Consider the following 230686-nt stretch of genomic DNA (forward strand, 5'->3'; position numbering starts at 1 on the left):
GCTTGAAGGCCTTCTTGATGGAACGATCGATTTCATCGCAACAGACCATGCGCCGCATACAGAAGCGGAAAAACAGCAGACGATGAGCCTCGCCCCATTTGGAATCGTCGGATTGGAAACGGCTTTTCCGCTGCTTTACACACACTTTGTCAAAAACGGTGCATGGACATTAAAACAACTGCTTGATTATATGACGGTCAAACCTTGTGAAGCGTTCGGACTGCCATACGGAAGACTTGAAGTTGGACGGCCGGCGGACATCACATTGATCGATCTTGAGAAAGAAGAAGCGATTGATAAAACGAGCTTCCTTTCCAAAGGAAGAAACACGCCGTTTAACGGCATCAGCTGCTTCGGCTGGCCGGTCTTGACAATGGCCGGTGGAAAACTCGTTTACGAAAAGGGGAGGCTTGTAAAATGAAAAGACGTCTTATATTAGAAAACGGAGCGATATTTGAAGGGAAAGCGTTCGGCAGTCTGGACAACAGCATGGGAGAAGTCGTTTTTAACACAGGGATGACAGGCTATCAGGAAATCCTTTCAGATCCGTCATACTGCGGACAAATCGTCACCCTGACCTACCCGCTGATCGGAAACTACGGCATCAACAGAGACGATTTCGAATCGATTACACCGTATGTGAAAGGGTTTATCGTAAAAGAGTTATGTCAACTCCCATCAAACTGGCGCTCAGCCTATACGCTAGATGAATACTTGAAAATGAAAAACATCCCTGGTTTGTCCGGAATTGATACGAGGAAGCTGACAAGAATGATCCGCACGGCAGGAACGCTGAAAGGAATGTTTGCCGGCTCTGATGAGGATGCGGACGCTTTGATCAGAAAAATGAAAGATACAAGCCTTCCGACAGACCAGGTCAGCCAAGTCTCAACAAAAACCGCCTATCCGAGCCCTGGAAGAGGAAAGCGGATCGTGCTCGTTGATTTCGGCATGAAACACGGTATTTTGCGAGAACTGAACAAACGCAAATGCGATGTCATTGTCGTTCCCCACAATGTCACGGCTGAAGAAGTCATGCAGCTGAAGCCGGACGGTGTCATGCTGTCAAACGGACCAGGAGATCCGAAGGATGTGCCTGAAGCGATTGAAATGATTCAAAACATTCTCGGCAAAGTGCCGTTATTCGGCATCTGCCTCGGCCATCAGCTGTTTGCACTCGCCTGCGGGGCGGAAACCGTCAAAATGAAGTTCGGCCACCGCGGTTCCAACCATCCGGTCAAAGAGCTGAAAACAGGCAGGGTGTCGATCACGGCGCAAAACCACGGCTATACGGTATCATCTGTGGACAATACGCCTCTTGAAGTCACACATGTGGCCATCAACGACAACACGATTGAAGGGCTGAAGCATCAATACGAACCGGCTTTCACGGTTCAGTATCATCCGGAAGCTTCACCGGGTCCTGAGGATGCCAACCATTTGTTTGATCAATTTCTAGCCATGATTGAAACCACAGAGAAAGAAGGGGAAGCGGTATGCCTAAACGCGTAGATATTCAAAAGATATTGGTGATCGGATCAGGGCCGATTATCATCGGCCAGGCGGCGGAATTTGATTATGCGGGCACACAAGCGTGTCTCGCTTTAAAAGAAGAAGGCTATGAAGTCATTCTTGTCAATTCCAATCCGGCAACGATCATGACGGATACTGAGATGGCAGACCGGGTTTATATCGAGCCGCTGACGCTTGAGTTTTTGACACGGATTATCCGCAAGGAGCGTCCAGATGCGATTTTGCCTACCCTTGGCGGCCAGACCGGACTGAACTTGGCGGTTGAATTGTCAGAGCAAGGAATTTTGGCCGAATGCGGTGTTGAAGTCCTCGGCACGAAATTGTCTGCCATTCAAAAGGCGGAAGACCGCGATCTGTTCAGAAGCTTGATGAATGAGCTGAACGAGCCTGTGCCGGAAAGCGAGATCATCCATTCTTTGGATGAAGCCCGCGCGTTTGTCGAGCGAATCGGGTTTCCGGTCATCGTCAGACCCGCTTACACGCTTGGCGGAACAGGCGGAGGGATCTGTTCAAATGAAGCGGAGCTTTCAGAAATCGTTGAAAACGGCTTGAAAATGAGCCCGGTTCACCAGTGTCTCTTGGAAAAGAGCATTGCCGGCTTCAAAGAAATTGAATACGAAGTGATGCGGGATTCGAGCGACCACGCCATTGTCGTCTGCAATATGGAAAACATCGATCCGGTCGGCATTCATACCGGAGACAGCATTGTTGTCGCACCGAGCCAGACGTTAAGCGACCGCGAATATCAAATGCTTCGCAATGTATCCTTAAAAATCATCCGCGCGCTTGAAATCGAAGGCGGATGCAATGTCCAGCTGGCGCTTGACCCGGACAGTTTCCAATACTACATCATTGAGGTCAATCCGCGGGTCAGCCGTTCATCAGCGCTCGCTTCAAAGGCGACCGGGTATCCGATCGCAAAGCTGGCTGCCAAAATCGCTGTCGGCCTGTCCTTAGATGAAATGATGAACCCTGTGACAGGAAAAACATACGCTTCCTTTGAACCGGCCCTTGACTATGTCGTCTCGAAAATCCCGCGCTGGCCGTTTGACAAGTTTGAATCGGCAAACCGCAAGCTCGGCACACAGATGAAAGCGACGGGCGAGGTGATGGCGATCGGCCGAACATGGGAGGAATCGCTTCTGAAAGCGGTTCGTTCGCTTGAAGCAGATGTTTACCATCTGGAACTGAAAGATGCGCAAACCATTTCAAACGAAACTTTGGAAAAACGGATTAAAAAAGCAGGCGACGAACGGCTCTTTTATTTGGCTGAAGCATTCAGACGAGGCTACACTGTGGAAGATCTCCACGCGTTTTCCGCGATTGACCTTTTCTTCCTTCATAAGCTCGAGGGGATCATTCGCTTTGAAGAGGTGCTGAAAGCGGGTCGCGGTGATCTCGCACTGCTGCAGGAAGCGAAAGAGCTCGGCTTTTCCGACCGCTTCATCAGCCGCCTGTGGGATATGCCTGAACGAAAAGTGTATGAGCTCAGGAAAGAAGCGAACATCACACCTGTCTATAAAATGGTCGATACGTGTGCGGCCGAGTTTGAATCAGAAACGCCTTACTTCTACAGCACATATGAAGAAGAAAACGAATCGGAAAGAACAGAGAGAGACAGTGTCATTGTTCTCGGATCAGGACCGATCCGGATCGGCCAGGGAGTTGAATTTGACTATGCAACCGTTCACTCGGTCTGGGCCATTAAAGAAGCGGGCTATGAAGCGATTATTATCAACAACAATCCGGAAACGGTTTCGACAGACTTCAGCATCTCCGACAAGCTGTATTTTGAACCGCTGACAGTTGAAGATGTGATGCATATTATCGATTTGGAGCAGCCGAAAGGCGTTGTCGTCCAGTTTGGCGGACAAACGGCGATCAATCTTGCCGATGAACTTGCAGACCGCGGCGTTGCGATTCTCGGTACATCGCTTGAAGATTTGGACAGAGCCGAAGACCGCGACAAGTTTGAACAGGCGCTTGAGGCGCTGAATGTTCCGCAGCCGCTGGGGAAAACGGCAACATCTGTAGAAGGCGCCGTCAAAATCGCGGCCAATATCGGCTATCCGGTTCTTGTCCGTCCATCATATGTACTCGGGGGACGGGCCATGGAGATCGTCTACAATGAAACAGAGCTTCTCCATTACATGGAACATGCGGTGAAAGTGAATCCGCAGCATCCTGTCTTAATCGATAAATATTTGATCGGAAAAGAAATTGAAGTCGATGCGATCTCTGACGGCGACACGGTCGTGATTCCGGGGATTATGGAACATATCGAACGGGCCGGCGTCCACTCCGGAGACTCGATTGCCGTCTATCCGCCGCAATCGCTCTCTGAAGGGATCAAGAAAAAGATTGAACAATATACGATCGAGCTTGCGAAAGGCTTGAACATCATCGGACTGCTCAACATTCAGTTTGTCCTTTCTAAAGATGAGGTCTACGTCCTTGAGGTGAATCCGCGCTCAAGCCGCACGGTGCCGTTCCTCAGCAAAATCACCGGAATTCCGATGGCAAACATTGCGACAAAAGTGATTCTCGGGCAGAAGCTGGCCGGCATGGGCTATGCGGAAGGCCTGCAAAAAGAACAGGAAGGCGTCTATGTCAAAGTTCCTGTCTTCTCCTTCGCGAAGCTCAGAAGAGTGGATATCACTCTCGGACCGGAAATGAAATCGACCGGAGAAGTGATGGGCAAGGACAGCACATTGGAAAAGGCGCTCTACAAAGGGCTGATCGCATCAGGTATTCAAATTCCAAATTACGGGTCCGTGCTCCTGACTGTTGCTGACAAAGATAAAGAGGAAGGGCTTGCGATCGCCAAGCGGTTCCATTCAATCGGCTACAACATCCTGGCTACAGAAGGAACCGCCGAGTACTTGCGCGAAGCATCCGTACCGGCTAAAACCGTCGGGAAAATCGGTGAAGAAGGGAAAAATCTGCTTGATGTCATCCGCAACGGAGAAGCGCAGTTTGTGGTCAACACGCTGACAAAAGGAAAACAGCCGGCGAGAGACGGCTTTAGAATCAGACGTGAATCTGTTGAAAACGGCGTAGCCTGCCTGACATCGTTAGATACGGCTGAAGCAATCCTCCGGGTGCTTGAAAGCATGAGCTTCCGCGCCGACCATATGCCTGCTGTGAAAATCAAGCAAGAGAGAGCTGTTGTCCAATGAAAAAAGGGAATATGACGGTTCGCGCAAACGAGTGTATAGCAGACAGTATTTATCAGATGGTGCTGGAAGGAGAGCTTGCCGAGGCGTGCAGCACTCCCGGCCAGTTCCTTCATATAAAAGTATCGGAATCTGTGGCTCCTTTATTGAGAAGACCGATCAGCATCGCCGAGGTCGACAAGGACAAGCGGGAGATTACGATCATTTACCGTAAAGAGGGAGAAGGCACAAGCCTTCTTTCTTTAAAGCAAAAAGGGGATCAAGTCGATGTCCTTGGTCCGCTTGGAAACGGGTTTCCGGCCGAATCGCTCGCAAGCGGAAAAACGGCTCTGTTGGTCGGAGGCGGAATCGGGGTCCCGCCCCTGTACGAGCTCGCCAAACAGCTGACAAAAAAAGGGGTCAACGTCATAAGTGTATTAGGATTCGGATCTGCAAAGGATGTCTTTTATGAGCGGGAATTTAGCGCCTTCGGACCGGTGTTTATCGCGACAGCGGACGGCACTCACGGATCAAAAGGATTTGTAACAGATGTCATCGAAGCCCGCGGGCTTCAGTTCGATTATCTTCTGGCCTGCGGTCCGACACCGATGCTGAAAGCTTTGAAACAGCGCTATCCTGACAAAGAGGTTTACCTTTCAATGGAAGAACGGATGGGCTGCGGAATCGGCGCCTGTTTTGCCTGTGTATGCCATACGGAAGAAAGCGAAACATCGTATGTGAAGGTATGTCTTGACGGCCCCGTTTTTAAAGCGCAGGAGGTGCTTTTGTAATGCTTGATGTGAATTTGCCAGGCCTTAAATTAAAAAACCCGATCATGCCGGCTTCCGGATGTTTTGGCTTTGGAAAAGAGTTTGCTAACTTTTACGATCTTTCCTGTCTTGGCGCCATCATGATTAAAGCGACAACGAGCGAGCCCCGCTTCGGAAATCCGACACCGCGGGTCGCCGAGACGCAGGCCGGCATGCTCAATGCGATCGGACTGCAGAATCCGGGTCTTGCATCTGTCATGGAAAACGAGCTGCCATGGCTTGAACAGTTTGACACACCGATCATCGCCAATGTCGCCGGATCACAGCTTGAAGACTATGTCGAAGTGGCCGAAGCCGTCAGCAAGGCGCCGAACGTGCACGCGCTTGAGCTCAATATTTCCTGCCCGAATGTCAAAACCGGAGGCATCGCCTTCGGGACAGACCCGGGGATGGCGGGTGAACTGACGAAAGCGGTGAAAGAAGTGTCGAGCGTTCCCATCTATGTCAAGCTGTCGCCGAATGTCGCGAATGTGACAGAAATCGCTCTTGCCATTGAAGAGGCGGGAGCAGACGGTTTAACGATGATTAACACGCTGATCGGGATGAGACTCGACTTAAAAACGGGAAAACCGATCCTCGCCAACAAAACAGGAGGATTATCCGGCCCTGCCGTGAAGCCTGTAGCGATCCGGATGGTGTATGAAGTCAGCCAGAAGGTTAACATTCCGATCATCGGCATGGGCGGTGTCCAGTCTGCCGAAGACGCCCTCGAATTTTTCCTGGCCGGAGCTAGCGCTGTCGCCGTCGGCACAGCTAACTTCGTCAACCCGTTTGCCTGCCCGGACATCATTAACGAGCTGCCGCGCGTTTTAGAAAAATACGGATATCACTCCTTAGAAGAGTGTATCGGAAGGAGCTGGAAGGATGAAGCATACGCAGCCCATCATCGCGCTTGATTTTGCATCAGCGCGCGAAACATTTGCGTTTTTGGACCGTTTTCAAGGGGAGAAGCTTTTTGTCAAAGTTGGAATGGAGCTTTTTTATCAAGAAGGCCCTTCCATTCTTGAAGAACTGAAGCAGCGGGACTGCCGCATTTTCCTTGATTTGAAATGCCATGACATCCCGACAACGGTATATAAAGCGATGAAAAGGCTGGCGGGATTCGGCGTTAACCTTGTCAATGTGCACGCCGCCGGCGGAAAGCAGATGATGGAAGCTGCGGTGGAAGGCCTTGAAGCCGGAACCCCTGCCGGAGAAAAACGGCCGTCATTAATCGCGGTGACCCAGCTGACCAGCACGTCCCAAGACATACTGACAAGCGAACTCTTGATCGAAGCGCCGCTTGATGAGGCTGTGCTTCACTACAGCAGATTGGCTGCACAAAGCGGGCTCGACGGGGTCGTCTGCTCCGTACATGAAGCTGAGCGCATTTATCAGGCTGCAGCTCCTGATTTTCTGACCGTCACACCGGGAATCCGCCTGGCAGATGACAATACCAATGACCAAGTCAGAGTAGCGACGCCGGAATACGCAAGGGAAAAAGGCGTTTCGGCGATCGTTGTCGGCCGGTCGATCACAAAGGCGCCGGATCCGGTCGCAGCCTATCAGAAAATAGCGTTTCAATGGGAGGGAATCAAGGCATGAAAACAGAGATAGCCAACCATCTATTAAAAATCAAAGCGGTTTTCCTGAGGCCGAATGAGCCGTTCACATGGGCAAGCGGCATCCTGTCGCCGATCTATTGCGACAACCGATTGACACTTTCATACCCCGAAGTGCGCGACACCATCGCTTCCGGCCTTGCCGAATTGATACAAGACAAATTTCCCGAAGCGGAAATGATCGCCGGAACGGCGACAGCGGGTATTCCGCATGCTGCGCTGGCCGCTGACAGGCTGCAGCTGCCGATGTGCTATGTCAGAAGCAAGCCGAAGGCGCACGGAAAAGGAAATCAAATCGAAGGGGTCGTAAGTAATGGCCAAAAAGTCGTTGTGATCGAAGATTTGATTTCAACAGGAGGAAGTGTGCTTGAAGCCGCCGCCGCGCTGAAAGAAGCCGGATGTGAGGTGCTCGGCGTCGCCGCGATCTTCACATACGGCCTCGACAAAGCCGCCGCCGCTTTTGGTGAGGCAGGTATCGCCTATTATACACTCACCGATTATGACACCTTGACGGAAGCTGCGCTTGCCGAAGGTATGATCAAAGAAGCGGATGCCGTCAAGCTGAAAGAATGGAAAGTCAATCCTGAATCAACATCCTGGATGGAAATGTGACCGATGCCGTGTCCCCTGAAATGGGGAACGGTTTTTTGTTTCTTTTTTCAGATTCAGAAATAGGAAAAACGTATCATTTTTTATTTTTATTAATCCTATCAAAAAAGTCGGGTTGACTTTTATTCGAATTGTGCTAAAATTTTAAAATAACAAAAGCAAACTTATCAAGAGCGGTGGAGGGACTGGTCCGATGAAACCCGGCAACCTGCGTGCAGACGTAAGGTGCTACTTCCAGCAAAATGCCCTCATTTTGAGAGATAAGGAATATGAGAAGTTCCTCATCTTTCTTTCAAATTTGGAAGAAAGATTTTAATTTTTACGGGGCAGAGGAGGAGCTAGGAGTGAAAACAGATGAGCAGCTCGAAAAAGCGATCATCAAAATGAAAGACATGCTGAAGGACATGAATTACGGATCGATCACATTCGTTGTTCAAGACGGCAAGGTCATTCAAATTGAAAAAAATGAAAAAATAAGATTGAAATAGCTGACTAGACAAACTAGAGGCGGTTTTCACAGTTTTTTTCTGCTGGAAGCCGTTTTTTTGTTGGCGAAAAAAGGGGGAACCGACAATTTTTACTTACAGTACATGGGAAGAACCGACCATCTCTTTTCAAGAAGATGATTCATATAAAGGAGCACTGTCCGTCCTGAAATGGGCGTACGGCCATTACGGAGATCAGCTCGTATATGCATGCAGCTTCGGAATTGAGGGAATTGTCCTGATCGATTTGATTTACAAGGTGAAAAAAGACGCTGTCATCGTCTTCCTTGATACAGGCCTTCATTTTAAAGAAACGTATGAAACGATAGACGCTGTCAAAGAACGATATCCCGGCCTCCAGATTGTGATGAAAAAACCGGAGCTTACCGTCGCACAGCAAGCTGAACAATACGGGGATGAACTTTGGAAGACCGCCCCGAATTCCTGCTGTGAAATGCGGAAGATCATTCCTCTCCGCGAGGTGCTTTCCGGCTATCCGGCATGGCTGTCTGGCCTTCGCCGCGAACAATCCGAAGGACGCAGAAAGACGAACTTCTTAAACAAAGACGAGAAATTCAAGTCCATCAAAGTATGTCCGCTCATCCATTGGACGTGGAAGGATATTTGGAGATATGTCACAAAACACGATCTGCCGTATAATCCGCTTCACGACCAAGGCTATCCGAGCATAGGCTGTGCGCCGTGCACCTCTCCTGCCTTTACGATGGACGATCTCCGCTCCGGACGATGGAACGGCTTAAACAAAACCGAATGCGGACTGCACGAGTAAGGAGATGAGTTATGGAACTTGCCGCCATTTTATTTAGCATGTTTTTTGCGATGAACATTGGAGCAAGCGGGGCCGCCGCTTCAATGGGCATCGCCTACGGATCGGAAGCGGTCAAAAAGAAGCTTCACGCGCTTTTGATCTGTGCGGCCGGCGTTCTCTCAGGTGCCGTCATCGGCGGCGGAAACGTCGTGAAGACGATCAGCTCGGGTATTATTCCCGAACAGGTGATCACGCTGGAAATCGTCTGCATTATCATCGGATCAGCCGCTTTGTCGCTCTTTATCGCAAACGTTCTCGGCATTCCGCTTTCGACAAGTGAGGTGACAGTCGGATCTGTCGTCGGCGTCGGTGTCGCCTATCAAATTTTATATGTCAAATCTTTGCTTGTCATCGTCATGTTTTGGGTTATCGTTCCAATCGCCGCTTTTACTTTTACATTTGCCATGGCAAAGATCATGAAAAAAGCGATAAAGCGTCCCGCTTCAGGGAACAAAGCGAAAATTTTGGCGGTCCTTCTGCTCATCAGCGGATTTTTTGAGGCCTTCTCAGCGGGAATGAACAATGTCGCAAACGCTGTCGGCCCTCTGGTGGCGGCGCATGTTTTGACAGTTGGCGAAGGAACGCTGTACGGCGGGCTGTTCGTCGCACTGGGCGCCCTATTATTGGGCCGGCGCGTGCTTGAAACAAACGGCAAAAAGATCACCAGATTCTCAAAAGGAGAGGGGATCCTTCTGTCAAGCACCGGAGCCGGGCTTGTGATGATCAGCTCAATTTTCGGTCTTCCGGTTCCGCTCGCGCAGGTGACATCATCTTCTATAATAGGAATGGGAATGGCAAAAAACGGCGGCAATGTTTTTCATAAACAGGTGGTCAAAACGATGCTGAAAGTATGGATCGTATCGCCGTTTCTTTCATTAAGTCTTTCCTATACGCTAGTCAGCCTTTTATTAAAGGGAGACTATTACGCTCTCATTGTCATCACGAGCGTTCTTCTGGCGTCAGTCGGAACGATCAGCCTGATGAGGGCGGTCAAAAAAGAACACAGCTCCGTCCATGAACAGGGCGGAGGAATTTAAAGTAGGGGGAAACAGAGTCATGAGTTTAGCACCACACGGCGGTGTTTTGGTAAACCGCGTAAATGAAGAATTTGATTTCGAGCAAATCGCACAGGAAATTGCACTGGATGTGATCGCTTTTGCCGATCTTGAGCTGATCGGAATCGGAGCATACAGCCCGTTAGAAGGGTTTTTAACAGAGAAAGACTATCTTTCGGTTGTGGAAAACATGAGGCTTGCCGCAGGCCATGTATGGACGCTTCCGATTACACTTCCTGTTGATGAACAAAAAGCGGTTCAATTGAAAGTCGGAGATACCGTCCGTCTCACATACAACGGAGAAACATACGGCGTCATTGACATCGAAGATATCTATACGCCGGATAAAAAGACGGAAGCCGTCCGCATCTATAAAACCGACGAGATTGAGCATCCGGGCGTCAAAAAACTGTTTGAACGCGGGAATGTTTATGTCGGCGGGCCGATCACTCTCATCAAGCGAAGTGAAAAGCAATTCCCGGCACATACGTTTGAACCTGCGGAAACGAGACAAAAATTCGCAGAGAATGGCTGGAAAACGATCGTCGGCTTCCAAACGAGAAACCCGGTGCACAGAGCACACGAATACATCCAAAAAACAGCGCTCGAAACGGTAGACGGACTGTTCCTCAATCCATTGGTCGGGGAAACGAAATCAGACGACATTCCGGCGGATGTCCGCATGGAAAGCTATCAGGTGCTGCTTGACGGGTATTATCCGAAAGACCGCGTCTTCCTCGGGGTCTTCCCGGCAGCGATGCGCTATGCGGGACCGAAAGAGGCGATCTTCCACGCGCTTGTCAGAAAAAACTACGGCTGCACACACTTTATCGTCGGAAGAGACCATGCCGGAGTCGGCGATTACTATGGAACATATGAGGCGCAGGAGCTGTTTGATCAGTTTAAACCGGAAGAGATCGGGATCACGCCGCTGAAATTTGAACACAGCTTTTACTGCAATGTCTGCGGTTCAATGGCAACGGCGAAAACGTGTCCTCACGGCAAAGAACATCATGTCATTTTGTCCGGCACAAAGGTGAGGGCCATGCTGAGAAACGGCGAATTCCCGCCTAGCACATTCAGCCGCCCTGAAGTCATTCAAACATTGATAAAAGGCTTGGCGGCCGGGGTTTCTTAAAAGGGGGGCTAACAATTGGTAAATCAAGATATCGTCTGGCATCAGGCATCCATTACAAAGCAGGAATACCATGAAAAAAACAAACACAAAAGCTCGATCATTTGGCTGACGGGTTTGAGCGGCTCAGGAAAATCTACGATTGCCAACGCAGCCGCACGCAAATTGTTTGAAGAAGGCTACCAGGTGACGGTCCTTGACGGGGACAATGTCAGACACGGGCTGAACAAAGATCTCGGGTTTTCCGATGAGGACCGAAAAGAGAATATCCGCCGGATCGGCGAAGTTGCAAAACTGTTTGTCGAACAGGGGACGATCGTGATTACGGCATTTATTTCTCCATTTAAAGAAGACCGCGACCTCATCAGACAGCTTGTTGAGGAAAATGAATTTCACGAAGTATATGTCAAATGCGATTTAGAAACGTGTGAAGAGCGGGACCCGAAAGGCCTGTACAAAAAAGCGAGAAACGGGGAGATTCCGTTTTTCACCGGAATCGATTCGCCTTATGAAGAACCCGAAGCGCCGGAGCTTGTCCTTGATACGGGTCAAAACGACCGAAACGCATGCAGGGAGCAGCTTGTCGAATATGTCAAAACCATTGCGAAACCATCCGGAAACTAAAAACGGGAACAATAGGAAAGTGCAGCTGATGCACTTTCCTATTTCATAAAGAAAACGTTTGGTTTTTGTGATATTTTCGGGCGCCGAACGCTTTCTTTATGATTTATAATGAGTTTGGAGAAGATCGAGATCAGATCGGGGGGAGAAAAGAAGATGGGGAAAGTATATATCGTTGGGGCAGGTCCTGGAGACCCCGATTTACTGACGATCAAAGCTTTAAAAGCCATCCAACAAGCCGATGTCATTTTATATGACAGGCTTGTCAATAAACAGATTTTACAGCATGCCAAAGCGGGAGCGGATTTGATCTTCTGCGGAAAGCTGCCTGACTATCACATGATGAAGCAGGAAACGATCAACCATTTTCTCGTCAAGTATGCGAAAAAAGGCAAAACCGTTGTCAGGCTGAAGGGAGGAGATCCGTTCGTCTTCGGCAGAGGTGGAGAAGAAGCGGAAAGCCTTGCTGAAAACGGGATTTCTTTTGAAATTATTCCCGGCATCACATCGGGGATAGCCGCGGCCGCTTATGCCGGCATTCCTGTAACACACCGGGAGGCAAGCTCAAACGTCGCTTTCGTGACGGGCCATTACAAAAAAGAAGAAGTCTTTGAAGAAAAATGGAAAGCGCTGGCGACGGGGATTGATACTCTTGTGATCTATATGGGAATCAAAAACATCACACAAATTGAAAGGCTGCTGATCGAAAACGGCAGAGATCCGTCTACACCAGCCGCTTTCATTCACTGGGGCACGACGGACAAACAAAAAACGGTGCTGTGCACGGTGGACACGCTGGCCGAAACCGTTAAAACTGAAAATATCACGAATCCGAGCCTGATTGTGATCGGCGATGTGGTCCATTTCCGCTCGAAAATCGACTGGTTTGAAAACGAGCTGAAAAATACGGCATTAAGCGAGGCGCTTTAATATGAAACAAGCGATTTTATATATCGGACACGGCAGCCGGCTGAAAAAAGCGGAGAAAGAAGCGGCCGCTTTTCTGGAAGACTGCCAAAAACATATGGCGGCACCGATTCAGGAAATCTCTTTTTTGGAACTGGCGGCGCCCGATATCGAAACGGGCTTTAAAGCCTGTGTACAAAACGGGGCGACACATATTGCCGCTGTTCCGCTTCTGCTTTTGACCGCCGCGCACGCCAAAAGGGATATCCCTCAGGAACTCGCCCGCGTTTCTTCGCAATATCCTTCCGTCCGCGTCACTTACGGCAAGCCGATTGGTGTCGACGAGGAAGTCGTCAAAGCTGTTTTAACGCGGATTGAGGAAACGGGGACACCTTATGAAAACGCAAGAGTCGTATTGATCGGCAGAGGCAGCTCAGATCCGGATGTCAAACGCGATGTGAGTGAAATTGCGGCGCGCCTAGAGGAACTCGCCCCCGTCGAGACGGTCATTCCCTGCTTTATGACGGCTTGCCGTCCGCATTATCAAGATGTTTTGGCAGATCTGACCGAATCCGGCGGAAAAACGACATTCATCGTTCCGTATCTGCTGTTTACCGGCATGCTGATGAATGAGATCGAAAGGGAGACCGCCAAACTGAAGGAATCCAATCGTGACGTTGTGCTGACCGAATATCTCGGCTTCCACCCCCATATTAAACAAGCCTTTTTACATCGTGTTGAAGAGACCGTTTTAAACGAGTCCGGCCGGTTTGATTTTAAAGGAGCAGCCGATGCTGCCTCTGCACATTAAGATCAGCGGCAAGGCGGTCGTCATTGCAGGGGGAGGGCGGATTGCCGCAAGAAGGCTGAAAACGGTCATTGATGAAGGGGCAGCCGCGACCGTCGTCAGTCCTGAAGTATCAGCTGAAATGCTTGAGCTGATTGAACATTACGGTGTCAGCTGGAAAAGAAAAAAAGCGGAGCCTGCCGATTTCAAGGAAGCCTTTTTAATGATTCTCGCCACTGATGACCCTGAGACGAACAGGCGGATTGCCGAATCGGCTTCAGCGTCTCAGCTGGTCAATGTCGCGAGTGAAGCCGAACGCGGAAACGTCTACGTTCCAAAAATCATTCATAAAGGAAACGTGACAATCTCTGTCTCAACCAACGGCGCCAGTCCGCGCCACACGATCGAACTGGCCGGGCGGATCGAAGAATTGATCGATGATCGGCTTGTCCGTGAAATCGAAACGCTTTTTCATAAAAGAAGGGGCCCGAACCAATAGGTTCGGGCCTTTTTTAGTCAGCGCGTTTTTTTCAGCTTGATGACAAGGTCTTCATCAGGGGTGACAAAAACGGTTTGCTGACGGTCATACGTGACAAATCCCGGTTTTGCGCCGTTCGGTTTTTTCACATAGCGTATTTTCGTATAGTCGACAGGGACCGAAGCCGAATTTTTCGCTTTGCTGTAGTAGGCCGCGATCTGAGCCGCTTCAAGAATCGTTTTCTCATCCGGATCACTCGTTCTAATGACGACATGCGAGCCCGGGATGTCCTTTGTGTGAAGCCAAATATCGTCGCGGGCGGCAAGCCTCATCGTCAAATACTCATTCTGTTTATTGTTTTTGCCGACAAGAATGGTTTCTCCTGCTGTCGATTCGTATGTTTCAAGGGTTGGCGCCTGTTTTTTCTGCTTTTTCTGACCCTTAGGCTGTTTGATGCGCAAATACTTTCCTTCTGCAAGCTCTTCGCGGATTTCATTTAAATCCTTCGGCGAGGCTGATGTGAGCTGCTGAATGAGCTGGTCGAAATACGCGATTTCCTCTTCGGCCAGCCTGATCTGCTCCTTGACGACATCCACGGAATTTTTCGCCTTTTGGTATTTTGTAAAATAGCTTTGCGCATTTTCCGACGGTGTTTTATTCGGGTCGAGCGGAATGGTAACCTCTCCGCCGTCTTCATCATAATAGTTGATCACCGTCGCCGATTGATCGCCTTTTTTCAGCTGGTAGAGGTTCGCTGTCAAAAGCTCTCCGTAAAGCTGAAAATCCTTCGCGTGCTTCGATTGCTCGAGCGTTTTTTCGAGCTTTTTGATTTTATTTTCGTTTTTTTTCTTTTCATTGACGACGAACCGTTCTAAATCATGAGCCTGCTGTTTGACGCGGTCGCGTTCCGCTTTTCCGAAATAGTAGCGATCCAGAAGTCCGCTCAAGCTGTCAAACACACGCTTTTCGCCTTTTAGATGCGTCAAATCAAGCAGGTAAAAATATTCTTTTCCCTCTTGTGACACAAGCTGCGGAGCGAAGCGCCGGTCTTTGACGGCGGCGAACATCTCCACAAGCTCATTCGGGAGTGTCGCCCTGTTGGCGAGCCCTGCGCGAAACACGGCTTCTTTAGCAAGCAGCGGAGAGACGCCGGAGAAGGTGTTGACAATCTGCTTATCCAATTTTCCTTCCTGAAAGTTCAGGTGGCGGAGAATGTCCTCTTTCCCGGTTTCCAGCGGAGACAGCTTGTTCTGCGCTGGAGGCAGAACATAGTCGTAGCCGGGGAGAACGGTCCGGTAGCTGTTCACGGCAGGGGGAAGGTGTTTTAAGCTGTCGATGATCACGTCTTTTTCTCCATCTGTCAAGACGATGTTGCTGTGCCTTCCCATGATTTCAACGAAAAGTTTTCTGACGAGCATATCGCCGATTTCGTTGCGGCTTCGGATGTGGAAGACCATCATTCTGTCCATTCCGATTTGTTCAATCTGCTCGATAAATCCGCCTTCCAGATGCTTGCGGAGCAGCATGCAAAACATCGGCGGAGCGCTCGGGTTATCATATGTTTCATTTGTGAGATGCACCCGTGCGTAGCTTGGATGGGCGGAAAGCAGCAATTTAACGTTCTTCCCGTTCGCTCTGATATGAAAAATAAGTTCGTGCTTAAACGGCTGATGGATTTTTGCAATCCGTCCGCCTTGGATGACTTTGTTCAGTTCCTCTGTCATTCCGTATGTAAAAATGCCGTCAAAAGACATGTTGATAACACCCTTTTCTCGTTATTCCTCTAACTAAATTGCCATTCAATAATTATAGCATGATTTTGGACGAGTCTGAATAAATTGACTTGTAGAGACGGAGTCTTAAAGCACTTAGGGCAGGAGGAGTGGACGAATCAATGAAATGGCACGAGATGGGACAAACCGAATTGTTGAATATAACAAAAACGTCCATAAACAATGGTTTAACAGAAAAAGAGGTTCAAAAACGCCTGGAAAGACACGGAGCAAACGAGCTTCAGGAAGGGGAAAGGACATCGGCGCTCGCCTTGTTTTTTTCCCAGTTTAAAGACTTTATGGTTCTTGTGCTAGTAGCGGCGACGCTGATTTCCGGTTTTTTGGGGGAGTACATCGATGCGATCGCCATCATTGCGATTATCTTTGTAAATGGCATTCTCGGATTTTTTCAGGAGAGGCGGGCGGAACGGTCGCTTGAGGCATTGAAGGAACTGTCGGCTCCCCAGGTGACAGTGCTAAGGGAAGGGAGCTGGATCAAAGTTCCTTCAAAAGAGCTTGTGCCGGGTGATGTGGTGCGCTTTTCAAGCGGCGACAGGATCGGCGCCGATCTTCGAGTCGTCGAGGCAAAGAGCCTGGAAATAGAAGAGTCGGCTCTCACCGGGGAATCGCTTCCTGTGTCTAAGCACGCTGATGTGTTTCAAGCCTCTGATGTTTCTTTAGGCGACTTAACAAATATGGCCTTTATGGGAACGCTTGTCACAAGGGGAAGCGGCATGGGCGTTGTCATTGGCACAGGAATGAACTCTGCGATGGGAAAAATCGCCGATATGCTTGAATCGGCCGGGAATGCTTCGACTCCGCTGCAAAGAAGGCTGGAAGAGCTCGGCAAAATTCTGATCGTGGCCGCCCTCTTCCTGACGCTGCTTGTTGTTATCGCCGGCGTCATTCAAGGGCATGACATCTACAGCATGTTTTTGGCGGGCGTTTCACTGGCCGTTGCCGCTATACCTGAAGGACTGCCGGCGATTGTGACAGTCGCTTTGTCCCTCGGTGTACAGCGGATGATCAAGCAAAAATCGATTGTCAGGAAGCTGCCTGCGGTGGAAACGCTGGGATGCGCCTCGATTATTTGCTCTGATAAAACGGGAACGATGACACAGAACAAAATGACGGTCACCCATGTCTGGTCAGGGGGGAAAACGTGGAACGTGTCAGGCATCGGCTATGACCCGAAAGGCTCTTTCAGCATGGATGGTCGCGACATTCAGATCAAAAACCACAAATCATTGCAGCAGGTTCTGCTGTTTGGCGCACTCTGCAATTCATCCTCCATCATCGAAGAAGACGGCGATTTTCGTCTTGACGGGGATCCGACAGAAGGGGCATTGCTAACGGCGGCCAAAAAAGCGGGGTTTACTGACCGGTATGTTGGCGAGCATTTTAAAGTCGTCGAGGAGTTTCCCTTTGATTCGACGCGTAAGATGATGTCCGTCATCGTCGAAGACAAAAGCGGAAAGCGGTTTGTGATTACAAAGGGCGCCCCCGATGTCTTGATGAAGCGGTCGTCACACACGCTGAAAGGAAGCCGGGAAGCGTTTACGAAAGAACGGCTCACAGAGACAAGCGCCGCCCTGGAACGGCTTGCCTCACAGGCGCTGCGGACGATCGCCGTCGCATATAAACCGCTGAAGGAAACGGAGAATCCGCCGCTCGAAAAAGCGGAATCCGGTTTAACGTTTATCGGTCTTTTCGGAATGATTGATCCGCCGCGTCCGGAAGTGAAAAAAGCGATCAAAGAGTGCCGGAAAGCGGGGATCAAAACAGTGATGATCACCGGGGACCATGTGACGACGGCAACGGCGATCGCAAAACAGCTGGGTCTTTTGCCGCCGGGCGGAAAAGTCATGGACGGGCAGATGCTGAACGAGCTTTCACAGGAAGAGCTGGCAGAAACCGCGGAAAATGTTTACGTGTTTGCCAGAGTATCGCCGGAACACAAGCTGAAAATCGTCACCGCATACCAGGAAAACGGACATATCGTCGCCATGACCGGAGACGGCGTCAATGACGCGCCCGCCATCAAACAAGCTGATATCGGGATCGCCATGGGGATCACCGGGACGGATGTCGCCAAAGAAGCTTCATCATTGATTCTCGTCGATGATAATTTTGCCACGATTAAATCGGCGATCAAGGAAGGGCGGAACATCTACGAAAATATTAGAAAGTTCATCAGATATCTTTTAGCATCCAATGTAGGCGAGATTCTTGTCATGCTGTTTGCGATGCTGCTAGCCCTCCCTTTGCCGCTCGTGCCGATTCAAATTCTTTGGGTCAACCTTGTGACAGACGGGCTCCCGGCCATGGCACTCGGAATGGATCAGCCTGAGGGCGATGTCATGAAGAGAAAACCGCGCAATCCGAAAGAGGGCGTGTTTGCGAGGGGACTTGGCTGGAAAGTGGTCTCGCGCGGGTTTTTAATCGGCGCTGCTACGCTCGGGGCCTTTATGTTCATTTACCACCGAAATCCTGAAGAGCTTGCATATGCCCAGACCGTCGCCTTTGCGACATTGGTGCTGGCCCAGCTGATTCATGTGTTTGACTGCCGCAGCGAACGTTCTATTTTTGACCGCAATCCGTTTGAGAACCTTTACTTGCTCGGGGCCGTCTTGTCTTCGATTTTGCTGATGCTGGTTGTCATTTATTATCCGCCGCTGCAGCCGATCTTCCATACCGTCCCGATTTTAATGGTAGACTGGCTCTTGATTATCGGCATGTCGGCCATCCCAACTTTTTTGCTAGCCGGGTCACTTTTGACAAGAAAAAAATAGGCTTGTATGATATAATCTTAAAGGTAATAGAGGTTTCTATTGCCTTTTTACTTATACAGAATTGGGTGTGTTTTATGATACGGAGTATGACCGGTTTCGGCAGCGCGAGCAAAACGAAGGATGGGCTGACAGCAGCTGTTGAGCTGAAATCTGTCAACTATCGGTTTAAAGAAGTGAACGCCCGCATGCCAAGGCCTTTGCTCTATTTAGAAGACAAAATAAAGCAAACGATTTTTAAGCATATACAAAGAGGAAGACTGGAGCTGTTCGTTTCGGTTGATGGCGAGGCTCTGGTCAGCCGGAAAATCCAGGTTGACTGGCCGCTGCTTGAAGAGTATCTCAAAGCCGCAGGCGAGATGAAAGACCGCTGTCAGCTTTCGGGAGATGTCACGGTTCATGACGCCTTTCAGTTTGAACATGTCGTTCAGGTTGAGGAGGAGCCTGTCCGCAACGAGCAGCTTGAAGGTGTTCTTCTCGAAGCGGTTGAGGAAGCCATCCTTGAACTGTGCAGCATGCGCGAAGCAGAAGGGCTGAGGCTTAAGGAAGACTGCCTTCTGCAAATCGAAAGGCTTGAGAAGCTGACAGACGATGTCGCAAAGCTTGCTCCCCGCGTCGTTGACCACTATAGGGATCGCCTTGAGGCAAGGCTTGAAGAATGGTCGGCAGACCGCCTCGACGAAAGCCGGCTCTTGACCGAAGTCGCTTTGTTTGCTGACCGCTCCGATATCACGGAGGAAGTGACAAGGCTGAAAAGCCATTTCCGCCAGTTCCGCGATATTTGCGATTCAGGCGGGCCGGCGGGGAGAAAGCTTGATTTTCTCGTGCAGGAGCTCAACCGGGAAGCGAATACGATCGGCTCAAAGGCAAATGATCATCAGATCACAAAACATGTAGTCGAAATGAAAAGCTCTATTGAAAAAATAAAAGAACAAGTGCAAAATATAGAATAGCGATTGTGCGTATTGTTTAGGGATGTTCTCTCCAGGTTAAACTAGAGACGTCCAATACAGGGGGAACGTAGAAGATGACGATTAAACTGATTAATATCGGCTTTGGAAATATCATATCCGCGAATCGGCTCATCTCGATTGTGAGTCCGGAGTCCGCGCCTATCAAACGGATGATCCAGGATGCGAGAGACCGCGGTATGCTTATAGATGCTACATACGGAAGAAGAACGCGAGCGGTTGTCATTATGGACAGTGACCATATCATCTTATCTGCCGTCCAGCCTGAGACAGTAGCACAAAGGCTTTCCGCTAAAGAAGAAATCATGGATGAAGGGCAGGGATAATTGGCCTTATGAAAGAAAGAGGATTATTAATCGTTCTCTCCGGCCCTTCCGGCGTCGGTAAAGGAACGGTCAGGCAGGCGCTGTTTGCTCAGGAGGACACAAAGTTTGAATATTCGATTTCGGTAACGACGAGGCAGCCGCGACAAGGTGAGAGAGACGGCGTCGATTACTTTTTCAAAACGCGTGAACAATTTGAAGAAATGATTGAAAACGACAAGCTGCTCGAATGGGCCGAGTATGTCGGCAACTATTACGGGACACCCGTCGATTACGTGGAGAAGACCCTTGAAGAAGGAAAGGATGTTTTCCTTGAAATTGAGGTGCAGGGGGCGCTCCAAGTCAGAAAGGCGTTTCCCGAAGGCCTGTTTATCTTTTTGGCGCCGCCGAGCCTTGCCGAGCTGAAAAACCGGATTACAACAAGAGGGACTGAATCTGAAACCCTGATTGAAAACCGGATGAAAGCGGCGAAGGAAGAAATCGAACTGATGGACGCCTATGACTATGTTGTCGAAAATGACAGTATTGAGCTTGCCTGCGAAAGAATCAAAGCAATCGTTCTCGCCGAGCATTTGCGGCGTGACCGCGTTGCCCCAAGATATAAGAAAATGCTGGAGGTTGAATAACTTATGCTAGATCCGTCAATTGACTCTTTAATGAATAAACTCGATTCAAAATACACGCTTGTGACTGTGTCGGCAAGACGCGCCCGTGAAATGCAGATCAACAAAGACGCACAGATCGAAAACCCGAAGTCGCATAAATATGTCGGCAAAGCGCTGGAGGAAATCGATGCCGGCCTTTTGACATTTGAAAAGGAAAATCGCTAATAGCCTTAAAAATAGCAACCTATCCATTAGGTTGTTATTTTTTTCAGGGAACCATCCAACAGAACATAAGGGGGAGAAAACGATGCTGAAAGATCGCAACATTCTGCTGTGTGTAAGCGGAGGAATTGCGGTGTACAAAGCAGCCGCACTGACGAGCAAGCTTGTACAGGCAGGGGCCAATGTCAAAGTCATCATGACAAAATCCGCCTGCGAATTTGTCTCACCGCTCACTTTCCAGGCGCTTTCGCGTCACCACGTTTATACCGATACATTTGAAGAGCCGAATCCGCGCGTGATCGCCCACATCGACGCTGCGGATTGGGCTGATCTTGTGATTGTTGCACCTGCAACAGCCAACATTATCGGAAAACTCGCCTCAGGGCTGGCCGACGACATGCTGACGACGACGCTTTTGGCGACGACGGCGCCGGTGTGGATCGCTCCGGCCATGAATGTCCACATGTATGACCACCCGGCCGTCAAACGGAATATCGATGTTCTCTACAAGGACGGCTACCGGTTTATTGAGCCGAGCGAAGGCTATCTTGCCTGCGGGTATGTCGGCAAAGGCCGGCTTGAGGAACCGGAACGGATCGTCCAATTGGCAGAAGAGCATTTCACAGGTGGAAAGACCGGTCTATTAGCGGGAAAACACGTTGTGGTCACAGCGGGCCCGACAAGGGAAAAAGTCGACCCCGTCCGCTTTTTCTCAAACCGTTCGACAGGGAAAATGGGCTATGCCTTTAGTGAGGAAGCGGCAAAGCTGGGAGCGCGTGTGACGCTGATCAGCGGCCCCACGTCGCTTGATGAACCGCCGGGGGTTGACGTCGTTCGCGTCCAATCTGCCGAAGAGATGTATCAAGCGGTTCTGTCTGTATTCGATGAGAGCGACATCGTCATTAAAACCGCAGCTGTCGCCGATTATCGGCCGAAGCATATTCATGACCAAAAAATGAAGAAAAAAGACGGCAGCCTGGTGATTGAGCTTGAACGGACAAAAGATATTTTAAAAGAGCTGGGCCAGAGGAAAACAAAGCAAATCCTGATCGGTTTTGCAGCGGAAACCGAAAGTATTGAAGAATACGCCCGAAAAAAGCTGGACTCTAAAAACGCCGACATGATTGTCGCCAACAATGTCACCGCTGAAGGCGCCGGTTTTGGAACGGAGACCAACATTGTCACGGTTTATCATAAAGACGGGAAAAAGACAGCACACCCTCTGATGACAAAGCGGGAGGTTGCCGCTCAAGTCTTAAAGGAAGCCGCCCTGCTTTTTGATCGGAGCGGGACCTCTTCATGAACTTTGCAGAAGTGATCGTCGATGTCACCACGAAAAATATCGACAGACCGTTTGACTACCGCATCCCGGAAAAATGGAAAGGGATGATTCAAAAAGGGATGCGGGTGATCGTTCCCTTTGGCGCCCGCAAAATACAAGGGTTTGTTATCGGTGTGAAGGACACATCAGAACTCGCCGGGCGCGCGGTCAAGGAGATCGAGGAAATCCTTGACCTGACGCCTGTTTTAACCGAAGAGCTGCTCGATTTGTCCGACTGGCTGACAGAAAAAACGCTTTCTTATAAAATTACGGCTTTGCAGGCGATGCTGCCGGCTGCGATGAAAGCGAAGTACGGCAAAGAAATCAACGTGATCAGAGAAGAGCGGCTTCCAGATAGGCTGAAACGATTGTTTTCCGAAAAGACGTCACTCTCCTATTCAGATATAGAAGACCACGGGATATTGAAGCTCATCCAGCGCCAGGTTCAAGAAGGAAACCTTGAAGTGGCCTACAAGGTCAAGCAGAAAACAAACAAAAAGACGCAGAGAATGATCGCGCCCCTCTGTTCGAGGACGAAATTGAATGAGGCGCTGGACGAGCTTTCTGCCCAGGCTGTCAAACAAACAGCAATTCTTCAGTTTTTCATTGCATCCGATGAGGGGCTCTCGGTGCCGGCAAAGGATCTTCTCGAAAAGACCGGCGGGTCCTCCGCATCCTTAAAAGCGCTGATTCAAAAAGGCCTGCTGAAGGAGAGCGAGCAGGAGGTTTACAGAGACCCTTATCAGGACAGAATGTTCAAAAAAACCGAGCCGCTTGCTTTGACTGAAGAACAGGCCCGAGCATTTGAAGCGGTGGCAGAAGCGATTGAAGAAAAGCGGCATGACGTATTCCTTCTTCACGGCGTCACCGGCAGCGGTAAAACAGAAATTTATTTGCAATCGATTGAAAAGGTGCTGAAAGCCGGCAAGGAAGCGATCGTCCTCGTTCCGGAAATCTCGCTCACACCGCAAATGGTCAACCGTTTCAAAGGCCGTTTCGGCTCACAGGTTGCCGTCTTGCACAGCGGGCTTTCAACAGGAGAAAAATATGATGAATGGCGGAAAATCCACCGCAAAGAAGTCCGGCTTGTCGTGGGGGCGCGCTCCGCGATTTTCGCCCCGTTTGAAAATCTCGGTATGATCATTATTGATGAAGAGCATGAAACATCTTACAAACAGGAGGAAATGCCGAGATACCACGCGAAAGAAGCGGCGATTAAACGGGCCGAATACCATCGGTGTCCGGTCGTCCTCGGCAGCGCGACTCCGACGCTTGAATCGTTTGCCCGCGCAAAAAAAGGCGTCTACAAGCTGCTTACCCTCAAGCACCGTGTCAACCATCAGGTTATGCCTGACGTTTCCCTCGTCGATATGAGGGAAGAACTGAGAAACGGAAACCGTTCGATGTTTTCCAGAGATTTAATGGCAGCTCTTGAAGAGACGCTTGAAAAAGGCGAGCAGGCCGTCCTGTTTTTAAATAAAAGGGGCTATTCCTCGTTTGTGATGTGCAGGGACTGCGGATATGTCATCCAATGTCCGCACTGCGAAATTTCCCTCACATACCATAGATTCGGCCAGCGCCTCAAATGCCACTATTGCGGCTATGAAACCGGGATGCCGTCAAGCTGTCCCGAATGCGGAAGCGAACATATCCGCTATTTTGGAACAGGAACACAGCGGGTCGAAGAGGAGTTGGCGAAAATTTTGCCTGCTGCCAGGGTCATCCGCATGGACGTGGATACAACTTCAAGAAAAGGAGCCCATGAAAAACTGCTCACATCCTTTGGGAGAGGGGAAGCCGATATCCTGCTCGGCACGCAGATGATCGCCAAAGGGCTCGATTTTGAAAACGTCACACTTGTCGGGGTGCTGAGCGCCGATACGATGCTTCACATCCCCGATTTCAGAGCAGCGGAAAAAACGTTTCAGCTGATGACGCAGGTCAGCGGAAGAGCCGGACGTCACGAAAAGCCGGGCAGGGTCATCATTCAAACTTATACCCCGTCCCACTACAGCATTGAGCTCACGAAAACGCATGACTATGAAACATTTTTCCGGCAGGAAATGCTTCACAGAAGAGAGCAGGCATACCCGCCGTATTATTATTTGGCGCTCGTCACCGTCTCACACGAAGAGGTGACAAAAGCGGCCATCGTCACGGAAAAAATCGCCGGCTTTTTAAAAGCGAACATTTCCGGCGACGCTAAAATTCTCGGGCCGGTCGCATCGCCGATTGCCAGGATCAAAGATAGATATCGCTATCAATGCGTGATAAAATACAAACAGGAAAAAATGCTTACATCTTTACTCAAAAAAGTGATGGATCATTATAAGCGGGATATTGAACAAAAACAATTGTCGATTTCGGTAGATATGAATCCTTATATGATGATGTAAGACATAGCAGATGGAGGGCTTATCGTTGGCAGTAAAACCGATCGTAACGTACCCGGCAGAAGTGCTTGAAACCCCTGCCGAGCCCGTTGCGGCTTTTGATAAATCATTAAAAAAACTACTTGATAACATGTATGACACGATGCTCGAACTGGATGGAGTCGGCCTCGCCGCTCCGCAGATCGGCGTCTCCAAAAGGGCGGCCGTCGTCGATATCGGTGATGAGACAGGGAGGATCGAGCTGATCAATCCGGAGATCATCGAGGAACGCGGCGAACAGACAGGACCTGAAGGGTGCTTGAGCTTTCCGGGTTTATACGGCGAAGTGACGCGGTCTGACTATGTCAAGGTGAAGGCATGCGACCGCCGCGGAAAACCGTTCACAATTGAAGCGGAGGGTTTTTTGGCGAGAGCGCTGCTGCACGAAATCGACCACCTGGACGGCGTTTTATTTACGTCAAAAGTAACGCGCTACATTGAAGCGGAAGAACTTGAGGAAATGGAAGGATGATTGGATGACAAGGATCGTTTTTATGGGGACGCCGGATTTTTCGGTTCCGGTGCTGAATACACTGATCAAAGACGGCTATGATGTGGTGGGTGTCGTCACTCAGCCCGATCGTCCAAAGGGGCGAAAAAAGGTCATGACACCGCCTCCGGTCAAAGAAGAAGCGCTGCGGCACGGCATTCCCGTGCTTCAGCCTGAAAGGGTGCGGGTAGAGGAGGAGACCGACAGGATTCTTCAGCTTGAGCCCGACCTAATCGTAACGGCGGCATTTGGCCAAATCCTGCCGAAAAAGCTTTTGGATTATCCGAAATACGGCTGCATCAATGTCCACGCTTCCCTCTTGCCCGAGCTTCGCGGAGGAGCGCCGATCCACTACGCAATCCTTGAAGGCAAACAGAAAACGGGTGTGACGATTATGTACATGGTCGAAAAGCTCGATGCGGGGGACATGCTGTCAAAAGTGGAAGTGGACATCGAAGAAGATGATAATGTCGGCACCCTTCATGATAAACTGAGCCAGGCGGGAGCCGCGCTTCTTTCCGAAACGGTTCTGAAAGTCATCAACGGTTCGGTGTCACCGGAAAAACAGGATGAAGAAAAAGCGACATATGCGCCAAACATTAAACGTGAGCAGGAACGGATCGACTGGTCAAAACCTGGTGAAGTTCTGTACAACCAGGTGCGCGGTCTAAATCCTTGGCCTGTCGCCTACACGATGCTCGGCGGAAAGACCTTGAAAGTCTGGGCGGCGAAAAAGACTTCGGCAGGAAAACAGGGAGAGCCGGGAGAGATCATCGCCGTTGAAAAGGACGGGATTGTCGTTGCGACTGGAAACAGCACCGCGCTGAAACTGACGGAAGTGCAGCCGGCGGGCAAAAAAAGAATGAGGGGCGAAGACTTCGTAAGGGGAGCGGGTCTTCAAACCGGAATGAAATTAGGTTATGTCGATGAAGAAAAGTAATGTCAGGGAAGTGGCGCTTGATGCGCTGATTAAGCTCGATCAAAATCAGGCATACAGCAATCTCCTGCTCCAGTCTGTCATGAAAGCAAGCGATTTAAACGACAAGGACAGAGGGTTGCTGACAGAACTCGTTTACGGAACCCTTCAAAACAGGCTCGCTCTCGATTATATGCTGAAGCCGTTTATTAAAAAGCCGGAAAAGGTGAAACTATGGGTGATTCACCTTTTAAGAATGTCGCTGTACCAAATGGAATACTTGGAGAAAATACCTGACCGCGCCGCACTGTTTGAAGCGGTTGAGATCGCGAAAAAACGCGGGCACAAAGGCATTTCTTCATTCGTTAACGGGGTTTTGCGTTCGATTCAGAGGGAAGGCGTTCCTTCATTTGCTGATATCAGCGATCCGATTGAGCGCCTGGCGGTTGAAACGAGCCATCCGGAGTGGCTTGTCAGAGAATGGACGGAGGCTTACGGATTTGAGGCTGCTGAACAAGTGTGCAGAATCCATATGATTCCGCCGAAGCAAACGCTCCGGGTCAATACGCTGAAAAACGACAGAGACACACTGCTTAAACGCCTCAGTGAAGCAGGATTTGAGGCGGAGGAAGGCGATTTGTCCGAAGATGCTGTAAAGCTGTTAAAAGGAACGATCGCAGCGAGTCCGTTTTTCAAAGAAGGCGATGTGACCATTCAGGATGAAAGCTCAATGCTCGTGGGAAGAGCGGTCGGCCCGGTACCAGGAGAAACGATTCTTGACGCCTGCGCCGCCCCGGGAGGAAAATCGACCCATATCGGCGAGCTTCTTGAAAATACGGGGAAGATTGTCTCCCTTGACCTTCATCAGCATAAAGTCAAGCTGATCAAGGAAGCGGCCGGCCGGCTCGGCCTGTCAAACATCGAAGCCCGGGCGCTGGACGCCAGAAAGGCCGGTGCAGCTTTCGAGCCGGAAACTTTTGACCGGATTCTCGTCGATGCTCCGTGCTCCGGCTTTGGTGTCATCCGGAGAAAGCCGGATCTTAAATACAGCAAATCGCCTGAAGATTCCTCTCGTCTTGCCGGGATTCAGCTCGCCATTTTAAGGGAAATCGCACCGCTTTTGAAAAACGGCGGAACACTGGTCTACAGTACGTGTACGATGGACCGGACAGAAAATGAACAAGTCATGCATGCTTTTTTGGAAGAACACGACGAATTTGAAGCGGACCCCACCCTCGTCGAGCGGCTGCCCGAAAAAGCGGCGCCGTATGTCAAGGATGGGAGCATTCAAATCCTCCCTCACTACTTTGGTACAGACGGCTTCTTTATTTGCAGCATGAGAAAGAAGGGATCACAATGATTGAAACGAAACAAAAGATCAGAAAAGAATTGCGGACAGAGAAACCGTCCATTTATTCTTTTGAAATAGAGGATATCAAAAGCTGGCTTAAAGAAAACGGAGAAAAGCCTTTCCGCGCCACACAGATTTTCGAGTGGCTCTATGAAAAACGAGTCGCATCGTTTGATGAGATGACAAACCTTTCAAAGGAGCTCCGCGCCAAGCTGAAAGACCAATTTGTCTTAACAACGCTGAAAACGGCCGTCAAGCAGACATCTCAGGACGGAACGATGAAGTTTTTATTTGAGCTTCATGACGGATATACGATCGAAACCGTATTAATGCGGCATGAATATGGCAATTCTGTTTGTGTCACGACACAGGTGGGATGCCGGATCGGCTGTACGTTCTGCGCTTCAACACTCGGAGGGCTGAAGCGGAACCTTGAAGCAGGCGAGATCGTCGCACAGGTGGTCAAAGTGCAGCAGGCGCTCGATGAAACAGACGAGCGCGTCAGCTCGATCGTGATTATGGGAATCGGCGAACCGTTCGACAACTTTCAGGAAATGCTTGCTTTCTTGAAAATCGTTAACCATGATCAAGGGCTGAATATCGGTGCGCGCCACATCACGGTATCAACGAGCGGCATCATCCCGAAAATCTATGAGTTTGCCGATGAAAAGCTGCAAATCAATTTTGCGATTTCTCTGCACGCGCCAAACACGGAAATCAGAAGCCGGCTGATGCCGATCAACAGAGCGTACAAGCTTCCAGAGCTGATGAAAGCAGTCGAATACTACATTAAAAAAACCGGCAGAAGGGTCACGTTTGAGTACGGCCTTTTCGGCGGTGTCAACGATCAGGTAGAGCACGCGGAAGAATTGGCTGCATTATTAAAAGGAATCAAATGCCACGTCAATTTGATTCCCGTCAATTATGTACCTGAACGAGACTATGTCAGAACACCTAAAGAACAGATTTTCGCCTTTGAAAAAACATTAAAGTCTCACGGAGTAAATGTCACGATCAGAAGAGAGCAAGGCCATGATATTGACGCTGCCTGCGGACAGCTGCGTGCGAAGGAGCGAAAAGAAGAGACGAGGTGAATCAAGGTTGAAGACAGCCTTAAAGACGGACAGGGGAAAAATACGGCCGCACAATGAAGATGCTGCGGACATTTTTACTGAAAAAGAAGGATATGTTTTTGCCGTTGTCTGCGACGGTATGGGAGGTCATCTTGCCGGCGATGTTGCTAGCAAGATGGCCGTCTCATCCCTTCGGGACATCTGGGAGCAAACCGAAGACATTCCGGCTTCTCCCGCTGAGAGCGAAGCATGGCTGAAAGAGCAGATTTCGGCCGTCAATCAAAAACTATACGACCATGCAAGAGCGCACGAAGAATGCCAGGGAATGGGGACGACGGTCGTCTGCGCTTTATATGAGGGGAAAACGTTGACGGTCGCCCATATCGGCGACAGCCGCTGCTATCTTCTGCATCAAGACAGCTTGACTCAGCTGACCGAAGACCATTCGCTTGTCAATGAACTGGTCAAAACCGGAGGGATTTCAAAGGAAGACGCTGAACACCATCCGCGGAAAAACGTGCTGACAAAAGCGCTCGGTACAGATCCTGATGTACAGGTCGAGGCCCACACCTTTGAAATCGAACCCGGCGATCAAGTTCTGTTATGCTCTGACGGTCTGACGAACAAAGTGGATGATCAAACATTGCAGGAAATGCTTGAGGCTTCATCTTCTCCGGAGGAAAAAGCTGAGCGGCTTGTTCAGGCGGCCAATGACAACGGCGGCGAAGACAACATTACCGTCGCGATATTGGAGCTTCCTTTTCAAACTGAAGAAGGTGAAGACAAGTGCTAATCGGCAAAAGGATCAGCGGACGCTACCAAATCCTGCGCGCTATCGGCGGAGGGGGAATGGCTAACGTCTATTTGGCTGAAGACATCATACTCGATCGGGAAGTCGCGATTAAAGTGCTGCGATTTGACTTCGTTCACGACGCCGATTTCATCAGGCGGTTCAGACGGGAAGCCCAGTCCGCAGCAAGCCTCGATCATCCGAATATCGTCAGCATTTATGATGTCGGAGAAGAAGATGACATCTACTATATCGTCATGGAGTATGTAGAGGGGATGACCCTGAAAGAATACATAAACCGAACCGGTCCCCTCCATCCAAAAGAAGCGGTCCAAATCATGGAGCAGATCATCTCCGCCATCGCTCACGCCCATGAAAATCAAATCGTACACCGGGATATTAAACCGCACAATATTTTAATCGACCATATGGGACACATTAAAGTCACCGATTTCGGCATTGCCATGGCTTTAAGCTCAACAACCATTACGCACACCAACTCGGTATTGGGCTCTGTCCATTATTTGTCGCCTGAACAGGCAAGAGGCGGCCTGTCTACGAAGAAATCCGACATTTATTCACTCGGTATTGTGCTGTTCGAGCTGCTGACATCACGCACGCCATTTGAAGGCGAATCAGCGGTCTCAATCGCACTCAAACATCTGCAAACGGAAACCCCTACAGTGAAAAGGTGGAATCCCGCCGTGCCGCAAAGTTTAGAAAACGTCGTGCTCAAGGCCACGGCCAAAGATCCGTTTCACCGGTACGATTCCGCTGAAGAGATGGAAAGCGATTTGCAGACGGCTTTTGATCCGGACAGAATCGATGAAGCGAAATTCGCCATTCCGTCTGACGATGAGATGACGAAAGCGGTCCCGGTCATCAAAGACCTTCCGTCTGACGCGGATGGACAAGGGGATGCCGCTGATGTTGCGGAGGAGGCACCTGTTTTATCAAAAAAAGAAAAAAAGAAGCAGGCTAAAGCGGGCAAAAAGAAAAAAAGAAAAAAATGGCCGCTCATCGTGCTGACCCTGCTTTTCATTTTGATCACATCTGCCGTACTCGCTTTAACGGTGTTTCCGTCACTCTTCTTCCCTAAGGATGTAGAGGTTCCGAACGTTAGCGGCCTCGAATATGAAGAAGCCGTCACAGCGTTGGAAGGAGAAGGGTTTGAAGTCGATCCAAATGCGGAAGACATCGCCGACGAAAAAATTGCGGAAGGGCTGATTGTCAAAACAGACCCGGCAGCAGGCGATGTCGTCAAGGAAGGTGCGACAGTCAAGCTGTACAAAAGCTCCGGCAAGGCGAAAAAGGAAGTGGAAGATGTCGTCGGCCAAAAAGCCGATGCCGCACAAAAGCTGCTTGAACAAAAAGGCTTTAAACATATCAAGACGGAAGAGGTTCATGATGAAGAAGAAGCCGGCACTGTCATCGAACAGAAGCCGACGGCAGGAACGGAAATCGTGCCCGGCGACGACGAGGTCAAGTTGACGGTCAGCCTCGGACCGGAAGACATCACATTGAGAGATTTAAAAACATACAGCAAACAGGCAGCTTCAGGCTATCTGGATGATCACCAGCTCGTACTGGTGGAAAAAGAAGCGCACTCTGATGACGTTCCGGAAGGCCAGGTCATCAAACAAAAGCCTGCAGCCGGGTCGACCGTCAAACCGGGAGATAAGGTTGAGGTTACATTTTCACTCGGACCCGAACAAAAACCGGTCAAAACGGTGACCGAAAAAATCGAGATCCCTTATGAGCCGGAAACGGAGGGGGAAGAGCAGACCGTCCAGATTTCGATTGATGACGAAGACCACAGCATTTCCGACGTCTATGAAAATTTTAAAATCACGGCGCCGACCGAAAGAACGATCAAGTTCAGGATTGCCCCCGGCCAAAAAGGGTATTATCAAGTAACCGTCAACAATAAAGTGGTCAGGACCAAAACGATTGAATATCCTGAGGATGAATAAAGGAGGTGCAGTATGCCTGAGGGCAAAATCATTAAAGCTTTAAGCGGCTTTTACTATGTATTGGATGGCGGGAAAGTGATTCAATGCAGGGGAAGAGGGGTTTTCCGAAAGAACAAAGTAACCCCTCTTGTCGGCGATGATGTCGTCTATCAGGCCGACAATGATAAGGAAGGCTACCTTCTTGAAATCAAGGAAAGGCTCAATGAATTAATCAGGCCCCCGATCAGCAATGTCGATCAGGCCGTTCTGGTGTTTTCAGCGAAAGAGCCGGCTTTTAGCACTTCGCTTTTGGACCGTTTTTTAGCGCTTGTTGAAGCAAACGACATCAAACCGATCATTTGCATCACGAAGATGGATCTGGCGGAGGATGTAAAAGAAGACATTCATCAATATGCCGAAGACTACCGGAAAATCGGGTACCCCGTCTATTTGACCTCAATCAAAGAGGGCGGCGCAAAAGAAGTAACGGCCCATTTTAGAGACCGAATCACCGTGTTCGCCGGTCAATCCGGTGTGGGGAAGTCTTCCCTGTTAAATGCGATAAGCCCTGACCTGGAACTGAAAACCGATGGCATTTCCGCCCATTTAGGGAGAGGCAAGCATACAACGCGCCATGTCGAACTGATTGATGTGGGCGGTGGGCTCGTGGCCGATACACCGGGTTTTAGCTCGCTGGAATTCACCGGCATCGAAGCCGAAGATTTAGGATATACCTTTTTGGAGATCGGTGAAAAAAGCAGAGAATGCAAATTCCGCGGATGCCTGCATCTAAAAGAGCCGAGCTGCGCCGTCAAAAAAGCGGTGGAAAGCGGGGACATCGCTTCATATCGATACGACCATTATGTTGAATTTTTAAAAGAGATTAAAGATAGAAAGCCGAGGTATTAAATATGGTATATGTTGCTCCTTCGATTCTTTCAGCCGACTTTGCCCGTTTGGGAGAAGAGATCAAAGATGTAGAACAGGGCGGAGCCGATTTCATCCACATTGATGTGATGGACGGGCATTTCGTTCCCAACATCACCATCGGACCGCTTGTTGTCGAAGCCGTCCGCCCGATCACCAAACTGCCGCTTGACGTCCATTTGATGATCGAGGACCCGGATCGCTATATACCTGCATTTGCAAAAGCGGGAGCGGACATTCTTTCCGTCCATGTCGAAGCTTGTCCGCATCTCCATCGGACGATCCAGCTGATCAAGGAACAGGGGATCAAGGCGGGTGTTGTTCTAAATCCGCATACACCGGTTGAGCAGATCGAACATGTGCTGGAAGACCTTGATCTTGTCCTTTTGATGACGGTGAATCCGGGTTTCGGCGGACAATCGTTTATTTCTTCCGTCGTTCCGAAAATCAGCCGGGTCAAAGAGCTTGCTGAGCAAAAAGGACTTTCAGATTTGCTGATCGAAGTGGACGGAGGCGTGAACAGAGAGACCGCAGCACAGTGCATTGAAGCGGGAGCGAATCTGCTTGTCGCCGGATCTGCCGTCTATAATGAAAAAGACCGCAAAAAAGCCATTTCCAATATTAAAGGAGCCCTCTGAATCAAACGGTTTGGGCGTGCTCCTCTTAAAAAAGAGCCAGCCTGTGCTGTGCTCTTTTTTAAAGGGGGTGCAGAAAGGATAAGTGATGAAAACGATCAATATTGTCGCCGGAGGACCCGGCCATCTCATTCCTGATCTATCGCAGTACCGTGACGATCAAGCCCTCTGGGTCGGCGTCGACAGAGGAGCGGCGGCGCTTCTGGAAGCGGGAATCATACCCGATGAAGCGTTCGGAGACTTTGACAGCATCACGGCAGAACAAAAGGAAGCGCTTGAAAAAGCCGCCCCCCGTCTGCATATCTACCAGGCGGAAAAAGATCAAACAGATTTGGATCTCGCGCTCAGCTGGGCTGTCAAAGAGCAGCCTTCCTTGATCAGGATGTTCGGCATCTCAGGCGGGAGAGCGGATCATTTTCTCGGGAATCTGCAGCTTCTTTATCAAGCTCTCCAACAAAAGGTGAGCGCTGTCATGATCGACAAGCAAAATGCGATCACCATGCATTCCCCTGGTACATATACTGTCATGCGTGATCAAACGAAGCCGTATGTTTCATTCCTCCCGTTTACAGAAACGGTGAAAAACCTATCTCTCGAAGGATTTAAGTATTCTTTAAATAAGTGTCATATTGCTCTTGGTTCTACACTATGTATTAGTAACGAACTCATCCATTCACAAGGTGCTTTTTCGTTTACAGAAGGCATATTAATAATGATAAGAAGCACTGATTAAAATATCCTGGCTCTTTACGCCTGTCTAAAAAAGACTGGCGATACATGCGGCTGCGGGACTCTTGAGGAGGGAACGGAATGAAATTTTACACCATTAAATTACCGAAGTTTTTGGGGGGGATCGTCCGGGCAATGCTTGGTTCGTTTCGCAAAGATTAAAAGCGCCGGTCCGCTTTTGAAACGGACTGCTCCTTCCCGGACGAAGAAAAAGAATGTAAAAAACGCCTGCCTTTAGGACACGGTCGCTATAGGCAGGCGTTTATTTTTTCTTATACACGCTCAACTTTTCCAGATTTCAAAGCTCGAGCAGATACATATACTTTTTTAGGCTTGCCGTTCACAAGGATACGCACTTTTTGAACGTTTGCGCCCCATGTGCGTTTAGAAGCGTTCATTGCGTGAGAACGAGAATTGCCAGAACGTGATTTTCTGCCTGTAATAACGCATTTACGTGCCATTTGTTTCCCTCCTAACTCTCAAAAAAACATCATCATTCTTTATCGATTTGATCACCTGTGATGCTTCAGATACTTTAATAATTTACCACAGCTGAAAACCGTTTGCAACTATTGTTTGCTATCCTTTCAAGAATAATCACTTGACATCTTGAAAAAATGAACGCGCTGTAGTATAAGTAGGGTTAGGTTTAGACAGAAGCATGCCTGTTCTTTTAAAAAGAAGGTCCTTATAGTAGAATGATGATAACTCGGTCAAAGTGACTCAAAAAGGAGGAACCGACGTGTCCATTGAATTCCGAACAAAATACGGACAGATAGATATATCAAATGAAGTCGTCGCCACGGTTGCCGGAGGTGCGGCGATTGACTGCTACGGGATCGTAGGTATGGCATCTAAGAACCAGATCAAAGACGGGCTGACTGAGATCCTCAGAAAAGAAAATTTCAGCCGCGGCGTGATCGTCCGTCAGGAAGAAGATCGCATTCATATTGACATGTACATCATTGTCAGCTACGGAACGAAAATTTCTGAAGTGGCACACAATGTTCAAACAAAAGTCAAATATACGCTGGACCATACGGTAGGTCTTGCGGTTGATTCCGTCAATATTTACGTTCAAGGAGTACGAGTGACGAACCCGTAGTTAGGAGGAAAACAAGAGTGTCTATACGAACTTTAGATGGGAAAGCTTTTGCAGACATGGTTCTGTACGGTGCGCACCATCTGTCTCAAAACGCAAGCGTAGTTGATGCGTTAAACGTGTTTCCGGTTCCGGATGGAGACACAGGAACAAACATGAATTTATCGATGACTTCAGGTGCGAAAGAAGTCGAGCAAATCGATACCGCCCATATCGGAAAAGTGGCAGCGGGCCTTTCAAAAGGACTTTTGATGGGAGCGCGCGGCAACTCGGGCGTTATTTTGTCCCAGCTGTTCCGGGGATTTGGGAAGTCGATTGAACAAAAGAGCGAAATCGATGCCAAGGAATTTGCTGCTGCGTTTCAGGCAGGTGTCGACACTGCCTATAAAGCCGTCATGAAACCGGTGGAAGGCACGATTTTGACGGTTGCCAAAGATGCGGCTAAAAAAGCCGTCCTCACCGCTCAAACTGAAAACGATGTCACAAGCGTCATGGAAGCGGTTGTCAGTGAAGCGGCAGCCTCATTGGACAGGACGCCTGAACTTCTCCCTGTTTTAAAGGAAGTCGGGGTTGTTGACAGCGGCGGAAAAGGGCTTCTTTGCGTATATGAAGGGTTTCTCGCTTCTTTGAAAGGAGAAAAGCTTTCCGATCAAAAAGCCGCTCTGCCGTCATTGGATGATCTTGTCAGCGCTGAGCACCATAAAAACGCGCAAAGCCATATGAATACCGAAGACATCGAATTCGGCTATTGCACGGAATTTATGGTCAAACTTAACCAAGGGAAAAGAAGCTTCAACGAAGATGTGTTCCGCCAGGATTTAAGCCGGTTCGGCGATTCTCTGCTCGTCGTATCAGACGAAAATCTCGCCAAGGTGCACATCCATGCCGAATATCCCGGAGAAGTCATGACCTATGCGCAAAAGTATGGCAGCTTGATCAATATGAAAATTGAAAACATGAGAGAACAGCACAGCGCGATCCTCAGCCAAAACAAAAGCGAGGCCCAGGCGCCCGAGGTCCCGGCTGAAAAACAGCCGTACGGTGTGGTTACCGTAGCGATGGGGGAAGGAATTTCCGAGCTTTTCCGCAGCATCGGTGCGACATCTGTCATTGAAGGCGGGCAAACGATGAACCCGAGCACGGAAGACATCGTTCAAGCGATACGCGAGGCCAATGCGGACACCGTCGTGATCCTGCCGAACAATTCAAACATTGTCATGGCGGCAAACCAGGCTGCAGATGTTGCGGAGCAAAACGTCATCGTCATCCCGACAAAAACCGTCCCGCAGGGGATGGCTGCATTGGTGGCGTTTAATCCGGCGTTGGATGCGGAAGAAAACAGGGCGAATATGCTTGAAGCGATCGATGATGTCAAAAGCGGGCAGGTCACATACGCTGTCAGAGACACGAACATCGACGGCATCGACATCAAAAAAGGCGATTTTATGGGCATTTTAAATGGAAAAATCGTGGAAACCGCGTCAGTCCAAATCGAAGCGGCGAAAAAGCTGATTGCAAAAATGATCGATGAAGACAGTGAAATCGTCACGGTGATTAAAGGTCAAGATGCGTCAGAAGAAGAAGTCGAAGAACTCGCCGGCTATATCGGCGACACATACGAAGAAGTCGAAGTTGAAGTTCACGACGGAAAACAGCCGCTGTATTCATACATTCTGGCTGTGGAATAATGATCGAAGCAGAAGGGTGTTTAACAAAGCCCTTCTCTTCTTTTGGCTTTTTTTATGTCCGCTTGCCAATTCGTGTTTGATCAATTAGTCTAAAAAAAACGGCTGTTTTTTCCCGCGAAAAACAAGAGGGAAGGGGATCAGGATGAAGTACAGAAGCGTATTTGATATTATAGGGCCCGTCATGATCGGACCGTCAAGCTCCCATACGGCCGGCGCAGCCAGAATCGGCAGGGTCGCCAGAAGCGTGTTTGGGAGAGAGCCGAAGAAAATCATTGTTTCCTTCTACGGTTCTTTTGCCGAGACCTATAAAGGACACGGAACAGATGTGGCGATCATCGGCGGCCTTTTAGACTTTGATACATTTGATGAAAGAATTAAAGATTCGATCCGCATTGCCGAAGCAAAGGGGATTGACATCGAATTCCGTGAAGAAGATGCGGTGCCGAAGCACCCGAATACCGCCCGCGTCCTCATTTCTGATGATGAAGGAACGCTTGAGCTTGCAGGCATATCAATCGGCGGAGGAAAAATCGAAATCATCGAGTTAAACGGCTTTAGACTTAGATTGTCGGGTAATCACCCCGCCATTTTAGTCGTCCACAACGATCGCTACGGAACGATTGCGGGTGTTGCCAATGTGCTGGCGAAATTTGCGATCAACATCGGCCACATGGAAGTGGCGCGCAAAGATGTCGGACAGGAAGCGCTGATGACGATAGAGGTCGATCAAACGATTGATCCGTCCGTGTTTGAGGAATTGAGAGCGCTGCCGAATATCATTGAAGTGACACAGATCGCTGACTAAAGGATATGGAAGAGGGAGATTAAATGTTTCGAAATGTGAAAGAATTGATTGAGCTGACAAAAGAGAAAAACGTGTCCATATCTGAAATCATGATCACCCAGGAAATCGAGGTGTCAGGCCGGACGCGGGAGGAAATCTTCAAGCAGATGGAAGCCAACTTAACCGTCATGGAAGACGCTGTTCAAAAGGGAATTAACGGTGTTGTGTCACACTCCGGACTGACGGGCGGTGACGCCGTCAAGCTGCAGGCCTATCTTAAAGCGGGAAAAGGGCTTTCCGGAGATGTCATCTTAGACGCCGTCAGCAAGGCGGTTGCCACCAATGAAGTCAACGCTGCGATGGGAACGATTTGCGCAACTCCGACAGCCGGTTCGGCCGGCGTTGTTCCCGGCACTTTATTTGCCGTTAAAGACAAACTTCATCCGACCAAAGAGCAGATGGTCCGCTTTTTATTCACATCAGGGGCGTTCGGCTTTGTCGTCGCCAACAATGCCAGCATCTCAGGTGCTGCGGGCGGATGCCAGGCTGAAGTCGGTTCAGCTTCCGGGATGGCGGCAGCGGCGATCGTGGAAATGGCTGGAGGGACGCCTGAGCAGTGCGCCGAAGCGATGGCGATCGCCTTGAAAAACGTCCTCGGTCTTGTTTGCGACCCTGTCGCAGGGCTTGTCGAAGTCCCGTGTGTCAAACGAAATGCGATGGGTGCCGCCAATGCGATGGTGGCGGCCGATATGGCGCTTGCCGGCATCACAAGCCGCATTCCGTGCGATGAGGTGATTGATGCGATGTATAAAATCGGCCAGACGATGCCGACCGCCTTGAGAGAAACAGGGCGGGGCGGTCTCGCCGCAACCCCAACCGGGAAAGAACTGGAGAAAAAAATATTCGGAGGGGCGTCGAACGCACGTGAAGAACAATCTGCAAAATAGTGTATCTGTTGTCAAAGGAGTCGGGACGGAAACGGAAAAAACATTAAACGAGCTTGGAATCTATGATGTTTCCGACCTTTTGAACTACTTCCCGTACCGCTATGACGATTATGAACTGCGCGATTTGGAAGAAGTGGCACACGAGGAAAGAGTGACGGTTGAAGGGAAGGTTCACAGCGAACCTTCTCTTACCTATTACGGAAAAAAGCGGAGCCGCCTGACGTTTCGCCTTCTCGTCGGAAACTACTTGATCACGGCGGTCTGCTTTAACCGTCCGTATTTGAAAAAGAAACTGGCCATCGGTTCGGTTGTCACCATTTCGGGAAAATGGGACAAGCACAGGCAGTCGGTGATGGTGCAGGAGCTGAAAAACGGCCCGCATCAAAGCGACCAGTCGATAGAACCCGTCTATTCCGTAAAAGAACATATGACGGTGAAAACGATGCGGAAATTGATCCAGGAAGCCGTCCAGAGCTATTTGCCGTTTGCGGAAGATCCCCTGCCTGAAAAGCTCCGGAGTACCTATAAGCTGCTTTTCTACCAGGATGCGGTAAGAGCGATCCACAAGCCTGAGTCAAGGGAGACGTTAAAACAGGCGCGGCGCCGGTTTGTTTATGAAGAATTTCTGCTGTTTCAGCTGAAAATGCAGGCGCTGCGGAAGTTTGAACGGGAGCATTCCGACGGAATCAGACACAGCTTTAAACGCGGGGAGGTCGATGCGTTTGTCAACAGTCTGCCGTTTTCTTTGACGAACGCGCAGGCGAAAGCGCTCGACGAGATTTTAAAGGACATGACGTCAGAATATAAAATGAACCGTCTGCTGCAAGGCGACGTCGGCTCAGGCAAAACCGCCGTCGCCGCGATCGCTTTATACGCTTCGATCCTGTCCGGCTTTCAGGGGGCGATGATGGTGCCCACTGAAATATTGGCCGAACAGCATGCGGATTCACTCGTTTCTCTGTTTGCAAACCACGATGTCAATGTCGCGCTGTTAACAAGCTCTGTCAAAGGAAAAAGGAGAAGAGAACTGCTCGAAAGACTGCAAGACGGGGACATTGATATCCTGGTCGGCACCCATGCCCTGATCCAGGATGATGTGCATTTTCAACAGCTCGGCCTCGTCATTACGGATGAACAGCACCGCTTTGGCGTTGAGCAGAGGCAAAAATTAAGAAGCAAAGGAAAGGATCCGGACGTCCTGTTTATGACGGCAACGCCGATACCGCGGACACTCGCGATTACGGTATTCGGCGAAATGGATGTATCGATCATCGACGAAATGCCGGCCGGGCGGAAAAGGATCGAAACATATTGGGTCAAGCACGACATGCTGGAACGGATTCTCGCTTTCATTGAAAAAGAGTTGAGAAAAGGCAGACAGGCGTATGTGATATGCCCGCTGATCGAAGAGTCGGACAAGCTCGATGTGCAGAATGCGATCGATGTGCACAGCATGCTGACCCATGCTTTTCATGGAAGATGGCAAGTCGGCCTCATGCACGGGAAGCTCTCCAATGATGAAAAAGAGCAGGTGATGAGGCAGTTCAGCAAAAACGAGTGTCAGGTTCTCGTCTCGACAACCGTTGTTGAAGTCGGTGTCAACGTTCCAAACGCGACCGTGATGCTGATCTATGATGCCGACCGGTTCGGCCTTTCCCAGCTTCACCAGCTCCGCGGGCGCGTCGGACGGGGGGATCATCAATCGTATTGCATTCTCATGGCAGATCCCAAATCCGAAACGGGCAAGGAACGGATGGGCATCATGTCGGAAACGACGGACGGCTTTGAGCTTTCGGAAAAAGATCTGGAATTAAGGGGGCCCGGCGACTTTTTCGGCAAGAAACAAAGCGGAATGCCCGAATTTAAAGTTGCCGATATGGTTCATGATTACCGCGCTCTTGAGACGGCGAGAAAAGACGCCGCAGAACTCGTCTCCTCACACGCATTCTGGACCGATGCCGAATATGCAGGGTTAAGGGAACATTTGCAAAAAAGCGGAGTCATGGACGGAGAAAAACTGAGCTGACCTGTTCCTTCAAAAAATTAGGATCGGTGCAGCAAAGAATGATTGCATTCCAATCTATGAAATTATATACTACTATTAGTACCTAGTCATAAATGCGCGGATGGTGTTTAAAAACATGAGAAAAAGTAAAAGAGAACGCCAAGAATTGCTGCAGCAGACGATTAAAGCGACCCCGTTTATTACAGACGAGGAGCTTGCGGAGAAATTTAACGTCAGCATTCAGACGATTCGTTTAGACCGTTTGGAACTATCCATACCCGAACTGAGAGAAAGAATCAAAAGCGTTGCTGAGAAATCTCTTGAAGATGAAGTCAAATCCCTTCCGCTTGATGAGGTGATCGGCGAGATCATTGACCTTGAGCTTGATGAACAGGCGATTTCCATTCTTGAAATCAGAAGGGAGCATGTTTTCAGCCGCAATCAAATCGCCAGGGGGCATCATCTGTTTGCCCAGGCGAACTCGCTCGCCGTCGCCGTCATCGATGATGAGCTTGCATTAACAGCCAAAGCGGATATCCGTTTTACAAGGCAGGTCAAACAAGGCGAACGGGTCGTTGCAAAAGCAAAAGTCGTCAAGCTTGATAAAGAAAAAGGCAGAACGGTTGTTGAGGTCAACAGCTATGTTGCCGAAGAGCCCGTTTTTTCGGGCGAATTTGTCATGTATCGTTCAAAACAATCATAGAAGGTGGCGCGTAAGTCATGAGAATTGCTGTAGATGCTATGGGAGGGGACAATGCTCCCCAAGCGGTCATCGACGGAGTGATGAAAGCCGTCGAGAACTTCGAAGATCTTGAAGTCACTCTCATCGGAGATCAAGAAAAAATAGCCGCCCATTTGACAGAGCACGGGCGGATCACCGTCAAGCACGCTGAAGAAATCATTGAAGCGACCGACGAACCTGTCCGGGCCGTGAGAAGAAAGAAAAATTCGTCGATGGTTTTAATGGCCGGAGAAGTTGCCGAAGGCAGAGCGGATGCCTGCATTTCCGCCGGCAACACCGGCGCTTTAATGACGGCCGGGTTATTCATCGTCGGCAGAATTGAAGGGATTGAAAGACCGGCTTTGGCGCCGACCTTGCCGACGGTTTCAGGAGACGGCTTTCTCCTTCTCGATGTCGGAGCGAATGTGGATGCCAAACCCGAACATCTCGTCCAATACGCGATTATGGGCTCTGTCTACGGAGAGCAGGTTCTCGGCATCGAAAATCCGAGAATCGGGCTTTTAAACGTCGGCACAGAAGATAAAAAAGGCAATGAACTTGCCAAACAGACCTTTCAAAAATTGAAGGAAACCGATTTGAATTTCATCGGCAATGTGGAAGCGCGCGACATGCTCGACGGAGTCGCGGACGTCATCGTGACGGACGGATTTACGGGGAACGTCGCCTTAAAAACGGTCGAGGGTGCGGCCCTGTCCATTTTTAAAATGCTGAAAAGCACGCTGACCTCAAGCTTTACGGCGAAGCTCGCTGCTTCCGCACTGAAACCGAAGCTGAAAGAGATGAAAACAAAAATGGACTACTCGGAGTACGGCGGTGCCGGACTCTTCGGCTTGAAGGCGCCGGTCATCAAAGCGCACGGCTCCTCTGACGGAAGGGCCGTTTACCATGCCATCCGCCAGGCGAGGGAGATGGTCAGCCAAAATGTCGCCGCATTTATCGAAGAAAAAATCCAACATAAAGCAGATGAATAGTCTGGAGGTTTTAACAAATGGGTAAGATTGCTTTTCTTTTCCCGGGCCAAGGATCGCAGCATATCGGCATGGGATACGACTTATACGAAAAAGAACCGAAAGCAAGAAAGATCTTTGAAGAAGCGGATCAAACGCTGGAAACAAATTTGAGCTCGCTCATGTTTGAAGGTGACGCGAAAGAATTAACCCTTACATACAACGCGCAGCCAAGCCTTTTGACAGCGAGCATCGCCGCGCTTGAAAAATTAAAGGAATACGGTATCAAAGCCGATTTTGCAGCGGGGCACAGCCTTGGCGAATACACCGCTTTAGTGGCCGGCGGCGCGATGTCATTTAAAGACGCCGTCTACGCCGTCAGAAAGCGCGGGGAATTTATGAATGAAGCCGTGCCGGCCGGAGAAGGCGCAATGGCCGCGATTCTCGGCATGAACGGTGAAGCATTGAAACAAGTAACGGACAAGGTGACTGAAGAAGGAAACCTCGTTCAGCTGGCCAATCTGAACTGTCCTGGACAAATCGTCATCTCAGGAACCGCCAAAGGGGTTGAGCTCGCCTCAGAGCTTGCCAAGGAAAACGGCGCAAAACGCGCGATTCCGCTCGAAGTCAGCGGGCCGTTTCACTCAGACCTGATGAAGCCGGCAGCTGAAAAACTGCGCGAAGTCCTGGATGCATGCACGATCAGCAATGCCTCAACCCCCGTGATTTCAAATGTGACGGCCGATGTTGTGACAGACAAGGATGACATTAAGAATAAGCTGATCGAACAGCTCTATTCACCGGTCCGCTTTGAAGAAACGATCAACAGGCTGCTTGACGAAGGGGTCACGACTTTCATCGAAATCGGGCCTGGCAAGGTGTTGTCAGGGCTTGTGAAAAAAGTGAACCGCAGGGTCAAAACGATTGCTGTATCAGATACGAATACGATTGAACTCGCCGTTCAAACGCTGAAGGAGGAAAACGAAAATGCTGGAGAATAAAACAGCTGTTGTCACCGGTGCCTCAAGAGGAATCGGACGTGCGATCGCACTGGATCTCGCTAAAAACGGTGCAAACGTCGCCGTCAATTATGCGGGGAATGAAGCGAAAGCGAATGAAGTCGTCGACGAAATCAAAGCGCTCGGCCGCGATGCGTTTGCCGTCAAAGCGGACGTCTCCAATGCCGAGGAAGTCCAAGCGATGATGAAAGAGACGATTGAACGCTTCGGCTCGCTCGATATTCTTGTGAATAACGCCGGCATTACAAAGGACAACTTATTCATGAGAATGAAGGAAAATGAATGGGATGACGTCATTAACATAAACTTAAAAGGCGTATTCAACTGCTCAAAAGCCGTGACAAGACAAATGATGAAGCAAAGAAGCGGCCGGATCATCAATGTTGCCTCTGTTGTCGGCGTCATCGGAAACGCCGGACAGGCGAACTATGTCGCGGCGAAATCGGGCGTCATCGGCCTGACGAAAACGCTGGCCAAAGAGCTTGCTTCACGAAACATTACCGTCAATGCGATCGCTCCTGGATTTATTGCAACGGAAATGACGGACAAGCTGACCAAAGACATTCAGGATGAAATGCTGAAACAGATTCCGCTTGCCCGCTTCGGTGAGCCGGCAGACATCAGCAGTGTCGTCGTGTTCCTTGCTTCTGATCAGTCGCGTTACATGACCGGTCAGACACTGAATATCGACGGCGGAATGGTCATGTTGTAAACATAGCAAAAAGTTGAATTATCTCTGGTTTTTTAAAAACGAATCAACTATAATACTTGAGGGGAGGTGAATAGCTATGGCAGACGCATTAGAGCGTGTAACAAAAATCATCGTAGACCGCCTTGGCGTAGATGAAGCTGACGTCACTCTTGAAGCTTCTTTTAAAGAGGATTTAGGCGCTGATTCCCTGGATGTAGTTGAGCTTGTCATGGAACTTGAAGACGAGTTTGATATGGAGATTTCTGACGAAGATGCTGAAAAGATTGCAACAGTCGGTGACGCTGTGAACTACATAAATAGTAAGCAGTAAGCTCATTTAAAGTCCCGTTTAAAGACGGGGCTTTATCCCTTTATAAATGCGGCTTTAGATTTTCATGTTTTGCCGAATGATACACGGAACCTGCCTTTTGATACAGGAGGTGAGGTGAACTTGATGTGCCCATATGGAGGTTGCTATGTCAAAACATTCACATTACAGAGACAGAAAAATGTTTCTAAAAAAAGCGGAGCAGTTTAAAAAGTTTCAAGAACGGATTTCGGTACAATTTCAAAATGAAAAGCTTTTGTATCAAGCATTTACACATTCATCCTATGTGAATGAGCATCGGAAGAAGCCGTATGAAGATAATGAAAGGCTTGAATTTTTAGGAGACGCTGTTTTGGAACTGACGATTTCTCAATTTTTATACGCCAAATACCCGGCGATGAGCGAGGGCGATTTGACGAAGTTGAGAGCGGCGATTGTTTGCGAGCCTTCCCTTGTTTCCCTGGCCCATGAACTTTCTTTCGGAGAGCTTGTTCTTCTTGGAAAAGGAGAGGAAATGACGGGCGGCAGAAAGCGGCCGGCGCTTTTAGCCGACGTGTTTGAAGCCTTTATCGGCGCGCTTTATCTTGATCAGGGGCTTGATTCCGTCGTGGACTTTCTGAAAGCGTACGTTTTCCCTAAAATCGATGATGGTGCTTTTTCTCATGTGATGGATTTTAAAAGCCAGCTGCAGGAATTTGTACAGCGCGACGGACGCGGCATTTTGGAGTACAGGATTCTTCAAGAAAAAGGTCCGGCGCACAACCGCGAGTTTGAAGCAAACGTATCGCTGAAAGGAGAAGTGCTTGGGGTGGGAAGCGGCCGTTCCAAAAAAGAAGCTGAACAGCACGCCGCTCAAGAAGCGCTTGAAAAGCTGCAAAAACACCATATGAAACAATAAATCCCCCTTTGCTTAACTTTTAGGGGGATTTCATATATTTGCACCTTTTACCTTCGGGTGTGATAGAATTGTAATACTTTAATACATAAGGAGGATCAGAATGTTCCTCAAACGTTTAGACGTGATAGGTTTTAAATCGTTTGCAGAACGAATTTCTGTAGATTTTGTTAAAGGCGTGACAGCTGTCGTCGGCCCAAACGGAAGCGGCAAAAGCAACATCACCGATGCGATCCGCTGGGTGCTCGGGGAACAGTCCGCGAAATCGCTCAGGGGCGGCAAAATGGAAGATATCATTTTTGCCGGAAGCGACTCGCGCAAAAAGCTGAACCTTGCCGAAGTGACGCTGACGCTTGATAATGACGACCGCTTTTTGCCGATCGATTTTCATGAAATCAGCGTAACGAGACGGGTGTACAGATCAGGAGAAAGCGAGTTTCTCATCAACAATCAATCGTGCCGCCTGAAAGATATCATCGATCTTTTTATGGACTCGGGTCTCGGCAAAGAAGCGTTTTCGATCATCAGCCAAGGAAAGGTCGAAGAGATTTTAAGCAGCAAGGCTGAAGAGCGGAGAAGCATATTTGAAGAAGCGGCCGGTGTTTTAAAATATAAAACAAGAAAGAAAAAAGCGGAAAACAAGCTGTTTGAAACCCAGGACAATCTGAACCGGGTCGAAGACATCCTTCACGAGCTTGAAGGGCAGGTCGAGCCGTTAAAGCTGCAGGCATCGATCGCCAAGGATTACCTGGAAAAAAAGGACGAGCTCGAAAAAATTGAAATCGCTTTGACGGTGTTTGACATCGAGGAGCTTCATCAAAAATGGGAGGCGCTTCAGGGAAAAGTCGAAAAGGCGAAGGATGAAGAAATGTCCGCTTCGGCAGCTATTCAGACAAAAGAAGCTAAGATTGAAGAGGCGCGAGACAAAATCCAGGCGCTCGACGAATCGGTTGACGAACTTCAGCAGGTGCTGCTGTTGACAAGTGAGGAGCTTGAAAAGCTCGAAGGCAGAAAAGAAGTCCTGAAAGAGCGAAAAAAGAACGCCACCCAAAACAGAGCCCAGCTTGAAGAGGCCATCGTTCAGCACGGGGAGAAAGACCGAAGCCTGAAAGAAAAAATGGCCGGGCAGAAGCTGGCATTTGAGAAGCTCCAAGCCGAAGTGAAAGAGCTGGCAAAGCAGGTGAAGGAAAAGAAACAGGCCCTTTCCGTTTACAGCGAAAATGTCGAAGAAGAAATCGAACAGCTCAAAAGCGACTATTTCGAATTGTTGAATGAACAGGCATCGGTTCGAAACGAGATTCAGTTTTTAGAAGAGCAAATGTCCCAATCGGCCAGCCAGCAAAAACGGCTTGCGGAAAACAATGAGAAATATTTAAGCGAGCGCCGCGAGCTCGCCGAACAAAAAGCGAAAACAGAACACGAATTCACTCTCCTTGATGAGCGCCTCCACAGCCAGATCAAGGCTTATCGGGATGCGCAAAAACAGCATGAACAGAAAAAAAGCGAGTATGAAAAAAAGGAGTCCGCGCTCTACCAGGCGTATCAGTACCTCCAGCAAGCCCGCTCCAAAAAAGAAATGCTGGAGGCGATGCAGGAGGATTTTTCCGGATTTTATCAAGGTGTCAAAGAAGTCCTGAAGGCCCGCGGCGAACTGCCGGGCATCCACGGGGCAATCGCCGAACTGATCAAGACGGACGAGCGATATGAAACGGCTGTCGAAATCGCTTTAGGGGCATCAGCCCAGCACATCGTCACAGAAGATGAAGGGGCCGCAAGACGGGCGATCCAATATTTGAAAAAACATTCATTCGGCCGGGCGACTTTTCTTCCGCTCTCCGTGATCAAAGAGCGCAGCATTCAGCCGCGCGACATTGAAGCGGCAAAGGCCATCCCGTCCTTTATCGGAATCGCCGGCGATCTTGTGTCATATGACCCCGCTTACCGCTCAGCCGTGCAAAACCTGCTCGGCACAGTGCTCGTCACAGAGCATTTAAAAGGAGCGAATGAGCTTGCTAAAAGGCTCGGCCACAGATACCGCATCGTCACCCTTGAGGGGGATGTCGTCAACTCGGGAGGTTCGATGACCGGCGGTGCCGTCAAGAAAAAGAACAGCTCTCTTTTAGGCCGCACGAGAGAACTAGAAGCGATCACAAAGCGCCTGGGCGAAATGGAAGAAAAAACGGAAACGCTTGAACACGATGTGAAAGGCTTGAAGCAGACAATTCAGAAGCTGGACGCTAAACTTCAAGCCCTTCGCGAGGATGGAGAGCGCCTCAGAGCTGAACAGCAGGAGATAAAAGGGCGTCTGTACGAGCTCGAAATCGCCGAGAAAAACGTCAACAGCCATTTGGAGCTTTATGATCAGGAAAAATCAGCGCTTATTGCAGAAGACGGAGAAAAGCAAGCGCGGAAAAAAGAGCTTGAGAAAAAGCTTGATGCCATTTCCGAAAACCTCAAGCGCCTCGACGCGGAAATCGAAAGCCTGTCTGAAAGAAAACAAACACAGACGTCGACAAAGGAAACGCTGCAAAGCGAGCTGACCGATCTGAAAGTGGTGCTTGCCAAAACTGAGCAGGCGTGTGCAAACGAGCGTGAAAAGCTCGAAAGGCTCGAAGAGGAATATGCTGAGAATGAGGAAGCATTAAAAGTGGCAAAGGAAGACCTGTCGCTTTTGACGACGGAAATGACATCCAATTCGTCCGGTGAAGAGAAGCTTGAAGAAGCGGCGAAAAAGAAGCTGAATGACAAAAATAAAACCGCCGAGCTTATCGCCTCAAGAAGAGAGCAGCGGATGAAGCTGCAAAAAGGCCTTGAAACAGAAGAGCTTGAGCTGAAAGAAATGAAGCGTCAGTACAAACAAATGGCCGAACTCTTGAAAGATGAAGAAGTCAAGCTCGGCCGCATGGAAGTGGAGCTGGACAACCTCTTGTCATTCCTGCGCGAGGAATACAGCCTGTCATTTGAAGGAGCCAAAGAAAAATATCCGTTGGAGCTTTCAGCCGATGAAGCGAGAAAGCGCGTCAAGCTGATCAAGCTGGCGATCGAAGAGCTCGGAACCGTCAATCTTGGAAGCATTGAAGAATATGAACGGGTCAATGAGCGCTACGTGTTTCTCTCAGAACAGAAAGACGATTTGATTGAAGCGAAAAATACGCTCTTTCAGGTGATTGAAGAAATGGATGAGGAAATGACGAAACGGTTTAAAGAGACATTTTCGCAAATCCGCGCCCATTTTGAAGACGTCTTTCGGGCGCTGTTCGGCGGAGGAAGAGCCGAACTGAAGCTCACAGACCCGGATGACCTGCTCCAATCCGGCGTCGATATCATCGCGCAGCCGCCGGGGAAGAAGCTGCAAAACTTAAGCCTCCTTTCAGGAGGGGAGCGGGCTCTGACGGCGATCGCCCTATTGTTTTCGATCCTCAAAGTGAGGCCCGTCCCGTTCTGTGTCCTTGATGAGGTCGAGGCGGCGCTTGATGAGGCAAATGTGTTCCGCTTTGCACAATACTTGAAAAAATACAGCCATGAAACCCAGTTTATCGTCATTACACACAGAAAAGGGACAATGGAAGAAGCCGATGTTCTCTACGGTGTGACGATGCAGGAATCAGGCGTTTCCAAGCTTGTTTCCGTCAAGCTTGAAGAAACAAAAGAATTAGTTCAATAAAGCGAGGTTACCAGTCATGAGCTTTTTTAAAAAACTGAAAGAAAAAATCACAAAGCAGACCGATTCTGTCTCAGGCAAGTTTAAAGAAGGCCTGGCCAAAACGAGACATTCTTTTCAGGAGCGGGTCAATGATCTGATCTCCCGCTACAGGAAAGTCGACGAAGATTTTTTTGAAGAGCTTGAAGAGGTGCTGATCGGAGCGGATGTCGGCGTTTCTACCGTGATGGAGCTGATCGATGAACTGAAGAGCGAAGTCAAACGGAAGAATATTCAAGATCCAAAAGAAGTTCAATCCGTCATTTCTGAAAAGCTCGTCGAGATATATCAAGGCGGAGAGGATGAAGCGTCAGAACTCCGCGTTGAGGACGGCCGCTTAAACATCATTTTATTCGTCGGAGTCAACGGTGTCGGAAAAACAACGACGATTGGCAAGCTCGCCCATAAGTTTATCACGGAAGGCAAAAACGTCGTCCTCGCGGCGGGGGACACGTTCCGCGCCGGAGCGATCGATCAGCTGGAAGTGTGGGGGGAGCGCGTCGGCGCCCATGTGGTCAAACAGGCGGAAGGTTCAGATCCCGCCGCTGTCATCTATGATGCCGTTCAAGCCGCAAAAGCGCGCGGCGCCGATGTTCTGCTTTGCGATACGGCAGGCCGTCTGCAAAACAAGGTGAACCTGATGAAGGAGCTTGAAAAAGTCAAGCGCGTCATCCAGCGCGAAGTCCCTGATGCCCCCCATGAAGTGCTCCTTGTATTAGACGCCACAACAGGCCAAAATGCGATGACACAGGCGCGGGAATTTTCCAAAGCGACCGATGTTTCCGGAATCGCTCTGACGAAGCTTGACGGAACGGCAAAAGGCGGCATCGTCCTGGCCATCCGCCACGAATTGAAGATTCCCGTCAAGCTTGTCGGCCTCGGCGAAAAAATGGACGACCTGCAGCCGTTTGAAGCCGAATCTTATGTGTACGGCTTGTTCTCCGACTTGATTGAGAAAGAGGAATAACGAAGGCCTTAGAGCCCCCTTTTTTCCGGGGGTTCTTTATCATTTGATCATGACAAGATAAAAACTTGACAGATGGAATGTTTTTAGCGTAAACTAATGTATCGTAAAGGGATTTGACTTAACAAAGGGGAGAGTCTCATGACGCTTGAAAAAACAACGAGAATGAATTACTTATTTGATTTCTATCAGTCGTTGTTGACATCAAAACAAAAAAGCTACATGTCGCTTTACTACCTAGACGATTTCTCCCTTGGCGAAATAGCTGAAGAATATCATGTCTCAAGACAGGCGGTCTATGATAACATTAAACGGACCGAAGCGATGCTTGAGCAGTATGAAGAAAAGCTACTTTTGTTTAAAAAATTTCAAGAGCGCAAAAAGATTTTTGAAGAGCTGAGAGAGCTGACGGACGGTCAGCCTGAAGCGGCTTCCTTGATCGATGCGCTTGAGAAATTAGATTAGGAGGCGGCACTTAATATGGCATTCGAAGGATTAGCCGACCGACTGCAGCAAACGATTTCCAAGATCCGCGGAAAAGGGAAGGTAACGGAGCAAGACGTCAAAGAGATGATGCGCGAAGTCCGTTTAGCGCTCCTTGAAGCGGATGTCAACTTTAAAGTCGTCAAAGATTTTGTGAAAAAGGTGAGCGAACGCGCCGTCGGTCAGGACGTTATGAAAAGCCTGACACCGGGGCAGCAGGTCATTAAAGTCGTCAAAGAAGAACTGACGGAGCTGATGGGCGGTGAAGAAAGCAAAATCGCCGCGGCCAAACGTCCGCCAACCGTCATCATGATGGTCGGTCTGCAAGGGGCCGGTAAAACGACGACGACGGGCAAGCTTGCCAACCTGCTTCGCAAAAAACATAACCGCAATCCGCTGCTTGTTGCGGCAGATATTTACCGTCCGGCTGCGATCAAACAGCTGGAAACGCTCGGGAAGCAGCTTGACATGCCGGTGTTTTCACTGGGAGATCAGGTGAGCCCTGTCGATATTGCCAAACAGGCGATCGAAAAGGCGAAAGAAGACCATCACGACTATGTGATCATCGATACGGCGGGTCGTCTGCATATTGATGAGCAGTTGATGGATGAGCTGGAAAAGGTAAAAGAAACAGCTCAGCCGGAAGAAATCTTTCTTGTCGTCGATTCGATGACAGGGCAAGACGCCGTAAATGTCGCCAAAAGCTTTAATGAACAGCTCGGCGTGACAGGCGTCATCCTGACAAAGCTTGACGGTGACACAAGAGGCGGTGCGGCTCTGTCCATCCGCGCGGTGACAAACACGCCGATCAAATTCGCCGGAATGGGCGAAAAGCTTGATGCGCTTGAACCGTTTCATCCTGAACGGATGGCTTCGCGGATTCTCGGCATGGGTGACGTGCTGACCCTGATCGAAAAAGCCCAGGCCAACGTAGATGAAGAAAAGGCGAAAGAGCTCGAGCAAAAAATGAAAAATATGAGCTTTACGCTTGATGACTTTTTAGAACAGCTCGGACAGGTCCGCAATATGGGACCGCTTGAAGATCTGATTCAAATGATGCCCGGCGCAGGCAAAATGAAAGGCTTGAAAAACGTCAAAGTGGACGAAAAACAGCTCATCCACGTTGAAGCGATCATCAAGTCGATGACCGGGAAAGAAAAAGCGCAGCCTGAGATCATCAACGCAAGCAGGCGCAAACGAATTGCCAAAGGAAGCGGCACATCCGTTCAGGAAGTCAACCGTCTTTTAAAGCAATTTGAAGAAATGAAAAAAATGATGAAACAAATGACAAACATGTCAAAAGGGAAGAAAAAAGGGTTTAAACTGCCCTTTATGTAAACCTGTTTTCAGATGATAAAAAAGGTTGTTAAGAAAAAACACTTTACAAACACTTTTATCATTGTTAATATACTATCTTGTTGAAATATTTTCGGAGGTGCTAGTAAAATGGCAGTAAAAATTCGTTTAAAACGTATGGGAGCTAAAAAATCTCCTTTCTATCGTATTGTTGTAGCAGATTCTCGTTCACCGCGTGACGGCCGTTTCATCGAAACAGTCGGAACGTACAACCCGGTAGCGAAACCGGCGGAAGTTAAAATCGATGAAGAGCTTGCACTGAAATGGCTTCAAACAGGAGCTAAACCGTCTGACACGGTTCGCAACCTTTTCTCTAAAGAAGGCATTATGGAAAAATTCCACAACGCTAAACAAAGCAAGTAATGAGTGATCTGCACTTGGAAGAGCTGATTGTATCATTGGTCAAGCCGCTTGTGGATCACCCGGATGAGATTCAGGTATTCAGAGACGAAAGTTCCGATCGGATCATGTTCCGCCTTTCCGTCAACAAAGAGGATACCGGCAAGATCATCGGAAAAAAAGGGCGGACTGCAAGAGCGATACGCTCCGTCGTATTTGCGGCCGGCGCACAGTCTTCTAAGAAAGTTCAACTTGAGATCGCAGACTAAGGGGAGAGGGTGAAAACCTCCCCCTTTTTTATCATGAGAGAAAATGAGAAACAAATGAACGATTCCAATTCTTCAAGCGGGAAGGAAAAATCACGGGACAGTAGGTGATGATGCCATGCAAATTATCCAACGTGTTACCGTCATGCAGGTTTTAACCGAAAACAGCAAGAAAAAACTGCTGACTGCTTTTGAAGAAAGAAAGGAAATGCTTGAGCGCGAATGCAACCAGCTTTATTTCCAGCTGAGAAAACACGAAAAGGAACATCACAACCCGGCAGCAGCTGAATCATTTAAAAAAGAAATTGAAAAACGCCAGGACAAAATCAAAATGATCGTTTTTCAAATCAATCAAATTCACACGCTCCCGTTGGGCAGTGAAGTAAAAGAGAAAGAAATCGATGCTCTGCTCGACATTGAAGTCGGTGACAATTGGCATGATATGACAGCAGGAAAAACAATCGTGATTAAAGACGGGATCGTCATTGAAATTCGTCCGAGGTGAAGACATGGAAAAACGATGGTTTAATGTAGGGAAAATTGTCAATACTCATGGAGTAAAAGGGGAAGTCCGCGTCATTTCCAGAACCGATTTTCCGGAGGAACGGTACAAGTCCGGAAACACGCTTTACCTGTTCATGGAGGGAAAAGAGGAACCCGTTCAGGCAACGGTGAGCGCACACAGGCTTCATAAACAATTTCATCTCTTGCAATTTAAAGAAGTCGAGACACTAACGGAAGCGGAAAAGCTCAAAAATGCCCTGATTAAAGTTCCCGAAGACCAATTAGGCCAATTGGCGAAAGACGAGTTCTACTTTCATGAAATCATCGGCTGTGACGTTTTTTCAGAAGACGGGGACGAAATCGGCAAGGTCAAAGAAATTTTAACGCCGGGCGCCAATGATGTCTGGGTGGTGGGCAGACCGGGGAAAAAAGACGTGCTCATCCCTTATATCGATGCCGTCGTCAAAGACATTAACGTGGAAGATAAAACGATCAAGATTCATATCATGGAAGGACTACTTGACGAATGAGAATTGATTTTTTAACGCTTTTTCCGGAAATGTTTGAAGGTGTCCTCGGCTCATCCATTCTGCAGAAGGCCCAGGACAAGAACGCCGTCCGTTTTCGCGTGGTCAACTTCCGGGCGTATTCCGACAATAAGCATCAGACAGTGGATGATTATCCGTACGGCGGGGGTGCGGGCATGGTATTGAAGCCGCAGCCTGTCTTTGATGCGGTTGAAAAACTGACCGCTGAAGCCGGGGGATCTCCAAGGATCATTCTTGTCTGCCCTCAAGGGGAGCGCTATACGCAAAGGAAAGCGGAAGAGCTCGCAAAAGAAGACCATATAATGTTTATTTGCGGCCATTATGAAGGATATGACGAACGGATCAGAGAACACCTTTCAACAGATGAGATTTCCATCGGAGACTTTGTGCTGACAGGCGGAGAGCTCCCGGCGATGATGATTGCCGACAGCGTTGTGAGACTGTTACCGGGTGTTCTCGGCAAGGAAGAATCACACCTAGAAGATTCCTTCAGCACCGGACTGCTCGAACATCCTCACTACACGCGGCCTGCGGATTATAAAGGCTTGAAGGTGCCGGAAGTGCTGACATCCGGAAACCATGCGAAGATCAACGAATGGAGACGGAAAGAGTCGCTCAAACGGACCTTCTTCAGGCGGCCCGACCTTCTGGAAAACTATCCTTTAACAGATGAAGAAAGAAAATGGATTTCTGAATGGGAAAACCGATAGATTCTATTGCACATGGCCTAAAGGTATGATATGATACTACTTGTGACTTGAACAGGTCTGCCTGTTCAAGTTTGAAAACGATGTTCCGCTGTGGCGGCTGTTCGCCCATGAGCATCTGTTGGAAGGAGTTGAAGACGATGCAAAAATTGATTGAAGATATCACAAAAGAACAATTGCGCACTGATTTGCCTGCGTTCCGTCCTGGTGATACTTTACGTGTACACGTTAAAGTTGTCGAGGGTAACCGCGAGCGTATTCAGGTTTTTGAAGGCGTTGTGATTAAGCGTCGTGGTGGCGGAATCAGCGAGACTTTCACAGTTCGTAAGATTTCTTACGGTGTCGGAGTTGAGCGTACATTCCCATTGCACACACCAAAAATCGCAAAGATCGAAGTTGTCCGTCATGGTAAAGTACGCCGTGCGAAACTTTATTACTTGCGTGAGCTTCGCGGAAAAGCGGCTCGTATTAAAGAAATCAGACGATAATGATAGCGAACGAAAAGAGCTTGTTAGCCATAACAAGCTCTTTTTTTGTAAAAGAAGAATAATTGCAGCAAACCATTAAAAGAATAGCAATAACAGAAAGAAGGTGTCCATCACATGGTAATCCAATGGTTTCCCGGGCATATGGCCAAAGCAAGGCGGGAAGTGACGGAAAAACTCAAGCTGATCGACATTGTGTACGAACTGGTCGATGCCAGAATTCCGATGTCTTCCAGAAATCCGATGATCGAAGACATATTGAAAAACAAGCCGAGAATCATGCTCCTCAACAAAGCGGATAAAGCGGACTCCTCCGTGACAAAGGCTTGGAAGCAGCACTTTGAAAAAGACGGAATTCCTTCCCTCGCCATCAACTCGGTCAACGGACAGGGACTCAATCAAATTCTTCCTGCATCAAAAGAGCTGCTGAAAGAAAAGTTTGATAAAATGAAGGCAAAAGGTGTAAAACCGCGCGCGATCAGAGCATTGATCGTCGGTATTCCAAACGTCGGCAAATCAACCTTAATCAATCGGCTCGCGAAAAAAAACATCGCCAAAACCGGCGACAGACCCGGGATCACAACGGCGCAGCAATGGGTGAAAGTCGGAAAAGAGCTTGAGCTTCTCGACACGCCGGGGATTTTATGGCCGAAGTTTGAGGACGAGCTTGTCGGGCTGAGGCTTGCGGCAACAGGCGCGATAAAAGATTCGATTATCAACTTGCAGGATGTCGCCGTCTACGGTTTGCGCTTTTTGGAAGAGAACTATCCCGAGCGCTTAAAAAAGCGTTATGACTTGGAGGAAATTCCCGAGGAGATCGCAGCGCTTTTTGATGAGATCGGAAAAAAACGCGGCTGTCTGATGGCGGGAGGCGCCATTGATTATGACAAAACGACAGAAGTGATCATTCGCGATATCCGCACGGAGAAGTTCGGCCCGCTTTCTTTTGAAAAGCCGGAAGACATGTAAAGGCGCGCTTTCCTCGGAAGCGGGTCTTTATTTTTGAAGCGGAAGCGCCGATAAGAAAACTAGGGGAGAAGAGATAGTGAAACCATTAACCGTAAAAGAAATAAAAGAACATCTTCAAACGGTGAAAGATGAAAAAGACCCTTTTATCGAGCAGTGTAAAAAGGATGAGCGGAAGAGCGTACAAACGCTTATTACCGCATGGCTGAAGAAAAATGAGAGGCTTTTGGCCATGCGGGAAGAGTGGCGGATGATGACGTCTTTTGAAAGATCGCTCAGAGAACGCGGCTTTCAATGGATCGCCGGAATCGACGAAGCCGGAAGAGGCCCGCTGGCGGGGCCGGTCGTCGCCGCCGCCGTCATCTTAAAAGAAGACTGTGAAATGTTGGGACTGACGGATTCGAAAAAGCTGTCAAAGCAAAAAAGAGAAGACTACTATTCATATATTATGGAAGAAGCGCTCGCTGTCGGCATCGGAATTGCGGATGCTGGAGAGATCGATGAGCTGAATATTTATGAGGCGTCTAAAGCGGCGATGGTCAAAGCGGTCGAGGCGCTTGCCGCCACCGCCACACCTGATTATCTTCTGATTGACGCCATGTCGCTTCCTATACATACAAAACAGTCATCGATCATCAAAGGAGATGCAAAGAGCGCATCGATCGCAGCGGGTGCATGCATCGCCAAAGTGACGAGAGACAGGCTGATGGATGAATATGCTGAAAAGTATCCGCTCTACGGGTTTGACAAGCATAAAGGCTACGGGACAAAGGAGCATCTCGCAGCCCTTGCCAAATACGGACCGTCACCGATTCACCGAAGATCGTTCGCCCCTGTTAAAGACTATCAATAAGTTCCCGGGGGGAGAAGGACTTTGATGATGCTGAATGATATACAAAACAGCCTGGCCAAACAATTGGAACAATCGGAATCTCTCCAGCGGATCAGCGGAACAGAGACGAACCAGAAAAGGCTGGTACTCGGCAAAGTGCTCCGCTTCATCAGCGAGCAGTTCGCCGAAATCCAAATCGGCGATGCGAAATGGCAGGGAAAACTTGAAGCGCCGCTTAAAGCGGGTGCACACTACTGGTTTTCATACGAAAAAAAATCGGGCGATCCGACCGGCCGTCTTCAGGTTGTAGAAGCGTTTGACAAAAATCCGAAGACGGTGCAGGATGCCGCCCTCAAGCTGTTAAACGGGCTCTCTTTGAAAAAAACAAAAGAAGCAGTATTTTTGATCTCGGCTCTGTTAAAAGAGCAGCAGCCGATTAAAGAAAACGATGTGAAGGCTGCCATCAAATGGCTTGAACATCTGCCGAAGTCAGACGCCCAAAAAGGAACCGATGCCGTCATGTTTGCGCTCAAGCGCGAGCTTCCCGTCCATCCGGGCGTCCTTGATTCGATTTTGGCCGTCAAAAGCCCCGTTCCGTTCAATCAGCAGATTGCCAAGACGCTGCAAATGATCAATAACGACCCTGCGTCATCGGCAAGTATGGAAAAGCTGAAACAGGCGCTTTTGCCGATTTTAAATGCCGAGACTGAAGTGCATGCCGAAAAGCTGATTCAGATGCTCAGCGGACAGGTCGAACAAGCCGGAAAAGAGCAGCAGACGCTTCAGCCACTCAGGAAGCAAGAATCGGCAGAGCTGGGGTTTTCCCAGCCGAAACCGGCAGCCGAAATCAAGATCCATCCGGGCGCCTCCGGATACGAAACGAAAGGAGCCCTGCCGAAAGCGCAGGTGATCGAACCGGAGGCTGCAAAAGAGCTGCTTGCAAAATTGGCCTCTTTAGCAGAACGAAACGGCACACTTCCGGTCAAAGAGGCGGCCAGCTGGATCAAATCGCTGGAAACGCGGGAGCCTGTGCCGGCTCAAGCCGGTTTGGAAGTTTTAACGAAAAAAGAAACAGAAGCGCTCAAGCAGATCGTCAGAGAATCAGCACCCCTCATGACAACGAAAGCAGATGCACTCGCCGTTCTGCTCAAGATGAAAACCCTTTTGGGTGTCAAAGACGAGCTGTCTTTTGTAAAAGCGATCGAAAACGGAGGCGCGCCAAAAGATCAAGGGCTGCATTCCCTTAAGCTTGTACTCAATGAAATCAGGCACTCGACAGACCTTCCGGCACCCGTCAAACAGGAGGCTGAGCAAATGTTTCACCGCTTAAACGGGCAGCTGATTTTACAGAACGAGCAGCCCGCTCAAAGCCAGCTTTTTCTTTCATATCCGCTGTTTTCAAAAAACGGTGTACAAGATTTAACGGTATTCTTGAAAGGGAAGAAGAAAGAAGATGGGAAAATCGACCCGTCCCAATGCCGTCTCATGTTTTACCTTCAATTGGAGGCGCTGGAGGAGACGATAGTCGATTGCTTTATTCAAAAAAACGTCATGACGCTTACGGTTGAGACCGGCTTTGATATCGGCCCTCTTGTCGAGCCGCTCGTTCCCTCATTAAAAGAAAACCTGAAAAACCTTGGCTACAGCCTGACAGGCGTCACCGCGAAAAAGCGGGAGGCGATCGAGATCGCTCCGTTTTTGGAAAGCCAGTTTGAACAAGCGGCAGAAAGCGCGGTGGATGTAAAAATATGAAGGAATCCGCTCCATTAAGAAAAGCCGTTGCCCTGCACTATGACGAAATGAAAGACAAAGCGCCGAAAGTGGTGGCCAAAGGCTCCGGCTATACAGCTGAAAAGATCATTGAAGAGGCGCAGAAAGCGGGAGTCCCGATACAGGAAGACCCGACTCTTGTCGAATTGATGCGCCATCTGGAGCTTGACGATCATATTCCAGAAGAGCTGTATGAGATCGTCGCCGAGATTTTTTCATTTATCTATACACTTGATGATAGGATGAAAAACAGAGAATGACCTTTTAAAAAAGGCATTCTCTTTATTAATTTTATATTTTTAATAAAATAAAAGTTTGAATGTTTAGAAGGATTTTACGATTTCTCATCGAAACCTAGACAATCGATCTATGATTATATAAAATGAAAGCGCAGTCTATTTTTATTTTTGCTACATAAGTTAGGAGGATGGGAAATGAATATCCATGAGTACCAAGGGAAAGAGGTCCTCAGAAAGTACGGAGTGGCTGTTCCGGAAGGTAAAGTGGCTTTTACAGCAGATGAAGCGGTCAAGGCGGCGGAAGCGCTGTCAAGCTCGGTTTTTGTCGTGAAAGCTCAAATTCACGCGGGCGGCCGAGGCAAAGCAGGCGGGGTAAAAATTGCAAAATCAAAAGACGAAGTGAAAGCCTATGCGGAAGAACTGCTGGGGAAAACGCTCGTCACACATCAGACGGGTCCTGAAGGCCGAGAAATTAAACGCTTACTTATTGAAGAAGGCTGCGATATTAAAAAGGAATACTATGTCGGTCTTGTCCTCGACAGAGCGACTTCCCGGATCGTGCTGATGGCTTCTGAAGAAGGCGGAACAGAGATTGAAGAAGTCGCCGCCAAGACGCCGGAAAAAATCGTCAAAGAAGTAATCGACCCGGCTGTCGGGCTGCAAAGCTATCAAGCGAGAAAAATCGCTTTCGCCATCAATATTCCAAAAGAACTGATCGGCCAAGCCGTTAAATTTATGATGGGCTTATACAATGCCTTTGTTGAAAAAGACTGTTCCATTGCTGAAATCAACCCGCTCGTCGTCACAGGGGACGGGAAAGTGATGGCGCTCGACGCCAAGCTGAACTTTGACAGCAATGCGTTATACAGACAGAAAGACATCCTGGAATTCAGAGATCTTGATGAAGAAGATCCTAAGGAAATTGAAGCATCCAAGTATGATTTAAGCTATATTTCACTCGATGGAAACATCGGCTGCATGGTAAACGGAGCGGGACTTGCGATGTCGACCATGGACATTATTAAACATTACGGAGGGGAACCGGCCAACTTCCTTGACGTTGGAGGCGGCGCAACAGCTGAAAAGGTAACGGAAGCGTTCAAGATCATTTTATCCGATCAAAACGTCAAAGGGATCTTTGTCAATATTTTCGGAGGCATCATGAAGTGTGACGTCATTGCCGAAGGTGTTGTTGAAGCGACGAAACAAGTCGGTCTGACACTGCCGCTTGTCGTTCGTTTGGAAGGAACAAATGTCGATCTCGGCAAAAAGATCCTCGATGATTCAGGGCTCAATATTACGTCTGCGGAATCAATGGCTGACGGCGCGCAGAAAATCGTATCCTTAGTGAAGTAAGAAAGGCAGGGGACCAAAATGAGCGTATTTATTAATAAAGACACAAAAGTCATTGTTCAGGGGATAACAGGTTCAACAGCTTTGTTTCATACAAAGCAGATGCTTGAATACGGCACGAAAATCGTCGGCGGCGTGACACCTGGAAAAGGAGGAACAGAGGTTGAAGGTGTTCCTGTGTTCAATACGGTGGAAGACGCGGTGAAAGCGACGGGAGCGAATGCATCTGTTATTTATGTGCCGGCAGCTTTTGCGGCAGATGCGATCATGGAGGCGACAGATGCAGAGCTTGATCTCGTCATCTGCATTACCGAGCATATTCCGGTGCTTGACATGGTAAAAGTAAAAAGATATATGGAAGGCAAGAAAACGCGTCTTGTCGGTCCGAACTGTCCTGGGGTCATCACGCCTGAGGAATGCAAAATCGGCATCATGCCGGGCTACATCCATAAAAAAGGTCATGTCGGTGTTGTGTCGCGGTCAGGAACCCTTACATATGAAGCGGTTCATCAGCTTTCTGAGGCTGGAGTCGGGCAATCGACGGCAGTCGGCATCGGCGGAGACCCTGTGAACGGAACGAACTTCATCGATGTGTTAAAAGCGTTTAATGAAGATCCTGAGACGCATGCCGTCATCATGATCGGCGAAATCGGCGGAACGGCTGAAGAGGAAGCGGCGGAATGGATCAAAGCGAATATGACCAAGCCTGTCGTCGGCTTCATCGGCGGAAAAACGGCGCCTCCAGGGAAACGTATGGGCCACGCCGGCGCCATCATTTCCGGAGGAAAAGGCACGGCTGAGGAAAAAATTAAAACGATGAACGCCTGCGGAATCGAAGTCGCAGAAACACCTTCAGTGATGGGGGAAACCCTTATCAAAGTTTTAAAAGAAAAAGGTCTTTATGAAGCATGTAAAACACATTGATCTTCATGACTTGAGGGAATAGGCCAAACGGTCTATCCCTCCTTTTTATCCTGATGATTTATGTTTTCGGAAAATCAATATATGGAGGACTCTTGAATGACTGTCAGCAGCGAACTTTTGATTTTGCTCCGCCTGCGCGGCGCGCTCTCTCCTTCACTGCTTTCCAAATGGTGGAGAACAGACCCCTCTTTATCTCTTTCAGACAAAAAAAACCATCCTTTAACACGGCTTTCAGGAAAAGCATTAGATTTATCTCCGATTCGAAAGCTTGTTGAACAAGAACTCCCGAATGTCAAACACCTCATCAAGTCCTATCAAGCAGCAGGAGTGGATATGCTTGCCATATCATCCCCTGAGTATCCGCCTTCTCTAAAGACGATCCATGATCCGCCCCCCGTCCTTTTTCTGAAAGGAAATCAACAGCTTCTTCGTGTCCATCGGCGAATCGGCATTGTCGGAACCCGCAGACCAACTTTATATGGGAAAAGAGCCGCAATTTATTATGTGAAGGAACTAAGTAAAAAAGGCTGGACGATCGTCAGCGGGCTTGCAAAAGGAATTGACGGACTATCTCACCATGAGAGCATCCGTTCAAACGGGGCGACCATCGGCGTCATTGCAGGCGGATTCAGCCATATCTACCCCCGTGAAAACCGTTTTCTTGCCGACCAGATGGCGGCAGACCATCTCCTGGTGTCTGAGCACCCTCCCGAGACAAGACCCCAAAAATGGCACTTTCCGATGCGAAATCGGCTGATCAGCGGATTGACTGAAGGCGTTATCATCGTTCAAGGAAAGGAAAGAAGCGGCTCGCTCATCACCGCCTATCAAGCGCTTGAAGAAGGGCGGGAAGTGTTTGCAGTGCCCGGTTCCATCTTTGATGCGAATTCGCTCGGACCCGCAAGGCTGATCCAGGAAGGGGCAAAACTGGCATTCGATATCGACGATATTTTGAGCGAACTTCCGCCTTCCAATGTTCAATAAGCGGTATCCGTTTGGAATTATCGTTTGACAAACTGTATTCGAATATTTAATAATAGTGAGGATTTCAAGTTTAAACGCTTTAATCGGCGTTCATTATATAAAAGATGAAATTCAGACACTTTTAATTAACTAATGACTATCTAAACGACGATTATGCTGAATACAATAAAAAGGCAAAATTGAAAAGAGAGAGAACACCTCTTGAGGGGGATTATGTGTATGTCCGAATACTTAGTCATCGTGGAATCGCCTGCCAAGGCGAAAACGATTGAGCGATACTTAGGAAAAAAGTATAAAGTCAAAGCATCGATGGGGCATGTCATAGACTTGCCGAAAAGCCAGATGGGCGTCGACATCGAGCAGAACTTTGAACCGAAATACATTACGATCCGCGGGAAAGGGCCGATATTGAAGGAATTAAAAACGGCCGCGAAAAAGGCGAAGAAAGTCTACCTTGCAGCCGACCCCGACAGGGAAGGAGAGGCGATTGCATGGCATTTGGCGCACAGCCTTGACCTGGACCTGAACTCGGACTGCCGCGTCGTGTTTAATGAAATCACAAAAGATGCAATCAAAGATTCATTTAAGCACCCGCGCATGATCAATATGGATCTGGTCGATGCCCAGCAGGCGAGAAGGGTGCTTGACCGTCTTGTCGGCTATAAAATCAGCCCGATTTTATGGAAGAAAGTCAAAAAAGGATTAAGCGCCGGCCGCGTACAATCTGTTGCGCTCCGTCTGATCATTGACCGCGAAAAAGAAATCAACGAATTCAAGCCGGAAGAATACTGGACGATTGAAGGCTCTTTCTTAAAGGGAAAAGAAACGTTTGAAGCCGCCTTTTTCGGTATAAATGGTGAAAAGCATCCGCTGAAAAGCGAAGAAGACGTCAAACAAATTCTTTCTCAGATCAAAGGCAATAAGTTCAACGTCAAAAAGGTTACGAAAAAAGAACGGAAACGGAACCCGGCTCTGCCGTTTACAACATCAACGCTTCAGCAGGAAGCGGCGCGAAAATTAAATTTCCGGGCAAAGAAAACGATGATGATCGCCCAGCAGCTCTATGAAGGGATCGATCTCGGAAAAGAAGGAACAGTCGGGTTAATCACCTATATGAGAACGGATTCAACGAGAATCTCAAACACGGCGCAAGAAGAAGCATCATCCTTTATCGGCGAACAGTACGGTAAAGAATTTTTAGGAAGCAAAAGAAAGCCTGCCAAAAAGAACGAAAACGCCCAGGATGCCCACGAAGCGATCAGACCGACATCTGTGATGAGAAGGCCCGCTGATCTGAAGGCTGTATTGGGAAGAGATCAGCTCCGCCTTTACAAGCTGATCTGGGAACGCTTTGTCGCGAGCCAAATGGCTCCGGCCACACTTGATACGATGAGCGTTGACCTCGAAAACAACGGGTTGACATTTCGCGCAAACGGAAGTAAAGTCAAGTTTTCAGGCTTTATGAAAGTTTATGTTGAAGGCAAAGACGACCAGCTGGAAGAGAAGAACAAAATGCTCCCTGATTTGCAGGAAGGAGATACTGTTCTTTCAAAGGATATTGAACCAGAGCAGCACTTCACACAGCCGCCTCCGCGGTATACGGAAGCAAGGCTTGTCAAAACGCTCGAAGAGCTGGGGATCGGGCGTCCGTCCACATATGCCCCGACGGTTGACACCATTCAAAAACGGGGATATGTCGCCCTTGACAACAAACGCTTTATCCCGACGGAACTCGGTGAAATCGTGATGAAATCAATGATGGAATTTTTCCCTGAAATCATTAACATCGAGTTTACGGCCAAAATGGAAAAAGAACTTGACGATGTCGAAGACGGGAACGTCGAATGGGTGCAAATTATTCATTCCTTTTACAAGGATTTTGAGAAACGGTTGAAAAAAGCGGAAGCCGAGATGGAGAAGATCGAAATCGAACCCGAATACGCCGGAGTCGATTGTGAAGAATGCGGCCATCCGATGGTGTATAAAATGGGCCGTTACGGAAAATTCATGGCTTGCTCCAATTTTCCGGACTGCAGAAACACTAAGCCGATCGTCAAAGAGATCGGTGTCAAATGTCCATCCTGCAAAACCGGCAACATTGTCGAACGCAAATCGAAAAAACGCCGCATTTTTTACGGATGTGATCGCTATCCTGAATGCGAATTCGTATCCTGGGATAAACCGCTGGAACGAAAATGTCCGAAGTGTGAGGACATGCTTGTTGAGAAAAAGCTGAAAAAAGGCGTTCAGGTGCAATGCGTGGGTTGCGATTATAAGGAAGAACAACAAAAGTAGCGGTGAGCAGGGCTTTGCTCACCTTCTTTGTTGTGTTAAAAGAACAATTCAATTCATAATATTAGGAGATGTAAATATGAACCAAACAGTGAATGTCATCGGTGCAGGACTTGCCGGAAGCGAAGCGGCATGGCAGCTTGCCAAACGCGGAATCAATGTCCGATTATACGAAATGAGGCCTGTTAAACAAACGCCGGCACACCACACGGATAAATTCGCAGAGCTTGTCTGCAGCAACTCGCTTCGCGCCAATTCTTTAACGAATGCTGTAGGTGTATTAAAGGAAGAAATGCGAATTCTTGATTCTGCGATTATCGCAGCCGCGGATGAATGCTCAGTACCGGCCGGCGGAGCGCTTGCTGTTGACAGGCATGAATTTGCCGCAAATGTAACCGAAAAAGTAAAAAACCATCCGAATGTCACAGTTGTCAATGAGGAAGTCAAGGAAATTCCGGAAGGACCGACAATCATCGCCACAGGTCCGCTCACTTCTGAATCGCTTTCTGAGCAGCTGCGGGAGCTGACAGGCGAAGACTATCTGTATTTTTATGACGCCGCTGCCCCGATTGTTGAAAAGGACAGCCTTGACATGGATAAAGTCTATTTGAAATCCCGCTATGACAAAGGGGAGGCAGCGTATTTGAACTGTCCGATGACAGAAGAAGAGTTTGACAGGTTTTATGACGCCCTTGTGTCTGCGGAAACCGTTCCATTGAAAGAATTTGAAAAAGAAATCTTTTTTGAAGGCTGCATGCCGATCGAAGTCATGGCCAAGCGCGGCAAAAAAACGATGCTGTTCGGCCCGATGAAACCGGTAGGACTGGAAGATCCGAAAACAGGAAAGCGCCCATATGCGGTCGTCCAGCTGAGACAGGATGATGCCGCAGGCACTCTTTACAATATCGTCGGTTTTCAAACCCATCTGAAATGGGGGGATCAAAAGGAAGTCCTTCGTCTCATACCTGGATTGGAGCAGGCTGAAATCGTCCGCTACGGCGTTATGCACAGAAATACATTCATCAACTCGCCGAGCCTTTTACATGCAACCTACCAGTTTAAAAAGCGGAACGATCTGTTTTTCGCCGGACAGATGACAGGGGTTGAAGGCTATGTTGAATCAGCGGCTTCAGGTCTTGCTGCAGGAATCAATGCGGCCCGCCTTGTTTTAGGAAAAGAACCGGTTACGTTCCCAAATGAGACGGCAATCGGCAGCATGGCCCACTACATCACGGAAACGAACAAGAAAAACTTTCAGCCGATGAATGCGAATTTCGGTCTTTTCAAGGAATTAGGGGTTAAAATTAAAAACAAGCAGGAGCGGAATGAACAGTACGCTTCGCGCGCATTGGAAACAATTCGAAATATTGCGAAAACGATATAGTTATTCATTGCCAGATCAACTTGTTATGTGATAACATTTAGAAGCCCTTTTTGAAGAGGTGTAGTGATGGCAAATGTTAAGAATTTTTTAACTTTATTCATTGAATATTTACAAATAGAAAAGAATTATTCAAAATATACAATTGTGGGTTACATTTCTTCTATTGAAGAGTTTGAGCGCTTTTTACAAGCTCAGGGAATAAAGGGCTTTGAGGACACGACTTATACCGACGTGAGGATTTTCTTGACGGAAGCCCATGAAAAGGGGCTCACTCGCAGAACGATCAGCAAAAAGATCTCGGCTCTGCGAAGCTTCTATAAATTTTTGTTAAGGGAAAAACTGGTAAAAGAAAACCCGTTTCAGCTTGTCAGTCTTCCGAAGCAGGATAAACGGATTCCGCAGTTTTTATATGAAAGAGAACTTGAAGAACTGTTCGGGATTTCTGATTTGAGCACTCCGCTGGGACAAAGAAATCAGGCGCTGCTGGAGCTTCTGTATGCGACAGGCATGCGGGTGAGCGAACTTTGCAGTCTGAAGGAATCCGAAGTCGATCTGTTTTTGGATACGGTGCTTGTTCACGGGAAGGGCAAAAAGCAGAGGTATGTTCCATTCGGGTCTTTTGCCCGGGAGTCTTTGGATCTGTATTTTCAAAATGGAAGACGAATCCTTCAATCAAAAGCAAAAGAGCCCGTTCCTTTTGTCTTTTTGAATCAAAGGGGCGGGCCTTTAACCCCGAGGGGGGTCCGTTATATTTTGGGAGAGCTGGTCAAGAAGACATCGGGTACATTACATATTCATCCGCACATGCTCCGCCATACGTTTGCGACCCATTTATTAAATGAGGGGGCGGATCTCAGAAGCGTACAGGAACTGCTCGGACATTCGAATCTTTCTTCAACCCAGGTGTATACGCATGTATCTAAAGATATGCTCAGAAAGACGTATATGTCCCATCACCCTCGGGCACATAAAGGGAAATAAAGGAGGTTCTTTTATGTCATCATTTCACGCAACAACGATATTTGCCGTCCGCCACAACGGAAAAAGCGCGATGGCGGGAGACGGCCAGGTCACATTCGGGCAGGCCGTTGTCATGAAGCATACGGCAAGGAAAGTCAGAAAGCTGTTTAACGGAAAAGTGATTGCCGGCTTTGCGGGCTCTGTTGCGGACGCTTTCACACTATTTGAAATGTTTGAAGCCAAGCTTGAGGAGTACAACGGCAATCTGCAGCGGGCGGCTGTCGAGCTGGCGAAAGAGTGGCGCAGCGATAAAATTCTCAGAAAGCTTGAAGCGATGCTGATCGTCATGAATGCCGACAGCCTTCTGCTCGTTTCCGGAACAGGGGAAGTGATAGAACCCGATGACGGGATCCTCGCGATCGGCTCTGGAGGGAATTACGCTCTTGCTGCGGGCAGAGCGCTGAAACGTCATGCCGGCGGGCGGCTTGAAGCGAAAGAAATCGCCAGAGCCGCCCTTGAAACTGCGGGCGAAATTTGCGTATACACGAATGATCAGATCATTGTAGAAGAACTCGAATAGAAAGGATTTGAGGCAAATGGAAAAAAAGCCGCTGACTCCGAGGCAGATTGTCGAACGTCTTGACCAGTACATCATCGGCCAGCTCGATGCGAAAAAAGCGGTTGCCGTCGCTTTGCGAAACCGCTATAGAAGAAGTCTTCTTGATGAAAAGCTGCGCGAAGAAATCGTTCCGAAAAACATCCTGATGATGGGTCCGACAGGTGTGGGAAAAACCGAAATTGCCCGGCGGATCGCCAAACTCGTCGGCGCTCCGTTTGTGAAAATTGAAGCGACGAAGTTTACGGAAGTCGGCTATGTAGGAAGAGATGTTGAATCAATGGTCAGAGACCTTGTGGAAACATCTGTCCGCCTTGTCAAAGAAGAAAAAATGAACGAAGTGAAAACCATCGCTGAAGAAAACGCGAATAAACGGCTTGTGCGCCTGCTCGTCCCGGGAAGAAAAAAACAGTCCGGCGCGAAAAACCCGTTTGAAATGCTGTTCGGCGGAAATCAGGAGCAGGAGCATGACGCGGAAAGCCAGGAAGAATCCGATATTGAACACAGCAGAAAGCGGATCGCTCATCAGCTCGCCCTCGGCGAACTTGAGGACCACTACGTCACCGTCGAGGTTGAGGAACAGCAGCCGTCGATGTTTGATATGCTTCAAGGCTCGGGTATGGAACAGATGGGAATGAACATGCAGGATGCGCTCAGCAGCCTGATGCCGAAAAAGAAAAAGCGCCGCAAGCTCACGGTCAGGGAAGCGAGAAAAGTGCTGACAAATGAAGAAGCGGCAAAGCTTATCGACATGGATGAAGCGGCGCAGGAAGCTGTGTTAAGAGCTGAGCAATCAGGGATCATCTTCATCGATGAAATCGATAAAATCGCCAAAAAAAGCGGAGCATCTTCTTCAGCGGATGTCTCCAGGGAAGGTGTGCAGCGAGATATCCTGCCGATTGTCGAAGGCTCGACAGTCATGACCAAATACGGAGCGGTCAAAACAGACCACATGCTGTTCATTGCAGCAGGTGCATTCCATATGGCGAAGCCGTCAGATTTAATCCCTGAGCTCCAGGGCCGTTTCCCGATCAGGGTCGAATTGAAAAAGCTGAGCATCGATGATTTTGTCAAAATTTTAATTGAACCGGATAATGCCCTTTTGAAACAATACAAAGCTTTATTGCAGACGGAAGGTATATCTCTTGAATTTTCTGACGATGCTATTCGTAAGATTGCAGAAGTGGCATATCATGTCAATCAAGACACAGATAATATCGGGGCAAGAAGGCTCCATACCATTTTGGAACGCCTTTTGGAAGAACTGTCATTCGAGGCGCCGGATGTGACGATGGAAAAAGTCGTCATCACACCTCAGTATGTCGAAGAAAAGCTCGGTTCGATCGCCAAGAACAAGGATTTAAGCCAGTTTATTTTATAAAACAATTAAATAAGAGTAATTTAGGAGGATCATTTATTATGGCTTTATTACAAAAAACGAGAAAGATTAATGCAATGCTGCAAAACGCGGCAGGGAAGCCGGTTAATTTCAAAGAAATGGCCGAAACGCTTCGCGATGTGATCGATTCAAACATTTTCGTTGTCAGCCGGAGAGGAAAACTGCTCGGCTTCTCCATTAATCAGCAAATTGAAAACGACCGAATGAAAAAAATGCTTGAGGAGCGCCAATTTCCTGAAGATTATACGAAAAGCCTATTCAACATTCCGGAAACATCATCCAACCTGGACATCAACAGTGAATACACGGCATTCCCTGTAGAAAACCGCGACCTTTTCCAAGCGGGTCTGACGACCATCGTTCCGATTATCGGCGGAGGCGAGAGATTGGGAACCTTAATTCTTTCCCGTCTTCAGGAAAAGTTTGAAGATGACGATCTCATTCTTGCCGAATACGGGGCAACGGTTGTCGGAATGGAGATTCTGAGAGAGAAAGCCGAAGAAATCGAAGAGGAAGCCCGCAGCAAGGCAGTCGTACAAATGGCCATCAGCTCATTATCATACAGTGAGCTTGAAGCGATCGAACATATTTTTGAAGAACTTGACGGCAACGAAGGCCTTCTTGTTGCAAGCAAAATTGCCGACCGCGTCGGCATCACGCGCTCGGTTATCGTAAACGCACTCCGCAAGCTGGAAAGCGCGGGTGTCATCGAGTCGAGGTCACTGGGGATGAAGGGCACATATATAAAAGTCCTAAACAACAAATTCCTGATGGAATTAGAAAAATTAAAATCGCATTAAGCACTGGGAAAGCCGCAGAACGACATGTTCTGCGGCTTTTTTTATTTCATGTTTTTAAGTATATCGCTGTAGTTTTTTGAAAGGGAAGAAATAAGTTAATGACAGTAATGAAGCAATTCGTTAGTGAAACAGAAAATATATTGGTATAACTTTAAAAAAGGTAAACCGACTGTAACATTACATAGTTCTTATAATCTAGGTCAAAATACCTATTCGTAAAATAGATATATATTACGATTTTTTTTTACTCCCAGATCATAGACTTTAAGCCTATTATTTCTTACAATAGGCTTATGGTTTTTACAATTCTCGACAAGATTTTATGACAGATGGAAAGAGATTGGAGGTATTTGGCGTTGGATTTATTTTCAGGAACAATACATAGACTAGAGGGAGCCTTGGAACGAGCGAACGTTAAGCAAAAAGTCATAACCAATAATCTCGCCAATGTAGATACACCGAACTACAAGGCGAAAAAAGTGTCATTTAAAAACGTGCTGAATGAAGAGTCTTCCCGTCTTGATTCCATAAAAACAGACTATAGGCACATTGACTTTAAAGGCAATGAGTCAAATTATTCAGTTGTGTCGAGCAAACAGACATCATATCAACAGAACGGAAACAACGTCGACATTGACCAGGAAATGAGTGAAATGGCGAAAAACCAGATTCAATACCAGGCAGTGGTTGAGCGGATAAGCGGAAAATTCAACTCGCTCAAAACCGTAATTACGGGGGGTAAATGATGGGGGTATTCAATAGCATCAACATCTCAGCTTCGGCTTTGACTGCACAAAGAGTCAGAATGGATACCGTTTCTTCCAACTTGGCGAACATGGATACAACAAGAGCAAAACAGGTTGACGGAGAATGGCAGCCATACAGAAGAAAGCTCGTATCAACGGCTCCGAAAGGCGAATCTTTTTCATCCGTTCTTCAATCATCGATGAATGCGTCAAGCAGAGTGGGCGAGGGAGTGAAAGTGACAAAGATCAGCGAAGACCAAACACCGTTTAAACTCGTTTATGATCCCACACATCCCGACGCGAACGAAGACGGTTATGTTCAGATGCCAAATGTCGATCCTCTGAAAGAAATGGTCGACTTAATGAGCAGCACAAGGTCATATGAGGCGAACGTAACAGCGATGAATGCAACAAAAGGAATGCTCATGAAAGCATTAGAAATCGGAAAGTAGGGTGAAAACACTGATGATCAATGGAGTTTCTCCGTTTCAGGTGCAGTCCGCACAGGCGGCAACAACAAACGAAATCAAAACACAGCCGGCCGGTTCCGGTGATCAAGTCAGCTTTTCAAAGGTGCTGAAAGATTCTATCAATGCTTTGAACCAGTCTCAAAACGAATCTGATAAACTGACAAACGCGCTGGCGCTCGGCCAGGATGTCAATCTTGACGAAGTCATGGTCGCAGCTCAGAAGGCAAATGTTACACTAACCGCAGCGACAGAGTTCCGCAACAAAGCGGTCGAAGCTTATCAGGAAATCATGAGAATGCAAGTGTAAGGAAAGGAGTCTGAAAGCGAAGAGAATTAGTGTAACTACCGGGGGAGTAAGATGAATCGTACTTTATTGCAAATCAAAACGAAAATAACTGATTTTTGGAAAAATCGATCGAAGTGGCAGAAAATACTGATGATCAGCGTTTTTGCTGCAGCAGTCATTCTTTCTATCGTCATAGGTATTTTGGCCTCAACAAATAAGATGGTTCCGCTCTATAAGGATCTGTCAGCCGAAGAAGCGGGTCAAATTAAACAGGTCCTTGATGAAAAAGGAATACCTTCAGAAGTCGCATCCGACGGTTCCATCATCAAAGTTCCGGAAGAAAATGTCGATTCGCTGAAAGTGGATCTGGCCGCAGAAGGCCTTCCGAAAAGCGGAAGCATCGATTATTCGTTCTTTGGTGAAAATGCCGGCTTTGGGATGACAGACAACGAGTTTGATGTTTTGAAAGTGAAAGCGACCCAAACCGAGCTGACAAATCTCATCAAAGGCATCGACGGCATTAAAGATGCAAAAGTCATGATCAACCTTCCGAAGGATTCCGTTTTTGTCGGAGAAGAAAAGCCGGAAGCTTCTGCTTCAATCGTCCTTCAAGTCAAACCGGGCCATACGCTTGACCAAAGTGAAATCAACGGCCTGTATCACCTCGTATCGAAAAGTGTGCCAAATCTTGATCAGAAAAATATCGTGATTATGGATCAAAATTCGAACTACTATGATCAAAACAGCGAGGGCATCGGCAATTCGTCCGGAAATTCCTACGCTTCACAGCGCGAGGTCAAAGCGCAGATCGAAAAAGATCTTCAAAGACAGGTTCAAAGCCTGTTGGGCACGATGATGGGGCAGGATAAAGTCGCGGTATCCGTCACGACGGACATCGACTTTACGCAGGAAAAACGAACAGAAGACCTGGTTGAACCCGTCGACAAAGAAAATATGGAAGGCATCGTCGTAAGCTCGGAAAAAATCAGCGAAACGTACTCCGGAAACGGGGCACAGGCAGGCGGAGTCAACGGCACCGGTGACGAAGACGTCACAAATTACGCCGAAACGGAAGACGGCAATAATAACGGAGATTATGAAAAAAGCGAAGACCGTCTCAATTATGAAGTCAACCGGATTCATAAAGAAATCGCAGAAAGCCCGTATAAAGTCAGGGATTTAGGGATTCAAGTGTTAGTCGAACCGCCAAATGCGAAAAACCCGGCTTCTTTGACACAAGAGAGACAGGACGATATTAAAAACATTCTGTCTACGATCGTCCGGACATCGCTTGACAAGTCGGAGAATGAACAGCTCACAGACGAAGATCTGCAAAGCAAAATCGTCGTTTCTGTTTCATCGTTTGACGGCAAACAGACAATGGACACGGAAGAGGCGACAGGCGGCATACCGCTTTGGGCTTATATTGCAGGCGGAGCCGGTCTGGTTGCGGCGATCGGCCTTATCATCTGGCTCATCAGACGGCGCAAAAATGCTGATGAAGAGTATGAGGAAGAATGGTATGAAACGCCTCAGGAACCGATCAGAGTGGCAGATGTAAACAATGAGAAAGAGACGGAAGAAAGCGTCAGACGTAAACAGCTTGAAAAAATGGCGAAAGACAAGCCTGAAGAATTCGCCAAATTACTGCGCAGTTGGCTGACTGAGGATTAGGAGGAGTATTGAAATGGCAAAAATGAAACAAGACAGGCTAACAGGCAAACAAAAAGCGGCCATTCTCATGATATCCTTAGGACTTGATGTGTCAGCTTCGGTATACAAGCATTTAACAGATGAAGAGATTGAAAGACTGACGCTTGAAATCTCAAATGTCAGATCTGTATCTCCTGAGAAAAAAGATGAAATCATCCAAGAATTTCATGAAACGGCTATTGCTCAGGAATATATTTCCCAAGGCGGTATTCACTACGCTAAGCAGGTGCTCGATAAAGCGCTTGGCGAAGACAAAGCGGCCAGCATCATCAACCGGCTGACATCGTCGCTTCAAGTCAGGCCGTTTGATTTTGCCAGAAAAGCCGATCCCGAGCAAATTCTGAATTTTATCCAGCATGAGCATCCGCAAACGATCGCGCTGATCCTATCCTACCTGGACCCTGTACAATCCGGACAGATTTTATCAGAACTGAACCAGGATGTGCAGGCGGAGGTGGCGAGGCGGATTGCTGTGATGGACCGGACTTCGCCGGAAATCATCAATGAAGTCGAACAAATTTTAGAACAGAAGCTCTCATCCACCTTCACTCAAGATTACACACAGACCGGCGGCATAGAAGCCGTGGTTGAAGTGTTGAACGGTGTTGACAGGGGAACGGAGAAAACGATTCTCGACGCCCTCGAGATTCAGGATCCGGAACTGGCGGATGAAATCAAGAAACGGATGTTTGTCTTTGAAGATATTGTTACGCTTGATAACCGTGCGATTCAGAGGGTTATCCGCGATGTTGAAAACGACGATCTGCTCCTGTCCCTGAAAGTGGCCAGCGAAGAGGTCAAAGACATTGTCTTCAGCAACATGTCACAGCGTATGGCTGAGACATTTAAGGAGGAAATGGAATTCATGGGACCTGTTCGTCTCCGTGATGTTGAAGAAGCACAGTCCAGAATCGTAAGCGTCATCCGCAGACTTGAAGAAGCGGGTGAGATCGTCATCGCCAGGGGCGGAGGAGATGATATCATTGTCTAAAATTATTAAACAACGATTATCATCGGTCCCGGAACAGAAAAGGCGGACGATTACGTTAAAGGAAGTCAAACGCCCTGTAAACGAGGCTGACCTTGCCGCCGCCGAACCCGATCCGGAACTCCTTCTTCATCATGCCCGGCAGGAAGCAAGCAAAATATATGAAAAGGCGAACGCCGAACATGAACAAATCCGCAGGCAGATTGAAGAGGAAAGAGCCGGCTGGGAGGCAGAGCGGGAAGCCTTGATTGAACAAGCGAAAAAAGAAGGCTTTGAGGCGGGGCTCGAAATGGGAAAACAAGAGGCGCAAAAAGCTTATGAATCCTATTTGGAAGAAGCCAATGCCATCGTCAGGGCAGCAAGGCGGGACTACGAAGAAAAAATTGAGCAATCTGCAGAAGAAATCGTCACGCTTGCCGTTTCTCTGGCCAAAAAAGTATGGAATCAAAAGCCCGATGACAAGGAAGCTTTCACCGACCTTGTCAAACAGGTGCTGACCGAAATGAAAGAGTTTGATGACATTTCGATTTATGTCGACCCGGACTATTACACAGAAGTTCAAAGCCATAAAAACGAACTCGATGCGCTTCTTCAATACGGTTCCCATCTCGCGATTTATGCCGATGATAAAGCGGCAAAAGGGACCTGCTACGTAGAAACGGCCTTCGGAAGAGTCGATGCAAGCATCGATACGCAATTGGAGCAGCTGAAACAGAAACTGAACACGCTGCTTGAAACGGCGGGTGAAAGCCGGTGAAGCTCATGCCTTTGCTTGAAGCAATCGAAACGGCCGATTCATACAAACGCTACGGAAAAGTCAAACAGGCCGTCGGCTTAATGATCGAATCAAAGGGGCCGGAATGCTCGATCGGCGACGTCTGCAAGATCTATACAAAAGGAGACGGACCGAAAGCCATAAAAGCTGAAGTTGTCGGGTTCAAGGATCAAAACATACTTCTCATGCCATATCTTGAAGCATCAAACATCGCTCCCGGCAGCATTGTCGAAGCGACCGGCGAATCATTAAAGGTCAAGGTCGGCTCCGGGCTGATCGGCCAGGTTGTCGATGCATTCGGCACCCCGCTCGACGGAAGCGCCTTGCCGAAAGGTCTGGCACCTGTTTCAACAGACCAGGCTCCGCCAAATCCGATGAAACGGCCGCCGATCAGAGAAAAAATGGCGGTTGGCGTCAGATCGATTGACAGTCTTTTGACCGTCGGCAAGGGACAGCGCGTCGGCATCTTCGCAGGAAGCGGCGTCGGAAAAAGCACCCTGATGGGAATGATTGCAAGGCAGACGGCTGCGGACCTGAATGTGATCGCCCTTGTAGGAGAGCGGGGCCGGGAAGTCAGGGAGTTTATTGAAAAAGACCTTGGAGAAGAAGGATTGAAGCGTTCGATCGTCGTTGTGGCGACTTCTGACCAGCCCGCACTCATGAGGCTGAAAGCGGCATATACCGCAACGGCAATCGCCGAGTATTTCCGCGACAAAGGGCAAAACGTCATGTTTATGATGGATTCGGTGACAAGGGTCGCCATGGCTCAGAGAGAGATCGGCTTAGCCACGGGCGAACCGCCGACGACGAAAGGTTATACGCCTTCGGTGTTCGCTATTTTACCTAAGCTCTTAGAGAGAACAGGGACGACCGAAAAGGGATCGATCACGGCTTTTTATACAGTTCTTGTCGATGGTGACGACATGAACGAACCGATCGCCGACACCGTCAGAGGGATTTTGGACGGCCATATCGTCCTTGACCGGAATCTGGCGAATAAAGGCCAGTTTCCTGCAGTGAATATTTTAAAAAGCATCAGCAGGGTCATGGCCAACATCGCTGAAAAGGATCACATCAGAGCGGCGAACCGATTCAGGGAGCTGCTGTCAACCTATCAAAATTCGGAGGATCTCATCAACATAGGCGCCTATAAAAAAGGATCTTCCCGCGATATTGATGAAGCCATACAGTTTTATCCAAAGCTGATCAGCTTTCTGAAGCAGGAAGTCGATGAAGCGGCATCCCAGGAAGACAGCATCTCCTTATTAAAGAGTCTTTTAGGAAGTGAGGATTAGGAATGGCTTATTCATTTAAATTTCAAAAGCTGTTGGAGCTTAAAGAAAATGAAAAAGACCAATCATTCGCTGAATATCAACATTCTGTCTCCGAATTTGAAAAGGTAGCGGAAAAGCTCTATGAAAGCATGAACCAAAAGGAAACGCTTGAGAAAAACAAAGAAATCAAGCTGCAGACAGGGATGAGCGTTCAGGAAATGAGACATTATCAGCAGTTTGTCACAAATCTAGAAACGACCATTTACCATTATCAAAAGCTTGTGATGATGAAGCGAAACGAAATGTATGAGAAGCAAAACGATTTGACGGAAAAAAACATTGAACTTAAAAAATTTGAAAAAATGAAAGAAAAACAGTTTGAAATGTATGCAATACAAAACAAAGCAAATGAATTGAAAGAAATGGACGACATCTCCATTGCCCAATTCATGAGTCAAGGAAACCAGGGGTAAAAAGCGATGGCCGAAGAAAAAAAAGCCGGTAAATTTCAGACGTTTTTGTTTGTCGTCGTCATTCCGCTCATCTTTTTAGTCGTTGTAGGGTTCGTCGGGATGTGGCTCTTGGGAGTGAACGTCCAGGATGTGGCCTCCAAAATTCCGGTCGTAAAAGAGCTTGTTAAAAGCGACGATGGGAATAAGGAGAAAGACAGCGCGGCAAAGCAGAAGGAAAATAAAGAGGAAAAGCTCCAAAAGACGATTGATGAACAAAAAAGCGAAATTCAAACATTGACAAGCGACTTGAAAACGAGCGATGAAGAGATCAAACGGCTCAAACAAAAGATCAGCTCGCTGGAAAAAACGGAGAAAGACGCAGCCGAAGATGATAAAAACAGCGCTGATGACCAAAAGGACAGCAAGGTCGTCAAAATCTATCAGAGCATGCCGAGCAATAAAGCTGCAAAGATATTAACCGAATTAAAAGAGCAGGAAGCCATAAAGATTTTAGACGCATTAAACAAAAAGCAAGTGACGGAAATTCTCTCAAAAATGGCTCCTGATAAAGCGGCTCTCTTCACCGAGAAGCTTGCGGAAAATGAAGAAAAAAATGAAGGGGGGGAATAGATTGAAGCTTCTTGATATGCTCTCTTTTAATGCCGCGCCGAAGGCGGATGCCGCATCTGCACAATCAGCAAGGCAGCCATTGGCAGGAACCATCTTTCAAAATGTGTTGCAGAAAGAAAACGGGAGCCTTTCCGCAAGTGAAAATGGAGGAGAAACGTCTTCAGGTAGTCAATTGGAACAGCTGTTACAGGAGCTTGAAAACTGGCTTTCACAAAAGACAGATGGCGCTCTGGACGAAGAATCGCTCAGTTCCCTTCCTCCGCACGGCGGCGTGACCGCTTCCGAAGAGGAGCTGGCAGCTGTCGAACAGCTTTTACATAAAATAAAGACACTGCTTGAGAACACCGGTGAAACAGACGAGGCCGAAGCGGCATTACCCGGCGAGGAAAAACCTGAAACAATAGAGCTTAAGTTGCCTGACAGCCATGTGCTGCACCAAGTTCAGCATCTGCTTACTCAGATCATCCAGGACAACCAGCCGTCGCAAAAAGCAGCACTTGTGGCCGACATCGTTGAAAAGGCGCCGGAGTTTCTTGCCATCCTGCAGTCAAAACCGGGTTCGGAAGAGCTCGTCGGCAAGCTCAAACGCCAGTTTTTCACAACAGATCCGGCTCAGTCAAAGGTCCTGTCCATGTCAAGCGCTGAACTGAAAGGTCTGAAAAGCATTATGGAGCAGATGATGTCCGCAAACTCTGAAACGGGGCAAAAAGATTGGAAGCTGGCCGAAAGTGAGCTGAAAGCGATGCTGATGGGCAAAAAAACCGACGCTCCGCAAGCGGATCAGCGGTTGTCGTTCATGGTTAAAGCGAAAGACGTCCAAGCGGATGAAAAAGCGGTTATCCGCGATCAGCCGGTCCATTCAAACGGACTACTCAGCAGCCAGCACCGGACAAGCCAGACCTTGCTTCAGGGGCTGCAAATGACACAGACTGCTGATGAAGCATCTCAATCTCAGCCGAAAAGTGTTTCAGAGCAAATTTTAAGCTCGTGGAAACAAATGAAGTTTACCCCGTTCGGGAGATCGACCGGCAGTTTTACGATCCGTCTGAATCCTGAAAATCTTGGTTTTATCACGATTAAACTGGTCAAACAGCACGGGATGTTTTCCAGCAAAATCATCGCCTCAACCGATTCAGCGAAAGAGCTTTTGGAACACAATCTCTCGCATCTCAAACAGGCGCTGCCAAACATGTCGGTGCACATCGACCGCTTTGCCGTGGCACACCAAAGCGCGGATCAGACCTTCGGACAGCCGGCTGATGATCAAAAAGGTCAGCAGCAGCAGAAGCAAGATCAGCAGAAAAGCCAAGATAACGAAGATTTCAGAGAGTTTTTGGATGAGTTAATCGAAACCCCGAGCCAGGATAACGAGGAGGAGATCTAATGTCTGAAACAGCGGTTGATGCTAGAACTCAGGTCAGCAGTACAATTGCAAATTCGACGTCGTCCAGTTCCAAAAAAACGACGGAATCATCAATCGGAACCAGTTTGGACAAGGATGCTTTTTTACAGCTTTTGGTCACGCAATTGCAAAATCAAGACCCGACAAATCCGATGGATGACCGCGAATTTATCTCGCAGATGGCGACTTTTTCAAGCCTTGAGCAGCTGACAAATTTAAACTCAACGATGTCAACGTTCGTCGGGCTTCAAGATCCGATGTCCATGTATGTCGGCTGGATTGGCAAAGAAGTCACATTTGAAGGTGACAGCCACGAGGAAAAAACAGCGCTTGTTCAATCTGTCAAAAGTTCTGACGGGCAATACGTGCTCGTGCTTGACGACGGAACCGAAGTCAGCCCATGGAATGTGACAGCGGTAGGAAGTTCTGACAAATAAAAACAAAGTATACAGGGAGGAATAATCATGTTACGTTCACTATACTCAGGAATCAGCGGGATGAAAAACTTTCAAACAAAGCTTGATGTCATCGCCAACAACATCTCTAACATCAATACTTATGGGTATAAGAAAAGCAGGGTTACATTTAAAGATATTGTCAGTCAGGAGCTTTCAGGAGCGACTGCTTCGACTGCGAACAGAGGCTCTGTGAACGGCCAGCAAATCGGGCTCGGTTCCACGATCGGATCGATTGATGTCATTCATACAAATGCCGCACCTGCAACAACAGGCCGCAAACTTGACTTGGCGATTACCAAGGACGGCTACTTCCGCGTCGGAACAGGGGATGAGACGTACTATACAAGATACGGCAACTTCACATTGACTGATCAAGGCGATTTGACGACTGCAGATGGATTGTTCGTATTGACAGCAGACGATCAGAAAATCAATATCCCGCCTGACGAGGCTAAATCATTCAGCATCGGAACCGACGGAACGGTGACTTATGTCGATCAGAATAACAACAACGTGACAGCCGGACAGATTTCTTTGGCGACGTTCAGCAATGCGTCAGGGTTGACTAAAGCGGGCGACAACTTATACCGCGAAAGCTTGAGCTCCGGAGCTCCGCAAATCGTTGCGCCGGGGGAAGGCACATCAGGCGAACTGCAAACAAGTGCGCTTGAAATGTCAAACGTTGACCTTTCAGAAGAATTTTCCGAAATGATTATTTCACAGCGCGGTTTTCAATCCAATGCGAAAATCATTACAACCTCTGATGAAATTCTTCAGGAACTTGTGAATCTGAAGCGATAAGGAGGGAGAGGGCGCCTCTCTGACGGCGCCTTTCAATAAACCATGATCAAAGTGACGCGATTAAACGGACAGCCCTTTATTCTGAATGCGATTTTTATTGAACAAATTGAATGTTTTCCGGATACGACCATCACCTTGTCAAACGGAAAAAAATTTGTTGTCAAAGAAGACGAAGATACCGTTGTAGAAAACATTGTCTCTTTCTATCAAAAAATCCAAATACTTTCTTGTGACCAAAGAATTGAGGAATCTGAATGAATAAAAAACTTCTAGGAATCATGCTGATTATTATTTTGACCATCACTGTGCTGGGAGCCGTTGCTTTCTTTGTCATCAAAGGAAACGCAAGCGGAAAGGATGAAAAGCAGGAACCATCGATCGATGAAGTGGTGGAATCTTCAGTGGAAATCGATGAAATCACCACGAACTTAAAATCTGACAATGTTGTCCGCCTGTCCATCAAGCTTGAAGCCGATTCCAAAAAGGCAAAGGAAGAGCTTGAAAAACGGGATTTCCAAATCAAAGATACGGTGATCTCCCTTTTGGCGAATACAAATGCGGATGACCTTGAAGGAACAAAAGGAAAAGAGCATTTTAAAGAAAAGCTCAAACAAAAAATGAACTCGGAATATATGAAAGAGGGCAAAGTGAAAGAAGTATACATTACCTCCTTTAATCTGCAGTAGGAAAGAGATTTGACAGAACCATGGAGGTGAAAATCAGATGGCAGGAGAAGTGCTCTCCCAAAATGAAATCGATGCATTGCTGTCAGCGATATCGACCGGAGAAATGGATGCCGATGAGCTGAAGAAAGAAGAGGCCGCCAAAAAAGTCAAAGTATATGATTTTAAACGGGCCCTCCGCTTTTCGAAGGATCAGATCCGCAGTCTGACGAGGATTCATGATAACTTTGCAAGGCTTTTAACGACCTACTTTTCGGCGCAGCTGAGAACCTATATCCAGATTTCCGTCAGCTCGGTTGATCAGGTCCCTTACGAGGAGTTCATCAGATCGATTCCAAACATGACGATCCTCAATCTTTTTGAGGTTCATCCTCTTGAAGGAAGGATCATGATGGAGATCAACCCGACCATCGCCTATGCGATGATGGACCGGGTGATGGGCGGGATCGGAACGAGTCATAACAAAATCGACAACATGACGGAAATCGAGACGAAGATCATGTCCAATTTGTTTGAAAGCTGCCTCACGAATTATAAAGATGCGTGGGAGTCGATTGCGGAAATTGAGCCGGAAATGTCCGATTTTGAAGTGAATCCGCAGTTTGTGCAAATGGTCTCGCCTAATGAGACGGTCGTTGTCATTTCGCTGAATACACAAATTGGAGATATTAGCGGGGTCATCAACCTGTGTATCCCGCATGTCGTTCTTGAACCGATCATTCCGAAGCTTTCCGTCCATTATTGGATGCAATCAGACAGAATTGAACCAAAGCCGGAGGAAACAAAGTCGATTGAAAAGCGGATCATGACGGCCCGGATCCCAATTGTCGCAGAACTCGGATCATCGGAACTAACCATTGAAGAGTTTTTGAGTTTAGAAATTGGAGATTGTATCACTTTGGACAAATCAGTAGCAGAACCTCTTACTGTTTTGGTCGGAGATAAACCGAAATTTCTAGGACAAGCCGGCCGAATGAATCGAAAAACTGCGATTCAAATTCTAGATCACGACATAAGAGGTGAAGAATATGGAGAATAACAATAAGTTATCACAGGATGAAATTGATGCGCTGCTTAAAGGCGGCGATGACAATAATGGGGAGCAGCCGGAATCAGGATTGTCCCTGATGGAACAAGATACGATCGGGGAAATCGGAAATATTTCCTTTGGGAGCTCTGCAACAGCTTTGTCCACTTTGTTGAACCAAAAAGTCGAAATCACGACACCGACCGTATCGGTGATCGAAAAAAGCCATTTGAACGATGAGTTTCCGCACCCCTATGTATCGATCGGTGTGAGCTATACGGAAGGCTTTTCAGGCAACAATCTTCTCGTCATCAAACAGGAAGACGCAGCCGTCATCGCCGACTTGATGATGGGCGGAGATGGGGCGAATGCTGATCCGTCTCTTGGCGAGATTCATTTAAGCGCCGTCCAGGAAGCGATGAACCAAATGATGGGCTCAGCGGCGACTTCGATGTCAACCGTGTTCAGCAAGAAGATTGATATTTCGCCGCCTGAGGTTGATCTTCTTGATGTAAAGGAAGGGGAAGGAACAGACCATATTCCTAAAGAGGATCCGCTTGTCAAAGTATCCTTCAGATTGAAAGTCGGAGATCTGATTGACTCGCACATTATGCAGCTTTATCCGCTCACCTTTGCAAAAGATCTGATTGACGAATTGACGAATCAGGAAAGCGGTGAGCAGCCTGTAGAGGAACAGGTAGTGCCGGAGCAGGCACCGCCTGTACAGGATTCAGCCGCGCCTCAGCCTTCGCCGGCTCCGAAAAAAGAACCCGCTCCTAAACGGCAGGGTACGGCGAAAGTATCCGAACCTGTTCAGGTCACACCGGCTGAGTTTGCTTCATTTGATTCCCAGCCTGAAGCACAGCCGCACCTCAACAACCTTGACATGCTCATGGACATTCCTTTATCCGTGACGGTCGAGCTTGGCAGAACAAGCCGCAGCGTCAAAGAGGTGCTGGAGCTGTCAACCGGCAGCATCATTGAGCTTGACAAGCTGGCCGGAGAACCGGTTGACATCCTCGTCAACCAGCGTGTTGTCGCCAAAGGGGAAGTCGTTGTCATCGATGAGAACTTCGGTGTCAGGGTGACAGACATTTTAAGTCAGGCGGAACGAATCAATAAATTAAGATAACAACAGATTGAATGAAGGAGAGATTAAGATGGCTTACAAGATTTTAGTAGTTGATGATGCAGCATTTATGAGAATGATGATTAAAGATATTTTGGTGAAAAACGGGTTTGAAGTGGTCGCCGAAGCTCAAGACGGAGCGCAGGCCGTAGAAAAATATAAAGAGCATACGCCGGATTTGGTGACAATGGATATCACCATGCCGGAAAAAGACGGAATCACCGCTCTGAAAGAAATCAAGGAAATCGATCCTCAGGCAAAAATCATCATGTGTTCTGCAATGGGTCAGCAATCAATGGTTATCGACGCCATCCAGGCGGGGGCGAAAGACTTTATCGTCAAACCGTTCCAGGCTGACCGCGTGATGGAAGCGATCAATAAAACGCTGAGCTAAAGGGTGTACAACTTGTTGAAGAAATCTTTTATTATCACAGCCGGCATTTGCCTTCTGCTTTGTTTCGCAATGCCTCATCCTTTCGCTTTTGCCGAGGAGTCCGGCGATCAGACGGTTGATCAGCTGTTTAAGAAAGATGCAGGCGAACTCAAGGAAAAAGACAAAACAGAGCAAAAAAGCAGCGATTCCAAGAAGGAAGAGGCGGAGAGCAATCCCCCGTCTCCTTCCGTTTCCATATTTGATTTTGTCAAAATGATCGGCGCCCTGCTGTTCGTGATTTTTCTGATTTACGCTCTGGTTAGGTTTGTGAACAAACGAAACCGCCTGTTAAAACCTTTTCAGCATGTCGAAAACATCGGCGGCACTTCACTCGGGCAAAACAAATCCGTACAGCTCGTAAAAGTAGGAAACAGGGTGCTTGTCGTCGGCGTCGGGGAAAATATTCAGCTTTTAAAAGAGATCGATGATGAAAAGGAATGCGAAGACATCCTCAAACAGCACGAGGCTGCGATGAACAGTAAGATTGAATGGCAGAAATGGGTGGAGCAAGTCAAAGTTCCGGGCGTGCAAAAAAAAGGTGTCAAAGCTTCTTTTTCTGAATCATTAAAAGCGCAGCTTGCGGAATTGAAACAAAATCATGCAAAAGGCAGAAAGAAAGGCCAAAATCAACATGAATGAGTTTATTGATCTATTTAATTCAAGCGATGCGGCAAATGTCAGCACAAGCGTCAAGCTCTTGCTGCTTTTAACAGTATTTTCGATCGCTCCGGGCATCTTGATTCTGATGACGTGTTTTACAAGGATTGTCATCGTGCTTTCCTTTGTGCGGACATCGCTGGCGACGCAGTCGATGCCGCCAAACCAGGTGCTGATCGGACTTGCGTTATTTTTAACGTTTTTCATTATGGGGCCGACGTTTTCAGAAATAAACAAAGAAGCGCTGACCCCTTTAATGGACAACAAAATTACGTTGGATGAAGCGTACACGAAAGCTGAAGCTCCGATTAAACAATTTATGAGCAAGCATACGAGGCAGAAGGATTTGGCTTTGTTTATGAATTATGCCAATAAGAAAACGCCTGAAAAGGTTGAAGATATTCCGCTTTCAACGTTGGTTCCCGCGTTTGTCATCTCAGAATTGAAGACCGCGTTTCAAATGGGATTTATGATTTTTATTCCGTTTCTGGTAATCGATATGGTCGTGGCCAGTGTTTTGATGTCAATGGGGATGATGATGCTTCCGCCAGTCATGATTTCGCTGCCGTTTAAGATATTGCTTTTTGTCCTTGTGGACGGCTGGTATTTAATCGTTAAATCATTGCTGCAAAGCTTTTAGAGTAGGTGCTAAACATGAATTCAGAATTTGTTATATCGATAGCTGAAAAAGCGGTATACGTGACATTGCTCATCAGCGGGCCGCTGCTTGTGCTCGCTCTGGCGGTAGGGCTGATCGTCAGTATTTTTCAGGCAACGACTCAAATACAGGAACAGACTCTTGCATTTATACCGAAAATTGTCGCCGTCTTGGTGGGGCTCGTCATTTTTGGACCGTGGATGCTGTCGACGATTTTGTCTTTTGCGACCGAGCTGTTCTCCAATTTAAATCGTTTTGCAGGGTAGTTTTCAGATGATGTCAATTATTGAATCATTTCCAGCCTTTTTACTTGTGTTTGTCAGAGTGTCTGCCTTTTATGTCACGGTGCCTCTATTTTCTTATCGGACAATTCCGGCCGTTCATAAAATAGGTTTTGCATTTTTTCTGGCGATTGTCAGTTTCAGTACGATTGAAAAGCCTCCCCAGCTAGATATTGACGCATTTTTTATGCTTTTGATCATGAAGGAGGCGCTTGTCGGACTTCTGCTCGGCCTGATTGCCTACATGATGATTTCCGCCGTTCAAATCGCCGGATCATTCATTGATTTTCAAATGGGATTCGCCGTGGCAAATGTCATCGATCCGCAGACAGGAGCGCAAAGCCCTCTGGTCGGCCAGTTTTTGTATACGCTGGCCCTGCTTTTCATGCTGAGCCTGAATGCGCACCATCTGCTGCTTGACGGGATTTACTACAGTTATCAATACATCCCGGTCGACCGTCTGGCGTTGGGATTTGGGGATGAAGCATTCCCGGAGTTTATCGCGAAAAGCTTCAACACGATGTTCATTACGGCTTTTCAATTGGCTGCACCTGTTGTCGCCTGTTTGTTTTTAGTCGATCTGGCACTCGGAATTGTCGCAAGAACGGTGCCGCAGCTGAACGTATTTGTCGTCGGTCTTCCTTTGAAAATCGCGGTCACCTTTATCATGCTCATCATCTTTATGTCCGTCATGTTCAGCATGATTCAGCACGTATTTGAGTTTGCCATTCGGACGATGAGAGATCTATTAAGTTTGCTTGGGGTGGCATGATGAAGCTGACGTTGGATTTGCAATTTTTTGCAGGGGAAAAAACAGAAAAAGCGACGCCGAAAAAACGGCGCGAGACGAGAAAAAAAGGACAGGTTGCCAAAAGCGCGGATGTCAATACAGCGGTCACACTCCTGATCGTCTTTATGTCCTTCTTATTTATCGGTCCGCTGATGAGAGACCGCTTGCTCGGCCTGATTGAGAGGTTTTTTAGAGACATGCTCACCATGAAGATTACGGCCGGCAATATACCGGGGCTATTTACGGAGCTGGCGCTGGAAGCAGGCCTTCTCATGGCTCCGGTCATGCTGACGGCTCTCATCTCAGGCGTTTTAAGCAACTATTTGCAAGTCGGGTTTTTATTTGCACCGGAAGCGGTGAAGCCCGATTTGAAAAAGCTCGATCCGCTCAAAGGGTTTAAGCGGATCTACAGCATCAGGGCGATCGTAGAACTATTAAAATCCATTTTGAAAATCGCCGTCGTCGGCAGTGTGACATTCGCCGTTTTGTGGCTGAACTTTGACAAGATTCTCAGAATCCCGCTTTTGTCACCGGGGGAGACATTGTCATATGTCGGCTGGCTCACCTTTTTAATGGGCGTTTCGGCAGCGGTGGCGCTGATTTTTCTCGCACTGCTCGATTATCTCTATCAGAAGTTTGATTATGAGAAAAACATTCGAATGTCCAAACAGGATATTAAAGATGAGTATAAAAAAACGGAAGGCGATCCGCTGATTAAATCCAAGATTAAGCAAAAACAAAAAGAAATGGCGATGCGCCGCATGATGCAGGAGGTTCCGAAGGCCGACGTCATCATTACGAACCCGACCCACTACGCCATCGCCCTTAAATATGACGAAGGCAAAATGGATGCGCCGTTTATCATCGCAAAAGGCGTCGACCTCATGGCGCAGAAAATCAAGCAGATTGCCAAAGAGCATGACGTCATGATGGTCGAGAACAGACCGCTGGCGAGAGCCCTCTATGATCAGGTGGAAATTGATCAGGCCGTTCCCGAGGAATTTTTTAAGGCCGTTGCTGAAATCCTGGCCTATGTATATAAAACAAAGCAAAAAATCTAGTGAATTTTTTAGTTTTAAAAGGAGAGAAACAGCATGTCTGCAAGAGATTTATCTATTTTATCCGGCGTTGTCCTCATCGTGGCAATGCTTATCATTCCCTTTCCAACATGGATGTTAAGCATTTTAATTATCGTTAATATTTCTCTTGCGTTAATCGTGCTTCTCACCACAATGAACATGCAAGAACCGCTGCAATTTTCGATTTTTCCATCTTTATTGCTGCTGCTTACCCTGTTTCGTTTAGGGCTGAACGTATCGACAACCCGTTCGATTTTGTCGAACGGTGATGCCGGGAAAGTCGTCGAAACATTCGGGTCTTTCGTCGTCGGCGGCAATGTTTTAGTCGGTCTCGTCGTTTTCATCATCTTGATCATCATCCAATTCATCGTCATTACAAAAGGGGCCGAGCGGGTTTCCGAAGTTGCTGCGAGATTTACGCTCGATGCCATGCCGGGAAAACAGATGAGCATCGATGCCGATCTGAACGCCGGTATGGTGACCGAACAGGAAGCGAAAGTCCGCCGGGAAAAAGTGGCCCGGGAAGCGGATTTCTACGGAGCGATGGACGGTGCCAGCAAATTCGTCAAAGGGGATGCGATCGCCGGGATCATCATCGTTCTCATCAACGTCCTTTTCGGGATCATCATCGGCATGCTGCAGAAACAGATGAGCATACAGGATGCTGCATCACATTTTACGCTCTTGTCCGTTGGGGATGGAATCGTATCACAGCTCCCCGCGCTTCTGATCTCAACAGCGACGGGTATCGTCGTCACAAGGGCTGCATCAGAAGGGAATCTTGGCCACGATATTACAGGCCAGCTGTTTGCTTATCCGAAGCTCTTGTATGTCACAGCCGGAACGATTTTCTTATTGGGTCTGTTCACACCGATCGGCATTCTGCTGACCGGGCCTTTGGCACTCCTCCTCGCGTTTGGCGCCTACATGCTTTCTAAAGCCGGAGATGAAAAGGAAAAAGAGGAAGATATCTTAGAGGAAGAAGCGGAAGTGGATGAATTGAAAAGTCCGGAAAGCGTCGTTCATCTGCTTGATATCGATCCGATCGAATTTGAATTCGGCTACGGACTGATCCCTCTCGCAGATACGAATCAAGGCGGGGATCTTTTGGACCGAATCGTGATGATCAGGCGGCAGCTCGCCATCGAGCTCGGTCTCGTGATTCCGGTCGTCAGGATCAGGGATAACATCGCCCTGCAGCCGAATGAGTACAGGCTGAAAATCAAAGGAAACGAAGCAGCCAAAGGCGAGCTTCTCCTCGATCACTTTTTGGCGATGTCGCCGACTGGTGAGGATGATCAAATCGAAGGGATTGATACGGTTGAGCCATCCTTTGGGCTTCCGGCTAAGTGGATTTCCGAATCTCAAAAAGATCAGGCTGAAATGCTCGGGTACACGGTCGTTGATCCGGCTTCAGTCGTGTCGACACATATTACCGAACAAGTGAAAAAGCACGCCCATGAACTGATTGGCAGACAGGAAACAAAGCAGCTGATCGACCATTTGAAAGAGTCGTATCCTGTTTTGGTCGAAGAAGTGACGCCGAACCCGCTGTCTGTCGGTGATATTCAAAAAGTACTGGCTAAACTGCTCAAAGAAAAAGTGTCCATCCGCAATCTGGTGACGATTTTTGAAACCTTGGCGGACTATGGAAAGCTGACGACAGATTCAGACATGCTGACAGAGTATGCAAGGCAGTCTCTTGCCAAGCAGATCACAGCCCAATATGCAAAGGAAAACGAGACACTGAAAGTGGTGACCTGCTCGGGACGGGTTGAAAAGGCCGTCGCCGAAGGTATCCAGCAGACCGAACACGGCAACTATCTGTCTCTTGAACCGGCAGTATCCGAAAATATCATTCAATCTGTCGCAAGGGAAATCGAACAGCTTTCATTAAGACAGGAAATGCCGATTCTGCTATGCTCGCCGCCAGTCAGAATGTATGTCAAACAGCTCTTGGAGCGATATTTCCCTGATCTGCCGGTTCTTTCATATAACGAACTGGAGGCCAATGTTGAAGTTCAAAGTATCGGGGTGGTGGATATTCAATGAAAATCAAAAAGTTTGTAGCTGGTTCCATGCAGGAAGCCACAAAGCAAATAAGACAAGAGCTCGGAAATGACGCCGTGATCCTCAACTCCAAAAAGATCCAAACGAGAAAGTTTCTCGGTCTGGTCAAAAAGCCGGGCGTTGAAGTGATCGCTGTTGTTGACCAAGACTTTTCCGATTCGCCAAAACCGCTCGAGAAACCGAAAGCTGCTTTCCCAGAACAAAGCTTTACACCCGTAAAGTCTGATTTGGCAGACCAGGTCAAAGAGCTAAAACAACTGCTTGAAGTGCATCGGCATGACGAACCAGTTGATGTGTTGCCAGAGCCGCTGAAAAAAGCGGACCGGCTTCTCGCAAAGCAAGGTGTATCAACCGCCATCCGCACGAAAGCGTTGGGTGATTTAATCAGCACCCCTTTAAAAAACGGTGAACAGTGGACGGAAGAACAGGTGCTTCACCGCTTGACAGACGCTTTAGCCGAGCTTCTGCCTGAAAATCCTGAGAAAGATATGATCATTCGTTCACAGTATGTCGTCCTGTTCGGCCCGACCGGGGTCGGCAAAACGACGACATTGGCCAAGCTTGCCGCTACATCTGTACTGGAAGAACAAAAAAGAATCGCCTTTATTACGACAGATACATACAGGATTGCGGCCGTCGACCAGTTGAAAACGTATGCCGAGCTTCTGAATGCTCCGCTTGAAGTGTGCTATACGAAAGAGGAATTTCAAGCAGCACAGCAAAAATTTGCCGATTTCGATCATGTGTTCATCGATACAGCGGGCCGCAATTTCAAAGATGGACAATACGTCAGGGAGCTGCAGGAGACCATTCCGTTTGAACGGAAGATTCAGGCGTTTCTCGTCCTGTCTGCAACAAGCAAATATGAGGATATGAAAGAACTGATCAGACAGTTTTCCAGCGTCCCAATCGACCATTTGATTTTCACGAAAGTGGATGAAACCGATTCATTGGGGAGCGTCATGAATCTGCTGGCTGAATCGAGAATCGGTCTCGGCTATATGACAAACGGCCAAAACGTTCCGGAAGATATCCGCTGCTTGTCAAACGCATCTTTTGTCAGACTGCTTACGGGGTGTTGAACATGGATCAGGCAGAAAGCTTACGAAAACGAATGGAAGAGCGCCTTTTCGAGCCGCCCGCCGTGTATCGAAAAAAAGCGAAAACACTGGCTGTGATCAGCGGCAAGGGAGGCGTGGGAAAGTCCAATCTATCGCTGAATACGGCGCTGGCACTTTCAGAAAAAGGAAAAAACGTCCTTTTGATCGATCTTGATGTCGGAATGGGGAACATCGACATCCTGATCGGCCGGCAGTCTCTTTACACCATGATGGATGTATTGAATCAAAAAATGCCTTTTGACCGCGCTGTCTCTACAGGTCCGAAGGGGGTTCGATATATTGCGGGCGGGACGGGGCTGAACACGCTGTTCGAATTAAGCCGTGAGAAATGGTCGTTTTTTCTTCAGGAACTGTCAGCTGTTATGGGGGATTTTGACCATGTGCTGTTTGACATGGGAGCGGGATTGTCAAAAGACCAGCTGCCCTTCGTCCTTGCAGCCGACGAAATCCTGGTTGTCACCACGCCTGAGCCGACATCCATTATGGATGCCTACAGTGCAATCAAGCATCTGGCGCTGACCCGGCAGAAGCTGCAGATGAAGGTCGTTGTCAACCGCTGCACAAGCCAAAAGGACGGAATATCCGCTTTTCTGCGCCTTTCCAAAACAGTAAACGCGTTTTTGCAGGAAAACCTGGCATACGCAGGACCGATTCCTGAGGATTCGATCGTCTCAAAAGCCGTTGTGGAGCAGGTTCCGTTTCTGATGAAGAATCCGCGCTCAAAACCGAGCAGGGCGGTTTACCTTTTGGCAGATTCGCTGCTTGAGGACGACAACCAGGATCCCGGTGAAACTCGGTCGTTTATCGATAAATTATCTTCATTTTTGAGGAGGGGCAATGCAACATGATTCGTGTTCTTGTCGTTGATGACTCTGCTTTTATGAGAAAAATGATCACCAAGTTTTTAACAACCAATCATCAGATTGCTGTGGCAGGAACGGCAAGAAACGGAGAGGAAGCGCTCCAAAAAATAAAGGAGCTCCGTCCGGATGTGGTTACGCTAGACATGGAAATGCCTGTGATGAACGGAAAAGAAACATTGAAAAGGATCATGGCAGACGACCCTCTACCCGTCGTCATGGTATCGAGCCTGACGCAGCAGGGGGCGGAAATCACGATTGAATGTCTTGAGCTCGGGGCGGTTGATTTTGTCGCGAAGCCTTCAGGATCCATTTCCATCGACCTGTACAAAGTAAGGGACACCATGATTGAAAAGGTGGTGACGGCCGGACGGGCGAAGGTGAAAGCCCGCCCTGCACCGCTGCCAATGAAGGCAGAGCCCGCGTCAGGTTCGATGAATATCAATAATCCGACACGTTCGCCCGCTGCAAAGCAGCTTGTTTGCATCGGTACATCAACAGGGGGACCGAAAGCGCTGCAAAGAGTGCTTCCTAGGCTTCCCAAAACCATGAAGGCGCCTGTTTTTGTTGTTCAGCATATGCCCGCGGGGTTTACGGCCTCATTGGCAAACAGGCTGAACCACCTCTCTGAAGTAACCGTGAAGGAGGCTGAAGACGGTGAGAGAGCGAAAAACGGCTGGGTCTATATTGCCCCCGGAGGGAAAAACATGTCCGTGCGTCTTGATATGGGCGAATTGGTGATTTCCCTCGATAACCGCGATACAGCCAGTCGCCATAAACCATCTGTCGACTATCTGTTCAACTCGCTGGCATCGCTCAGAGACTTTGAAAAAATCGCCGTCATCATGACTGGAATGGGAAGCGACGGGACGGAAGGCGTCAAAGGCCTTTTGACGCACGGAGGAGGAAAGGTGATCGCCGAATCTGCCGAATCGTCCGTCGTATTCGGGATGCCAAAGGCAGTCATCAACACCGGACTTGCGGATGAGATCAAACATGTTGATGAAATTGCTGCAGCTATTATGACTTATATGAAAAAAGAGAGGGCGTGACTCATATGGAGATGAACCAATATTTAGACGTCTTTATTGAAGAAAGTAAAGAACATTTGCAAACCTGTAATGAAAAATTGCTCGAACTCGAAAAAAACCCATCAGATCTGCAGCTTGTCAACGATATTTTCCGAGCGGCTCACACCTTAAAAGGAATGAGCGCGACAATGGGCTATGAAGATATGGCTCATTTAACACACAGCCTTGAAAATGTGCTGGACGCCATCCGCAACGAGGAGATGACCATTACCTCAGACTGGATGGATGTCATGTTTGAAGCGCTCGATGATCTGGAAGCGATCGTCCTTTCGATCATTGACGGCGGCGACGGCAAAAGGGATGTCTCCGAAGTCTGCGCCAAGCTCGATGTAACCGGGGCTAACAAAGAAACAGCAGCAGCGGTTGAAACAGCCGCTGCCGAATCCTCCGGCGCGAAATGGACTTATGACGAATTTCAGCGAACAGTCATAGCCGAAGCGGAAGAGCAGGGCTTTACATGCTATGAAATTGCCGTTTCCCTTAAAGAGGACTGCCTCTTAAAAGGTGTGCGCGTGTATATGGTGTTCGAGCAGCTAAATGAAATCGGCGAGGTCGTCAAAACGATTCCGGAGACGGAAGTCCTTGAAGCCGAAGATTTCGATTCAGAATTCAACATCTGCTTTTTAAGCAAACAAAAAGCAGACGAGATTTTCAGCAAAATAAACAGCGTTTCCGAAATCGAGAAAATAGAAGTAACGGAGCTGAAAAACGACTTTTCGGCAGCAGAACAACAGAATCCCGCTCCTGATAAAGCAGACGCTCCCAAAGAGAAGGTAGAAAAGCCGAAAAAAGCAAAACAGGCGCAAGACAAAAAAGAAGCGGCAAAACCGGCCGCAGGCGGCGGAACGAAAACGATCCGCGTTAACATTGACCGCCTCGATTCTTTAATGAACCTGTTCGAAGAACTTGTCATTGACAGGGGGCGCTTAGAGCAAATCGCCAAAGAGCTGGAACACGGCGAATTAACGGAAACCGTCGAACGGATGACAAGAATTTCCGGAGATTTGCAGTCGATCATTCTCAATATGAGAATGGTGCCGGTCGAAACGGTGTTCAACCGATTCCCGCGCATGGTCCGCCAGCTGACGAAGGAATTAAACAAAAAGATTGAACTTACCATTTTCGGAGCGGAAACAGAACTTGACCGTACAGTTATCGATGAAATCGGCGACCCGCTCGTCCATCTGTTGAGAAACAGCCTTGACCACGGGATTGAAGCGCCTGAAGTAAGGGTCAAAAACGGAAAGCCTGAAACAGGCCAAGTCCGCCTGAAAGCCTACCATAGCGGAAACCATGTCTTCATCGAAGTAGAGGATGACGGTGCGGGCATCAACCGTAAAAAAGTGCTGGAAAAAGCGCTTGAGCGCAATGTCATTACTGAACGTGAAGCGGAAACCATCGAAGACCACGAGATCGATGCGCTGATTTTTGCGCCGGGATTTTCAACGGCCGATCAAATCTCCGATATTTCCGGACGCGGCGTCGGATTGGACGTTGTCAAGAGCAAGCTTGAATCACTTGGCGGATCTGTCAGCATCAAATCTAGCGAAGGCGAAGGATCGCTCTTTTCGATTCAGCTGCCGCTGACACTATCCATCATATCCGTGCTGTTAGTCAAGCTTGAAAAAGAAACGTTCGCGATCCCGATTTCTTCTATTATAGAAACGGCTGTCATCGACAAGAAGGACATCCTTCAAACGCATGACCGCGAAGTCATTGATTTCAGGGGCCATATCGTGCCGGTGGTTTACCTGAAAGAGCAGTTTAAAGTCGAGGATTCTTCAGATGATCTTGATCAGCTTCATGTCATCGTCGTGAAGAAAGGAGACAAGCTGACGGCCTTTGTTGTCGACTCCTTTATCGGCCAGCAGGAAGTCGTATTAAAATCACTGGGTGATTATTTAACAAATGTCTTTGCCATTTCTGGTGCGACGATTTTGGGAGACGGACAAGTTGCCCTGATCATCGATTGCAACGCCCTTATTAAATAGAAAGCGAAAGGAGAGCGATCCTCTTGACCACACAGACAACCACCGGTGAAAAAATGATCGTATTCAAAGTGAATCATAAAGAATATGCCATATCTGTTTCAGAAGTCATGTCGATTGAAAAGTGGCAGCAGCCTACAAGGGTGCCAGGAGTTGAATCTTATATTTGCGGTGTCATCAATTTAAGAGGTGTCGTCACACCTGTCATTGATTTAAGGAAGCGGATCGGGGCGCCTGGAGACACGATCACGGATGAAACGAGAATTATCATCATCACCCATCAGGACATTGAAGTCGGCTGGGTGGTAGATGAAGCCAATGACGTTATCACCGTTGAAGAAGGGGAAATCGAATCAGCTCCGGAAACTTCCAGAAAAGATGGCAGACAATGGATTAAAGGGATTGTCAAACAAGGCTCCAGACTTCTGAACCTGATCGACTCTGAAGCCGTGTTAAACAGGAAGTCAAGCCTTGCTGCAGCTTCCGAAAATGCGAAGAAATAAGGAGCCTGGAGATGAGCATTTTTAACGGAATTAAAGAAGAGCATCTTGATATTTTGCGTGAAGTCGGAAATATTGGAGCGGGCCACTCTGCCTCTGCTTTAGCGAATTTGCTGAACAGAAAAATCGAGATGGAAGTGCCGTTCGTCAAACTGATGTCGTTTGATGAGCTTGTGAATCTGTTCGGCGGTGCAGACCTTCCCGTAGCCAGCATCTTTTTGCGCATGGAAGGGGATTTTCCGGGCTCAATGTTCGTTATTATGCCTTTTTCAGAGGCTGAACAACTGGTCAGGGAGCTTGTTTCCAACCCCGAATTTAAAATCGATCAAATGACACCGGACGATATGGGCGCCTCCGCTCTGCACGAACTGGGGAATATTATGGCGGGTTCGTATTTGACAGCTTTAGCAAATTTGACAAACCGGCAGATGTATCCGAGCGTCCCGGAGCTGACGCTTGACATGTTCGGAGCCGTCATCAGCGAAGGCCTGATCGAGCTCAGCCAAGTCGGAGACCAGGTCATTGTCATTGACAACTCCATATTTGACGAAGAGAACAACCGGAAGGTAAAAGCGCATTTGTTCCTTTTGCCCGACTACGATTCGTTTGAAAAGCTCTTTCATTCGTTGGGTGCAGCGCTATGAAAATGATAGAAAAAGAGACTGCTATTATCAGAGTGGGCATTGCCGATGTGAAAATCGCCCACAGCCCCGACAGGATCCGGACATCTGGCCTCGGTTCCTGCGTCGGGCTTGTCATTTATGATCTCGAACAAAAGACGGCGGGGCTCGTCCACGTCATGCTTCCCGATTCTTCCCTTTCAAAGACAGCGGATATCAATCTGGCAAAATATGCGGACACCGCTGTCAGTGCAACGGTCAACATGCTGCTGGAAGCAGGCTGCCGAAAGTTTGCCCTGAAAGCGAAGATGGCCGGGGGAGCGGAAATGTTTAAATTTAAGATGACAAATGATCTGATGAAAGTCGGGCCAAGAAATGTACTGGCGATTAAAAAACATCTATCTCTCTTGAATATCCCGATTATAAGCGAGGATACAGGCGGAAACAGCGGAAGGACGATCGAGTTTGATCCGCAGTCGGCCGAGCTTGTCATCCGGACAGTAAAACAAGGTGTAACAACGATTTAATATGCAATATAGGGGGATAATGATGCAATCCTTGAACTATGAAGATCAGATGCTTTGGTCGCGGTGGAAAGAATGGAAAGATCCTCAGGCCGGCGATGATTTAATCCGCCGCTATATGCCGCTTGTCACTTATCATGTCGGCCGGATAGCCGTCGGCTTGCCCAAATCCGTTCACAAAGACGATTTGGTCAGCCTCGGCATGCTGGGTTTGTATGATGCCCTTGAAAAATTTGACCCGGGGAGGGATCTGAAGTTTGATACATACGCTTCTTTCAGAATCAGGGGCGCTATTATCGACGGTCTCAGAAAAGAGGATTGGCTTCCGAGAACATCCCGGGAAAAAACGAAAAAGGTGGAGGCTGCGATTGAAAAGCTTGAACAGCGCTACTTGCGCAATGTATCGCCAAGCGAAATCGCAGAGGAACTGGGAATGACTGAACAAGATGTCGTCACAACCATCAACGAAGGATTTTTTGCAAATCTCCTTTCAATCGATGAAAAGCTTCACGACCATGAAGACGGAGAGAATGTTCAGGTCATGATAAGGGATGACAAAACGAGCACACCCGAGGAAAAAATGCTCAAAGACGAGCTGATCTCGCAGCTTGCAGAAAAAATAAACGAGCTTTCCGAAAAAGAACAGATTGTGATCAGCTTATTCTATAAAGAAGAGCTGACGCTGACGGAAATTGGCCAGGTTTTGAATTTGTCCACCTCCCGCATTTCCCAGATCCACTCCAAGGCGCTTTTTAAATTGAAGCACCTTCTTGATAAAGCGGTACAATCATGATTTAGCTGCTGGCCTTGCCGGCAGCATTTTTTAGGCTGCTTTTAAAAAAGGTATTTTTAAAAATTCATGGTTAGCGGGTGAAAAATATGTCAACAATATTATGGCTTGTGAGCTTCACACTCCACGGAATATTGATCTATTTTGTCATCATTCTCAATGCGAGGCTCAGCGCCTTTAAGGCTGCGGAAATGGAACAGAAGCAGCTTCTTGAAGAAACCGAGAACACACTGACCGCCTTTCTGATGGAGCTGAAAGACGAAAATGAAAGATTAGTCCGCACGCTTGAGAAAGATGATGAAATCGGGATTCAAAAAGCCGAGCCGCAGGCGGAAGCTCCCGCTGAAGCTGCAGCCGGCATCCCGGAAACGGAAGAAGACGCGAGTTTGCCGCTTCACATTGAATCGATGATCGGTGAAGTGGAAAGAAAGGAGGATGAGCTGAATCAAGAGGAGTACGAAGATTCTGCCGCATCCTTTGAAAAACAGGCTCTCGCCTTGCATGATGAGGGCTTGTCGCCAGAAGAGATTGCAAGACAATTAAAAAGCGGCAAAACAGAAGTGGAGCTTTTCTTAAAATTTCGCGGAAAGCTGAAAAACGATTCTTGATTGTCGGGTAAGCTTATGTTATATTATTTCTTGGTGTTAATTACACACGCTTAACGATTTATGCAAGCGGTGCTGTGCGGTCTCCGTGCAGTCCTGCATAAAGATGACCTAAGCGGAGGAAAAAAACCATTATATTAGGAGGAAATAACACATGTCAGTCATTTCTATGAAGCAATTGCTTGAAGCTGGTGTTCACTTCGGCCACCAAACGCGCCGCTGGAACCCAAAAATGAAGCGCTACATCTTCACGGAGCGTAACGGCATCTACATCATCGACCTTCAAAAAACGGTCAAAAAAGTTGAGGAAGCTTACAACTTCACGAAAAACCTTGCAGCTGACGGAGGAAAAATCCTTTTTGTCGGTACGAAAAAGCAAGCTCAAGACTCCGTTAAAGAAGAAGCGGAACGTTCTGGAATGTACTATGTCAACCAACGCTGGCTCGGCGGTACATTAACCAACTTTGAAACGATCCAAAAGCGTATCAAACGCCTTAAAGATATCGAAAAAATGCAAGAAAACGGCACATTTGACGTGCTTCCTAAAAAAGAAGTCGTTCAATTGAAAAAAGAACTTGAGCGTCTTGAAAAATTCCTCGGCGGAATCAAAGAGATGAAAGAGCTTCCTGACGCACTGTTCATCATCGATCCTCGCAAAGAGCGCATCGCTGTTGCAGAAGCGCGCAAATTGAACATTCCGATCATCGGAATCGTTGACACAAACTGCGATCCGGATGAAATCGACGTTGTCATCCCTGCGAACGACGACGCGATCCGCGCTGTTAAACTGCTGACTTCTAAAATGGCAGATGCGATTCTGGAAGCAAAACAAGGTGAAGAAACAGCTGAAACAGAAGAGACAGAAGCAGAAACAACTGAAACAACAACTGCTTAACCTGATCAAAAGGTGATAAGGGGGAACTGCCTTTTATCACCTTTTTTTTCACCAGATAAACATTTACATATTTTGTTTGGATTATAAGGAGGAAAATCACTATGGCAATTAGTGCACAAATGGTAAAAGAGCTTCGTCAAAAAACCGGTGCAGGCATGATGGACTGCAAGAAAGCGTTAACTGAAACTGACGGAGACATGGAAAAAGCAATCGACCTTCTCAGAGAAAAAGGTATTGCAAAAGCTGCGAAAAAAGCTGACCGCGTCGCTGCTGAAGGTCTGACTCTCGTGAAAACAAACGGCAACACAGGCGTGATTTTGGAAGTGAACTCAGAAACTGACTTCGTTGCGAAAAACGAAGGCTTCAAAACGCTTTTAAATGACCTGGCTGATCATCTTCTTGCCGAAAAGCCTGAAAACCTTGAAACTGCTATGAGCCAAAAAATGGCAAACGGTTCAACTGTTGAAGAATACATCACAAGCGCGGTTGCCAAAATCGGAGAAAAAATCACGCTTCGCCGCTTCGCTGTCTTGACAAAAGGCGATGACGCCGCATTCGGCGCATACTTGCACATGGGCGGAAAAATCGGCGTGTTGACCGTTCTAAACGGCACGACAGACGAAGAAACTGCGAAGGACATCGCAATGCACGTTGCGGCTGTAAACCCTCGCTACATTAACCGCGACCAGGTATCTGAAGAAGAAGTGAGCCGCGAGCGCGAAGTCTTGACTCAACAAGCTCTTCAAGAAGGAAAACCTGAAAACATCGTCGCTAAAATGGTTGAAGGCCGTTTGAACAAATACTTCGAAGAAATCTGCCTGCTTGACCAATCATTCGTTAAAAACCCGGATGAAAAAGTGAAGCAAGTCGTGGCTGCGAAAAACGCAACAGTTGAAACATATGTCCGCTATGAAGTTGGAGAAGGAATCGAAAAACGCCAAGAAAACTTTGCTGAAGAAGTTATGAACCAAGTGAAAAAATAAGATTGAAAAGCCGCTTGCCTAAGATAAGGCGGATCTTTTCAAAGAAATAGGGGACACAATTTGTGTCCCTATTTTTAAAACAGTTTACAAACCTTTTTTTCTCTTGCATAATAAATAACGGCAAGCATGCACTTGGAGGTTATTATGGAAAAACCAAAGTATAATCGTATTGTATTAAAGCTTAGCGGAGAAGCGCTTGCTGGCGAACAGGGCAACGGCATCAACCCGACGGTGATCCAATCGATTGCCAAACAGGTGAAGGAAATTGCTGAGCTCGATGTTGAAGTGGCGGTCGTCGTCGGTGGCGGCAACCTGTGGCGCGGCAAGACAGGCAGCGATCTCGGAATGGACCGCGCGACAGCGGATTACATGGGAATGCTTGCAACCGTCATGAATTCGCTGGCGCTTCAGGACAGCCTGGAAACGCTCGGAATTCAATCGAGAGTTCAGACATCGATCGAAATGCGGCAGGTCGCTGAGCCATACATAAGAAGAAAAGCGATTCGCCATCTTGAAAAGAAGCGCGTCGTCATCTTCGCCGCCGGTACAGGCAATCCATATTTCTCAACGGACACGACAGCGGCGCTCAGAGCAGCCGAAATTGAGGCCGATGTCATTTTGATGGCCAAAAACAATGTCGACGGTGTCTACAACGCCGACCCGAGAACGGATGAAACGGCCGTAAAATATGAAAAATTGTCTTATCTGGACGTTTTAAAAGACGGCTTGGCCGTCATGGACTCAACCGCTTCTTCCCTATGCATGGATAACGACATCCCGCTGATCGTCTTTTCCATCATGGAAGAAGGAAACATTAAAAGAGCCGTTATCGGCGAACCAATCGGAACAATTGTAAGGGGGAAATAATGTGTCAAATCAAGTGATGAATGAAACAAAAGAACGGATGGAAAAAGCGGTAACAGCATACCAGCGCGAGTTGGCCACCGTCCGTGCAGGACGTGCAAATCCGGCGCTCTTGGACAAAGTCACAGTCGAATACTACGGAGCGCAAACGCCTTTAAACCAGCTTGCGTCCATCAATGTTCCAGAAGCGCGCATGCTTGTCATCACACCATATGATAAAACGGCACTCGGAGACATCGAAAAAGCGATTCAGAAAGCCGATTTAGGCGTAACTCCGACAAACGACGGCAGCATTATCCGGATCACGATTCCTCCTTTAACAGAGGAGCGGAGAAAAGAGCTTGTCAAGCTTGTCAAGAAATACTCTGAAGAAGCGAAAGTCGCCGTCCGCAACATTCGCCGTGACGCAAATGACGACCTGAAAAAATTAGAGAAGAATGGTGAAATGACTGAAGATGAATTGCGCTCTTCAACTGAAGACGTGCAAAAGCTGACAGATGAATACGTGTCAAAAATCGATGAGATCACAAAAGATAAAGAGAAAGAAATCATGGAAGTTTAACCAAAAACTCTGTACAATAGATAATAGTGAAAAGACCCTCTCATGTTTACAGGGGGTTTTTTTGTTAATACTGTTGTTATCTAGCAGGATCAAACAGGAAAGCAACCTTTTGGGTGATGGAGGAATCTCATGCTCAATATACTCAAAAATTGGAAGAATCAGCATTCAGCGGCTTCCAACATGGAAAGTTACACAAAAGAAAATATTTTAAAGGGAGAAATTCCAGAACATATTGCCATCATAATGGACGGAAATGGCCGATGGGCAAAAAAACGCGCGATGCCCCGCATCGCTGGGCATCATGAAGGCATGAAGGTGGTCAGAGAGACAACGAAGCTTGCAAATGAGCTCGGTGTCAAAGCGTTGACTTTGTATGCTTTTTCCACGGAAAATTGGAAGCGTCCGAAGCTTGAGGTTGATTTTCTGATGAAACTGCCTGAAGAGTTTCTGGGCACGTATCTGCCGGAGCTGGTCGAGGAGAATGTTCGAGTGCGCATTACCGGTGATAAGGAAGGTCTGCCTCCGCATACGATTCGCGCGGTTGAACGAGCAATTCGCGACACGGAAAACAATGACGGACTTATACTTAATTTTGCATTGAATTACGGAGGCCGGGCAGAGATTGCGAATGCTGCAAAGAAAATCGCCGAAGAAGCAAAAAAAGGCGCATTGAATACGGAGGAGATTGATGAAAAGCTCTTTTCTGAATATTTGATGACAGAAGCTTTGCAAGATCCGGATTTGCTGATTCGAACAAGCGGCGAGATCAGACTGAGCAATTTTATGCTTTGGCAGCTTGCCTACAGTGAATTTTTATTCACTGATGTATTATGGCCTGATTTTAAAGAGGCTCACTTCCTGCAGGCTATCGGAGAATATCAGCGTCGCGGGAGAAGGTTTGGCGGAATTTAGAGGATGGTGCAGATGAAACAGAGAATATTGACGGGTGTCATAGCGGCAGCGATTTTTTTACCGCTTGTCATTTTCGGCGAGCTGCCGTTCACCTTATTGGTCTATGCAATGGGCATAATCGCTCTTTTTGAACTTTTGAGAATGAAAGGCATGAAGCTTTTAAGCGTCCCGGGCGTGATCAGCCTCTTGCTTTTGGGTGTCTTGCTGTATCCGGGCCGGCTGGGCGGAGGCGTTAACCTTGGCATTTCCAAGGGAGAAACCGTGTTTTTAGCCGTTCTGCTCCTGTTGGCATACACGGTGCTCAGCAAAAATGCATTCACTTTTGATGAGGCCGGATTTATCGCTTTAGCGGCTGTTTATATCGGATTTGGCTTTTATTATTTCATTGAAATCAGAAACATCGGCCTCAGCTATGTCTTTTTTGCGATCGGTGTCGTCTGGTCGACGGATTCCGGCGCTTATTTTATCGGAAAAGCGATCGGCAAGCGAAAGCTTTGGCCTGAAATCAGCCCCAACAAAACGGTCGAAGGGTTTTGGGGCGGCATTTTGACAGCGGTCGTCTTTTCTTCGATCTTTCAAGCAGTCACCGGCTTTCCACATGCGTATTTATTTGTGCTGCTGCTTACCGTGCTATTGTCGATCGTCGGACAGATCGGCGATTTGGCCGAATCGGCGTTTAAGCGGCATTACGATGTGAAAGATTCGGGACGGATCCTTCCCGGTCACGGGGGGATGCTGGACCGCTTTGACAGCTTTCTATTTGTCATGCCGGTTCTATACTTCTTGCTTGTTCTTTTTCAGCCGTTCGGGCTATGATAAGAAGTGTGCATGTAGCTAGAAAGAAACAGAGGTGCGGCAAATTTGAAGAACATATGTCTATTGGGAGCAACAGGCTCCATTGGAGAACAGACGCTTGAAGTGATCAAGGCCCATGGCGACCGGTTTCGGCTTACAGCTATGGCTTTCGGAAAAAATGCGGAAAAAGCGGCTGAAATCATTCAAACATTTAAACCGAAGTATGTAGCCGTCGGAGATGAGCATACATATGAAACATTAAAACAATATTCTTTTTCCCACTCGTTTCAAACGGGAATAGGGGAAGAAGCACTGATCGAGGCGGCGGTTCATCCTGATGCGGATATCGTCGTCAACGCTCTCGTCGGAAGCATCGGCCTTCTTCCAACGCTGAAGGCGATTGAGCAGCGAAAAACAATTGCCCTGGCAAATAAGGAAACTCTTGTGACGGCCGGACATATAGTGAAAGAACACGCGAAAAAATACAATGTTCCACTACTGCCTGTCGATAGTGAACATTCTGCGATTTTTCAATCTCTCCAGGGTGAAAATCCGAAGCACATCAAACGGCTGATCGTGACCGCATCAGGCGGCAGCTTCAGGGACAGAACGAGAAAAGAGCTTGAAGGCGTGACGGTGGAGGAAGCCCTCAATCACCCGAATTGGTCGATGGGTGCAAAAATTACGATCGATTCGGCTACAATGATGAATAAAGGGCTTGAGGTCATTGAAGCGCACTGGCTTTTTGATCTGCCTTACGACCGGATCGATGTGCTGCTCCACAAAGAAAGCATCATCCATTCGATGGTCGAATTCCACGACAGAAGTGTCATCGCCCAGCTTGGCACACCTGATATGAGGGTGCCGATCCAATATGCGCTAAGCTATCCTGAGCGACTTCCGTTTGAAGAGGCGAAGTCCCTTGAGCTCTGGGAAATCGGCCAGCTGCATTTTGCCCAAGCCGATTTTGAACGGTTCCGCTGCCTGCGGTTCGCATATGAATCAGGAAAAATAGGCGGTACAATGCCGACTGTTTTAAATGCGGCCAATGAAGAAGCAGTCGCAGCGTTTTTGGCGGGCAACATAACGTTTCTTGGAATCGAAGACATCATCGAAAAAGCTTTGGAACGCCATCAGGTGATATCAAAGCCGAGCCTTCAGGAGATCCGTGAAGTGGACAAAGAGGCCAGAAGATTTGTCCAAACATTACTCACATAAGGTGGTATGTTCGTGAATACTGTGATCGCGTTTATTATTATTTTTGGAACGCTCGTTTTTTTCCATGAGCTGGGGCATTTGATCCTTGCTCAAAGAGCCGGAATACTGTGCCGGGAATTTGCCATCGGGTTCGGTCCGAAAATCTTTTCATTCAAGAAAAATGAGACCGTTTATACCATCAGGCTGTTGCCGATCGGCGGCTTTGTCAGAATGGCAGGGGAAGACCCGGAGATGATCGAAGTGAAGCCGGGGTATACGGTTGGGCTTTTGTTTGACAAGGAAAACAAAGTCGAAAAGATCATTATGAACCAAAAAGAAAAATACCCTGATGCATTGGTCATCGAAGTCGAACAGGCTGATCTTGAGCATGAGATGAGAATCACGGGCTTCGAGTACGGCAATGAAGACCATCTCTCTTCTTTTTCAGTCAGTGAAACCTCCTTTTTCATCGTAGACGGTGAAGAAGTGCAGATTGCCCCGTACAACCGCCAGTTTCATTCAAAAACGGTTTGGCAGCGCATCAAAGCGATTGCGGCGGGTCCGATCATGAACTTTATTTTAGCTTATGTCATTCTCGTCGCGCTCGGACTGATTCAAGGTGTGCCGTCAGACGAGCCCGTGCTCGGCAAACTGATTGACAACGGGCGGGCAGTGGAAGCCGGGCTTCATGAAGGCGACCGCATTATGACCATCAACGATGAGAAGATGAAATCATGGACTGATATTGTGAACACGGTCAGAGAAAACCCGGAAAAGGAATTGAAGATCGTTCTCACGCGTGACAATGTCAAACTGACCAAATATGTGACGCCTGAGGCGGTGAAATCGGGAGATGAAACGATCGGCCGCTTCGGCGCCTACAATCCGGTGGAAAAAGGCATATTCACATCGATTTCATACGGTGCGACCGAAACGGTAACCGTTGCGCAAAGTATTTTTACCAACCTCGGCAAGCTTGTGACGGGACAATTTTCGATTGATATGCTGGCCGGTCCTGTCGGCATTTATGATATGACAGATCAAGTGGCGAAGACAGGCGTCATCAATCTGTTGAAGCTGGCTGCATTTTTGAGCATCAACCTCGGGATTGTCAACCTCTTGCCCATCCCTGCTTTGGACGGCGGGAGACTGTTGTTTCTGTTTATTGAAGCGATCCGCGGGAAGCCGATCAACCGCGAAAAAGAAGCGTTTGTCGTGTTTATCGGCGTCGCATTCCTGATGCTTTTGATGCTTGTCGTCACCTGGAACGACATCCAGCGCTTATTCTTATGATCGTCTTTGCCTTTTTAAAGAGCGGCTCCGCTTTTTAAAAGGCTCTTTTAGGGAGCGCCACTCCCACACTTGATAGACCAACTGAATAAAATGAGGTGCGAACGAAATGAGACAGAGCAGGACTCTAATACCTACGCTCAGGGAAGTGCCGGCTGATGCTGATGCGAAAAGCCATCAGCTTCTTCTCAGAGCAGGATTTATCAGACAAAACACGAGCGGTGTATACAGCTATATGCCTCTTGCCAATAAAGTCATTCAAAAGATCCAGGGCATTGTCCGCGAAGAAATGGAAAAAATCAACGCCGTCGAAATGCTGATGCCGGCGCTGCAGCAAGCGGAAACATGGCAGGAATCAGGAAGATGGTATACGTACGGTCCTGAGCTGATGAGGCTGAAAGACCGCCACGGCCGTGAATTTGCCCTTGGTGCCACACATGAAGAAGTGATCACGAGCATCGTGCGGGACGAAGTCAAATCGTACAAACGGCTTCCTTTGACCCTTTACCAAATTCAATCCAAATTCCGCGATGAAAAGCGCCCGCGCTTCGGCTTGCTGAGAGGCCGCGAATTCATCATGAAGGATGCGTATTCGTTCCATTCCTCCGCAGAAAGCCTTGATGAAACATACAAAGACATGTACCAGGCTTATACGAATGTATTTACGCGCTGCGGCTTGAATTTCAGACCGGTCATCGCAGATTCAGGCGCGATGGGCGGAAAGGACACCCACGAATTTATGGCGCTGTCTGACATCGGCGAAGATACGATTGCCTACTCCGATCAGTCCACATACGCAGCGAATATCGAAATGGCTGAAGTGGCGGAAGCCGGTGAGGCGCCAACAGCAGGGATGAAAGAATTGCAGGAAGTCCATACCCCTTCCGTCAAATCGATAGAGGATGTGGCTCAATTCCTGGATGTATCTCCGCAAAACTGCATTAAATCGATTCTTCTCAAAGCGGACGGCCGCTTCGTGCTCGTTTTGACAAGAGGGGATCATGAAGTAAACGAGATTAAAGTGAAAAATCTGCTGAATGCGGAAATCATCGAACTTGCCAGCGCTGAAGAGGTGACAGAGCTCGTTGGCACTGAGCCTGGCTTTGTCGGTCCTGTCGGATTAAACGCCGAAATCGACATCTTCGCTGATTATGCCGTGAAGGCGATGGCAAATGCCGTAGCGGGAGCGAATAAAACCGATTACCATTATCAAAACGTCAATGTCAGCCGTGACGCAGACAATGTGACATACGCCGATCTCCGCTTTATTCAGGAAGGGGATCCGTCGCCTGACGGCAAAGGAACGATTCGTTTTGCCAAAGGGATCGAAGTCGGACAGGTGTTTAAGCTTGGCACCCGCTATTCTGAAGCGATGGATGCGACATACCTTGATGAAAACGGACGAGCCCAGCCGATGCTGATGGGCTGCTACGGAATCGGAATTTCCCGGACCCTTTCAGCCATTGTTGAACAGCACCATGATGACAAAGGCTTGATTTGGCCGTTGAATGTCACTCCGTATGATCTTCACATTCTCGCGCTCAACATGAAAAATGAAGCGCAAGTTCAGCTGGCCGAGAAACTGTATGTGAATCTAAAAGACAAAGGCTATGACGTTTTGCTTGACGACCGTGCGGAACGGGCCGGCGTGAAATTTGCGGACTCCGATTTGATCGGGCTGCCGATTCGCGTTACCGTCGGAAAAAGAGCCGATGAAGGAATCGTGGAAGTGAAAATTCGCAAAACCGGAGAATCCTTTGAAGTCGCTTCCGATGAGCTTTCAGACTTCATCGAAAAGCAAATCAAGAGCTTATCTTCTCAAGCGTAAACATGTTAAACTAGTCTAAAGGAAGGTACCTCGGAAATCCCTCTCCGAGGTACCTTTAGGTTATGATTATTTTTAGGGAGGAATCTGTCTTGGAAGACCAGCTTTCTGTCAACAGAAGACAGTTTCAAATTCTTCTGCAGCAGCTGAATTTAACGGAAGATCCATTCATCCGCCATCTTGAAGGCGGACAAATCATGAAGCTGACCGTTCATAAAAATAAGAAGTCTTGGCATTTTCACTTTAAACTGAAAACGGTACTGCCTTATCAGATCTTCGAACGGTTTCACCGCCAGCTGACGACTGCTTTTTCCCATATCGCACAAGTGACCTGTTCAATTACAGCCGAAGACCAATCCATAGATGAACAGCTGGTCCAAGACTACTGGACGCGCTGCATCCAAGAATTGGACGGCATTTCACCGCCGATTTTAGCACTTTTGAATGAACAGAAGCCGTCGCTTACAGGAAATAAAATATTGCTAAAGACGAAAACAGATACGGAAGCGGCCGCTTTAAAGAAAAAATACGGCTCACTTATCCAATCCAGCTACCGGACGTTCGGCTTTCCGGAGCTTCAGCTTGATACCGAAATTTTCGTGTCAGATCAAGAGATTCAGAAATTCAGAGAGCAAAAGCTCGCTGAAGATCAGGAAAGAGCTCTTCAAGCTTTGATCGAAATGGAGAAGCAGGATAAAGAAGCCGCTGATGATGACGCGCCGCAAGGCCCTCTTCAAATCGGCTACCAAATCAAAGACTCCGAGGAAATCAGAACGCTCGACAGCATTATGGATGAAGAGCGGAGAATCACGGTGCAAGGCTATGTGTTTGATGCGGAAACGAGAGAGCTGAAAAGCGGCAGAACGCTTTGCATTTTCAAAATAACAGATTACACAAACAGCATCCTCGTGAAAATGTTTGCCCGCGAAAAAGAAGATGCCGCCCTGATGAAATCTTTGAAAAAAGGCATGTGGGTAAAAGCGAGGGGAAGCATCCAGAACGATACATTCGTCCGCGACCTGGTGATGATCGCCAATGATGTCAATGAAATCAAAGCGAAAACACGGGAAGATTCAGCACCTGAAGAAGAAAAGCGGGTCGAGCTTCACCTCCATTCACCGATGAGTCAGATGGATGCTGTATCAGGCATTGGCAAGCTTGTCGAACAGGCGAAAAAATGGGGGCATTCCGCCATCGCGCTCACAGACCATGCCGTTGTCCAGTCGTTTCCCGACGCTTACGCTGCAAGCAAAAAGCACGGTGTGAAAATGATTTACGGTCTTGAAGCCAACCTTGTCGATGACGGTGTGCCGATTGCCTACAATCCCGTCCACCGCCTTCTCGAAGAAGAAACATATGTCGTATTCGACGTTGAAACGACGGGGCTTTCGGCTGTCTATGATACGATCATCGAGCTGGCTGCCGTGAAAGTAAAAGGCGGGGAAATCATTGAACGTTTTGAACGGTTCGCGAATCCGCACCGCCCTTTATCAGCGACGATCATTGAGCTGACGGGAATTACCGACGATATGCTCAAAGATGCCCCTGACGTTGAAGAGGTCATCAGGGAATTTAAGGAATGGGCCGGGGATCACACATTAGTCGCCCACAATGCGAGCTTTGATATCGGGTTCATCAATGTCGCCTATAAGCGTCTGCTGCAAACGGATAAAGTGCAAAACCCCGTTATAGACACGCTTGAGCTGGGACGTTTTCTTTATCCGGAGTTCAAAAACCACAGACTGAATACGCTCTGTAAAAAGTTTGACATCGAACTCACACAGCACCACAGGGCGATATACGATACAGAAGCGACGGGCTATCTTCTTGTGAAAATGCTGAAAGACGCGGCTGAAAAAAATATTTTGTATCATGACCAGCTCAATGAAAACATGGGGCAGTCCAACGCTTACCAGCGCTCTAGACCGTATCATGCGACCCTTTTGGCGGTCAATGAGACAGGCCTGAAAAACCTTTTCAAGCTCGTGTCAATGTCGCATATCCATTATTTTTACAGAGTGCCGAGGATCCCCAGATCGCAGCTGGAAAAGTATAGAGAAGGCCTTTTAATCGGTTCGGCGTGCGACAAAGGCGAAGTGTTTGAAGGCATGATGCAAAAATCGCCGGAAGAAGTCGAAGAGATCGCCTCATTCTACGATTATCTGGAAGTGATGCCGCCGGAGGTTTACCGCCATCTCATCCAGCTCGAACTGGTCAGGGATGAAAAGGCGCTGAAAGAAATCATCACAAACATCACAAAGCTCGGCGAAAAACTGGATATCCCTGTTGTGGCGACGGGCAATGTCCATTACCTAAATCCCGAGGATAAGATCTACAGGAAGATCCTGGTTTCTTCACAGGGCGGCGCAAACCCGCTCAACAGACATAAGCTGCCGAATGTGCACTTCCGCTCGACAGATGAAATGCTTGATGCCTTTTCATTTCTGGGCGAGGAAAAAGCGAAAGAAATCGTTGTCGCCAACACCCGGAAGATCAGCGAGCAGATCGAAGAAATCAAACCGATTAAAGATGAGCTGTACACCCCGAAAATCGACGGGGCGGACGAAGAAATCCGCCGCATGAGCTATGAGAAAGCGAGAAGCATTTATGGGGACGACCTTCCCGAAATCGTCGAAGCGCGGATCGAAAAAGAACTGAAAAGCATTATCGGCCATGGCTTCGCCGTCATCTACCTCATTTCTCACAAACTCGTCAAACGCTCTCTGGACGATGGCTATCTCGTCGGTTCCAGGGGATCTGTCGGTTCTTCACTCGTTGCGACATTCACGGAGATTACCGAGGTCAATCCTCTGCCGCCGCACTATGTCTGCCCGGAGTGCCGTCATTCCGAGTTTTTCAACGACGGTTCCGTCGGCTCAGGTTTCGACCTTCCCGACAAAGACTGTCCGAAATGCGGTGCCGCTTATAAAAAAGACGGCCATGATATTCCGTTTGAAACGTTCCTCGGCTTTAAAGGGGACAAGGTTCCGGATATCGATTTGAACTTCTCCGGGGAATACCAGCCGCATGCACATAACTATACGAAAGTATTATTCGGGGAAGATAACGTATACCGTGCGGGAACGATCGGTACGGTAGCAGAAAAAACGGCATACGGGTATGTGAAAGGATATGCAAACGACAACAACTTGCATATGCGCGGCGCGGAAATCGACCGCCTTGTACAGGGCTGTACCGGTGTCAAGCGGACGACAGGTCAGCACCCTGGCGGAATTATCGTTGTTCCCGATTATATGGATATTTATGATTTTTCACCGATCCAGTTCCCGGCTGACGCCACGGACTCGGAGTGGAAGACGACGCACTTTGATTTCCACTCCATCCATGACAACCTGTTGAAGCTCGATATCCTCGGACACGATGATCCGACGGTGATCCGTATGCTTCAGGATTTAAGCGGAATTGATCCGAAGACGATTCCGACCGACGATCCCGAAGTGATGAAAATATTTCAGGGAACCGAATCTTTAGGCGTAACAGAAGAGCAGATCGGCTGTAAGACAGGAACGCTTGGAATTCCTGAGTTCGGTACGCGTTTTGTCAGACAGATGTTAGAAGATACCAAACCGACGACCTTTTCAGAGCTCGTGCAGATTTCCGGTCTTTCCCACGGTACCGATGTCTGGCTCGGCAACGCACAGGAACTGATCCACAACAATATTTGTGAGCTGAGTGAAGTCATCGGCTGCCGTGACGACATTATGGTGTATTTAATCTACCAGGGGCTTGAGCCGTCCCTTGCCTTTAAGATCATGGAATTCGTCCGGAAAGGAAAGGGATTGACACCTGAGTGGGAAGAGGAAATGAAAAATAACAATGTGCCGGACTGGTATATTGATTCCTGCAAAAAAATTAAATACATGTTCCCGAAAGCCCACGCCACGGCGTATGTTTTAATGGCTGTCCGGATCGCCTACTTTAAGGTCCATCATCCTTTGCTTTATTATGCAGCATACTTTACTGTGCGGGCCGATGATTTTGACATTGATACGATGATCAAAGGCTCAACAGCGATCAGAGCCGTCATGGATGACATCAACTCTAAAGGGCTTGACGCTTCTCCGAAAGAGAAGAGTTTATTAACCGTGCTCGAACTGGCGCTTGAAATGTGTGAGAGGGGCTTCTCCTTCCAAAAGGTTGATCTGTACCGCTCGAGCGCATCTGAGTTCATCATCGACGGAAACAGTTTGATTCCACCTTTTAACTCCATCCCGGGATTAGGCACAAACGCCGCCTTGAATATTGTCAAGGCAAGAGGGGAAGGAGAATTTCTGTCAAAAGAAGACTTGCAAAAAAGAGGAAAAGTATCAAAAACGATTATGGAATATTTGGAGCGCCATGGCTGTTTAGAGTCGCTTCCAGACCAAAATCAGCTTTCTTTATTTTAAGGCTCTGTTAAATGCTAAATGTTGATTTTCAATAGAACAAATGGACTTCCGTATCATTGGAAGTCCATTTGTGTTTTGAGCTTCTTCAACTATCGTTTATACGACCTCCCTAACAAGGTGTTTTTCATTTTAAATCCCTCGTTAATTTTTAGCTCAATGAATGTCCTAACGGATGATAGCTCCCTTCACTCCATTAAGGACAGAAGGATACTACTGGTACGTCATTTCAAAGTGATGATAGCGGTCATTCATAGGGATCTGATTTCTTTGGTGGCGGTACGGCCTATTTTCGGCCAGTCTTTTTTTAGTGAAGATAAACTGGGTGACTGCCGCAATTGCATAACGGGCTGCCAGATCCATTGACAATAATTATACAGTGATGTTAATATTTTCAAAACACTGCCGGATTGACGAATGAGGGCAACCAGCCCCCTCAACTTAGTTTATTTAGTCAACAAACGAAGTTAACTTTCCAAAAGATTGACCTTGTAAAATATGACTATCAATCTAGTAAACAGTGATTCTTTCCTCGGAAAATTTTAATTCACATTCGACGCTTACCGAAAGACACCGTATGTTTTCACTAAAAGGAGGTGAGTGTGATGTAAACAGCGGACTATTTCTGATCCAAAGGAAAATGAAAATGAGGAGGAAGGAGTCAGTTGCGACAGAAAGCTTCTTTAAAAATGAAAGCGTTTTTATGTGTTTTAATGCTGGGGTTTGGCATCATCTTCATGCCGGCTGCCGACAAGACGGGTATGACATATGCGACAGAGACTCGGCAAAATTATGCGGAATTGCTGCAAAAATCGATTCTTTTCTATGAGGCGCAGCGCTCTGGAAAGCTTCCGGAAAACAGTCGGCTCAATTGGAGGGGAGACTCAGCTCTCAAGGATGGAAAAGATGTCGACCGCGATTTGACAGGAGGATGGTATGACGCCGGGGACCATGTGAAGTTCGGCCTGCCAATGGCTTATTCTGCAGCAGTCCTGTCCTGGTCCGTCTATGAGTTTCGCGATGCCTATGAAGAGGCCGGACAGCTTGAAGCGGTATTAGACAACATTAAATGGGCGACGGACTACTTTATTAAAGCGCATACAGCACCTAACGAATTTTGGGGCCAGGTCGGCAATGGAGCCCTTGACCACGCCTGGTGGGGCCCGGCAGAAGCGATGCCGATGGAGCGCCCGGCCTATAAGATTGATGCGAGCTGCCCTGGTTCAGATCTGGCCGGCGGCACGGCAGCAGCTCTTGCTTCTGCATCGATCATCTTCAAGCCGACAGACCCTTCTTATTCCAATCAACTCTTAACCCATGCCAAGCAGCTCTATGATTTTGCCGACCGCTACCGCGGCAAATATTCAGACTGCATTACAGACGCCCGGCAATACTACAATTCCTGGAGCGGATATGAAGACGAACTGACATGGGGAGCCGTATGGCTTTATTTGGCGACTGATGACCCAACATATTTGGATAAAGCGCTTGTTTCGGTTTCTGACTGGGGAGATCCCGCAAACTGGCCATACCGCTGGACGCTTTCCTGGGATGACGTCTCATACGGGGCACAGCTGTTATTGGCTCGTCTGACAAACGATTCGCGCTTTACCCAATCTGTCGAACGGAATCTAGATTACTGGTCGACAGGATACAGGAATGAGCGCATCACGTATACCCCGGGAGGACTCGCCTGGCTTGAGCAGTGGGGGGCGCTCCGATATGCTTCAAACGCCGCTTTTCTTGCATTTGTTTATTCCGATTGGGTAAAAGATGCGGAAAAAGCTAACCGATACCGGGATTTTGCCATTCGGCAAATCAAATATATGCTCGGTGACAACCCTCATAACCGCAGCTTTGTCGTCGGATACGGAGCCAATCCGCCAAAGCATCCGCATCACCGTACCGCCCACGGTTCATGGGCTGATCAAATGCATGTGCCTGACCATCATCGCCATACGCTTTACGGTGCATTGGTCGGCGGACCGGGAAGGGATGATTCGTACAAGGATGAAATCGATGACTATGTGTCAAACGAAGTAGCGATCGATTATAATGCTGCATTTACCGGCAATATCGCCAAAATGTTTCAGCTGTATGGAGCGGGACAATCGCCGCTGCCTCATTTTCCGGAAAAAGAAACCCCTGATGACGAATTTTTTGTAGAGGCCTCCATCAACAGTTCAGGAAACAATTATACAGAAATCCGGGCGCAGCTCAATAACCGGTCGGGATGGCCGGCAAGGAAAAACGATCAATTGTCTTTCCGTTACTATGTTGATCTGTCTGAGGCGGTGAAAGCCGGATATTCCGCGGAAGATATCAAGGTCACGATCGGGGGATACAACGAAGGTGCGTCTGTGTCTCAGCTCAAGCCTGATCAGAGCGGAAGTCATGTTTACTTTACGGAGGTCAGCTTCAGTGGGGTGATGATTTATCCGGGCGGTCAATCGGCCCATAAAAAAGAAGTTCAGTTCCGTATTTCGGCGCCTGGAGGGACTTCTTTCTGGAATCCGGAAAATGACCACTCATATCAAGGGTTGTCACACACGCTAGTGAAAACCCGATATATGCCTGTTTATGATGAAGGACGGCTTGTTTTCGGAAAAGAACCTGAAGGATTGTGATTCCTTGACTTCAAAAGGAGGACGTATCATGGACAATCAAACTCGTTTTATGCAACTGTATGAGCAAATCAAAAATCCGCAAAACGGTTATTTCTCACCTGAAGGCATTCCTTATCACTCCGTAGAAACGCTCATATGTGAAGCGCCTGACTACGGCCACATGACGACATCTGAAGCATACAGCTATTGGATCTGGCTTGAAGCGATGTATGGGCGCTATACGCAAGATTGGTCAAGACTTGAAGCCGCTTGGGATAACATGGAGAAATATATCATTCCGGTGAATGAAGGCGATGGAAAAGAAGAACAGCCGACGATGAGCTACTATAACCCCTCAAGCCCTGCCACATATGCCGCTGAACATGCCTACCCGGACCGTTACCCTTCACAGCTGACCGGACAATATCCTGCCGGAAACGATCCGCTTGACGGAGAGCTCAGATCCACTTATGGAAGCAATGAAACGTATTTAATGCACTGGCTGCTGGATGTTGATAACTGGTATGGCTTCGGAAACCTGTTGAATCCTGCGCATACCGCCGCATATGTCAACACGTACCAGCGCGGTGAACAGGAGTCGGTATGGGAAACGGTTCCGCATCCGTCTCAGGATGATCAGACATTCGGGAAACCGAATGAAGGCTTTATGAGCCTGTTTACAAAAGAAAATCAGGCGCCTGCACCGCAATGGCGCTATACGAATGCGACAGACGCCGATGCCCGCGCCATTCAGGCGATGTACTGGGCAAAAGAGTGGGGCTACAGCAATACAACGTATTTAAATAAAGCCAAGAAGATGGGGGATTTTCTCCGCTATGGCATGTATGATAAATACTTTCAAGAGATTGGAAGCGCCGCTGACGGATCGCCTTCCCGCGGTTCCGGAAAAAATGCCTGTCATTTTTTAATGGCTTGGTACACCGCTTGGGGCGGCGGATTAGGTCAGTATGCCAACTGGGCATGGCGGATCGGTGCGAGCCATATCCATCAAGGCTATCAAAATCCCGTTGCCTCTTACGCTTTATCCACATCTGAAGGGGGCCTGATTCCAAATTCCCCTTCAGCACGAAGCGATTGGGAAACCACACTGGAAAGGCAGCTTGAATTTTACACATGGCTGCTGTCTTCAGAAGGAGCAATTGCCGGAGGCGCCACAAACAGCTGGAACGGCGATTACAGCGCATATCCGCAAAATGTCAGCACATTTTACGGCATGGCTTACACGGAAGCGCCCGTCTATCATGATCCGCCTTCAAACAATTGGTTCGGCATGCAAGTCTGGCCGATGGAAAGGGTGGCGGAACTGTATGATATTTTTGCGCAGAAAGGTGAAACATCATCAGAACAGTTCAAAATGGCAAAGAAAGTCATTGAAAAATGGGTCGCTTATTCATTGGATTATGTGTTTGTGAACGAACGGCCGCTTTCGGATGAAGAAGGCTATTTTTTAAATGAAGCGGGGGAACGCGTACTCGGCGGTCAAAACCCGCAAATCGCCACACAATCGGATCCGGGGGAATTTTGGATTCCTTCGAACCTTGAATGGAGCGGTCAGCCTGATCCATGGCAAGGGTTTCATTCATTTACCGGAAATCCGAATTTGCATGTCACGACAAAGAACCCGTCACAAGATGTCGGCGTTCTCGGCAGCTATATCAAGACGCTTGTCTTTTTTGCCGCCGGAACAAAAGCGGAAACCGGCAGCTTCACAGCTCTTGGAAACCGGGCGAAAAACATGGCAAAAGAACTGCTTGATGCGGCATGGAACAAAAACGACGGAATTGGAATCGCTGCAGAAGAAGAACACGAAGACTATATCCGCTATTTCACGAAAGAAATCTACTTTCCAAACGGGTGGAGCGGCAGATACGGACAGGGCAACACCATTCCGGGCCCGAATACGGTGCCGTCCGATCCGGCAAAAGGCGGAAACGGCGTCTATATCAGTCATACCGATCTTCGCCCGAACATTAAAAACGATGTGATGTGGCCTTATTTGGAAAATAAATATCAAGACTCCTGGAACCCGAATACGGGCAAATGGGAAAACGGTCTGCCGACTTTTGTGTATCATCGCTTTTGGTCTCAAGTCGACATGGCGACAGCTTATGCCGAGTATGACCGTTTAATCGGCAATGCTTAAACATCCTGCTTGATTTTAAAGGCGGCCTTTCAGGCAAAACACCTGTACCCGGCCGCCTGTATATGTTGAATAATGAAATGAAAAGGAGATTACAAGATTGAAAGCAAAAGGCTTATGCGTCAAATCGATCATTCTGTTCTGCCTGCTCATTGGATCAGCATTTTCAGCTTCAATTCCGCGAGCTTTAGGAACAGAAGGACAGCCAAAGACAAAAGAGCAGAGCAGTGTCCGGCCGAAACAGCTTTTGGAAAAAATGAGCCCCGGATGGAACTTGGGCAATACGCTTGATGCGATCCCGACGGAGGGCTCCTGGAACAATCCGCCGGTCGAGGAGCACACATTTGATGATATTCGCGACGCGGGTTTTAAAAGCGTCCGCATTCCTGTAACTTGGGACTCGCACATCGGAAGCGCTCCCGGATATAAGATTGACTCCGGGTGGATGAATCGTGTCGAAAAAGTGACGGACTGGGCTTTGGAAAGAGACTTTTATGTGGTGTTGAATATTCACCATGATTCCTGGCTTTGGATTAACCGCATGGGAGAAAGCCAGCAGGAGACATTAGACAAATTGGGGAAAGTGTGGACGCAGATTGCCGAGCGCTTCAAGAACAAAAACGAACGCCTGCTGTTTGAAATCGTCAATGAACCGACGGGGATGGACGCTGATCAATTGAACCTGCTGAACAGGGAAATGCTCAGCAAAATCCGCATGACCGGCGGGCATAATGATCATCGGCTTGTGATCATCGGCGGGCTTGAAGATAACAAGGATGAATTGCTCAATTCATTCGAACTGCCTGATGACGACCGGATCGTCCTCACCTATCACTACTATTCGCCATGGGACTATGTGTCAAATTGGTGGGGGCGGACGACCTGGGGATCGGCACAGGAGATCGCAGAGATGGAGCGGGACATCAGGCCCGTTTATGACAAATTTGTCAGCAAAGGGTACCCGGTCATCATTGGTGAATACGGTACTTTGGGCGCCAATGAGAAACATTCAAAGTGGCAGTACCATGATACACTTGTCCGTCTCGCCCGCAAATACGATATGATTCCGATGTGGTGGGATAACGGGAATGACCAGTTTGACCGGTTCGCAAGGCAGTGGCGTGATCCGGTCGTAAAGGATATTGTCGTTCAGGCTGGAAAGGGCGTCTCCAATGCGATCATCAAACCGGCAGATCTTTTTCTAAAAAAGGGAGAGACTATCACCGATCAAAAGGTGGACATTCAGCTGGCCGGTAATACGCTGACCGGAATCTACCGGCAAACTGAAGAGCTTCAAGAAGGATACGACTATACGGTTGATGATGACGGAAAAACGGTCGTGATCAATGCATCCTGGCTGAAAAAGCTGATCTCAGAATCAGGACAGCCGGGGATGAAAGCACAGCTCACTTTTGCGTTTCATAAAGGCTCAGATCAGGTCTTGGATGTCATTGTTTATGATCAGCCAAAACTTGAAAAAAACGAATTTACCGTCAGCAAGTCGGCCATCACCGGCGATCTCAAAATCCCCGCGTCATTAAACGGAACGAAGCTGGCTACTGTGAAAGGAACCGTCGATTCCACCGGCAGACCCGTCCTGGAAGAAGTCTGGTCATGGACACCGTACATGAACCATGACGAAGATTTTTATGAAAAAAACGGGGATCTGTATTTGCGTGAGCGTGTTTTGCACTATTTGAAAAGCGATTCCACCTTCACATTTGAAATGTGGCCAAAAGGTGTCGATGTGGATGTGAAGGTGAAGGTGAAAGTTACAGAGTGAAGCAAAAAACGGTGGAACATTTCCCGAACGCCGCTGATTACATCCTTTTTTGTTTGCGGGGAGAATACGGATGTAGAATCAGTCAATGCGAAAATGATGGCTGCAGAACATGTCTTGACCTGATCTAATAAGAGGGAAATGACAGAGGCAGCCAGTTTCCAAACTGCCTCCGTCATTTCCGAGCATGCCAAACGGATCAATGAAAAATCGGCCGCGCTCCATCAAAACCGCGCGGGCACTAGTCTAAACTGAACACTGTCATGATTTGCAATAAAAATATGGTTATGGTATAGTTTTATTGGAAATGCTAACGATAGCCGAGGCGAAGAGTGGGGAAACCCGCTCTTTTGTATTGAACAGGCAATTTTGTCTCGACATGTTCATCGTCTTTTCTGATCCCTGCTCATGAAGCAGGGTTTTTACGAGAGAGCTGATGAATTGGAGCCTGCACAAGGAGGAAAAGAATGAGTAACAAAGTGATCGATATCGCCAGCGAAATGGTCCAGCCTATATTAGACAATCTTCAGCTTGAACTCGTTGACATCGAATTTGTCAAGGAAGGTCAAAACTGGTTCCTTCGCGTGTTTATTGATTCTGATGACGGCGTTGACATCGAAGAGTGTGCCAAGGTTAGCGAAGCTCTTAGCGAAAAGCTTGACGAGGCTGATCCTATCAAGCAAAATTACTTCCTCGAAGTATCATCTCCCGGAGCTGAACGGCCCTTGAAGAAAGAAGCCGATTTCATGAAAGCGCTCGGAAAAAACGTATATATTAAAACGTACGAACCTATTGAAGGAAATAAAGAGTTTGAAGGCAAGCTTTCTGCATTTGACGGTGAAATCGCGGAAATTACAGTCACAATCAAAACGCGGCAAAAAAGAATCAACATTCCATATGAAAAGATAGCCAAAGCAAGGCTGGCTGTTTCGTTCAATTAATTATTTTTGACTGTTTAAGGGGGAAACCATAAACATGAGTAGTGAGTTGTTAGATGCCCTGACCGTTCTTGAAAAAGAAAAGGGAATCAGTAAGGACATTATTATTGAAGCTATTGAGGCTGCGCTCATTTCCGCTTATAAGCGGAACTTTAACCAGGCGCAGAACGTCAGGGTAGATTTGAATCGCGACACCGGTTCAATCCGCGTTTTCGCCCGCAAAGACGTCGTGGATGAAGTCTATGATCCGCGGCTGGAAATCTCGATTGAAGACGCGAGGAACATCAACCCGAACTATATTGTCGGAGATGTCGTGGAAATTGAAGTGACGCCGAAAGATTTCGGCCGCATCGCTGCCCAGACGGCGAAGCAGGTTGTCACTCAGCGCGTCCGTGAAGCGGAGCGCGGCGTCATCTATTCTGAATTCATCGACCGCGAAGAAGATATCATGACAGGTATCGTCCAGCGAATCGACAACAAGTTTATCTATGTTTCTTTAGGAAAAATCGAGGCGCTTCTGCCGGTTTCAGAACAGATGCCGAACGAAGTCTACAAGCCTCATGATCGGATCAAAGTGTTCATTACAAAAGTCGAAAAAACGACGAAGGGTCCGCAGATTTACGTTTCAAGAACTCATCCAGGCTTATTAAAAAGGCTCTTTGAAATCGAGGTCCCTGAAATTTACGATGGAACAGTCGAGCTTAAATCTGTGGCGAGGGAAGCGGGGGACCGCTCCAAAATTTCCGTCCGGACGGATGATCCGGATATCGATCCGGTCGGTGCCTGCGTCGGTCCGAAGGGGCAGCGCGTTCAGGCGATCGTCAATGAACTGAAGGGCGAGAAAATCGACATTGTCCACTGGTCAAACGATCCGGTTGAATTTGTCGCCAATGCATTGAGCCCTTCTAAAGTGCTTGATGTCATCGTCAATGAAGAAGATAAGGCAACAACCGTGGTCGTTCCAGACTACCAGCTGTCGCTTGCCATCGGCAAAAGAGGGCAAAACGCCCGCCTGGCGGCAAAATTGACAAGCTGGAAAATCGACATTAAAAGCGAAACAGATGCAAGAGAGCTTGGCATTTATCCAAGAGAGCTTGAGGAAGAGGAGCCTGAAGAGCTTTTCTTGGAAAGCGAAACTCCGGAATCGGATGAATAAGAGGTGACCTTTGGTGAACAGCCGAAAAAAGATCCCGCTTAGAAAATGCGTCGTGACAGGGGAAATGAAGCCGAAAAAGGAGCTCATCCGCGTCGTCCGTTCGAAGGAAGGGGAAGTTTCCGTAGACCCGACCGGCAAAAAGAACGGCCGGGGAGCTTACCTTACGCTTGATAAAGACGTCATCTTAACTGCAAAAAAGAAAAACAGCTTAGCAAATCAGCTTCAAGCACAAATTGATGATCAGATTTTTGATGAATTGCTGGAACTGGCGGAAAAGGAGAACAGATAAATGTCGGAATCGGAGTGGTTTTCCTTGCTGGGTCTGGCGAATCGAGCTCGAAAAGTCGTGTCCGGAGAAGACCTGGTTATAAAAGAAATCAGGCATTCACGCGCAAAGCTTGTTTTGCTTGCAGACGACGCTGCAGCTAACACGGAGAAAAAGGTAACCGACAAATGCAGGCACTACGGCGTACCGGTCAGAACAGTCAGCGACCGGACGCTTTTGGGCCGCGCAATCGGCAAAGAATCCCGTGTGGTTGTCGCCGTAACTGATCAAGGTTTTGCGAATACGTTGCTCCGAAAGCTCGATTAATCTTTTTGGGGGTGAACGAATGGCTAAAATGAGAGTTTATGAATATGCGAAAGCCATCAATGTTTCAAGTAAGGATATTATCGCGGCATTGAAAGATATGAATATCGAAGTCAATAACCATATGGCGATGATTGAAGAAAATGCAATCAGACAGCTTGACCAAAAATTCAAAAAAGGCGGTCAGTCCGGCGGAAGCAAGCAGGGCGCAAGCAAAAAGAACGCCGATCAAAGCGGCCAAAAAAAGCCGCAGCAAGAAGCCGCAAAACAGAATGCCGGAAATAAGCCAAACAAAAATCGAGACGGAAAGAAGAATAACGTGCAGAATACTCAATTTAACAATAAAAACAAAAAGAAAAACAACAACAACAAAAAGAACAAGCGCAACAACAAACATCAAGCTCCGCAGGAAAAACAATTCAAGCCGAAAAAAGAGCTGCCGGAAAAAATTGAATTTACAAATTCAATGACGGTCGGCGCACTTGCCGAAGAGCTCGGAAAAGAGCCGTCAGAAATCATTAAGAAGCTGATGCTGCTCGGCACCATGGCGACGATCAACCAGGATCTTGACAAAGACACGGTTGAACTGATCGCTGCGGAGTACGGCGTCGAAGTCGAAGAAGTCATCGTCCACGAAGAAACCGAATTTGAAAAGTACGAAGAACCGGACAACGAAGAAGATCTCGAAATCCGTCCGCCGGTTGTCACGATCATGGGCCACGTCGACCACGGAAAAACAACGCTTCTTGACAGCATCAGAAAAACGAAAGTCGTCGAAGGCGAAGCCGGAGGCATCACACAGCATATCGGCGCTTATCAAATTGAGGAAAACGGCAAGAAAATCACCTTCCTTGATACACCTGGGCATGCTGCATTCACAACGATGCGCGCGCGCGGAGCGGAAGTAACGGATATCACGATTCTCGTCGTCGCCGCAGATGACGGTGTGATGCCTCAGACGGTTGAAGCCATCAACCATGCCAAAGCGGCTGAGGTGCCGATTATCGTCGCCGTCAACAAAATCGACAAACCAACGTCAAATCCGGACCGCGTTATGCAAGAGCTGACAGAGCACGGCCTTGTTCCTGAAGCATGGGGAGGCGAGACGATTTTCGTTCCGCTTTCAGCGCTTTCAGGTGAAGGGATCGACGAACTCATCGAGATGATTCTCTTAGTCAGCGAAGTCGAAGAGCTCAAGGCAAATCCGAACCGCAGAGCAAAAGGAACGGTCATCGAAGCCGAGCTTGACAAAGGAAAAGGATCTGTTGCGACACTGCTCGTTCAAAACGGAACGCTTCACGTCGGCGATCCGATCGTTGTCGGAAACACATTTGGCCGCGTGCGCGCGATGGTCAACGATATCGGCAGACGCGTCAAATCAGCCGGCCCGTCAACGCCTGTAGAAATCACAGGCTTGAATGAAGTTCCGAATGCAGGGGATCAGTTCCTTGTCTTCAAAGATGAAAAAACAGCCCGTTCTGTCGGTGAAGCCCGCGCGACAAAACAGCTTGAAGAACAGCGCAGCGATAAAGCGAAGCTCAGCCTTGACGATTTATTTGAACAGATTAAACAAGGCGATGTCAAAGAGATCAACCTCGTCGTCAAAGCTGATGTTCAAGGGTCTGTTGAAGCGCTCGCCGCCGCTCTGCAAAAAATCGAAGTCGAAGGCGTCAGAGTGAAAATCATTCACACAGGTGTCGGTGCGATTACCGAATCAGACATTATTTTAGCTTCGGCCTCAAACGCGATTGTCATCGGGTTTAATGTCCGACCTGACGGAAATGCTAAGAGTACAGCCGAAGTCGAAAATGTGGATATCCGTCTTCACCGCATCATATATAAAGTGATCGACGAAATCGAAGCAGCCATGAAAGGGATGCTTGACCCTGAATACGAAGAAAAAGTGATCGGAATGGTTGAAGTCCGTCAAACATTCAAAGTCTCCAAAATCGGAACGATTGCCGGAGGCTATGTGACGGAAGGAACGATCACGCGGGACAGCGGAATCCGCTTAATCCGCGACGGCGTCGTCATCTTTGAAGGGGAAGTGGATGTTCTTAAACGCTTTAAAGATGATGTAAAAGAGGTTTCACAAGGGTATGAATGTGGTATCACCATTAAGAAATACAACGACATACGCGAAGGCGATATGATCGAAGCGTATGTCATGCAAGAAATTGAAAGAAAGTGATCGGGTTCGTTGAATGCGAATGCATCATTTACGATGCATCGTCACTCAAGGAAAAACGGGCGGTGCTGAAGCGGGTGATCACAAGAATCCGGGCGAAATTTAACGTTTCTGTCTCAGAAATCGACTACCAGGATACTTGGCAGCGCACGAGCTTCGGCATTGCCGCCGTTTCTTCCTCTCGCGTGCAAACGGAAAAAGAGCTGCAGCGCGTTCTTAGCTTTATCGACTCTTTTCCGGAAATCGAACGGACGATCACGAGAACAGAGTGGTTTTAACATAGAGGTGGTATAGTCATGACGATGAGAGCTACCCGTGTGGGTGAGCAGATGAAAAAAGAACTAGGTGACATTATCGGAAGAAAGCTGAAGGATCCGCGAATCGGATTCTTAACAGTGACCGATGTCAGAGTTTCAGGTGATCTGCAAATCGCCAAAGTGTATATTTCCGTTCTTGGAGATGAAAAGAAGAGGGAAGAGACGCTGAAAGGCTTGGCAAAAGCGAAGGGCTTCATTCGTTCCGAACTTGGAAACCGAATCAGGCTTCGCAAAACACCTGAAATCCAGTTTGAATTCGATGAATCCATCGATTACGGAAACCGTATCGAAACATTGATTCACGAGCTCAATTCAAATAAAGAATAAAAGCTATCCAGGATAGGCGGACTTACCGTCTGTCCTTTTTAGCTGACATAAGAAAGGGGGAAAAGGCGTGTATAACGGAGTCCTGCTTTTACATAAACCGGTCGGCATGACATCCCATGACTGTGTCATGAAGATCCGCAAGCTGCTCAAAACAAAAAAAGTCGGACACACAGGGACGCTTGATCCTGAAGTGTCAGGCGTACTCCCAATTTGTGTCGGAAGGGCGACCAAAATCGTCGAGTATCTGACCGAAAAATCAAAAACATATGATGCTGAAATAACGCTCGGCTTTTCAACGACGACAGAAGATCAGACGGGGGAAATCGTAGAAAAGCGGCCAGTCAGCACCCCGCCTGATGAAGAAGCCGTGAGGAGCGTTCTTCAAAGCCTTGAAGGAACGATCGAACAAGTTCCGCCTATGTACTCCGCAGTCAAAGTAGGCGGCAAAAAGCTGTATGAATACGCAAGGGCGGGAATCGAGGTGGAAAGGCCGAAGCGGACGATCACCATTCACCGTATCGAGCTGACTTCTGACATCCGCTCTGATGATGATACGGTCAGCTTCAGGTTTCGTGTGACTTGTTCAAAGGGCACATACGTCAGGACATTGGCGGTTGCGATAGGGGAAAAGCTCGGATTCCCCGCCCATATGTCCCATTTAATCAGAACGGCGTCTGGATCATTCTCCCTTGATGAATGTCTGAGCTTTGAGCAGCTGAATGAACATATGGAAAACGGCACATTGTCTGAACAGCTCGTTACAATTGAGCGTGCGCTTGATCATTTGCCGAAATGGATAATTAGTGATACATTAGCTAAGAAAGTGGAAAATGGAGCATTGCTTGAAACACCTGAGCGTTTTTCTGAAATGGATGCAGACGCCCGTCTTGCCGTTTTTACAGAAGAAGGCCGGTGTACAGCCATCTATTATCCGCATCCGACAAAACCCGGCTTGTTGAAGCCGGCAAAAGTACTCGTGCAAAAAAGCGAACAATAAGAAAAGGTGACCGTTCTTGAAGACGATACATATTTCCCATCCACACGATCTGAAGCGTGAGGATGTTCCAACATCAGTTATGGCATTAGGTTATTTTGACGGTGTTCACCTGGGACATCAGCAAGTCATTCTCACGGCCAAAGCCGCGGCGGAGAGAGAAGGGGTCAAAACGTCTGTGATGACCTTTCATCCCCATCCGTCAGCCGTTCTGAAAAAAGGCCGGGAGCCCAAGGATTTAATCACACCTTTGAGCGAAAAAGTAAAAATCATTGAAGATTTGGGAGCCGACTTTCTATACATCGTGGAATTCAGCCCCGAATTTGCCGCCCTTTCGCCTGAGGACTTTATCGAGCAGTATATTCTCGGGCTTCATGTATCCCATGTTGTCGCGGGATTTGACTTTACCTTCGGGAAATTTGGAAAAGGCACGATGGAAAATTTTCAGGAGTATGCGAGAGGTCGTGTTAAAAGCACGTCTGTCGCCAAATACTCAAGCCATGATCAAAAGGTAAGCTCAACAAGGATCCGCAGTGTCCTTGGAGCGGGCGATGTCGAATATGCCGCGGAACTGCTCGGCAGGCCGTACTATGTAAAAGGCGTCGTGATTCACGGTGATAAAAGAGGAAGGACGATCGGCTTCCCGACTGCCAATATCGGTCTTTCCGACACATACATTGTCCCGCCGACCGGTGTCTATGCCGTTAAAGCGGAAATAGCCGGCGCATTATACAACGGAGTCTGCAATGTCGGATACAAGCCGACTTTTTACGAGAAGCGGCCAGGCCAGCCTTCCATAGAAGTGAACTTATTTGATTTTAATCGGGAAATATACGGCAGCGAAATGAAAATTGAATGGTATAAACGGCTGAGAAGCGAAAAAAAATTCGCCGGTGTCGATGAGCTGGTTGAACAGATCACAAAGGACAAAGAAGAAGCGATCCGTTTTTTTGAAGAGCTTTTAGCCGGCAAAAGATGATCAAAATACGTATTGAAAAGTGAATCCCTGTCAACAATGGGTGATAAATGGCCGGGCTTCTCAAAGTTTATAATAAATAGTTGCATATGGACCGTCTTTCTAGTATCATATTGTCTGTAGCTTTAAAAACCGTTCACTTGGCAAATCGAATCACCGGCGTTTGCTAGGTAAACGGGGCTAATATTATATGGAGGTGAAACAGGATGGCAATTACTCAAGAGCGTAAAAACCAACTCATCAGCGAGTTCAAAACACACGAATCTGACACGGGATCACCGGAAGTTCAGATCGCTATCCTAACAGATCAAATCAACAACTTGAACGAGCATTTGCGCGTTCACAAGAAAGACCATCACTCACGTCGCGGTCTTCTTAAAATGGTAGGTAAACGTCGTAATCTTCTTACGTATCTTCGTAACAAAGACGTAACTCGTTACCGTGAGTTGATCAACAAGCTAGGATTACGTCGATAATCGTAAAAAGCGGGAGGATTCCCGCTTTTTTATCGTATAAGAACGAATATCCGGCAACTCCAAAACACGTTTTTCATATACATGATCTTAAATCACCTGTTTCAGGTCTTTACATAGCACTTTGCCATTGATATGTTTAATTCATTTCGTTCATAATAGGAGTAACGAAAAACTATCCGAAGAGAGGAGTTCATATAAGAATGGGACAAGAGAAACACGTCTTTTCCATAGATTGGGCCGGCCGCAAGCTCACAGTTGAAACCGGCCAGCTTGCAAAACAAGCAAACGGGGCTGTCATGGTGCGTTACGGAGATACGGCTGTACTCAGCACGGCGACAGCTTCAAAAGAACCTAAAACCGTCGATTTCTTTCCTTTAACCGTGAACTACGAAGAAAGGCTTTATGCAGTCGGGAAAATTCCAGGCGGCTTTATTAAAAGAGAGGGCAGACCTAGTGAAAAAGCGATTCTCGCCAGCCGTTTAATCGACCGGCCGATCCGCCCGCTGTTCGCAGACGGTTTCCGGAATGAAGTTCAAGTTGTCAGCATTGTCATGAGTGTTGATCAGGATTGTTCGTCAGAAATGGCCGCGATGTTCGGTTCATCCCTTGCGCTCTGCGTGTCCGATATTCCGTTTGAAGGTCCGATTGCCGGTGTCACAGTCGGCCGGGTCGACAACGAGTTTATCATCAACCCGACGCTTGATCAGCTTGAAAAAAGCGATATCCACTTAGTTGTAGCAGGGACGAAAGACGCCATCAACATGGTGGAAGCGGGTGCCGAAGAAGTTCCCGAACAAATCATGCTTGAAGCGATCATGTTCGGTCATGAAGAGATTAAGCGTTTAATCGCCTTCCAGGAAGAGATCGTCGCTGCTGTCGGAAAAGAAAAAACAGAAGTGGCGCTGTATGAGATCGATGCTGATCTGAAAGAAAAAGTGCGGGGGATGGCGGAAAGCGATTTGTTAAAAGCGATCCAGGTCCATGAAAAGCATGCCCGCGAAGACGCGATCAGCGAAATGAAAAATCAAGTTTTAGCGAAATTTGAGGAAGAAGAACATGATGAAGAAACGCTTAAACAAGTAAAGGATATTTTATCACAGCTTGTGAAAAACGAAGTGCGCCGTCTGATCACCGAAGAAAAGGTTCGCCCTGACGGACGTGCGGTCGATGAGATTCGCCCGCTTTCTTCAGAAGTCGGACTGCTGCCGAGAACACACGGTTCAGGGCTCTTTACAAGAGGCCAGACGCAGGCGCTCAGCATCTGTACACTCGGTGCGCTCGGCGATGTTCAAATTCTGGACGGTCTCGGTGTGGAAGAATCAAAACGCTTTATGCACCACTATAATTTCCCGCAATTCAGCGTCGGGGAAACAGGACCAATGCGCGGACCGGGACGCCGCGAGATCGGGCACGGTGCACTTGGAGAGCGTGCGCTTGAACCGATTGTTCCGTCTGAAAAAGACTTTCCATACACGATCCGCCTTGTCTCTGAAGTGCTCGAATCAAACGGTTCCACTTCTCAAGCGAGCATTTGTGCCAGCACACTTGCCATGATGGATGCCGGGGTGCCGATTAAAGCGCCTGTCGCCGGAATTGCAATGGGCCTTGTCAAATCTGGCGAACATTACACTGTTCTGACAGATATTCAAGGAATGGAAGATGCCCTTGGAGATATGGACTTTAAAGTAGCAGGAACGTCAAAAGGCGTAACCGCGCTGCAAATGGATATTAAAATTGCCGGTTTATCAAGAGAGATTTTGGAAGAAGCGCTCCAGCAGGCGAAAAAAGGCAGAATGGAGATCCTTGACAGCATGCTGAGCACATTGGCTGAATCAAGAAAAGAGCTGTCGCCGTATGCGCCGAAGATCTTGACAATGACGATTAATCCGGATAAAATCCGCGACGTTATCGGACCAAGCGGAAAACAAATTAATAAAATCATTGAAGACACAGGCGTTAAAATTGATATCGAACAAGACGGCACAATCTTTATTGCTTCCACTGACGAAAGCATGAACCAAAAAGCGAAGAAAATCATTGAAGACCTTGTCAGAGAAGTGGAAGTCGGACAGCTTTACCTAGGTAAAGTCAAACGGATTGAAAAATTCGGCGCTTTCGTTGAACTGTTCAGCGGAAAAGACGGTTTGGTCCACATTTCAGAGCTTGCGCTTGAACGCGTCGGCAAAGTGGAAGATGTCGTGAAAATCGGTGACGAAATCCTTGTCAAAGTAACGGAAATCGATAAGCAAGGACGCGTCAATTTATCAAGAAAAGCAGTATTGCGTGAACAGAAGGAAAAAGAAGAACAAAAATCGTAAAACGGTGTCTGTCTTGCTTCTGTCTTAACCATCAAAAGGAAAAAGGAAGCCTGGGAGACCCGGCTTCTTTGCTTTAAGCGGATACAGCCGTTTGAAACCGATCAGTTCTATCTTGTCCTTATCTCACATATTTTGTGGGGAAGGGAGGAAGGATAGGTTGAAAAGAACATTGGTTCGGTTGTCCGTTTTTTTCTTTCTTTTGGTTATTTCATATCAGATGATGAATCATCCATACTCACTCGATTACATAGATGCGATGAAAAAGGATGCGGTGACCGTCGCCGCTCAAAAGGACGAACTGTATCAGGAGCTGGTGCAAAAAGCGCCTGAGTACGAAGCGAAACCGCAAAACGCAAAAATCGATAAGATTTGGAAAGCGATGCCGGGGTATAACGGTATAAAGGTGAACATCGAAAAGTCTTACAAAAAAATAAAAGAGGCTGGCGAATTCAATGAAAAGCTTCTTGTTTACGACCAAGTGAGACCAAAAGTCCATCTGGAGTCTTTAAAGCCTGAGCCGATTTACCGCGGACATCCCGATAAACCGATGGTATCGTTTCTTATCAATGTCGCCTGGGGGAATGAGCATTTGGAAAAAATGCTTCCCATATTGAACAAACATCATGTGAAAGCCACATTCTTTCTGGAGGGCAAATGGGTGAAAAACCATCCGGACCTGGCAAAATCCATCGTAAAGGGCGGCCATGAAATTGGAAACCATTCATACAATCACCCGGATATGAGCAGACTGACGAGAGAACGAATCTCAGAACAGCTGCGGATGACAAATGAACAAATTAAAGAAACCCTCGGGGTCAAACCGAAGTGGTTTGCGCCGCCGAGCGGCAGCTTCCGCAAAGAAGTCGTCGATCAGGCTCACCAAATGGGAATGGGTACGGTGATGTGGACAGTCGATACAATCGACTGGCAGAAGCCGCAGCCGGCCGTTCTGCAGCAACGGGTATTAAGCAAAGTACACAACGGTGCCATGATATTGATGCATCCGACAGATCCAACTGCCAAAAGCCTTGATGCTTTGATTCAAAACCTTCATGAAAAAGGCTATCACATCGGAACTGTCTCACAGCTGCTGAATGAAAAAAGGCTTTTGGTCAAATAGATGCAAGGCCCGTTCGTTGAATAGGAGGAACAGATTTGATTAAACGATATACTTGTCAAAACGGGGTAAGAATCGTATTTGAAAACAATCCCACTGTCCGGTCGGTAGCTATCGGCGTTTGGATTGGAACCGGGTCAAGACACGAAACACCGGAGATCAACGGCATTTCGCATTTTCTGGAGCACATGTTTTTTAAAGGGACAAAAACGCGCACGGCCAGAGACATTGCGGAGTCTTTTGACAGAATAGGCGGCCAGGTCAATGCGTTTACCTCAAAGGAGTATACGTGCTACTATGCCAAAGTTCTTGATGAACATGCAAGCTTCGCTTTGGAAGTGCTCTCGGATATGTTCTTCCATTCATCATTTGATGAGGAAGAATTAAAAAAAGAAAAAAACGTCGTCTTTGAAGAAATTAAAATGTATGAAGACACGCCTGATGATATCGTCCACGATCTTTTAAGCAAGGCGTCATACGGCGGCCATTCCCTGGGCTATCCGATTCTCGGAACAGAGGAAACGCTGGCGAGCTTTGACGGAGATGCCCTGCGCCGCTATATGGACGAATACTATACACCGGACCGGGTCGTGATTTCGATTGCCGGAAATGTTCCTGAAAGCTTTATCAAAGAAGCGGAAAAGCATTTCGGTTCATATGAAGCGAACGGAAAAAGAACAGGAATGGCAAAACCGGAATTTCATCATCAAAAAATGACGCGCAAAAAAGATACTGAACAGGCTCATCTCTGCCTCGGGTTCAATGGACTTGAAGTCGGCCACCCCGAAATTTACGACCTGATCGTACTCAACAACATTTTGGGAGGAAGCATGAGCAGCCGCCTTTTTCAGGATGTTCGCGAAGATAAAGGACTCGCTTATTCCGTATTCAGCTACCACAGCTCATATGAAGACAGCGGAATGATGACGATTTATGCGGGAACCGGCGCCAGCCAGCTGCAGCTTCTGTCAGAAACGATCCATGAAACGCTTCGCGTGTTAAAAGCGGATGGCATCACCCCGAAAGAATTGGAAAACAGCAAAGAGCAAATGAAAGGCAGCCTGATGCTCAGTCTTGAAAGCACGAACAGCAAAATGAGCCGCAACGGAAAAAATGAGCTGCTGCTCGGAAAGCACCGGACGCTGGATGAGATTATCGAAAAACTGAACGCCGTCAATCTCGACCGCGTCAACAATCTCGCCAACCGGATGTTTACGGACGACTATTCTCAAGCCTTGATCAGTCCGACCGGAGAACTTCCGAAATAAATGAGAAAAAACATGCTTGTCTTGATCGGCAGGCATGTTTTTTGCTGTTCGTACATACATCATAACAAAAGGGGGTTTTTTTATGAGGCTGAGCGAGCTTTCGGGAAAAGAGATCGTCGATATCAAGCGGGCTGAGCGCCTCGGCGTGCTTGGGCAGACCGACCTTGAGATCAATGAACAGGACGGACAGATCACCGCCCTCATCATCCCTTCGGTGAAATGGTTCGGACTTGGCAGAAAGCAGGGGAATGACATCAGGGTGCCATGGACGCAGATTCAAAAAATCGGAACAGACATGATTATTCTCGATGTTCCTGAAGACAGCGGAATAAAAGAAGAATAGCCGGCGGCAGCCGGTTTTTTTTATTGCCTTTTCAAGGCTGTTCCGCCCTCAGGAAAGGCCGGGCTTTCATCTATTTCACGGGATGTATTTCAATTCACCGCTATTTCCTTTTTATCATATGATGAAATTAGCTTATGGAATTAGATCCTTGTCAAAAAGAAGGTGAATGTTAAAGCCATGTTAACCGGATTGACGATTGCCATCATCGGCGGTGATGCGAGGCAGCTTGAAATCATCCGCAAGCTGACGGAACAGGACGCGAAGGTATTTCTGGTCGGATTTGATCAGCTTGACCACGGGTTTACCGGAGCTACGAAATTAAAATTAAATGAACTGGATTTTGGAGCAATAGACAGCATCATCCTGCCTGTATCTGGAACATCCGCAGCAGGAGCGGTTGCGACCGTTTTCTCAAATGAAGAAGTGATATTAAAGCAGGAGCATTTGGAAAAAACAAAGCCTCACTGCGACATTTATACAGGAATTTCAAATCGTTATTTAGACGGAATGGCAAAAGGGGCGAACCGCCGTCTGATCAAGCTTTTTGAAAGAGACGATATCGCGATTTACAACTCGATACCTACAGTTGAAGGGGCCATCATGATGGCCATACAGCATACCGATTATACGATCCACGGTTCAAACGTCATGGTCCTCGGACTCGGGCGAACGGGAATGAGCATCAGCCGCGCTTTTTCGGCTCTTGGAGCAAATGTTAAAGTCGGCGCCCGCGACTCCGCACATCTGGCCAGAATTATGGAAATGGGACTTGAGCCTTTCCATACAAAAGATCTTGCAGAGCATGTGGAGGATACTGACATCTGCATCAACACCGTTCCAAGTCTCATCCTTGATCAAAAAGCGCTCGCGCGAATGACGCCGAGAACATTAATTCTCGATTTAGCAACCCGTCCCGGAGGCACAGATTTTGACTTTGCCGAAAAACAGGGCATTAAAGCCCTGCTCGCTCCCGGACTTCCCGGGATTGTCGCGCCGAAAACGGCTGGTCAGATCATCGCCAATGTTTTGTGCAACCTTTTATCACAAACAACAACCGACCGAAAGGGGCTGTCATAATGTCGATCAAAGGGAAAAGAATCGGATTTGGCCTTACAGGCTCACACTGTACGTATGATGCCGTATTTCCGCAAATCGAAGAGCTTGTCAACAAAGGGGCGGAAGTCAGACCGATCGTGACGCATACTGTCAGATCGACGGACACACGCTTTGGAGAAGGGCAGGAGTGGGTAAGGAAAATCGAAGAACTGACAGGTTTTGATTGTATTGATTCCATTCCGAAAGCTGAGCCCCTCGGCCCCAAAACACCGCTTGACTGCATGGTGATCTCGCCTTTAACGGGTAACTCGATGAGCAAGCTCGCAAACGCGATGACGGACTCTCCGGTGCTGATGGCGGCGAAGGCGACGGTTCGAAACTCGCGTCCGGTCGTCCTTGGCATTTCCACAAATGATGCCCTCGGCCTCAACGGCGTCAACCTGATGAGGCTGATGACGACAAAAAACATCTTCTTCATCCCATTCGGGCAGGATGACCCTTACAAAAAGCCGAATTCCCTCGTCGCCAAAATGGACCTTTTGCTGCCGGCGGTCGAAGAAGCGCTGTCCCATAAACAAATTCAGCCCGTTCTTGTCAATCATGAGCAATAATTTAAAGATGTAACAAAAAATATCAATCACCCCGGCTCACTTCTATGTTAAAATAAAATGTAAAATGCATAGTCAACCAATCGTTACGACGATTAAGGTGGAAGGAGTTTTACAATTGGGCAGAGGATTACATGTAGCAGTAGTTGGTGCGACAGGCGCTGTAGGACAGCAAATGCTAAAAACGCTAGAAGACAGAAACTTTGAACTGGATAAACTGACTTTATTATCCTCAAAGCGTTCGGCAGGTACGAAGCTGACATTCAAAGGTGAAGAGCATATTGTAGAAGAAGCTAAACCGGAAAGCTTTGAAGGCGTAAACATCGCGCTGTTCAGCGCCGGGGGAGGCGTTTCAAAGGCGCTTGCCCATGAAGCGGTCAAACGCGGGGCGATCGTCATTGACAACACGAGCGCGTTTCGAATGGATGAAAACACTCCGCTCGTCGTGCCTGAGGTTAATGAGGAAGATTTGCATCAGCATAACGGCATCATCGCAAACCCGAACTGTTCGACGATCCAAATGGTCGTTGCGCTTGAGCCGATCCGCAAGGCTTTCGGCTTGAATAAAGTCATCGTCTCAACCTACCAGGCTGTGTCAGGTGCCGGAAATGAAGCGATAAAAGAGCTCTACGGCCAAACGGAAGCAATTTTAAACGAAAAGCCGTTCGAGCCTGAAATCATGCCGGTCAAAAGCGATGAAAAACACTATCAAATCGCATTTAACGCTATTCCTCAAATCGATAAGTTCCAGGAGAACGGGTTTACGTTTGAGGAAATGAAAATGATAAATGAAACGAAAAAGATTATGCACATGCCTGAACTTCAAGTCTCAGCGACATGTGTCAGACTGCCGATTGCAACAGGACATTCGGAATCCGTCTATATCGAAACAGACCGTGACGATGTAACGGCAGAAGATATCAAAAACCTGTTAAAAGAAGCTCCTGGCGTCATCCTTCAAGACGACCCGGCAGAACAGGTATATCCAATGCCTGCCGATGCAGTGGGAAAACGAGATGTGTTTGTCGGACGGGTGCGCAAAGACCTCGACCGGCCAAACGGCTTTCATCTCTGGGTTGTTTCCGACAACCTGCTCAAAGGCGCGGCTTGGAATTCTGTTCAAATCGCAGAAAGCTTAAAAGCTTTAAACTTAGTTTAATGTAAAGATTTCTAACGGGACATTGGAAGAAGAGAGTAAGGCTTTAAACAGCCTACTCTCTTCTGTTACGTCCGAAATCAACTTGGAGTGAAATAAATTGAAAATCATCGTTCAAAAATTTGGAGGAACGTCTGTAAAGGACGACCGAGGCAGAAAACTCGCTTTAAGCCATATCCAAGGTGCGGTCAATGAAGGATACAAAGCGGTTGTTGTCGTATCGGCGATGGGCCGGAAAGGCGACCCGTATGCAACCGATTCATTGCTTGAGCTGCTATACGGCGGTCAGGATGCGATTACCGAGCGGGAGCAGGATATGCTCTTGTCATGCGGTGAAACGATCTCTTCTGTTGTATTTGCGAGCATGCTTTTGGAAAACGGAATTAAAGCCGCGGCTTTAACAGGTGCACAGGCCGGGTTTTTAACGGATAACCAGCATACGAACGCCAAAATTCTCGAAATGAAACCGGAGCGTCTTGTCAGCATGCTGGCCGAACATGATGCGGTTGTCGTCGCCGGTTTTCAAGGGGCAACTGCAAAAGGCGACATCACAACGATCGGCAGAGGCGGAAGCGATACTTCGGCCGCCGCGCTCGGAGCGGCATTGGATGCGGAATTCATCGATATCTTCACAGATGTCGAAGGCGTCATGACCGCAGATCCGCGAATCGTTGAAAAAGCAAAGCCGCTGCCTGTCATTACCTATACGGAAATCTGCAATTTGGCCTACCAGGGTGCGAAGGTGATCCATCCGAGAGCGGTAGAAATTGCCATGCAGGCAAAGGTGCCGATTCGTGTTCGGTCGACATATTCAAAAGAACCCGGAACACTTGTAACCAGCCACCATACCTCTAAGGCCGGAAGCGATGTGTTTGAGCGGCTCATCACGGGAATCGCCCATGTAAAAGATGTGACCCAGTTTAAGGTTCCGGCAAAAGAAGGACAATATAATGTACAGACCGAAGTGTTTAAAGCGATGGCCAATGCTGGGATCAGCGTTGACTTCTTTAATATTACACCAAGTGAAATTGTATATACGGTCGCCGGAAGCATGACAGACAAGGCGCTCGGGATACTGAAAGATTTGGGCTATGAACCTGTCGTGACGAAAAACTGTGCGAAGGTCTCAGCAGTCGGTGCCGGTATTATGGGAGTGCCGGGCGTCACCTCAAAAATCGTTACCGCCTTGTCGGAAAAAGGCATTCCGATCCTGCAGTCCGCTGACAGCCATACGACGATCTGGGTGCTCGTTCACGAGGAAAATATGGCAACGGCCGTAAACGCTTTGCACGAAGTGTTTGAACTATCAAAATAAATGTGATTGAATCATGATGAGGTGAAAAAAATGAATTTCGGAAATATTGCAACCGCAATGGTTACGCCTTTTGACAAAAATGAAAACGTCGATTTTCAGAAATTGTCAAAGCTGATTGATTATTTATTGAACAACGGGACGGATTCCCTTGTTGTCGCAGGAACAACCGGGGAATCGCCGACACTGTCTGAAGAAGAAAAAGTCGCGCTCTTTCAACATTCGGTTAAGGAAGCAGCCGGCCGCGCACCTATTATCGCCGGTACGGGGAGCAACAATACGAAGGCTTCCATCAAACTGACAAAAAAAGCGGAGGAAGCCGGAGTAGACGCCGTGATGCTCGTTGTCCCGTACTATAATAAACCTTCCCAGGAAGGAATGTACCGCCACTTCAAAGCGATCGCTGAAGAAACATCGCTTCCGGTCATGCTTTATAATGTTCCGGGCAGAACGATGGCTTCACTGGCGCCCGAAACAACGATCCGTCTGGCGGAAATTCCGAATATCGTTGCGATTAAAGAAGCGAGCGGCGACCTTGATGCGATCACGAAAATCGTTGCGGAAACGCCGGACGATTTTGCCGTGTATTCAGGCGACGACAGCTTGACTTTGCCGGCTTTGTCCGTGGGAGCGAGGGGAATTGTTTCCGTTGCATCACACATCATCGGACCGGAAATGCAGGAGATGATGAAACATTATATAGACGGGAATGCGAAAGAGGCAGCCTTGCTCCATCAAAAGCTGCTTCCGCTGATGAAAGGTCTTTTCGCCGCTCCGAATCCGTCTCCTTTAAAGACGGCTCTTCAGCTGAAGGGTCTTGACGTCGGTTCTGTCAGACTCCCATTAATTCCGCTAAATGAAGAAGAGCGACTCCATTTAAGCAGCCTGATGAACAGTTTGTAAAAGGAGTACGGACGAAAACGGTCATTCTCTTTTGGAGGGGATGGCCGTTTGTCATATACATAATGGTTCTTGTTTTCTAAAATTAGATTCAGGTATAATAGGGACAAGTGATGATGGACGGGTACTTAGATTAGGAGGATTACAATTTGAAAAAAAATACAGAAGCTATTAGAATCATCGCCTTAGGTGGCGTCGGGGAGATCGGAAAAAACCTTTATGTCATTGAAATCGACTCTGACATATTCGTGGTTGACGCCGGACTCATGCATCCAGAAAATGAAATGCTGGGAATCGATGTGGTCATCCCGGACATTTCATATTTAATCGAACGAGCTGACCGCGTGAAGGCGATTTTTCTGACACACGGACACGAAGAAAACATCGGGGGCGTTTTTTACTGCCTGAACAAACTATCTGTGCCTGTTTACGGAACGAAGCTGACACTTGCCCTTTTAAAAGAAACGTTAAAGCAGTACGGCTCCAATAAAAAAGCCGATTTAAGAGAAGTCCACTCCAAGTCGGTGATTACATTTGAATCAACGAAAGTATCATTTTTCAGGACAAACCACAGCATCCCGGATTCCGTCGGTGTCAGTTTTAAAACATCTCTCGGATCCATCGTGTGCACTGGGGATTTCAAATTTGACCAAACACCGGTTTTAAATCAGACCAGTGATATCGGCGAAATCGCCAAAATCGGCAACAGCGGTGTCCTGTGTCTGCTTTCTGACAGCGCCAATGCGGAAAAACCGGGCTATACGCCTTCAGAGGCCGTTGTCGGCGGCGAGATTTCCGATGTGATGTATAACGCTGAAAACCGTGTGATCATTGCTGCATTCGCATCAAACTTCAACCGCATTCAGCAGGTGATTGATGCGGCGCTGCAAAACGGCAGAAAGCTTGCGGTTTCCGGAAAAAACATCTCCTCCATTTTGCAGCTTGCCATCAAGCTTGGCTATGTAACGGCTGACGAGGATATGTTCATTCCTGTCCAGGAAGTCAAAAAACATCCGAAAAAAGAAGTCGCCATTTTGACAGGAGACAATCATGGAGAACCGCTGGCTGCATTGACAAGAATCGCAAAACAAGGGCATAAACAGCTTGATATTGAAGAAGGAGATACGGTTTTAATCGCCTCCTCTCCGGTGCCGGGCCAGGAATTGGTCTATTCCAAAGCCGTCGATCTATTGACAAGAGCGGGCGCACAAGTCGTGTTCGCACAAAAGCGCGTCCATGTATCAGGCCACGGCTGCCAGGAAGAGCTGAAGCTGATGCTGAACCTGCTGAAGCCGAAGTATTTAATCCCTGTAAACGGCGAATACAGAATGCAAAAAGCACACTCCAAGCTGGCTGAAGAAATCGGGATGAAGAGAAGCGACATTTTCCTTGTCGAAAAAGGCGATGTTGTTGAGTTCCGCGGCCAAAACGTCAAAATCGGCGATAAGGTGCAATCAGGCAACATCCTGATCGACGGACTCGGTGTCGGCGATATCGGCAACATCGTGCTCAGAGACCGGCGCCTTCTTTCCCAGGACGGAATCTTAATCGTTGTCATTACCCTTGATAAAAAGAAAAAACATCTTGTATCAGGACCCGAAATTATCACGAGAGGTTTTGTCTATGTCAGGGAATCAGAAGAGCTGATCGTTGAAGCGACAGAGCTTGTCAGGGAAATCGTGAAAGAAAGCACGGAAAACGCAGTCGTCGAATGGTCTGCGCTAAAACAGACGATGCGCGACGCATTGAATCAATTCTTATATGAAAGAACGAAACGAAAACCAATGATCATCCCAATCATCATGGAAGTATAAAACCAAGAGGATCCCTCTTGGTTTTTTTACATTGTATGAAAAAACCGCCACTGTCCATAATACAAAAGAAACTCGAGAAAGAGGTGAACCAGATGGACTCAAACCCGATACAAAACGGGGACGGCCAAGGGGAGCAGCCGGCCAAACAGGACGGAAAAGACAATCTCGTCAACAAAATTCAGCAGCTTGGCCAAACGTCGCTTCCGCAAATGGGACAGGACTCAAACATCCACTGCCTGACCATCATCGGGCAAATTGAAGGTCATGTTCAGCTTCCTCCCCAAAATAAAACAACAAAGTATGAACACGTGATTCCCCAGATTGTCGCAGTTGAACAAAATCCTAAAATCGAAGGGCTCCTCATCATCTTAAATACTGTGGGCGGTGATGTTGAAGCGGGATTGGCGATAGCGGAAATGCTGGCGTCCCTGTCAAAACCGACCGTGTCAATCGTGCTCGGCGGCGGCCATTCGATCGGTGTTCCAATCGCGGTTTCCTGTGATCACAGCTATATCGCTGAGACCGCGACGATGACGATCCATCCGGTCAGACTGACAGGACTAGTCATCGGTGTTCCGCAAACATTTGAGTACCTTGATAAAATGCAGGAGCGGGTCGTCAACTTTGTCACAAGCCATTCAAATATTTCCGAAGACAAGTTTAAGGAATTGATGTTTTCCAAAGGCAATCTGACGCGTGACATCGGAACAAATGTCGTCGGAAAAGATGCGGTCGAATACGGGTTGATCGACGAAGCGGGCGGCGTCGGACAGGCGATCAACAAGCTCAATGAATTGATTGAACAAAACAGCGGCGGCGAAGAAAGGATGATTCAATGATCCTATACACGACCATGCCGCAGGAAATCATTTTCGCCGGACAGTCGGAAGGGACGAACTTAAAGCATATAGAAGTTAACGGCATCCCGCTCCTCGTCGAATTGAACGGAGAAGAAGCCCGGGTGGTTCAGGTTCTCAGCACAAATCCGATGGATTTTTTAAAACAGGAAACGGCGCCCGGACAAACGCTGAAGCTGACATTTTATAAATAGCTGAAGTGTCGCAAGGATAAATATGCTATAATAGGGGAATCCAGAGGTAAAATTGCAGCCGGAAACAGGCTGCTTTCTCTTTGTTTTAACATTTTTTACAAAGCAGTAAGGTGATGGAGCATGGCAAAAAGAAAACGAAAATCGAAAAAGAAACAAAAACAGGTCAAACGGATAAATCTCAAATTTGAATTGTACGGTTTAATTTGCATCGCCATCTCGATTATTGCGATTCTGCAGCTTGGCGTAGCAGGTCAAACGTTCATTTACATGTTCCGTTTTTTGGCGGGCGAGTGGTTTATTCTCTGTCTGCTTGCTCTCTTTCTAACAGGCGTTTCACTGTTTTGGAAGAAAAAAACGCCTAGCTTTCTGACGAGAAGGAAAGCGGGGCTTTATTGCATCATTGCAAGCCTTTTGCTTCTTTCCCATGTACAGCTGTTTCAGCATTTGGCGGAAAGGGGCATGATCCAGTCTCCAAGCGTGATCCAGAACACGTGGGAGCTGTTTATGATGGATGTGGAAGGCAAGGCGGGCTCTCCTGATCTCGGCGGCGGCATGATTGGAGCGGTGCTGTTTGCGGCATCATATTTTCTGTTCGCATCTGCCGGATCCAAAATCATCGCCATCTTTCTGATTCTGATTGGTCTTTTATTGATCACCGACCGTTCGCTGCAAGAGACGCTGATCAAATGGACGGCCCCGGCGGCGTCATTCATTAAAGATCAATGGCGCGCATTTCTGGCCGATCTGAAGCAATTAAAAAGCCATACAGCGAAAAAGAAATCAGGAAAAAAACGAAAAACGCAGCGGAAGCGAAATACTGCTGAGGAGTCCGGCCTGGAGCCTGAACCCGCAGCTGATCCCGATCCGGTGATTCAATCGGAACCGATCATCTCAAGCTTTTCCGACCGTGATGAACAACCGGAGGTGCAGGCTTATGAAGCACCCGAGCCTGCGGAGGCGGCTCCTGAACCGGTGCCTTCAGAGAGCCTTGAAACCGCTCCGGAGATTGCGTTTACAGAGCTTGAAAACAAAGACTATCAGCTGCCATCCATCAGTTTATTGGATGATCCGAAACATACCGGCCAGCAAACCGACAAAAAAAACATCTATGATAACGCCAGAAAGCTTGAGAGAACGTTCCAAAGCTTCGGAGTCAAGGCGAAGGTGACACAGGTCCACCTCGGTCCGGCCGTGACAAAATATGAAGTCTATCCGGACGTCGGCGTCAAAGTGAGCAAGATTGTCAATTTAAGTGATGACTTGGCGCTCGCCTTAGCCGCCAAGGATATCCGCATCGAAGCGCCGATACCCGGAAAATCGGCGATCGGAATCGAAGTGCCGAATGCCGAGGTCGCAATGGTTTCGTTGAAGGAAGTGCTTGAATCCAAGCTCAATGACCGTCCCGATGCAAAGCTGATGATCGGCCTTGGCCGCAATATATCGGGAGAAGCGGTGTTGGCTGAATTAAATAAGATGCCGCACCTTTTAGTCGCAGGTGCGACGGGAAGCGGAAAAAGCGTCTGTGTCAACGGCATCATCACAAGCATTTTAATGAGGGCCAAACCGCATGAAGTGAAGATGATGATGATCGACCCGAAAATGGTCGAACTGAATGTGTATAACGGGATTCCCCATTTGCTCGCACCTGTTGTGACAGACCCGAAAAAAGCTTCTCAGGCTTTGAAAAAGGTCGTCAATGAGATGGAACGGCGCTATGAGCTGTTTTCTCATACGGGAACGAGAAACATTGAAGGGTACAATGATTATATTAAACGGATGAATGCATCAGAAGAAGCAAAACAGCCGGAGCTTCCATACATTATTGTGATTGTGGACGAGCTTGCCGATTTGATGATGGTCGCTTCCTCCGATGTTGAAGACTCCATCACAAGGCTGTCGCAGATGGCCCGCGCTGCCGGAATTCATCTGATCATTGCGACGCAGCGTCCGTCAGTCGATGTCATCACCGGTGTCATTAAAGCCAATATTCCGTCAAGGATTGCCTTTAGCGTTTCTTCGCAGACAGACTCGAGAACGATTTTGGATATGGGAGGAGCTGAGAAGCTTCTCGGAAGAGGGGACATGCTGTTTCTGCCTGTCGGAGCCAACAAGCCGCTTCGCGTACAAGGGGCCTTCTTATCCGATGAAGAGGTCGAAAAAGTCGTTGACCATGTCATTACACAGCAAAAAGCTCAATACCAGGAGGAAATGATTCCTGAAGAAACGTCAGAGACGCTCAGCGAAGTGACGGACGATCTTTACGATGAAGCGGTCGCTCTTGTCGTCAGCATGCAGACGGCATCGGTCTCCATGCTGCAAAGAAGATTCCGCATCGGCTACACACGGGCCGCCCGGCTGATTGACGCGATGGAGGAAAGGGGAGTCGTTGGTCCTTATGAAGGATCAAAGCCCCGGGAAGTCCTCATGTCTAAAGAACAATATGAAGAGCTCTCTTCCTAGGTGGAAGAGAGCTCTGTTTAAAATAAAAACATTATGTAAACTAGTGCATGATAAAACGTCTATTTATTTATTTGACAAAACATGATATAGTTATCCTCAATTAAAGGTATTTTGAATCTGATCTGGTCAGACGGAGGGAAAACATGTCGATTAAAGCTGACAATCAACATTTATGTCTAAAAGTGATTGATCGGATAAAAGATGATATTCAAAATGGCGTCTACCGCGAAAATGAACAGCTCCCCTCTGAATTCGAGCTGTCTAAAATGTTGGGCGTCACGAGAGCGGCTCTCAAAGAAGCGCTCAGAATCCTCGAAGAAGAAAACGTCCTCATCAGAAGGCATGGCGTCGGCACTTTTGTGAACGCCAAACCTTTGTTTCTCTCAGGTATTGAGCAGCTGAACAGCGTGACGAAAATGATCGAACAGGCAAACATGACACCCGGAACCATTTTTATGTCCTCACAGGTGACAGACCCGACGGAAGAAGATATGCTCTGCTTTCAGCACCCTGAAGATAGCGACATATTTTTGCTTGAGCGGGTGAGAACGGCAAATGGATCACCTGTTGTCTACTGTCTAGATAAAATTCCGACGTCGATTTTGCCGAAAGGCTTTTCACATGAACAGGAATCGATGTTTGAATGGCTGGAGAACAAATCGGGAGCAGTCATCAGCTATGCGGTTGCCGACATTGTGCCAATCGGCTACCATGATACGGTCTCGCAAATCCTTGAGTGTGATCCGGAAACCGCTCTTTTATTGTTGAAGCAGATTCATTATGATCAAAATGACAGGCCGGTACTATATTCATTAAACTATTTCAGGGCTGATAAATTCAGGTTTCACGTCGTCAGAAAACGTTTTTGATAAAGACAGGCGCTAAAGATAGGCGGCTGTTTTTTGCTGTGCCTACATAAACTTACCTGCAGCAACCCATACTAATGGATGGAAATCCTAATGAATTGGGTGAAAAAAGGTGAGCAAAAAAAAAGGTGTTAAAAGCATTGTCGCGCTGTCGTCTGTCCCGCTTGTCATGACGCTCGGCAACTCGATGCTGATCCCGGTTCTGCCGGTGATTGAAAAAAAACTAAACATTTCTTCGTTTCAAGTGTCTTTGATCATCACGGTTTATTCTATTGTTGCGATTATATGTATACCGATAACAGGCTATTTGTCCGATAGGTTTGGCAGAAAAAAGGTCATGCTTCCATGTCTTGTCATTGCCGGAGCGGGAGGCGCTCTCGCAGGCTTTGCTGCATCTTTTTTCAAAGAGCCGTATGCGATGATTTTGGCTGGGCGGGTGCTGCAAGGCATCGGTTCGGCAGGTGCCGCTCCGGTCGTCATGCCGTTTATCGGCGATTTGTTTCAAAACGATGAAGACATCAGTGCGGGACTTGGCGACATCGAGACGGCAAACACCGCCGGAAAAGTATTGAGCCCGATCTTAGGGGCTTTTTTAGCATCATGGGTCTGGTTTATGCCGTTTTGGTTTATTCCCGTCGTGTCACTCGCCAGCTTTTTTCTCGTGCTGTTTTTTGTCCCGAAGCCGAAGGAAAAAGGCGCCGATTCGAAATCTTTTATAGATTTCTCAAAAAATGTTCAGCAGATTTTCAAACGGGAAGGGCGCTGGCTGGTGTCCATCTTTTTGATCGGCGGGATCATCATGTTTCTTTTATTCGGGGTGCTGTTTTACCTCTCCGACAATCTGGAGAAAAAATATCAGATTGACGGGATCATAAAAGGAGCGCTGCTCAGCATTCCGCTGCTGTTTCTCTCCGTCAGCTCTTACCTTGCCGGAAAGCTGATCGGAAACAATAAAATCAGAATGAAAATATGCGTTCTCATCGGGATGATCCTGCTTGCCCTGTCTTTCGGGGGATTGTGGTGGAACCACAGCTTTTATCCGCTGTTTTTATTTATGACGGTCGGAGGCATCGGCATCGGGGTCGCCCTTCCTTCGCTTGATGCTTTGATAACAGAGGGGATTGAAAAAGAAGAACGCGGAACGATTTCGTCATTTTACAACAGCATGCGGTTTATCGGAGTGGCACTCGGACCGCCGGTATTTGCTTACATGATGACGAATGCCGACCGGTTGATTTTCATTGTGTCTCTTCTTTGCAGCCTCGCCGCTGTCGCTCTCGTGCTCTTTAACATTGATCCGAAGAAAGATGAGAATGAAGCGGTCAAAACGGTGTAAATCTGCACCGTTCTTTTTTTGGCGAGGTTTTTAGTTTCCTTAAATCTCCTCCAGTTGATATAATTACAACCAAACGGCCTGAGAAGCATATGGTCGAATCGGGTCATAATACATAATATAAAAAGGACGAAGGAGGTTCTTCATGACATATCTGAATGAAATAAAAGGAAAACATCGCGGGGTCACAAGCCATATCGTGAAGACGGAAAAGTTTAAAACCGTTTCCATTACTTTTAAAATGCTCGCCCCTTTAACAAAAGTAGACGTGACTAACCGGGCTCTTTTTCCGCATGTGCTCCTGCGGGGAACAAGCAGGCATCCGAAAACGGCTGACCTCAGGACGTACCTTGACGAGCTTTACGGCACTTCTGTATCGGCTGACCTCTCCAAAAAAGGGGAACAGCACGTCATTACGTTCCGCCTGGATATCGCCAATGAAAAATATTTAAAGGACCAGACGCCGCTTTTGGAAAAAGGAATGGAGCTTTTGTCCGACATTATTTTTTCGCCGGCGCTTGAGGGAGGGGTTTTTAAACCTGATTATGTCTCCCAGGAGAAACGCACATTAAAACAAAGAATTCAGGCCGTCTACAATGATAAAATGCGCTACTCGAACCTGAGGCTTATTCAGGAAATGTGCAAAGATGAGCCTTACTCCCTGCATGTGAACGGAGAGCTTGATGATGTGGACGGCATCACGCCAGAGAGCCTGTATCAAGCGTATACTAAGGCAATTGCGGAAGATCAGCTCGACATTTACGTCGTAGGGGATGTTGACGAAAACCAAGCCGATCAGTACATTGCAAACTATTTCAAAACGAAAGAGCGAAGTGCACCGGCAGCCGCCCAGATCGAGCGCAATCACACGCCGGAGCCAAGGGAAGTTGTTGAGGATGCGGATGTCAAACAGGGCAAGCTGAACATGGGCTTTCGGACCAACACGTTTTTTACAGACGATGACTATCCGGCACTGCAGCTTTTCAACGGCCTGTTCGGCGGCTTCTCCCATTCCAAGCTGTTTATGAATGTCAGAGAAAAAGCGAGCCTTGCCTATTATGCGGCCTCCAGAATCGAAAGCTTCAAAGGGCTTTTAATGGTCATGTCAGGTATTGAAGTCGCCAATTATCAAAAAGCCGTCGACATCATCAAGGAACAGTTCCAGGAGATGAAAAAAGGCAGCTTTACGGAAGAGGCGATCAGCCAGACGAAAGCGGTCATTAAAAATCAGATTCTTGAAACCCTTGATACACCTTACGGCTTAGTCGAATTCATTTATCAGCAGGCTGCCGCCCAAACCGAATTTTCTTTGGAGGAATGGCTTGACCGGATTGACAATGTCACCAAGGACGAGATTGTTGAGGTCGGTCAGAAAATCGAATTGGATACAACGTACTTTCTGAAAGGGACGGAGGGAGCATCTTGACGAAAACGATTGAATTTGAACAGCTGAAGGAAACGCTATACTATGAAAAAATGCCCGGCGGACTTGATGTATACGTACTTCCAAAAGAAGGATTTAACAAGACATACGCTGTATTTACGACAAAGTACGGCTCAATTGACAATCAGTTTGTCCCGCTCGGAAAAGAAGAAATGGTCCGTGTGCCTGACGGCATCGCCCATTTCCTCGAGCATAAGCTGTTTGAAAAAGAAGACGGTGATGTCTTTCAGCATTTCAGCAAACAGGGGGCTTCAGCCAACGCTTTTACCTCCTTCACGAGAACGGCGTATCTTTTTTCAAGCACTTCAAAGGTTGCAGATAATCTTGAAACACTCGTCAATTTTGTGCAGGACCCTTATTTCACGGAAAAAACGGTTGAAAAAGAAAAAGGCATCATCGGCCAGGAAATCAATATGTACGATGATAACCCGGATTGGCGTCTTTTCTTCGGTCTGATCGAAAACATGTATAAAGAACATCCCGTCCGGATTGACATCGCCGGCACGATCGAAAGCATTTCACACATTACGAAGGATCTCTTGTATGAATGCTATGAGACGTTCTATCACCCGAGCAATATGCTCTTGTTTGTCGTCGGACCGGTCGACGCGGAAGCGATCATCGGTCAGGTCCGCAAAAACCAGGAAAACAAACCGTATACGGATCAGCCTGAAATCGTCCGCAAAGAAGTGGATGAGCCCGCCGCAGTATACCGAAAAGAGCAGGAAATCAAAATGAATGTTCAAAGCTCGAAATGCATGGTCGGCTTAAAAAGCGTCAATCCCCGAAATACTGGAGACGACCTCTTAAAACATGAACTGACCATGAACTTGATTCTTGAATGTCTGTTTGGCAAAAGCTCTGCCGATTATGAAAAAATTTATGAAAAAGGCTATATTGACGAGACATTCAGCTACGACTACACGGAAGAGCACGGCTTTGGCTTCGCCTCTGTCGGCGGCGACACCCCTGAGCCCGATCAGCTTGCAGAAGAACTGAAACAGGTGTTCTTCAAAGCCAAAGAGACGATCACGGCTGAAAAACTCGATTTGGCGAGAAAGAAAAAAATCGGTACATTCCTAAAATCGATGAACTCGCCTGAATACATCGCCAATCAGTTTACACGGTACGCATTTTTGGAGACGAGTCTGTTCGATATTGTCACCGTTCTCGAGTCGATCACGCTCGAAGACGTCCACAAAGCAATAGAGGAAGAAATAGAAGAGGACAGGATCACCGTCTGCAAAGTCGTTCCGAAATCATAATACACACCGGAAAGTTCAGCATGGAAAGTCTTTGTGCTGAACCTTTCTTTTTTGAACGGAAAGGGTGGAACCATTTGTCAAAATTAGCTCTTGTCACCGGCTCAAGCGGGGGAATCGGCCAAAGCATCAGCGAAAAGCTGGCCGAGAGCGGCTTCGATTTGCTCCTTCATTACAACGCGAACAAACAGGCGGCCGTTTCCTTAAGCGAAAAACTCGCTGATACATACGGTGTTCACACGGAAATCATTCAAGGTGATCTGTCCGCGCCTGACGGTGTACAGGCTGTTTCCGCCTCAATCGGCGGACGGGCGCTTGACGCCGTCGTCTTAAACAGCGGGCAAAGCTTTCACGGACTTGTCACAGACATGTCCGACGAAGCTGTCCAGGACATGGTGCAGCTTCATGTATCAAGTCCGTTTCTTTTGACGAGAAACCTTCTGCCGGCCATGCTTCTCAAAAAAGCGGGCGCAATCGTTGCGATCAGCTCCATCTGGGGCGAAACCGGAGCATCCTGTGAGGTGTTATACAGCATGACAAAGGGGGCGCAAAACCTGTTTGTCAAAGCCCTCGCAAAAGAGCTTGCCCCAAGCGGGATCAGGGTCAACGCCGTTTCACCGGGAGCGGTCAAGACAAAAATGATGGGGGCTTTCTCCCAAGAGGAGGAAGAGATGATTGCAGAAGACATCCCGATGGGCAGGCTTGCAGCCCCGGAAGAGGTGGCGGACGCCGTTCTCTTTCTTCTTTCAGAAAAAGCGTCCTATATCACCGGTCAGATCTTATCGGTGAACGGCGGCTGGCATTGTTAAAAACATGTATAGTTTCTCATCCCTCCGAGAATAATAAGCCTGTAACTTTAAGAGAATGGAGGGGCCTGATATGTCCGTACTGGATAATTGGGATCAGTGGAAAAACTTTTTGGGCGACCGTCTCAACTACGCCCAAGCAAAAGGAATGTCAAACGAAACCATCTCGGATCTTGCTTATGAGATCGGCGATTACTTAGCCGGTGAGGTCGATTCAAAAAACCATCAGGAAAGAGTGCTCGCCGATCTGTGGAGCGTAGCTTCAGAAGAAGAGCAGCGCGCCATTGCGAACGTTATGGTCAAGCTTGTTGAAAACAACAGCTCACATTAAGGAGAGAGTGTGTTCACTCTCTCTTTTTTATAGGTTCGAACGGCTTGGCCGTTATACTTGGATTCAAAGCAACCGCGACGCCGTGTTTCCCGATTTTGGGAAACGGACGTTTTTCTTATTTAATCACAACATTCTGCTTTCTAATTAAGACAAAATGCTTTATGATAAAGGAAGGTAAATTTTTGCCACGATGATGGATAGGGAGGTTATCATTTGGCAAAGCTCGAATGGTACTTAGAATATGAAATCCAAGTCAACCGTCCCGGACTTCTGGGAGATATATCCTCTTTATTGGGGATGCTTTCAATCAATATTGTGACCATTAACGGCGTTGATACTTCAAGAAGGGGCCTTTTGTTAAAATGCCGTCATATAGATCAGATTAAGCGCCTGGAATCCATTTTGAACACGATGGAAACGATTAAAGTGACGAAGCTGAGAGAACCGAAATTAAGAGACCGTCTCGCTGTCAGACACGGCCGCTATATTCAGCGGGATGCCGATGATAAAAAAACGTTCCGTTTTGAACGCGCCGAGCTCGGCCTGCTCGTCGATTTTATGGCCGAATTGTTTAAAAAAGACGGGCACAAGCTGATCGGGATCCGCGGGATGCCCCGCGTCGGCAAGACGGAGTCGATCGTCGCTTCAAGCGTATGTGCGAGCAAAAGATGGCTTTTCGTATCATCTACACTTTTGAAGCAAACGATCAGAAGCCAGCTGATTGCCGATGAGTACAGTCCGGAGAATGTGTTTATACTGGACGGCATTGTCTCGACCAGAAGGGGATCTGAGCGCCACCTGCAGCTCGTCAGCGAAATTATGCGGCTTCCCGCGACCAAAGTTGTCGAGCATCCGGATATTTTCGTGCAGAATACGGAATATACGATGGATGATTTTGATTACATTATCGAATTGCGTAACAGCCCTGACGAGGTTATTACATATGAACATGCCGAGGAACCGCAAATGTTTGACCATTCTGGTTTTTCCGGTTTTGATTTTTAAAATGGAAGGTGTTTGTTGTGACTGAACTAGGAAATCGGCTGAAAGAAGCCAGAGAGGAAAAAGGGATGTCATTGGACGATCTTCAGGCGGCGACAAAAATCCAAAAACGATATTTAACAGCGCTTGAAGAAGGAAACTATGACGTTATTCCGGGGAAATTTTATGTAAGAGCCTTTATTAAACAGTATGCGGAAGCTGTCGGACTGAATTCAGAGCTCTTATTTGAAGAGTATAAAAAGGATATCCCCAATTCCTACAATGATGAGGTTTCTGATAAGCTATCTTCGATCAAGCCGCAGAGGGAACTTCCGAAGTCTGCGTCAAAAGCGCTTGAACTTCTGCCCACACTGCTTGTCTCGGCCGGGGTTATCGTTGTCGTTGTGATCATTTACGTCATCATCCAGGCCGTAAACGGCGGCGGCAATCAGCAGTCCGCCGAACAGCCAAAAACAGAAGAGTCGCAAAGCAAGTACGACGTCTCCAAGGATTCGCCGCTGACAAAAGAAAATCAGAAAGATGAAGATGCTCAGCAAAACAGCGGGGAGAAAAAAACCGATTCAGCGTCAGACGAAAAGAATGAGCTGAGCATTAAAGCCGCAGGCAGTGAAGGATCTTCCACAACATATGAAGTATCCGGCGCCGACAAGCTTGAGCTTGAGGTCAAAGCAACGGCGGATTCCTGGGTAAGGGTGCGGGATGCGAAAGGAAGCTCCCTTAAAGAAGGAATGATGAAAAAAGGGGAAACCTTTAAGAAAAATATAACCGATCAGGAACAGGTTGATCTGCGGATCGGATATGCGCCAGGCGTTGAAATAAAAATCAACGGAGAAGCTCTTTCCTACGAACTTGATCCTAAATCGGTGATGACGCAAAACATAACGATTCAAAATAAAAAGGAGGAAAAGTCATCTTAAATGCCGGATGACTTTTTCTTGCGTCCATCATTTGCAAAACGATACATATGGAGGAACCTTTATGTTTAACTTACCGAATAAAATCACGCTTTCAAGAATCGCATTAATTCCCATTTTCATGATCATCATGCTTGTCCCGTTTCCATGGGGATCCATCTCGTTTGGAAGCGAATCGATTCCGGTCGCCCATTTGGTCGGCGCCCTTTTGTTCATCTTCGCCTCTGTTACCGATTGGGTTGACGGCTATTACGCGAGAAAGCTGAACCTTGTGACGAATTTTGGGAAGTTTCTTGATCCGCTTGCGGACAAGCTCCTCGTTTCATCGGCATTGATTATTTTGGTTCAGTATCATCTCGCACCGGCATGGATGGCGATCATCATCATCAGCCGCGAATTTGCCGTGACGGGACTCCGCCTCGTGCTTGCGGGAACGGGAGAAGTCGTGGCGGCAAACATGCTTGGAAAAGTGAAAACGTGGGCGCAGATCATTGCCATTTCGGCTCTCTTGCTTCACAATCTTCCATTCGAGCTCGTATCATTCCCGTTCGGCTCCCTTGCGCTATGGGTCGCTGTCTTTTTCACCGTCGTATCAGGCTGGGATTATTTCGCCAAAAACTGGGATGCTTTAAAAACATCAGACTAAACATGGGGAAGTGGAGAACATGAAATTGGAAAGAAAAGCGGAAATCATCGCTGTCGGATCTGAGCTTCTGCTCGGACAAATCGCCAATACGAACGCGCAGTTTATCAGCAAACAGCTGGCCGAAATCGGCATTAATGTCTTTTATCACACAGCGGTCGGTGACAACCCCGAGCGTCTCAAGCAAGTCATTCAAACCGCACAGGAAAGATCTGATTTTATTATTTTCTCAGGCGGGCTTGGACCGACGAAAGACGATTTGACAAAAGAAACGATCGCAGAGGTTGTCGGGCGTCCCCTTGGGCTTGATGAGAAGGCCTTTCAATCGATTGAGGATTACTTTAAAAAAACGAACCGGACGATGTCGCCGAATAATCGCAAACAGGCGCTGATTTTGAAGGGATCGGACGTCCTGCCGAACCGGTTCGGCATGGCGCCGGGGATGCTTTTGGAGCATGAGTCCCGTTTTTACATGCTTCTTCCCGGTCCGCCGAAAGAGCTTGAACCGATGTTTGAACATGAAGCGAAGCCGCTGATTTTGGAAAAGCTCGGCTCAAAAGAAAAAATCGTTTCAAGGGTGCTGCGGTTCTTTGGAATCGGTGAATCCCAGCTTGAAACGGATTTGGAAGATCTCATCGATGCGCAGACAAATCCGACGATCGCCCCTTTGGCGGCAGACGGGGAAGTCACCCTCCGGCTGACGGCAAAGCATGCCGATCCGGATGAAACAAGCCGTCTGCTGAAAGAAACGGAAGACCGCATTTTAGAGCGCGTCGGCGAATTCTTTTACGGGTATGATGATACATCGCTCGTGGAAGAGCTTGCGAAGGCCTGCACCCGAAAAGGGGTGACTCTGGCGGCTGCGGAAAGCTTTACTGGAGGGCTCTTTTCCAGCTGGCTGACGGAAATAAGCGGTGCCAGTGAATATTTCAAAGGCGGTGCTGTCTGCTATACGAACGAATTGAAGGTTTCAGCCGCCGGCGTCTCCGAAGATACGCTGAACCGCTTTGGCGCTGTCAGCGCGCAGTGCGCAAAAGAGCTTGCAAAAGGCATCAGAGCGAAAACCGGAAGCGATATCGGCATCAGCTTTACGGGAGTGGCCGGACCTAACACCCAGGAAGGCCACCCGGCCGGAAAAGTATATATCGGCATCTCTCAAAAAGGCAAAACAGAAGAGGCCTTTGAATTCATGTTCGCCGGTTCCCGGTCCGGCGTCCGGAAACGGTCCGCCAAATACGGCTGCCACCTTTTGCTGAAAATGCTGGAAAAATAACCGACAACAGTTTTTTCGGAAGATCTTCCTTTTAAAAAAGAACATTCCGCTTTTCGGAAAAGCATTTTTCATTTCTAAAAAAATCGAATATGCGTTCGCTTTTTTCTTGGCAAATCCACGGAAACAAGGTATAGTAGATATAGCGGAAGCGATAAAGGAGGAAAAAATAGAATGAGTGATCGTCAGGCAGCCTTAGACATGGCGCTTAAACAAATAGAAAAACAGTTTGGTAAAGGTTCGATTATGAAGCTCGGTGAACAAACCGAAACAAGAATTTCAACTGTTCCGAGCGGCTCTTTAGCGCTCGATGCGGCTCTTGGAGTGGGCGGATATCCGCGCGGACGGATTATTGAAGTATACGGCCCGGAAAGTTCCGGTAAAACGACGGTGGCGCTTCATGCGATTGCCGAAGTCCAGCAGCAGGGCGGACAGGCGGCGTTCATAGATGCGGAACACGCGCTTGACCCGGTTTACGCTCAAAAGCTCGGCGTCAACATTGACGAGCTCCTGCTGTCACAGCCTGACACAGGGGAGCAGGCGCTGGAAATCGCCGAAGCCCTTGTCAGAAGCGGAGCAGTGGACATCGTTGTCATTGACTCTGTCGCAGCTCTTGTCCCGAAAGCGGAAATCGAAGGAGATATGGGAGACTCCCATGTCGGCTTACAGGCGAGGCTGATGTCCCAAGCGCTTCGGAAGCTTTCCGGCGCGATCAATAAATCGAAGACCATCGCGATCTTCATTAACCAGATCCGTGAAAAAGTCGGTGTGATGTTCGGCAATCCGGAGACGACTCCGGGCGGAAGAGCGCTGAAATTCTATTCTTCCGTACGCCTTGAAGTTCGCCGCGCCGAACAGCTGAAACAGGGGAATGACGTCATGGGGAACAAGACGAAAATTAAAGTCGTCAAAAACAAAGTGGCGCCTCCATTCCGGACAGCTGAAGTGGACATTATGTACGGTGAAGGGATTTCAAAAGAAGGGGAAATCATTGACCTCGGCACAGAGCTTGATATCGTGCAGAAAAGTGGAGCATGGTACTCTTATGAGGATGAACGCCTTGGACAGGGCCGTGAAAACGCCAAGCAGTTCCTGAAAGAAAACAAGGACGTGCTTCTGACGATCCAAGAGCAGATCAGGGAGCACTACGGATTGGATACCGGCGCCTCGGCTCCTAAAGATGAAGAAGTTCAGGAAGAGCTCGAATTTTAATCATCAACCATATGTGAAAAGGCTGCTGGCCCCGTGTCAGGCAGCCTTTTGCTTTTGATCTCCCCGGCGAACCCCCCTTCATTTTTCCCGGGGGAATTTGAAAAAGGCGAATATCTTTCCAAACGTTAAGACCGTAAGCTTGACAAGTATTTCCCACACAATTACAATGAAATTGTATCACTTGTTTTTCTTAACATGATTGATAAACATTTAAACTTGACAAGGGCAGTGAAGCTTCTTCATTCCCTGTGAAGGTTCTGTATGTTGAGAAGAAAGTACAATGTACATGCCGACACTTACTTTTAGCAAGAAACAAGTTCATAGCAAGAGGAGGTGAAAGTATGAGTCCTTTAACCATTCTCATCTCCATTTTGCTGAGCCTATTCTGTTTAGTTGTTGGCTACTATGTTCGTAAAATCATTGCCGAAGCAAAAATTTCAGGTGCGCGTAATGCAGCCGAACAAATTCTTGGAGACGCAAAGCGGGATGCTGAAGCGTTGAAAAAAGAAGCCCTTCTTGAAGCAAAGGACGAGATTCACACGCTTCGGATAGAAGCTGAACAAGAAGTTCGTGAAAGACGAAATGAGCTTCAAAAACAAGAAAACCGTTTACTTCAAAAGGAAGAGAACCTTGACCGAAAAGACGAATCATTAGATAAACGGGAAGCGATGTTGGAGAAGAAAGATCATTCTCTGAATGAACGACAACAACATATTGAAGAGATGGAAAGCAAAGTGGATGAAATGATTCGTATGCAGCAGTCGGAATTGGAGCGTATTTCAAGTCTGACTCGTGATGAAGCGAAGCAAATCATTCTGGAGCGAGTTGAAAATGAGCTTTCCCATGACATCGCGATCATGACGAAAGAATCGGAAAATCGTGCGAAAGAAGAGGCGGATAAAAAAGCGAAAAATATTCTTTCATTGGCTTTACAGCGCTGTGCCGCTGATCATGTGGCCGAGACAACGGTATCAGTTGTCAACCTTCCAAATGATGAGATGAAAGGCCGTATTATCGGACGTGAGGGACGAAATATCCGTACATTGGAAACATTGACGGGAATCGATCTTATCATTGACGATACGCCGGAAGCCGTTATCCTTTCAGGATTTGATCCGATCAGGCGTGAGACAGCCAGGATCGCTCTTGATAAACTCGTTCAGGATGGCCGCATTCATCCTGCCAGAATCGAAGAAATGGTTGAGAAATCCCGCCGTGAAGTGGATGATTATATTCGCGAAATGGGTGAACAGACGACATTTGAAGTGGGAGTCCACGGTCTTCATCCCGATCTTATCAAAATTCTCGGCCGTCTGAAGTTCAGAACAAGCTATGGACAGAACGTGCTGAAGCATTCAATGGAAGTAGCGTTTCTGACCGGTCTTATGGCTGCAGAACTCGGTGAAGACGTCACACTTGCCAAAAGAGCAGGACTTCTTCACGATATCGGGAAAGCGATTGACCATGAGGTGGAAGGAAGCCATGTCGAAATCGGCGTAGAGCTTGCCACCAAGTATAAGGAGCATCCAGTCGTCATCAACAGCATCGCATCACACCACGGTGATCAGGAACCGACTTCCATCATCGCAGTGCTCGTGGCCGCAGCTGATGCATTGTCAGCCGCAAGACCTGGTGCAAGAAGCGAAACCCTCGAAAATTATATTCGCAGGCTTGAAAAGCTGGAAGAGATTTCTGAGTCGTACGAAGGTGTCGAAAAATCATTTGCGATACAGGCCGGACGGGAAGTTCGGATCATGGTCAAACCAGACTCGATCAACGATCTTGAAGCCCATCGTTTGGCGCGGGATATTCGAAAACGAATTGAGGACGAGCTTGACTACCCTGGACATATTAAAGTAACTGTGATTAGGGAAACGAGAGCCGTTGAGTACGCAAAATAAAGTGGTGCATAAGCGCCACTTTATTTCAGATTTTTGACGAAATCCTAAAACGGTTTAATGTTTTAGGATTTTGTCATCCTTTCAGCGTGATTGAAAACCTTTGCAGTCTAGGAAGGCCGAGCATTGGAGCGGAGCGAATGTTGGATTCGTGAGCACTGAAGCGCAGGCCTGACAACGAATGCGAGGGTTTGTCAACACGCTGAATAAAGTGGTGCATAAGCGCCACTTTATTTTTTTGTAACCTTGTGTAACACTATTAGAAAAACCTATTTAAAAAAAGAAAGGGTCAAATGATGAGAATTTTATTTATTGGAGATGTCGTCGGTTCGCCGGGCAGAGAGATGATCAAAAATTATTTGCCGAAACTGAAGCTGAAATATAAACCCCACGCCGTTATCGTTAATGGAGAAAACGCCGCACACGGGAAAGGCATTACCGAAAAAATATACCATCAGCTCATTCAAGCGGGAGCCGATGTCCTCACCATGGGAAACCACACATGGGATAAAAGGGAAATATTTGATTTTATTGATGAAGCACCGCAGATCATCAGACCGGCCAACTTTCCCGAAGGCACCCCGGGGAAAGGGATCACATACATCAAAACAAACGGCAACAAAGAGCTTGCTGTGATCAATCTGCAGGGCCGGACATTTCTTCCGCCGATTGACTGTCCGTTCCGCAAAGCGGACGAACTGATTGATGAAGCTTCAAAAAGAACGCCGTTTATCTTTATCGATTTTCACGCTGAAGCAACAAGTGAAAAACAAGCGATCGGCTGGTATACGGACGGCCGGGTGTCAGCCGTTGTCGGAACCCATACACATGTGCAGACGGCGGACAACCGCGTGCTCCCCAAAGGCACGGCCTACATCACCGATGTCGGGATGACCGGTCCGTATGACGGGATTCTCGGCGTTGACCGGGAGACGATTATCAAACGCTTTAAAACAAGCCTGCCCGTCAGGTTTGAGATTGCCGAAGGCCGCACAACCTTAAGCGGAGTTGTCATAGACATCGATGATCAAAGCAAAAAAGCCGTTAAAATTGAACGGATCTTAATCAATGACGACCACATGTTTTTTGAATAAAATCATTTTAGAAAAATATTAAAAGGAAAGCAGGAATATCCCGGTCTTTTAGTGAATATAGTAAAAATGGAAGGTACCCTGCTATTTTTGAAAAGCAATTAAAAGGGGATGGCTTTGAAAATAGCAACATCTAATAATGATTGTTCTAATGAACACTCACTTATCCATTGAAACTTAAGGGGGAGCAGGAATGGAAATATTAAAAGTTTCAGCAAAATCAAATCCAAACTCGGTCGCAGGTGCGCTCGCGGGAGTCTTGAGAGAACGAGGAGCTGCGGAAATTCAAGCAATCGGAGCCGGTGCATTGAACCAGGCTGTGAAAGCGGTGGCGATTGCCAGGGGATTTGTAGCGCCAAGCGGAGTGGATCTGATTTGCATTCCGGCGTTTACGGACATTCAAATTGACGGTGAAGAGCGAACAGCGATTAAATTAATTGTTGAACCCCGCTGATAGAAAGATAAGTCGAATCAATGCTTCAACCTGCTTGCTTAAGGCAAGCGGGTTGTTTTTGGTTTGGCCAAAATGTAGAGCTGGGAGCGGATGAAATATGAACATTTTTGATGCCCATTCCGATCTGCTATTCAAGCTCTGGAAAAATCCGAAGCTTAATGAATACAACGATCCAACACTGCAAACACCGGTCAAAGCGCTTTTAAACGGGAAGACGAAAGTGCAATGCCTGGCGATTTTTCTGCCGGCTTCTGTTCCGGCCGCGATGCGCCTGGAAATGGCGCTTGTTCAAATACAGCTGTTTTACGAAAAAATCGCCAAATATGAACGGATCAAACTAATCAGAAGCAAAGCAGACATCCACTCGCTGAAAGCGGATGAAACAGGCGTTATCTTAACGATGGAAGGCTGTGAGCCGATATCCAAAAATTTAAGGCTGTTTGATGTTTTTTTCCGGCTCGGCGTCAGAAGCTTCGGTCTGACATGGAACTGGGCGAACGCCTTCGCTGACGGAGCTTTGGAAAAAAGAAATGCGGGACTTTCATCCTGGGGAAACAAATTGATCCGCATCGCCAACAAAAACCGGGCCTGGACAGACGTTTCCCATTTGTCGGAAAGCAGCTTTTGGGATGCGCTGGCGGCCGCAAAATATCCGATCGCCTCCCATTCCAATGCCTACAGCCTTTGTCCGCATCCAAGGAATTTAAAGGATGATCAAATCAAAGCACTCATTGATCAAAACGGTGTCATCGGTCTGACATTTGTCCCTGAATTTGTGAAACGCGAGGGGACGCCGCGGCTGAAAGACATCCTTACACACATTGACCATATTTGTTCTCTCGGCGGTGAACGGCATATCGGCTTTGGTTCGGATTTTGACGGCATCGACAGAGTGATTCCGGATTTGGAATGCCACAAGGATTATGACAATCTAATCGAAGCATTGGAACGCTCGTTTTCATCCAGTCAAGTGCGCCGTTTTCTCTTTGAAAACTTCGTCAGCCGCATCCCGTTTTAAAAAAATTTCCGCTTTTTTTCAGAGTGTGTTCATATGTCCACATCATACGGACGGTGGTGTTTACCAAGATGGAAAATCGTGCTACAATCCTTGTGTAAAGCGATTTTTCGAAAGGGGGCTGTTCGTCTTGAACGGAAAAATGAAAGCGCTTATCAAGAATCCCGGGGAACCCGGCGCTGTCCTTGAGCTCGTTCCGATTCCGCAAATCGATCAACATGAAGTGCTCATCAAAGTGAAAGCTGCATCGATTTGCGGAACCGATGTTCATATTTATAATTGGGATGAATGGGCGAAAAACAGAATAAAACCGCCCTATGTGTTTGGTCACGAATTTTCCGGAGAGGTCGTTCAGGTCGGGGAGAATGTCACATCAGTCAAGGAGGGGGAGTACGTCTCAGCGGAAACGCATATCGTCTGCGGGAAATGCATTCCCTGTCTGACCGGAAAAAAACACGTCTGCCGAAATACGCAAATCCTCGGCGTGGATACAGAAGGGTGTTTCGCCGAGTATGTGAAGGTGCCGGCGGAAAACATCTGGAAAAATCCGTCCGGTATGCCCGAGGACCTCGCTTCGATCCAAGAGCCGCTCGGCAACGCCGTGCATACCGTTCTCTCAGGGATAACAGCAGGGGATAAGACGGCGATTGTCGGCTGCGGTCCGATCGGATTAATGGCTGTGGCGGTGGCGAAAGCAGCCGGGGCCTCACAGGTGATCGCGATCGATAAAAACGAGTACAGGCTCGACTTGGCTGTGCAAATGGGCGCAACCGAAACCATCTCCATTGAAAAAGAAGACCCGCTCAAAAATATAAGCGCTTTAACAAATCGGGAGGGCGTTGATTTAGTTTGTGAGATGTCGGGCCATCCGACAGCCATCCGCCAAAGCCTAAAGATGGCGGCAAACGGCGGGAAGGTTCATATCTTAAGCTTGCCGGAGCACCCCGTCTGCATTGATATGACAAATGACATCGTCTTTAAGGGCCTGACAGTCCAGGGAATCACCGGGCGTAAGATGTTTGAAACATGGAGGCAGACAAGCGAGCTGCTGAATGCCGGTGCAATCCGGATTAAACCTGTCATTACCCATCATTTTTCACTTGAAGACTATGAAACAGGTTTTGAGCTGATGAGGAAAGGGCAATGCGGCAAAGTTGTGCTGAAACCATAGAAAGGAGAGATTGATATGAAAGAGTTTCACTTTTTAGCTTCAGAGCTTGAAGCAATGAAGAAAAACGGCACATTTCAAGAGCTGCCGGTCATCGAATCGCTTCAAGGGTCAACTGTCAGAATGAAAGGAAGAGATATCATACAGCTTTCTTCCAATAATTATTTAGGATTGACATCACATCCGCGGATGCAAAAGGCGGCTGAAGACGCCGTGAAGCAATATGGCGCAGGAACCGGCTCAGTCCGGACCATCGCCGGAACGTTCACCATGCATGACGAGCTTGAGAAAAAGCTTGCAGCATTTAAGAACACGGAAGCGGCTCTCGTGTTTCAGTCCGGTTTCACAGCAAATCAGGGCATTCTTTCCAGTATTCTCACAAAAGACGACATCGTGATTTCAGATGAATTAAACCACGCTTCAATCATAGACGGCATCAGGCTCACCAAGGCCGGCAAAAAAGTCTATGAACATGCGAATATGGAAGACTTGGAAAAGATTTTGAAAAAATCGATGAATTACAGAACACGGCTGATCGTCACAGACGGCGTCTTTTCGATGGACGGAGACATCGCTCCGCTTCCTGAGATTGTAAAGCTTGCCGAACAGTATGATGCCTTTGTCATGGTCGATGATGCGCATGCTTCCGGTGTTCTCGGTGAAAACGGACGCGGCACGGTACATCATTTCGGCCTCGACGGAAAAGTCCATATTCAAGTCGGCACCCTCAGCAAAGCGATCGGTGTGTTAGGAGGATATGCCGCCGGCTCAAAAGTGCTGATCGACTATTTAAAACATAAAGGCCGTCCGTTTTTGTTCAGCACGTCTCATCCGCCGGCTGTTACCGCAGCTTGTATTGAAGCGGTCAATGTGCTGATGGAAGAGCCTTCATTGATCAAAAAGCTGTGGGATAATACGGCGTATTTCAAACAAGGCCTCGAAAATATCGGTCTCCCGCTGATCAAGAGTGAGACGCCGATCACACCGATTTTAATCGGGGATGAAGCCGAAACGTGCCGGTTTTCCAACACGCTGTTTGAGCTGGGTGTTTTTGCGCAGGCGATCGTTTTTCCGACCGTTCCAAAGGGCAAAGCGCGAATCAGAACGATCATGACCGCGCAGCACACGAAAGAAGAGCTTGACAAAGCGCTTGACATCATCGAAACCGGCGCCCGAAAATCGGGGCTGATTTAATATTCTTCCTTAAAACAAAGTAAATTTCCATTGATAATCATTTTCATTTAGTGTACAATAATGGGTTCTCGGTTGTGCTGACAGCCGAGAACCTTTATACTGAAGTGTGGAGCTTTGTTTGAAAGGAGAATAAAACATGAATGAGAAACAGCGAACAGAAAGCGGACAGGTTAATCCATCGGACAAAAAATCCGAGAAGGATTACAGCAAGTATTTTGAAGCTGTTTATGTTCCGCCTTCATTAAAAGATGCAAAAAAACGCGGTAAAGAATCCGTGAAATACCATAACGATTTTAAAATTTCAGAGCAGTACAGAGGCATGGGAGAAGGACGGAAGTTTTACATCCGCACATACGGCTGCCAGATGAATGAACATGATACCGAAGTCATGGCGGGGATTTTCATGGCGCTCGGCTATGAACCGACCGACTCGACGGAAGACGCCAACGTCATCCTGCTCAACACATGCGCGATCCGGGAAAACGCGGAAAACAAAGTGTTCGGCGAAATCGGCCACTTAAAGGCGTTAAAAAAGGATAATCCCGACCTGATTCTCGGCGTCTGCGGCTGTATGTCACAGGAAGAATCAGTCGTCAACCGGATTTTGAAGAAACATCCGTTTGTCGATTTGATTTTTGGGACACACAATATCCACCGCCTTCCGGAGCTCTTGTCAGAAGCCTATCTGTCAAAAGAAATGGTCATTGAAGTGTGGTCTAAAGAAGGAGATGTTATTGAAAACCTTCCGAAAGTCCGCCACGGCAAAATTAAAGCGTGGGTCAACATCATGTATGGCTGCGACAAGTTCTGCACATACTGCATCGTCCCTTACACAAGGGGAAAAGAGCGAAGCAGGCGTCCGGAGGATATCATTCAGGAAGTGAGAAGGCTTGCGGCTGAAGGCTACAAAGAAATCACGCTCCTCGGACAGAACGTCAATGCCTATGGCAAAGATTTTGAGGACATGGAATACGGGCTCGGCCATTTGATGGATGAACTTCACAAAATCGATATCCCGAGAATCCGCTTCACTACAAGCCATCCTCGCGACTTTGACGATCACTTGATCGAAGTGCTTGCAAAAGGCGGTAACCTTTTGGACCATATCCATCTGCCTGTTCAGTCCGGAAGCTCTCAAGTATTGAAGCTGATGGCGAGAAAATACGATCGGGAACGCTATCTTGAGCTTGTCGCTAAAATTAAAAAAGCGATGCCAAACGCTTCTCTTACAACGGATATTATCGTCGGCTTCCCGAATGAAACGGACGAACAGTTTGAAGAAACGCTCTCTTTATACAGAGAAGTCGAGTTTGACAGCGCCTATACCTTCATTTATTCACCTCGTGAAGGAACACCTGCGGCGAAAATGAAAGACAACGTCCCGATGAGGGTGAAAAAAGAACGTCTTCAGCGTCTGAATGATGTTGTCAACGAAATTTCCGCCAAGAAAATGAAGGAATACGAGGGTCAGGTTGTCGAAGTATTAGTAGAGGGTGAAAGTAAAAACAACCCTGAAATTCTTGCCGGCTATACACGGAAAAACAAGCTTGTCAACTTCAAAGGGCCAAAGGAAGCGATCGGCCAGCTTGTCAACGTGAAAATCCATCAGGCGAAAACATGGTCGCTTGACGGAGAAATGGTAGGAGAAGCAATCGAGGTGAAATAGGATGACGCTGTACACGAAAAAAGATATTGTCGCCAAAGCGCGCGAGCTTGCAAAAATGATTGCCGAAACCGAAGAAGTCGAATTCTTCAAAAAGGCGGAAGCGCAGATTAATGAAAATGCCAAGATTTCGGGGCTCATCAATCAAATCAAAGCCCTGCAAAAGCAGGCCGTCAACTTTAAGCACTACGAAAAACACGAAGCGCTGAAGCAAACGGAAGCAAAGATCGACGCGCTCCAGGAAGAGCTCGACGGAATTCCGATCATCCAAGAGTTCAGAGACTCTCAAATGGAAGTCAACGATCTTCTTCAGCTCGTCGCCCATACAATATCAAACCAAGTGACAAATGAGATCATATCATCAACCGGAGGAAACCTGCTGACAGGGGAAACCGGTTCAAAAGTGAAAAATTCATCACCGAGCTGTTCACTATAATCAGGCGGCGCCTTTCCGAGGCGCCGTTTTTTTTGTTTTTGGCAATCAAATCAACATCACTTCAGGATCACAGCTGTAAAGCCTGCTTTAAAGGAAGTTCTGGGCCTCTAAATTCCCGCCGCGGCGGCTTATTTAAAAGATTCAGCTTTCGGTCTGTCTTTTTCTTTTATGATTTAAGTCAAGTTTATCCATTCAACTGCATACACTTAAACAGATTCATTAAATGGGAATTTTATTTTGATTTCTCCATGAACGCACATTAGACGAATGCCCAGCATAAGATAATACGAGGAAAAACAAGGAGGCATGACCGAATGTCTGAATACAGGGAAATTATTACAAAAGCGGTGGTCGCGAAAGGCCGGAAATTCACGCAGTGCACCCACACCATCTCCCCTTCGCAAAAGCCAACCAGTATTTTAGGCGGTTGGATTATCAATCATAAGTATGACGCCGAAAAAATCGGCAAAACGGTTGAAATTGAAGGGACATATGACATCAATGTATGGTATTCCTATGCCGACAACACAAAAACCGAAGTTGTGACTGAACGCGTTTCCTATGTTGATGTCATCAAGCTCCGCTACCGCGACAAAAACTATTTGGATGATGAGCACGAAGTCATCGCGAAAGTGCTTCAGCAGCCGAACTGCCTCGAAGTCACCATTTCGCCAAATGGAAACAAAGTGGTGGTTCAGGCGGAAAGGGAATTTTTATCAGAGGTAGTCGGCGAGACGAAAGTCGTCGTCGAGGTCAATTCCGATTGGACGGAAAGCGATGATGAAGCGTGGGAAGAAGAGCTTGACGAAGAGCTGGAAGATATTAATCCGGAATTTTTGGTCGGAGATCCTGAAGAATAAAAAGGAAGCTAGGGAAGCATCGCCCTAGTTTCTTTTTTTTCACCGGTAATCTTTGTGGTATAATGAGTAGTGGATCATAGAAACGTTAATACATAGTGAGGGATTATAATATGGCAGGCTACACGCCAATGATACAGCAATATTTAAAGATTAAGGCAGAATACCAGGATGCCTTTTTATTTTTTCGTTTAGGAGACTTTTATGAGATGTTTTTCGAAGATGCCAAAAAAGCATCTCAGGAACTGGAAATCACGTTAACGAGCAGAGACGGGGGCTCGAGCGAACGCATCCCGATGTGCGGTGTTCCCTACCATTCGTGTTCTTCCTATATCGAGCAGCTGATCAAAAAAGGCTATAAAGTGGCGATCTGTGAACAAGTGGAAGATCCCAAATCAGCTAAAGGTGTCGTCAAAAGGGAAGTCGTTCAGCTGATCACGCCCGGCACTGTCATGGACGGAAAGGGCATTCATGAAAATGAAAACAACTTTATCGCCTCTGTCAGCGACTTTCAGCATACATATGGCCTCGCTTTTTCAGACTTGACGACAGGAGAAAACTTAGTGACGGCGATCGAGCGGTTTGATGATGTCGTTTCAGAAATCTACTCCGTCGGCGCGCGTGAAATCGTCGTCAGCCGCAATCTCAGCGAGAAGGAAATCACGATTTTAAAAGAGCGCTGCGGCGCCACGATTTCCTTCGAAGACGAACTGGCTGGAGAGATGCCGGACATTGTGAAAGGTCTGCCGTCCCAGGAGCTTGCCGGCACGTTTTTAAGGCTCTACACCTATTTACAACGAACCCAGAAAAGAAGCCTTGACCATCTCCAGCCTGTACAGTCTTATGAATTGGAAGAAGCGATGAAAATCGATCTGTACTCCAAGCGCAACCTTGAACTGACAGAAACGATCCGTTCAAAACATAAAAAAGGATCGCTTCTCTGGCTCTTGGATGAAACGAAAACGGCCATGGGCGGACGCCTCTTAAAACAATGGATTGACAGACCGCTGATCAGGAAGGGGCAGATCATAGAGCGACAGGAAATCGTGGAAACGCTCATGAACCATTTATTTGAACGGGAGGATTTGCGCGAGCGCCTCAAGGAAGTGTACGACCTGGAGCGGCTTGCCGGCCGCGTCGCCTACGGAAATGTCAACGCAAGGGACTTGATCCAGCTGAAGGAATCGCTGAAACAAGTGCCGGCGATTAAAGAGCTTGTCGCTTCCCTTCAGCATCCAAAAGCAAAAGAGCGTGCTGAACGAATCGACCCGTGCGGCGATTTGCTCGAGCTTCTGGAAGATGCACTCTATGAAAATCCCCCTCTTTCGTTAAAGGAAGGGAATTTAATCAAAGACGGGTACAACGCGAAACTGGATGAATACAGGGATGCGAGCAAGAACGGCAAAGACTGGATTGCAAGGCTTGAGCAGCAGGAGCGGGAATACACGGGCATCCGCTCTTTAAAAGTCGGCTTCAACAAAGTGTTCGGCTATTATATTGAAGTGACGAAAGCAAACATCCATCTGCTTGAAGAAGGCCGCTATGAACGTAAGCAGACATTAACCAATGCGGAACGCTATATCACGCCGGAGCTGAAAGAAAAAGAAGCGTTGATTCTGGAAGCGGAAAACAATATATCAGAGCTTGAATACGAGCTGTTTTCCGAGCTCCGCGATCAGGTAAAAGCTTATATTCCCCGCCTTCAGCAGCTGGCGAAAATGATGAGTGAGCTTGATGTGTTGCAATGCTTTGCGACAATCAGCGAAAACCGCCATTACATTAAGCCTGAGTTTTCAAAAGACACCGTTGAGGTTGAAGACGGACGCCATCCGGTCGTCGAAAAAGTGATGGACAGCCAGTCTTATGTACCGAACAGCTGTGAAATGGGCAGCGGCAGACAAATGCTGTTGATTACAGGGCCGAATATGTCTGGTAAAAGCACCTATATGAGACAGATGGCGCTGATTTCGATTCTGGCGCAAATCGGCTGCTTCGTTCCGGCCAAAAAAGCGGTACTGCCGATCTTTGATCAAATTTTCACGAGAATCGGCGCCGCGGATGATTTGATCTCCGGCCAAAGCACCTTCATGGTGGAAATGCTTGAAGCGAAAAACGCGATCGTCCACGCCACGAAAAACAGCCTGATTCTCTTTGATGAGATCGGCCGCGGCACATCCACATATGACGGAATGGCGCTTGCTCAGGCGATCATCGAATACGTTCATGACCATATCGGCGCAAAAACGCTGTTTTCCACCCACTATCATGAGCTGACAGCGCTTGAGGACAAGCTCAGCGACTTGAAAAACGTCCATGTCCGCGCTGAAGAATACGAGGGGAAAGTCGTGTTCCTTCATCAGATAAAAGAAGGGGCGGCAGACAAAAGCTACGGGATTCATGTCGCCCAGCTTGCCGAGCTTCCGGATGATTTAATCAGCCGGGCCAAAACGATTTTACAAGAGCTTGAAGCAGGCTCCACAGAACCGGCTGTTTCAACCGTTCCCGAGGCTGTGAAAGAGCCGGCCGCTCAGATTCAGACGACACCGGCCGAAGAGCCCGCCCAGCTGTCTTTCTTTGAAACGGAAAAGCCAAAGGACAAACAGGCGAAGCTCTCCAAGAAGGAACAGGGCGTGTTAGAGGAATTGAAAGCCATCAACCTGTTGGATATGACGCCTTTGGAAGTCATGAACGAACTGTACAAGCTGCAAAAAAAATTAAAATAAGAGAGGTGACCAAACTTGGCAAAAATCGTCCAGCTCCCCGATGATTTATCAAACAAGATCGCGGCGGGCGAAGTAGTGGAAAGACCGGCGTCGGTCGTAAAAGAGCTTGTCGAAAATGCGATCGATGCAAACAGCTCAGTCATTGAAGTCGATGTTGAAGAGGCCGGACTTTCTTCCATTAAAGTGCTTGACGATGGCGAAGGGATGGATGCCGAAGACTGTAAAACGGCTTTTCTGCGCCATGCGACAAGCAAAATCAAAGACGAAAACGACCTGTTCCGCGTCAGGACGCTCGGCTTTCGCGGAGAAGCTTTGCCAAGTATCGCGTCCGTCTCACATTTAACGATCAAAACGAGCACGGGCGAGGAAGCGGGAACCCAGCTGACGCTTCAAGGAGGAAGAATCATTTCCGAGCAGAAATCGTCGAGCCGGAGAGGAACGGAAATTACGGTTTCAAATTTGTTTTTCAATACGCCGGCAAGGCTGAAATATATGAAGACGATTCATACCGAGCTCGGCAATATTACCGATGTTGTCAACAGAATCGCCCTCGCGCATCCGGAAGTCTCGATCAGGCTGCGCCATCAAGGGAAAACCTTGTTGCAAACAAACGGAAATGGGGATGTCCGCCATGTGCTGGCGGCGATTTACGGAACGGCGGTTGCGAGAAAAATGCTTCCGCTTCACGCCAGTTCCCTTGACTTTGAAGTGAAGGGCTATATCGCCCTCCCGGAAGTGACCAGGGCATCGCGAAATTACATGTCATCTGTCGTCAACGGCAGATACATTAAAAATTTCCCCCTTGTCAAAGCCATTCATGAGGGCTACCATACGCTGCTTCCGATCGGCCGGCATCCGATCACATTTCTGGAAATCAACATGGATCCGCTGCTCGTCGATGTGAATGTGCATCCGTCCAAACTTGAGGTGAGACTGAGCAAAGAGACCGAGCTCCACGAGCTGATCCGCGATGCGATCAAAGACGTCTTCAAACAGCAGCAGCTCATCCCAAGCGCGGAAATTCCGAAAAAAACAGCGCCACCGCCCGTAAAGCCGGAGCAGCAAATCTTGAATTTCGACAGTCCGCCTGAGCCGAAGGCCGTGCCTGAAACAGCACCGGCAGCCTCGCCATCTTTTTCAGCGATGAAATTAAGTTCGCTCGTAAAGGAAGCGCCTCTGCCGCCTGAGGAAGAGGACAGCTTCCCGCAGCAGGAAACGCCTCCCGAACCGCCGGTTGTGGAAGACTTGCCGGATGAGTCATTTGAAGCGCCTCCGGAACACATACCAGAGCGGAAAGAAGAGACGCCGGCGCCAAAAGAAAGGGTGCCGATCATGTATCCGATCGGCCAGATGCACGGCACCTACATTCTCGCCCAAAATGAGAACGGGCTGTATATCATTGATCAGCACGCCGCACAGGAGCGGATTAAATATGAGTACTTCCGCGAAAAAGTCGGTGAAATCGAACCGGAAGTGCAGGACATGCTTGTTCCGCTGACCTTCCATTATTCAAGAAATGAAGCGATGATCATTGACGATCACTTGGAAGACTTGGCCAAAGTCGGCGTTTTTCTCGAGTCGTTCGGTGCAGGCAGCTATATCGTCCGGAGCCATCCGACATGGTTTCCAAAAGGCGAGGAAGCGATGATCATCGAAGACATCATCCAGCAGGTCCTTGACGACCGAAACATCGACATCAAAAAACTGCGCGAAGAAGCCGCGATCATGATGAGCTGCAAGGGATCGATCAAAGCCAACCACCACCTGAGCGACGACGAAATCACCGCTTTGCTCGACGAACTGCGCCGGACCGAAGATCCATTCACATGCCCGCACGGCCGCCCGATTATCATTCATTATTCGACGTATGAGATGGAGAAGATGTTTAAGCGGGTGATGTAGGGAATAAGTTTCGAGTATTACGTTATTAAGTGTGAGGCACTGTGTGTCTCACCTTTTTTTATTTATGTCATGAATTATTGTTGAAATAACGTTTTACAAGAGTTTTTAATCAACGGGGAAGGCCGGGGTCTTGTTAGCAGGCTATCAATGGATGTACTGCGCCAGTTTATACGGATACCAATACTTATAAGCACTGCATCAGTTGTATGGAAAATTAAAGAGGCAGGCAGCTCGAAGTTTTATTAAATAGCCCCATATTTATAAATGGCCAACCACCGGTTTAAATAGTAGAGTGTAATAAAGTGTTTAAATTTTCCACATTTAGCGTGCCGTCGATAAGAAAAAAGTTAGGGAGCTGAACCTATTTCGTACGGGTGTTCTGTTATAAGGATTCTAAAAAGAAAAAGTTGGGGGAAGCTTTGATTCTAAAAAGGTTCGGATTACGGAAGGGATTTAAAAAGGGGCACTTCCCGCAGGGAAGATGCCCGCTACTTACTGCTGGAAATGAAGGATTATCAAAGCGAATTTTCAAGGGAGCTTTTACTCCCTCAATAAAGATCAACATAAACTGTAACGGCTCCAAGTACATTGAGTCCCTTATATATTGTGATTACTGCTTGTCCACGTGATATACCTCTGACATTTCCGTATTGATCAACATATGCAACACTTTGTTTATTTGTCCAATAACGAGTAGCTCCTGGTACAGCGATATTAATAGTTTCTCCCGATTTTATATATACAGTGCTTTTAAATTGGACATTGTTATTTTGTAATGAAGAAATAGGACTGTTTTTTACTTCAGTTGGTGAAGAGTTGATTTCTTTGGCTGAGGCAACGCCAGTTAATGACAATGTTAAAGCAGAGATCGATAATGCAGAAACAACACTTTTTTTCAATTTCATTTTAAACACTCCTTGTTTAGATTTAATACACTAATTAGATTCGGTTTTTGTAATAAAAAACCTTGTAAAAATATGTTAAATATTTATGAACGTTGTATTCTTGAAAATATTAGTTAGGCAGTGGGAGCCGAGAAGGGGAATGAGGGATGAAAAAAGCTTGTTCCCGGGGTACTTAATATTCTATGTGTCTCACCTTTTATTTATGTCATGGGTTATTGTTAGAAGAGAAGAACTTATATCAACGCGGAAGATCGGGATCATATGGTTTCGTTAGCAAGCTATCAATGCGCAAGTTTAAATGGATACCAACACTTACAATTCAAGGACTTAATCAGTTGTCTTGAAGGGATAAAGGTAGTTCGAAGCTTCATTACAAAACCTATACTTATAAATGGACGAAACACCGGATTAAATAGTGGAGAGTGCCGAGTTATTTTAAATCTTCCACCCCTATTAAAAATTTTTGTGTGCCTTCAGTAGGAAGGAAGTTAGGGATCGGAACCTATACCGTTCAGGTGTTCTGTTATAAGGTTTCTAAAAAGAAAACGTAGATCAGAAGCCTTAATTCTGTAAAGATTCGGATTACGGAAGGGATTTTAAAAAGGGGGGAGCTTCTTCGCTTCTGGATGAGAGGGAATAATATGAAGTCAATAAAATCAATTACTGTTTATTCAAATAAAAAGGGAGCTTTTGCTCCCTCAAAAATTTAATAAACCTTAACCGTAACGGCTCCAAGTACATTGAGTCCCTTATACATTGTGATTTTTGCTGTTCCACGTGATATTCCAGTGACATTTCCAGCTTGATCAACATCTGCAACATTTATATTGTCTGTCCAATAACGGGTAGCTCCTGGTACAGCGATATTAACAGTTTCTCCTACTCTTAATGGTATAGTTTTAGCTTGGACATTGATAATTTGTGATGGATTAATAGGACTTTTTTGTACTTCAGCTGGTGAAGAGTTGATTTCTTCGGCTGAGGCAACACTAGTTAATGACAATGCTAAAGCAGAAATCGACAATGCAGAAACAACACTTTTTTTCAATTTCATTTTAAAGCACTCCTTTAAGATTTTTGGTAGTACATTATAACAATTCAATATAAGTGATTATTTTCCTTGTAAATAAATGTTAATTGTTTGTGAACAAAAAGGAGGTTCTGAGAAGAGCTACAGAAAAAAACAATAAGTCCAAGACGGAGAGCCTGCGGACACTGATCTTTTGCACACGGATGTTGTGCAGCTGATTAGTGGCCGCTTTTTTATTGGCCAGAAGAGGAGACGCACCTTTCCCTTATCAAGTGTGTATCGAATGATGATGAAGGTCGTCAGCTTTTCAGGAGGAGCGGCTGGAGTTTGTGCAGAATTGCGCGCGATAGTCACGGGGGAACGCAAGCGGTGAGATCCCGTTTGCACATGAAGTCATTTTGACATGGCTCTTTAAATCTTTGCGTCCTCCTGGAGTTTTGCCGGGCCTTTTTTAAACGGGTGATGTAGACGGGGATAGGTAAGTTCATCATAAATGAATCTTCAAAGCGTGAAACATTCCCAGTTTCGCGCTTTTTTATGGAACAAGCCGAGTGTATATACGTTGCATAAACCTATAACCGTGAGAATTCAAAATCAATCATGCCAACGATTCCTCTCCTATTCCATTAATTTTAATTAGCCCAAACGCTAAATAAGCAAAAAAATAATCGCTCCAAAATCGTAAGGCGTGAGTTGTGGCAGAAGAATAAAGATCAGTGATTAAATGTGTCTTAAAATATCTCCAATATTCGCAAATTATAAGCATTTGTTGAAATTTTTGGGGAACAATAAGGATCTCACCGAGAAACACTTTATGAGGTAAAAAATATGAAACAAATGACTAAAAAGGTCTGCTTTCTATCCTCTTTTATGCTCTTCTTTTTAACCGGGTGCTGGAGCAGCCATGAGATTGAAGAGTACGGGCTTACGTTTGCTATGGGACTAGATAAAGGCCAAGAGACAGCCCTTGAAAAAAAGTTTAACAAAATGGGTGGGGAATATCCGAAAAAAGAACGGATGACCGTAACCTACCAATATGTAAGCCAGCAGCAAGCAGGGGCGAAGTCCGCAGGGGCAAGCACAAACCAAAAACCGTACGTCAACATTTTTGAAACGGGAGATTCCCTTCAACAAATCAATTCTGAAGTGGCGTTGAGGTTAGACAGAACAATATTCAACCCCCACTTAAAGGTAATCGTCATCGCCGCAGATCTCCTTCGTACATATTCACTAAAGGAACTGCTGGATCAACCTCTCAGGGATAATGAAATAAGACCGAGCACGGTTGTCCTTATTACAAGAGGTAGAGCGAGAGATACCTTAGAACTAAAAGAAACCGGTGAAATGCCGGCGTTTCGCTTGCGTAAAATCGTTCAAAACGACTTTAAGGCGAAAAAAATTCTGCCTCCTGTCACACTTGCCAAACTGATGGGGAAAATGAATGCAGGAACCAGTTTTTTACTGCAAAACGTCATCGGTGCTAAGGGTGAAGTCAAATACGCGGGAGCCGTAGCGGTCAATGGAAAAACAAACAAGCTGCTTGGTTTTTTGGATGAAGAAGATTTAGACGGGATGATGTGGATTAAGGGGGAGGGGATAGGCGGTGCTGTCAAAAGCCATGATCCAAAAACAAAAAAGCTGATCACGTTTTCGGTAGACAATATAAAAACCGAGATCGAACCAATCGTCAAAAGAGGCCGCCTGTCATTTCAAGTATATATTCAGTCAGAAGGCCACCTTGCCGAAAATTGGAATTATTTAACAAAACAAATTGATCAAAAATTTATAGAGAGAGTTGAGGGAAGTACAGCCCAAACAGTGAAGCATTTGGTGAAGAAGATCACAGAAAAAATGCAGAAGGAATACAAAGCCGATCTTGCCGGCTTTGGTAATGAAGTGAGAATCGAATATCCTCTTCTGTGGAATAAGCTGAAGAACAATTGGGATCAAGTATTTACGGAGATTCCAATTGCATATCATGTTAATGTAACGGTTAAAAAACACGGGACTTTAAATAGGTAATCTGTAGTTTAAAACTTTTAAATGTAGAAGACAATTTTTGTGGTGGCAAATTTTATCGGTCAAACCGGAGAATAAAATTAACGTTATTAAACACGACAAAAAGAAGGAAAGAGCTTGTCGCCATGGCGGGAGACGGTACGAATGATGCCCTGGTGCTCACCCCGCTGATTTTAGGACTTGCCATGAACAGTGGAACAGCGGCCACAAAAGGAGTTGACACCCCTGCTACTCGGTGTTACAATGTACACGTAATAAGCAATACTGAATAGCGTAATTTCTCAATAGCTATTCAGTAAAAATTGTCCTTGGTACTAAGTAATACTGAATATAAGTCGGACAAAATAGGGGAGGTTCTGAACGTGGAAAATTTAACTGAAATGCTGAAGGGTTCGCTGGAAGGCTGCGTGCTGGAAATTATCAGCCGCCATGAAACCTACGGCTATGAGATTACCCGCCGCCTAAACGAGCTTGGGTTTACCGAAGTTGTGGAAGGGACGGTCTACACCATCCTCGTGCGATTAGAAAAGAAAAAACTTGTGAACATAGAAAAGAAACCGTCAGATATGGGACCGCCCCGCAAGTTTTACTCACTTAATGAGGCTGGCCGCCGTGAACTCGAATTATTTTGGGAAAAATGGGAGTTTATATCATCGAAAATCAATGTCTTGAAGTCAACCTAACTTCATAAGATATTCCGTCCGAAATTTGTTTAAGTGTCTTGTTCAGGTTTTTAAAAAAGGAGGAAAAATAACATGATGGAAATGTTCAAAAAAATGATTGGTGATAAAAAAGAGTACAAGATGATGATGGCACGGGTTAAAGCCCTGCCAGAGGACTATCAGTTTGTATTTAAGAAAATTCAAAACTACATGTGGAATTTCTCAGCGGGCAGCGGGATGGACATGTTGCACATCCAGTATGAATTAATCGAGTTGTTCGAAGCCGGTGCGGCGGAAGGCAGACAAGTGCTGGAAATCACCGGGGACGACGTGGCGTCCTTTGCCGACGAACTAGTGGCAAACGCTAAAACCTATGTCGCCAAGTATCGTGAAGATTTAAATCAGAGTATCATGAAGCGATTTGGAAAAAAATAAAGAATTCAATTGATAATACCGACTGAATAGCTGGTTACAGATGTGAATTGCTCTTTCGCTATTCAGTTATATTTTCAACCTGGTACTAAGTTATACAGATTATCAGTCAGACTGAATAGAAGAGGATAGGCAATCCGGCTCCGCAAGGCGCTATTTATAAGGAGGAAAAGAGTATGAGCAATGCAGCGATTTCTGTAAAAGGATTAAAAAAAACCTTTAAAGACAAGGAAGTCTTAAAGGAGGTGGATTTTGAGGTACGGCGCGGCGAAATTTTCGCACTGCTGGGCTCAAATGGAGCGGGGAAGACGACGACGGTCAACATCCTCTCGACGCTGATGAAGCCTGATGGCGGCGAAGTAGGCATTTGCGGCTTTGATGTCCAGCGTCAACCGCATCTAGTTCGCCAGAGCATCAGCCTGACAGGGCAGTTCGCAGCTTTAGACGGCATGCTCACCGGGCGGGAAAACCTGATGATGATCGCCAAGTTGCGGGGAGTTTCCAATCCCGCTCAAGTTGCCGACAATCTGCTTGCAAGATTCAGCCTGCGTGACGCGGCCAACCGCCGGGCGGATAAGTATTCCGGCGGGATGAAGCGCCGGCTTGATATCGCCATGAGCCTAATCGGGACGCCGGCAGTCATTTTTCTCGACGAACCGACGACAGGGCTTGACCCCGAAGCGCGGATTGAAGTCTGGGATACCGTCAAGGAACTTGCCGGCAGAGGCACGACCATCTTGCTGACGACCCAGTACCTGGAGGAAGCCGAACAACTTGCGGACCGTATCGCCATCCTGCATGGCGGAAAAATCATCACAACCGGTACCCTTACCGAACTCAAAGAGATGTTCCCGCCAGCGAAAGTGGAGTACATCGAGAAGCAGCCGACATTGGAGGAAATTTTCCTCGCGATCATCGGCAAAAAGGAGGAGATGTAAATGAAGAGCAAAACAGGGGTATTGCTTGGGCGTTTAATGCGCAACATCATGCGCAGCCCGGATACGATTATTACGGTGGCGATTACACCGATTATGATGATGCTGCTGTTTGTCTACGTATTTGGCGGCGCCATAGAGACAGGGGCGGACAACTATGTCAATTATTTATTGCCGGGAATCTTGCTGATGGCTATCGCATCCGGTGTCGCTTACACTTCCGTGCGGCTGTTTACGGATGTAAAGAGCGGGCTGATGGCGCGTTTCATTTCCATGCCCATCAAGCGTTCGTCGGTATTGTGGGCTCACGTGTTGACCTCGCTTGTTTCCAATGCGCTTACTGTCGTGATAGTTATTCTCGTCGCGCTCTTGATGGGTTTCCGTTCCAACGCTGATATCCTGGATTGGCTCGCGGTAGCTGGGATACTCGGGCTGTTTACGCTGGCGCTGACATGGCTGGCGGTCATTCCCGGATTGACAGCGGGGTCTATGGAAGGGGCGACAGCTTACTCGTACCCGCTGATTTTCCTGCCGTTTATCAGTTCGGCCTTTGTCCCCACCGAAACCATGCCTAAAATTGTCCGTGCGTTCGCTGAGAACCAGCCTGTGACTTCAATCGTGAATGCGATTCGTGCCCTCTTGTATGAAGGGTCTGTTGGCAACGGTATCTGGATCGCGCTTGCCTGGTGCGTCGGCATCATGGTCATCGCTTACTTCTTCGCCAGTAAAGAATTTAAACGCAAGTTGGGATAAGTACACCATCAGTTATATCAATAGTCAGCCGTTGCGATGAATGCATTTGCTTTCACAAGGAAGGCTGTTTAAATGTCGGGGCCAACCATCGAGGAATCATGGAAACCCTCAAAATTCGTGTGATTGTCGGCAGCTTGATCACTTGTGCCAATGCGAGGTTTGCCATGCACGCTTTAGAAGAATTTACAGCGGGAGTGCTCTTTGCAGGAGGTAATCAGCGTCTATGGATTACATTTCAGTTGGAATGTGGTTCATAGTTCTTTTCGATGGGGGTTCCGCTCCATCACCATCAAGTTAACATTCCATGGTAACCCCAGAACTAAAAAATAAGCTGAATACTTATAAACTGTGGAGATAAAAATCTTCGTTTGGGGGATTGGGCATGGGGTACAACAGGCAAAATGCAAATTTGAGATGTTAATAAATTCTAAAAAGACTATTATGGATGGCTTGTCCGAAAATACTTAGATCACACAATGATACGTGAGCACCAAAATGACCTTTTATTTCAAAACAATATGGAAAAAACATAGGGATAGGGAAAGATGGCGCTTATAAAAAACCTTATGTGGTTTAAAAATCGAAAAGAAACGAATGTTTACGAAATGACGTGTTTAAACGGGTGATTTAGGCAAGAATCTTTAATCATTCAGGTTTGTGAAGGCGTGAGACATTTTTTGTTTCGCGCTTTTTTTCTTCTTATCTCAAGGCTTAGGCTTTGCTGAAAATTTTATAACCGCTTCATTTCATTACACCAACATCCTCTAATTTTTCAAGGTTAGTGTCTCCTATTAAATCCGCGACATGGAAAACCTTAAGAATTGACTTTTTCCTTATAAAAAAGGCAGCGGCTTAAATACGGCGATCTGAACTATATTGTTAAAACATATTTGAGTATACAAGAACACTGCATTCAAAATAGAATGAATGAAAGCAGCTGTTCCAAAGCACTTAAAATAAAAGAAAGACTCTCAATGTCTCCCCCTTTCATTTCTTTAATTTATGTGTCATAGTACCGATATAATCTATAAGTAGAATTGAAAGAGTGATGTCCATTGTTATCATTAGGAAATATCATAACAATAGAATTTGAAAACGAAAATCAAGAAAATATCATTGCGAAAAGCAAAGTGTCATCCATTGAAGAAAATGTTTTAAAAGTCCATTATCCTGTTGATGTAGAAACGGGAAGAACTGTTATTATTCCGACAAATACAATTGCCACGATTCATTTTGTAAACGCGCAACAAATCCCTTATAAATTTATTAGTGTAGTACAAAAGCGAGAGATCTATCACGATATCCCTGTATTAAATATGTATTTACCTGAAGAAGATCAAATGACAAAAATTCAAAGACGGCAATTTTTTAGAGTCAATACCACGATTCCTGTCACTGTTTGTCCATATGGATCTGGCTCAATGTTTAAAACATATACAGCGAATATCAGTGCTGGAGGCGCTGCATTAATCATTGAAGAGACGCAAAAACACGAACCAGAAGAGGATTTGCGTTTAAATATCTCTCTGCCAACTGAGGGGCATGATGAAATTGTGATTGACGTTCATGCTCAAGTCAAACGCACTTACCTTGATCGTAAAACAAACAAACAGATCATGACAGTTGAATTTATCAAGATGAATGAGCAGGATAAACAAACACTTGTACATTTTTGCATAAAACTCCAATTGGCAGAGAGGAGAAAACTTAAATCTGAATAAAATTATAATTTTATCTATTATATGATCCCCAGATCCCCTTATTTCAAGAGGGGATTTTTTTCGTCTCCCGAAGAAACCAACCAATTTCTCTAATTTGTGTTCATGGCTAGTTCACCATTGATCTGAGTAGTTGTTAATCAAAAACGGAACTAACTTTCTCTTTAAAGTTAGTTCCGTAAAATGACTAATCCAAATTTTGATCGATCGTCCCTTCAAAATAGTCATCACTAACCTGTTCATGAGTTTCAGCCAATCCTTTTTCCAATTGCGTGGTTCCTTTATAATCCGAGGGATCAAAGTTTTTTCCAGCCACATCTGTGTCATTTACGTTTTCTCTGTTATGAGCTTGTGTTTCATTGTTTACATTCTCTGTCTTAGCGCTGCTATCTAAAGATTGCTGGAAATCATATTCCTTGTCTAATGAAGAAAATCTTTTGTAATCATCCGGTCTGTCTGCTCCATTTTTATGAGTCACGTTACTCACTCCATATTATTGAAATTTTAGTTTGTCAGATGGACTTATTTTGGCCTTTTTAAGTTTTTTAGGACCTGCTTTGGATGCTGTTTCATTCAATACTTGAATTTACTCAACGGCTTCCCTCCTTCACGAAATGTGTAGAAATATCAACTCTTCTTATTCTGTCTGTTAAGATGGTATTCATTCGCTTTTTTTCGTTGACTCTTTTCCATTAGTCAAGAGAGTAGCTTTAAGTCACCATATCAAGGTCATTTTAGATGAAGAGGTTTAAGAGGGGATGTTACGAAGGCTTCTTGCCGTTCATTGGATTACTCTCTGCATTGGAGCGGATTAATGTGTGATTGCCTTATTTATTGGGTTTTTTGACCCGCTTCTAAAGATTCATTTTCATGGATGGACAGGATTTATTCACCAATTCATTTCCGTATAGTGGTAAACTCTATACTGGTCATTACTTTAGTCATGCAGTTTTTGGGAAGAGAGGTTTGAACATGATCGGGTCAATCCTGGGCTTTAGATATCATGAAAGTCGATTTATCGCTGAAGAAAGAATTTTTGGCAGAGCTGAAAGCTTGCCGCAAAGAGCTGCAAAAAGACAAAACAGAGTTCTCTGATATCAAAAAGACGATCACTGAACCTGAGCTTTCGTCTCACACCTGGCAAGGCAGTCTTGACGGAATCAGCCGTTGAAGCAATCAAGGACACCGACAAGCAGCTGGCTTCATCGATGAAAACGAAATAGAGGAGAATGCTATGAAGACTCTGGATGTTCAAGCGTTACGAAATGGAATAGATGATACGCTGGAACAGTTAAAAAAACAAGCAGATGAAATTGCCAAAGTCAAAAAAAGCGTCGACGGCATCACATCTCTTGATGATGCCTTAAAAGGAAAAGGCGGGGACGCCATTCGCGCCTTTTACGAAGAATGCCATACTCCGTTCTTGCGATTCTATGAAACGTTCATTGAAGAATACGAATCGGCATTGAAAAAAATCAAAACCTCACTGGATTCTTTTGAATCAAATCACAACGGATATATTTCACAAGCCTTTCTCGAACACGAACTGGAACAAGGCTTGAACGCGGCCGATCGAACAACGAAACATTTGGTGTCCAAAGCCAATGCTACGATCGCGAAAGTCAGTCATATTGCCGATTTACCTCAGTTGGATGACAGTGATTTTCATGAACAGAATCAAAAAGCGAAAAAGGAAATCAACAGCACTCTTGAAAAGCTCCATGCTTTTGACAGGGAGCAAACAAACGCCCTGAAAACTGCTGAACAAGACCTTGAAACGATGGAAAAATACATTACAAGGCTCGAGAAAATGTATACCGGGCCTAAAATTGAAATCACCGGCTATCAAAAAGGTTCGATTTTAAAGCCGGATGAGATGGATGCATTGCAGCCTAACGAAGAGACTCCGATGGAGATGATGCTCGAAAAATTAGATAAAACCAGAATGGAAACAGAAATTCGCAAAGCAGAAAAACAGGCTGACGCAATAGAAAAGCTAAAGAATGTCGCTACAGCAGAGACAGAATTAGATGATCCTGCTAAGTATTTTCAGGATATCTATTTGAAAAGTGAAACTCCATTTGGACCGGATCTGAAGCCAGGGGAAGACGACAAGGAATTTCATCAGACGGCTATTGATATTTATAGTGGTTCGGGTGGTGCTATTTATGATCTTGCGAAAGATTTTTACGAGGGCGGAAAACAAATTGGATGGAATCTCGGATGGACAATCGACCATTTACATAAAGATCCGAAAGTTGTTTTAGACACAGTTCTTGGGTACGATTATAAAGGCGCTCTTTTGAGTATGGTAGACACGTTGGCGGAAAAATGGGATGAGAAAGTAGTACATGGAGATGCGTATTCAAGGGCGCATTACTTTACTTATTTGATCGGAAGCCTTGCCGGCTTGCGGAGCGGAAAATCTTCTGTTTCAACGGGCTCGAAAGATCTTGCGAAAGCTGGGAAAACCGCGGTTGGCAAGGTGAAGGAAGCTGGTAAGACTGTAAAACAGTCAATTAAGCCACCTAATAATCGTTACACTCCTGCATTGCAAGGGATTCTGCAGGATGCACCGAATTCTATTAATGTAAAGAATACCCCTCTTGTATTAAAAGAATTGGCAGAAGATCAAAAGAAAAGTGTGCTTTTTAACAGTAGTAAAGAGACTTCGGGTCAGACTGTTAAAAAAGTACGAAAAACCATTGTGCCAACAGTTAAAAGTGGGGAGTTTAATGAATGGTTCAATTCATTATCAACTAAACAATTAGATGAACTCTGGAGTGATAAAAAAACTAGAAGAGCCATAGAAAGACAGCTTCGAGCTCCAGGAGGAATGCATGAGTGGCACTTGGTTTCACGAGCCCCTACTTTTAAACATTGGGGAGTAACGGCTGAAAAAATTAGAGAGCTACGAACGGCAATAAATGAAGTGGAATTTGTTAACCCAACTGGAAAACACGGTGGACTAGGTTCTACTGCTGCTCACAACGAGCTACTAAAGATTATAGACTCATCAAAAGATTATAATATGTTTGTGCGAAGATTAAACAATTGGGCCAATTACAGACTAAAAGGTGGAGTTGAGGCTTTACCGGAAGGGCTAAGGATAAAAAAATAGGAGGGTTTGAAATGGAACGAGAAAACTATGTATCATTATGGATTGGTAATATTCAAACTGTTGATAAATTAAATGAATATGTTGAATTACCGTACGATGAGGAAGAAGGTGACTTCCTCCCTTCTCCGTTTTTAAGGGACTTTGACATAGATATTGATGATTTAGATGAAGATTTTATCGAAAAGGTTGTTCATGTCCAAAATAAAGAATTGCTGCGCGAATTAATATGTGGTTGCTCATATGGTGATATCATTTTATCTCGTTTTGAAGCTATTCAGGGTAAACAACTTCCGAAGAATATAAACTCTGCTATTTTACTATATAACTTTGATTATGAAGGAAAAAGAAATGAAATTGTTAACAATGAGTATACTTTTAAATTTGTAGGCTCCGTTTCATATATTTAAAAATAAAATTGAACTACAGAACTGATAATTACTTGTTTTAGCACTTGATCTCTGATTGAGTGTTTTTTTTGTATGTAAATCCGAGAAAAACCCGACAAAAAGGGAGATGAAATAGGGATATTTTCCATTCCATTCAGTCATCCGATAACGACAAGAAAAACAAACGCGAATACCTTAGTCCAAGACGGAGAGCCTGCGGACACTGATCTTTTGCACACGGATGTTGTGCAGTTGATCGGCGGCCGTGGCCGGAAGGGGAGACGCATCTTACCCTTAGCAAATGTGAACTCGGATGTATCGAATGATAATGGTCGTCAGCTTCCAAGAAGGAACGGCTGTAGCGATTTAATATCTGTTAAATTTTATAAGGAGGAGCCCCAATTATAAAGCTAATGCAACTCAATATTTGAAAAAGATAACTGATTCATCACACTTTGTTTTAAGTAGCGATACTGTTTCTCGTTGGTATCTGAATAGGCTTCGTTTCTATTTGAGGGGATATCCATATACAGGATGTCTTCTTTAAATTGAGAAGCCGTAAAATCATATCTTTCTCTATTGATGACATTATAAAAATGCCATCCATCAGGTTGTTTTGTTTTCATTATTTCTCCGCCTAATATATCGTTTACGACTAAGGTGGTTACGCCACATTGTCCCTTTGCAGGGTTATCCTTGCTCCATTTTGAACTTGAGTCTAAAGACCAGGATTCAGACAATGCTTTAAGTATTTGTTCGATTTGTACAAGATTATTATTATCCATCATAAATCCTCCTTTTCATAGATTCATTATATCAATTTAAATGTAGGAAAGCCTGCATTGTTAGTGAAACGAGGAGTACACATTGAATGTTGCTAAGCATAAACTATGATAAGTATCGGTCATTTCAAATACAAATCAGATCTACTCCGGTCAAACCGAAGCGCGAATTTTCTGCTATCGTGTCGAACTTCATGAATTCAAGGAAGTATAAAATGACATAGAGATATGATAATGCAAAGAAGGAGTATTTTTTTGTTTTGTAATATATATATTGAATAATGTAATTTATATGTTACAATTCATTTGAGGAGGAATTATATAGGTGAAGAATAAAGTGAAGATCGCTCGTGTTCAAGTCGACTTAACACAGCAGCAATTAGCAGAAAAAGTGGGTGTTACTCGGCAAACGATTAGCTTGATTGAGAAAGGTAAGTATAATCCCACGCTAAAATTGTGCCTGGAGATATGCTACGCAGTGAATAAGTCTTTGGATGAAGTATTTTGGATTAGCAGGGAGGACCAGTTACATGAAGATGATTAAAGATGAACGCTTGCAAATACAAAATTTGAAAAATATACGGATTGCCTTTATGGTTCAAACGGTAGGAATATTGGCCATTTTACTTTATGAGGTGATAACAAAGGGGATTATGGAAGCTAAAGACAATCCATTATGGTTATTATTTATTCTTACTTCAGTTGTTTTAGGTTGGCTGAATCTCAAAATTTCTGTTGATGTGTATGATGATGCAAAAGAACAGAAGAAGCCAGGACCCTATTATCGAGTCGTCATCCTTTCTGCATTGATTGGCATAATCCTGGCGCTTTTGGCAAAGTTCGGTCCAGATCATAGTGATAACAGTGAAGCCTTACTTGTAGGAAGTGTGGTCTTTGTTTGTTTTCTCATCCCTTTCTCTTTTGTTCACTATATGATGAAAAAACGATCAGAGGAAAATGACATATAATATGAACTTTTTCCGATTCCTCTAGGTGTGTACATACGAAAACGAGACAGCTTCAGCCCACCGGAATACAGGGCTAAGCTGTCTAATGTTTTCATCCAGTGTTTCATTTCCGCGTCAGTTCATCAAGAACATTTGAATGGAGATGGCCGTGGGATTGGCATAAGTTCAGACTTCCTGAGTTAAACGGTGTTATTTTTTTGCAAAAACTCTTTTTTTAAGGTACAAGCCGGCAAATATGGCGAAAATCAACAATAGAAATCCATAAACAATACTTGAGTAAAGATCCATATATCCTACAATCGTTTCCCATGAAGATCCTACGGCCGCACCGATATTTACAAGCAGTACATTCCAAATCAAGGTCCCCAATGTCGTCAGTAAAACAAATGAAGCAAACTTCATGTGAGCCATTCCGGCGGGGATTGAAATTAAGCTTCAGACTAGAGGAATAAGCCGGCAAAAAAATACTGTCCAGAGACCATATTGATCGAACCACTGATTCGCTTTATGAATGTCTTTCCGGGTGATTCTGATGATGTGTCCCCATCTGTCTGCAAGTTTTTCAATCTTATGGATGTCTATCAGCATGCCGACACCATAAAGAACGACGGCCCCGAGCACAGAGCCGATGGTGGAAAACGCGACAACTCCTGAAATGCTCATACTCGTCTTGGTGGTCATAAATCCCCCAAAAGTAAGAATGATCTCAGATGGAATAGGGGGAAATATATTTTCCACGGCAATGAGAAAAAGAATACCCCAATAACCGAACTTTTCCATCGTATCAATGATCCAATTCTCCATTTTTACACGTCCTTTTCGTTAAGATAACAACTCTTTAAACTTCTTATAAATGGCTGCGTCCACAAGCTTATACACAAAAAACATTCCAAAGAGACCGAATCCATAAGCAAAAAGAGTCGCTTCAATCACGAGAAACATCAATGGGAGAACGCCTAACCATATTCCGAACAGCCAGAGAAGGAAAAAGGCAGTCATTAATATGAGCGACCAGCCAAATAAATAGTGGTGTGCATGCAGATTGAAGAATGACGTGCTTTTGGATAAAGATAAAAATTCCTTCACTTTAAATTGGTTGATAGCTTCTGCTGCCGCTTCATCTTTTGTTTTGCCTTGGCTGATGAGGTCCTCAACATAGTCTTCCAAATAGGTTTGCAATTCCAGTTTTTCCTCTTCATTCATAGCTAACTGATTGACATAGGCGCGTATGTCGTTTTGTTTGTTATACATGGCGTTCATCCGGATGTGGCTGATATAATTTACCGCGCCCCAAACAACCGCAATAGCAAATGAAATATAATAACAAATCACGATCCAAAAGGGATCATGAGAATGAATCCGATCGAAATAGAACGAAAACGCAAACAGAATCGAAGATGCTATTAAAACCCAAAAGAATTGAATATCGTTTAAACTGAACATTTTTTTGAAAATATGTCTCACATGAATTCCTCCTTCAAATAAATCGCTTGACCATTTCATTCATCTTTTTCCAATCCGACACCATATTTTCGTGCAGCCGGATACCATCTTCTGTAATGGCGTAATATTTACGGCGTCCTCCATGACTTTCATTTCCCCAATATGAATTGACGGCTCCTTGTTTTTCCAGTCTTTTTAAGGATAAATACAAAGTGGCTTCCTGTATTTCAAACGTTCCTTCCGTCTTTTCTTTAATCGTCTTTGAAATTTCATAGCCGTAATTCTCTTTTTCCTTCAAAACTGAAAGAATGAGAAGATCAATATTTCCTTTCAGCATTTCTTTATTCAAATTGAAAACCTCCATCAGATTACTTAAAATCATTAAGTACATTGTTATAATAAGTTATATTACTTAAAAAGGCAAGGTAATTTATGAGCAACAAACATCAACAATAAAAAAAGGATGAATCCCAAGACGATCCTGCCGTCTTCAACAACTGCGGCGCTTCCATATACAGTAAATACAATGGACGAGCATCTGGATATGATGATGGTTTGCCACCAGCTTGATGCCAATGTGCCTGAGGATGTGGTATTCAGCCATTCGCGAATTCGAGCGGCGATTGCCACGGAGGATATTTTGCACGATATCGGCGCGATCAGTATGACTTCCTCTGACTCGCAGGCGATGAGCAGAGTCGGTGAGGTCATCATCAGGACATGGCAAACCGCCGATAAAATGAAAAAGCAGCGCGGCCCGCTGGCAGGAGAAGCTGATCTCGTCCTTTGGGCCCCGGCTTTTTTTGGCGTCAAGTTTAAAAGGCGGTATGATCGCCCGTGCTCAAATGGGTGATCCGAACGCTTCAATTCCGACATCTGAATCAGTGTTCATGCGAAAAATGTACGCGGGTTACGGCAAAGCCAATCAGTCAACATCTCTCACGCGGAGTATAGAGCGCGGTGTGCCTCAATCATTAGGGCTGACAAAAATGGTTGCATCCGTGCGCCATATGCGGATTGAGCAAACTGGACATGAAATTAAATCACGCACTGCCGAAAGTCGACGTCGACCATAAGACATATCAGGTGTTTGCTGATGGTGAGGAGCTTTCATGCCAGCCTGTCAGCCATGGAGCGTTATTTTTTGTTTTAAACGCACACGCTGCCCTCGGGCAGCCGTTTTTATTTTTACGGTTGCAGTCTGTTTCAGACCGATCATCAGGACGGCCGCTGCAGAAAGGTCGATTGCCACGGAGAAAATGATTTATTTTTTAGTTTGGCAAACTTGGAAAAAATAGCTTGACATAAAAAAGAATGAAGCTGTATGATCAAAAAAGATTATCGAAACAATTACGATTTGAGGTATCGCCACAACGAAAAGAAGGGGAATGACGGCAGCTGGATAATAAGCTCTAAGCGATCTGAAACTCACTTCAAGAAAGTCCGTTAAGCAACAAGCAGAGAAACCGCAGGTTCATTTTCCAGTATCCACGGATTTTTGGATGGTACCATTACGCAAAGTAAATCGTAATAATTTCGATTTTCGATAGATGAAAAATATAAGTGAAAAGGATCGTTGTGATGAAACAGGGAATCGATTTTATCAAATGTAATCCAACACAAAATATGACAATTCTCGTGAAAACGAATTATCCAGCTGATGAGTATAAGCACATCGCAGCAAAAATGATGTCCTATGACAGCGTTTATGCTGAACAAGTGGGCTTTATTGAAAAACCGTTGAATGAACGGGCTGCCGCACATCTGCAGATGGCCGGCGGCGAGTTTTGCGGTAATGCTTGCATGGCACTGGCTGCCTTCATCGCATCGGAGAAAGACCTCAAGCAACATGATTGGACGGAAGTGCTGCTGGAAGTTTCAGGTGCAGATCAATTAATCATGTGTCAAGTGAAAAAAAATGTAGATGAATATAACTGTCGAGTTGCTATGCCCATTCCTGAAAAAATTGAACAGAAAACAGTCAAATATGATGGCAGCGATTTGAATTTAATCATCGTGAGATATCACGGGTTTCTACATATTGTGATAGAAGTGAAGGAATGTAGTGAGACGGTAAGAGAGAAAGCACAATCATTAGCAAAGCTGCTCGGGGTCACTTTAGACGCTAACTTGATTGGCGTTTTATTGTATCAACCGAAATCTGATGAGTTGGCTCCGCTCATTTACGTCCCGCATCTAGACAGCATGGTATGGGAAAGGGGGTGCGGTTCAGGTACAGCTTCGATAGGAGCCTATCTGGCATGGAAGAATAAGAGGGGGATTCGTGCAAACATCAAACAACCCGGCGGCACGATTCGAGTATTTGCGGATGTTGAAAAAGAAGAGCTAACAAATCTTATTATTGAAGGATCGGTCAGTATTGTGGCAGAAGGAAAAGCATTTATCAATATTTAGTGACGACTTAATATGGGAGTGGGATGGATGCAGGCGCTAAAAACGTTTCAAGAATGTTTGCTTGAGTTTTCCGAAAAGTTTGATGATTTAGCTGAAAAATATGATCAGACCACCAGCCATTGTTCAGAATTAGAAGTTTTAATTGATGATTATTGTGCATTTATCACAAACGAGAGAAATAAAGCAGCTTGGGAACAACTGGACTTCCAAATATCCAAAGATCTTCAGCAGCTGGTGAAGAATTTAAGAAAGAAATCGGCACAATGTGTAGCCATTATGGAGAAATATCGCGCATTGAAGCTGTTGAAGGGAGACACAGAAATAGCCGATTACTTCCAAAACATCGAATCATGCATTGAAAAAGAATTCGGCAGTTTTCAAATCACTGCTGAATCAAAGGTGCTGTTAGTAGGTTCAGGTTCCTTCCCGATGACACTATTATTGATTTCGAAGCGAACAGGGGCAGAGGTTGTGGGGATTGATATTGACGAGGAAGCGATTGAACTTGGACGAAACGTCGTCAAGACATTAGGTGATGAATTAAATATTCATTTAGATCATGTTCCGGTCCAAGAGCTTAGTCTGATCAAAGATGTCACACATATTATTTTCAGTTCAACGGTTGAAAGCAAGTATGACATCTTAGAGCAGCTGTATGACATAACGAATGAACATGTCGTGGTTGCGATGAGATATGGAAACGGGCTAAAGTCGTTGTTCAATTATCCAATCAAAGAAGTGGACAGGCAAAAATGGAAAATGATGGACCAAGTGTTGCGGGCAGGTCATATATTTGACATTGCCTTATATCAAAAAGCGTAGAAAGGGAGGCTTTTATGAATCATTTTCAGCGGGTGTTAATATTGGGGACTGGCCCTATTTCTGTCCAGCTTGCTGTCAATTTTAAAAACGATTTGAATTGTGATGTGGGGCTTGCGGGAAGGGAGTCTGCCCGTTCAGAACGGTTCTTTGAAGCGTTGCGGCAAAGCCATCATCAAATTCACGCAAGCATCCAAAATGATCAGCATCAACCTTTAAAAGGAGAATGCGTCGTTCAACGGGTATTTAAAGGCTATGAAACGATTGAAGGAGAATGGGACACGATTATTTTTTCTGTGACAACAGATGCCTATATGAGCGTATTAAAACAAATCGATGAACATGTGCTCAAACAAGTCAAATGTATTGTTTTGGTTTCCCCGACCTTTGGATCTAACAGTTTACTAACTCATTATTTAGATTCCATCCGCTCAAAAGCCGAAGTGATCAGTTTCTCGACATACTATGGTGACACAAGGTGGATGCGCGATGAACCATCTCATGAAGTGCTGACAACCGGTGTTAAGAAAAAAGTCTTTATAGGCTCGTCACGCTATCCGTCTGAACATATCGATACAATGTGTAAGCTTTTTGAAAAATTAGGCATTGTGCTCGAGGTGATGAAATCTCCCATTGAGGCGGAAACGAGAAATATTTCTTTATATGTTCATCCTCCGCTGTTTATGAACGATTTTTCATTACAGGCGATATTTGGAGACACCGATCGTCAGACATATGTGTATAAACTGTTTCCTGAAGGGCCGATAACACAACAGTTAATTCGTGATATGCTGGCCCAATGGAAAGAAATCATGGCGATTTTACAGAAAATCAACATCAAAACGATAAACCTACTCAAGTTTATGGTAGATGATAATTATCCGTTAAGGTTAGAAAGCTTATCGCGCCATGATATTGAACACTTCAATGATTTAGAGCCGATTCATCAAGAATATTTATTGTATGTACGTTATGCCTCCCTGTTGATTGATCCTTTTTCAGAGCCGGATCAGGATGGCAGGTACTTTGATTTTTCTGCGGTGCCGATTCGAAAGACATTTATCAACCGGGAAGGATATTTAGATATTCCAAGAATGCCGAAGGAAGACTATTATCGCATTAAAATTATACAAGGAATTGCAAAAGATTTAGATGTTGATTGTCCAACCATCAATCAATTGATTCAAACCTATGAGCGCAAAATTGAAGAGGTGGCTCAAGCCCGTCAAGGCGATTTGTTATCTGGCGCATTTGTCGTTCAACATTTTGCTGAAGATTTGAAGATGATCTGCGGCGAACTGAGAAAAAATCAGAAGCAAAGGCAAAGACATGATCATTCTTTGTCAGAATAGAGGCGGGATATCGGAATTGTTCATTTAACTAATGAAAATAGTTATTTTTACGATTTTCAAAAAATAGGCGTCATTCATATATGACGCATAAAAAGAGGTATTTCATTTTAGAACAGGGAGAGACCGACATGGTAACTAAAAAAGTGAAGCTGGCAGCGCTGGCTTTATTGATCTTATCGATATTAGCTGCTTGTTCTCAAAGTTCGGAGAGCACAGCCACCAGTCAAAAAGAGTTGGTATATGCCGTCCCCCAGGATATTAATGACATGAACCCCCATCTGTATCAAGGTTCAATGTCAGCGCAAGGGATGGTTTATGAATCGTTAGTTGAGAATACCGCAGATGGAATTAAGCCTTTGCTTGCCGAATCATGGGACATTTCCGAAGATAAAAGGGTATACACATTTCATTTAAGAAAAGATGTGTCATTCCATGACGGGGAACCATTTAACGCAGAAGCGGTGAAGAAAAACATTGAGGCTGTCCAGCACAATCAAGAAAAGCATTCTTGGATTAAACTCGCAACCAAAATTGTCCGTGTCAATGTCATCGATGACTATACGGTTGAACTGGTGCTTTCAGAAGCATATGATCCGACATTAGTGGAATTGTCTATGACGAGACCTTATGTCTTCATTTCACCGAAAGATTTTAAAAACGGAGAAACAAAAGATGGTGTCACAGGCTATCACGGTACAGGCCCTTATAAGCTGACTGAACATAAAGTCGATAAATATGCAACATTTGCAGCAAATGAAAACTATTGGGGCGGCGTGCCTAAGATTAAGAAAATCACAGCGAAAGTTCTTCCAGCGGGAGAAACGACATTTTTAGCGTTACAAAAAGGGGAAGTCAATTTTGTCTTCACAGATGATCGGGGGGCAGACAGTATCAATATTGAAGCGATCAACCAGCTGGTTGATTCAGGTGATTATCAGCTTGTCAGAAGTAAACAAATGAACACAAAAATGTTGGCAGCCAATAGCAGTAAAAAGGATCGTCCGGTAGGTGACAAGAGTGTGCGTGAAGCCATTTGGTTCGCAATTGATCGAGAAACGATCAGCAAGGACATTTTAAATGATACAGAAACGCCGGCCGATAGGCTTTTTTCATCTAACGTTCATGATGCAGATGTTGACTTGAAGAAACGGGATTACGACATTGACAAAGCAAAGGAGCTCTTAGAGGAAGCGGGCTGGACATTGAACAAGGGCTCAGCCGTCAGGGAGAAAAACGGAAAAAAATTAGCGCTGAAGCTTTATTATGACAATCATTCTCCTTCGCAAAAGAAACAGGCCGAGTTTATTCAAAGTTCGCTCCAGGAAATCGGCATGGAGCTAGAGATTATTGGTGAGAAATCAACATCGATGATGAATCGAAGATCAACCGGTGACTACGACTTGCTGTTCAGCCAAACATGGGGACTGGCATACGATCCGCAAAATACAGTCGCTGCTTTTACGTCTGAATCCTCATGGCTGCATAATACAAAGGGGATTGCAAAAGCCGATCAGCTTTACGAAAAAATTGATCAAGTCTTAGGATCAGTTGATGAGAAAACAAGACAATCGTTATATGCGGATATATTGACCATCGTTCACGATGAAGCTGTTTTTATTCCGATTACCAATGGGAATGTGACAGTCGTTGCTCCGAAAAACCTTAAAGGCATTTCATTTAAGCAGACACAATTTGAACTTCCGTTTGAGAAAATGGATTTTAAATAAAAGAGGGGAGATCCCCCCCTTTTTATTGTGATGAAAGGAGATATTTTATGGGGGCTTATATCTTTAAGAGATTCCTCATCTCAATTCCTTTACTTTTAGCGATTTCGTTTTTGACGTTTGTATTGATCAGCTTTTCTCCCGTAGAGCCGGCTGAATTGGTCTTGCGGGGACAAGATGTTCCCGTAATTACGGAAGAATTAATTGAACAAACAAATGAAGAATTGGGGCTGGATCAACCGTTTATGCTCCGCTATGCTGACTGGCTTGTGGCCTCTTTGCAGTTGGACTTTGGGGAGTCCTATGTCAAGGGAGAACCTGTGTGGTCTTTACTGGGCCCGGCTTTTGTAAATACATTAAAGCTGACGTCAGTCTCATCCGTTGTGATCATTCTCTTTTCGATATTGCTGGGGGTTCTTTGTGCGCTGAGGGAAGGAAAAGCCGTTGATCAATCGGTAAGAGGCGTTTTATTTTTCTTTACCGCAGTTCCTGCTTACTGGCTTGGAGCGGTGATGATTTGGTATTTTTCTGTGAAGCTTGATTTGCTGCCAACAAGCGGAATGGATTCCTATAAAAGCTATATTTTACCCGTTTCCGTCCTATCCCTTGGTTATATCGGTATTTATTTTAGAACGGTCAGAAGCTCCATTTTGAGTCATTTGAATGAAGAATATGTCTTGTATGGAAGGGCATCAGGCTTACCGGAAAGGAAAATCACGATGCATATTTTAAGAAACTCCCTGCAAGTGGCCATTTCGATGTTTTGTATGGCATTCCCTATCATTTTAGGAGGGACAGTCGTCATTGAAAATGTTTTTGCATGGCCGGGACTAGGCAGTCTGAGTATTGAGGCGATCTTCAACAGGGATTATCCGATTATTCAGGCATATGTTCTGATCGTCGCCGCGGCTTTTGTGTTGTTTAATACGATTTCGGATATTTTGAGTGCTGTACTGAACCCTAAAGTGAGGAATGATATGTAGATGAGAATCTTAAAAAATTTGCGCAAAGATAAGGTGGGAATGGCCTCATTCATCATCATTTCGGCGACGCTTGTGATGGGGATATTCGCTCCTTTCGTTGCGCCTCATGACCCTTTGGAAGTCAACATGAAGCTTAGCTACGCCGCTCCGTCCTGGGAGTATGTATTAGGTAACGATCACTTAGGGAGATGTGTGTTGTCACGGCTGATTTACGGTATTCGTCCCAGTGTGTTATGGGTTCTTGCGGCATTGATGGTTTCGATTTTCATTGGCGCCGTTTTAGGTTTTATGGCCGGCTACTTTAGAGGAGCTGTTGATGCCGTCATCATGAGGATTTGTGATGTGATGCTGTCTTTTCCGGTATATGTGGTGGCATTGGCCATAGTCGGGGTTTTAGGCGTTGGCATGGTCAATATCCTGATTGCGTTCATTTTAATGAAATGGGCATGGTTTGCGCGCATCATCCGGACATCTGTCAGGCAATACGCGGAATTGGAATATGTCAAATTCTCCAAAGCCTGTGGTATGCGTCATACAAACATTATTTATCGACATATCATACCTGTTACATTTTCTGACATCGCTGTTGTTTCAAGCAGTTCGATCGCCTCTATGATTTTGCAAATGTCAGGCCTTTCATTCCTCGGCTTAGGAATCAAAGCGCCAAATGCCGAATGGGGAATGATGTTAAACGAGGCGAGAGAAGTGATGTTTACACGGCCTGAATTAATGTTTGCCCCGGGAATCGCCATCATCATCATTGTATCTGCCTTTAATTTTTTGTCTGATTCACTTCAGGTGGCGTTAGATCCCCGGTTAACCCGGTCTTACGGCAAACGGCAACATCATGCAGCGCTTTCTGGTGTGAAGCTTCGGGAAAAAGAGGTGGCAAAGTAAGGCCATGAATATATTGGAGGTTAAGCATTTAAAAGTATGGGATGTCCATTCAGGTCATGTCATCGTCCATAATAGTTCATTTGAGTTGAAAAAAGGCAGCTGCCTCGCCATTGTAGGAGAAAGCGGAAGCGGCAAGTCTGTCACTTGCAGGGCGTTGATGAGATTGAACAAGGCCTCTCTTCGTCAATCGGGAGACATTTTATTGAAAGGAGAAAACCTTCATCACATTTCTGAAAAAGAAATGAGAAAAAAACGGGGAAAAAACCTTTGCATGATTTTACAAAATGGGATGAGTGCATTCGACCCTTCATGTGTGATTGGCGTTCATATCAGAGAAACGCTGTCTGAACATTTCGGCTTAAGCCGAAACGAAATTGAACAAAAAATGATTCGAGCAATGGAAAGCGTCATGCTGAAAAATCCAACTGAGCTGATGAACAAATACCCGCATCAGCTGTCCGGCGGAATGCTGCAGCGGGTGATGATTGCCCTGGCGTTCGCCTTGGAGCCTGACATGATCATTGCAGATGAGCCGACGACGGCTTTAGACACCATTTCACAATTTGAGGTGGTGGAACAGTTTATTCAATTACGTGAAAAAATGGGCTGTTCGATGATCTTTGTTTCTCACGATTTAGGGGTTGTCAAAAAAATTGCCGATGACGTGTTGGTGATGAAGAATGGAGACATCATCGAAAGAGGAAGCACACCGTCCATTTTCTCAGAGGCGCAGCATGAGTATACGAAGTATTTGGTATCCGCTCGATTATCGCTGAGCGAAAATTTTAACAAAATCATGGGGAGAGCTTAACATTGTTGAAAGTTAATCGGTTGGAGAAATCATATCAAACAGGCGGTATCTTTTCGAGGAAAAGACAAAAAATCTTGAAAAATATCAGTTTTGAATGTAAGCGGGGTGAGTGCCTCGGCATTATCGGTGAAAGCGGAAGCGGAAAGTCCACACTAGGGCGCTTATTAACAGGCATTGAAAAGCCTGATAAAGGAACTGTTCGATTTGAAGGGCAGAATGTCGAAAAGCGGCAAGTGCGCCAAGGAAACATCAGCGTCGTGTTTCAAGACTATAAATCTTCCATTAATCCATTCTTTACGGTGGAAGAAGCGATAATGGAACCGATAAAAGCACAGAACAAAGGCAAAAAGCCAGATGACCGCACGGTTCATCAGCTGCTCCATCAAGTAGGGCTGAATCCATCTTATAAAAACAAATACCCTCATGAGCTATCAGGCGGAGAGGTTCAGAGGGTGTGTATTGCAAGAGCCGTCTCCACAGAACCAACATGTATTTTACTAGATGAAGCGATCAGCTCTTTAGATGTATCGGTTCAAATCCAAATCCTTGGATTATTGAAGAAATTAAAGACGATTTACAATATGAGCTACATCTTTATTACTCATGATATTCAAGCAGCTGCTTACATTTGTGACAGAGTCATTATTTTTAAAGATGGTCAAATCGAAGAAATCAAAAACATTAACCAATTGAAGGATGTTCAAACAGAATATGCAAGAAACTTATTGCAAAAGCTCATTACTTTTTAATAGAAGGCAGTGTGACTGAATGTAGAGGAGGAAAAGGTTTTGAGTGGAGCTATGTCTTGGCCTTTATTACGTTTGTACTTGCTGGTGCTTCTATATTTTAGCGCCAATTCGATCTTGAATGTGATCATTCCATTACAAGGGGAAGCATTGGGGGCCGCCAACACAACGATTGGCTTGATCATGGGCGCCTATCTGTTTACAACCATGTTCTTTCGTCCATGGGCAGGTCATATGATTCAAAAGCATGGGCCGATTAAAGTGTTGCGAACCATTCTGATTATAAATGGGATTGCTTTAATATTATATACGTTTACCGGGCTTGGGGGCTATTTTATCGCCCGTATGTTACAAGGGGTGTCAACAGCCTTTTTTTCAATGGCATTGCAAATTGGGATTATTGATTCACTGCCTGAGAAGGAGCGATCTCAAGGCATTTCACTTTATTCTTTGTTTTCATACATACCGGGAATGATCGGCCCCTTATTGGCATTAGGCATTTGGCAAGGGGGAACGGATTATTTTACAGCGGTGATGATAACCATTGCCGTCGTTACAGGGGTGTTCGGCTATAGTGCCAAAATCGACAAAACAGAAGCTCAGCCAGATACCAATCATCCTCGGCCTGGAGGAAGAATGTTTTCATCATTTCGTCAGTTAGTCCAAAATCCGTTCTTATTTAAATGCAGTGTATTAATGCTCACAGCATCGGTTGTATTTGGCGCTACGGCAACCTTTATCCCATTGTATGCTGCACACTTAAAAAGCGGCAATGCCGGGATTTTTCTCATGATTCAGGCGGGCACCGTTGTCTTTGCCCGTTTTGCTTTAAAAAGCAAAATTCCGTCGGACGGCAAATGGCATTCATTTTTTATGATGGGAACGATGCTTATTTTAACTGCAGCTGCACAGTGTGTAAGCTTTTCGATCACCGGCGGCGCTTTCTTTTTCTATTCCGGCGCCATTTTAATGGGCACAGCTCAGGCGCTTCTCTACCCAACATTAACAACCTATTTAACTTTTGTTTTGCCGCAAGCCAACCGAAATGTGCTGCTGGGTTTATTTATTGCGATGGCTGATTTAGGTGTCTCACTTGGAGGCGTCATCATGGGACCGATAGCTGATTTTTCATCCTACTCATTCATGTATATGATTTGTGCGATTTTAGGGATGACAATGATCATCTTTGCCTATGATCGGCGAAAACTATTTGTTGGATAAATGCGGTGGAAGCCTTTTACTTTAAACGAGGTTTAAATGGGTGATGTTTTAGAGGAGGGATGCGACTGGAAATGCCTTCAGTGAAATGCGGGCCACGATGGAAACGCGTGTTCCGACAGAATTTCGTCTGTCCCATCGCAAAGCAAAAGATTGAGATATACCCGTTCTGAATGAAGCACTTTTTGAATCTATATGTTTTTTGATTCCTTGTTTCCAAAAGATAACGTTTTAATTTTTCGATCAACTTTGGAGTAATTCCGGTGAGAATAAATTGCTATTCGTACTTCTATATTCCACAATTTAATTATTTTGTAACATATTTTATAAAAATGCAGGATATTCGTTAGTCGATATGGTATAGATGAATATGGAAATACTAATCAAATGGGAGGGGATTGGATGAGAACATTTTTAAAGGGGTTGTTCATTACAACACTAGTATGCGGAGGTTTCATGTGGGGAGCTGGAACTAGTTATGCAGCAGACCCGCCAGGTTGGCAATTAATAGATACGACTTATATTGGCGACGGAGTAACGGGTTATCTTAACGGAGCCGAAGGTGGTAATGCCAAGATTTGTTTAAAAGACGCTTTTGGAGGTGCCAACGTAACAATCTATGATAATGATGGAAGTTCACGGCCTGTAATCAAATCAACATCATTCTGGGGAAATGGGCATTGTGTTTCATTTGACGTAGATCCATATGTAGACGGGTCTGACAACGATGCCGAATTTGTTGTGACAACGACACGCGATATCATCGGTACCATTAAATTTGAATTATGGGATTAATCTCTGTTCAAAATACCTCCTTTGTTTATCCGCTTAGGAGGTATTTTTTAATGCAAACACAACATCAAAACACGACAATTCATTCTGATAAACAAACTCCAACACTGATTTTTTGTATCAGTAAGACATGAAAAGCAGGGTTATTCTGCGTGTTGGATGATCTGCGGGTAAAGGCGGTATATGTTAGAGAAAAATGGTTTTCCTTTTCAACAAGCCGAGGGCTTTTTTAGATGGAGGAGGTTAACGATGATTATTTGGATAAACGGAGCTTTCGGTTCCGGGAAAACACAGACGGCGTTTGAGCTGCATAGAAGGCTGAAAAAGTCTTACGTATACGATCCTGAAAAGATGGGATTTGCGATGCGTTCGCTGATACCTTCAGAAATCGCTGAAGATGATTTTCAACATTATAGCTTGTGGAGAGATTTCAATTACAGCATGCTCTCCTACTTAGCCGATACATACAGCGGCATTATCATCGTGCCGATGACGATTGTGAATCCCGGTTATTTTGAAGAAATCATCGGCAGGCTCAGACAAGACGACCGTACGGTTTATCACTTTACATTAGTGGCTTCAAAGGAGAGTTTACACAAACGTCTTCGCTCCAGAGCTGAAGGGAAAAATTCCTGGGCGGCCAAACAAATAGACCGATGCATCAAGGGCTTGTCAGACAAAACCTTTGAAGAGCATATCCATACGGATCATATGTCAATCCAAAATGTCGCGGAAATGATTGCTGCCAAAGCACACTTGGCAATTGAACCTGACACGAGAGGAAGCATGAAAAGATTCATCGACAGACTGCATGTGAAGCTGAAGCATATCCGTGTAAAATAATGTTTTTGAAAATCTCGTTCGGACTTGTTGATAACCCATTCGGCGGGAAATGCTGCTTTTTTTTAAAGAGAAGGAAGAGGAAATGAAAAGTTCCGACCTTATCCTAAAAAAGCGGGCTTCACACCTGCTTTTTTTGGGATGGGATTTTCAGCTCTCTTTTAACGGTAAGACATGGCTGTTATTCGCCATTATCATCGATCATGAGCTTATTTTCAATCGCATTCGAAAGCACGATAAGGGTTGAAGAAAAACCGTACGGGCTGCATGAGTCAAGAAAAGCGGTTAATGACTCCATTGATGCGGTGATGACTTTCATCATGAAATTATACTCTCCGCTGATACGATACAATTCGATGACATCCGGAGAATGCGAGCAAAATTCCTGAAAGTCCAGACAATTGTTTGTCTTAAATAGGACGAATGCGGTGACGTCTTTACCAAGTTTCTGAGGTGAGAGAATCGCCTTGTAGCCGGCGATGATTCCCTTTTCCTCAAGCTTGCGGATCCGTTCGGTTACGGCCGGCTGGGTCATCGCTATCTTGCGGCCGATTTCAGCAATCGGCATTCGCGCGTTCTCATGAAGCAGTGATAGGATTTGACTGTCGATGCTGTCCATAGAAGATCCTCCTTTATTTTATATAACAAAACCGTTTTTTATCTTTAATATGAAATTTTCTTATCCATTATAACATGATTTATATATGTAAATCTGAATTCAGGCCTTATAAAATGTAATTCGAAGACAAATTGAAGGAGTGGATTCCATTTGATGACAGCATCACTTACCCTTGACAGCCCTCTAACGATTGGCGCGATCGAGCTTCGCAACCGATTCATCATGGCGCCTATGCAGCAGTACAAAGGCACGCCGGAAGGTTATGCGACAGAACATCACATTCAGCACTACACAAGAAGAGCAAAAGGGATCGGCTTGATGATCGTCGAGTCGACGGCTGTATCCGCAAACGGCAGACTATGGCCTAACGACATCGGCATTTATTCTGACCGACACACCGATGAGCTAAAGAAAGTGACCGACAGTGTTCATGCTCATGGGACTCCGATATTCGTTCAATTATCCCATGGAGGAAGAAAGTCGGCGCCGGAAGTGACGGAGCGGCTGATGGCGCCAAGTGCAATTCCGTATGATGACTCATACGGAAAACCTGCGGAATTATCGGTTTCCGAAATCGAAATGCTTATTGAAGAATACCGAATGGCCGCCAGGCGCAGCATTCGGGCGGGCTTTGACGGAATAGAGGTGCATGCGGCCCACGGATTTTTGATTCATCAATTTTTATCACCGATCTCCAATCTCCGAAGTGATGAATACGGAGGAACACGCCACGGCAGGATGAAATTTTTGAAAGACACGCTGGCCGCCATTCGCTCCGAAACCGGCCGCAATTATCCGCTGATCGTGCGGATTTCTTCAACCGATTACATCGACGGCGGTCTCAATCCGCAAGAACTGGCGATGATGCTCAAACCACTTGAAGCGGACGGACTGCTTGACGCAGTGGACGTATCATCCGGCGGCCTGCTGCCCATCCAGCCGGCCGATACCCACCCAGGCTACCAATTGCCTGATGCCGCCGTCATTAAGCAGCATCTACAAGTACCTGTTATTGCCGTCGGCAAAATCTATACCCGCAGTTTTGCGGACCGGATCATCGGGGACGGGCTGGCAGATGCCGTCGCAGTCGGCCGCCCGCTGCTGGAAGACCCTGATTTTGCGCAGAACATGATCAGTTTTAAGGATTGAAACGTTCCCGAGTTGAATATCAGTTATTTTTCAAGGCGCGAAACGCTCTCGGTTTCGCGCTTTTTGTATGAAAAGCCGCGGATGTGATCTGGGAGAGTTAGCGGAAGCCGGCGCATATCCTTTAAAAACCGGGAAGGAATGCAGCTGGGCTTTCTCAAAATGACATTTTTATGTAAAAAATCCGCAAAGGAAAAATCATCGCCATGCGGAAGTATTGATGTAATAAGGGGGTCTTTTCCCCGCTGGGATGGAGAGGGAATGAGATGAAGGCAATCCAATCAATTACCGTTCATTCAAATACCTATACTGTAGGAAAAGCGTGTCACCCGCCAGGATTTAAAAAAGGGGCAACGGTTACGAAAATTACGGAAAAAAACAAATTTTCCGGCTTAATCAGCGGTTTTGTCGTTCACTTTGACACGGAGACAGAGCTGCATATTCATTCGGATGATGTAATTGTTCATTGGCTGCCGCGGACAGTGATGCGGAATGATTTGAAATGAAGCCGTTGTGGGTGATTCCTATAGATCTTTGATAAATGCCGTCAGGTTTTTTATTGGTGATGAAAAACGACTTACTGGCTAAGAGCGCGGTGTTCGTTAAAGGAGGTGATTGGAATTAAAAATGGCACAACGTTGGTACTCTGTTTTGTTTTAGATCGGTTAATATGATATTAGGTCAAATTGAAAAAGGCGCTTTCCAAAACAGAAGGGCGACTTTTTATGGTTCGGATACCATTGAAGGTAAGAAGAATGAAGCCTAATAGGAGGAACATTCTTAAGCTCCGGGTCGCGCAGTCTTGTGGGAGATTTGTAAGCAGATGTTTTTTGGATATACCATTTAAAATACTTGGCTTCCTCCCGAAGTATGTATAAGGCGATATTAATGAGCGTTTAGCGTAAGGAGTGAGTAAAAAAAGATATCACTTTCATTTGGGTTTTGAGTTGGAGGTAAAGGTTTTCCTTTTACAGAAGTGATTTCTCTGTTTCTTAAACCCCTCGTGGCCCAACAACTTCATATTGTCCTGATTAGGTGATTAAAAGAAAGTAATTATTAAGAACTAGAAATTCGTTCGACAAATTTCGTGAATTGTTCCATTTCTAGACCTCTTGTTCGATAATAAAGCAAGAGGTGAAAGATTATGAAATTTGAAGTTGTTTTTTGGTTTGACAATGAAAATATTAGAACAGCTAAAGTAATGGCACAATCTGAGAAAGCACTTATAAAAGAATTGCAAGAATGTGAGCATTGGTATGAGTTTGAAGAGGGGAAGCGTATTGTAAATGTTAATATGCGACTTGTAACACAATTTGATGTGAAAAAAAGATAAAAGTGATTAAAAAGCATCCCCCGGGATGCTTTTTATATTCTCTGTAAAACGGGTTCAGTGAATCTCAGAATAGACGATCGGCGGCCAATGGCCTCTCGAGTTTGGGCTCGGTTTAGAAAGAATCTATAGGAGGGACAGACTTATAAAATCAAAAGCCATCCACACATAACAGTGGATGGCCCAATCTTACTTATATAATTTGTTACGTATTTCTTGAGGGAGGAACTCATGTAATTTTTGTGAGTCCTTTTGCAAGCAGTGAGCCAACGCATAATATTGGGCGTATATTCCAGGTATCTCCTCTTCCTCAAGGATATGAAACTGTTTTATATGCAACTGAGTCAGTTCCATAGCAACATCTAACCTGTTGCGTTGAATAGTGACTGGGTTATCAGACATTTTTATCACCTCCTAGTTAAATGATACCTTATTTGGAAGATGAAATGGTATATTTCTTAGATCAGTACAATAAATGTAATCCATTCTGTCGCACTTAATCTAGGCGGATTGATTGGGTGATGAATAAATCTTTAAAGTCCTGTAATGAGCCAAGCTGTCCGATTCTCACCCGGGAAGGTAAAGAAGCTGACTGTGCTGCGTTTTAATGCACAAGCGCAAAAGGGAATTGACGTATACAAACAAAAATAAACGCAAGCTCGAAAAGAACTGGAGACGGCCATGCTGCAGCTGCAGGAGGAAATGGAGATCCCCGCGAAGGCCGCACTCCCCTCAATTTTGAAAAATTCCCTAAATGAAATTTCGGAAGGAGGTGAGGGGATGGCCAGACCAAGATAACCGGTTAATTTGCTGTTGATGAAAGGCAAAAATACCTGACACAGCGAGAAGTCGGATTGAAGTAAATCGGAACTCAAGTTCTAATCAAAGGTTTTCTTTTTACATAAAAGAACCTCGACGGACAATCTATGGTCCATAGTAATCACTCTTTTGATATCTTCTCTCTCCAAATTAATAGCAACTTTTTAAATTCCTCGGTTTCTATTGTGTTTTTAAAGGGCGGTTCATATCTAAAAAAATGTTCAGCAATTGTCACATCTTTTTTCATGAAAACGCTAGTCGCATTTAGCTGAATTTCAAAATCCTCGTATGTCCCGTTCAAAACATTTTCAAGGTCCTCAAGATACTCGTCTGCTTCTTCCGGTGTCGGAATATCTTCAAGAAAATCTGAAAAAATATTAATTTCTTTTGGTAAACTGATTCGTAGATATCCGAACGGGTCTCTTTTAAAATCGTACAAATATTTCATTACCTTTCATCCTTTTAAACTTATTTTTTATATAAAGGATATGCCGTAGCGATTGAGCCATCTTTATTTAAATACATTTCAATTTCAATTCCTGATGAACTTTTGCCTATATATTTGTATATATCAACTTGTTTTTTAGATTGGTAAGCTTCATTAATGGCCTTTAATACATCAGCACGATTCCAATCTTTCGGGAAAAAGCTTGATTTGGCCTTTTTAGTAACACCATTAACTTCAACTTTTGCTCTATAAACACCATTTTTATCAGGCTTGGTTTCAGTCCCAGGAATAATCTTTCCGCCACCCATCATACTTTCATGATGATAACCTACAGCTTTTCCACGTTTATTTATTTCTCCATGATAAATGTGTTTCAAAGTGCCTGAATTGTATTTGCGGTCACCTTTGGTTAAATCAGAAACTTTCTTTGCAAACTGAATGAACTTTTCCTTTACCTTCTCGCCATTCAGCACATTATAATAAGGGACTTTCCCTACGCCCGCAAATTCAACTTGTGGTTCAAAAGGATTATGTATTTGTATCCCTTTTATTTTTGAAGCAACCCTATGCATCGACTTATTGAAATACGCTATACTTTTTTCTAAAGTTTCCTTCGAAACCTTAATCGTTTTGCTCGTTGCTTTTTTAGTAGCTGCCTTTACTTTAGATCCGACTTTTCCGGCTTTCGAGACTTTGTTTAATTTGTCATGGATTCCAGCGAACGGGCGAACAGATAATCGCCGGTATACATCGCAATCCGGTTATCCCACTTCGCTTTGATTGTCGGCTGTCCCCTTCTCAGCTCCGCATCATCGATGACATCGTCGTGGACGAGCGAAGCCATATGTATCAATTCCAATGAAACGGCGACATTTTTAATTTTGCTAATGTCGTATTCACCAAACATGCCGGAAAGCAGAACAATCAAACGATCAAAAAAGTAAAGTGTGTACATACCGATGCAATTAAGCATGCTTCTAACCGTGTATTTCTTTTCTAGCTTTTCTAACTCCTCTTCACTATACACTTTCTTAGAAACTTTTTGTGTCGCTAATTTTTTTGTTCGGTCAGGGTCGGCGAGAGTATTCATTTCAGTGTCTTCTTTGTCTCCGACTTTTTTCAACATAACACCCATCGCTGTTTCTTGATTTCCACTCAGGGTATCCATCTCATCCGGTTTTAAAATCGATCCTTTTTGATAGCCGGTGATTTCAATTTTAGGCCCTGTATACATTTTTTCAAGCCTAGTAATATATTTTTGCATCGTTTCAAGATCGTTTTCAGCGGTTTTAAAAGCGCTTGTCTGTTCGCGGTCAAATGTATGCAGCTTTTCAATCGTCTGATTGATCTCTTTCAACGCTTTTCGATTCTGTTCATGAAAATCATTGTCATTCAAGTCCGGCAGATCGGCAATATGACTGACTTTCGCGATCGTGGCGTTAGCTTTTGAAACCAAATGTTTCGTTGTTCGATCGGCCGTGTTCAAGCCTTGTTCCAGATCGTTTTCAAGAAAGGCTTGCGAAATATAACCATTGTGATTCGGTTCAAGCGATTTTAACGCATGTTTTAGTTTTTTCAATGCTGACTGATATTCGTCAATAAAGGATTCGTAGAATCTCAGGAAAGGGGTGTGGCATTCTTCGTAAAAGGCGCGGATCGCATCGCCCCCTTTTCCTTTTAAAGCATCGTCAAGCGATGTGATGCCATCAACGCTTTTTTTGAGGTTTGTGATTTCATCTGATTGTTTTTTTAATTGTTCCAGCGTTTCATCAATTCCATCGTGCAACGCCTGAACGTCCAAGGTCTTCATGGCATTCTCCTCTAATACGAAAGTGACATAACAGTAAAGAGTTTACCACTTTATAGAAAGAAATTGGTGAATAAATCCTGTCTATCCATGAAAATGAATCATTTGATTTAGGTTTTTATGCCTATGTGATTCTTAGGAAGAAAGAGTTGAATTTTTCCCATAGGGATGGAGAGGGAATGGGATGAGGGCAATCAATTACCATTCATTCAAATAGGTATGCTTGTAGAAAGCAGTTGATCAGCGTTGTACGGAAGCGGAGCTGCATATTCATTCGGATGTTGGAAGCTGTAGGGAGGAAGTGCTGAGTGAACAATTTGCTGAAGGGCACATTAAAGTTTTACCGATATAGAAAAAGTTCTCTATATGAGACTTATGGAAAACAAAAGAAGCAGGCTCTTGTGAACCTGCTCCTTTGTAAGCGTTAAATATTGATTGCTTTTTCCGCAATTTTCATCGTTCCAGACTCGTATTTAGAGTATGCTGCATCTACACTTAGGAAACCTGCAAAAAGCAATCCGATTACTGTGGAACTGACAATAAATTTTTTCATTACAACGCCTCCGTTACTTTAAATTTTTTTGTTTGGGCAGTTATTGCCCTCTTTAAGAATTTCCTTCCTTCTGCAAAATTTCCTTTTTCAAAATGATAATCTCCCAATATTTCAGTCAATTCTGCATATTCTGACCACAAACGTTTCTTTTCAAGATAGTGAAGACTTTGTTCAACATCTTTATGATCATACTCTTCATAAATTGAATAAATGATTTTTAATTTGGATTTGTATTCTTCCTCATGACATTTTAACGCCCGATGTAAAGCGATATAATAAAATGATCTTGCTTCTTCTGATTTGTCAGTTTGATATAGAACTCTTGAAAGCATGTATTGTGATCTAATACCGTAAATCGTATCGGCATGTTCTTTCATATCAAGTGCTTTTCTGAAAAGCGACTCGGCTTTATTTAATTGCTGCTCTCTTTCAGATACAAGACCTAAATTATGATATATGACACCAATAATCCTTTTTATGTTTTTCTCATTGAGTTGTTCAGCTAGGCTTAAGGCTTCCCGGTAATAAGATTCGGCCTCAGTTAAGCGGTTCATATCATACATATTGGCTCCGAACATCATATTGCATCCAATGGTCTTCACTTTATAAAAGCTATTGCTCTCAAATAATCTTTTAGCTATTGTCAGATGGTTTAAAGAAACATAGTATTGATTGATTTGGTAATAAGCATCCGCTAACTTGTAATGGAATTCGGCTTTTTCCATTTCATCGGTAACCACACTTAACTCTTTTTCAGCTTTGCGGTAATAATGAATAGCCTCGACGTATCCCTTTTGGTTAAATTCATACATCCCACGAAAAAACAATGAATAATACTTCAGAAGGCCGGTAAGTTTCCTTTGAGGGCTCTCGATTTTCTCCAGAAGATCTGGAATGGTTGGACGTTTTTTCTGTTTTTCTGACGGTTTTAAAGAATCCAGCATCAACTGGTGACGAAAACACATAAGAGAATAATAGACAAGTAAATATTGATCCTCTTCCATCTGTTCGATTTCCCGTTCAACTTCCGCTTTCAAAATTTCTGCATCAGGCACGCTAAATTGGCGGATCATGTTATACCATTCATTGATTTTAACCCCGACCGCAGCTGACGAGATCTTTTGACTCAAGTCCATAACCCCTTCCCAGGTGATTTCTTTTTCTTTTATTTTACAAAATAGATTATTTTTTACAATTATTTCGAGTCAACAGCCGTTTGTTCTTTCCTGCATTCGGGTGTTTTGATCTAGAGAATATGAATCGCTTTCATAAATAAGCAGGATTTATTAACCGACTTTCCTCATTACTTTAGTCGTGAAATTTGTCGAATTGAGTTTTTACAAACCTTATCAATAGAATCCCAGGCAATTTTATTCTACAATGGTTTTGAAGATGGAAAATGTTACTGGTTATGAGAATGTGTGCAATGATTGATTTGGTTCTAATCCTTATGAAAGGAGAATTATCATGCAAAAAACGCTTTTTCGAGGAGCTGTGATCGTCACTCTTGACCCGAGCCTGAACAATATTGAAAAAGGGGACATGCTGATTGAGGGTTCAACGATTGTGGATGTTGGGAGGTCGATCGAAGCTTCGGACGCTCTCGTTGTGGATGCCGAAAATATGGTGATCATGCCGGGGTTTGTCGATACGCACCGTCATGTATGGGAGTCCGTGATCCGGGGGATCGGTGCGGATTGGTCGCTGCAAACGTATTTGAACCGGATTTATTATGGGAATTACGGCGCGATGCTGAGGCCCGAGGATAGTTGGATTGCCAATTATTTAGGAGCGCTCGAGGCGCTCGATGCAGGCGTGACGACATTGTTGGATTGGACGATGATCGAATCGCCCGATCATACGGATCAGCTGATTGCCGGTCTGCAGGATGCAGGAATCCGCGGGGTGTTTGCTTTTGGAACATCAGGCGATGCCGCTTATTGGAACAGAGAAAGCGAACTTTCCAATATGGAGGAAGCCAGAAGGGTCAAAAAAGCCTATTTTCAGTCAGATGATCAGCTTCTCTCGATGGGGCTTGCGATTCGCGGTCCTGAGTTTTCATCATGGGATACGTCTGTCTTTGAAATCAACACAGCCCGAGAGCTCGATGCTTTGTGCAGCATGCATATTGCGTTTGGCAATTGGGGAGCGCAAGACCGTTCAATTGAAAAGCTTCACCAAGCAGGTCTGCTCGGTCCCGATTTGAACATGGTGCATGTCAATGCGATCAGCGGGGAAGAAATGAAAATGCTGGCGGCGCATGGAAGCTCGATTTCTGTGACGCCGGAAATTGAGATGATGATGGGGCATGGTTATCCGGTCACAGGGCTTGCCCTCGAACAAGGGGTCTGCCCAACGCTTGGCGTTGATGTTGTCACATCAACGGGCGGCGACCTTTTCGCACAAATGAAATTCGCCCTTCAGGCAGAGCGTGCCAAACAGAATGAAGCACAGCTCGAAAAAGGGATCATGCCGGGGCCGGAACTAGGGATTTCCGCCGAACAAATCCTTAAAGCAGCTACGATTGACGGCGCGCGGGCGTTAAAGCTGGATCATAAAATCGGTTCACTGACACCTGGCAAGGAAGCTGATTTTATCATGGTCAAATCGGACAGCCTCAATTTGCTGCCCTTGACTGATCCGGTTGGAGCCATCGTTCAGTGCACTCATCCCGGTAATGTAGACTCCGTTTATGTGGCCGGAAAAGCGCTGAAGCGAAATGGAACATTGGTTGATGTTAATCTTGATGATATAAGAAAGAAAGCGGTTAAAGCAAGAGATCATATCTTATCGCGCTCTCCGGAAACCGCTTTTTAAGCGGCCGTCCTTCAAGCTATTTAGCTTGAAGGCTTTTTTTATTTTGCCGCCTTTCTTGTTGTTGTGGAGTAAGTGTAAAAGCTGCGGATGGTTATGCAGCCGGCGTTCTCAAAATTCCCATGAGCACTTCATCATGCAGTGTTTCTTTATTCAATCTAAAAATAAGTTCATGAAATAGACTGTCTTGGGAATTCGGTAAGGCTAAAGCCAAGGCAAGGTAGCCCAATGAGAAAAATAGGACGAAGGATAGGTTTTTATTGCAGTCATACTATCAGTGGTCATCATAGTTTAATAGAGAGAACGAGAAGACGAAGGAAGGGGGTTTATCCATGGATCGTTGTTGCAAATCATATGAAGAGAAGCCGCATGTTTACCCTACAAACTATTGTGAGGACCATCGCTGCAAAAAAACCATCGTTCCCCATATTCATCCGCAGCATACAAGAAAAGTAGATCATCACAAATATGAGCATGTTCATTACTATCCGCACACTTATTCTTATGATAAGAAGGTTTCGCATGACCATTATTACTGCGGAAAGCCATGCAGAGGATATGATAAACATTCTGACTACGGAAAGTGCTATTAGTAAGGAGAATGATCTCTGACCAAAAACAGACCATAAAAGTCCGCTCGGACCTTTATGGTCTGTTTTATTTTTGACAGGGCGAAAACTTCGGGGTTCTTCATTGTCCGACGGAGAAAAATAAATCGAAAATCCCGTTTCCAAGGGGTTTTTGGAGGTGTGTATCATAAACATTTGCTGTGTTTATGATACAATTGAAAAAGGAGGGGACATCGTTTGATTGAAGCGGATTTTTTCTGGCAAAGGACATCATACATATGAGAAGAGGAGATCCTGCTGTCCCCATTTGTTTTAACATGATACCGGATGGAAATGTGCTGCAATTCCTCCGGATTTATGTAGCAAGAAAGGATTTGAATCACATTGAAAGCTGCTCAATATCGAAACATCATGCTTTTGCTTTTATGTCTGACAGCTGGCATTGTGGATGTGATAGGGTATTTAAGCATCGGTCACGTGTTTACCGCCAATATGACCGGAAACATTGTCCTTTTAGGATTGGCCATCGGCAGCTCCCTCCGCAAGACCGTTCTGTATTCACTGACCGCACTGCTGGGGTTTGTCATCGGAGTGGTCATCGCATCATTCATCGTCGGAAAACAGGAAAAATCATTCTGGCCTCCCGGCGTCACCGTCACGCTTGCTGTTGAAGCATTCATTTTACTATTGTTTGCCTTCCTGTCTTTGTTTGAATGTTCAGCACACCTTATGATCATTCTGCTCAGTATGGCGATGGGCCTTCAGACAACCGCAGCAAGAAAGCTCGCGATCGCAGGTATTTCCACGACCGTTTTGACCGGCACGCTCGCCAATTTTTTCGAAGATGTCACCAAACGGATCCTCAGCATCAACACCAAAACAATTCTTCACACAGATGCGCTTCTCCGCGCCTTAACGATCGTGTTATATTGCCTCGGCGCCGTGATCGCCGCAGTGGCCGAACCGGTATACCCGTTCGCTGTGATCTGGCTTCCCATTGTGATGATCATCGGGATCATCATTTTTGCCGCCGCACGGTTTCACAAGACAAATGAAAAAGCTGAGACCAGACGCACGGACTAACTAACGTCATCCGTTTGCCGTGACGTTGTGCGGGTAAAACACGGGTGAGGGTTTTGCTGATCGAGGGGGACCAGATTTACATTGCAAAGCATATTGTCATTCCTGGGAGGAGGATATATGGTTGGAACATATGAATATTGAACAATTTGTTTTACTTGCGGCATTGTTGCTCATCATCGGAGTATTGACGACAAAGTTTTCCACGCGGTTGGGGGTGCCCGCTCTTGTACTGTTCCTTATTGTCGGAATGATTATGGGAAGCGACGGGCTTGGCATCATTTATTTTGATAATCCCGGGCTTGCTCAATTGATCGGGATCATCGCTCTGGTGGTCATTCTTTTTGAAGGCGGGCTGCAGACAAAATGGTCATCCGTTAAGTCGGTGGCTGCTCCTTCATTATCGCTCGCAACCATCGGCGTGCTGCTCACAACGATCGTGATTGCCGTCGCCGCCAAACTCATATTTGATGTATCCTGGATGGAAGGGTTTTTGTTCGGGGCCATTGTCGGTTCAACAGATGCGGCTGCCATTTTCGCCGTCTTAAAAGGGCAGAACATCCACGACAGGCTTAGTGCCACACTTGAGGCGGAATCGGGTACGAACGACCCGATGGCGATGTTTTTAACCTTATCCTTGATAGAATTGATGACGTCCAACGGCTCAAGCTATTTATTGCTGATCGGTTCGTTTTTTTGGCAGATGGGAATCGGACTTTTGCTGGGGTATCTTTTAGGTCGCATTGCCAGCTTTGCGATCAATACCATCAATTTAGATTCAAGCGGCCTTTATCCGATCTTTACCCTTGCGTTTGCACTTCTGACCTATAGTCTGACCGATTTAATCGGAGCGAGCGGATTGCTTGCCGTTTATATTGCGGCCCTTGTCATCGGGAATCAGGATTTAACATACCGTCACTCGATCTTCAGGTTTAATGAAGGATTTGCGTGGATGATGCAGATTCTGATGTTTATCATTCTTGGGCTCTTGGTGTTCCCTTCGCAATTTTTATCCTTTGACATTATTTTTAAAGGGTTTCTGCTCTCTCTCATTTTAATCTTCGTTGCCCGTCCTGTTGCTGTATTTTTATCGGCCGTCAAAATGGGATTTCATTTTAATGAAAAGATCTTTTTATCTTGGGCGGGGTTGAAAGGGGCTGTTCCGATCGTACTGGCTACGTTTCCGATGACGATGGGGCTGGAAAACAGCCAGCTATTCTTTAATGTCGTCTTTTTTGTCGTGTTGACATCCGCTTTAATCCAAGGTTCAACCATCGCTTTTGTCGCGGAAAAGTTAGGGTTGAACGGTCCGAAGAAAGTGGAAGCTCCCCATTCTTTAGAGCTTGTATCCATCGGGAAGGCAAATGCGGAAATGATTGAATTTGAAGTTGATGATGACAACGTCATCAGGGGGCAGGCATTGAAAGAGATCAGTTTTCCGAAAGGCGCCCTCATCAATGCGATTATCCGGGACGGCGATTTAGTCACGCCGCACGGAGAAACGAAAATTCAATCAGGAGATATTCTTTATATTCTCGTCTCAAAGAAAAGGAAAAAAGAACTGAAAAAATACTTGAACAGGGAATTTGAATAATCTCTGAGCCGTCGATTGCTCAGAACATCACTTATACCAGCAGCGGCCAATTAAGTTATGCTTAATTGGTCTTTTTTTCTGAGATTCGGATACACAGAGGAAAGGCTTGTATGCGTCCTCCTTTTAGGGGCATCCCGATGAAACCAATTCAAAACGAAAACCGTATAACATAAAAAGCTTCCTGAGAGGATGACAAGACATGGATAGAACAATCGACATCTTTGAAATTGACGGAATGACAATTGAGTATTCGCTTCTAGGTAAAGGCGCACCGATTCTTGTCATGCACGGCGGACATTCGAATTGTCAGGAAGAGTTTGGCTATCAAAGCCTCTATGAAAATGGATTTTCAATTATTACGCCTTCCCGCGCCGGATATGGCGGGACATCCAAAGAAATCGGGGAGACTTTGGAGCGTGCCTGTTATTACTATATGAAACTGCTTGATGAACTAAAGATTGAAAAGGTTCATGTGCTGGCAATGTCAGCTGGCGGCCCGAGCGCCATTTACTTTGCAGCAGCATATCCAGACAGGGTGGAATCTTTGATTTTGCAAAGTGCGGTCACAAAGCAGTGGCTGACACCGGATGATCTTGAATATAAAATTGGAAATCTTATGTTTCGCCCGCCTGTTGAAAAGACTGTATGGAAACTTATTTCAGCGCTGAATAACCGATTTCCGCAGATGGTCTTTAAGAAAATGATGTCTTCCTTCACAACGCTTACTGCCGATGAGGCAATGCTGAAAATACAAGAGGGAGATATCGAAGAAATGAGAAAAATGAACAACAGACAGCGCTCAGGACACGGGTTTCTAATCGATTTAAAAAACATGAACGACTTATCCGTTCACCACTTAAAAACGGTGTCTTGTCCGGTGTTAATCATGCATTGTCAGTATGATCGGCTCGTCTCGAATCAGCATGCGTATCACGCGCAGGAGCATATCCCTTCATCAGAGCTGTATGAGGTCGATGCATGGGGGCATTTAATTTGGCTTGGAAAAGGAGCCGAGACCGTATCGCGCAAGGTCATCACCTTTTTGCAGCGTTAAAAAGCATGGGAGTCTATTTTTACAAAAGTGTTAGAAAAAGATGTAGATTATATTAACATTTCTAAAGAACACCTAGATATGATTTACAATGTCAACCCTCGGCGTTATATTATGGTTGAGAGAATCCGCCGGTTCTTTAGGAATTTGGACAAGGTGTGACGAGGAGGACATTCAAGTTCGTGAAATGTTTGCCGGTCACAGCCGTGTTGTCGGGACTGCTTCTAACAACACCATTCACTTTGACGATCACCGGTTTTGCCGATGATAAAAGTTCCGTACTTGAAGTGAATATAGATGGAAGTTCAGACCGGTTTGGGCAATATAAAACGGCAGGCCCACATTACGTATCAGCTTCATTAACCTCTCCAAGCGGAAAAAACTTCGCTTTGGAAGCGCACGATGTGACCCCGGAAACGGAAACAACAGTCGTGATACAGGTGAAGGATCGTGGACCGGGGAAAACGGATTCGATTGGCGCGGCTGCGGTTCTGCCGGGGGAAAGTGTATGTTAGGTTTACATCGCATGACGGTGACTGCAGCACAACAAGCCATTATGATTTTACCTATACGGTTCAGTCGTGTCGTGCAGCTGCACGCGTCACCAGCAACCTCTTGAAGAATAGCGCAGAAGGCTTCCGGCATACAATAAAAGAGAATGTGGTTTGATTCGTCGGTGCCCGCTTTTGGGAAAATATTAAATAAGACTTAACATGTAAGCGATCCGGCCGATAAGATTTATAGATGAATGCGCGAAAAAAGAAATAAGGCAGCTGGCAGGCTGACGAACAGGAGGAAAGGATCATGCTCATCGCCACAACAGATACAGTCGCGAATCAAAACATTCGCGAAGTCAAGGGGATCGTCACCGCAAGCATCGTTCAGTCGAGGAATATCGGAAAAGACATTCTTTCCGGATTGAAGTCGGTGATTGGCGGAGAATTAAAAAATTATACGCAAATGCTCGAAGACTCGAAAAAAGCCGTCATCGAGCGTTTAATTGAACAAGCTGAAGAGAAGGGGGCAAACGCGATCGTCGGCTTGAGATTTGAACTGTCGGCTGGTCAGGGCACTTCTGAATTAATCGGCTACGGCACTGCCGCCGTCATCGATTAACAGCTTTTTGCAGCGTGCGGCCGCTTGTGGATCTGCGGCCGCCTTCAACATGCTAAGGCGTTTTCTCCTGCTGCTTTGTTTTCTTCTGTTTGCTGATAAGGTGAGGATATTTTTTATAGATCACCATGACGATGATCAGCATGTATACGCCATAGATGCCGAACGCGATCAGCTTATGCTCGGTGAAATTGGCGCCGGCAATGGAGATAACGAGAACATTCGGAATTTTTCCGAGCGTTGAAGCCGCGAAAAAGACCGTCCATTTGATTTTGCTGAGACCGCAGACAATGTTCATGACAACGGAAGGCACAACGGGTAGGAGCCTGCCCAACAGCACGGCGGTGAAAGCGTTGCGGTTGAAATAGGCTTCATACTCATTGATTCTCGGATATTTCGCTATCTTTGAAACCGCCCAATCCCTGAAGCCGTAGCGAGCTAGAAAAAACAAGAGCATCGTGCCAAGCATTGAACCGGACAGTGTAATCAAGACGCCGTTTCCGATTCCAAATAAAGCGCCGTTCAGCCCGGCGATAAGTGCAAATGGAACGACCGGGAAAAAGACGCAGGCTGCCACAAGCAGGGTGCTGAACAAAACGGAATAAACGCCGCCCGCTTTGATCAATTCAAGCCAGGCATCTTTGTGTGTCAAACCGATTGCAATGATGATCATGACCGCGATCATAGTGAATAGCTTTTTGATCTTGTCCGCCGCCTTTCGTTTACATCGTTAACAAAGCCTGTTCTAATTCAGCCAGGATTTCGTCTGTTTTTGATAGATTGCAGTTGCTGAGCATGATGAGGACCTTCTTTTGATCCATGTATCGGTTGATTGAGCTGAAAAAGCCGTGAATCTCGCCATCATGCCATATTTTATACTTGTTTTCTTTATTAATAAACCATCCGTATCCGATCGAATTGTTTTGAACAAGAGCCGGAGAAGGGCCCTCTGTTGGAAATGCAGGCTTTTTAACACAGCTGTAAAGCGCTTCTTTCAGTGCGGTTTTTGAGACCAGCTTTTCGGTGTAAAGCGCCCTGTCCCATAAATACAGGTCCTCAACGGTTGAGTAGAGTCCGCTTTCTCCATAGCCGTAAACAGTCGGCGCCTTGATCATTTCCCGATTGATGTTTAAATATCCGATCGTTGGGGAAATATCTGCCGGTGAAGTGAAAAAGCCGGAGTTTTTCATGCCTAAAGGTTCAAATATCAACTGTTGAATGACGTTTGCGTAAGTATCACCCATGACCTCTTCAATGATTTTGGCGAGCAGTATGTACCCGGAATTGCTATAGTTGAATCTTTGTCCCGGTTTGAATTCGAGCGGCTTATCAATAAAACGGGATATGTATTCGTCAAGCGGTGCCAGCTCCAATTCCACATCAAGCAATTCGTCCTCTAAAAAATCCGGAATTCCTGACGTATGGCTTAATAAATGCTTGATGGTGATCTTGTCCCCATTTGGATAGCCGTTTACATAGTGTTGAACGGGATCGGCTGTAGAGAGCAGTCCTTTTTCATGGAGCTGCATGACCGCTATCGCTGTAAACTGCTTTGTCAAAGAAGCGATTTGATACCGCGAATCCGATTCGTTTTTTATTTTATCCTTGCAGTCGGAAAACCCGTATCCTTTCGATAAAATCACTCCATGTCGATCCGCCAGCAGAATGCTGCCGTGGAAATGATTTTTTGCTGCCTGTTCCATTAGATAATCATCAAGATGTTCAGTTGTATACACCAATTAAACCAGTCCTCTCATCATATTGTGGAATGAACGTGCCGGACTTATATGTTGCACGCGACGTGACAAAATAACATTATAAAAATTTTCTTTTGTTTTCCATCATTCACAATATAATTTAAACTAAATTTAAAATAAGGCAAATTTTTGACATCGGAAAAATCAGCTGTTTTTCCGGTGTTTTTTTGATATAGAAAACGATTGGCAGATAGACTCGGGATCATAAAATGAGAAAAAGGTCGAGGTTGATCTTCAAGATGGGGCTAAAGGTCTCGATTCGGCTGTGAAGAAAAGGACTATATTAGTATTTTTCAATTTTACTTTAATTTTGAAGGGTTTTTCCTTTATGATCTATAATATATTCTTTACCATATATGAAAGATGATGTCTGAACATAAGACGGCTATGCTATACGGCAATGTTCTTTTAAAAAAATAATGGGAGGTTTTTAGAAAATGGAACAAAGACATATCGCCATCTTTAATATACCGGCTCACGGGCATATCAACCCTACGCTCGCTTTAACAGCAAATCTCGTCAAACGCGGCTACAGAGTCACATATCCGGTGACAGATGAATTTGTGGAAGCGATTGAAGAAACAGGTGCCAAACCGCTCCGCTACCGTTCAACCTTAAATATGGATCCCCGCCAAATAAGGGAAATGATGAAAACCAAGGATATGTCCGAAGGTCCGCTGATGTTCAAGAAAGAGGTTGAAGAGGTGCTTCCTCAGCTTGAAGCGATTTATGAGCATGACAAGCCCGACCTCATCATTTTTGACTTTATGGCGATGACGGGGAAAATATTAGCGGAAAAGCTTGGCATAAAAGCGGTTCGGCTTTGCTCGACATATGCGCAAAACGACCATTTTCAATTCAGCTATCTTTCCAGGGAAAAGTATCAGGCTGAGCTGACGGATGAGCAAAAAGAGGCTTTGAAAAATTCGAATCTTCCGTCATTTTTTGAGGAGGTATTCAAGCCGGCCGATCTGAACATCGTCTTTATGCCGCGCGCTTTCCAGCCCTATGGGGATACTTTTGATGAACGGTTCTGTTTTGTCGGACCTTCTCTGAGCAAACGCAAGTTTCAGGAAAAAGAAAGCACGGCGCTTTTGCATGGCGATGACCGTCCCGTCATGCTGATTTCTTTAGGAACGGCATTCAACGCCTGGCCGGAGTTCTATCAAATGTGCATTGATGCTTTCGGCGGTTCAAAATGGCGCGTCATCATGGCGGTGGGCACCACGATTGATCCTGAAAGCTTTGCGGACATACCGGAAAATTTTTCAATTCATCAGCGTGTTCCACAGCTTGAAATCCTTAAAAAAGCCAGTCTGTTCATCACCCACGGAGGCATGAACAGCACGATGGAAGGACTGAATGCAGGTGTTCCTTTGATCGTCATTCCGCAAATGGCTGAACAGGAAATGACAGCAGAGCGCGTTAATGAGCTTGGTCTTGGAATACACCTGAAGCCTGAAGAAACAACTGTTGCTATATTACAGGAAGCCGTTTCACAAGTTGATGGAGATGCGGAGCTGATGAAACGGGTTCAAGATATGCAAAAAAACATCAAAGAAGCAGGAGGCGCGGAAAAAGCCGCCGATGAAATTGAGGCGTTTCTGGCGCCGGCCGCTGTAAAATAATTGTGACGCTCGGGGGACCGCAAATGTTTCCCGGGCTCTTTCGCCGTTACAGACTCATAAGGATGGCATGTTTTGAACATACTACCTTCTATTCACGGGACTTTTTAGACTAGGAGGTAGTGTAATGGCTAAACAGGGCAATTTCAAAAAGACGATTTCTCTGTTGGATCTGATTTTGATCGGGATGGGCGCGATATTTGGGTCAGCGTGGTTATTTGCCGTCAGCAATGTCGCTTCAAAAGCCGGTCCCGCGGGAAGCTTTTCCTGGGTAATCGGAGGGATCATCATCCTTTTAATCGGGCTTGTGTATGCCGAGCTCGGCGCCGCTTTGCCGCGAACGGGAGGAATCATCCGCTATCCGGTGTATACGCACGGCCATCTTGTCGGCTATATCATCTCATTTATTACGATCGTCGCCTACACGAGTCTGATTTCAATCGAAGTGACGGCGGTCCGGCAATATGTGGCGTATTGGTTTCCCGGCTTGACAATAGAAGGATCAGAATCACCGACTATCATCGGCTGGCTTTTGCAGTTTGCTTTATTATGCTTATTCTTTCTGTTGAATTTTTGGAGTGTGAAGGCATTCGCCAAGTCCAATTTGATCATTTCCGTTTTTAAATACTTTGTGCCGCTGACCATTATTGTCGCTCTCATGTTTCATTTTAAAGGAGTCAACTTTACGACAGCGGAATTTTCACCGTTTGGTTTTGGCGGTGTGCAGGCATCGATTTCGACAGGCGGGGTCATGTTTGCCTATCTTGGACTTCACCCGATCGTTTCGGTTGCCGGGGAAGTCAGGAATCCGCAGCGGAATATTCCGATTGCCCTGATCATATGCATCATTGTTTCAGCATGTATTTATACGATTCTGCAAGTGCTGTTCATCGGCGCGATTCCGACAAACATGCTTGCTGACGGCTGGAAAGCGATCGGCCGCGAATTTTCTCTTCCGTTTAAAGATATCGCCGTTTTGCTCGGCATGGGATGGCTTGCAACATTGGTTGTACTTGACGCGATTTTATCCCCGGGCGGAAACGGAAATATTTTTATGAATACGACTTCCCGCCTTGTGTATGCATGGGCGCGGAACGGCACATTGTTTCGTGTGTTTTCAAAGGTCGATAAGCCGACTGGCATTCCCCGTCCGTCTTTATGGCTGTCATTCGGACTGGCTGTATTCTGGACGCTTCCATTTCCATCTTGGGATGCGCTTGTCAATGTCTGTTCGGTTGCCCTGATTCTTTCGTACGCGATTGCCCCGGTATCCGCAGCGGCCTTAGATCTCAATGCAAAACATTTGAAAAAACCGCTCCGCATCAAGGGAATGGCAGTGATAGCGCCGATCTCATTCATCTTCGCCTCATTCATCGTCTACTGGTCAGGCTGGAATACCGTCTCATGGCTGCTCGGCTCCCAGCTGGTCATGTTTGCGATTTACTGGGCCTGTCAAAAGTACGTTCCGAAGGACGATGTTCCATTCGCACAGCAGCTAAGGTCCGCATGGTGGATCGTCGGATACTATGTGATGCTTTTGATTTTGTCATACTTCGGGTCTTTCGGAAACGGGCTGGGCTTATTGGACACACCGCTTGATTTGATTGTAATCGCAATCGGTTCGCTCGGAATCTTTTACTGGGCGAAATATACGGCTCTGCCAAAAGCCGTGATTGACTATGACGAGAAAAAAGAACAAACGGTTTAAAATCATAAAAGAACCTGCCCTCAGGCGGCAGGTTCTTTTCATATCTCTACATTTGAGGAAGGTCTTTGGCCACTTCTGCGGCTTGTGTGTCAATTTGAATCTGTTTAGGTAAATTGCTTGGATTGTAATAGCCTTTGGAAATCATGTAATTGGTGATTTGCTCATGTGTTTCAATGGCATCGTTTAAATATTGCTTCAGTGTTTCCCGAACGTCAGGGGAAGAGGTTTCCGTAATGGCTGTTGCAATGTTTTTAACACCTGTTTTCGCTGTAATCAAAAAATCGGTGGCGATGACCTGCTCAGTCATAGCGCCCATTCCCGTCATATTTTGGATGAATTCATTCATAGAGATTCACCTCTCATCGACAAGAGTCCCTGCAAATGTTCAATCTGATGCTTTGTTTGTGATGCATCCCGTTCAAGGATATCCCGAAGCTCCTGATCCTTCACCAGTCCGGTCATGGTCGAAGATTTCGTCAGACAAAGATTTTTAAACATCAGAAGCTCATGGAGCTCCAATGTTTCATGAATCCCATTATTCAACATTCAACATCCCTTTCAGGTTTAGTTATCGTCAATTATTATCATGTTTTCTTGAAAGTTTATCCGATCCAATTTTTAACAATTAATCGAGGGTTACACCCTTCTGACGCGAAAGAATTTTGTCAGCAGCCACGGGCCTTGCGGAAAGCTGAGGGTTAACTGCCATACACCTCCGCCGTCAAGATCGAATTCGCGCATCAGCTGCATTTTTTTACCGATGCTTCGGGCGTCTTCAAACCAGACGATATGCTTTTTACCTTGTTCATCGGTATATTCAAAAAATGGGGATTCATATCGTTTGTCGTATTGGATCGGAGCCTGATGTTTCATGGCAAGCTGAACGGCATCTTGATTGGCGATTCCCGGGGAAACGGTTCCGGGCTGGTAAGGAAGCGTCCAATTATAACCGTAAAGCGGAAAACCGAGAATGATTTTTTGTTTCGGAACCTTGGTGAGGGCAAACTGGATCGTTTGCCGCACTTCGTCAATCGGGGCTACAGGTCCCGGCTCGCTCGCCCCGTGGTGCCAGTCATATGCCATGATAAACATGAGATCGCTGGCCGAACCGATACCTCCGTAATCATAGCCTTTTAACCAGGCGATATTCTCGTTTGTTTTTGGCGGAACAGCGACCGTCAGGACATAGCCGGCCGGCTGCAGGCGATTTTTTAATCGGCGCAGAAAACCCGAAAATAAATCTCGGTCTTCTTCCATAATTTGTTCAAAGTCAATATTGACGCCGGCATAGCCTTTTCTCGAAATCGTCGCGAAAATATTTTCAATGAGATTGTTTCTGGCCTCGGGCTGATTTAATACTTGATGAGCCAATGACGGGCTAAATCCCGTTTCCGTTAAATTGGTGACGGTCATGAGAGGAGGAACGCGGCGCCTCCATGCGGTTTGAACGGCCGGCGGATCGTTGAGGTCGCTTAATGATCCATCGCTTGAAAAATGGTATTCAAAAAACGCCAAATATGTTGTATAGGGTGCAAAATTGTTGATCAGCTCCCGGTCTAATTGTGGATTTCTTAATGTGTAATAGCCTAAACCTGTAATCGGCTTTTTCGGTATGTCGGGAATCGTTAATTTCATGCCGGGTCTCATATTTCCGGGTGTAACCGACCGGTTTGCTCTTTGCAGGCTTTCCGAGGATACAAATGCCTGGCGGGCGATCGAGTAAAAGCTGTCTCCGGGCTGAACGGTGTATGTAAACAGCGGAATCAGGAGAGCCTGTCCGGGAACGAGATTTGTCTCCGCCAGCCCGTTTGCTAATCGGATTTGATCGACCGCAATACCGAAGTTGGTCCCGATGACAAATAAAGAATCTCCAGGCTGAACCGTATAAATAAACAACTGTTACACTTCCTTTGCTCTTCTGGCTTTGACAGTGTGATCCTAATGCTTATGTCTATGACTTGCCCGGAAGGATCATGAGCCGATTTCCAAAATTGCACGACTAGGCTAAAAAAATTTATTCCTTCTATTAAAGGAGATGATGAGTGATTGGGGAGGTACAAAGAATTTGATGCAGCCCTTGTCCTCCATAAAGCGATGAAGGTATTCGGGCAATACGGCTATGAAGGAGCATCCCTTCAGGATCTGCTCAAAGCTACAGGAATTGCTCGGCAAAGTTTGTACACTGCTTTCGGCACTTGAAGACAAAAACGCCAAAGTCATCGTCCGCCTTGAAAGCCCTGGTTCGGTTAAGCAAGCACAGCTTAGATGCTTTGAAAGATTGTGACCGTTCAAAAGCGTGCTGCATCATCAACAGTGCGATTGAACATATCCCTCATGATCCGGATATTGCCGATTATTTTCATAAGCAGACAAGGGAGCTTGAATCGCTTTTTACAAAGCGCTCGTCAAGGTTGTGGCAGAGGGGGAGCTGAAGAATGAGCGGGATCTCCGGTCAACTGCCCGTTTTTTAACGCAAACGCGGCTGTCGCTGACTTTTAAGCCAAATTGACATCGGATTTCGCCATTTTGCAGGATATGATCGATGTCAGCCTGTCCGTGCTGGAGTGATCATTAGCCATTTTTTGGTAAATGGAGACGATCACTTTGCTCCGTTCTAACCAATTTAGATTGATCAGTCGAAAAATGATGAGGTGAGATCAATGACTCGCAGCACTCCTGATTTCATGAACGAATGTTTAGCTTAGTGCTGAAAAAGGATATGAAGCAATGGATTGAACTTTGGGGTGACAATGCCGTATTGATTGCCGCCTGATATGCCAGCTTGTGGAAGCACGCTTAACAGAAGACTGTAAAAGCCGGGCTGAACGGTCATTTAGCGCTTTTTTTGACCGTTCAGTCTTGAATTTGTTTCAATAAAACTTTTCATTGATTTCCCACGATTCGACTGTACAGTAAGCTGTATGAGGATCCATCCCCATGCCCATTAAATAGGCCATCGCCGCCACTTCTTCCATGGCATGGTGATATGAAGTCGCTTGCGCTTCTTGCAGCCCGTAATGAACAAAGGGAGCGACCGTGCATAATGTGACCGGTTTTAGATGAGGAAATAACGGGCATTTGATCTGGTGTGCGAGGGCCTCAGACTGCGGGTACTGCGGAAAGTGAACGTTCGGTTGCGGCTGTTGGACGGTTCCCATCACATGCATATTTTCTTTGTTTTCCATTGATTTCGTCCTTTCTCGGTAATATTCGCTGTATCGTATGCTCCGCTCGTGTCCTGTGTGTTAGGCCATTGTCACGACACATACAAGCAAATAAAAGGACAAAGACGATCAAACAACGGTAGACTAAATATAAGATGAAAGAAGGAGGCTGCTTTTAAATGGCAAAACATCATTTTTATTTACAGGCCGACTGGCCGGGAAAAAGAAACGATGTCGGAAGGATTGAAAGCGGAAATCTAAAAACCGACATTTCCATACCGAATGAAATGGACGGTCCCGGTGCCGGAACAAATCCGGATGAGATGCTGCTCGGTGCAGCTGCAACATGCTATATCATTACACTTGCGGCAATGATGGAAAGGAGCGGCCTCGAAAAAGAGGAGCTGACAATGGAGTCTGAAGCCGTAGTCGATGTCACAAACGGTGTGTTTACATATGAAAAAATCATTCACAGGCCGCTGATCCGCCTACAAAAAGGCGCTTCCGAAAAAGAGGTGACGCTTGCCCGAAGACTTGCTGAAAAAGCGGAGACCTCATGTATGATTTCCCGGGCCGTCCAAGGAAATGTTGCGATCGAACTTGAGCCTGAGATTATCGTTGGAAAGACACCTTAACCAGGCCGAGCGGTCATGTTTGGCCTGAAGATGGTTCGATTGTGATCTGCCGCTCGCTGTCAGCTGTTTCCGCATGCTTTGAATTGAGCAAAACGACGCCGCCGATAATGAGGATCAGGCCGAACATCGTTTTGATGCTGAACGGTTCATTGAACATAAAATATCCGATGGCCGCAGTCAAGGCTGTCCCTGTTCCTGCCCATGTCGCATAGGCGGCGGACAGGGACAGCGTTTTTAAAGAAAAGCTCAGGAACGTAAAAGAAGCCGCAAAGCCGATCACGACTCCGGCTGTGGGTCCGGGGGCGCTGAAACCTTCCGATAACTTCAGCATCGTGCTTCCGAATACTTCTGAAAGTATGGCTGCCGCCAAAAATAAAATGCCTTTCACGGAAATCTCCTCCTTATGACAGATTGATCAGAACAACGCCTGATACAAGGCAGATGATGCCGGCGATCGCCCGGCGATTCAACCTTTCCTGGAACCACATGACACCGATGACGGCTGTTAAGACAGTGCCCGCTCCGCTCCATGTCGCATATGAGAGGCTGAGCGGAATGAATTTCAATGTCAAAGACATCATGTAAAAAGCGAGGCCGTAGCCTATTACAACGAGAATCCCGGGCTGCCAGCGCGCAAAACCGTCGGATACTTTCAGCATGGCTGCTGCGGCTGCTTCCGACAGGATTGCAATCAGAAGGAAAATGTAGCCTGCCATCATATAAAATCCCCCTTTATCCTTTTCATTGCATGATTCAAAAGGAGGGCTTTCCCTTCATCAGCCATTTCCGAAAACCGGGTGCCAATCGCAAACCAGCCTGATCATGTGAGCCAGAGCCGGATTGGACAGATCCTCTAAAGAGCTCTTGGTTTGAACTCCGCATAAAACGCCAGCCATGGTTGAAAGAAGCCCTTCATTATAAGCTGTTGCAGCAAGAACGCTTGTACACAGCTGAATCGTATTGTTCATTTTTATATCGTCAAGCGTAAAGAAACGGTTTTACGTAAGCTCCCTGGCACAGTGCCTGGTACCTCCGAGGAAATGGCCAGGAGTTCGCTTCTTCTCTCGACCGAATGAAGCATCAGGTGTTATAGCGGCCGCTTCAAAGATTTCATCTTTTTAGACATAAAAAAAACCCCCGCTTACGAACCGGTTGGTAAAATCCATCATAATTGATCCTAAAGTTTTAAGTCAAGAAAAAATTTATGTATAAAGGCCCCGAAAAAGAGCCTTTATTTGTCAATAGTAATAAGGATAGTAAGGATACGGTGGATAAGGGTATGCCAGCGGACTGAGAAGCGCTCCAGCTGTCAGGCCGCCCAAGAATCCTCCAAAAAACGGTCCCGGTCCGAAAAACGGGCGACCGAAAGGCCCGCCGAAAAAAGGTCTGCCAAAAAAAGGTCTGCCGATGATTCGCTGATCTCCGTCATAAAACGCCGGATTGTGGCCGAAATGATTCATAAAAAAACCCCTCCTATAATAAAATGAAACCTGACTAACATCAATGTATTCTGCCCAGCCGTTTTTGCCTGGGCAGTCGGCCAAAAAAGGAGTGAGCTATAGATGCCGCTGTATCAGTCAGATTGGGCAAAGTCCCCAGCTCATGCCCATGCGTACATGGCGCGAACTTCCAGAGCCAATGGCCACTACCATTTAATTGAAGGGTTTTCACAGCCTGCAAACGGGAGTAATACAGATGGGCACGTTCATTTTTATTCAGGAATTACATCATTTGAAAACGAGCATTACCACAGATACTACGGCATTACCGGACCTGCGATTCCGCGGGCGGACGGGACGCACTACCATGAAATCGAAGACACCACTTATTTGGCTTACTCAGCCGCTCCGCCGATTCGATTCGGAGGTGTTGTTTACGTAAGCGACAGCGTCAGGAGAAGGCACAGACATTCATTTAAAGGGGCCACCAGAGAAATCGTTGGAAATGAGCCGCTCGGCTGGTGAATAAGGAAATGTTTACCACTTCGAGAAAACGGGTAAAATGAAATGGGTGTTTTCGAACGCAAAATGGTATAATGGATGGAGCTTGTTTAAAGAGAGTGATCATGATTGAATAAAAAGAAGCCGCCGGTCGTCGTTCTGATCGGACCGACCGCTGTCGGAAAAACACAATTAAGCATCATGCTGGCTGAAAGTCTAAACGCCGAGATTATAAGCGGCGATTCGATGCAGATCTATAAACGAATGGATATCGGCACAGCGAAGATTAAACCTTGGGAAATGAACGGGATCCCGCACCATCTTCTTGATATAAAAGAGCCGACGGAATCCTTTTCCGTCGCCGAATATCAAGAGATTGTAAGAAAGAAAATGGCGGAAATCGAAAGGCGCGGGAAGCTGCCGATGATCGTCGGAGGAACCGGGCTTTATATCCAGTCCGTCCTGTATGACTACTCATTTACCGAAGAGGCGGGCGACCCCGGGTTTCGGACGGAGATGGAGGCGCTCTATATGGAGAAGGGAGCCGGATATGTCCACAGCCTTCTCGAAGAACGCGATTCCGAAGCGGCCAGGGCCATTCATCCGAACAACATGCGCAGGGTCATCAGAGCGCTCGAAATTTTACATACGACGGGAAAAACCATGTCTGAACATATGGAGCGACAGCAAAAAGAGCTGATGTACAACACCGCTCTCATCGGTTTGACGATGGATCGAGAGGTGCTGTATGACAGAATCAACAAGCGTGTCGACCAGATGATGGATGAAGGGCTTTTGGAAGAGGTAAAGCAGCTTTACCGTGAAAACGTGAGAGATTGTCAGTCTGTTCAGGCGATCGGATACAAAGAGCTTTACGCCTATCTTGAAGGCAGGGTATCGCTGGAGGAGGCGGTCGAGACGCTGAAACGCAACTCGAGGCGCTATGCCAAACGGCAGCTGACATGGTTCAGGAACAAAATGGACGTTTCCTGGTTTGATATGACGCCACCTGTCAAAATCGAGCAGAAAAAACAGGAAATTTTCAGTTGCATAGCAGGAAAGCTCGAACTTTAATCGAAACAATATGATATAGAGAAACAAGGAGGACCAGAAATATGAAATCGATAAATATTCAAGATCAGTTTTTGAATCAGATTCGGAAAGAAAATACATTTGTCACGGTCTTTTTGCTCAACGGATTTCAGCTGCGCGGTCAAGTAAAAGGATTTGACAACTTCACCGTATTGATTGAATCGGAAGGAAAGCAGCAGCTTATATACAAACACGCCATTTCCACATTCGCCCCGCAAAAAAACGTTCAGCTTGAACTCGAATAGCGAGATTCGGCCACACTAGACCGAGATTGTTGACAAAGTCCTGACACGGTTTACTCCTTCAGGACTTTGTCATCTTTCAGCGTGACTCGACACCTTTGCAGGTCTGACAGCGATGCGGGGGGATTTGTCGACACGCTTTAGACCATGCCCGGCATGGTCTTTTTGATGTTTCGGTCATAACAAAAATAAAATCTCGGTGCTTTCAAATTTACAAAGCGGCGTCCAATCGCTAAACTAAGTATTGTTTAACCAAATCAGTTTCAAATGCAAAGGAATGAGTTGACAATGAAACCTAAAATAGTCATCAATCACTGGGAAGAAACATGTGAAGATGATTCATGCTATGAATACGGCACAAGCATTCTCGTAAATGGCAAAGAGCTTATCAGGGAAGCTTCGATCCTCACCGCCGTTCAATCCGTCCTTAAGGAACTCGGCATTGAAGCCGATATTAAAGAGGTATGTGAGAACAAGTGTTGCGACGCTTACAAAAAATAAGTGAAAAAGTCTAGTCTTCTAACTCAATTTTTTTCGTGTTATGATAGATTTCGGTTTCATGAGTAGGGTGAGCGACGGCTCTCATTCTACTCATATTTCTTTGGCCTTTAGGCCTCCCAGAGCTGAAGCGAATTGTGAACTTTTTCAACTCGCGTATCAATATATTGTGTTTTTTCGAATGATGGTATACTATATATTGTGTAAGGACGAGTTGAGAGACTCTGAAACAATTTTAATAGGTCGTGATAATGATGATTCAGATCGTATTTGATTCAAAAACGGGAAACGTTCAGCGCTTTGTGGAAAAAACGCCTTTTCATCATAAGCGGAAGGTCGCTGCAGCGGAATATCTAGACGAACCGTTTATTTTAATCACGTACACGACAGGGTTTGGGGAAGTTCCGAAAACAACCGAGATGTTTCTTGAGAAGAACGCCCACCTTTTATTGGGTGTGGCGGCAAGCGGAAACAGAGTTTGGGGAGATAATTTTGCAAGAAGCGCAGAAAAAATATCGAAACAGTATCAAGTTCCGATTCTCTGCAAATTCGAGCTCAGCGGGACGGCCAAAGACGTTGAACTGTTTACTCGGGAGGTAGAAAGAGTTGTCACAAAATCAAGTGCCAAAATGGATCCAGTTAAACAATGAGATCATGATTCAAAAAGACGGGAAATTCCAGTTTGATAAAGATAAAGAAGCTGTACATAGTTATTTTGTCGACTACATCAACCAAAATACGGTATTTTTCCATGATCTGAAAGAAAAAATCGATTACTTAATAGAGAACGACTACTATGAAGAAGAGTTCTTAAGCCAGTACACATTTGAAGAAATCAAAGAAGTATTCAAAGAGGCTTACGCAAAAAAATTCAGATTCCCGTCCTTTATGAGCGCTTTTAAGTTTTACAACGACTATGCGCTGAAAACGAATGACAAGAAAAAAATTCTTGAGCGCTACGAAGACCGGATCTCCATCGTTGCTTTATTTTTTGCAAACGGTGATAAGGAGAAGGCGAAGGAATTTGTCAGAATGATGATCAACCAGGAATACCAGCCGAGCACGCCGACATTCCTCAATGCCGGACGGAAACGCCGCGGCGAGCTGGTCAGCTGCTTCCTCTTGGAAGTCAATGATTCCTTAAACGACATCTCCAGAGCCGTTGATATTTCCATGCAGCTTTCAAAGCTGGGGGGAGGCGTGTCGCTAAACCTTTCGAAGCTCCGTGCGAAAGGCGAAGCGATCAAAGACGTTGAAAATGCGACAAAAGGCGTCGTCGGCGTAATGAAGCTTCTCGACAACGCGTTCCGCTACGCTGACCAAATGGGTCAGAGACAAGGCTCCGGAGCGGCGTACTTAAACATTTTCCACCGCGATATCAACGATTTTCTTGATACAAAGAAAATCTCAGCCGATGAGGATGTCAGGGTGAAAACACTGTCCATCGGGGTGGTGATTCCCGATAAATTCGTCGAGCTTGCCAGGGAAGATAAAGCGGCATATGTATTCTATCCGCACACCATTTATAAAGCATACGGCGAGCATATGGACGAAATGGACATGAATGAAATGTACGACCGCCTCGTTGAAGACCCGAGGGTCAAAAAGGAAAAAATCAACCCGCGCAAAATGCTTGAGAAGCTGGCGATGTTAAGGTCTGAATCCGGTTATCCGTACATCATGTTCCAGGACAACGTCAATAAGGCGCATGCCAATAACCATGTGTCTAAGGTTAAATTTTCCAACCTTTGCTCAGAGGTCCTTCAGGCATCCCAAGTATCATCCTATACGGATTACGGCGAGGAAGATGAAATCGGTCTGGATATCTCCTGCAACCTGGGTTCTTTGAACATCCTGAATGTCATGAAAAACAAATCGCTTGAGCAGACGGTGAAGCTTGCGACCGACTCGCTGACGCACGTATCGGAAACAACAAACATCACAAACGCGCCGGCTGTCAGAAAGGCAAACAAAGCGATGAAATCGATCGGCCTCGGAGCGATGAACCTGCACGGATATTTGGCGCAAAACGGTATCGCCTATGAAAGCGAAGAAGCGAGAGACTTCGCCAATACGTTCTTTATGATGATGAACTTCTACTCCATACAACGGTCCGCAGAGATCGCCGAGCAAAAAGGGGAGACGTTCTATCAGTATGAAGGCTCTTCATACGCGACAGGAGAGTACTTTGAAAAGTACATCACACAAGACTTCTCGCCTAAATTTGAGAAGATTGCCAAGCTATTTGAAGGCATGCACATTCCGACGAAAGAAGATTGGAAACAGCTGAAAGAATACGTCAAAGAGCACGGGCTGTACCACAGCTACAGATTGTGCATCGCACCGACGGGATCTATTTCATATGTGCAGTCAAGCACAGCATCCGTGATGCCGATTATGGAGCGGATTGAAGAAAGAACATACGGCAATTCCAAAACATACTATCCGATGCCGGGCCTTGCGCCAAGCAACTGGTTCTTCTATAAAGAGGCGTATGATATGGACATGTTTAGAGTCGTGGATATGATCGCAACGATCCAGCAGCACGTTGACCAAGGCATAAGCTTTACATTGTTCCTGAAAGATACAATGACGACACGCGATCTGAACCGGATCGACCTCTATGCCCATCATAAAGGAATCAAAACACTTTACTATGCAAGAACGAAGGATACAGGGCAAGAAGGCTGCCTTTCTTGTGTCGTTTGATTAAAGGAGAGTATGCGAAAGTGACGAAAATATATGATGCAGCAAACTGGTCAAAGCATGAAGATGATTTTACCCAGATGTTTTACAACCAAAATGTAAAGCAGTTTTGGCTTCCGGAAGAAATCGCCTTAAACGGCGATCTTCTCACATGGAAGTACTTGGGCAAAAACGAACAGGACACATACATGAAAGTGCTCGCAGGGCTGACCCTTCTCGATACGGAGCAGGGCAACACCGGAATGCCTCTTGTCGCAGAGCATGTTGAAGGCCACCAGCGCAAAGCGGTGCTCAACTTCATGGCGATGATGGAGAACGCGGTTCACGCCAAGTCCTATTCCAACATTTTCATGACCCTTGCCCCGACAGAGACGATCAACGAAGTCTTTGAATGGGTGAAACAAAATAAATACCTGCAAAAGAAAGCGCGAACGATTGTCGGGATCTATGAAGAAATCCGCGGGGGCGACAAAATATCGCTGTTTAAGGCGATGGTCGCGTCGGTCTATCTGGAAAGCTTCCTGTTTTACAGCGGCTTCTACTATCCCCTTTATTTTTACGGACAAGGCAAGCTCATGCAGAGCGGTGAAATCATCAACCTGATCCTCCGGGATGAAGCGATTCACGGCGTTTATGTCGGTCTGCTCGCCCAGGAGATTTACAATCAGCAGACACCGGAGAAGAAAGAAGAGCTATATGCCTTTGCGATCGATCTATTGAAAGAGCTTTATGAAAACGAGCTTGAATATACAGAAGACTTGTATGATCAGGTCGGCCTGTCACACGATGTCAAAAAGTTCATTCGCTACAATGCAAACAAGGCGCTGATGAACCTTGGCTTTGAGGCCTATTTCGAAGAAGAAGAGATCAACCCGATCGTCTTGAACGGCTTGAATACGAAAACGAAATCGCACGACTTCTTCTCCATGAAAGGGAACGGCTACAAAAAAGCAACCGTTGAACCGCTGAAAGACGACGACTTTTATTTTGACGAAAACTAAGACGGACGGTGCGGAAGAAACATCTGTCCGCACCGCCGGCCTAACGGCTGAAAAACAAATAGCATGGCAAAACAAGAGCAGAATCGATCTGCTCTTTTATCTTGAGGAGGAACTTGATCGATGGGGAAAATGGATGAAATGATTCTCGTGGCGCCGCGGGAAGAAGTATTTGCAAAGGAAACGCTGACCTTTCAAGGTGTAAATAGTGATCGGAAAACGATCGAACAGATCATGGCGCACATCGAACGTCATTTCAGTGAGATGAGAAGGGGGGACGCCGAGGAAAACCCTGCCTTTAAACAGCCGATCCCTTATGTTGTCATGAAAAGGGATGATGAAATCTTCGTTTATGAACGGCTTGAAGGCGGCGGGGAAGCGCGGCTTCACAATAAGCTGTCGCTCGGCTTCGGCGGACATATGAACTTAACTAGCGGCCTTGGCTTTTCTGATATTTTGAAGCTGAATACAGATCGGGAGCTTGACGAAGAGCTTTTGATCCAGGAAGCAGATAAAGAAAAAATGGTGACGCTCGGACTGATTAACGATGATGAAAACAGCGTTGGCAAAGTCCATATCGGTATCCTCTCCGCGCTTGAGCTAAAAAAGGGCGCACATGTTGAAGTGAAAGAACAGGATCAGATTGCCGGCCGCTGGATGAAAGCGTCAGATCTGAAAGAGAAAAGCGTCTATGACAGGCTGGAATCATGGTCGCAGTTTGTTGTTGATATTTTAGTATAAGCATAAGAGGTTCGGCTTTACAGCCGAACCTCTTTTTATATTGAACATAAAACCAAAATGCGATATATTGGTTTTATGATGAACAATAACATTAAACCGATTAAGCGGATTTCATTCCGTGAAGAAGTCTACCAAGCGCTTAAACGCGAAATCGTCCATTTACAGTTGAAGCCTGGAGAGCGCCTTCATGATCAGGAGCTTGCTGAGCAATTCGGCATCAGCCGCACCCCTGTCAGAGAGGCACTCAAACGACTGGAGGATGAAGGGCTTGTCGAAGCGGTACCAGGATCGGCAACACGTGTAGCCCCGCTGAACCGTGAAGAGGCAGAGCATGCCTTTCCCGTAACGGCTGCATTGCACGCTTTGGCCGTCCGGCTTTCAATCCCTTCCTTAACAGAGGAGGATATAAAAGAGCTGGAGGAGCATAACAATCGTCTCCAGCATGCGATTGAAAAAGAGGACATCATCGCCGCCATTGAAGCAGATGAAGCATTTCACCGCGTATTTTTAAACACGGCCAAAAATCCGGAAATTATCCGTGCACTGGACAGAATCACCGCCAAGATTTTCCGGCTGGAAATGTCCCAGTTTTCTTCAGTCAGCAGCATGAAATCAGTTGAACAGCATCGAAAGGTCATCGAAGCCGCTCAAAAGAGAAATGCTGAAACGGCGGCGAGGCTTGCCGAGGAGAACTGGCTGAGTCTTGGAAATCGATTGGCCGGACATCAAGAAAAGGAGTGATGGGTTTGAGGCCGATTATACTTGGCATTTGCGCCGCTTTCTTTTTCGCTTTCACATTTGTCCTCAACAGAGCGATGGAGCTCGGCGGGGGAAGCTGGATCTGGAGCGCTTCTCTCCGGTTTCTATTCATGGCGCCGCTCCTCTTTGCCATCGTTTGTATGAGAGGAAATGCGGCACAGGTCTTTCAGGAAATCAAAAAAGCGCCGCTCGGCTGGATGAAATGGAGCATCGTCGGGTTCGGCTTTTTTTATGCGCCGCTGTGTTTTGCCGCCGCTTTCGGACCGGGCTGGCTGATTGCGGGAACATGGCAGGTCACCATCATCTCAGGCTCGCTATTGGCGCCGTTTTTTTATGAGACTGTCCAAACAAAAGCAGGGCTTGTGCAAATCAGGGGGCAAATCCCTTATAAGGGGTTGATGATGTCGCTTTTGATTTTGGCGGGGGTTGTGCTGATGCAGGCGGAACATGCGGCACAGCTTTCATTAAAGGAGATGGTCTTATGTGTTGCTCCGGTCATCTTAGCTTCTTTTGCCTATCCGCTCGGAAACAGGAAAATGATGGAGCTTTGCGGCGGTCGTCTTGACGCATATCAGCGCGTACTCGGAATGACGCTGGCAAGTCTTCCGTTTTGGCTGTTCCTTTCTCTATTCGGCTTTTGGCAAGCAGGTCCGCCAAGCGCCGGTCAGCTTGTCCAATCCGCTTTGGTCGCTGTGTTTTCCGGAATATGCGCAACGATTTTGTTCTTTGCCGCAACTGATATTGTCAAAGGGAATATGCAGAAACTGGCCGCTGTCGAAGCGACGCAATCATTTGAAGTTTTGTTTGCGGCAGCAGGAGAAATTGTCTTCCTTTCAAGCCCGCTGCCCGGAGCCGTATCCTGGGCCGGCATGGTCCTGGTCGTCGTAGGGATGATGTTAAACAGCTATGTATCGAACAAAAAAACGGCGGTCGAAAGCGAAGCTGTCAAAGCATGAAAAACCTGCGATCTGTGAAGACCGCAGGCTTTTTTCTATTCTTGATAAACAAAAGCATCAAATCCGGCGTTTTTTGCCTCCTGGGCCAGTGCTTCAGCATTCGCTTTAGAGGAAAATGCCCCGATTTGCACCTTATAAAGGCTGTCTCTGTAAATGACGATGGCGTCAAATCCTTTGGCTTTCGCCCTCGCCGCAAGATCATCGGCGTTTGCCTTCTTCTCGAAGGCGCCGATTTGAACTTTATAGAGAGCTGTCGTTTTTTTCGACAGACTGAATGCCCTCGCCAGTCCATTGGCATGGCCTCTGACGATGGATTGGATAAAAGTTGGTGATTTCAGTTTATTGGCGTCGTTTGCATTATCCACAAAACCATTTTCCGTGAGCAGCGCCGGCATATTCGACTCGCGCAAAACATGGAAATCGGCCGTTTTCTTGCCGCGGTCATTAAAATCGACCGCTTTTAAAATCTCTTCATGCATAATATTCTGGTAGGTGGTGGTAGGAGCGCCGACACCAGGATAAATATAGTCTTCATAGCCTGTACCGCCTCCGGCGTTAATGTGGATTGACAGGTAAAAATCAGCACCCCAGCTGTTTGCGGCGTTCGTCCTTTGCGTCAGACTGACAGTCTGGTCGCTTGTCCTACTCAGCTGCACAGAAACATTTTGATATTCATCAAGCAACAGGTTTCTGAGAGCCAAGGCGATTTGCAATGTGATATTCTTTTCCTGCAAGCCGTTGCCGGTTGCACCTGGGTCTGTACCGCCATGGCCCGGATCGATGAAAATTTTAACCACTAAACATCACCTCACTACATAATCTATGATCACCTTGTAAGAAAGGGTTGTGCGATCATCACCAACTAACAGAATTTTGTCAATATTCGGCTTATTATTGACCTTCGGCAATCAATGGTTGCTTTTTTGTTTTATCTATACTATAATCTAAATACGCTGCATTGTACGTAATGATAATTAAGTTTTAACCTTTAAGCTGTAATAGGGAGTTTTATATCGAACCTGGAATGTCAAGCCTTCTGAGAAAGGACGGCAGGAAAGTTTCTGCAGACACCCACTTTGAGGAGTGTGGTTTAAAACTTTCTTACTTGCATACGGCAATTGCAGCACCTAAGTCATTTTATTTAAAATGGCTTTTTTATTTTGCACCCAAATAGTTGACGATAATAATTTTATGTAAACTATCATTATTTTTAATATTCGAACATTCCATTTAAAGTGTATAATGATAACTAAATCAAACTTGTAGGTGTGAAGCGGAACATGTGCACATGTATATTTTGCGATATCGCGAAACAGAACGTTCATTGCTATGAAGTGTATAAAAATGAACATATCACATCATTTCTCGATCTTAATCCTATCACAAATGGTCATACACTGATTATTCCCAATCAACATATTGAAAGGCTGGATGAATTGGACGATCCCATCCTGGCAAGCGCATTCATGAACGCCTTAATCAAAATTCCTCAAATTTTAATTCAGTCAGGAATTTGTGAAGATTACACGATCCTTTCTGATAATGGAGAGCACGCTCAGCAAGATATAAAGCACGTTCATTTTCATGTGATCCCCAGACATTTACATGAAAAGCCTGTTTTTCGATTAGAAACGAATTGCCATGCAGCGAAAAGAAGCAGCTTATTTTCGGTCTGGCAAAAAATCGTCATGTCCAGGTGAATGGGGAGAGTTGAAAAATCAAATGAAACCTTAATGATCAGTTGGTAGTTACCAATGTCTTAATAAAAAGATGGTGTCCATTTAAAATTTCGCTGTTGTATGTTTCTGTGTAGTGAACTTTAGTGAGATCCTTACAAAGGAGGAGCTTTTATGGAAGAAGGAAAGTTAGTACACATGACTCTAAATGGTATCAAGAAAGCAGTTTCTAAATATGGTACATTCCCTATGTTCCATCATGGGGGGTATGTCATGGAAGATGCTGCTTTTTATTTTGAAGATCCAGCAAGTCCTCAAGCAATTAGCGACTTAGAAAAGAAGTTAGGTGTTACTTTCCCTAATGATTATAAAGAGTTTTTGTTGCAACACAATGGGATGAAAATGTTTGATGGTGTTGAAATACTTAACATAGAAGGAATCATTGAATATAACGAAGTTCAAGATTTCCCCGAGGGATACGTCCTAATTGGATATCATTTTGACGGAAGATATGTCATAGACACAAACAAATCAAGAAACGGATTAGGTTATATGTTATATCTAGATTCAATTGATGCTATAGAAGATGCGGTTAACTTAGATTCTAATTTTGAGATATGGTTTGATATGTTAGTGTCTTCTAACGGGACGAAATATTGGGAAGTGAGTCCGAATATCCAGGAGTATTATAAACTGGTTTCAGAATAAGAAGCCCACCATGGATTTACTTCTTCCTATGAAAATTCACATCGATTGGAATTAAATTACTTGTCTGATTACCTCCGCCATACTCCCTAGGTAGTTGATGATGAACATCAAATTTTGCCCAAGTTTTTTCCATATTTTTTATTGTACCAATCCCTATACGCTTGGCGTTCTTTAGTTCCCCATTTTACTCTTTTGGCACCCATTTAATAAACGCATTAAGTGGGCTAATATATTTAATCCTGATTGCTTATCTGTGTAGTCGGAGGGGAAGAACATACCCTTCATATTGTTAGGTATAATCCTTAAGTCCAAGTTAACGTTCTAATAGTTGGCTTTTTCCACTGTCTACTTAGAAGGGGGAATATCAATCTGGCTGTCTTTTTTGATTAGGTTTATTGTCATGATCTATTCGATTCATTTTCATGGACAGACAGGATTTATTCACCAATTCTTTTCCGTTTAGTGGTAAACTTTCTATTGACCATGACTTAGGAAGGGTTTGGATTCATGAAAGTATATGAAGCAAAATCACTAAAATCCGCCATGGAAGCACGATCACATGAATACAAGAAAGCCAGAGAACAGTTTGTCAATCTGCAAAGGGCTTTTATGGGGATGGCTGACTTAGGCGATGAGTTTCAGGGAAGAGGCGCTGACAATATCAAGTCCTTTTATAAAGAACATGCCAGAAATGTTGATGAATGGCTTGGTATGTTTGACATGCAAATCGCTTTTCTGGACAGCATTGCCGGAGCGTTAGAAGAAGCAGATCTGGCGGGCAACACATTCGTTGACACTTCCTTTCTGGAAAACGAATTAGAGATTGCTTATAGAAAATCAAATGAAATGGTTGCCGAACAAAAGCAAGCGATTAAAGCTATCTTAGAAGACATAAAAGACATCGTTCCGTTAGGAGTCTTTTCAACATTCGACTTTAAAGAACATATCTCTAATTCAAAAGTAATTAAAGACAACACAGTTGACAAAATTCATGAAACCGATTGGAAATTAAAAAACGAATATGAGAAATCGGAATTGAATCAAGACTACATCTATAAAAGAATCAAAGCTTTACTAGACGCTACAGGAAAAGGAAAAAACGCACAACCGATCAACTTCAATGCAAAAGCATATTACGACACAAAAGTATTCAAGTATAAAGATGAAATACATAAGAAAACAGAGGAATACCTTACAATTAAAAAAGAAGAAGCTGAAAAACGCAGGATTGAAGAGTTAAAAGAAAAGCTTGCCAAAGTATCTGATCCTGATGAATATCTTGAAATGGCCAAAGAGATTGGGTATGACAATCTAGACTCAGAGCAGAAACAATATGTTCAGGCACTGCAGAAGATGAAGCGTGATGAGTTCTTTGATCCAATTGGATTTCTTGGGGGAGTAAAAGATAATCTAGTCGATGCGGGCATTGGGTTGTGGGACGCTGCAACCCACCCGAAGGAAACACTGGAGGGCATCGGCCATGTGATCATTCACCCCGTAGATACCTTTAACATCATAAAAAAGGATATTGAAGAATCCTTCGAGCGGGATGTGATCAATGGTGATGCCTACAGCAGAAGCCATTGGTTCGGATATGCCCTTACAACGGTGGGAACATCGATAGTAGGCTCAAAAGGTGTAGACAAATTAAGCAAAGTCTCGAAAGCCGGGAAAATCGGAAAAGCTGGAGCTAAAGTAAAGTCAGTTACAAAGAAAGCCACAAGCAAAACGATGAAGGTTTCAAAGGAAGCTTTAGAAAAAAGCGTAGCGTCTTTCAAACAATCGATGAAAAGGGTCGCTTCAAAAATAAAAGGGATTCAAATACACAACCCTTTTGAGCCGCAAGTTGAATTTGCGGGCATAGGGAAAGTTCCATATAATGTACTCAATGGTGAGAAGATAAAAGAAAAGTTTATTCAGTTTATTAAATCAATAAACCCTAGAACAAGGCTGCCACGAAATCACGGGCGATGGGAAGGAACACCAGGTAACGGAAAATGGTATTCTGATAAACCAGAAGTTATTGCGGTAACAAAAGGAGAGCCTGTTGTTTTTAAAGATGGGCGGCCTGATTTTACTCCATTTTCTCGAGGGAAAATAACATTTGAAAAAGGTGAATTAAATGGAGGACGAGAAGACTTTTCAAAGGTATACGAAAAGATTATGGAGGTTAAAGGATTCCGTACTAAGGCAGAAGCAAAAGATTGGTTAAAGGAGAAAGGATTAACACCTCATCATTTAGATGATGTTACAATTCAACTTGTACCTACCGATCTCCATGGTAATATTCCACACATTGGTTCTGCATCCGATTTAAGAGGAGGTTATTAAAATGAACTTTAAAAGTATTGAGCAAAAAATGAGCCAGTTTAAAATTAAGTCTTATGTTCAAAAAGCGCATGATGAAAAAGAAATAGAGGA

The 230686-nt window shown here is 46.4% G+C and carries 230 protein-coding genes, 1 other RNA gene, 5 pseudogenes and 1 riboswitch (2 of these 237 running past the window's edge); of the genes and pseudogenes, 208 read left to right on the plus strand and 28 right to left on the minus strand.

Features of this window, described 5'->3' with window-relative positions; genetic code table 11:
* The 15 genes from M654_RS10710 to M654_RS10780 form a co-directional block, all read left to right on the plus strand.
* A protein-coding gene (locus M654_RS10710) for a dihydroorotase (protein ID WP_026586898.1) crosses the window boundary here: on the plus strand, positions 1–421 show its 3' end. It extends 866 nt beyond the left edge of the window; the window shows 421 of its 1287 coding nt (coding positions 867–1287); its start codon lies off the left edge, out of view; it ends in the stop codon at positions 419–421.
* Positions 418–1512, plus strand: a complete 1095-nt coding sequence (locus tag M654_RS10715) for a carbamoyl phosphate synthase small subunit (RefSeq protein WP_026586899.1) — start codon at positions 418–420, stop codon at positions 1510–1512. Before M654_RS10710 ends, M654_RS10715 begins: the two co-directional genes overlap by 4 nt.
* Positions 1497–4712: a carbamoyl-phosphate synthase (glutamine-hydrolyzing) large subunit gene (gene carB, locus M654_RS10720; protein ID WP_026586900.1), complete on the plus strand. Its 3216-nt coding sequence runs from the start codon at positions 1497–1499 to the stop codon at positions 4710–4712. The genes M654_RS10715 and carB overlap by 16 nt, the downstream gene beginning before the upstream one ends.
* Positions 4709–5479 carry a dihydroorotate dehydrogenase electron transfer subunit gene (locus M654_RS10725; RefSeq protein WP_026586901.1) on the plus strand — a complete coding sequence of 257 codons (771 nt, stop codon included), beginning with the start codon at positions 4709–4711 and terminating at the stop codon, positions 5477–5479. The genes carB and M654_RS10725 overlap by 4 nt, the downstream gene beginning before the upstream one ends.
* Positions 5479–6414: a dihydroorotate dehydrogenase gene (locus M654_RS10730; RefSeq protein WP_026586902.1), complete on the plus strand. Its 936-nt coding sequence runs from the start codon at positions 5479–5481 to the stop codon at positions 6412–6414. The genes M654_RS10725 and M654_RS10730 overlap by 1 nt, the downstream gene beginning before the upstream one ends.
* Positions 6383–7102, plus strand: coding sequence for an orotidine-5'-phosphate decarboxylase (pyrF, locus tag M654_RS10735; RefSeq protein ID WP_026586903.1), 720 nt, complete (start codon positions 6383–6385; stop codon positions 7100–7102). Before M654_RS10730 ends, pyrF begins: the two co-directional genes overlap by 32 nt.
* A complete protein-coding gene (pyrE, locus tag M654_RS10740) occupies positions 7099–7731 on the plus strand; it encodes an orotate phosphoribosyltransferase (RefSeq protein ID WP_026586904.1) in 633 nt (210 codons plus the stop codon). The genes pyrF and pyrE overlap by 4 nt, the downstream gene beginning before the upstream one ends.
* A 158-nt stretch (positions 7732–7889) precedes the next feature.
* Positions 7890–7995: riboswitch (SAM riboswitch) on the plus strand.
* 107 nt (positions 7996–8102) lie between these two features.
* A complete protein-coding gene (locus tag M654_RS10745) occupies positions 8103–8216 on the plus strand; it encodes a YezD family protein (protein WP_372709743.1) in 114 nt (37 codons plus the stop codon).
* An 85-nt stretch (positions 8217–8301) separates the two neighbouring features.
* Positions 8302–9003: a phosphoadenylyl-sulfate reductase gene (locus tag M654_RS10750; protein ID WP_026586905.1), complete on the plus strand. Its 702-nt coding sequence runs from the start codon at positions 8302–8304 to the stop codon at positions 9001–9003.
* 11 nt (positions 9004–9014) lie between these two features.
* A complete protein-coding gene (locus M654_RS10755) occupies positions 9015–10079 on the plus strand; it encodes a sulfate permease (protein WP_026586906.1) in 1065 nt (354 codons plus the stop codon).
* Positions 10080–10098: 19 nt separating this feature from the next.
* Positions 10099–11235, plus strand: coding sequence for a sulfate adenylyltransferase (gene sat / locus M654_RS10760; RefSeq protein ID WP_026586907.1), 1137 nt, complete (start codon positions 10099–10101; stop codon positions 11233–11235).
* Positions 11236–11250: 15 nt separating this feature from the next.
* Entirely contained in the window at positions 11251–11856 is a 606-nt protein-coding gene (cysC, locus tag M654_RS10765) for an adenylyl-sulfate kinase (protein ID WP_026586908.1), read from the plus strand.
* 153 nt (positions 11857–12009) lie between these two features.
* The gene (cobA, locus tag M654_RS10770; protein ID WP_026586909.1) at positions 12010–12783 is read left to right on the plus strand and encodes a uroporphyrinogen-III C-methyltransferase; all 774 of its coding nucleotides are present in this window, start codon (positions 12010–12012) and stop codon (positions 12781–12783) included.
* Position 12784: 1 nt separating this feature from the next.
* Positions 12785–13570 carry a sirohydrochlorin chelatase gene (locus M654_RS10775; RefSeq protein ID WP_026586910.1) on the plus strand — a complete coding sequence of 262 codons (786 nt, stop codon included), beginning with the start codon at positions 12785–12787 and terminating at the stop codon, positions 13568–13570.
* Positions 13551–14045, plus strand: coding sequence for an NAD(P)-dependent oxidoreductase (locus M654_RS10780; protein ID WP_026586911.1), 495 nt, complete (start codon positions 13551–13553; stop codon positions 14043–14045). The genes M654_RS10775 and M654_RS10780 overlap by 20 nt, the downstream gene beginning before the upstream one ends.
* 17 nt (positions 14046–14062) lie before the next feature.
* Here M654_RS10780 and M654_RS10785 read toward each other — a convergent pair whose 3' ends face one another.
* Positions 14063–15778, minus strand: a complete 1716-nt coding sequence (locus M654_RS10785; RefSeq protein WP_026586912.1) for an Rqc2 family fibronectin-binding protein — start codon at positions 15776–15778, stop codon at positions 14063–14065.
* 140 nt (positions 15779–15918) lie between these two features.
* On the opposite strand from M654_RS10785, the gene M654_RS10790 reads away from it, so the two are divergent.
* From M654_RS10790 to spoVM, 17 genes are all read left to right on the plus strand, one after another.
* Positions 15919–18588, plus strand: coding sequence for a calcium-translocating P-type ATPase, SERCA-type (locus tag M654_RS10790; protein WP_026586913.1), 2670 nt, complete (start codon positions 15919–15921; stop codon positions 18586–18588).
* A gap of 74 nt (positions 18589–18662) precedes the next feature.
* Positions 18663–19538: a YicC/YloC family endoribonuclease gene (locus M654_RS10795; RefSeq protein ID WP_026586914.1), complete on the plus strand. Its 876-nt coding sequence runs from the start codon at positions 18663–18665 to the stop codon at positions 19536–19538.
* 74 nt (positions 19539–19612) lie between these two features.
* Positions 19613–19882 carry an extracellular matrix/biofilm regulator RemA gene (gene remA / locus M654_RS10800; protein ID WP_026586915.1) on the plus strand — a complete coding sequence of 90 codons (270 nt, stop codon included), beginning with the start codon at positions 19613–19615 and terminating at the stop codon, positions 19880–19882.
* Between the two features lie 8 nt (positions 19883–19890).
* On the plus strand, positions 19891–20505 hold the full coding sequence (gene gmk / locus M654_RS10805) for a guanylate kinase (RefSeq protein ID WP_026586916.1): 615 nt from the start codon (positions 19891–19893) through the stop codon (positions 20503–20505).
* 3 nt (positions 20506–20508) lie between these two features.
* Entirely contained in the window at positions 20509–20709 is a 201-nt protein-coding gene (rpoZ, locus tag M654_RS10810; RefSeq protein ID WP_026586917.1) for a DNA-directed RNA polymerase subunit omega, read from the plus strand.
* 82 nt (positions 20710–20791) lie between these two features.
* On the plus strand, positions 20792–22009 hold the full coding sequence (coaBC, locus tag M654_RS10815; protein ID WP_026586918.1) for a bifunctional phosphopantothenoylcysteine decarboxylase/phosphopantothenate--cysteine ligase CoaBC: 1218 nt from the start codon (positions 20792–20794) through the stop codon (positions 22007–22009).
* Entirely contained in the window at positions 22006–24423 is a 2418-nt protein-coding gene (priA, locus tag M654_RS10820; protein WP_026586919.1) for a primosomal protein N', read from the plus strand. Before coaBC ends, priA begins: the two co-directional genes overlap by 4 nt.
* Before the next feature lie 25 nt (positions 24424–24448).
* A complete protein-coding gene (gene def, locus M654_RS10825) occupies positions 24449–24931 on the plus strand; it encodes a peptide deformylase (RefSeq protein WP_026586920.1) in 483 nt (160 codons plus the stop codon).
* 4 nt (positions 24932–24935) lie between these two features.
* Positions 24936–25889 carry a methionyl-tRNA formyltransferase gene (gene fmt, locus M654_RS10830; RefSeq protein WP_026586921.1) on the plus strand — a complete coding sequence of 318 codons (954 nt, stop codon included), beginning with the start codon at positions 24936–24938 and terminating at the stop codon, positions 25887–25889.
* Positions 25876–27225, plus strand: coding sequence for a 16S rRNA (cytosine(967)-C(5))-methyltransferase RsmB (gene rsmB / locus M654_RS10835; protein WP_026586922.1), 1350 nt, complete (start codon positions 25876–25878; stop codon positions 27223–27225). Before fmt ends, rsmB begins: the two co-directional genes overlap by 14 nt.
* Positions 27222–28310 (plus strand): dual-specificity RNA methyltransferase RlmN, encoded by a 1089-nt coding sequence (gene rlmN / locus M654_RS10840; RefSeq protein ID WP_026586923.1) that lies wholly within the window; start codon positions 27222–27224, stop codon positions 28308–28310. Before rsmB ends, rlmN begins: the two co-directional genes overlap by 4 nt.
* Before the next feature lie 7 nt (positions 28311–28317).
* Positions 28318–29082, plus strand: coding sequence for a Stp1/IreP family PP2C-type Ser/Thr phosphatase (locus M654_RS10845; protein ID WP_026586924.1), 765 nt, complete (start codon positions 28318–28320; stop codon positions 29080–29082).
* The gene (pknB, locus tag M654_RS10850) at positions 29076–31052 is read left to right on the plus strand and encodes a Stk1 family PASTA domain-containing Ser/Thr kinase (protein WP_026586925.1); all 1977 of its coding nucleotides are present in this window, start codon (positions 29076–29078) and stop codon (positions 31050–31052) included. The genes M654_RS10845 and pknB overlap by 7 nt, the downstream gene beginning before the upstream one ends.
* Positions 31053–31064: 12 nt before the next feature.
* Positions 31065–31940, plus strand: a complete 876-nt coding sequence (rsgA, locus tag M654_RS10855; protein ID WP_026586926.1) for a ribosome small subunit-dependent GTPase A — start codon at positions 31065–31067, stop codon at positions 31938–31940.
* Between the two features lie 2 nt (positions 31941–31942).
* Positions 31943–32596, plus strand: coding sequence for a ribulose-phosphate 3-epimerase (rpe, locus tag M654_RS10860; RefSeq protein WP_026586927.1), 654 nt, complete (start codon positions 31943–31945; stop codon positions 32594–32596).
* 85 nt (positions 32597–32681) lie between these two features.
* Complete coding sequence (locus M654_RS10865; RefSeq protein ID WP_026586928.1) at positions 32682–33326, plus strand: thiamine diphosphokinase; 645 nt, start codon at positions 32682–32684, stop codon at positions 33324–33326.
* A 77-nt stretch (positions 33327–33403) separates the two neighbouring features.
* On the plus strand, positions 33404–33484 hold the full coding sequence (gene spoVM, locus M654_RS10870; RefSeq protein WP_003221545.1) for a stage V sporulation protein SpoVM: 81 nt from the start codon (positions 33404–33406) through the stop codon (positions 33482–33484).
* Positions 33485–33594: 110 nt separating this feature from the next.
* Here the strand turns inward: spoVM and rpmB are convergent, their stop codons facing one another.
* Complete coding sequence (rpmB, locus tag M654_RS10875) at positions 33595–33783, minus strand: 50S ribosomal protein L28 (RefSeq protein WP_003181685.1); 189 nt, start codon at positions 33781–33783, stop codon at positions 33595–33597.
* 281 nt (positions 33784–34064) lie between these two features.
* Between rpmB and M654_RS10880 the strand changes: the two genes are divergently transcribed.
* The 124 genes from M654_RS10880 (at position 34065) to mutL (ending at position 164366) form a co-directional block, all read left to right on the plus strand.
* A complete protein-coding gene (locus M654_RS10880; protein WP_026586929.1) occupies positions 34065–34427 on the plus strand; it encodes an Asp23/Gls24 family envelope stress response protein in 363 nt (120 codons plus the stop codon).
* A 17-nt stretch (positions 34428–34444) separates the two neighbouring features.
* Positions 34445–36112, plus strand: coding sequence for a DAK2 domain-containing protein (locus M654_RS10885; protein WP_026586930.1), 1668 nt, complete (start codon positions 34445–34447; stop codon positions 36110–36112).
* Positions 36113–36254: 142 nt separating this feature from the next.
* Positions 36255–36917 (plus strand): L-serine ammonia-lyase, iron-sulfur-dependent subunit beta, encoded by a 663-nt coding sequence (sdaAB, locus tag M654_RS10890; RefSeq protein ID WP_026586931.1) that lies wholly within the window; start codon positions 36255–36257, stop codon positions 36915–36917.
* A 23-nt stretch (positions 36918–36940) separates the two neighbouring features.
* Positions 36941–37843, plus strand: a complete 903-nt coding sequence (gene sdaAA / locus M654_RS10895) for an L-serine ammonia-lyase, iron-sulfur-dependent, subunit alpha (protein ID WP_026586932.1) — start codon at positions 36941–36943, stop codon at positions 37841–37843.
* Positions 37821–39869 (plus strand): ATP-dependent DNA helicase RecG, encoded by a 2049-nt coding sequence (gene recG / locus M654_RS10900; RefSeq protein WP_026586933.1) that lies wholly within the window; start codon positions 37821–37823, stop codon positions 39867–39869. The genes sdaAA and recG overlap by 23 nt, the downstream gene beginning before the upstream one ends.
* A gap of 115 nt (positions 39870–39984) precedes the next feature.
* Positions 39985–40551, plus strand: coding sequence for a transcription factor FapR (fapR, locus tag M654_RS10905; protein WP_026586934.1), 567 nt, complete (start codon positions 39985–39987; stop codon positions 40549–40551).
* 17 nt (positions 40552–40568) lie between these two features.
* Entirely contained in the window at positions 40569–41561 is a 993-nt protein-coding gene (gene plsX, locus M654_RS10910) for a phosphate acyltransferase PlsX (protein ID WP_026586935.1), read from the plus strand.
* Positions 41562–41578: 17 nt separating this feature from the next.
* Complete coding sequence (gene fabD, locus M654_RS10915) at positions 41579–42538, plus strand: ACP S-malonyltransferase (protein WP_026586936.1); 960 nt, start codon at positions 41579–41581, stop codon at positions 42536–42538.
* A complete protein-coding gene (gene fabG, locus M654_RS10920; RefSeq protein WP_026586937.1) occupies positions 42525–43268 on the plus strand; it encodes a 3-oxoacyl-[acyl-carrier-protein] reductase in 744 nt (247 codons plus the stop codon). The genes fabD and fabG overlap by 14 nt, the downstream gene beginning before the upstream one ends.
* A gap of 76 nt (positions 43269–43344) precedes the next feature.
* Entirely contained in the window at positions 43345–43578 is a 234-nt protein-coding gene (gene acpP, locus M654_RS10925) for an acyl carrier protein (RefSeq protein WP_003181706.1), read from the plus strand.
* 145 nt (positions 43579–43723) lie between these two features.
* The gene (gene rnc, locus M654_RS10930; protein ID WP_026586938.1) at positions 43724–44473 is read left to right on the plus strand and encodes a ribonuclease III; all 750 of its coding nucleotides are present in this window, start codon (positions 43724–43726) and stop codon (positions 44471–44473) included.
* A gap of 100 nt (positions 44474–44573) precedes the next feature.
* The gene (gene smc, locus M654_RS10935) at positions 44574–48134 is read left to right on the plus strand and encodes a chromosome segregation protein SMC (RefSeq protein WP_026586939.1); all 3561 of its coding nucleotides are present in this window, start codon (positions 44574–44576) and stop codon (positions 48132–48134) included.
* A gap of 16 nt (positions 48135–48150) precedes the next feature.
* On the plus strand, positions 48151–49137 hold the full coding sequence (ftsY, locus tag M654_RS10940) for a signal recognition particle-docking protein FtsY (protein ID WP_026586940.1): 987 nt from the start codon (positions 48151–48153) through the stop codon (positions 49135–49137).
* A gap of 138 nt (positions 49138–49275) precedes the next feature.
* The gene (locus M654_RS10945) at positions 49276–49599 is read left to right on the plus strand and encodes a putative DNA-binding protein (protein ID WP_026586941.1); all 324 of its coding nucleotides are present in this window, start codon (positions 49276–49278) and stop codon (positions 49597–49599) included.
* Positions 49600–49614: 15 nt separating this feature from the next.
* Positions 49615–50955, plus strand: coding sequence for a signal recognition particle protein (gene ffh / locus M654_RS10950; RefSeq protein WP_026586942.1), 1341 nt, complete (start codon positions 49615–49617; stop codon positions 50953–50955).
* Positions 50956–51063: 108 nt separating this feature from the next.
* Positions 51064–51336, plus strand: coding sequence for a 30S ribosomal protein S16 (rpsP, locus tag M654_RS10955; protein WP_006638197.1), 273 nt, complete (start codon positions 51064–51066; stop codon positions 51334–51336).
* Positions 51336–51581: a KH domain-containing protein gene (locus M654_RS10960; protein WP_026586943.1), complete on the plus strand. Its 246-nt coding sequence runs from the start codon at positions 51336–51338 to the stop codon at positions 51579–51581. Before rpsP ends, M654_RS10960 begins: the two co-directional genes overlap by 1 nt.
* A gap of 115 nt (positions 51582–51696) precedes the next feature.
* The gene (locus tag M654_RS10965; protein WP_026586944.1) at positions 51697–52083 is read left to right on the plus strand and encodes a YlqD family protein; all 387 of its coding nucleotides are present in this window, start codon (positions 51697–51699) and stop codon (positions 52081–52083) included.
* 4 nt (positions 52084–52087) lie between these two features.
* Entirely contained in the window at positions 52088–52612 is a 525-nt protein-coding gene (gene rimM / locus M654_RS10970; RefSeq protein ID WP_026586945.1) for a ribosome maturation factor RimM, read from the plus strand.
* Complete coding sequence (gene trmD / locus M654_RS10975; protein WP_026586946.1) at positions 52609–53340, plus strand: tRNA (guanosine(37)-N1)-methyltransferase TrmD; 732 nt, start codon at positions 52609–52611, stop codon at positions 53338–53340. The genes rimM and trmD overlap by 4 nt, the downstream gene beginning before the upstream one ends.
* 137 nt (positions 53341–53477) lie before the next feature.
* Positions 53478–53825: a 50S ribosomal protein L19 gene (rplS, locus tag M654_RS10980; protein ID WP_020451373.1), complete on the plus strand. Its 348-nt coding sequence runs from the start codon at positions 53478–53480 to the stop codon at positions 53823–53825.
* 114 nt (positions 53826–53939) lie between these two features.
* Entirely contained in the window at positions 53940–54791 is an 852-nt protein-coding gene (gene ylqF / locus M654_RS10985) for a ribosome biogenesis GTPase YlqF (RefSeq protein ID WP_026586947.1), read from the plus strand.
* 76 nt (positions 54792–54867) lie between these two features.
* The gene (locus tag M654_RS10990) at positions 54868–55641 is read left to right on the plus strand and encodes a ribonuclease HII (RefSeq protein WP_026586948.1); all 774 of its coding nucleotides are present in this window, start codon (positions 54868–54870) and stop codon (positions 55639–55641) included.
* Between the two features lie 24 nt (positions 55642–55665).
* Positions 55666–57372 (plus strand): hypothetical protein, encoded by a 1707-nt coding sequence (locus M654_RS10995; RefSeq protein WP_026586949.1) that lies wholly within the window; start codon positions 55666–55668, stop codon positions 57370–57372.
* Complete coding sequence (locus tag M654_RS11000) at positions 57369–57650, plus strand: FlhB-like flagellar biosynthesis protein (RefSeq protein WP_026586950.1); 282 nt, start codon at positions 57369–57371, stop codon at positions 57648–57650. The genes M654_RS10995 and M654_RS11000 overlap by 4 nt, the downstream gene beginning before the upstream one ends.
* A gap of 174 nt (positions 57651–57824) precedes the next feature.
* On the plus strand, positions 57825–58985 hold the full coding sequence (sucC, locus tag M654_RS11005) for an ADP-forming succinate--CoA ligase subunit beta (protein WP_026586951.1): 1161 nt from the start codon (positions 57825–57827) through the stop codon (positions 58983–58985).
* Positions 58986–59003: 18 nt separating this feature from the next.
* The gene (sucD, locus tag M654_RS11010; protein WP_026586952.1) at positions 59004–59906 is read left to right on the plus strand and encodes a succinate--CoA ligase subunit alpha; all 903 of its coding nucleotides are present in this window, start codon (positions 59004–59006) and stop codon (positions 59904–59906) included.
* A 96-nt stretch (positions 59907–60002) separates the two neighbouring features.
* Positions 60003–60890, plus strand: coding sequence for a DNA-processing protein DprA (gene dprA, locus M654_RS11015; RefSeq protein ID WP_026586953.1), 888 nt, complete (start codon positions 60003–60005; stop codon positions 60888–60890).
* A gap of 219 nt (positions 60891–61109) precedes the next feature.
* Positions 61110–63185, plus strand: coding sequence for a type I DNA topoisomerase (gene topA, locus M654_RS11020; RefSeq protein WP_026586954.1), 2076 nt, complete (start codon positions 61110–61112; stop codon positions 63183–63185).
* 76 nt (positions 63186–63261) lie between these two features.
* A complete protein-coding gene (trmFO, locus tag M654_RS11025; RefSeq protein WP_026586955.1) occupies positions 63262–64566 on the plus strand; it encodes an FADH(2)-oxidizing methylenetetrahydrofolate--tRNA-(uracil(54)-C(5))-methyltransferase TrmFO in 1305 nt (434 codons plus the stop codon).
* A gap of 66 nt (positions 64567–64632) precedes the next feature.
* Positions 64633–65547: a tyrosine recombinase XerC gene (xerC, locus tag M654_RS11030; protein WP_026586956.1), complete on the plus strand. Its 915-nt coding sequence runs from the start codon at positions 64633–64635 to the stop codon at positions 65545–65547.
* Between the two features lie 13 nt (positions 65548–65560).
* Positions 65561–66106 (plus strand): ATP-dependent protease subunit HslV, encoded by a 546-nt coding sequence (gene hslV / locus M654_RS11035; RefSeq protein ID WP_026586957.1) that lies wholly within the window; start codon positions 65561–65563, stop codon positions 66104–66106.
* A gap of 7 nt (positions 66107–66113) precedes the next feature.
* Positions 66114–67523 carry an ATP-dependent protease ATPase subunit HslU gene (hslU, locus tag M654_RS11040; protein WP_256860410.1) on the plus strand — a complete coding sequence of 470 codons (1410 nt, stop codon included), beginning with the start codon at positions 66114–66116 and terminating at the stop codon, positions 67521–67523.
* Between the two features lie 38 nt (positions 67524–67561).
* Positions 67562–68341: a GTP-sensing pleiotropic transcriptional regulator CodY gene (gene codY / locus M654_RS11045; protein ID WP_006638180.1), complete on the plus strand. Its 780-nt coding sequence runs from the start codon at positions 67562–67564 to the stop codon at positions 68339–68341.
* A 356-nt stretch (positions 68342–68697) separates the two neighbouring features.
* Positions 68698–69087: a flagellar basal body rod protein FlgB gene (gene flgB, locus M654_RS11050; protein ID WP_026586959.1), complete on the plus strand. Its 390-nt coding sequence runs from the start codon at positions 68698–68700 to the stop codon at positions 69085–69087.
* Positions 69087–69539: a flagellar basal body rod protein FlgC gene (flgC, locus tag M654_RS11055; protein ID WP_026586960.1), complete on the plus strand. Its 453-nt coding sequence runs from the start codon at positions 69087–69089 to the stop codon at positions 69537–69539. The genes flgB and flgC overlap by 1 nt, the downstream gene beginning before the upstream one ends.
* A 13-nt stretch (positions 69540–69552) precedes the next feature.
* Positions 69553–69864, plus strand: a complete 312-nt coding sequence (gene fliE / locus M654_RS11060) for a flagellar hook-basal body complex protein FliE (RefSeq protein WP_026586961.1) — start codon at positions 69553–69555, stop codon at positions 69862–69864.
* A 51-nt stretch (positions 69865–69915) separates the two neighbouring features.
* On the plus strand, positions 69916–71517 hold the full coding sequence (gene fliF, locus M654_RS11065; RefSeq protein WP_026586962.1) for a flagellar basal-body MS-ring/collar protein FliF: 1602 nt from the start codon (positions 69916–69918) through the stop codon (positions 71515–71517).
* Positions 71518–71530: 13 nt separating this feature from the next.
* A complete protein-coding gene (gene fliG, locus M654_RS11070; protein ID WP_026586963.1) occupies positions 71531–72547 on the plus strand; it encodes a flagellar motor switch protein FliG in 1017 nt (338 codons plus the stop codon).
* Positions 72531–73301: a flagellar assembly protein FliH gene (gene fliH / locus M654_RS11075; protein ID WP_035428067.1), complete on the plus strand. Its 771-nt coding sequence runs from the start codon at positions 72531–72533 to the stop codon at positions 73299–73301. Before fliG ends, fliH begins: the two co-directional genes overlap by 17 nt.
* A 5-nt stretch (positions 73302–73306) precedes the next feature.
* Entirely contained in the window at positions 73307–74614 is a 1308-nt protein-coding gene (gene fliI, locus M654_RS11080) for a flagellar protein export ATPase FliI (RefSeq protein WP_372709739.1), read from the plus strand.
* A 2-nt stretch (positions 74615–74616) separates the two neighbouring features.
* Positions 74617–75066, plus strand: coding sequence for a flagellar export protein FliJ (fliJ, locus tag M654_RS11085; RefSeq protein ID WP_026586966.1), 450 nt, complete (start codon positions 74617–74619; stop codon positions 75064–75066).
* Between the two features lie 6 nt (positions 75067–75072).
* Entirely contained in the window at positions 75073–75675 is a 603-nt protein-coding gene (locus tag M654_RS11090) for a MotE family protein (RefSeq protein ID WP_026586967.1), read from the plus strand.
* Between the two features lies 1 nt (position 75676).
* Positions 75677–77059 (plus strand): flagellar hook-length control protein FliK, encoded by a 1383-nt coding sequence (locus M654_RS11095; RefSeq protein ID WP_026586968.1) that lies wholly within the window; start codon positions 75677–75679, stop codon positions 77057–77059.
* Positions 77059–77514: a flagellar hook assembly protein FlgD gene (flgD, locus tag M654_RS11100; protein ID WP_035428069.1), complete on the plus strand. Its 456-nt coding sequence runs from the start codon at positions 77059–77061 to the stop codon at positions 77512–77514. The genes M654_RS11095 and flgD overlap by 1 nt, the downstream gene beginning before the upstream one ends.
* Positions 77515–77541: 27 nt before the next feature.
* On the plus strand, positions 77542–78336 hold the full coding sequence (gene flgG, locus M654_RS11105) for a flagellar basal body rod protein FlgG (protein WP_026586970.1): 795 nt from the start codon (positions 77542–77544) through the stop codon (positions 78334–78336).
* Positions 78337–78378: 42 nt separating this feature from the next.
* Positions 78379–78594, plus strand: coding sequence for a swarming motility protein SwrD (locus M654_RS11110; RefSeq protein WP_026586971.1), 216 nt, complete (start codon positions 78379–78381; stop codon positions 78592–78594).
* Complete coding sequence (fliL, locus tag M654_RS11115; RefSeq protein WP_026586972.1) at positions 78591–79022, plus strand: flagellar basal body-associated protein FliL; 432 nt, start codon at positions 78591–78593, stop codon at positions 79020–79022. Before M654_RS11110 ends, fliL begins: the two co-directional genes overlap by 4 nt.
* Before the next feature lie 37 nt (positions 79023–79059).
* Positions 79060–80058, plus strand: a complete 999-nt coding sequence (fliM, locus tag M654_RS11120) for a flagellar motor switch protein FliM (protein ID WP_026586973.1) — start codon at positions 79060–79062, stop codon at positions 80056–80058.
* Positions 80048–81178 carry a flagellar motor switch phosphatase FliY gene (gene fliY, locus M654_RS11125; protein WP_026586974.1) on the plus strand — a complete coding sequence of 377 codons (1131 nt, stop codon included), beginning with the start codon at positions 80048–80050 and terminating at the stop codon, positions 81176–81178. Before fliM ends, fliY begins: the two co-directional genes overlap by 11 nt.
* 28 nt (positions 81179–81206) lie before the next feature.
* Positions 81207–81569 (plus strand): chemotaxis protein CheY, encoded by a 363-nt coding sequence (locus M654_RS11130; protein WP_026586975.1) that lies wholly within the window; start codon positions 81207–81209, stop codon positions 81567–81569.
* A gap of 15 nt (positions 81570–81584) precedes the next feature.
* Entirely contained in the window at positions 81585–82247 is a 663-nt protein-coding gene (fliZ, locus tag M654_RS11135) for a flagella biosynthesis regulatory protein FliZ (RefSeq protein ID WP_026586976.1), read from the plus strand.
* Positions 82240–82905 (plus strand): flagellar type III secretion system pore protein FliP, encoded by a 666-nt coding sequence (gene fliP / locus M654_RS11140; protein ID WP_026586977.1) that lies wholly within the window; start codon positions 82240–82242, stop codon positions 82903–82905. The genes fliZ and fliP overlap by 8 nt, the downstream gene beginning before the upstream one ends.
* A 14-nt stretch (positions 82906–82919) precedes the next feature.
* On the plus strand, positions 82920–83189 hold the full coding sequence (fliQ, locus tag M654_RS11145) for a flagellar biosynthesis protein FliQ (RefSeq protein WP_026586978.1): 270 nt from the start codon (positions 82920–82922) through the stop codon (positions 83187–83189).
* A gap of 7 nt (positions 83190–83196) precedes the next feature.
* Positions 83197–83976, plus strand: a complete 780-nt coding sequence (gene fliR / locus M654_RS11150) for a flagellar biosynthetic protein FliR (RefSeq protein ID WP_026586979.1) — start codon at positions 83197–83199, stop codon at positions 83974–83976.
* Complete coding sequence (flhB, locus tag M654_RS11155) at positions 83976–85055, plus strand: flagellar biosynthesis protein FlhB (RefSeq protein WP_026586980.1); 1080 nt, start codon at positions 83976–83978, stop codon at positions 85053–85055. The genes fliR and flhB overlap by 1 nt, the downstream gene beginning before the upstream one ends.
* A 33-nt stretch (positions 85056–85088) precedes the next feature.
* Positions 85089–87125, plus strand: a complete 2037-nt coding sequence (gene flhA / locus M654_RS11160) for a flagellar biosynthesis protein FlhA (RefSeq protein ID WP_026586981.1) — start codon at positions 85089–85091, stop codon at positions 87123–87125.
* Positions 87122–88225 carry a flagellar biosynthesis GTPase FlhF gene (gene flhF / locus M654_RS11165; RefSeq protein WP_026586982.1) on the plus strand — a complete coding sequence of 368 codons (1104 nt, stop codon included), beginning with the start codon at positions 87122–87124 and terminating at the stop codon, positions 88223–88225. Before flhA ends, flhF begins: the two co-directional genes overlap by 4 nt.
* A 2-nt stretch (positions 88226–88227) precedes the next feature.
* Positions 88228–89112, plus strand: a complete 885-nt coding sequence (locus M654_RS11170; RefSeq protein WP_026586983.1) for a MinD/ParA family protein — start codon at positions 88228–88230, stop codon at positions 89110–89112.
* Positions 89109–90176: a protein-glutamate methylesterase/protein-glutamine glutaminase gene (locus tag M654_RS11175; protein WP_026586984.1), complete on the plus strand. Its 1068-nt coding sequence runs from the start codon at positions 89109–89111 to the stop codon at positions 90174–90176. The genes M654_RS11170 and M654_RS11175 overlap by 4 nt, the downstream gene beginning before the upstream one ends.
* 5 nt (positions 90177–90181) lie before the next feature.
* Entirely contained in the window at positions 90182–92206 is a 2025-nt protein-coding gene (locus M654_RS11180; protein WP_026586985.1) for a chemotaxis protein CheA, read from the plus strand.
* A gap of 23 nt (positions 92207–92229) precedes the next feature.
* The gene (locus M654_RS11185; RefSeq protein ID WP_026586986.1) at positions 92230–92706 is read left to right on the plus strand and encodes a chemotaxis protein CheW; all 477 of its coding nucleotides are present in this window, start codon (positions 92230–92232) and stop codon (positions 92704–92706) included.
* 11 nt (positions 92707–92717) lie between these two features.
* Positions 92718–93347, plus strand: a complete 630-nt coding sequence (locus M654_RS11190) for a chemotaxis protein CheC (protein WP_026586987.1) — start codon at positions 92718–92720, stop codon at positions 93345–93347.
* Positions 93344–93850: a chemotaxis protein CheD gene (locus M654_RS11195; RefSeq protein WP_077736837.1), complete on the plus strand. Its 507-nt coding sequence runs from the start codon at positions 93344–93346 to the stop codon at positions 93848–93850. The genes M654_RS11190 and M654_RS11195 overlap by 4 nt, the downstream gene beginning before the upstream one ends.
* A 22-nt stretch (positions 93851–93872) precedes the next feature.
* Positions 93873–94640, plus strand: coding sequence for a FliA/WhiG family RNA polymerase sigma factor (locus M654_RS11200; RefSeq protein WP_026586989.1), 768 nt, complete (start codon positions 93873–93875; stop codon positions 94638–94640).
* 86 nt (positions 94641–94726) lie between these two features.
* Positions 94727–95245, plus strand: coding sequence for a DUF6115 domain-containing protein (locus M654_RS11205; RefSeq protein WP_026586990.1), 519 nt, complete (start codon positions 94727–94729; stop codon positions 95243–95245).
* A gap of 151 nt (positions 95246–95396) precedes the next feature.
* A complete protein-coding gene (rpsB, locus tag M654_RS11210) occupies positions 95397–96137 on the plus strand; it encodes a 30S ribosomal protein S2 (protein ID WP_026586991.1) in 741 nt (246 codons plus the stop codon).
* A gap of 101 nt (positions 96138–96238) precedes the next feature.
* Positions 96239–97120 carry a translation elongation factor Ts gene (tsf, locus tag M654_RS11215; protein ID WP_026586992.1) on the plus strand — a complete coding sequence of 294 codons (882 nt, stop codon included), beginning with the start codon at positions 96239–96241 and terminating at the stop codon, positions 97118–97120.
* A 144-nt stretch (positions 97121–97264) separates the two neighbouring features.
* Positions 97265–97987 carry a UMP kinase gene (gene pyrH, locus M654_RS11220; protein WP_026586993.1) on the plus strand — a complete coding sequence of 241 codons (723 nt, stop codon included), beginning with the start codon at positions 97265–97267 and terminating at the stop codon, positions 97985–97987.
* A gap of 16 nt (positions 97988–98003) precedes the next feature.
* On the plus strand, positions 98004–98546 hold the full coding sequence (gene frr / locus M654_RS11225; RefSeq protein WP_372709737.1) for a ribosome recycling factor: 543 nt from the start codon (positions 98004–98006) through the stop codon (positions 98544–98546).
* Between the two features lie 129 nt (positions 98547–98675).
* Entirely contained in the window at positions 98676–99458 is a 783-nt protein-coding gene (locus M654_RS11230; RefSeq protein ID WP_026586995.1) for an undecaprenyl pyrophosphate synthase, read from the plus strand.
* Positions 99459–99470: 12 nt separating this feature from the next.
* Complete coding sequence (locus tag M654_RS11235; protein WP_026586996.1) at positions 99471–100274, plus strand: phosphatidate cytidylyltransferase; 804 nt, start codon at positions 99471–99473, stop codon at positions 100272–100274.
* A gap of 45 nt (positions 100275–100319) precedes the next feature.
* On the plus strand, positions 100320–101471 hold the full coding sequence (dxr, locus tag M654_RS11240) for a 1-deoxy-D-xylulose-5-phosphate reductoisomerase (RefSeq protein ID WP_026586997.1): 1152 nt from the start codon (positions 100320–100322) through the stop codon (positions 101469–101471).
* A 6-nt stretch (positions 101472–101477) separates the two neighbouring features.
* On the plus strand, positions 101478–102743 hold the full coding sequence (gene rseP / locus M654_RS11245; RefSeq protein ID WP_142246124.1) for an RIP metalloprotease RseP: 1266 nt from the start codon (positions 101478–101480) through the stop codon (positions 102741–102743).
* A 106-nt stretch (positions 102744–102849) separates the two neighbouring features.
* Entirely contained in the window at positions 102850–104568 is a 1719-nt protein-coding gene (locus M654_RS11250) for a proline--tRNA ligase (protein ID WP_026586999.1), read from the plus strand.
* A gap of 62 nt (positions 104569–104630) precedes the next feature.
* The gene (locus tag M654_RS11255) at positions 104631–108974 is read left to right on the plus strand and encodes a PolC-type DNA polymerase III (RefSeq protein ID WP_152520963.1); all 4344 of its coding nucleotides are present in this window, start codon (positions 104631–104633) and stop codon (positions 108972–108974) included.
* A 734-nt stretch (positions 108975–109708) separates the two neighbouring features.
* Complete coding sequence (locus tag M654_RS11260) at positions 109709–111598, plus strand: glycoside hydrolase family 9 protein (protein ID WP_236251260.1); 1890 nt, start codon at positions 109709–109711, stop codon at positions 111596–111598.
* A gap of 28 nt (positions 111599–111626) precedes the next feature.
* Complete coding sequence (locus tag M654_RS11265; protein ID WP_026587002.1) at positions 111627–113741, plus strand: glycoside hydrolase family 48 protein; 2115 nt, start codon at positions 111627–111629, stop codon at positions 113739–113741.
* A 97-nt stretch (positions 113742–113838) separates the two neighbouring features.
* Entirely contained in the window at positions 113839–115521 is a 1683-nt protein-coding gene (locus M654_RS11270) for a cellulase family glycosylhydrolase (RefSeq protein ID WP_026587003.1), read from the plus strand.
* Positions 115522–115985: 464 nt separating this feature from the next.
* Complete coding sequence (gene rimP, locus M654_RS11275; RefSeq protein ID WP_026587004.1) at positions 115986–116459, plus strand: ribosome maturation factor RimP; 474 nt, start codon at positions 115986–115988, stop codon at positions 116457–116459.
* A gap of 34 nt (positions 116460–116493) precedes the next feature.
* Positions 116494–117612 carry a transcription termination factor NusA gene (gene nusA, locus M654_RS11280; RefSeq protein ID WP_026587005.1) on the plus strand — a complete coding sequence of 373 codons (1119 nt, stop codon included), beginning with the start codon at positions 116494–116496 and terminating at the stop codon, positions 117610–117612.
* Between the two features lie 13 nt (positions 117613–117625).
* The gene (rnpM, locus tag M654_RS11285; RefSeq protein WP_026587006.1) at positions 117626–117901 is read left to right on the plus strand and encodes an RNase P modulator RnpM; all 276 of its coding nucleotides are present in this window, start codon (positions 117626–117628) and stop codon (positions 117899–117901) included.
* A complete protein-coding gene (locus M654_RS11290; protein ID WP_026587007.1) occupies positions 117902–118204 on the plus strand; it encodes a YlxQ family RNA-binding protein in 303 nt (100 codons plus the stop codon).
* 19 nt (positions 118205–118223) lie between these two features.
* Complete coding sequence (infB, locus tag M654_RS11295) at positions 118224–120392, plus strand: translation initiation factor IF-2 (RefSeq protein ID WP_026587008.1); 2169 nt, start codon at positions 118224–118226, stop codon at positions 120390–120392.
* On the plus strand, positions 120389–120667 hold the full coding sequence (locus M654_RS11300) for a DUF503 domain-containing protein (RefSeq protein WP_020451433.1): 279 nt from the start codon (positions 120389–120391) through the stop codon (positions 120665–120667). Before infB ends, M654_RS11300 begins: the two co-directional genes overlap by 4 nt.
* Positions 120668–120685: 18 nt before the next feature.
* A complete protein-coding gene (rbfA, locus tag M654_RS11305) occupies positions 120686–121033 on the plus strand; it encodes a 30S ribosome-binding factor RbfA (RefSeq protein WP_026587009.1) in 348 nt (115 codons plus the stop codon).
* Between the two features lie 67 nt (positions 121034–121100).
* Entirely contained in the window at positions 121101–122030 is a 930-nt protein-coding gene (gene truB, locus M654_RS11310; protein WP_026587010.1) for a tRNA pseudouridine(55) synthase TruB, read from the plus strand.
* 16 nt (positions 122031–122046) lie between these two features.
* A complete protein-coding gene (ribF, locus tag M654_RS11315; protein ID WP_026587011.1) occupies positions 122047–123006 on the plus strand; it encodes a bifunctional riboflavin kinase/FAD synthetase in 960 nt (319 codons plus the stop codon).
* A 203-nt stretch (positions 123007–123209) separates the two neighbouring features.
* A complete protein-coding gene (rpsO, locus tag M654_RS11320) occupies positions 123210–123479 on the plus strand; it encodes a 30S ribosomal protein S15 (protein ID WP_026587012.1) in 270 nt (89 codons plus the stop codon).
* A gap of 200 nt (positions 123480–123679) precedes the next feature.
* The gene (gene pnp, locus M654_RS11325; protein WP_026587013.1) at positions 123680–125797 is read left to right on the plus strand and encodes a polyribonucleotide nucleotidyltransferase; all 2118 of its coding nucleotides are present in this window, start codon (positions 123680–123682) and stop codon (positions 125795–125797) included.
* Between the two features lie 217 nt (positions 125798–126014).
* A complete protein-coding gene (locus M654_RS11330; protein ID WP_236251261.1) occupies positions 126015–126917 on the plus strand; it encodes a polysaccharide deacetylase family protein in 903 nt (300 codons plus the stop codon).
* A 35-nt stretch (positions 126918–126952) separates the two neighbouring features.
* Positions 126953–128182, plus strand: coding sequence for a M16 family metallopeptidase (locus M654_RS11335; RefSeq protein ID WP_026587015.1), 1230 nt, complete (start codon positions 126953–126955; stop codon positions 128180–128182).
* Positions 128183–128264: 82 nt separating this feature from the next.
* Positions 128265–128525 carry a YlmC/YmxH family sporulation protein gene (locus tag M654_RS11340; RefSeq protein WP_026587016.1) on the plus strand — a complete coding sequence of 87 codons (261 nt, stop codon included), beginning with the start codon at positions 128265–128267 and terminating at the stop codon, positions 128523–128525.
* 177 nt (positions 128526–128702) lie between these two features.
* Positions 128703–129602: a dipicolinic acid synthetase subunit A gene (dpaA, locus tag M654_RS11345; RefSeq protein ID WP_026587017.1), complete on the plus strand. Its 900-nt coding sequence runs from the start codon at positions 128703–128705 to the stop codon at positions 129600–129602.
* The gene (dpaB, locus tag M654_RS11350) at positions 129599–130192 is read left to right on the plus strand and encodes a dipicolinate synthase subunit B (RefSeq protein WP_026587018.1); all 594 of its coding nucleotides are present in this window, start codon (positions 129599–129601) and stop codon (positions 130190–130192) included. Before dpaA ends, dpaB begins: the two co-directional genes overlap by 4 nt.
* A 115-nt stretch (positions 130193–130307) precedes the next feature.
* Positions 130308–131348: an aspartate-semialdehyde dehydrogenase gene (asd, locus tag M654_RS11355; RefSeq protein ID WP_026587019.1), complete on the plus strand. Its 1041-nt coding sequence runs from the start codon at positions 130308–130310 to the stop codon at positions 131346–131348.
* 97 nt (positions 131349–131445) lie between these two features.
* On the plus strand, positions 131446–132660 hold the full coding sequence (gene dapG / locus M654_RS11360) for an aspartate kinase (protein WP_026587020.1): 1215 nt from the start codon (positions 131446–131448) through the stop codon (positions 132658–132660).
* 30 nt (positions 132661–132690) lie between these two features.
* Positions 132691–133560 carry a 4-hydroxy-tetrahydrodipicolinate synthase gene (dapA, locus tag M654_RS11365; protein ID WP_026587021.1) on the plus strand — a complete coding sequence of 290 codons (870 nt, stop codon included), beginning with the start codon at positions 132691–132693 and terminating at the stop codon, positions 133558–133560.
* A gap of 146 nt (positions 133561–133706) precedes the next feature.
* A complete protein-coding gene (rnjB, locus tag M654_RS11370; RefSeq protein WP_026587022.1) occupies positions 133707–135371 on the plus strand; it encodes a ribonuclease J2 in 1665 nt (554 codons plus the stop codon).
* 92 nt (positions 135372–135463) lie between these two features.
* Positions 135464–136210: a ClpP family protease gene (locus tag M654_RS11375; protein WP_026587023.1), complete on the plus strand. Its 747-nt coding sequence runs from the start codon at positions 135464–135466 to the stop codon at positions 136208–136210.
* Entirely contained in the window at positions 136207–136422 is a 216-nt protein-coding gene (locus M654_RS11380; protein WP_026587024.1) for a YlzJ-like family protein, read from the plus strand. The genes M654_RS11375 and M654_RS11380 overlap by 4 nt, the downstream gene beginning before the upstream one ends.
* A gap of 120 nt (positions 136423–136542) precedes the next feature.
* The gene (locus M654_RS11385) at positions 136543–138882 is read left to right on the plus strand and encodes a DNA translocase FtsK (RefSeq protein ID WP_026587025.1); all 2340 of its coding nucleotides are present in this window, start codon (positions 136543–136545) and stop codon (positions 138880–138882) included.
* Positions 138883–139025: 143 nt separating this feature from the next.
* Positions 139026–139751 (plus strand): GntR family transcriptional regulator, encoded by a 726-nt coding sequence (locus M654_RS11390; protein WP_026587026.1) that lies wholly within the window; start codon positions 139026–139028, stop codon positions 139749–139751.
* 109 nt (positions 139752–139860) lie between these two features.
* Complete coding sequence (locus M654_RS11395) at positions 139861–141084, plus strand: bacillibactin exporter BcbE (protein WP_026587027.1); 1224 nt, start codon at positions 139861–139863, stop codon at positions 141082–141084.
* Between the two features lie 142 nt (positions 141085–141226).
* Entirely contained in the window at positions 141227–142507 is a 1281-nt protein-coding gene (gene yfmF, locus M654_RS11400; RefSeq protein WP_026587028.1) for an EF-P 5-aminopentanol modification-associated protein YfmF, read from the plus strand.
* Positions 142504–143790, plus strand: a complete 1287-nt coding sequence (yfmH, locus tag M654_RS11405; RefSeq protein ID WP_026587029.1) for an EF-P 5-aminopentanol modification-associated protein YfmH — start codon at positions 142504–142506, stop codon at positions 143788–143790. The genes yfmF and yfmH overlap by 4 nt, the downstream gene beginning before the upstream one ends.
* Positions 143791–143864: 74 nt before the next feature.
* The gene (gene ymfI, locus M654_RS11410; RefSeq protein WP_026587030.1) at positions 143865–144596 is read left to right on the plus strand and encodes an elongation factor P 5-aminopentanone reductase; all 732 of its coding nucleotides are present in this window, start codon (positions 143865–143867) and stop codon (positions 144594–144596) included.
* A 70-nt stretch (positions 144597–144666) separates the two neighbouring features.
* Positions 144667–144924: a DUF3243 domain-containing protein gene (locus M654_RS11415; protein ID WP_026587031.1), complete on the plus strand. Its 258-nt coding sequence runs from the start codon at positions 144667–144669 to the stop codon at positions 144922–144924.
* A 213-nt stretch (positions 144925–145137) separates the two neighbouring features.
* Positions 145138–145929, plus strand: coding sequence for a YmfK family protein (locus M654_RS11420; protein ID WP_026587032.1), 792 nt, complete (start codon positions 145138–145140; stop codon positions 145927–145929).
* Positions 145930–145946: 17 nt separating this feature from the next.
* On the plus strand, positions 145947–146843 hold the full coding sequence (locus M654_RS11425) for a helix-turn-helix domain-containing protein (RefSeq protein ID WP_026587033.1): 897 nt from the start codon (positions 145947–145949) through the stop codon (positions 146841–146843).
* A gap of 61 nt (positions 146844–146904) precedes the next feature.
* Complete coding sequence (pgsA, locus tag M654_RS11430) at positions 146905–147486, plus strand: CDP-diacylglycerol--glycerol-3-phosphate 3-phosphatidyltransferase (RefSeq protein WP_026587034.1); 582 nt, start codon at positions 146905–146907, stop codon at positions 147484–147486.
* Positions 147487–147505: 19 nt separating this feature from the next.
* On the plus strand, positions 147506–148756 hold the full coding sequence (locus tag M654_RS11435) for a competence/damage-inducible protein A (RefSeq protein WP_026587035.1): 1251 nt from the start codon (positions 147506–147508) through the stop codon (positions 148754–148756).
* A gap of 171 nt (positions 148757–148927) precedes the next feature.
* Entirely contained in the window at positions 148928–149965 is a 1038-nt protein-coding gene (gene recA / locus M654_RS11440; protein ID WP_026587036.1) for a recombinase RecA, read from the plus strand.
* A gap of 341 nt (positions 149966–150306) precedes the next feature.
* The gene (rny, locus tag M654_RS11445; protein ID WP_026587037.1) at positions 150307–151866 is read left to right on the plus strand and encodes a ribonuclease Y; all 1560 of its coding nucleotides are present in this window, start codon (positions 150307–150309) and stop codon (positions 151864–151866) included.
* 293 nt (positions 151867–152159) lie between these two features.
* Positions 152160–152957, plus strand: a complete 798-nt coding sequence (locus tag M654_RS11450) for a TIGR00282 family metallophosphoesterase (protein WP_026587038.1) — start codon at positions 152160–152162, stop codon at positions 152955–152957.
* A gap of 190 nt (positions 152958–153147) precedes the next feature.
* Positions 153148–153408: a stage V sporulation protein SpoVS gene (gene spoVS, locus M654_RS11455; RefSeq protein WP_003181955.1), complete on the plus strand. Its 261-nt coding sequence runs from the start codon at positions 153148–153150 to the stop codon at positions 153406–153408.
* Between the two features lie 97 nt (positions 153409–153505).
* Complete coding sequence (locus M654_RS11460; protein ID WP_026587039.1) at positions 153506–154426, plus strand: dipeptidase; 921 nt, start codon at positions 153506–153508, stop codon at positions 154424–154426.
* A gap of 139 nt (positions 154427–154565) precedes the next feature.
* Positions 154566–155594, plus strand: a complete 1029-nt coding sequence (tdh, locus tag M654_RS11465) for an L-threonine 3-dehydrogenase (RefSeq protein WP_152520990.1) — start codon at positions 154566–154568, stop codon at positions 155592–155594.
* Between the two features lie 15 nt (positions 155595–155609).
* The gene (locus M654_RS11470; RefSeq protein WP_026587041.1) at positions 155610–156785 is read left to right on the plus strand and encodes a glycine C-acetyltransferase; all 1176 of its coding nucleotides are present in this window, start codon (positions 155610–155612) and stop codon (positions 156783–156785) included.
* 136 nt (positions 156786–156921) lie between these two features.
* Entirely contained in the window at positions 156922–158451 is a 1530-nt protein-coding gene (miaB, locus tag M654_RS11475) for a tRNA (N6-isopentenyl adenosine(37)-C2)-methylthiotransferase MiaB (RefSeq protein ID WP_026587042.1), read from the plus strand.
* 1 nt (position 158452) lies between these two features.
* Positions 158453–158884 carry a regulatory iron-sulfur-containing complex subunit RicA gene (locus tag M654_RS11480; RefSeq protein ID WP_026587043.1) on the plus strand — a complete coding sequence of 144 codons (432 nt, stop codon included), beginning with the start codon at positions 158453–158455 and terminating at the stop codon, positions 158882–158884.
* A gap of 314 nt (positions 158885–159198) precedes the next feature.
* On the plus strand, positions 159199–159744 hold the full coding sequence (cotE, locus tag M654_RS11485; RefSeq protein WP_026587044.1) for an outer spore coat protein CotE: 546 nt from the start codon (positions 159199–159201) through the stop codon (positions 159742–159744).
* A gap of 110 nt (positions 159745–159854) precedes the next feature.
* On the plus strand, positions 159855–162464 hold the full coding sequence (gene mutS / locus M654_RS11490; RefSeq protein ID WP_026587045.1) for a DNA mismatch repair protein MutS: 2610 nt from the start codon (positions 159855–159857) through the stop codon (positions 162462–162464).
* Positions 162465–162479: 15 nt separating this feature from the next.
* Complete coding sequence (mutL, locus tag M654_RS11495; RefSeq protein ID WP_026587046.1) at positions 162480–164366, plus strand: DNA mismatch repair endonuclease MutL; 1887 nt, start codon at positions 162480–162482, stop codon at positions 164364–164366.
* Between the two features lie 548 nt (positions 164367–164914).
* On the opposite strand, the gene M654_RS11500 is transcribed toward mutL, so the two are convergent.
* Complete coding sequence (locus M654_RS11500; protein WP_026587047.1) at positions 164915–165271, minus strand: Ig-like domain-containing protein; 357 nt, start codon at positions 165269–165271, stop codon at positions 164915–164917.
* Positions 165272–165977: 706 nt separating this feature from the next.
* Positions 165978–166325 carry a BLB8/JUQZ-1 family protein gene (locus M654_RS11505; protein WP_026587048.1) on the minus strand — a complete coding sequence of 116 codons (348 nt, stop codon included), beginning with the start codon at positions 166323–166325 and terminating at the stop codon, positions 165978–165980.
* 804 nt (positions 166326–167129) lie between these two features.
* Between M654_RS11505 and M654_RS11510 the strand changes: the two genes are divergently transcribed.
* The 6 genes from M654_RS11510 (at position 167130) to M654_RS11535 (ending at position 172823) form a co-directional block, all read left to right on the plus strand.
* Positions 167130–168323, plus strand: coding sequence for a Ger(x)C family spore germination protein (locus M654_RS11510; protein WP_026587049.1), 1194 nt, complete (start codon positions 167130–167132; stop codon positions 168321–168323).
* 359 nt (positions 168324–168682) lie between these two features.
* Entirely contained in the window at positions 168683–169003 is a 321-nt protein-coding gene (locus M654_RS11515; RefSeq protein ID WP_026587050.1) for a PadR family transcriptional regulator, read from the plus strand.
* 72 nt (positions 169004–169075) lie between these two features.
* Positions 169076–169417, plus strand: a complete 342-nt coding sequence (locus tag M654_RS11520) for a DUF1048 domain-containing protein (protein ID WP_026587051.1) — start codon at positions 169076–169078, stop codon at positions 169415–169417.
* A gap of 173 nt (positions 169418–169590) precedes the next feature.
* Positions 169591–170352, plus strand: coding sequence for an ABC transporter ATP-binding protein (locus M654_RS11525; protein WP_026587052.1), 762 nt, complete (start codon positions 169591–169593; stop codon positions 170350–170352).
* Positions 170353–171102, plus strand: coding sequence for an ABC transporter permease (locus tag M654_RS11530; protein WP_026587053.1), 750 nt, complete (start codon positions 170353–170355; stop codon positions 171100–171102). It begins immediately after the preceding gene.
* A gap of 1055 nt (positions 171103–172157) precedes the next feature.
* Entirely contained in the window at positions 172158–172823 is a 666-nt protein-coding gene (locus tag M654_RS11535; protein WP_026587054.1) for a flagellar brake protein, read from the plus strand.
* A 184-nt stretch (positions 172824–173007) separates the two neighbouring features.
* Here M654_RS11535 and M654_RS11540 read toward each other — a convergent pair whose 3' ends face one another.
* The gene (locus M654_RS11540; protein ID WP_026587055.1) at positions 173008–173298 is read right to left on the minus strand and encodes a YozQ family protein; all 291 of its coding nucleotides are present in this window, start codon (positions 173296–173298) and stop codon (positions 173008–173010) included.
* Between the two features lie 525 nt (positions 173299–173823).
* On the opposite strand from M654_RS11540, the gene M654_RS11545 reads away from it, so the two are divergent.
* The 3 genes from M654_RS11545 to M654_RS11560 all read left to right on the plus strand — a co-directional run bounded on the left by M654_RS11545 (position 173824) and on the right by M654_RS11560 (position 176348).
* Positions 173824–173991 carry a hypothetical protein gene (locus tag M654_RS11545; protein ID WP_236251231.1) on the plus strand — a complete coding sequence of 56 codons (168 nt, stop codon included), beginning with the start codon at positions 173824–173826 and terminating at the stop codon, positions 173989–173991.
* Between the two features lie 63 nt (positions 173992–174054).
* Positions 174055–175941, plus strand: coding sequence for a ribonuclease YeeF family protein (locus tag M654_RS23895; protein WP_026587056.1), 1887 nt, complete (start codon positions 174055–174057; stop codon positions 175939–175941).
* Between the two features lie 11 nt (positions 175942–175952).
* Positions 175953–176348 carry an immunity 22 family protein gene (locus tag M654_RS11560; protein ID WP_026587057.1) on the plus strand — a complete coding sequence of 132 codons (396 nt, stop codon included), beginning with the start codon at positions 175953–175955 and terminating at the stop codon, positions 176346–176348.
* 389 nt (positions 176349–176737) lie between these two features.
* Here the strand turns inward: M654_RS11560 and M654_RS11565 are convergent, their stop codons facing one another.
* Positions 176738–177112 carry a YunG family protein gene (locus M654_RS11565; RefSeq protein ID WP_026587058.1) on the minus strand — a complete coding sequence of 125 codons (375 nt, stop codon included), beginning with the start codon at positions 177110–177112 and terminating at the stop codon, positions 176738–176740.
* A 322-nt stretch (positions 177113–177434) separates the two neighbouring features.
* Here M654_RS11565 and M654_RS11570 point away from each other — a divergent pair, with 322 nt between their 5' ends.
* Together M654_RS11570 and M654_RS11575 are read left to right on the plus strand one after the other, a co-directional pair.
* Positions 177435–177653 (plus strand): helix-turn-helix transcriptional regulator, encoded by a 219-nt coding sequence (locus M654_RS11570; RefSeq protein ID WP_026587059.1) that lies wholly within the window; start codon positions 177435–177437, stop codon positions 177651–177653.
* Complete coding sequence (locus tag M654_RS11575) at positions 177640–178077, plus strand: hypothetical protein (RefSeq protein ID WP_026587060.1); 438 nt, start codon at positions 177640–177642, stop codon at positions 178075–178077. Before M654_RS11570 ends, M654_RS11575 begins: the two co-directional genes overlap by 14 nt.
* Before the next feature lie 189 nt (positions 178078–178266).
* On the opposite strand, the pseudogene M654_RS11580 reads toward M654_RS11575, so the two are convergent.
* From M654_RS11580 to M654_RS11590, 3 genes and pseudogenes are all read right to left on the minus strand, one after another.
* A pseudogene (locus M654_RS11580) lies at positions 178267–178881 on the minus strand (DedA family protein).
* 18 nt (positions 178882–178899) lie between these two features.
* On the minus strand, positions 178900–179541 hold the full coding sequence (locus M654_RS11585; protein ID WP_026587061.1) for a hypothetical protein: 642 nt from the start codon (positions 179539–179541) through the stop codon (positions 178900–178902).
* A 13-nt stretch (positions 179542–179554) separates the two neighbouring features.
* On the minus strand, positions 179555–179869 hold the full coding sequence (locus M654_RS11590) for a PadR family transcriptional regulator (protein ID WP_026587062.1): 315 nt from the start codon (positions 179867–179869) through the stop codon (positions 179555–179557).
* A gap of 129 nt (positions 179870–179998) precedes the next feature.
* Between M654_RS11590 and M654_RS11595 the strand changes: the two are divergent.
* From M654_RS11595 to tmrB, 12 genes and pseudogenes are all read left to right on the plus strand, one after another.
* A pseudogene (locus M654_RS11595) lies at positions 179999–180651 on the plus strand (amidohydrolase family protein); the annotation flags it as partial.
* 450 nt (positions 180652–181101) lie between these two features.
* Positions 181102–181935, plus strand: coding sequence for a histidine racemase CntK family protein (locus M654_RS11600; protein WP_026587065.1), 834 nt, complete (start codon positions 181102–181104; stop codon positions 181933–181935).
* A 27-nt stretch (positions 181936–181962) separates the two neighbouring features.
* Entirely contained in the window at positions 181963–182757 is a 795-nt protein-coding gene (locus tag M654_RS11605) for a nicotianamine synthase family protein (protein WP_026587066.1), read from the plus strand.
* Positions 182758–182771: 14 nt separating this feature from the next.
* Positions 182772–184106, plus strand: a complete 1335-nt coding sequence (locus M654_RS11610) for an opine metallophore biosynthesis dehydrogenase (protein WP_026587067.1) — start codon at positions 182772–182774, stop codon at positions 184104–184106.
* Between the two features lie 128 nt (positions 184107–184234).
* Complete coding sequence (gene cntA, locus M654_RS11615) at positions 184235–185833, plus strand: staphylopine-dependent metal ABC transporter substrate-binding lipoprotein (RefSeq protein WP_026587068.1); 1599 nt, start codon at positions 184235–184237, stop codon at positions 185831–185833.
* Between the two features lie 47 nt (positions 185834–185880).
* Positions 185881–186813: a nickel/cobalt ABC transporter permease gene (opp1B, locus tag M654_RS11620; protein WP_026587069.1), complete on the plus strand. Its 933-nt coding sequence runs from the start codon at positions 185881–185883 to the stop codon at positions 186811–186813.
* Positions 186814–187710 (plus strand): staphylopine uptake ABC transporter permease subunit CntC, encoded by an 897-nt coding sequence (gene cntC, locus M654_RS11625; protein WP_026587070.1) that lies wholly within the window; start codon positions 186814–186816, stop codon positions 187708–187710.
* Positions 187711–187714: 4 nt separating this feature from the next.
* On the plus strand, positions 187715–188521 hold the full coding sequence (gene cntD / locus M654_RS11630) for a staphylopine uptake ABC transporter ATP-binding protein CntD (protein ID WP_026587071.1): 807 nt from the start codon (positions 187715–187717) through the stop codon (positions 188519–188521).
* A gap of 2 nt (positions 188522–188523) precedes the next feature.
* Positions 188524–189270, plus strand: coding sequence for an ABC transporter ATP-binding protein (locus M654_RS11635; protein WP_026587072.1), 747 nt, complete (start codon positions 188524–188526; stop codon positions 189268–189270).
* A 39-nt stretch (positions 189271–189309) separates the two neighbouring features.
* Positions 189310–190488: a staphylopine family metallophore export MFS transporter CntE gene (gene cntE, locus M654_RS11640; protein WP_026587073.1), complete on the plus strand. Its 1179-nt coding sequence runs from the start codon at positions 189310–189312 to the stop codon at positions 190486–190488.
* Positions 190489–190887: 399 nt separating this feature from the next.
* Positions 190888–191280 carry a hypothetical protein gene (locus M654_RS11645; RefSeq protein WP_026587074.1) on the plus strand — a complete coding sequence of 131 codons (393 nt, stop codon included), beginning with the start codon at positions 190888–190890 and terminating at the stop codon, positions 191278–191280.
* A gap of 246 nt (positions 191281–191526) precedes the next feature.
* Positions 191527–192120, plus strand: coding sequence for a tunicamycin resistance ATP-binding TmrB (tmrB, locus tag M654_RS11650; RefSeq protein ID WP_026587075.1), 594 nt, complete (start codon positions 191527–191529; stop codon positions 192118–192120).
* 178 nt (positions 192121–192298) lie between these two features.
* Here tmrB and M654_RS11655 read toward each other — a convergent pair whose 3' ends face one another.
* Positions 192299–192736 carry an Lrp/AsnC family transcriptional regulator gene (locus tag M654_RS11655; RefSeq protein WP_026587076.1) on the minus strand — a complete coding sequence of 146 codons (438 nt, stop codon included), beginning with the start codon at positions 192734–192736 and terminating at the stop codon, positions 192299–192301.
* 153 nt (positions 192737–192889) lie between these two features.
* Between M654_RS11655 and M654_RS11660 the strand changes: the two genes are divergently transcribed.
* The 3 genes from M654_RS11660 to M654_RS11670 all read left to right on the plus strand — a co-directional run bounded on the left by M654_RS11660 (position 192890) and on the right by M654_RS11670 (position 195215).
* Positions 192890–193885 carry an oxidoreductase gene (locus M654_RS11660; protein WP_372709734.1) on the plus strand — a complete coding sequence of 332 codons (996 nt, stop codon included), beginning with the start codon at positions 192890–192892 and terminating at the stop codon, positions 193883–193885.
* A 263-nt stretch (positions 193886–194148) separates the two neighbouring features.
* Entirely contained in the window at positions 194149–194388 is a 240-nt protein-coding gene (locus M654_RS11665) for a hypothetical protein (protein ID WP_051290366.1), read from the plus strand.
* 638 nt (positions 194389–195026) lie between these two features.
* Positions 195027–195215 (plus strand): hypothetical protein, encoded by a 189-nt coding sequence (locus M654_RS11670; protein ID WP_026587079.1) that lies wholly within the window; start codon positions 195027–195029, stop codon positions 195213–195215.
* Between the two features lie 186 nt (positions 195216–195401).
* Here M654_RS11670 and M654_RS11675 read toward each other — a convergent pair whose 3' ends face one another.
* The 7 genes and pseudogenes from M654_RS11675 to M654_RS11700 form a co-directional block, all read right to left on the minus strand.
* Positions 195402–195614, minus strand: a complete 213-nt coding sequence (locus M654_RS11675; RefSeq protein WP_026587080.1) for a hypothetical protein — start codon at positions 195612–195614, stop codon at positions 195402–195404.
* A 538-nt stretch (positions 195615–196152) separates the two neighbouring features.
* Positions 196153–196479, minus strand: a complete 327-nt coding sequence (locus tag M654_RS11680) for a hypothetical protein (protein ID WP_026587081.1) — start codon at positions 196477–196479, stop codon at positions 196153–196155.
* 20 nt (positions 196480–196499) lie between these two features.
* Entirely contained in the window at positions 196500–197051 is a 552-nt protein-coding gene (locus M654_RS23900) for an EndoU domain-containing protein (RefSeq protein WP_236251232.1), read from the minus strand.
* Between the two features lie 131 nt (positions 197052–197182).
* Positions 197183–197506 (minus strand): annotated as a pseudogene (locus M654_RS23905) (polyprenyl synthetase family protein); the annotation flags it as partial.
* An 86-nt stretch (positions 197507–197592) separates the two neighbouring features.
* Positions 197593–198289, minus strand: a pseudogene (locus tag M654_RS23565) (ribonuclease YeeF family protein); the annotation flags it as partial.
* 421 nt (positions 198290–198710) lie between these two features.
* Complete coding sequence (locus M654_RS24120) at positions 198711–198839, minus strand: hypothetical protein (protein WP_256860404.1); 129 nt, start codon at positions 198837–198839, stop codon at positions 198711–198713.
* Positions 198839–199969 carry a Rap family tetratricopeptide repeat protein gene (locus M654_RS11700; protein WP_026587082.1) on the minus strand — a complete coding sequence of 377 codons (1131 nt, stop codon included), beginning with the start codon at positions 199967–199969 and terminating at the stop codon, positions 198839–198841. Before M654_RS11700 ends, M654_RS24120 begins: the two co-directional genes overlap by 1 nt.
* Positions 199970–200306: 337 nt before the next feature.
* On the opposite strand from M654_RS11700, the gene M654_RS11705 reads away from it, so the two are divergent.
* From M654_RS11705 to M654_RS11735, 7 genes are all read left to right on the plus strand, one after another.
* Positions 200307–201656 (plus strand): amidohydrolase family protein, encoded by a 1350-nt coding sequence (locus M654_RS11705; RefSeq protein ID WP_026587083.1) that lies wholly within the window; start codon positions 200307–200309, stop codon positions 201654–201656.
* A 329-nt stretch (positions 201657–201985) separates the two neighbouring features.
* Complete coding sequence (locus M654_RS11710) at positions 201986–202246, plus strand: CotD family spore coat protein (protein ID WP_026587084.1); 261 nt, start codon at positions 201986–201988, stop codon at positions 202244–202246.
* 360 nt (positions 202247–202606) lie between these two features.
* Entirely contained in the window at positions 202607–203305 is a 699-nt protein-coding gene (locus M654_RS11715) for a YoaK family protein (protein ID WP_026587086.1), read from the plus strand.
* Positions 203306–203426: 121 nt separating this feature from the next.
* Positions 203427–204896 (plus strand): potassium/proton antiporter, encoded by a 1470-nt coding sequence (locus M654_RS11720; protein ID WP_026587087.1) that lies wholly within the window; start codon positions 203427–203429, stop codon positions 204894–204896.
* A 199-nt stretch (positions 204897–205095) separates the two neighbouring features.
* Positions 205096–205950, plus strand: a complete 855-nt coding sequence (locus M654_RS11725) for an alpha/beta fold hydrolase (protein ID WP_026587088.1) — start codon at positions 205096–205098, stop codon at positions 205948–205950.
* A 179-nt stretch (positions 205951–206129) separates the two neighbouring features.
* The gene (locus tag M654_RS11730) at positions 206130–206462 is read left to right on the plus strand and encodes a hypothetical protein (RefSeq protein ID WP_179115729.1); all 333 of its coding nucleotides are present in this window, start codon (positions 206130–206132) and stop codon (positions 206460–206462) included.
* Between the two features lie 289 nt (positions 206463–206751).
* A complete protein-coding gene (locus M654_RS11735; protein WP_026587089.1) occupies positions 206752–207063 on the plus strand; it encodes a YbjQ family protein in 312 nt (103 codons plus the stop codon).
* A 52-nt stretch (positions 207064–207115) separates the two neighbouring features.
* Here M654_RS11735 and M654_RS11740 read toward each other — a convergent pair whose 3' ends face one another.
* A complete protein-coding gene (locus M654_RS11740; protein WP_035428079.1) occupies positions 207116–207745 on the minus strand; it encodes a TVP38/TMEM64 family protein in 630 nt (209 codons plus the stop codon).
* Positions 207746–207782: 37 nt separating this feature from the next.
* Positions 207783–208796, minus strand: coding sequence for a serine hydrolase domain-containing protein (locus M654_RS11745; RefSeq protein WP_236251123.1), 1014 nt, complete (start codon positions 208794–208796; stop codon positions 207783–207785).
* A gap of 458 nt (positions 208797–209254) precedes the next feature.
* On the opposite strand from M654_RS11745, the gene M654_RS11750 reads away from it, so the two are divergent.
* Entirely contained in the window at positions 209255–210445 is a 1191-nt protein-coding gene (locus M654_RS11750; protein WP_026587092.1) for a macrolide family glycosyltransferase, read from the plus strand.
* A 124-nt stretch (positions 210446–210569) separates the two neighbouring features.
* Positions 210570–212150 carry an APC family permease gene (locus tag M654_RS11755; protein WP_026587093.1) on the plus strand — a complete coding sequence of 527 codons (1581 nt, stop codon included), beginning with the start codon at positions 210570–210572 and terminating at the stop codon, positions 212148–212150.
* 46 nt (positions 212151–212196) lie between these two features.
* Here M654_RS11755 and M654_RS11760 read toward each other — a convergent pair whose 3' ends face one another.
* The 3 genes from M654_RS11760 to M654_RS11770 form a co-directional block, all read right to left on the minus strand.
* Positions 212197–212496 (minus strand): spore coat protein, encoded by a 300-nt coding sequence (locus tag M654_RS11760; protein ID WP_026587094.1) that lies wholly within the window; start codon positions 212494–212496, stop codon positions 212197–212199.
* The gene (locus M654_RS11765; RefSeq protein ID WP_026587095.1) at positions 212493–212693 is read right to left on the minus strand and encodes a hypothetical protein; all 201 of its coding nucleotides are present in this window, start codon (positions 212691–212693) and stop codon (positions 212493–212495) included. The genes M654_RS11760 and M654_RS11765 overlap by 4 nt, the downstream gene beginning before the upstream one ends.
* Positions 212694–212786: 93 nt before the next feature.
* Positions 212787–214046, minus strand: a complete 1260-nt coding sequence (locus M654_RS11770) for a glycosyl hydrolase family 18 protein (RefSeq protein ID WP_026587096.1) — start codon at positions 214044–214046, stop codon at positions 212787–212789.
* Positions 214047–214196: 150 nt separating this feature from the next.
* On the opposite strand from M654_RS11770, the pseudogene M654_RS11775 reads away from it, so the two are divergent.
* Positions 214197–214718 (plus strand): annotated as a pseudogene (locus M654_RS11775) (TetR/AcrR family transcriptional regulator).
* Between the two features lie 302 nt (positions 214719–215020).
* On the opposite strand, the gene M654_RS11780 reads toward M654_RS11775, so the two are convergent.
* A complete protein-coding gene (locus M654_RS11780; protein WP_026587097.1) occupies positions 215021–215335 on the minus strand; it encodes a hypothetical protein in 315 nt (104 codons plus the stop codon).
* A 158-nt stretch (positions 215336–215493) separates the two neighbouring features.
* Between M654_RS11780 and M654_RS11785 the strand changes: the two genes are divergently transcribed.
* The gene (locus tag M654_RS11785; RefSeq protein ID WP_026587098.1) at positions 215494–215949 is read left to right on the plus strand and encodes an OsmC family protein; all 456 of its coding nucleotides are present in this window, start codon (positions 215494–215496) and stop codon (positions 215947–215949) included.
* Between the two features lie 13 nt (positions 215950–215962).
* Here M654_RS11785 and erbB read toward each other — a convergent pair whose 3' ends face one another.
* From erbB to M654_RS11805, 4 genes are all read right to left on the minus strand, one after another.
* On the minus strand, positions 215963–216337 hold the full coding sequence (erbB, locus tag M654_RS11790; protein WP_026587099.1) for an SMR family multidrug efflux transporter EbrB: 375 nt from the start codon (positions 216335–216337) through the stop codon (positions 215963–215965).
* Positions 216338–216350: 13 nt separating this feature from the next.
* On the minus strand, positions 216351–216668 hold the full coding sequence (gene erbA, locus M654_RS11795; protein ID WP_026587100.1) for an SMR family multidrug efflux transporter EbrA: 318 nt from the start codon (positions 216666–216668) through the stop codon (positions 216351–216353).
* A 57-nt stretch (positions 216669–216725) separates the two neighbouring features.
* Complete coding sequence (locus tag M654_RS11800; RefSeq protein ID WP_026587101.1) at positions 216726–216917, minus strand: hypothetical protein; 192 nt, start codon at positions 216915–216917, stop codon at positions 216726–216728.
* 270 nt (positions 216918–217187) lie between these two features.
* Positions 217188–217409: a hypothetical protein gene (locus M654_RS11805; protein WP_026587102.1), complete on the minus strand. Its 222-nt coding sequence runs from the start codon at positions 217407–217409 to the stop codon at positions 217188–217190.
* 102 nt (positions 217410–217511) lie between these two features.
* Between M654_RS11805 and M654_RS11810 the strand changes: the two genes are divergently transcribed.
* From M654_RS11810 to M654_RS11855, 10 genes are all read left to right on the plus strand, one after another.
* Positions 217512–217913, plus strand: coding sequence for a YmaF family protein (locus M654_RS11810; RefSeq protein ID WP_026587103.1), 402 nt, complete (start codon positions 217512–217514; stop codon positions 217911–217913).
* Positions 217914–218018: 105 nt separating this feature from the next.
* A complete protein-coding gene (gene miaA, locus M654_RS11815) occupies positions 218019–218963 on the plus strand; it encodes a tRNA (adenosine(37)-N6)-dimethylallyltransferase MiaA (RefSeq protein WP_026587104.1) in 945 nt (314 codons plus the stop codon).
* A gap of 41 nt (positions 218964–219004) precedes the next feature.
* Positions 219005–219226, plus strand: coding sequence for an RNA chaperone Hfq (gene hfq, locus M654_RS11820; protein ID WP_003182047.1), 222 nt, complete (start codon positions 219005–219007; stop codon positions 219224–219226).
* A gap of 285 nt (positions 219227–219511) precedes the next feature.
* The gene (locus M654_RS11825) at positions 219512–219724 is read left to right on the plus strand and encodes a hypothetical protein (RefSeq protein WP_026587105.1); all 213 of its coding nucleotides are present in this window, start codon (positions 219512–219514) and stop codon (positions 219722–219724) included.
* A 251-nt stretch (positions 219725–219975) separates the two neighbouring features.
* Positions 219976–220371: a class Ib ribonucleoside-diphosphate reductase assembly flavoprotein NrdI gene (gene nrdI / locus M654_RS11830; RefSeq protein ID WP_026587106.1), complete on the plus strand. Its 396-nt coding sequence runs from the start codon at positions 219976–219978 to the stop codon at positions 220369–220371.
* Positions 220328–222430, plus strand: coding sequence for a class 1b ribonucleoside-diphosphate reductase subunit alpha (nrdE, locus tag M654_RS11835; protein WP_026587107.1), 2103 nt, complete (start codon positions 220328–220330; stop codon positions 222428–222430). The genes nrdI and nrdE overlap by 44 nt, the downstream gene beginning before the upstream one ends.
* 20 nt (positions 222431–222450) lie before the next feature.
* A complete protein-coding gene (nrdF, locus tag M654_RS11840) occupies positions 222451–223428 on the plus strand; it encodes a class 1b ribonucleoside-diphosphate reductase subunit beta (protein WP_026587108.1) in 978 nt (325 codons plus the stop codon).
* A 120-nt stretch (positions 223429–223548) separates the two neighbouring features.
* Positions 223549–224166 carry a hypothetical protein gene (locus M654_RS11845; RefSeq protein WP_026587109.1) on the plus strand — a complete coding sequence of 206 codons (618 nt, stop codon included), beginning with the start codon at positions 223549–223551 and terminating at the stop codon, positions 224164–224166.
* A gap of 75 nt (positions 224167–224241) precedes the next feature.
* Positions 224242–224907: a GntR family transcriptional regulator gene (locus M654_RS11850; RefSeq protein WP_035428082.1), complete on the plus strand. Its 666-nt coding sequence runs from the start codon at positions 224242–224244 to the stop codon at positions 224905–224907.
* Positions 224908–224912: 5 nt separating this feature from the next.
* Positions 224913–225881, plus strand: coding sequence for a DMT family transporter (locus tag M654_RS11855; RefSeq protein WP_026587111.1), 969 nt, complete (start codon positions 224913–224915; stop codon positions 225879–225881).
* 35 nt (positions 225882–225916) lie between these two features.
* On the opposite strand, the gene M654_RS11860 is transcribed toward M654_RS11855, so the two are convergent.
* Complete coding sequence (locus M654_RS11860; RefSeq protein WP_026587112.1) at positions 225917–226678, minus strand: N-acetylmuramoyl-L-alanine amidase; 762 nt, start codon at positions 226676–226678, stop codon at positions 225917–225919.
* Between the two features lie 150 nt (positions 226679–226828).
* Here M654_RS11860 and ssrS point away from each other — a divergent pair.
* The 5 genes from ssrS to M654_RS11885 form a co-directional block, all read left to right on the plus strand.
* Positions 226829–227012: non-coding RNA, 6S RNA (ssrS, locus tag M654_RS11865), on the plus strand.
* Between the two features lie 149 nt (positions 227013–227161).
* Positions 227162–227581, plus strand: coding sequence for an HIT domain-containing protein (locus tag M654_RS11870; RefSeq protein ID WP_026587113.1), 420 nt, complete (start codon positions 227162–227164; stop codon positions 227579–227581).
* Between the two features lie 249 nt (positions 227582–227830).
* Positions 227831–228265: an SMI1/KNR4 family protein gene (locus M654_RS11875; protein ID WP_142246154.1), complete on the plus strand. Its 435-nt coding sequence runs from the start codon at positions 227831–227833 to the stop codon at positions 228263–228265.
* Positions 228266–228772: 507 nt separating this feature from the next.
* Complete coding sequence (locus M654_RS11880) at positions 228773–230596, plus strand: T7SS effector LXG polymorphic toxin (RefSeq protein ID WP_026587115.1); 1824 nt, start codon at positions 228773–228775, stop codon at positions 230594–230596.
* Between the two features lies 1 nt (position 230597).
* Positions 230598–230686, plus strand: partial view of an SMI1/KNR4 family protein gene (locus tag M654_RS11885; RefSeq protein WP_026587116.1) — the beginning only. 466 nt of this gene lie beyond the right edge of the window; 89 of the gene's 555 nt are visible here — the first part of the coding sequence; the start codon lies at positions 230598–230600; the stop codon falls past the right edge of the window.

The organism is Bacillus sp. NSP9.1 (assembly GCF_000465465.2).
Lineage (GTDB): Bacteria > Bacillota > Bacilli > Bacillales > Bacillaceae > Bacillus > Bacillus sonorensis_A.

What these genes read in the sequence shown, in the direction of transcription:
- M654_RS11665 (WP_051290366.1), top strand. Translation starts at nt 194,149, where the DNA reads ATGAAGGCAATCCAATCAATTACCGTTCATTCAAATACCTATACTGTA.
- fliE (WP_026586961.1), top strand. Translation starts at nt 69,553, where the DNA reads ATGATCAATGGAGTTTCTCCGTTTCAGGTGCAGTCCGCACAGGCGGCA.
- flgC (WP_026586960.1), top strand. Translation starts at nt 69,087, where the DNA reads ATGGGGGTATTCAATAGCATCAACATCTCAGCTTCGGCTTTGACTGCA.
- M654_RS23895 (WP_026587056.1), top strand. Translation starts at nt 174,055, where the DNA reads ATGAAGACTCTGGATGTTCAAGCGTTACGAAATGGAATAGATGATACG.
- M654_RS11805 (WP_026587102.1), bottom strand. Translation starts at nt 217,409, where the DNA reads ATGAATCATTTCGGCCACAATCCGGCGTTTTATGACGGAGATCAGCGA.
- M654_RS11845 (WP_026587109.1), top strand. Translation starts at nt 223,549, where the DNA reads ATGGGGAAAATGGATGAAATGATTCTCGTGGCGCCGCGGGAAGAAGTA.
- M654_RS11645 (WP_026587074.1), top strand. Translation starts at nt 190,888, where the DNA reads ATGAGAACATTTTTAAAGGGGTTGTTCATTACAACACTAGTATGCGGA.
- erbA (WP_026587100.1), bottom strand. Translation starts at nt 216,668, where the DNA reads ATGATGGCAGGCTACATTTTCCTTCTGATTGCAATCCTGTCGGAAGCA.
- sucD (WP_026586952.1), top strand. Translation starts at nt 59,004, where the DNA reads ATGAGCGTATTTATTAATAAAGACACAAAAGTCATTGTTCAGGGGATA.
- M654_RS11460 (WP_026587039.1), top strand. Translation starts at nt 153,506, where the DNA reads ATGAACATTTTTGATGCCCATTCCGATCTGCTATTCAAGCTCTGGAAA.
- sdaAB (WP_026586931.1), top strand. Translation starts at nt 36,255, where the DNA reads ATGAAGTACAGAAGCGTATTTGATATTATAGGGCCCGTCATGATCGGA.
- fliF (WP_026586962.1), top strand. Translation starts at nt 69,916, where the DNA reads ATGAATCGTACTTTATTGCAAATCAAAACGAAAATAACTGATTTTTGG.
- M654_RS11655 (WP_026587076.1), bottom strand. Translation starts at nt 192,736, where the DNA reads ATGGACAGCATCGACAGTCAAATCCTATCACTGCTTCATGAGAACGCG.
- fliR (WP_026586979.1), top strand. Translation starts at nt 83,197, where the DNA reads ATGATGTCAATTATTGAATCATTTCCAGCCTTTTTACTTGTGTTTGTC.
- fliJ (WP_026586966.1), top strand. Translation starts at nt 74,617, where the DNA reads ATGGCTTATTCATTTAAATTTCAAAAGCTGTTGGAGCTTAAAGAAAAT.
- fmt (WP_026586921.1), top strand. Translation starts at nt 24,936, where the DNA reads ATGACAAGGATCGTTTTTATGGGGACGCCGGATTTTTCGGTTCCGGTG.
- rpe (WP_026586927.1), top strand. Translation starts at nt 31,943, where the DNA reads ATGGTATATGTTGCTCCTTCGATTCTTTCAGCCGACTTTGCCCGTTTG.
- sdaAA (WP_026586932.1), top strand. Translation starts at nt 36,941, where the DNA reads ATGTTTCGAAATGTGAAAGAATTGATTGAGCTGACAAAAGAGAAAAAC.
- tdh (WP_152520990.1), top strand. Translation starts at nt 154,566, where the DNA reads ATGAAAGCGCTTATCAAGAATCCCGGGGAACCCGGCGCTGTCCTTGAG.
- trmD (WP_026586946.1), top strand. Translation starts at nt 52,609, where the DNA reads ATGAGAATTGATTTTTTAACGCTTTTTCCGGAAATGTTTGAAGGTGTC.
- fabG (WP_026586937.1), top strand. Translation starts at nt 42,525, where the DNA reads ATGCTGGAGAATAAAACAGCTGTTGTCACCGGTGCCTCAAGAGGAATC.
- M654_RS11735 (WP_026587089.1), top strand. Translation starts at nt 206,752, where the DNA reads ATGCTCATCGCCACAACAGATACAGTCGCGAATCAAAACATTCGCGAA.
- plsX (WP_026586935.1), top strand. Translation starts at nt 40,569, where the DNA reads ATGAGAATTGCTGTAGATGCTATGGGAGGGGACAATGCTCCCCAAGCG.
- rnc (WP_026586938.1), top strand. Translation starts at nt 43,724, where the DNA reads ATGTCAAAACATTCACATTACAGAGACAGAAAAATGTTTCTAAAAAAA.
- M654_RS11175 (WP_026586984.1), top strand. Translation starts at nt 89,109, where the DNA reads ATGATTCGTGTTCTTGTCGTTGATGACTCTGCTTTTATGAGAAAAATG.
- pgsA (WP_026587034.1), top strand. Translation starts at nt 146,905, where the DNA reads ATGTTTAACTTACCGAATAAAATCACGCTTTCAAGAATCGCATTAATT.
- M654_RS11610 (WP_026587067.1), top strand. Translation starts at nt 182,772, where the DNA reads ATGAATCATTTTCAGCGGGTGTTAATATTGGGGACTGGCCCTATTTCT.
- M654_RS11500 (WP_026587047.1), bottom strand. Translation starts at nt 165,271, where the DNA reads ATGAAATTGAAAAAAAGTGTTGTTTCTGCATTATCGATCTCTGCTTTA.
- M654_RS11660 (WP_372709734.1), top strand. Translation starts at nt 192,890, where the DNA reads ATGACAGCATCACTTACCCTTGACAGCCCTCTAACGATTGGCGCGATC.
- mutS (WP_026587045.1), top strand. Translation starts at nt 159,855, where the DNA reads ATGGCAGGCTACACGCCAATGATACAGCAATATTTAAAGATTAAGGCA.
- M654_RS11740 (WP_035428079.1), bottom strand. Translation starts at nt 207,745, where the DNA reads ATGATCGCGGTCATGATCATCATTGCAATCGGTTTGACACACAAAGAT.
- fliH (WP_035428067.1), top strand. Translation starts at nt 72,531, where the DNA reads ATGATATCATTGTCTAAAATTATTAAACAACGATTATCATCGGTCCCG.
- M654_RS11530 (WP_026587053.1), top strand. Translation starts at nt 170,353, where the DNA reads ATGAAGAGCAAAACAGGGGTATTGCTTGGGCGTTTAATGCGCAACATC.
- M654_RS11810 (WP_026587103.1), top strand. Translation starts at nt 217,512, where the DNA reads ATGCCGCTGTATCAGTCAGATTGGGCAAAGTCCCCAGCTCATGCCCAT.
- cntD (WP_026587071.1), top strand. Translation starts at nt 187,715, where the DNA reads ATGAATATATTGGAGGTTAAGCATTTAAAAGTATGGGATGTCCATTCA.
- M654_RS11870 (WP_026587113.1), top strand. Translation starts at nt 227,162, where the DNA reads ATGTGCACATGTATATTTTGCGATATCGCGAAACAGAACGTTCATTGC.
- M654_RS11480 (WP_026587043.1), top strand. Translation starts at nt 158,453, where the DNA reads ATGACGCTGTACACGAAAAAAGATATTGTCGCCAAAGCGCGCGAGCTT.
- M654_RS10780 (WP_026586911.1), top strand. Translation starts at nt 13,551, where the DNA reads ATGCTGCCTCTGCACATTAAGATCAGCGGCAAGGCGGTCGTCATTGCA.
- rimM (WP_026586945.1), top strand. Translation starts at nt 52,088, where the DNA reads ATGGAAAAACGATGGTTTAATGTAGGGAAAATTGTCAATACTCATGGA.
- M654_RS11755 (WP_026587093.1), top strand. Translation starts at nt 210,570, where the DNA reads ATGGCTAAACAGGGCAATTTCAAAAAGACGATTTCTCTGTTGGATCTG.
- M654_RS11560 (WP_026587057.1), top strand. Translation starts at nt 175,953, where the DNA reads ATGGAACGAGAAAACTATGTATCATTATGGATTGGTAATATTCAAACT.
- fliL (WP_026586972.1), top strand. Translation starts at nt 78,591, where the DNA reads ATGAATAAAAAACTTCTAGGAATCATGCTGATTATTATTTTGACCATC.
- flhA (WP_026586981.1), top strand. Translation starts at nt 85,089, where the DNA reads ATGTCTGCAAGAGATTTATCTATTTTATCCGGCGTTGTCCTCATCGTG.
- M654_RS10965 (WP_026586944.1), top strand. Translation starts at nt 51,697, where the DNA reads ATGCAAATTATCCAACGTGTTACCGTCATGCAGGTTTTAACCGAAAAC.
- flgG (WP_026586970.1), top strand. Translation starts at nt 77,542, where the DNA reads ATGTTACGTTCACTATACTCAGGAATCAGCGGGATGAAAAACTTTCAA.
- ffh (WP_026586942.1), top strand. Translation starts at nt 49,615, where the DNA reads ATGGCATTCGAAGGATTAGCCGACCGACTGCAGCAAACGATTTCCAAG.
- acpP (WP_003181706.1), top strand. Translation starts at nt 43,345, where the DNA reads ATGGCAGACGCATTAGAGCGTGTAACAAAAATCATCGTAGACCGCCTT.
- rplS (WP_020451373.1), top strand. Translation starts at nt 53,478, where the DNA reads ATGCAAAAATTGATTGAAGATATCACAAAAGAACAATTGCGCACTGAT.
- yfmF (WP_026587028.1), top strand. Translation starts at nt 141,227, where the DNA reads ATGACATATCTGAATGAAATAAAAGGAAAACATCGCGGGGTCACAAGC.
- M654_RS11390 (WP_026587026.1), top strand. Translation starts at nt 139,026, where the DNA reads ATGTCGATTAAAGCTGACAATCAACATTTATGTCTAAAAGTGATTGAT.
- M654_RS11725 (WP_026587088.1), top strand. Translation starts at nt 205,096, where the DNA reads ATGGATAGAACAATCGACATCTTTGAAATTGACGGAATGACAATTGAG.
- dapA (WP_026587021.1), top strand. Translation starts at nt 132,691, where the DNA reads ATGAATTTCGGAAATATTGCAACCGCAATGGTTACGCCTTTTGACAAA.
- M654_RS11705 (WP_026587083.1), top strand. Translation starts at nt 200,307, where the DNA reads ATGCAAAAAACGCTTTTTCGAGGAGCTGTGATCGTCACTCTTGACCCG.
- fliY (WP_026586974.1), top strand. Translation starts at nt 80,048, where the DNA reads ATGGAGAATAACAATAAGTTATCACAGGATGAAATTGATGCGCTGCTT.
- rpsB (WP_026586991.1), top strand. Translation starts at nt 95,397, where the DNA reads ATGTCAGTCATTTCTATGAAGCAATTGCTTGAAGCTGGTGTTCACTTC.
- M654_RS11510 (WP_026587049.1), top strand. Translation starts at nt 167,130, where the DNA reads ATGAAACAAATGACTAAAAAGGTCTGCTTTCTATCCTCTTTTATGCTC.
- ylqF (WP_026586947.1), top strand. Translation starts at nt 53,940, where the DNA reads ATGGTAATCCAATGGTTTCCCGGGCATATGGCCAAAGCAAGGCGGGAA.
- M654_RS10945 (WP_026586941.1), top strand. Translation starts at nt 49,276, where the DNA reads ATGACGCTTGAAAAAACAACGAGAATGAATTACTTATTTGATTTCTAT.
- M654_RS11380 (WP_026587024.1), top strand. Translation starts at nt 136,207, where the DNA reads ATGATCCTATACACGACCATGCCGCAGGAAATCATTTTCGCCGGACAG.
- M654_RS11750 (WP_026587092.1), top strand. Translation starts at nt 209,255, where the DNA reads ATGGAACAAAGACATATCGCCATCTTTAATATACCGGCTCACGGGCAT.
- M654_RS10960 (WP_026586943.1), top strand. Translation starts at nt 51,336, where the DNA reads ATGAGTGATCTGCACTTGGAAGAGCTGATTGTATCATTGGTCAAGCCG.
- cotE (WP_026587044.1), top strand. Translation starts at nt 159,199, where the DNA reads ATGTCTGAATACAGGGAAATTATTACAAAAGCGGTGGTCGCGAAAGGC.
- flgD (WP_035428069.1), top strand. Translation starts at nt 77,059, where the DNA reads ATGTCTGAAACAGCGGTTGATGCTAGAACTCAGGTCAGCAGTACAATT.
- priA (WP_026586919.1), top strand. Translation starts at nt 22,006, where the DNA reads ATGAACTTTGCAGAAGTGATCGTCGATGTCACCACGAAAAATATCGAC.
- M654_RS11605 (WP_026587066.1), top strand. Translation starts at nt 181,963, where the DNA reads ATGCAGGCGCTAAAAACGTTTCAAGAATGTTTGCTTGAGTTTTCCGAA.
- M654_RS11505 (WP_026587048.1), bottom strand. Translation starts at nt 166,325, where the DNA reads ATGAAATTGAAAAAAAGTGTTGTTTCTGCATTGTCGATTTCTGCTTTA.
- rsgA (WP_026586926.1), top strand. Translation starts at nt 31,065, where the DNA reads ATGCCTGAGGGCAAAATCATTAAAGCTTTAAGCGGCTTTTACTATGTA.
- remA (WP_026586915.1), top strand. Translation starts at nt 19,613, where the DNA reads ATGACGATTAAACTGATTAATATCGGCTTTGGAAATATCATATCCGCG.
- hslV (WP_026586957.1), top strand. Translation starts at nt 65,561, where the DNA reads ATGTCATCATTTCACGCAACAACGATATTTGCCGTCCGCCACAACGGA.
- M654_RS10795 (WP_026586914.1), top strand. Translation starts at nt 18,663, where the DNA reads ATGATACGGAGTATGACCGGTTTCGGCAGCGCGAGCAAAACGAAGGAT.
- M654_RS11520 (WP_026587051.1), top strand. Translation starts at nt 169,076, where the DNA reads ATGATGGAAATGTTCAAAAAAATGATTGGTGATAAAAAAGAGTACAAG.
- nrdI (WP_026587106.1), top strand. Translation starts at nt 219,976, where the DNA reads ATGATTCAGATCGTATTTGATTCAAAAACGGGAAACGTTCAGCGCTTT.
- xerC (WP_026586956.1), top strand. Translation starts at nt 64,633, where the DNA reads ATGGCAAATGTTAAGAATTTTTTAACTTTATTCATTGAATATTTACAA.
- infB (WP_026587008.1), top strand. Translation starts at nt 118,224, where the DNA reads ATGGCTAAAATGAGAGTTTATGAATATGCGAAAGCCATCAATGTTTCA.
- M654_RS11260 (WP_236251260.1), top strand. Translation starts at nt 109,709, where the DNA reads ATGCCGGCTGCCGACAAGACGGGTATGACATATGCGACAGAGACTCGG.
- ftsY (WP_026586940.1), top strand. Translation starts at nt 48,151, where the DNA reads ATGAGCTTTTTTAAAAAACTGAAAGAAAAAATCACAAAGCAGACCGAT.
- rimP (WP_026587004.1), top strand. Translation starts at nt 115,986, where the DNA reads ATGAGTAACAAAGTGATCGATATCGCCAGCGAAATGGTCCAGCCTATA.
- M654_RS11545 (WP_236251231.1), top strand. Translation starts at nt 173,824, where the DNA reads ATGAAAGTCGATTTATCGCTGAAGAAAGAATTTTTGGCAGAGCTGAAA.
- M654_RS11195 (WP_077736837.1), top strand. Translation starts at nt 93,344, where the DNA reads ATGAAAATGATAGAAAAAGAGACTGCTATTATCAGAGTGGGCATTGCC.
- pyrF (WP_026586903.1), top strand. Translation starts at nt 6,383, where the DNA reads ATGAAGCATACGCAGCCCATCATCGCGCTTGATTTTGCATCAGCGCGC.
- fliQ (WP_026586978.1), top strand. Translation starts at nt 82,920, where the DNA reads ATGAATTCAGAATTTGTTATATCGATAGCTGAAAAAGCGGTATACGTG.
- M654_RS11825 (WP_026587105.1), top strand. Translation starts at nt 219,512, where the DNA reads ATGAAACCTAAAATAGTCATCAATCACTGGGAAGAAACATGTGAAGAT.
- M654_RS10755 (WP_026586906.1), top strand. Translation starts at nt 9,015, where the DNA reads ATGGAACTTGCCGCCATTTTATTTAGCATGTTTTTTGCGATGAACATT.
- miaB (WP_026587042.1), top strand. Translation starts at nt 156,922, where the DNA reads ATGAATGAGAAACAGCGAACAGAAAGCGGACAGGTTAATCCATCGGAC.
- rbfA (WP_026587009.1), top strand. Translation starts at nt 120,686, where the DNA reads ATGACGATGAGAGCTACCCGTGTGGGTGAGCAGATGAAAAAAGAACTA.
- pyrH (WP_026586993.1), top strand. Translation starts at nt 97,265, where the DNA reads ATGGAAAAACCAAAGTATAATCGTATTGTATTAAAGCTTAGCGGAGAA.
- hfq (WP_003182047.1), top strand. Translation starts at nt 219,005, where the DNA reads ATGAAATCGATAAATATTCAAGATCAGTTTTTGAATCAGATTCGGAAA.
- M654_RS10715 (WP_026586899.1), top strand. Translation starts at nt 418, where the DNA reads ATGAAAAGACGTCTTATATTAGAAAACGGAGCGATATTTGAAGGGAAA.
- M654_RS24120 (WP_256860404.1), bottom strand. Translation starts at nt 198,839, where the DNA reads ATGAAAAAATTTATTGTCAGTTCCACAGTAATCGGATTGCTTTTTGCA.
- M654_RS11205 (WP_026586990.1), top strand. Translation starts at nt 94,727, where the DNA reads ATGTCAACAATATTATGGCTTGTGAGCTTCACACTCCACGGAATATTG.
- M654_RS10730 (WP_026586902.1), top strand. Translation starts at nt 5,479, where the DNA reads ATGCTTGATGTGAATTTGCCAGGCCTTAAATTAAAAAACCCGATCATG.
- M654_RS11170 (WP_026586983.1), top strand. Translation starts at nt 88,228, where the DNA reads ATGGATCAGGCAGAAAGCTTACGAAAACGAATGGAAGAGCGCCTTTTC.
- fliP (WP_026586977.1), top strand. Translation starts at nt 82,240, where the DNA reads ATGAATGAGTTTATTGATCTATTTAATTCAAGCGATGCGGCAAATGTC.
- M654_RS11675 (WP_026587080.1), bottom strand. Translation starts at nt 195,614, where the DNA reads ATGTCTGATAACCCAGTCACTATTCAACGCAACAGGTTAGATGTTGCT.
- M654_RS11250 (WP_026586999.1), top strand. Translation starts at nt 102,850, where the DNA reads ATGAGACAGAGCAGGACTCTAATACCTACGCTCAGGGAAGTGCCGGCT.
- M654_RS11800 (WP_026587101.1), bottom strand. Translation starts at nt 216,917, where the DNA reads ATGAACAATACGATTCAGCTGTGTACAAGCGTTCTTGCTGCAACAGCT.
- carB (WP_026586900.1), top strand. Translation starts at nt 1,497, where the DNA reads ATGCCTAAACGCGTAGATATTCAAAAGATATTGGTGATCGGATCAGGG.
- rpoZ (WP_026586917.1), top strand. Translation starts at nt 20,509, where the DNA reads ATGCTAGATCCGTCAATTGACTCTTTAATGAATAAACTCGATTCAAAA.
- rsmB (WP_026586922.1), top strand. Translation starts at nt 25,876, where the DNA reads ATGAAGAAAAGTAATGTCAGGGAAGTGGCGCTTGATGCGCTGATTAAG.
- M654_RS11375 (WP_026587023.1), top strand. Translation starts at nt 135,464, where the DNA reads ATGGACTCAAACCCGATACAAAACGGGGACGGCCAAGGGGAGCAGCCG.
- fliM (WP_026586973.1), top strand. Translation starts at nt 79,060, where the DNA reads ATGGCAGGAGAAGTGCTCTCCCAAAATGAAATCGATGCATTGCTGTCA.
- M654_RS11330 (WP_236251261.1), top strand. Translation starts at nt 126,015, where the DNA reads ATGATGAATCATCCATACTCACTCGATTACATAGATGCGATGAAAAAG.
- M654_RS11180 (WP_026586985.1), top strand. Translation starts at nt 90,182, where the DNA reads ATGGAGATGAACCAATATTTAGACGTCTTTATTGAAGAAAGTAAAGAA.
- pyrE (WP_026586904.1), top strand. Translation starts at nt 7,099, where the DNA reads ATGAAAACAGAGATAGCCAACCATCTATTAAAAATCAAAGCGGTTTTC.
- M654_RS11110 (WP_026586971.1), top strand. Translation starts at nt 78,379, where the DNA reads ATGATCAAAGTGACGCGATTAAACGGACAGCCCTTTATTCTGAATGCG.
- rseP (WP_142246124.1), top strand. Translation starts at nt 101,478, where the DNA reads ATGTTCGTGAATACTGTGATCGCGTTTATTATTATTTTTGGAACGCTC.
- M654_RS11575 (WP_026587060.1), top strand. Translation starts at nt 177,640, where the DNA reads ATGAAGATGATTAAAGATGAACGCTTGCAAATACAAAATTTGAAAAAT.
- M654_RS11780 (WP_026587097.1), bottom strand. Translation starts at nt 215,335, where the DNA reads ATGGAAAACAAAGAAAATATGCATGTGATGGGAACCGTCCAACAGCCG.
- recA (WP_026587036.1), top strand. Translation starts at nt 148,928, where the DNA reads ATGAGTGATCGTCAGGCAGCCTTAGACATGGCGCTTAAACAAATAGAA.
- M654_RS11525 (WP_026587052.1), top strand. Translation starts at nt 169,591, where the DNA reads ATGAGCAATGCAGCGATTTCTGTAAAAGGATTAAAAAAAACCTTTAAA.
- M654_RS10790 (WP_026586913.1), top strand. Translation starts at nt 15,919, where the DNA reads ATGAAATGGCACGAGATGGGACAAACCGAATTGTTGAATATAACAAAA.
- sat (WP_026586907.1), top strand. Translation starts at nt 10,099, where the DNA reads ATGAGTTTAGCACCACACGGCGGTGTTTTGGTAAACCGCGTAAATGAA.
- M654_RS11090 (WP_026586967.1), top strand. Translation starts at nt 75,073, where the DNA reads ATGGCCGAAGAAAAAAAAGCCGGTAAATTTCAGACGTTTTTGTTTGTC.
- pnp (WP_026587013.1), top strand. Translation starts at nt 123,680, where the DNA reads ATGGGACAAGAGAAACACGTCTTTTCCATAGATTGGGCCGGCCGCAAG.
- M654_RS11760 (WP_026587094.1), bottom strand. Translation starts at nt 212,496, where the DNA reads ATGAATGAATTCATCCAAAATATGACGGGAATGGGCGCTATGACTGAG.
- gmk (WP_026586916.1), top strand. Translation starts at nt 19,891, where the DNA reads ATGAAAGAAAGAGGATTATTAATCGTTCTCTCCGGCCCTTCCGGCGTC.
- M654_RS11880 (WP_026587115.1), top strand. Translation starts at nt 228,773, where the DNA reads ATGAAAGTATATGAAGCAAAATCACTAAAATCCGCCATGGAAGCACGA.
- cntA (WP_026587068.1), top strand. Translation starts at nt 184,235, where the DNA reads ATGGTAACTAAAAAAGTGAAGCTGGCAGCGCTGGCTTTATTGATCTTA.
- M654_RS11000 (WP_026586950.1), top strand. Translation starts at nt 57,369, where the DNA reads ATGAAGGAATCCGCTCCATTAAGAAAAGCCGTTGCCCTGCACTATGAC.
- M654_RS11470 (WP_026587041.1), top strand. Translation starts at nt 155,610, where the DNA reads ATGAAAGAGTTTCACTTTTTAGCTTCAGAGCTTGAAGCAATGAAGAAA.
- M654_RS11190 (WP_026586987.1), top strand. Translation starts at nt 92,718, where the DNA reads ATGAGCATTTTTAACGGAATTAAAGAAGAGCATCTTGATATTTTGCGT.
- codY (WP_006638180.1), top strand. Translation starts at nt 67,562, where the DNA reads ATGGCTTTATTACAAAAAACGAGAAAGATTAATGCAATGCTGCAAAAC.
- cntC (WP_026587070.1), top strand. Translation starts at nt 186,814, where the DNA reads ATGAGAATCTTAAAAAATTTGCGCAAAGATAAGGTGGGAATGGCCTCA.
- M654_RS10785 (WP_026586912.1), bottom strand. Translation starts at nt 15,778, where the DNA reads ATGTCTTTTGACGGCATTTTTACATACGGAATGACAGAGGAACTGAAC.
- frr (WP_372709737.1), top strand. Translation starts at nt 98,004, where the DNA reads ATGAATGAAACAAAAGAACGGATGGAAAAAGCGGTAACAGCATACCAG.
- spoVS (WP_003181955.1), top strand. Translation starts at nt 153,148, where the DNA reads ATGGAAATATTAAAAGTTTCAGCAAAATCAAATCCAAACTCGGTCGCA.
- M654_RS11785 (WP_026587098.1), top strand. Translation starts at nt 215,494, where the DNA reads ATGGCAAAACATCATTTTTATTTACAGGCCGACTGGCCGGGAAAAAGA.
- fabD (WP_026586936.1), top strand. Translation starts at nt 41,579, where the DNA reads ATGGGTAAGATTGCTTTTCTTTTCCCGGGCCAAGGATCGCAGCATATC.
- M654_RS11600 (WP_026587065.1), top strand. Translation starts at nt 181,102, where the DNA reads ATGAAACAGGGAATCGATTTTATCAAATGTAATCCAACACAAAATATG.
- M654_RS11235 (WP_026586996.1), top strand. Translation starts at nt 99,471, where the DNA reads ATGAAACAGAGAATATTGACGGGTGTCATAGCGGCAGCGATTTTTTTA.
- M654_RS11670 (WP_026587079.1), top strand. Translation starts at nt 195,027, where the DNA reads ATGAAATTTGAAGTTGTTTTTTGGTTTGACAATGAAAATATTAGAACA.
- tmrB (WP_026587075.1), top strand. Translation starts at nt 191,527, where the DNA reads ATGATTATTTGGATAAACGGAGCTTTCGGTTCCGGGAAAACACAGACG.
- M654_RS11290 (WP_026587007.1), top strand. Translation starts at nt 117,902, where the DNA reads ATGTCGGAATCGGAGTGGTTTTCCTTGCTGGGTCTGGCGAATCGAGCT.
- M654_RS11450 (WP_026587038.1), top strand. Translation starts at nt 152,160, where the DNA reads ATGAGAATTTTATTTATTGGAGATGTCGTCGGTTCGCCGGGCAGAGAG.
- nusA (WP_026587005.1), top strand. Translation starts at nt 116,494, where the DNA reads ATGAGTAGTGAGTTGTTAGATGCCCTGACCGTTCTTGAAAAAGAAAAG.
- M654_RS10865 (WP_026586928.1), top strand. Translation starts at nt 32,682, where the DNA reads ATGAAAACGATCAATATTGTCGCCGGAGGACCCGGCCATCTCATTCCT.
- M654_RS11230 (WP_026586995.1), top strand. Translation starts at nt 98,676, where the DNA reads ATGCTCAATATACTCAAAAATTGGAAGAATCAGCATTCAGCGGCTTCC.
- rpsP (WP_006638197.1), top strand. Translation starts at nt 51,064, where the DNA reads ATGGCAGTAAAAATTCGTTTAAAACGTATGGGAGCTAAAAAATCTCCT.
- dpaA (WP_026587017.1), top strand. Translation starts at nt 128,703, where the DNA reads ATGTTAACCGGATTGACGATTGCCATCATCGGCGGTGATGCGAGGCAG.
- M654_RS11255 (WP_152520963.1), top strand. Translation starts at nt 104,631, where the DNA reads ATGATTATTTTTAGGGAGGAATCTGTCTTGGAAGACCAGCTTTCTGTC.
- M654_RS11710 (WP_026587084.1), top strand. Translation starts at nt 201,986, where the DNA reads ATGGATCGTTGTTGCAAATCATATGAAGAGAAGCCGCATGTTTACCCT.
- M654_RS11435 (WP_026587035.1), top strand. Translation starts at nt 147,506, where the DNA reads ATGAAATTGGAAAGAAAAGCGGAAATCATCGCTGTCGGATCTGAGCTT.
- M654_RS11680 (WP_026587081.1), bottom strand. Translation starts at nt 196,479, where the DNA reads ATGAAATATTTGTACGATTTTAAAAGAGACCCGTTCGGATATCTACGA.
- M654_RS11565 (WP_026587058.1), bottom strand. Translation starts at nt 177,112, where the DNA reads ATGGATAATAATAATCTTGTACAAATCGAACAAATACTTAAAGCATTG.
- M654_RS11415 (WP_026587031.1), top strand. Translation starts at nt 144,667, where the DNA reads ATGTCCGTACTGGATAATTGGGATCAGTGGAAAAACTTTTTGGGCGAC.
- M654_RS11385 (WP_026587025.1), top strand. Translation starts at nt 136,543, where the DNA reads ATGGCAAAAAGAAAACGAAAATCGAAAAAGAAACAAAAACAGGTCAAA.
- fapR (WP_026586934.1), top strand. Translation starts at nt 39,985, where the DNA reads ATGAGAAAAAGTAAAAGAGAACGCCAAGAATTGCTGCAGCAGACGATT.
- coaBC (WP_026586918.1), top strand. Translation starts at nt 20,792, where the DNA reads ATGCTGAAAGATCGCAACATTCTGCTGTGTGTAAGCGGAGGAATTGCG.
- opp1B (WP_026587069.1), top strand. Translation starts at nt 185,881, where the DNA reads ATGGGGGCTTATATCTTTAAGAGATTCCTCATCTCAATTCCTTTACTT.
- flhB (WP_026586980.1), top strand. Translation starts at nt 83,976, where the DNA reads ATGAAGCTGACGTTGGATTTGCAATTTTTTGCAGGGGAAAAAACAGAA.
- M654_RS11340 (WP_026587016.1), top strand. Translation starts at nt 128,265, where the DNA reads ATGAGGCTGAGCGAGCTTTCGGGAAAAGAGATCGTCGATATCAAGCGG.
- rny (WP_026587037.1), top strand. Translation starts at nt 150,307, where the DNA reads ATGAGTCCTTTAACCATTCTCATCTCCATTTTGCTGAGCCTATTCTGT.
- M654_RS11200 (WP_026586989.1), top strand. Translation starts at nt 93,873, where the DNA reads ATGCAATCCTTGAACTATGAAGATCAGATGCTTTGGTCGCGGTGGAAA.
- M654_RS23900 (WP_236251232.1), bottom strand. Translation starts at nt 197,051, where the DNA reads ATGCATAGGGTTGCTTCAAAAATAAAAGGGATACAAATACATAATCCT.
- spoVM (WP_003221545.1), top strand. Translation starts at nt 33,404, where the DNA reads ATGAAATTTTACACCATTAAATTACCGAAGTTTTTGGGGGGGATCGTC.
- M654_RS10995 (WP_026586949.1), top strand. Translation starts at nt 55,666, where the DNA reads ATGATGCTGAATGATATACAAAACAGCCTGGCCAAACAATTGGAACAA.
- smc (WP_026586939.1), top strand. Translation starts at nt 44,574, where the DNA reads ATGTTCCTCAAACGTTTAGACGTGATAGGTTTTAAATCGTTTGCAGAA.
- rpsO (WP_026587012.1), top strand. Translation starts at nt 123,210, where the DNA reads ATGGCAATTACTCAAGAGCGTAAAAACCAACTCATCAGCGAGTTCAAA.
- M654_RS10725 (WP_026586901.1), top strand. Translation starts at nt 4,709, where the DNA reads ATGAAAAAAGGGAATATGACGGTTCGCGCAAACGAGTGTATAGCAGAC.
- dprA (WP_026586953.1), top strand. Translation starts at nt 60,003, where the DNA reads ATGACTGTCAGCAGCGAACTTTTGATTTTGCTCCGCCTGCGCGGCGCG.
- M654_RS11130 (WP_026586975.1), top strand. Translation starts at nt 81,207, where the DNA reads ATGGCTTACAAGATTTTAGTAGTTGATGATGCAGCATTTATGAGAATG.
- M654_RS11850 (WP_035428082.1), top strand. Translation starts at nt 224,242, where the DNA reads ATGATGAACAATAACATTAAACCGATTAAGCGGATTTCATTCCGTGAA.
- rpmB (WP_003181685.1), bottom strand. Translation starts at nt 33,783, where the DNA reads ATGGCACGTAAATGCGTTATTACAGGCAGAAAATCACGTTCTGGCAAT.
- tsf (WP_026586992.1), top strand. Translation starts at nt 96,239, where the DNA reads ATGGCAATTAGTGCACAAATGGTAAAAGAGCTTCGTCAAAAAACCGGT.
- flhF (WP_026586982.1), top strand. Translation starts at nt 87,122, where the DNA reads ATGAAAATCAAAAAGTTTGTAGCTGGTTCCATGCAGGAAGCCACAAAG.
- M654_RS11875 (WP_142246154.1), top strand. Translation starts at nt 227,831, where the DNA reads ATGGAAGATGCTGCTTTTTATTTTGAAGATCCAGCAAGTCCTCAAGCA.
- rlmN (WP_026586923.1), top strand. Translation starts at nt 27,222, where the DNA reads ATGATTGAAACGAAACAAAAGATCAGAAAAGAATTGCGGACAGAGAAA.
- trmFO (WP_026586955.1), top strand. Translation starts at nt 63,262, where the DNA reads ATGAACCAAACAGTGAATGTCATCGGTGCAGGACTTGCCGGAAGCGAA.
- M654_RS11265 (WP_026587002.1), top strand. Translation starts at nt 111,627, where the DNA reads ATGGACAATCAAACTCGTTTTATGCAACTGTATGAGCAAATCAAAAAT.
- fliI (WP_372709739.1), top strand. Translation starts at nt 73,307, where the DNA reads ATGCCTTTGCTTGAAGCAATCGAAACGGCCGATTCATACAAACGCTAC.
- topA (WP_026586954.1), top strand. Translation starts at nt 61,110, where the DNA reads ATGTCCGAATACTTAGTCATCGTGGAATCGCCTGCCAAGGCGAAAACG.
- cobA (WP_026586909.1), top strand. Translation starts at nt 12,010, where the DNA reads ATGGGGAAAGTATATATCGTTGGGGCAGGTCCTGGAGACCCCGATTTA.
- M654_RS10775 (WP_026586910.1), top strand. Translation starts at nt 12,785, where the DNA reads ATGAAACAAGCGATTTTATATATCGGACACGGCAGCCGGCTGAAAAAA.
- fliG (WP_026586963.1), top strand. Translation starts at nt 71,531, where the DNA reads ATGGCAAAAATGAAACAAGACAGGCTAACAGGCAAACAAAAAGCGGCC.
- sucC (WP_026586951.1), top strand. Translation starts at nt 57,825, where the DNA reads ATGAATATCCATGAGTACCAAGGGAAAGAGGTCCTCAGAAAGTACGGA.